Annotated in this window: 228 protein-coding genes, 2 tRNA genes, 1 other RNA gene, 2 pseudogenes and 1 riboswitch (2 of these 234 only partly in view); of the genes and pseudogenes, 114 read left to right on the top strand and 119 right to left on the bottom strand. The window is 61.3% G+C overall.

All coding sequences use genetic code 11. The features are described from left to right. The 7 genes from V8Z65_RS14970 to ugpC form a co-directional block, all read left to right on the top strand. On the top strand, nt 1-332 hold the 3' end of the coding sequence (locus tag V8Z65_RS14970; RefSeq protein WP_338720954.1) for a LysR substrate-binding domain-containing protein. It extends 562 nt beyond the left edge of the window; the window shows 332 of its 894 coding nt (coding positions 563-894); the start codon falls outside the window, past its left edge; its stop codon occupies nt 330-332. 86 nt (nt 333-418) lie between these two features. Beyond that, the gene (gene add / locus V8Z65_RS14965; RefSeq protein WP_338720953.1) at nt 419-1,438 is read left to right on the top strand and encodes an adenosine deaminase; all 1,020 of its coding nucleotides are present in this window, start codon (nt 419-421) and stop codon (nt 1,436-1,438) included. 84 nt (nt 1,439-1,522) lie between these two features. Continuing rightward, on the top strand, nt 1,523-2,509 hold the full coding sequence (locus tag V8Z65_RS14960) for a nucleoside hydrolase (RefSeq protein WP_338720952.1): 987 nt from the start codon (nt 1,523-1,525) through the stop codon (nt 2,507-2,509). A gap of 22 nt (nt 2,510-2,531) precedes the next feature. Further along, the gene (locus V8Z65_RS14955) at nt 2,532-3,857 is read left to right on the top strand and encodes a sugar ABC transporter substrate-binding protein (protein ID WP_338720951.1); all 1,326 of its coding nucleotides are present in this window, start codon (nt 2,532-2,534) and stop codon (nt 3,855-3,857) included. A 62-nt stretch (nt 3,858-3,919) separates the two neighbouring features. Further along, a complete protein-coding gene (locus V8Z65_RS14950; protein ID WP_338720950.1) occupies nt 3,920-4,789 on the top strand; it encodes a sugar ABC transporter permease in 870 nt (289 codons plus the stop codon). Beyond that, a complete protein-coding gene (locus V8Z65_RS14945) occupies nt 4,786-5,631 on the top strand; it encodes a carbohydrate ABC transporter permease (RefSeq protein ID WP_338720949.1) in 846 nt (281 codons plus the stop codon). The genes V8Z65_RS14950 and V8Z65_RS14945 overlap by 4 nt, the downstream gene beginning before the upstream one ends. A 15-nt stretch (nt 5,632-5,646) precedes the next feature. After that, nucleotides 5,647-6,714 carry a sn-glycerol-3-phosphate ABC transporter ATP-binding protein UgpC gene (gene ugpC, locus V8Z65_RS14940; RefSeq protein ID WP_338720948.1) on the top strand — a complete coding sequence of 356 codons (1,068 nt, stop codon included), beginning with the start codon at nt 5,647-5,649 and terminating at the stop codon, nt 6,712-6,714. 52 nt (nt 6,715-6,766) lie between these two features. Here the strand turns inward: ugpC and V8Z65_RS14935 are convergent, their stop codons facing one another. The 3 genes from V8Z65_RS14935 to V8Z65_RS14925 all read right to left on the bottom strand — a co-directional run bounded on the left by V8Z65_RS14935 (nt 6,767) and on the right by V8Z65_RS14925 (nt 9,428). Next, nucleotides 6,767-7,438, bottom strand: a complete 672-nt coding sequence (locus V8Z65_RS14935) for an outer membrane protein (RefSeq protein WP_338720947.1) — start codon at nt 7,436-7,438, stop codon at nt 6,767-6,769. Nucleotides 7,439-7,640: 202 nt separating this feature from the next. Next, entirely contained in the window at nt 7,641-9,125 is a 1,485-nt protein-coding gene (locus tag V8Z65_RS14930) for a sigma-54 dependent transcriptional regulator (RefSeq protein ID WP_338720946.1), read from the bottom strand. Between the two features lie 183 nt (nt 9,126-9,308). Continuing rightward, complete coding sequence (locus tag V8Z65_RS14925) at nt 9,309-9,428, bottom strand: DUF465 domain-containing protein (protein WP_338724040.1); 120 nt, start codon at nt 9,426-9,428, stop codon at nt 9,309-9,311. Between the two features lie 219 nt (nt 9,429-9,647). Between V8Z65_RS14925 and V8Z65_RS14920 the strand changes: the two genes are divergently transcribed. The 3 genes from V8Z65_RS14920 to V8Z65_RS14910 all read left to right on the top strand — a co-directional run bounded on the left by V8Z65_RS14920 (nt 9,648) and on the right by V8Z65_RS14910 (nt 11,610). Further along, a complete protein-coding gene (locus tag V8Z65_RS14920) occupies nt 9,648-9,854 on the top strand; it encodes a DUF465 domain-containing protein (RefSeq protein WP_338724039.1) in 207 nt (68 codons plus the stop codon). Between the two features lie 174 nt (nt 9,855-10,028). After that, entirely contained in the window at nt 10,029-10,520 is a 492-nt protein-coding gene (gene purE / locus V8Z65_RS14915) for a 5-(carboxyamino)imidazole ribonucleotide mutase (RefSeq protein WP_338720945.1), read from the top strand. Nucleotides 10,521-10,524: 4 nt separating this feature from the next. After that, nucleotides 10,525-11,610 (top strand): 5-(carboxyamino)imidazole ribonucleotide synthase, encoded by a 1,086-nt coding sequence (locus tag V8Z65_RS14910; RefSeq protein ID WP_338720944.1) that lies wholly within the window; start codon nt 10,525-10,527, stop codon nt 11,608-11,610. Between the two features lie 14 nt (nt 11,611-11,624). Here the strand turns inward: V8Z65_RS14910 and V8Z65_RS14905 are convergent, their stop codons facing one another. Further along, nucleotides 11,625-12,332, bottom strand: a complete 708-nt coding sequence (locus V8Z65_RS14905; protein ID WP_338720943.1) for an alpha/beta fold hydrolase — start codon at nt 12,330-12,332, stop codon at nt 11,625-11,627. Between the two features lie 212 nt (nt 12,333-12,544). Here V8Z65_RS14905 and rpsU point away from each other — a divergent pair, with 212 nt between their 5' ends. Then, nucleotides 12,545-12,769 carry a 30S ribosomal protein S21 gene (gene rpsU / locus V8Z65_RS14900; RefSeq protein ID WP_338720941.1) on the top strand — a complete coding sequence of 75 codons (225 nt, stop codon included), beginning with the start codon at nt 12,545-12,547 and terminating at the stop codon, nt 12,767-12,769. A 56-nt stretch (nt 12,770-12,825) separates the two neighbouring features. On the opposite strand, the gene V8Z65_RS14895 is transcribed toward rpsU, so the two are convergent. From V8Z65_RS14895 to V8Z65_RS14880, 4 genes are all read right to left on the bottom strand, one after another. Beyond that, nucleotides 12,826-14,007: a multidrug effflux MFS transporter gene (locus V8Z65_RS14895; RefSeq protein WP_338720940.1), complete on the bottom strand. Its 1,182-nt coding sequence runs from the start codon at nt 14,005-14,007 to the stop codon at nt 12,826-12,828. 20 nt (nt 14,008-14,027) lie between these two features. Then, nucleotides 14,028-14,840, bottom strand: a complete 813-nt coding sequence (locus tag V8Z65_RS14890; RefSeq protein ID WP_338720939.1) for an alpha/beta hydrolase — start codon at nt 14,838-14,840, stop codon at nt 14,028-14,030. A gap of 54 nt (nt 14,841-14,894) precedes the next feature. Next, entirely contained in the window at nt 14,895-15,533 is a 639-nt protein-coding gene (locus V8Z65_RS14885) for a DsbA family oxidoreductase (RefSeq protein WP_338720938.1), read from the bottom strand. A gap of 83 nt (nt 15,534-15,616) precedes the next feature. Continuing rightward, nucleotides 15,617-16,174: a hypothetical protein gene (locus tag V8Z65_RS14880; protein WP_338720937.1), complete on the bottom strand. Its 558-nt coding sequence runs from the start codon at nt 16,172-16,174 to the stop codon at nt 15,617-15,619. 147 nt (nt 16,175-16,321) lie between these two features. Here V8Z65_RS14880 and V8Z65_RS14875 point away from each other — a divergent pair, with 147 nt between their 5' ends. Next, nucleotides 16,322-16,537, top strand: coding sequence for a SlyX family protein (locus V8Z65_RS14875; protein ID WP_338720936.1), 216 nt, complete (start codon nt 16,322-16,324; stop codon nt 16,535-16,537). Between the two features lie 15 nt (nt 16,538-16,552). Here V8Z65_RS14875 and V8Z65_RS14870 read toward each other — a convergent pair whose 3' ends face one another. After that, entirely contained in the window at nt 16,553-16,957 is a 405-nt protein-coding gene (locus V8Z65_RS14870; protein ID WP_338720935.1) for a hypothetical protein, read from the bottom strand. 85 nt (nt 16,958-17,042) lie between these two features. On the opposite strand from V8Z65_RS14870, the gene soxR reads away from it, so the two are divergent. Further along, entirely contained in the window at nt 17,043-17,489 is a 447-nt protein-coding gene (gene soxR / locus V8Z65_RS14865; RefSeq protein ID WP_338720934.1) for a redox-sensitive transcriptional activator SoxR, read from the top strand. A 5-nt stretch (nt 17,490-17,494) separates the two neighbouring features. Here the strand turns inward: soxR and V8Z65_RS14860 are convergent, their stop codons facing one another. The 11 genes and pseudogenes from V8Z65_RS14860 to V8Z65_RS14810 form a co-directional block, all read right to left on the bottom strand. Beyond that, nucleotides 17,495-19,060 (bottom strand): hypothetical protein, encoded by a 1,566-nt coding sequence (locus V8Z65_RS14860; protein WP_338720933.1) that lies wholly within the window; start codon nt 19,058-19,060, stop codon nt 17,495-17,497. Nucleotides 19,061-19,219: 159 nt separating this feature from the next. After that, nucleotides 19,220-19,828 (bottom strand): LysE family translocator, encoded by a 609-nt coding sequence (locus V8Z65_RS14855; RefSeq protein WP_338720932.1) that lies wholly within the window; start codon nt 19,826-19,828, stop codon nt 19,220-19,222. Between the two features lie 145 nt (nt 19,829-19,973). Continuing rightward, nucleotides 19,974-21,377 carry an NAD(P)(+) transhydrogenase (Re/Si-specific) subunit beta gene (locus V8Z65_RS14850; RefSeq protein WP_338724037.1) on the bottom strand — a complete coding sequence of 468 codons (1,404 nt, stop codon included), beginning with the start codon at nt 21,375-21,377 and terminating at the stop codon, nt 19,974-19,976. Nucleotides 21,378-21,386: 9 nt separating this feature from the next. After that, nucleotides 21,387-21,746 carry a proton-translocating transhydrogenase family protein gene (locus tag V8Z65_RS14845; RefSeq protein ID WP_338720931.1) on the bottom strand — a complete coding sequence of 120 codons (360 nt, stop codon included), beginning with the start codon at nt 21,744-21,746 and terminating at the stop codon, nt 21,387-21,389. Further along, on the bottom strand, nt 21,747-23,273 hold the full coding sequence (locus V8Z65_RS14840; RefSeq protein ID WP_338720930.1) for a Re/Si-specific NAD(P)(+) transhydrogenase subunit alpha: 1,527 nt from the start codon (nt 23,271-23,273) through the stop codon (nt 21,747-21,749). Nucleotides 23,274-23,359: 86 nt separating this feature from the next. Next, nucleotides 23,360-23,503: pseudogene (locus V8Z65_RS14835) on the bottom strand (aa3-type cytochrome c oxidase subunit IV); the annotation flags it as partial. A gap of 51 nt (nt 23,504-23,554) precedes the next feature. Continuing rightward, a complete protein-coding gene (locus V8Z65_RS14830) occupies nt 23,555-25,357 on the bottom strand; it encodes a M3 family oligoendopeptidase (protein WP_338720929.1) in 1,803 nt (600 codons plus the stop codon). Nucleotides 25,358-25,618: 261 nt separating this feature from the next. Then, nucleotides 25,619-26,380 carry a sulfite exporter TauE/SafE family protein gene (locus V8Z65_RS14825; protein ID WP_338720928.1) on the bottom strand — a complete coding sequence of 254 codons (762 nt, stop codon included), beginning with the start codon at nt 26,378-26,380 and terminating at the stop codon, nt 25,619-25,621. An 88-nt stretch (nt 26,381-26,468) separates the two neighbouring features. Next, complete coding sequence (locus V8Z65_RS14820; RefSeq protein ID WP_338720927.1) at nt 26,469-28,358, bottom strand: monovalent cation:proton antiporter-2 (CPA2) family protein; 1,890 nt, start codon at nt 28,356-28,358, stop codon at nt 26,469-26,471. Nucleotides 28,359-28,376: 18 nt separating this feature from the next. Then, the gene (locus V8Z65_RS14815; RefSeq protein WP_338720926.1) at nt 28,377-29,108 is read right to left on the bottom strand and encodes a cell cycle transcriptional regulator TrcR; all 732 of its coding nucleotides are present in this window, start codon (nt 29,106-29,108) and stop codon (nt 28,377-28,379) included. Nucleotides 29,109-29,224: 116 nt separating this feature from the next. Further along, nucleotides 29,225-30,283: an NAD(P)H-quinone oxidoreductase gene (locus tag V8Z65_RS14810; RefSeq protein ID WP_338720925.1), complete on the bottom strand. Its 1,059-nt coding sequence runs from the start codon at nt 30,281-30,283 to the stop codon at nt 29,225-29,227. A gap of 44 nt (nt 30,284-30,327) precedes the next feature. Here V8Z65_RS14810 and V8Z65_RS14805 point away from each other — a divergent pair, with 44 nt between their 5' ends. From V8Z65_RS14805 to V8Z65_RS14795, 3 genes are all read left to right on the top strand, one after another. Continuing rightward, on the top strand, nt 30,328-30,519 hold the full coding sequence (locus tag V8Z65_RS14805) for a DUF1192 domain-containing protein (protein ID WP_338720924.1): 192 nt from the start codon (nt 30,328-30,330) through the stop codon (nt 30,517-30,519). A gap of 253 nt (nt 30,520-30,772) precedes the next feature. Next, nucleotides 30,773-30,982 (top strand): hypothetical protein, encoded by a 210-nt coding sequence (locus tag V8Z65_RS14800; RefSeq protein ID WP_338720923.1) that lies wholly within the window; start codon nt 30,773-30,775, stop codon nt 30,980-30,982. A gap of 282 nt (nt 30,983-31,264) precedes the next feature. Beyond that, nucleotides 31,265-31,786, top strand: coding sequence for a DUF1465 family protein (locus V8Z65_RS14795; RefSeq protein ID WP_338720921.1), 522 nt, complete (start codon nt 31,265-31,267; stop codon nt 31,784-31,786). Nucleotides 31,787-31,870: 84 nt separating this feature from the next. Here V8Z65_RS14795 and rpmE read toward each other — a convergent pair whose 3' ends face one another. Further along, the gene (gene rpmE, locus V8Z65_RS14790; RefSeq protein WP_183311443.1) at nt 31,871-32,092 is read right to left on the bottom strand and encodes a 50S ribosomal protein L31; all 222 of its coding nucleotides are present in this window, start codon (nt 32,090-32,092) and stop codon (nt 31,871-31,873) included. Between the two features lie 234 nt (nt 32,093-32,326). On the opposite strand from rpmE, the gene V8Z65_RS14785 reads away from it, so the two are divergent. Beyond that, nucleotides 32,327-34,144: an ABC transporter transmembrane domain-containing protein gene (locus V8Z65_RS14785; protein WP_338720920.1), complete on the top strand. Its 1,818-nt coding sequence runs from the start codon at nt 32,327-32,329 to the stop codon at nt 34,142-34,144. A gap of 163 nt (nt 34,145-34,307) precedes the next feature. On the opposite strand, the gene V8Z65_RS14780 is transcribed toward V8Z65_RS14785, so the two are convergent. Then, a complete protein-coding gene (locus tag V8Z65_RS14780) occupies nt 34,308-35,003 on the bottom strand; it encodes a thiamine diphosphokinase (RefSeq protein WP_338720919.1) in 696 nt (231 codons plus the stop codon). A gap of 27 nt (nt 35,004-35,030) precedes the next feature. Then, nucleotides 35,031-35,129: riboswitch (TPP riboswitch) on the top strand. A gap of 73 nt (nt 35,130-35,202) precedes the next feature. Here V8Z65_RS14780 and thiB point away from each other — a divergent pair. The 3 genes from thiB (at nt 35,203) to V8Z65_RS14765 (ending at nt 38,603) form a co-directional block, all read left to right on the top strand. Continuing rightward, on the top strand, nt 35,203-36,207 hold the full coding sequence (gene thiB / locus V8Z65_RS14775) for a thiamine ABC transporter substrate binding subunit (RefSeq protein WP_338720918.1): 1,005 nt from the start codon (nt 35,203-35,205) through the stop codon (nt 36,205-36,207). A gap of 181 nt (nt 36,208-36,388) precedes the next feature. After that, on the top strand, nt 36,389-37,981 hold the full coding sequence (locus V8Z65_RS14770) for a hypothetical protein (RefSeq protein ID WP_338720917.1): 1,593 nt from the start codon (nt 36,389-36,391) through the stop codon (nt 37,979-37,981). After that, nucleotides 37,965-38,603, top strand: a complete 639-nt coding sequence (locus V8Z65_RS14765; RefSeq protein ID WP_338720916.1) for an ATP-binding cassette domain-containing protein — start codon at nt 37,965-37,967, stop codon at nt 38,601-38,603. Before V8Z65_RS14770 ends, V8Z65_RS14765 begins: the two co-directional genes overlap by 17 nt. A gap of 17 nt (nt 38,604-38,620) precedes the next feature. On the opposite strand, the gene V8Z65_RS14760 is transcribed toward V8Z65_RS14765, so the two are convergent. Both V8Z65_RS14760 and V8Z65_RS14755 read right to left on the bottom strand, forming a co-directional pair. Beyond that, nucleotides 38,621-40,633, bottom strand: a complete 2,013-nt coding sequence (locus V8Z65_RS14760; protein WP_338720915.1) for a hypothetical protein — start codon at nt 40,631-40,633, stop codon at nt 38,621-38,623. A gap of 48 nt (nt 40,634-40,681) precedes the next feature. Then, entirely contained in the window at nt 40,682-41,971 is a 1,290-nt protein-coding gene (locus V8Z65_RS14755) for an adenylosuccinate synthase (protein ID WP_338720914.1), read from the bottom strand. A 158-nt stretch (nt 41,972-42,129) separates the two neighbouring features. Between V8Z65_RS14755 and V8Z65_RS14750 the strand changes: the two genes are divergently transcribed. Continuing rightward, nucleotides 42,130-43,074 carry a DMT family transporter gene (locus V8Z65_RS14750; RefSeq protein ID WP_338720912.1) on the top strand — a complete coding sequence of 315 codons (945 nt, stop codon included), beginning with the start codon at nt 42,130-42,132 and terminating at the stop codon, nt 43,072-43,074. 46 nt (nt 43,075-43,120) lie between these two features. On the opposite strand, the gene serA is transcribed toward V8Z65_RS14750, so the two are convergent. The 3 genes from serA to V8Z65_RS14735 form a co-directional block, all read right to left on the bottom strand. Then, the gene (serA, locus tag V8Z65_RS14745) at nt 43,121-44,704 is read right to left on the bottom strand and encodes a phosphoglycerate dehydrogenase (protein ID WP_338720911.1); all 1,584 of its coding nucleotides are present in this window, start codon (nt 44,702-44,704) and stop codon (nt 43,121-43,123) included. Nucleotides 44,705-44,862: 158 nt separating this feature from the next. Then, nucleotides 44,863-46,047, bottom strand: coding sequence for a phosphoserine transaminase (locus V8Z65_RS14740; protein ID WP_338720910.1), 1,185 nt, complete (start codon nt 46,045-46,047; stop codon nt 44,863-44,865). A 244-nt stretch (nt 46,048-46,291) separates the two neighbouring features. After that, on the bottom strand, nt 46,292-47,239 hold the full coding sequence (locus V8Z65_RS14735; protein ID WP_338720909.1) for an AraC family transcriptional regulator: 948 nt from the start codon (nt 47,237-47,239) through the stop codon (nt 46,292-46,294). A 203-nt stretch (nt 47,240-47,442) separates the two neighbouring features. Between V8Z65_RS14735 and irrA the strand changes: the two genes are divergently transcribed. Further along, the gene (irrA, locus tag V8Z65_RS14730) at nt 47,443-47,898 is read left to right on the top strand and encodes an iron response transcriptional regulator IrrA (protein ID WP_338720908.1); all 456 of its coding nucleotides are present in this window, start codon (nt 47,443-47,445) and stop codon (nt 47,896-47,898) included. A gap of 58 nt (nt 47,899-47,956) precedes the next feature. On the opposite strand, the gene V8Z65_RS14725 is transcribed toward irrA, so the two are convergent. From V8Z65_RS14725 to V8Z65_RS14705, 5 genes are all read right to left on the bottom strand, one after another. Beyond that, nucleotides 47,957-48,475, bottom strand: a complete 519-nt coding sequence (locus tag V8Z65_RS14725; protein ID WP_338720907.1) for a DUF6644 family protein — start codon at nt 48,473-48,475, stop codon at nt 47,957-47,959. A gap of 12 nt (nt 48,476-48,487) precedes the next feature. After that, nucleotides 48,488-49,009 (bottom strand): DUF6644 family protein, encoded by a 522-nt coding sequence (locus V8Z65_RS14720; protein ID WP_338720906.1) that lies wholly within the window; start codon nt 49,007-49,009, stop codon nt 48,488-48,490. A gap of 75 nt (nt 49,010-49,084) precedes the next feature. Beyond that, the gene (locus V8Z65_RS14715) at nt 49,085-49,546 is read right to left on the bottom strand and encodes a DUF6152 family protein (protein ID WP_338720905.1); all 462 of its coding nucleotides are present in this window, start codon (nt 49,544-49,546) and stop codon (nt 49,085-49,087) included. A gap of 26 nt (nt 49,547-49,572) precedes the next feature. Next, nucleotides 49,573-50,622, bottom strand: a complete 1,050-nt coding sequence (locus V8Z65_RS14710; protein ID WP_338720904.1) for a hypothetical protein — start codon at nt 50,620-50,622, stop codon at nt 49,573-49,575. Between the two features lie 286 nt (nt 50,623-50,908). Beyond that, complete coding sequence (locus V8Z65_RS14705) at nt 50,909-51,811, bottom strand: ferric reductase-like transmembrane domain-containing protein (RefSeq protein WP_338720903.1); 903 nt, start codon at nt 51,809-51,811, stop codon at nt 50,909-50,911. A gap of 78 nt (nt 51,812-51,889) precedes the next feature. On the opposite strand from V8Z65_RS14705, the gene V8Z65_RS14700 reads away from it, so the two are divergent. From V8Z65_RS14700 to V8Z65_RS14690, 3 genes are read left to right on the top strand one after another with little or no spacing between them, the layout of a single operon-like run. Continuing rightward, entirely contained in the window at nt 51,890-52,546 is a 657-nt protein-coding gene (locus tag V8Z65_RS14700; RefSeq protein WP_338720902.1) for a cytochrome c, read from the top strand. Continuing rightward, the gene (locus V8Z65_RS14695; RefSeq protein WP_338720901.1) at nt 52,543-53,256 is read left to right on the top strand and encodes a HupE/UreJ family protein; all 714 of its coding nucleotides are present in this window, start codon (nt 52,543-52,545) and stop codon (nt 53,254-53,256) included. Before V8Z65_RS14700 ends, V8Z65_RS14695 begins: the two co-directional genes overlap by 4 nt. After that, nucleotides 53,253-53,846, top strand: a complete 594-nt coding sequence (locus tag V8Z65_RS14690; protein ID WP_338720900.1) for a hypothetical protein — start codon at nt 53,253-53,255, stop codon at nt 53,844-53,846. Before V8Z65_RS14695 ends, V8Z65_RS14690 begins: the two co-directional genes overlap by 4 nt. Nucleotides 53,847-53,970: 124 nt before the next feature. On the opposite strand, the gene V8Z65_RS14685 is transcribed toward V8Z65_RS14690, so the two are convergent. Then, nucleotides 53,971-55,827, bottom strand: a complete 1,857-nt coding sequence (locus V8Z65_RS14685; protein ID WP_338720899.1) for a cobaltochelatase subunit CobT — start codon at nt 55,825-55,827, stop codon at nt 53,971-53,973. Between the two features lie 173 nt (nt 55,828-56,000). Here V8Z65_RS14685 and V8Z65_RS14680 point away from each other — a divergent pair, with 173 nt between their 5' ends. The 7 genes from V8Z65_RS14680 (at nt 56,001) to V8Z65_RS14650 (ending at nt 61,912) form a co-directional block, all read left to right on the top strand. Next, nucleotides 56,001-56,501 carry a hypothetical protein gene (locus V8Z65_RS14680; RefSeq protein ID WP_338720898.1) on the top strand — a complete coding sequence of 167 codons (501 nt, stop codon included), beginning with the start codon at nt 56,001-56,003 and terminating at the stop codon, nt 56,499-56,501. 22 nt (nt 56,502-56,523) lie between these two features. Continuing rightward, complete coding sequence (locus tag V8Z65_RS14675; RefSeq protein ID WP_338720897.1) at nt 56,524-57,567, top strand: hypothetical protein; 1,044 nt, start codon at nt 56,524-56,526, stop codon at nt 57,565-57,567. 99 nt (nt 57,568-57,666) lie between these two features. Continuing rightward, the gene (locus tag V8Z65_RS14670) at nt 57,667-59,130 is read left to right on the top strand and encodes an aldehyde dehydrogenase family protein (protein ID WP_338720896.1); all 1,464 of its coding nucleotides are present in this window, start codon (nt 57,667-57,669) and stop codon (nt 59,128-59,130) included. Nucleotides 59,131-59,160: 30 nt separating this feature from the next. Next, nucleotides 59,161-60,213 (top strand): maleylacetate reductase, encoded by a 1,053-nt coding sequence (locus tag V8Z65_RS14665; protein ID WP_338720895.1) that lies wholly within the window; start codon nt 59,161-59,163, stop codon nt 60,211-60,213. Nucleotides 60,214-60,220: 7 nt separating this feature from the next. Beyond that, the gene (locus V8Z65_RS14660) at nt 60,221-60,526 is read left to right on the top strand and encodes a YciI family protein (protein WP_338720894.1); all 306 of its coding nucleotides are present in this window, start codon (nt 60,221-60,223) and stop codon (nt 60,524-60,526) included. After that, nucleotides 60,519-60,929, top strand: a complete 411-nt coding sequence (locus tag V8Z65_RS14655) for a Rieske (2Fe-2S) protein (protein WP_338720893.1) — start codon at nt 60,519-60,521, stop codon at nt 60,927-60,929. Before V8Z65_RS14660 ends, V8Z65_RS14655 begins: the two co-directional genes overlap by 8 nt. Further along, nucleotides 60,926-61,912 carry an AAA family ATPase gene (locus V8Z65_RS14650; RefSeq protein ID WP_338720892.1) on the top strand — a complete coding sequence of 329 codons (987 nt, stop codon included), beginning with the start codon at nt 60,926-60,928 and terminating at the stop codon, nt 61,910-61,912. Before V8Z65_RS14655 ends, V8Z65_RS14650 begins: the two co-directional genes overlap by 4 nt. A gap of 3 nt (nt 61,913-61,915) precedes the next feature. Here V8Z65_RS14650 and pcaQ read toward each other — a convergent pair whose 3' ends face one another. Further along, nucleotides 61,916-62,854, bottom strand: a complete 939-nt coding sequence (gene pcaQ, locus V8Z65_RS14645) for a pca operon transcription factor PcaQ (RefSeq protein ID WP_338720891.1) — start codon at nt 62,852-62,854, stop codon at nt 61,916-61,918. A gap of 379 nt (nt 62,855-63,233) precedes the next feature. Between pcaQ and V8Z65_RS14640 the strand changes: the two genes are divergently transcribed. The 9 genes from V8Z65_RS14640 to V8Z65_RS14600 all read left to right on the top strand — a co-directional run bounded on the left by V8Z65_RS14640 (nt 63,234) and on the right by V8Z65_RS14600 (nt 71,352). Beyond that, a complete protein-coding gene (locus V8Z65_RS14640) occupies nt 63,234-64,142 on the top strand; it encodes an AraC family transcriptional regulator (RefSeq protein ID WP_338720890.1) in 909 nt (302 codons plus the stop codon). A 144-nt stretch (nt 64,143-64,286) separates the two neighbouring features. Next, the gene (locus tag V8Z65_RS14635) at nt 64,287-65,597 is read left to right on the top strand and encodes an ABC transporter substrate-binding protein (protein ID WP_338720889.1); all 1,311 of its coding nucleotides are present in this window, start codon (nt 64,287-64,289) and stop codon (nt 65,595-65,597) included. A 4-nt stretch (nt 65,598-65,601) separates the two neighbouring features. Continuing rightward, nucleotides 65,602-66,330, top strand: a complete 729-nt coding sequence (locus V8Z65_RS14630; RefSeq protein ID WP_338720888.1) for an ABC transporter ATP-binding protein — start codon at nt 65,602-65,604, stop codon at nt 66,328-66,330. Beyond that, nucleotides 66,327-67,031: an ABC transporter ATP-binding protein gene (locus tag V8Z65_RS14625; protein ID WP_338720887.1), complete on the top strand. Its 705-nt coding sequence runs from the start codon at nt 66,327-66,329 to the stop codon at nt 67,029-67,031. Before V8Z65_RS14630 ends, V8Z65_RS14625 begins: the two co-directional genes overlap by 4 nt. A 2-nt stretch (nt 67,032-67,033) precedes the next feature. Continuing rightward, a complete protein-coding gene (locus V8Z65_RS14620; protein ID WP_338720886.1) occupies nt 67,034-67,891 on the top strand; it encodes a branched-chain amino acid ABC transporter permease in 858 nt (285 codons plus the stop codon). Nucleotides 67,892-67,895: 4 nt separating this feature from the next. Continuing rightward, nucleotides 67,896-68,993 (top strand): branched-chain amino acid ABC transporter permease, encoded by a 1,098-nt coding sequence (locus tag V8Z65_RS14615; protein ID WP_338720885.1) that lies wholly within the window; start codon nt 67,896-67,898, stop codon nt 68,991-68,993. Beyond that, entirely contained in the window at nt 68,990-69,871 is an 882-nt protein-coding gene (locus V8Z65_RS14610) for an intradiol ring-cleavage dioxygenase (RefSeq protein WP_338720884.1), read from the top strand. The genes V8Z65_RS14615 and V8Z65_RS14610 overlap by 4 nt, the downstream gene beginning before the upstream one ends. Nucleotides 69,872-69,961: 90 nt before the next feature. Further along, nucleotides 69,962-70,684 (top strand): 3-oxoacid CoA-transferase subunit A, encoded by a 723-nt coding sequence (locus tag V8Z65_RS14605; protein WP_338720883.1) that lies wholly within the window; start codon nt 69,962-69,964, stop codon nt 70,682-70,684. Then, the gene (locus V8Z65_RS14600; protein ID WP_338720882.1) at nt 70,681-71,352 is read left to right on the top strand and encodes a 3-oxoacid CoA-transferase subunit B; all 672 of its coding nucleotides are present in this window, start codon (nt 70,681-70,683) and stop codon (nt 71,350-71,352) included. Before V8Z65_RS14605 ends, V8Z65_RS14600 begins: the two co-directional genes overlap by 4 nt. A 90-nt stretch (nt 71,353-71,442) precedes the next feature. On the opposite strand, the gene V8Z65_RS14595 is transcribed toward V8Z65_RS14600, so the two are convergent. From V8Z65_RS14595 to V8Z65_RS14580, 4 genes are read right to left on the bottom strand one after another with little or no spacing between them, the layout of a single operon-like run. Beyond that, nucleotides 71,443-72,174: a TfuA domain-containing protein gene (locus V8Z65_RS14595; RefSeq protein ID WP_338720881.1), complete on the bottom strand. Its 732-nt coding sequence runs from the start codon at nt 72,172-72,174 to the stop codon at nt 71,443-71,445. After that, nucleotides 72,171-73,271: a YcaO-like family protein gene (locus tag V8Z65_RS14590; protein ID WP_338720880.1), complete on the bottom strand. Its 1,101-nt coding sequence runs from the start codon at nt 73,269-73,271 to the stop codon at nt 72,171-72,173. The genes V8Z65_RS14595 and V8Z65_RS14590 overlap by 4 nt, the downstream gene beginning before the upstream one ends. A 58-nt stretch (nt 73,272-73,329) precedes the next feature. Continuing rightward, the gene (locus tag V8Z65_RS14585; protein ID WP_338720879.1) at nt 73,330-73,551 is read right to left on the bottom strand and encodes a hypothetical protein; all 222 of its coding nucleotides are present in this window, start codon (nt 73,549-73,551) and stop codon (nt 73,330-73,332) included. A 7-nt stretch (nt 73,552-73,558) separates the two neighbouring features. After that, complete coding sequence (locus V8Z65_RS14580; RefSeq protein WP_338720878.1) at nt 73,559-75,475, bottom strand: hypothetical protein; 1,917 nt, start codon at nt 75,473-75,475, stop codon at nt 73,559-73,561. A gap of 767 nt (nt 75,476-76,242) precedes the next feature. On the opposite strand from V8Z65_RS14580, the gene V8Z65_RS14575 reads away from it, so the two are divergent. Further along, the gene (locus V8Z65_RS14575) at nt 76,243-77,547 is read left to right on the top strand and encodes a sorbosone dehydrogenase family protein (protein ID WP_338720877.1); all 1,305 of its coding nucleotides are present in this window, start codon (nt 76,243-76,245) and stop codon (nt 77,545-77,547) included. 233 nt (nt 77,548-77,780) lie between these two features. Here V8Z65_RS14575 and denD read toward each other — a convergent pair whose 3' ends face one another. The 4 genes from denD to ftsH form a co-directional block, all read right to left on the bottom strand. Next, nucleotides 77,781-78,764, bottom strand: coding sequence for a D-erythronate dehydrogenase (gene denD, locus V8Z65_RS14570; RefSeq protein WP_338720876.1), 984 nt, complete (start codon nt 78,762-78,764; stop codon nt 77,781-77,783). Nucleotides 78,765-78,890: 126 nt separating this feature from the next. Continuing rightward, nucleotides 78,891-79,634 (bottom strand): hypothetical protein, encoded by a 744-nt coding sequence (locus V8Z65_RS14565; RefSeq protein WP_338720875.1) that lies wholly within the window; start codon nt 79,632-79,634, stop codon nt 78,891-78,893. Nucleotides 79,635-79,808: 174 nt separating this feature from the next. Beyond that, the gene (gene glmM, locus V8Z65_RS14560) at nt 79,809-81,152 is read right to left on the bottom strand and encodes a phosphoglucosamine mutase (RefSeq protein WP_338720874.1); all 1,344 of its coding nucleotides are present in this window, start codon (nt 81,150-81,152) and stop codon (nt 79,809-79,811) included. Between the two features lie 123 nt (nt 81,153-81,275). Next, a complete protein-coding gene (gene ftsH, locus V8Z65_RS14555) occupies nt 81,276-83,207 on the bottom strand; it encodes an ATP-dependent zinc metalloprotease FtsH (protein ID WP_338720873.1) in 1,932 nt (643 codons plus the stop codon). Between the two features lie 217 nt (nt 83,208-83,424). Here ftsH and V8Z65_RS14550 point away from each other — a divergent pair, with 217 nt between their 5' ends. After that, nucleotides 83,425-83,859: an SRPBCC family protein gene (locus tag V8Z65_RS14550; protein WP_338720872.1), complete on the top strand. Its 435-nt coding sequence runs from the start codon at nt 83,425-83,427 to the stop codon at nt 83,857-83,859. A gap of 100 nt (nt 83,860-83,959) precedes the next feature. On the opposite strand, the gene V8Z65_RS14545 is transcribed toward V8Z65_RS14550, so the two are convergent. Both V8Z65_RS14545 and rpoH read right to left on the bottom strand, forming a co-directional pair. Then, a complete protein-coding gene (locus tag V8Z65_RS14545; protein WP_338720871.1) occupies nt 83,960-84,313 on the bottom strand; it encodes a hypothetical protein in 354 nt (117 codons plus the stop codon). A 362-nt stretch (nt 84,314-84,675) separates the two neighbouring features. Continuing rightward, complete coding sequence (rpoH, locus tag V8Z65_RS14540) at nt 84,676-85,542, bottom strand: RNA polymerase sigma factor RpoH (RefSeq protein WP_338720870.1); 867 nt, start codon at nt 85,540-85,542, stop codon at nt 84,676-84,678. A gap of 270 nt (nt 85,543-85,812) precedes the next feature. Between rpoH and V8Z65_RS14535 the strand changes: the two genes are divergently transcribed. Both V8Z65_RS14535 and V8Z65_RS14530 read left to right on the top strand, forming a co-directional pair. Next, the gene (locus V8Z65_RS14535) at nt 85,813-86,274 is read left to right on the top strand and encodes a GNAT family N-acetyltransferase (protein WP_338720869.1); all 462 of its coding nucleotides are present in this window, start codon (nt 85,813-85,815) and stop codon (nt 86,272-86,274) included. A gap of 370 nt (nt 86,275-86,644) precedes the next feature. Further along, nucleotides 86,645-87,691 (top strand): PRC-barrel domain-containing protein, encoded by a 1,047-nt coding sequence (locus V8Z65_RS14530; protein WP_338720868.1) that lies wholly within the window; start codon nt 86,645-86,647, stop codon nt 87,689-87,691. 64 nt (nt 87,692-87,755) lie between these two features. On the opposite strand, the gene fliJ is transcribed toward V8Z65_RS14530, so the two are convergent. Continuing rightward, nucleotides 87,756-88,169, bottom strand: a complete 414-nt coding sequence (fliJ, locus tag V8Z65_RS14525) for a flagellar export protein FliJ (RefSeq protein WP_338720867.1) — start codon at nt 88,167-88,169, stop codon at nt 87,756-87,758. Nucleotides 88,170-88,231: 62 nt separating this feature from the next. Further along, entirely contained in the window at nt 88,232-89,560 is a 1,329-nt protein-coding gene (gene fliI / locus V8Z65_RS14520; protein ID WP_338720865.1) for a flagellar protein export ATPase FliI, read from the bottom strand. Nucleotides 89,561-90,022: 462 nt separating this feature from the next. Between fliI and V8Z65_RS14515 the strand changes: the two genes are divergently transcribed. The 3 genes from V8Z65_RS14515 (at nt 90,023) to V8Z65_RS14505 (ending at nt 93,147) form a co-directional block, all read left to right on the top strand. Next, on the top strand, nt 90,023-90,730 hold the full coding sequence (locus V8Z65_RS14515; RefSeq protein WP_338720864.1) for a response regulator transcription factor: 708 nt from the start codon (nt 90,023-90,025) through the stop codon (nt 90,728-90,730). A 171-nt stretch (nt 90,731-90,901) separates the two neighbouring features. Then, nucleotides 90,902-91,762: an alpha/beta hydrolase gene (locus tag V8Z65_RS14510; protein WP_338720863.1), complete on the top strand. Its 861-nt coding sequence runs from the start codon at nt 90,902-90,904 to the stop codon at nt 91,760-91,762. Between the two features lie 107 nt (nt 91,763-91,869). Further along, entirely contained in the window at nt 91,870-93,147 is a 1,278-nt protein-coding gene (locus V8Z65_RS14505; RefSeq protein ID WP_338720862.1) for an RNA polymerase sigma factor, read from the top strand. 8 nt (nt 93,148-93,155) lie between these two features. On the opposite strand, the gene V8Z65_RS14500 is transcribed toward V8Z65_RS14505, so the two are convergent. The 3 genes from V8Z65_RS14500 to V8Z65_RS14490 form a co-directional block, all read right to left on the bottom strand. Beyond that, the gene (locus tag V8Z65_RS14500) at nt 93,156-93,524 is read right to left on the bottom strand and encodes a response regulator (protein ID WP_338720861.1); all 369 of its coding nucleotides are present in this window, start codon (nt 93,522-93,524) and stop codon (nt 93,156-93,158) included. A gap of 144 nt (nt 93,525-93,668) precedes the next feature. Beyond that, nucleotides 93,669-94,343, bottom strand: coding sequence for a histidine phosphotransferase family protein (locus V8Z65_RS14495; RefSeq protein ID WP_338720860.1), 675 nt, complete (start codon nt 94,341-94,343; stop codon nt 93,669-93,671). 72 nt (nt 94,344-94,415) lie between these two features. Beyond that, nucleotides 94,416-94,883: a YHS domain-containing (seleno)protein gene (locus tag V8Z65_RS14490; RefSeq protein WP_338720859.1), complete on the bottom strand. Its 468-nt coding sequence runs from the start codon at nt 94,881-94,883 to the stop codon at nt 94,416-94,418. A gap of 125 nt (nt 94,884-95,008) precedes the next feature. On the opposite strand from V8Z65_RS14490, the gene V8Z65_RS14485 reads away from it, so the two are divergent. Together V8Z65_RS14485 and V8Z65_RS14480 are read left to right on the top strand one after the other, a co-directional pair. Continuing rightward, on the top strand, nt 95,009-95,578 hold the full coding sequence (locus tag V8Z65_RS14485; RefSeq protein ID WP_338720858.1) for a DUF1134 domain-containing protein: 570 nt from the start codon (nt 95,009-95,011) through the stop codon (nt 95,576-95,578). A gap of 184 nt (nt 95,579-95,762) precedes the next feature. Continuing rightward, entirely contained in the window at nt 95,763-96,932 is a 1,170-nt protein-coding gene (locus tag V8Z65_RS14480) for a hypothetical protein (RefSeq protein ID WP_338720857.1), read from the top strand. A gap of 114 nt (nt 96,933-97,046) precedes the next feature. Here V8Z65_RS14480 and V8Z65_RS14475 read toward each other — a convergent pair whose 3' ends face one another. Then, on the bottom strand, nt 97,047-97,394 hold the full coding sequence (locus V8Z65_RS14475) for a DUF6476 family protein (protein WP_338720856.1): 348 nt from the start codon (nt 97,392-97,394) through the stop codon (nt 97,047-97,049). On the opposite strand from V8Z65_RS14475, the gene V8Z65_RS14470 reads away from it, so the two are divergent. Next, nucleotides 97,393-98,424: an RluA family pseudouridine synthase gene (locus V8Z65_RS14470; RefSeq protein ID WP_338720855.1), complete on the top strand. Its 1,032-nt coding sequence runs from the start codon at nt 97,393-97,395 to the stop codon at nt 98,422-98,424. The genes V8Z65_RS14475 and V8Z65_RS14470 overlap by 2 nt on opposite strands. Before the next feature lie 15 nt (nt 98,425-98,439). Here V8Z65_RS14470 and V8Z65_RS14465 read toward each other — a convergent pair whose 3' ends face one another. Further along, nucleotides 98,440-99,501 carry a putative zinc-binding peptidase gene (locus V8Z65_RS14465; RefSeq protein ID WP_338720854.1) on the bottom strand — a complete coding sequence of 354 codons (1,062 nt, stop codon included), beginning with the start codon at nt 99,499-99,501 and terminating at the stop codon, nt 98,440-98,442. A 104-nt stretch (nt 99,502-99,605) separates the two neighbouring features. Here V8Z65_RS14465 and V8Z65_RS14460 point away from each other — a divergent pair, with 104 nt between their 5' ends. From V8Z65_RS14460 to V8Z65_RS14445, 4 genes are all read left to right on the top strand, one after another. Continuing rightward, the gene (locus tag V8Z65_RS14460; RefSeq protein ID WP_338720853.1) at nt 99,606-99,800 is read left to right on the top strand and encodes a DUF2934 domain-containing protein; all 195 of its coding nucleotides are present in this window, start codon (nt 99,606-99,608) and stop codon (nt 99,798-99,800) included. Between the two features lie 62 nt (nt 99,801-99,862). Continuing rightward, nucleotides 99,863-100,474 (top strand): LysE family translocator, encoded by a 612-nt coding sequence (locus tag V8Z65_RS14455; RefSeq protein ID WP_338720852.1) that lies wholly within the window; start codon nt 99,863-99,865, stop codon nt 100,472-100,474. Further along, nucleotides 100,471-100,932, top strand: a complete 462-nt coding sequence (locus tag V8Z65_RS14450; RefSeq protein ID WP_338720851.1) for an AAA family ATPase — start codon at nt 100,471-100,473, stop codon at nt 100,930-100,932. Before V8Z65_RS14455 ends, V8Z65_RS14450 begins: the two co-directional genes overlap by 4 nt. Nucleotides 100,933-100,985: 53 nt before the next feature. After that, on the top strand, nt 100,986-101,471 hold the full coding sequence (locus V8Z65_RS14445) for a DUF305 domain-containing protein (protein ID WP_338720850.1): 486 nt from the start codon (nt 100,986-100,988) through the stop codon (nt 101,469-101,471). Between the two features lie 2 nt (nt 101,472-101,473). Here the strand turns inward: V8Z65_RS14445 and flhA are convergent, their stop codons facing one another. The 6 genes from flhA to fliF form a co-directional block, all read right to left on the bottom strand. Then, nucleotides 101,474-103,594: a flagellar biosynthesis protein FlhA gene (gene flhA, locus V8Z65_RS14440; RefSeq protein ID WP_338720849.1), complete on the bottom strand. Its 2,121-nt coding sequence runs from the start codon at nt 103,592-103,594 to the stop codon at nt 101,474-101,476. Nucleotides 103,595-103,738: 144 nt separating this feature from the next. Continuing rightward, on the bottom strand, nt 103,739-105,106 hold the full coding sequence (locus tag V8Z65_RS14435; protein WP_338720848.1) for a sigma-54 dependent transcriptional regulator: 1,368 nt from the start codon (nt 105,104-105,106) through the stop codon (nt 103,739-103,741). A 12-nt stretch (nt 105,107-105,118) separates the two neighbouring features. After that, complete coding sequence (gene fliN, locus V8Z65_RS14430; protein ID WP_338724036.1) at nt 105,119-105,403, bottom strand: flagellar motor switch protein FliN; 285 nt, start codon at nt 105,401-105,403, stop codon at nt 105,119-105,121. Between the two features lie 50 nt (nt 105,404-105,453). After that, a complete protein-coding gene (locus V8Z65_RS14425) occupies nt 105,454-106,110 on the bottom strand; it encodes a FliH/SctL family protein (RefSeq protein WP_338720847.1) in 657 nt (218 codons plus the stop codon). A 4-nt stretch (nt 106,111-106,114) separates the two neighbouring features. Beyond that, entirely contained in the window at nt 106,115-107,143 is a 1,029-nt protein-coding gene (gene fliG, locus V8Z65_RS14420) for a flagellar motor switch protein FliG (protein ID WP_338724035.1), read from the bottom strand. Between the two features lie 62 nt (nt 107,144-107,205). After that, on the bottom strand, nt 107,206-108,855 hold the full coding sequence (fliF, locus tag V8Z65_RS14415; protein WP_338720846.1) for a flagellar basal-body MS-ring/collar protein FliF: 1,650 nt from the start codon (nt 108,853-108,855) through the stop codon (nt 107,206-107,208). 131 nt (nt 108,856-108,986) lie between these two features. Between fliF and V8Z65_RS14410 the strand changes: the two genes are divergently transcribed. Continuing rightward, the gene (locus V8Z65_RS14410) at nt 108,987-109,616 is read left to right on the top strand and encodes a glutathione S-transferase family protein (protein ID WP_338720845.1); all 630 of its coding nucleotides are present in this window, start codon (nt 108,987-108,989) and stop codon (nt 109,614-109,616) included. Nucleotides 109,617-109,803: 187 nt separating this feature from the next. Here the strand turns inward: V8Z65_RS14410 and V8Z65_RS14405 are convergent, their stop codons facing one another. The 3 genes from V8Z65_RS14405 to V8Z65_RS14395 all read right to left on the bottom strand — a co-directional run bounded on the left by V8Z65_RS14405 (nt 109,804) and on the right by V8Z65_RS14395 (nt 112,618). Beyond that, entirely contained in the window at nt 109,804-110,082 is a 279-nt protein-coding gene (locus V8Z65_RS14405; RefSeq protein ID WP_035085775.1) for a DUF1153 domain-containing protein, read from the bottom strand. A 187-nt stretch (nt 110,083-110,269) separates the two neighbouring features. Beyond that, nucleotides 110,270-110,962 (bottom strand): flagellar hook assembly protein FlgD, encoded by a 693-nt coding sequence (locus tag V8Z65_RS14400; protein ID WP_338720843.1) that lies wholly within the window; start codon nt 110,960-110,962, stop codon nt 110,270-110,272. A gap of 12 nt (nt 110,963-110,974) precedes the next feature. Continuing rightward, nucleotides 110,975-112,618 carry a flagellar hook-length control protein FliK gene (locus tag V8Z65_RS14395; RefSeq protein WP_338720842.1) on the bottom strand — a complete coding sequence of 548 codons (1,644 nt, stop codon included), beginning with the start codon at nt 112,616-112,618 and terminating at the stop codon, nt 110,975-110,977. A 257-nt stretch (nt 112,619-112,875) separates the two neighbouring features. Between V8Z65_RS14395 and mnmA the strand changes: the two genes are divergently transcribed. Next, a complete protein-coding gene (gene mnmA / locus V8Z65_RS14390; RefSeq protein ID WP_338720841.1) occupies nt 112,876-114,027 on the top strand; it encodes a tRNA 2-thiouridine(34) synthase MnmA in 1,152 nt (383 codons plus the stop codon). Nucleotides 114,028-114,050: 23 nt separating this feature from the next. After that, nucleotides 114,051-114,353, top strand: coding sequence for a hypothetical protein (locus V8Z65_RS14385; protein ID WP_338720840.1), 303 nt, complete (start codon nt 114,051-114,053; stop codon nt 114,351-114,353). A 14-nt stretch (nt 114,354-114,367) separates the two neighbouring features. Here the strand turns inward: V8Z65_RS14385 and V8Z65_RS14380 are convergent, their stop codons facing one another. Beyond that, the gene (locus V8Z65_RS14380) at nt 114,368-114,556 is read right to left on the bottom strand and encodes a hypothetical protein (protein WP_338720839.1); all 189 of its coding nucleotides are present in this window, start codon (nt 114,554-114,556) and stop codon (nt 114,368-114,370) included. A gap of 95 nt (nt 114,557-114,651) precedes the next feature. Here V8Z65_RS14380 and V8Z65_RS14375 point away from each other — a divergent pair, with 95 nt between their 5' ends. Further along, complete coding sequence (locus V8Z65_RS14375; RefSeq protein WP_338720838.1) at nt 114,652-115,221, top strand: RNA polymerase sigma factor; 570 nt, start codon at nt 114,652-114,654, stop codon at nt 115,219-115,221. Beyond that, on the top strand, nt 115,218-117,299 hold the full coding sequence (locus V8Z65_RS14370) for a von Willebrand factor type A domain-containing protein (protein WP_338720837.1): 2,082 nt from the start codon (nt 115,218-115,220) through the stop codon (nt 117,297-117,299). The genes V8Z65_RS14375 and V8Z65_RS14370 overlap by 4 nt, the downstream gene beginning before the upstream one ends. Before the next feature lie 118 nt (nt 117,300-117,417). Here the strand turns inward: V8Z65_RS14370 and V8Z65_RS14365 are convergent, their stop codons facing one another. Next, nucleotides 117,418-118,368: a ring-cleaving dioxygenase gene (locus V8Z65_RS14365; protein WP_338720836.1), complete on the bottom strand. Its 951-nt coding sequence runs from the start codon at nt 118,366-118,368 to the stop codon at nt 117,418-117,420. Nucleotides 118,369-118,603: 235 nt separating this feature from the next. Here V8Z65_RS14365 and V8Z65_RS14360 point away from each other — a divergent pair. Continuing rightward, nucleotides 118,604-118,680: transfer RNA gene (locus V8Z65_RS14360), tRNA-Met, on the top strand. A gap of 227 nt (nt 118,681-118,907) precedes the next feature. Beyond that, on the top strand, nt 118,908-119,756 hold the full coding sequence (locus tag V8Z65_RS14355; protein WP_338720835.1) for a hypothetical protein: 849 nt from the start codon (nt 118,908-118,910) through the stop codon (nt 119,754-119,756). 92 nt (nt 119,757-119,848) lie between these two features. On the opposite strand, the gene V8Z65_RS14350 is transcribed toward V8Z65_RS14355, so the two are convergent. From V8Z65_RS14350 to V8Z65_RS14285, 14 genes are all read right to left on the bottom strand, one after another. After that, nucleotides 119,849-120,883 (bottom strand): proline racemase family protein, encoded by a 1,035-nt coding sequence (locus V8Z65_RS14350; protein WP_338720834.1) that lies wholly within the window; start codon nt 120,881-120,883, stop codon nt 119,849-119,851. A gap of 35 nt (nt 120,884-120,918) precedes the next feature. Beyond that, nucleotides 120,919-122,202 (bottom strand): FAD-binding oxidoreductase, encoded by a 1,284-nt coding sequence (locus tag V8Z65_RS14345; protein ID WP_338720833.1) that lies wholly within the window; start codon nt 122,200-122,202, stop codon nt 120,919-120,921. Continuing rightward, the gene (locus tag V8Z65_RS14340; protein WP_338724034.1) at nt 122,202-122,942 is read right to left on the bottom strand and encodes a GntR family transcriptional regulator; all 741 of its coding nucleotides are present in this window, start codon (nt 122,940-122,942) and stop codon (nt 122,202-122,204) included. Before V8Z65_RS14340 ends, V8Z65_RS14345 begins: the two co-directional genes overlap by 1 nt. Nucleotides 122,943-122,952: 10 nt before the next feature. Then, nucleotides 122,953-123,915 carry a dihydrodipicolinate synthase family protein gene (locus V8Z65_RS14335; protein WP_338720832.1) on the bottom strand — a complete coding sequence of 321 codons (963 nt, stop codon included), beginning with the start codon at nt 123,913-123,915 and terminating at the stop codon, nt 122,953-122,955. Between the two features lie 190 nt (nt 123,916-124,105). Further along, entirely contained in the window at nt 124,106-125,839 is a 1,734-nt protein-coding gene (locus V8Z65_RS14330; RefSeq protein ID WP_338720831.1) for a hypothetical protein, read from the bottom strand. Beyond that, the gene (locus tag V8Z65_RS14325) at nt 125,836-126,966 is read right to left on the bottom strand and encodes a chemotaxis response regulator protein-glutamate methylesterase (RefSeq protein ID WP_338720830.1); all 1,131 of its coding nucleotides are present in this window, start codon (nt 126,964-126,966) and stop codon (nt 125,836-125,838) included. The genes V8Z65_RS14330 and V8Z65_RS14325 overlap by 4 nt, the downstream gene beginning before the upstream one ends. 14 nt (nt 126,967-126,980) lie before the next feature. Next, nucleotides 126,981-127,844 (bottom strand): CheR family methyltransferase, encoded by an 864-nt coding sequence (locus V8Z65_RS14320; protein WP_338720829.1) that lies wholly within the window; start codon nt 127,842-127,844, stop codon nt 126,981-126,983. Nucleotides 127,845-127,899: 55 nt separating this feature from the next. Then, nucleotides 127,900-128,364, bottom strand: a complete 465-nt coding sequence (locus tag V8Z65_RS14315; protein ID WP_338720828.1) for a chemotaxis protein CheW — start codon at nt 128,362-128,364, stop codon at nt 127,900-127,902. Nucleotides 128,365-128,378: 14 nt separating this feature from the next. Then, nucleotides 128,379-130,475, bottom strand: coding sequence for a methyl-accepting chemotaxis protein (locus V8Z65_RS14310; RefSeq protein WP_338720826.1), 2,097 nt, complete (start codon nt 130,473-130,475; stop codon nt 128,379-128,381). Then, nucleotides 130,472-131,005, bottom strand: a complete 534-nt coding sequence (locus V8Z65_RS14305; protein WP_338720825.1) for a chemotaxis protein CheW — start codon at nt 131,003-131,005, stop codon at nt 130,472-130,474. Before V8Z65_RS14305 ends, V8Z65_RS14310 begins: the two co-directional genes overlap by 4 nt. Further along, on the bottom strand, nt 131,002-133,056 hold the full coding sequence (locus tag V8Z65_RS14300; RefSeq protein WP_338720824.1) for a chemotaxis protein CheA: 2,055 nt from the start codon (nt 133,054-133,056) through the stop codon (nt 131,002-131,004). The genes V8Z65_RS14305 and V8Z65_RS14300 overlap by 4 nt, the downstream gene beginning before the upstream one ends. Continuing rightward, the gene (locus tag V8Z65_RS14295) at nt 133,053-133,421 is read right to left on the bottom strand and encodes a response regulator (protein ID WP_338720823.1); all 369 of its coding nucleotides are present in this window, start codon (nt 133,419-133,421) and stop codon (nt 133,053-133,055) included. The genes V8Z65_RS14300 and V8Z65_RS14295 overlap by 4 nt, the downstream gene beginning before the upstream one ends. A gap of 3 nt (nt 133,422-133,424) precedes the next feature. Then, nucleotides 133,425-133,751, bottom strand: coding sequence for an STAS domain-containing protein (locus V8Z65_RS14290; RefSeq protein WP_338720822.1), 327 nt, complete (start codon nt 133,749-133,751; stop codon nt 133,425-133,427). A gap of 485 nt (nt 133,752-134,236) precedes the next feature. After that, entirely contained in the window at nt 134,237-135,286 is a 1,050-nt protein-coding gene (locus V8Z65_RS14285) for an HD domain-containing phosphohydrolase (protein ID WP_338720821.1), read from the bottom strand. Between the two features lie 128 nt (nt 135,287-135,414). On the opposite strand from V8Z65_RS14285, the gene V8Z65_RS14280 reads away from it, so the two are divergent. Together V8Z65_RS14280 and V8Z65_RS14275 are read left to right on the top strand one after the other, a co-directional pair. Further along, entirely contained in the window at nt 135,415-136,656 is a 1,242-nt protein-coding gene (locus V8Z65_RS14280) for a TIGR03862 family flavoprotein (RefSeq protein ID WP_338724032.1), read from the top strand. Then, on the top strand, nt 136,637-137,383 hold the full coding sequence (locus tag V8Z65_RS14275; RefSeq protein WP_338720820.1) for an SDR family NAD(P)-dependent oxidoreductase: 747 nt from the start codon (nt 136,637-136,639) through the stop codon (nt 137,381-137,383). Before V8Z65_RS14280 ends, V8Z65_RS14275 begins: the two co-directional genes overlap by 20 nt. Here the strand turns inward: V8Z65_RS14275 and V8Z65_RS14270 are convergent. The 10 genes from V8Z65_RS14270 to ilvA form a co-directional block, all read right to left on the bottom strand. Then, the gene (locus V8Z65_RS14270) at nt 137,380-138,357 is read right to left on the bottom strand and encodes a cation diffusion facilitator family transporter (RefSeq protein ID WP_338720819.1); all 978 of its coding nucleotides are present in this window, start codon (nt 138,355-138,357) and stop codon (nt 137,380-137,382) included. The two genes, V8Z65_RS14275 and V8Z65_RS14270, sit on opposite strands and share 4 nt — an antisense overlap. Nucleotides 138,358-138,477: 120 nt before the next feature. Next, nucleotides 138,478-138,804: a metalloregulator ArsR/SmtB family transcription factor gene (locus V8Z65_RS14265; RefSeq protein ID WP_338720818.1), complete on the bottom strand. Its 327-nt coding sequence runs from the start codon at nt 138,802-138,804 to the stop codon at nt 138,478-138,480. Between the two features lie 63 nt (nt 138,805-138,867). Then, nucleotides 138,868-139,287 (bottom strand): arsenate reductase (glutaredoxin), encoded by a 420-nt coding sequence (arsC, locus tag V8Z65_RS14260; protein WP_338720817.1) that lies wholly within the window; start codon nt 139,285-139,287, stop codon nt 138,868-138,870. Further along, nucleotides 139,284-139,955, bottom strand: a complete 672-nt coding sequence (locus V8Z65_RS14255; protein WP_338720816.1) for an MIP/aquaporin family protein — start codon at nt 139,953-139,955, stop codon at nt 139,284-139,286. Before V8Z65_RS14255 ends, arsC begins: the two co-directional genes overlap by 4 nt. After that, nucleotides 139,948-140,484 carry an arsenate reductase ArsC gene (locus V8Z65_RS14250; RefSeq protein ID WP_338720815.1) on the bottom strand — a complete coding sequence of 179 codons (537 nt, stop codon included), beginning with the start codon at nt 140,482-140,484 and terminating at the stop codon, nt 139,948-139,950. Before V8Z65_RS14250 ends, V8Z65_RS14255 begins: the two co-directional genes overlap by 8 nt. Next, nucleotides 140,481-140,834, bottom strand: coding sequence for a metalloregulator ArsR/SmtB family transcription factor (locus V8Z65_RS14245; RefSeq protein ID WP_338720814.1), 354 nt, complete (start codon nt 140,832-140,834; stop codon nt 140,481-140,483). The genes V8Z65_RS14250 and V8Z65_RS14245 overlap by 4 nt, the downstream gene beginning before the upstream one ends. 72 nt (nt 140,835-140,906) lie before the next feature. After that, entirely contained in the window at nt 140,907-142,784 is a 1,878-nt protein-coding gene (locus tag V8Z65_RS14240) for an ABC transporter ATP-binding protein (protein WP_338720813.1), read from the bottom strand. Nucleotides 142,785-142,860: 76 nt separating this feature from the next. Beyond that, a complete protein-coding gene (locus V8Z65_RS14235) occupies nt 142,861-143,562 on the bottom strand; it encodes a pyrimidine 5'-nucleotidase (RefSeq protein WP_338720812.1) in 702 nt (233 codons plus the stop codon). 77 nt (nt 143,563-143,639) lie between these two features. Next, entirely contained in the window at nt 143,640-144,857 is a 1,218-nt protein-coding gene (locus V8Z65_RS14230) for a hypothetical protein (RefSeq protein ID WP_338720811.1), read from the bottom strand. A gap of 175 nt (nt 144,858-145,032) precedes the next feature. After that, entirely contained in the window at nt 145,033-146,553 is a 1,521-nt protein-coding gene (gene ilvA, locus V8Z65_RS14225; RefSeq protein ID WP_338720810.1) for a threonine ammonia-lyase, biosynthetic, read from the bottom strand. A 132-nt stretch (nt 146,554-146,685) separates the two neighbouring features. Here ilvA and V8Z65_RS14220 point away from each other — a divergent pair, with 132 nt between their 5' ends. The 3 genes from V8Z65_RS14220 to V8Z65_RS14210 all read left to right on the top strand — a co-directional run bounded on the left by V8Z65_RS14220 (nt 146,686) and on the right by V8Z65_RS14210 (nt 149,388). After that, entirely contained in the window at nt 146,686-147,108 is a 423-nt protein-coding gene (locus tag V8Z65_RS14220) for a nitroreductase/quinone reductase family protein (protein WP_338720809.1), read from the top strand. A 163-nt stretch (nt 147,109-147,271) separates the two neighbouring features. Continuing rightward, nucleotides 147,272-147,907, top strand: a complete 636-nt coding sequence (locus V8Z65_RS14215) for a TetR/AcrR family transcriptional regulator (protein ID WP_338724031.1) — start codon at nt 147,272-147,274, stop codon at nt 147,905-147,907. 2 nt (nt 147,908-147,909) lie between these two features. Then, nucleotides 147,910-149,388 carry a DHA2 family efflux MFS transporter permease subunit gene (locus V8Z65_RS14210; RefSeq protein ID WP_338720808.1) on the top strand — a complete coding sequence of 493 codons (1,479 nt, stop codon included), beginning with the start codon at nt 147,910-147,912 and terminating at the stop codon, nt 149,386-149,388. A 31-nt stretch (nt 149,389-149,419) separates the two neighbouring features. Here V8Z65_RS14210 and V8Z65_RS14205 read toward each other — a convergent pair whose 3' ends face one another. After that, on the bottom strand, nt 149,420-150,640 hold the full coding sequence (locus tag V8Z65_RS14205; protein ID WP_338720807.1) for an NAD(P)/FAD-dependent oxidoreductase: 1,221 nt from the start codon (nt 150,638-150,640) through the stop codon (nt 149,420-149,422). 63 nt (nt 150,641-150,703) lie between these two features. Here V8Z65_RS14205 and V8Z65_RS14200 point away from each other — a divergent pair, with 63 nt between their 5' ends. After that, nucleotides 150,704-151,177 carry a MarR family transcriptional regulator gene (locus V8Z65_RS14200; RefSeq protein WP_338720806.1) on the top strand — a complete coding sequence of 158 codons (474 nt, stop codon included), beginning with the start codon at nt 150,704-150,706 and terminating at the stop codon, nt 151,175-151,177. Nucleotides 151,178-151,184: 7 nt separating this feature from the next. Here the strand turns inward: V8Z65_RS14200 and argB are convergent, their stop codons facing one another. Beyond that, complete coding sequence (gene argB / locus V8Z65_RS14195; RefSeq protein WP_338720805.1) at nt 151,185-152,087, bottom strand: acetylglutamate kinase; 903 nt, start codon at nt 152,085-152,087, stop codon at nt 151,185-151,187. A gap of 179 nt (nt 152,088-152,266) precedes the next feature. Between argB and V8Z65_RS14190 the strand changes: the two genes are divergently transcribed. Together V8Z65_RS14190 and V8Z65_RS14185 are read left to right on the top strand one after the other, a co-directional pair. Continuing rightward, nucleotides 152,267-152,818: a sigma-70 family RNA polymerase sigma factor gene (locus V8Z65_RS14190; RefSeq protein ID WP_338720804.1), complete on the top strand. Its 552-nt coding sequence runs from the start codon at nt 152,267-152,269 to the stop codon at nt 152,816-152,818. Continuing rightward, nucleotides 152,815-153,516: an anti-sigma factor gene (locus V8Z65_RS14185; RefSeq protein ID WP_338720803.1), complete on the top strand. Its 702-nt coding sequence runs from the start codon at nt 152,815-152,817 to the stop codon at nt 153,514-153,516. Before V8Z65_RS14190 ends, V8Z65_RS14185 begins: the two co-directional genes overlap by 4 nt. A 72-nt stretch (nt 153,517-153,588) precedes the next feature. On the opposite strand, the gene tilS is transcribed toward V8Z65_RS14185, so the two are convergent. The 9 genes from tilS to V8Z65_RS14140 all read right to left on the bottom strand — a co-directional run bounded on the left by tilS (nt 153,589) and on the right by V8Z65_RS14140 (nt 162,789). Beyond that, nucleotides 153,589-154,863, bottom strand: coding sequence for a tRNA lysidine(34) synthetase TilS (tilS, locus tag V8Z65_RS14180; protein WP_338720802.1), 1,275 nt, complete (start codon nt 154,861-154,863; stop codon nt 153,589-153,591). Further along, nucleotides 154,848-155,867: a tol-pal system protein YbgF gene (gene ybgF, locus V8Z65_RS14175; RefSeq protein ID WP_338720801.1), complete on the bottom strand. Its 1,020-nt coding sequence runs from the start codon at nt 155,865-155,867 to the stop codon at nt 154,848-154,850. The genes tilS and ybgF overlap by 16 nt, the downstream gene beginning before the upstream one ends. A gap of 174 nt (nt 155,868-156,041) precedes the next feature. Continuing rightward, nucleotides 156,042-156,536: a peptidoglycan-associated lipoprotein Pal gene (gene pal / locus V8Z65_RS14170; protein WP_338720800.1), complete on the bottom strand. Its 495-nt coding sequence runs from the start codon at nt 156,534-156,536 to the stop codon at nt 156,042-156,044. Nucleotides 156,537-156,810: 274 nt separating this feature from the next. Continuing rightward, nucleotides 156,811-157,836 (bottom strand): peptidoglycan -binding protein, encoded by a 1,026-nt coding sequence (locus V8Z65_RS14165; RefSeq protein ID WP_338720799.1) that lies wholly within the window; start codon nt 157,834-157,836, stop codon nt 156,811-156,813. 3 nt (nt 157,837-157,839) lie between these two features. Then, on the bottom strand, nt 157,840-158,835 hold the full coding sequence (locus V8Z65_RS14160; protein ID WP_338720798.1) for a flagellar motor protein MotA: 996 nt from the start codon (nt 158,833-158,835) through the stop codon (nt 157,840-157,842). Between the two features lie 116 nt (nt 158,836-158,951). Further along, complete coding sequence (locus V8Z65_RS14155) at nt 158,952-159,746, bottom strand: inositol monophosphatase family protein (RefSeq protein ID WP_338720797.1); 795 nt, start codon at nt 159,744-159,746, stop codon at nt 158,952-158,954. 130 nt (nt 159,747-159,876) lie between these two features. Next, on the bottom strand, nt 159,877-160,977 hold the full coding sequence (locus tag V8Z65_RS14150; protein ID WP_338720796.1) for a tetratricopeptide repeat protein: 1,101 nt from the start codon (nt 160,975-160,977) through the stop codon (nt 159,877-159,879). Continuing rightward, a complete protein-coding gene (locus V8Z65_RS14145; RefSeq protein ID WP_338720795.1) occupies nt 160,974-161,579 on the bottom strand; it encodes a thiamine phosphate synthase in 606 nt (201 codons plus the stop codon). Before V8Z65_RS14145 ends, V8Z65_RS14150 begins: the two co-directional genes overlap by 4 nt. Nucleotides 161,580-161,760: 181 nt before the next feature. Continuing rightward, nucleotides 161,761-162,789 carry a class I fructose-bisphosphate aldolase gene (locus V8Z65_RS14140; protein WP_338720794.1) on the bottom strand — a complete coding sequence of 343 codons (1,029 nt, stop codon included), beginning with the start codon at nt 162,787-162,789 and terminating at the stop codon, nt 161,761-161,763. Between the two features lie 214 nt (nt 162,790-163,003). Here V8Z65_RS14140 and V8Z65_RS14135 point away from each other — a divergent pair, with 214 nt between their 5' ends. Further along, entirely contained in the window at nt 163,004-163,834 is an 831-nt protein-coding gene (locus V8Z65_RS14135) for an aldo/keto reductase (RefSeq protein WP_338720793.1), read from the top strand. Nucleotides 163,835-163,876: 42 nt separating this feature from the next. On the opposite strand, the gene V8Z65_RS14130 is transcribed toward V8Z65_RS14135, so the two are convergent. After that, complete coding sequence (locus V8Z65_RS14130) at nt 163,877-165,079, bottom strand: phosphoglycerate kinase (RefSeq protein ID WP_338720792.1); 1,203 nt, start codon at nt 165,077-165,079, stop codon at nt 163,877-163,879. Nucleotides 165,080-165,582: 503 nt separating this feature from the next. Further along, nucleotides 165,583-165,864: a hypothetical protein gene (locus tag V8Z65_RS14125; RefSeq protein WP_338720791.1), complete on the bottom strand. Its 282-nt coding sequence runs from the start codon at nt 165,862-165,864 to the stop codon at nt 165,583-165,585. Between the two features lie 133 nt (nt 165,865-165,997). On the opposite strand from V8Z65_RS14125, the gene V8Z65_RS14120 reads away from it, so the two are divergent. After that, nucleotides 165,998-166,612, top strand: a complete 615-nt coding sequence (locus V8Z65_RS14120; RefSeq protein WP_338720790.1) for a TetR/AcrR family transcriptional regulator — start codon at nt 165,998-166,000, stop codon at nt 166,610-166,612. 13 nt (nt 166,613-166,625) lie between these two features. Then, nucleotides 166,626-167,123, top strand: a complete 498-nt coding sequence (locus V8Z65_RS14115) for an anthrone oxygenase family protein (RefSeq protein ID WP_338720789.1) — start codon at nt 166,626-166,628, stop codon at nt 167,121-167,123. A gap of 4 nt (nt 167,124-167,127) precedes the next feature. Here V8Z65_RS14115 and V8Z65_RS14110 read toward each other — a convergent pair whose 3' ends face one another. From V8Z65_RS14110 to tkt, 3 genes are all read right to left on the bottom strand, one after another. After that, the gene (locus tag V8Z65_RS14110) at nt 167,128-167,661 is read right to left on the bottom strand and encodes a putative glycolipid-binding domain-containing protein (RefSeq protein WP_338720788.1); all 534 of its coding nucleotides are present in this window, start codon (nt 167,659-167,661) and stop codon (nt 167,128-167,130) included. Nucleotides 167,662-167,859: 198 nt separating this feature from the next. After that, complete coding sequence (gene gap, locus V8Z65_RS14105; RefSeq protein WP_338720787.1) at nt 167,860-168,867, bottom strand: type I glyceraldehyde-3-phosphate dehydrogenase; 1,008 nt, start codon at nt 168,865-168,867, stop codon at nt 167,860-167,862. 49 nt (nt 168,868-168,916) lie between these two features. Beyond that, nucleotides 168,917-170,893, bottom strand: a complete 1,977-nt coding sequence (gene tkt, locus V8Z65_RS14100; RefSeq protein ID WP_338720786.1) for a transketolase — start codon at nt 170,891-170,893, stop codon at nt 168,917-168,919. A gap of 242 nt (nt 170,894-171,135) precedes the next feature. Between tkt and V8Z65_RS14095 the strand changes: the two genes are divergently transcribed. The 8 genes from V8Z65_RS14095 to V8Z65_RS14060 all read left to right on the top strand — a co-directional run bounded on the left by V8Z65_RS14095 (nt 171,136) and on the right by V8Z65_RS14060 (nt 176,623). Next, on the top strand, nt 171,136-171,426 hold the full coding sequence (locus V8Z65_RS14095) for a DUF4164 family protein (protein WP_338720785.1): 291 nt from the start codon (nt 171,136-171,138) through the stop codon (nt 171,424-171,426). Beyond that, entirely contained in the window at nt 171,427-171,798 is a 372-nt protein-coding gene (zapA, locus tag V8Z65_RS14090) for a cell division protein ZapA (RefSeq protein ID WP_338720784.1), read from the top strand. Between the two features lie 65 nt (nt 171,799-171,863). After that, nucleotides 171,864-172,021, top strand: a non-coding RNA gene (ssrS, locus tag V8Z65_RS14085) — 6S RNA. A gap of 22 nt (nt 172,022-172,043) precedes the next feature. Then, nucleotides 172,044-172,631, top strand: coding sequence for a 5-formyltetrahydrofolate cyclo-ligase (locus tag V8Z65_RS14080; RefSeq protein WP_338720783.1), 588 nt, complete (start codon nt 172,044-172,046; stop codon nt 172,629-172,631). Next, on the top strand, nt 172,628-173,452 hold the full coding sequence (locus tag V8Z65_RS14075) for a TIGR00282 family metallophosphoesterase (RefSeq protein WP_338720782.1): 825 nt from the start codon (nt 172,628-172,630) through the stop codon (nt 173,450-173,452). The genes V8Z65_RS14080 and V8Z65_RS14075 overlap by 4 nt, the downstream gene beginning before the upstream one ends. Before the next feature lie 240 nt (nt 173,453-173,692). Continuing rightward, a complete protein-coding gene (locus V8Z65_RS14070) occupies nt 173,693-175,111 on the top strand; it encodes a sodium:alanine symporter family protein (RefSeq protein WP_338720781.1) in 1,419 nt (472 codons plus the stop codon). A gap of 119 nt (nt 175,112-175,230) precedes the next feature. Then, the gene (locus V8Z65_RS14065) at nt 175,231-175,977 is read left to right on the top strand and encodes a YebC/PmpR family DNA-binding transcriptional regulator (RefSeq protein WP_338720780.1); all 747 of its coding nucleotides are present in this window, start codon (nt 175,231-175,233) and stop codon (nt 175,975-175,977) included. Between the two features lie 106 nt (nt 175,978-176,083). After that, nucleotides 176,084-176,623, top strand: coding sequence for an AAA family ATPase (locus V8Z65_RS14060; protein ID WP_338720779.1), 540 nt, complete (start codon nt 176,084-176,086; stop codon nt 176,621-176,623). 19 nt (nt 176,624-176,642) lie between these two features. On the opposite strand, the gene V8Z65_RS14055 is transcribed toward V8Z65_RS14060, so the two are convergent. Further along, nucleotides 176,643-177,362 (bottom strand): GGDEF domain-containing protein, encoded by a 720-nt coding sequence (locus V8Z65_RS14055; RefSeq protein ID WP_338720778.1) that lies wholly within the window; start codon nt 177,360-177,362, stop codon nt 176,643-176,645. A gap of 335 nt (nt 177,363-177,697) precedes the next feature. Here V8Z65_RS14055 and ruvC point away from each other — a divergent pair, with 335 nt between their 5' ends. The 15 genes from ruvC to V8Z65_RS13980 all read left to right on the top strand — a co-directional run bounded on the left by ruvC (nt 177,698) and on the right by V8Z65_RS13980 (nt 189,045). Then, the gene (gene ruvC / locus V8Z65_RS14050; RefSeq protein ID WP_338720777.1) at nt 177,698-178,204 is read left to right on the top strand and encodes a crossover junction endodeoxyribonuclease RuvC; all 507 of its coding nucleotides are present in this window, start codon (nt 177,698-177,700) and stop codon (nt 178,202-178,204) included. Continuing rightward, nucleotides 178,201-178,818 (top strand): Holliday junction branch migration protein RuvA, encoded by a 618-nt coding sequence (gene ruvA / locus V8Z65_RS14045; RefSeq protein ID WP_338720776.1) that lies wholly within the window; start codon nt 178,201-178,203, stop codon nt 178,816-178,818. The genes ruvC and ruvA overlap by 4 nt, the downstream gene beginning before the upstream one ends. Then, nucleotides 178,815-179,852 (top strand): Holliday junction branch migration DNA helicase RuvB, encoded by a 1,038-nt coding sequence (ruvB, locus tag V8Z65_RS14040; RefSeq protein WP_338720775.1) that lies wholly within the window; start codon nt 178,815-178,817, stop codon nt 179,850-179,852. Before ruvA ends, ruvB begins: the two co-directional genes overlap by 4 nt. Next, nucleotides 179,849-180,349: an NUDIX domain-containing protein gene (locus V8Z65_RS14035; RefSeq protein WP_338720774.1), complete on the top strand. Its 501-nt coding sequence runs from the start codon at nt 179,849-179,851 to the stop codon at nt 180,347-180,349. The genes ruvB and V8Z65_RS14035 overlap by 4 nt, the downstream gene beginning before the upstream one ends. After that, nucleotides 180,346-180,555, top strand: a complete 210-nt coding sequence (locus V8Z65_RS14030) for a DNA-directed RNA polymerase subunit alpha C-terminal domain-containing protein (protein ID WP_338720773.1) — start codon at nt 180,346-180,348, stop codon at nt 180,553-180,555. The genes V8Z65_RS14035 and V8Z65_RS14030 overlap by 4 nt, the downstream gene beginning before the upstream one ends. After that, on the top strand, nt 180,552-180,950 hold the full coding sequence (gene ybgC / locus V8Z65_RS14025; RefSeq protein ID WP_338720772.1) for a tol-pal system-associated acyl-CoA thioesterase: 399 nt from the start codon (nt 180,552-180,554) through the stop codon (nt 180,948-180,950). The genes V8Z65_RS14030 and ybgC overlap by 4 nt, the downstream gene beginning before the upstream one ends. A gap of 178 nt (nt 180,951-181,128) precedes the next feature. Next, nucleotides 181,129-181,839 carry a protein TolQ gene (gene tolQ, locus V8Z65_RS14020; protein WP_338720771.1) on the top strand — a complete coding sequence of 237 codons (711 nt, stop codon included), beginning with the start codon at nt 181,129-181,131 and terminating at the stop codon, nt 181,837-181,839. A gap of 1 nt (nt 181,840) precedes the next feature. Beyond that, on the top strand, nt 181,841-182,275 hold the full coding sequence (gene tolR, locus V8Z65_RS14015) for a protein TolR (protein ID WP_338720770.1): 435 nt from the start codon (nt 181,841-181,843) through the stop codon (nt 182,273-182,275). Between the two features lie 9 nt (nt 182,276-182,284). Next, nucleotides 182,285-183,433, top strand: a complete 1,149-nt coding sequence (locus tag V8Z65_RS14010) for a hypothetical protein (RefSeq protein ID WP_338720769.1) — start codon at nt 182,285-182,287, stop codon at nt 183,431-183,433. A gap of 67 nt (nt 183,434-183,500) precedes the next feature. Continuing rightward, nucleotides 183,501-184,811, top strand: a complete 1,311-nt coding sequence (gene tolB, locus V8Z65_RS14005) for a Tol-Pal system beta propeller repeat protein TolB (protein ID WP_338720768.1) — start codon at nt 183,501-183,503, stop codon at nt 184,809-184,811. A gap of 318 nt (nt 184,812-185,129) precedes the next feature. Next, a complete protein-coding gene (locus V8Z65_RS14000) occupies nt 185,130-185,693 on the top strand; it encodes a fasciclin domain-containing protein (protein ID WP_338720767.1) in 564 nt (187 codons plus the stop codon). A 188-nt stretch (nt 185,694-185,881) separates the two neighbouring features. Further along, the gene (gene msrB / locus V8Z65_RS13995) at nt 185,882-186,358 is read left to right on the top strand and encodes a peptide-methionine (R)-S-oxide reductase MsrB (RefSeq protein ID WP_338724030.1); all 477 of its coding nucleotides are present in this window, start codon (nt 185,882-185,884) and stop codon (nt 186,356-186,358) included. 56 nt (nt 186,359-186,414) lie between these two features. Further along, nucleotides 186,415-186,597, top strand: a complete 183-nt coding sequence (locus tag V8Z65_RS13990; protein ID WP_338720766.1) for a hypothetical protein — start codon at nt 186,415-186,417, stop codon at nt 186,595-186,597. A gap of 167 nt (nt 186,598-186,764) precedes the next feature. Then, nucleotides 186,765-187,484 (top strand): gamma-glutamyl-gamma-aminobutyrate hydrolase family protein, encoded by a 720-nt coding sequence (locus tag V8Z65_RS13985; protein WP_338720765.1) that lies wholly within the window; start codon nt 186,765-186,767, stop codon nt 187,482-187,484. A gap of 64 nt (nt 187,485-187,548) precedes the next feature. Further along, nucleotides 187,549-189,045, top strand: a complete 1,497-nt coding sequence (locus tag V8Z65_RS13980) for a methyl-accepting chemotaxis protein (RefSeq protein ID WP_338720764.1) — start codon at nt 187,549-187,551, stop codon at nt 189,043-189,045. A gap of 48 nt (nt 189,046-189,093) precedes the next feature. Here the strand turns inward: V8Z65_RS13980 and yihA are convergent, their stop codons facing one another. The 4 genes from yihA to rpmH all read right to left on the bottom strand — a co-directional run bounded on the left by yihA (nt 189,094) and on the right by rpmH (nt 192,200). Further along, the gene (gene yihA / locus V8Z65_RS13975) at nt 189,094-189,738 is read right to left on the bottom strand and encodes a ribosome biogenesis GTP-binding protein YihA/YsxC (protein ID WP_338720763.1); all 645 of its coding nucleotides are present in this window, start codon (nt 189,736-189,738) and stop codon (nt 189,094-189,096) included. A 67-nt stretch (nt 189,739-189,805) separates the two neighbouring features. Beyond that, nucleotides 189,806-191,647 (bottom strand): membrane protein insertase YidC, encoded by a 1,842-nt coding sequence (gene yidC, locus V8Z65_RS13970; RefSeq protein WP_338720762.1) that lies wholly within the window; start codon nt 191,645-191,647, stop codon nt 189,806-189,808. Further along, nucleotides 191,644-192,051 carry a ribonuclease P protein component gene (gene rnpA / locus V8Z65_RS13965; protein WP_338720761.1) on the bottom strand — a complete coding sequence of 136 codons (408 nt, stop codon included), beginning with the start codon at nt 192,049-192,051 and terminating at the stop codon, nt 191,644-191,646. The genes yidC and rnpA overlap by 4 nt, the downstream gene beginning before the upstream one ends. 14 nt (nt 192,052-192,065) lie before the next feature. After that, nucleotides 192,066-192,200, bottom strand: a complete 135-nt coding sequence (gene rpmH, locus V8Z65_RS13960; protein ID WP_046105410.1) for a 50S ribosomal protein L34 — start codon at nt 192,198-192,200, stop codon at nt 192,066-192,068. Nucleotides 192,201-192,423: 223 nt separating this feature from the next. On the opposite strand from rpmH, the gene V8Z65_RS13955 reads away from it, so the two are divergent. The 3 genes from V8Z65_RS13955 (at nt 192,424) to V8Z65_RS13945 (ending at nt 195,551) form a co-directional block, all read left to right on the top strand. Beyond that, nucleotides 192,424-193,857: an FAD-dependent oxidoreductase gene (locus tag V8Z65_RS13955; RefSeq protein ID WP_338720760.1), complete on the top strand. Its 1,434-nt coding sequence runs from the start codon at nt 192,424-192,426 to the stop codon at nt 193,855-193,857. Between the two features lie 61 nt (nt 193,858-193,918). Next, nucleotides 193,919-195,346: a HAMP domain-containing sensor histidine kinase gene (locus V8Z65_RS13950; protein ID WP_338720759.1), complete on the top strand. Its 1,428-nt coding sequence runs from the start codon at nt 193,919-193,921 to the stop codon at nt 195,344-195,346. 128 nt (nt 195,347-195,474) lie between these two features. Then, nucleotides 195,475-195,551: transfer RNA gene (locus V8Z65_RS13945), tRNA-Arg, on the top strand. A gap of 502 nt (nt 195,552-196,053) precedes the next feature. On the opposite strand, the pseudogene V8Z65_RS13940 reads toward V8Z65_RS13945, so the two are convergent. The 4 genes and pseudogenes from V8Z65_RS13940 to V8Z65_RS13925 all read right to left on the bottom strand — a co-directional run. Next, a pseudogene (locus V8Z65_RS13940) lies at nt 196,054-197,064 on the bottom strand (recombinase family protein); the annotation flags it as partial. 50 nt (nt 197,065-197,114) lie between these two features. Next, nucleotides 197,115-197,396 (bottom strand): hypothetical protein, encoded by a 282-nt coding sequence (locus V8Z65_RS13935; RefSeq protein ID WP_338720758.1) that lies wholly within the window; start codon nt 197,394-197,396, stop codon nt 197,115-197,117. Between the two features lie 292 nt (nt 197,397-197,688). Next, a complete protein-coding gene (locus V8Z65_RS13930; RefSeq protein ID WP_338720757.1) occupies nt 197,689-197,850 on the bottom strand; it encodes a hypothetical protein in 162 nt (53 codons plus the stop codon). Nucleotides 197,851-198,094: 244 nt separating this feature from the next. Continuing rightward, a complete protein-coding gene (locus tag V8Z65_RS13925; RefSeq protein ID WP_338720756.1) occupies nt 198,095-199,063 on the bottom strand; it encodes a hypothetical protein in 969 nt (322 codons plus the stop codon). 630 nt (nt 199,064-199,693) lie between these two features. Here V8Z65_RS13925 and V8Z65_RS13920 point away from each other — a divergent pair. The 5 genes from V8Z65_RS13920 (at nt 199,694) to V8Z65_RS13900 (ending at nt 208,081) form a co-directional block, all read left to right on the top strand. Then, the gene (locus tag V8Z65_RS13920) at nt 199,694-200,800 is read left to right on the top strand and encodes a hypothetical protein (RefSeq protein WP_338720755.1); all 1,107 of its coding nucleotides are present in this window, start codon (nt 199,694-199,696) and stop codon (nt 200,798-200,800) included. 651 nt (nt 200,801-201,451) lie between these two features. Beyond that, nucleotides 201,452-205,342: a hypothetical protein gene (locus V8Z65_RS13915; RefSeq protein WP_338720754.1), complete on the top strand. Its 3,891-nt coding sequence runs from the start codon at nt 201,452-201,454 to the stop codon at nt 205,340-205,342. Nucleotides 205,343-205,680: 338 nt separating this feature from the next. After that, nucleotides 205,681-206,097, top strand: a complete 417-nt coding sequence (locus V8Z65_RS13910; RefSeq protein WP_338720753.1) for a TIR domain-containing protein — start codon at nt 205,681-205,683, stop codon at nt 206,095-206,097. Further along, a complete protein-coding gene (locus V8Z65_RS13905) occupies nt 206,097-206,660 on the top strand; it encodes a hypothetical protein (protein WP_338720752.1) in 564 nt (187 codons plus the stop codon). Before V8Z65_RS13910 ends, V8Z65_RS13905 begins: the two co-directional genes overlap by 1 nt. A gap of 53 nt (nt 206,661-206,713) precedes the next feature. Beyond that, nucleotides 206,714-208,081 (top strand): tetratricopeptide repeat-containing protein, encoded by a 1,368-nt coding sequence (locus V8Z65_RS13900; protein WP_338720751.1) that lies wholly within the window; start codon nt 206,714-206,716, stop codon nt 208,079-208,081. A 10-nt stretch (nt 208,082-208,091) separates the two neighbouring features. Here the strand turns inward: V8Z65_RS13900 and V8Z65_RS13895 are convergent, their stop codons facing one another. Then, nucleotides 208,092-208,691: a hypothetical protein gene (locus V8Z65_RS13895; protein WP_338720750.1), complete on the bottom strand. Its 600-nt coding sequence runs from the start codon at nt 208,689-208,691 to the stop codon at nt 208,092-208,094. Between the two features lie 171 nt (nt 208,692-208,862). Here V8Z65_RS13895 and V8Z65_RS13890 point away from each other — a divergent pair, with 171 nt between their 5' ends. From V8Z65_RS13890 to V8Z65_RS13880, 3 genes are all read left to right on the top strand, one after another. Further along, on the top strand, nt 208,863-209,813 hold the full coding sequence (locus V8Z65_RS13890) for a toll/interleukin-1 receptor domain-containing protein (protein WP_338720749.1): 951 nt from the start codon (nt 208,863-208,865) through the stop codon (nt 209,811-209,813). Between the two features lie 148 nt (nt 209,814-209,961). Beyond that, nucleotides 209,962-211,173, top strand: coding sequence for a hypothetical protein (locus V8Z65_RS13885; protein WP_338720748.1), 1,212 nt, complete (start codon nt 209,962-209,964; stop codon nt 211,171-211,173). 339 nt (nt 211,174-211,512) lie between these two features. Next, nucleotides 211,513-212,412 carry a zincin-like metallopeptidase domain-containing protein gene (locus V8Z65_RS13880; RefSeq protein ID WP_338720747.1) on the top strand — a complete coding sequence of 300 codons (900 nt, stop codon included), beginning with the start codon at nt 211,513-211,515 and terminating at the stop codon, nt 212,410-212,412. Nucleotides 212,413-212,445: 33 nt separating this feature from the next. Here the strand turns inward: V8Z65_RS13880 and V8Z65_RS13875 are convergent, their stop codons facing one another. After that, a complete protein-coding gene (locus V8Z65_RS13875) occupies nt 212,446-213,015 on the bottom strand; it encodes a recombinase family protein (RefSeq protein ID WP_338720746.1) in 570 nt (189 codons plus the stop codon). Nucleotides 213,016-213,250: 235 nt separating this feature from the next. Between V8Z65_RS13875 and V8Z65_RS13870 the strand changes: the two genes are divergently transcribed. From V8Z65_RS13870 to V8Z65_RS13840, 7 genes are all read left to right on the top strand, one after another. Continuing rightward, nucleotides 213,251-213,559 carry a hypothetical protein gene (locus V8Z65_RS13870; RefSeq protein WP_338720745.1) on the top strand — a complete coding sequence of 103 codons (309 nt, stop codon included), beginning with the start codon at nt 213,251-213,253 and terminating at the stop codon, nt 213,557-213,559. Continuing rightward, nucleotides 213,559-214,305: a hypothetical protein gene (locus V8Z65_RS13865; protein WP_338720744.1), complete on the top strand. Its 747-nt coding sequence runs from the start codon at nt 213,559-213,561 to the stop codon at nt 214,303-214,305. The genes V8Z65_RS13870 and V8Z65_RS13865 overlap by 1 nt, the downstream gene beginning before the upstream one ends. 67 nt (nt 214,306-214,372) lie before the next feature. Next, nucleotides 214,373-214,741 (top strand): DUF6516 family protein, encoded by a 369-nt coding sequence (locus tag V8Z65_RS13860; RefSeq protein ID WP_338720743.1) that lies wholly within the window; start codon nt 214,373-214,375, stop codon nt 214,739-214,741. After that, entirely contained in the window at nt 214,738-215,103 is a 366-nt protein-coding gene (locus tag V8Z65_RS13855; RefSeq protein ID WP_338720742.1) for a helix-turn-helix domain-containing protein, read from the top strand. Before V8Z65_RS13860 ends, V8Z65_RS13855 begins: the two co-directional genes overlap by 4 nt. Further along, on the top strand, nt 215,104-216,012 hold the full coding sequence (locus tag V8Z65_RS13850; RefSeq protein WP_338720741.1) for a hypothetical protein: 909 nt from the start codon (nt 215,104-215,106) through the stop codon (nt 216,010-216,012). A 188-nt stretch (nt 216,013-216,200) separates the two neighbouring features. Next, nucleotides 216,201-216,422 (top strand): hypothetical protein, encoded by a 222-nt coding sequence (locus tag V8Z65_RS13845; protein ID WP_338720740.1) that lies wholly within the window; start codon nt 216,201-216,203, stop codon nt 216,420-216,422. Beyond that, nucleotides 216,419-216,703 (top strand): hypothetical protein, encoded by a 285-nt coding sequence (locus V8Z65_RS13840; RefSeq protein WP_338720739.1) that lies wholly within the window; start codon nt 216,419-216,421, stop codon nt 216,701-216,703. The genes V8Z65_RS13845 and V8Z65_RS13840 overlap by 4 nt, the downstream gene beginning before the upstream one ends. 45 nt (nt 216,704-216,748) lie before the next feature. Here the strand turns inward: V8Z65_RS13840 and V8Z65_RS13835 are convergent, their stop codons facing one another. The 6 genes in view from V8Z65_RS13835 to V8Z65_RS13810 are tightly spaced (at most 20 nt apart) and all read right to left on the bottom strand, a layout consistent with a single transcriptional unit that may run on beyond the window. Further along, the gene (locus V8Z65_RS13835) at nt 216,749-217,153 is read right to left on the bottom strand and encodes a hypothetical protein (RefSeq protein WP_338720738.1); all 405 of its coding nucleotides are present in this window, start codon (nt 217,151-217,153) and stop codon (nt 216,749-216,751) included. Between the two features lie 2 nt (nt 217,154-217,155). Further along, nucleotides 217,156-218,571, bottom strand: coding sequence for a TraM recognition domain-containing protein (locus V8Z65_RS13830; RefSeq protein WP_338720737.1), 1,416 nt, complete (start codon nt 218,569-218,571; stop codon nt 217,156-217,158). Further along, nucleotides 218,568-218,798, bottom strand: coding sequence for a hypothetical protein (locus tag V8Z65_RS13825; protein ID WP_338720736.1), 231 nt, complete (start codon nt 218,796-218,798; stop codon nt 218,568-218,570). The genes V8Z65_RS13830 and V8Z65_RS13825 overlap by 4 nt, the downstream gene beginning before the upstream one ends. Next, the gene (locus V8Z65_RS13820) at nt 218,795-219,304 is read right to left on the bottom strand and encodes a hypothetical protein (protein ID WP_338720735.1); all 510 of its coding nucleotides are present in this window, start codon (nt 219,302-219,304) and stop codon (nt 218,795-218,797) included. The genes V8Z65_RS13825 and V8Z65_RS13820 overlap by 4 nt, the downstream gene beginning before the upstream one ends. Nucleotides 219,305-219,324: 20 nt before the next feature. After that, nucleotides 219,325-220,599, bottom strand: coding sequence for a relaxase/mobilization nuclease domain-containing protein (locus tag V8Z65_RS13815; protein ID WP_338720734.1), 1,275 nt, complete (start codon nt 220,597-220,599; stop codon nt 219,325-219,327). Further along, nucleotides 220,596-220,689 carry the 3' end of a hypothetical protein gene (locus V8Z65_RS13810; protein ID WP_338720733.1) on the bottom strand. It continues 392 nt past the right edge of the window, so 94 of the gene's 486 nt are visible here — the last part of the coding sequence; its start codon lies beyond the right edge, outside the window; it ends in the stop codon at nt 220,596-220,598. Before V8Z65_RS13810 ends, V8Z65_RS13815 begins: the two co-directional genes overlap by 4 nt.

The raw sequence follows: 220,689 nt of genomic DNA, 5'->3' as shown, positions 1-220,689 counted from the left end.
TTGGCACGAGCTGGCCGACCGCGATGTGGCGAAACTGGTCGGCGGAAAGCGGCCACGCGGTCCCGGACGATGACGTCTTGCGCTTCGAGCGGCTGCTCTTTGCCATAGAGGCCGCGGAGGCCGGCATGGGCGTTGCATTAGCGCCGGGCCCGTCCGTCTGGGATGCGCTGGCGAGCGGGCGGCTACGCGCGCCGCTTGGGCTTCATGCACGTGACGGAAGCTGGTTCATGGTTTGGCGCACCGATCAGTCGACCGGATTGCATATGTCGATCCTGCGATGGTTTCAAAAGGAATTTGAAAGGTCCGAGGCCGCGGCTTTGGCAGTCAAGTGAGATATTCTCAACCGACAATACTGCAATTCGATTGAACGGGACGGGTCGGTGCAACACCTTTCTTCCAGCACAAGAAAGGCACCTGCATGCTGCGCCCTGACAGTCGATTTCAGTCCTATCCCAAAATCGAGCTGCATCTGCACCTTGACTGTTCCGTCACCTGGACTGCGTTGCAGCGCCTTGGGACGACGCTGACGCGGGACCAGTATCTTTCCCAGTTCGTCGCGCCGGAAGAATGCACCTCTCTCAAGCAATATCTCGACGCTATCGCGCCATCCTGCGCGCTGCTGCAGACCACCGGCGCCTTGCGAATCGCGACGGCAGAACTGATCGCCGAACTGGATCAGGATGGGGTCATTTATGCGGAGCTGCGGTTTGCGCCACAAACCCATTTGAGCGACGGTCTGACGCTTGACGAGGTCATGGAAGCGGTCGTGGCCGGTGTTGCCGAAGGCAAGTCCGGGCGGGCGATCGACGTCGGGCTCATCCTGTGTGCCCTGAGGGACTATTCTGCCGAACAGAACCTTGCCGTCATCGATCTGGCACATCGCTGGACAGACCGGGGTGTTGTCGGCGTCGATATTGCCGGCGACGAGGCGGGGCATGCTCTGGCGCCCAATTACGTGGTCTTTGAGCGTGCCCATGCGCTGGGACTTAACATCACCGCCCATGCCGGTGAGGCGGCCGGAGCGGACAGCGTCGCCGAGGTCCTGACCCATCTCAATCCGCAGCGTATCGGCCATGGGGTGAGGTGTCTCGAAAATGACGATGTGGTGCAGATGCTCAAGGAGCGCGGCACCCATCTCGAGGTTTGCCCTTCGAGCAATGTTCAGGTTGGCGTCTGTGCCGATTTTGCCAGCCATCCCATCGATACTTTGTCGCGGCGGGGCCTGTCCCTTGGCGTCAACACCGACGCCCGAACTGTCGCGCCTATTTCCCTGTCGCTGGAATATGAACGGCTCGAAGCGGCCTTTGGCTGGGGCAGGGGAGAGTTCCTGGCCCACAATCTGGAAGCGGCGCGCAATGCCTTTCAACCGCAGTCGGTCCGGGATGCGCTGTGTCGTCAGCTCGTTGCCGCCTGGCAGGCCGAGAATTCGATCAGTTGAGTTTTTCTCCACTGAATGCCGAAAGCGTCGATTTTTTGTCTCGGCGGGATCGCCCAGACTGGCGACACGAACAGGACGATCTGTATGCCCAAACACCGCGTTATCATTGATTGTGACCCCGGCCACGACGACTTCGCTGCCCTGGCCTTGGCCGCATCGGCCCCGGAAATCCACGTCGAGGCGATTATTGCGGTCAATGGCAATGCGCCGCTCCGGCATACGGCCGACAATGCGCTGGCCATAGCAGCGGCGCTTGATTTGGATTGCCCGGTTTTCGCCGGCGCCGAGCTGGCCTTGCATCACCGATATGCATATCCGACCGCGTTCCATGGCCGTACCGGCCTAGATTCCAAGGGCGCAACGCTGCCGCCGCACAATCGTGTGCTGGCCGAGGGCCATGGCGCGCTGGAAATCATCCGGCGGGTGCGGAGCGCTCCGGGGGAGATCACCCTTGTCGCTCTGGGGCCCATGACCACAATTGCCCTGGCCCTGTCGCTCGATCCGGGCATTGCGCCGCTGGTGCGTGAACTGGTGTTCATGGGCGGCGGGATCGATGGCGGCAATGTCACCGCGCAGGCCGAATTCAACATCTGGGCCGATCCCGATGCCGCTGCAATCGTCCTGCGCTCGGGCATGCGCGTCATCATGTTCGGGCTGAATGTCACAAACCGCGCCTGGATTTCCATGGCCGAGCTGGAGACACTCAATTTCGGGATCGAAGCGCCAAATCCGGTTGCAGACATTCTCCAGTTCTATGCCCAGGGTTCAGGCGATGTGCGCTTGGGCCGAACGCCCGGCCCGGCGCTGCACGACCCGTGCCCGATCGCCTGGCTCATTGATCCGGACCTGTTTGAAATAGAGACCTTGCCGCTGACCGTGTGCTGCGTGCCGGGAGACTATTATGGCGCAACATCCACGGATCGCCGTGCCTGGCGCGATCCCGATCTTCCTCAAATCGGCGTTGCCGTCGATATCGACCGCGACGGTTTTGCCGGGCGGCTGATGCCCGCGCTCAAGGCTGCCGCCGGCACCATTGCCGGCCAGGTTCGAACCCTCAACCCGACAAACTGAACCAGCACAATTGGAGATAGGAATGAAAATCAGGACCGCATTTGCGACATCTGTCGTCGCGTTCTTGGCTGCCACAGGGACGGCACAGGCCAGCACCACCCTGACCATTCTCATGCTTGAAGGGCTCGACAAGGGGGCAATGGAAGCGGTGGCGGACGCCTATATGGCCGCCCATCCAGACGTCACCGTCGAAATCCAGGCCCTGCCCTGGGGGCAGTTCTTCCAGGTCTCCGATCTGCGCCTGCGGTCGGGAGACGAGAATATCGACCTGATCTACACCGATGCGCCGGTCGTGGCGTCCTACGCCGCCAATGGCTATATCGCGCCATTCGGCGCTGAAATTGAGGCCCAGGCTCGCGAGACGCTGGTTGCCTCCGCAGGTCAGGCCGGCACCTTCGAGGGAGAGCTCTATGCCCTGCCGATGAACTCCTCGGCCCAGGTGCTCTATTACAATATCGACCTTTTGACCGAGGCTGGCATTGAGCCGCCGGCGGGATTGACGGCCGATGGCCAGGCGAGCGCCGACGACATTCAGGCCATGGCCACCGAGGGGCGCTGGACCTGGGAACGGCTTGTCGAAGCGGCAAACGCAGTCACGAAAACCGAGGATGGACGCACCCAGACCTGGGGCTTCGCCTTTGAGCAATTCGGTGAGCTCTATCAGTTGCAGCCGCTCGGTGCCTCGCTGGGCGGCGCCATCATTTCGGACGACACCATGACCGCTGCCGACTATCTCGATGGCGATGCCTGGCGGCAGGCTGCCAATTGGTGGTCCGGCCTGTTCAATGTCGACGAGGTCAGCCCGCGCGCCCTGGGCTTTGGCGAAGCGACCCAGATGTTCGTCAACGGCCAATTGGCCATGTTTGTCGGCGGCACCTGGAATGTGCCCGCCATTGCCGAAAGCGACATCAATTTCGGCATTGCGCCGCATCCGCGTTTTGCCGAAGGCGCGGCGGTCACCCCGACCGGGAGCTGGTATCTCGGCGTTCACGCTGCCTCGCCGGACGCAGAGGCGGCAACCGATTTTGCAACCTTCGCGACCCTGTCAGCGGAAGGCACTGGGATCTGGTTCGACAATCTCAATCAATTGCCCACGACCCTGGCACTGCTCGAAGCGATTGATACTGACCCGGCCTATGACGCGTTTCCCGGCAGCGTGATGCGGCTTTCGGCCTGGGAATCGCGCAATACGGCGCAGCCCCGCCCGGTGACCGTGGCCTTCAGCCAGCTCCAGGATGCCTTCCGCACCGCCTTCGTTGACATTGCCAATGGCGTGGATGTCGATGAAGCGCTGGTCACGGCGGTGGACGCCTATGACGAGGCCGCCCGGCGCCTCAATCGCCAGTAATTGCTCTAGCATCCGCCCCGACCTTTCTTGGCTTGGGGCGGGCTCTGACCGGAGACAGGACCATGAAAAGGCTGACGATACCGCTGGCGCCTATTGCGCTCCTGCCGGCGCTGCTCGGCCTGGCCCTGTTCCGGGTCTATCCGATCGTCCTGGCGGTTTTTGAAAGCCTGTTTTCAACCTTCCGCGGCGAGCGGCTGTTTGTCGGCTTCGAGAACTACATATTGCTGCTGACCGATAACGGCTTCTGGCAGTCGCTTTGGGTCACGCTGTGGTTCAATCTGATCATCAATCCCCTGCAGGTGGCGCTCGCCTTGCTGCTGGCGCTGATGTTCGTGCAGAAGGTGCCCTTTATCGGCATTTTCCGATTTCTGTTCCTGATCCCTATCGGTGTGTCCTTGCCGGTCGCGGTCATCATCTGGCGCATCATGCTGCTGCCGGATGGCCTGCTGAACGGCTTTCTGGGCGCGCTGGGACTGCCGCCACTGCGCTTTCTGACCAGTCCCGAGCTGGCGCTTTATTCGATTATCGCCATCGCGACGTGGAAGGGCATCAGCTATTGGATGATTTTCATCATCGGTGGGCTGCAGAACATCTCGCCCGAAATTCATGAGGCGGCGCGGCTGGAAGGCGCCTCGAGCTGGCAGCGCCTGTGGCTCGTGACCCTGCCATTGCTCAAGCCGACCCTGCTTTTCGTATTGGTGGCCGATGTCACCATCAATTTCCTGCTCTTTGCGCCCATCTTCATGCTCACCAATGGCGGGCCGCGCAATTCGACCAATGTTCTGATGTACGAAGCCTATAAGTCAGGGTTCGTCTTTGGCGATATGGGACGGGCCATGGCCATTGTGGTGATCCTTGTGGCGCTGCTGCTGGTCATTGTCGGCCTGCAGTTCTGGCTGTTGTCTGGGCGCCGCCAAGGAGCCGCATCATGAATTGGCTGCGCTCATCCCAGATGCGCAAGGGGCTGATCTATCTGGCTCTGGCCGTCAGCGCCGTGGTGTTCATTATGCCGCTATGGTGGGCGATCATCTCGTCATTGCGTCCCAATGATGCGATCTTTCGAGACCTGTTTCCGTTCTCGCCGCGTGCCTTCCTGCCCGAGCCGCTGACGGTTGAAGCCTATTTCGGCATTTTCGAGCGCGGCTTTGGCACGATCATCTGGAATACGCTGATGGTTGCGGGGCTGACGACGGCCTTTGGCCTGGTGGTCAATGGGTTGGCCGGCTATGCCTTTGCCGTCTTTAACTTTCCGGCCAAAAACACGATTCTGGCGATTGTGGTGGTCAGCTTCATGTTGCCTTTTGAGGCGATTGCCATGCCACTTTATGGCGTCGTTCAACAATTGGGGTGGATCGACAATGTGGCCGCGCTGATTGTGCCCTCTGTCGCCAATGGGCTGGCCGTTTTCCTGTTCTATCAATTCTTCCGGCAGGTCCCCAAAGACTATTACGAGGCCGCGCGGCTTGAAGGGGCAGGGCCCCTCCGCATCCTGTGGAGCGTCTATGTTCCACTTTCCATGCCCACCTGTATCAGCGCCGGGCTGATGTTGTTCATCTTCCAATGGGAAGCGTTTCTCTGGCCGCTGCTGGCCATGCCTGCCCAGGAATTCAAGGTCATTCAGGTGGGGATGGCGAGCTTCCAGGAACAATATACGACGGCCTGGAACGAATTGTTCGGCGTTGCCGTCATCACCGCACTCATCCCCATCGTTTTGCTGCTGCCCCTGCAGCGCTACTATGTCCAGGGCCTTGCCGGCTCGGGTCTTAAGGGGTGATCCGAAGGGACAAACATGGCTCAACTCGTACTGTCAGATCTTTCCAAGCGCTTCGGTGCCACCCAGATCATCCATTCGGTCAGCCTCGATATTGAGGATGGGGAATTCGTGGTCTTTGTCGGCCCCTCGGGCTGCGGCAAATCGACATTGCTGCGCCTGATCGCGGGGCTGGAGGAAGCCAGCGGCGGCTCGATCCAGATCGGGGCGCGCGACGTTACCCATGTCGATCCGGCGCAGCGCGGCGTGGCCATGGTGTTTCAGTCCTATGCCCTGTTCCCGCATATGACGGTGGCGCAGAATATGGGCTTTGGCATGCGTGTAAACGGTGTGCCCAAGGCCGAGGCACGCGCCCGCATCGAGACCGCAGCGTCGGTGTTGCAACTGACCCATTTGCTGGACCGCAAACCGGCTCAGCTTTCGGGCGGACAACGGCAAAGGGTTGCCATCGGCCGCGCCATCGTGCGCCAGCCAGAGGTGTTCCTCTTCGACGAGCCCCTGTCCAACCTGGATGCGGAGCTGCGTGTCCAGATGCGGATCGAACTGGCCGGTTTGCATGAGCGGCTCGGGGCCACCATGGTCTATGTCACCCATGATCAGGTCGAAGCGATGACCCTGGCAGACAAGATCGTGGTTTTGCGCGCGGGGCGCATTGAGCAAGCCGGCGCGCCGCTCGAACTCTATGACGACCCGGACAATCTCTTTGTGGCGGGCTTTATCGGTAGCCCAAGGATGAATTTTTTCGACGCCACTGTGGTGGCGCCCGGTCTGGTGCGGCTTGCAGGGCCGCAAGCCCTAGACGTCGCCTTGCCCGATCTGCAGCTTCCTGAAATCGGGGGCGAAGTGGTGCTGGGATGTCGTCCGGAACATTTCACCCTGGCCGATGACGGATTGGCCATCGAGGTGACAGCCGTCGAGCATCTCGGTACGTCCAGCTTTGCCTATGCCAATAGATCTGGTGCCGAGCCGATTGCCGTGGAGGTTCGCGAGCGTCGCGATCTGCGGTCCGGCGACAGACTGCACCTGCGCTTTCCTGCCGGTCGCACGCTGGTCTTCGACAAGCGGACTCAGCAGCGCATCCGGTAGGCGGCGGCAGCAGTGCCGGCGCAAAAACGGTCAGCGCGGCCCCAAATCCCAATCAGAACTTGTAATTGATGCCGGCGCGTACGACCGAGAAGCGCTGGGTGATGTCGCGATTGCCGCTGGGCAGACCGCCATAGGACTGTTCGCCCAGATCGACATAGAGATATTCGGCCTTGACCGAGATATTTTCGGTGGCCTGGGCTTCCAGGCCCAGCCCGGCGGTCCAGCCGAAGTGATTGGCGGTCTGCGAGGTGACGACGCCGGTGTTTTCCTGAGCGACGCCGCGGCCAAAGGCGAGACCGCCCGTGGCATAAGGCATGACCTGGCCGACGGGGACGCCGGCGCGGCCGCGCACGGTGCCGAAGAAGTCGGTCTTGGCCTCGAATGTATTGCCGCCGCCCAGCGATTCACTATAGCCGATGCCGGCCCATTGCAGGTCGGCTTCGCCGCCGAGAACGAAGCCCCCCATGTCCATATTGTAGCCGGCCTGTGCGCCCAGACTCCAGCCGGCAGAATTGTTGTTTGTGGCTGCCCCAACAGCCGGGTCGACAATGGTGGTGCCCCAGCCATAGCCACCGCTGACACCGGCATAAAAGCCGGTCCACTGGGTGGCGCTGGTTCCGCCGTAGATGGGCGATGTGCCGGAATTGCTCCAGCCCAGATCCGCCGCGTGAGCCGAAACGGAAGCGGCCAGAAGGGCGAGAAGGGCAATGGCTGAATGTCGCATGGTGGCCTCGCAAGTTAAAATAATGGCGACATTTCGCGCCAATCTCTTAACGGTCCGGTAAGGAATAAGGTTAACGTGCCGAGTTGATGCGCATGGCACCAATGCTGGCTCGTAATGGCGCCCCGGTGCACAGGTGCTTTACGGTCAGGCCTTTGGGGATATCGTCCGGGACAAGGCCGATTTCGGTCCTTGTCCCTATCGCTCAGGCGGCATCGTTGATGAGCCCTTCGGCCATGCCATATTCATGCAGCTTGCGGTAAAGCGTTGAGCGTCCAATGCCCAGGGCGCGAGCCACCCGTGACATGCGCCCGCCATGATGCTCAATGGCAAAGGCAATCGCCTCCCGCTCGATCTCGGACAAGGCCTGCAATTCCCCATTGTCGGCAAGGAAGCGGTCGCGCGTGGCCGGCGGTTCGGACTGGAGTGGGGCGCGGGCGGGGGCCGCGTCGATATGCACGGGCTCGCTGGGGGCGGCGACTTTCTCGATCGAGCGTAGCGCCTCGTCCCGGCCCGCGGCCTGGGCCAGGATCTGCGGGAAATCCTGGGTCTCGAGAAAGGCGCCGTCGCTGAGCACAATGGCACGATAGATGGTGTTTTCGAGCTGACGCACATTGCCCGGCCAGTCATAGGCGCCCAGAAGGTCGGTGACAGCGGGCGACACACCCAGAATGCGCTTGCCCGCTTCCGCCGAGAACCGGGCAATGAAATGGCTGATCAGCGCAGGCAGGTCTTCGAGCCGTTCGCGCAAGGGCGGTACATAGATGGGGAAGACGTTGAGGCGGTAGAACAGGTCTTCGCGGAATTCGCCGGATTTGGCGAGGTTCAAAAGCCGCCTATTGGTTGCCGAGATCAGGCGCACATTGACCTTTTCGGCTTTGCTGGCGCCCACCGGCTCGATCTCGCCATCTTGGAGGGCGCGGAGCAGCTTGACCTGCGTTTCGAGCGGCAGTTCGCCCACTTCGTCGAGAAACAGGGTTCCGCCATGGGCCTCAGCGAATTTGCCCGGCTGGTCGGCATGGGCGCCGGTAAAGGCCCCCTTCTTGTGGCCGAACAACACCGATTCAACCAGATTGGGCGGAATGGCGCCGCAATTGACGGTGACGAATGGCTTGCCCGCGCGATCGCCGGTGCCTTGAATGATACGGGCGACCAATTCCTTGCCGGTGCCGGATTCGCCTTCAATGAGGACGGGAATATTGCTTTTGGCGGCCTTGGCGCACAGCGTGATGACGCGTGCCATGGCGGGGGCGGCGGCAATCATGTCCTTCTGCGTGAAAGTGCCGGACTTGCGCGCATGCTCGGCGCGAATGGCTGCTTCGAGCGCATCGAGTTTCATGGCATTGCGCAGTGAGATGACCAGCCTCTCCGGTGCCACGGGCTTGACGAAATAGTCCGCTGCGCCCTGGCGCATGGCCGAGATCACGGTTTCCAGCGAGGCATTGGCGGTCTGGATGATCACCGGGGTGGTGATCCCCTCCCGGCGCATGGTCTCCATGACTCCCATGCCGTCGAGATCGGGCATGACCAGGTCCAGGATCATGGCGCCCAACTGGGGATCGCTGCGCAGGATGGACAGGGCTTGTTCGCCGCCGGTCGCGGTGATCGGCTTGAAGCCGGCCCGGTTGGCGACTTCCGAGGTTAGCCGCAATTGTACCGGATCATCATCCACGACCAGAACACGCGTCATATCTACCCCAGATCAGAATGGTCTTCAGCACGAATCGAGTTGTGCCGTTTTGGGAATGACGATGCCCTCCGCTTCTTAAGAGGATGTTAATCCTAGAGAATTGGAAAAGGCCCTGGGCACGTGAAAAAGGGCCGCGGCGTGAGCCGTGACCCTCCAGAGCGGATCGATCTTGTTGATGCTGCCTTATTGCCGCGTGGCGCCCTGGAGCTTGAAAAGTTCGTCCTTCACTTCGAGTTTCTTGCGCTTGAGCGCTGCAACCATCAGATCGTCGGCGAGCCGATTTTGGCTTTCCGTCTGGATCATCCGATCCAGTTCCTGATGACGCCGTTCCAGCGCGGCGATGTGGCCTTCAGTCGTCATAGCAACTCCTTTCAGCGTGTTGGACGAGGGTATCGTCACAAATATTTCATCCTTTGTCGACGCCGTTTGGCAGCGCACCGGAAATCAGATGCAAAACTCTGCGTGATCAGTTAACCAAGGCTAATGATTGGCGCCTGAGAGTTCCGATACACCATGCTGTCGTTGACCAAGGAACAGGAAACCCAGCTCGGCATCGAACTGGCCACAAAACGCCAGGAACACGCCGATCTCGACGCGGCCATACATACTCTGAGCCAGTCGCAACTGGCCGATCGCATGCTGATCCAGCGCCTTAAAAAGCGGAAGCTGGCGCTTAAGGATCGCATCGTCCAACTCGAAAATATTCTCTTGCCCGACATCATTGCCTGAGCGCTCCGGCGCCTTGAGTTATGGCGGAAATTGGGCTAGAGCGCCTGACGATCCGACGAAATTGGATCGTGCGCTCTAGTTTTGGATTCGCATCGGAACCGCCCGAGAACCGCCTGGCATTTTTCGGTCCGATGCTCGGGTGCACGCTTTGCGGAGCGGCACGGGGGAAACGCCATGCTCAAGCCACCGGTCGCCATTGTCATGGGCAGCCAATCGGACTGGCCCACTATGCGGCTGGCCGCCGAAACCCTCGAAAATCTCGAAGTCGAGTATGAGGCGCGCATCGTCTCGGCACATCGCACGCCCGAACGCATGGTGGACTTTGCCACCAATGCGCGAGAAGAGGGGATCAAGGTGATCATCGCCGGCGCTGGTGGCGCTGCGCATCTGCCCGGCATGATTGCGGCCATGACAACGCTGCCGGTCTTTGGTGTGCCGGTGCGCTCCAAGGCCCTGAGTGGCATGGATAGCCTTTATTCCATCGTGCAGATGCCCGGCGGTATCCCAGTGGGTACCTTGGCCATTGGCGAGCCCGGCGCCATCAACGCAGCTTTGCTGGCCGCCGCCGTGCTGGCGCTGAGCGATGATGAACTGGCCGACCGGCTTGAGGCGCATCGCGCCCGCCAGACCCAGGCCGTGCCCCAATTTCCGTCCGATCTCGAGTAGTATCTTGACCAAAGAAACGACCATCCTGGCTCCCGGCGCGACCATTGGCATTCTGGGCGGAGGTCAGCTTGGGCGCATGCTGGCGCTGGCGGCAGCGAAGCTGGGGTTGAAAAGCCATATCTATTGCCCCGACCCGCAAAGCCCGGCATTCGATGTGACGCCATTCAAAACCGTGGCCGCCTATGACGATGTCGAGGCGCTCAAAGGTTTTGCGGCTCAGGTCGATGTCATTACCTATGAATTCGAGAATGTACCGGCCACAACCGCCCAAGTGCTGGCGGGGCTGAAGCCGCTTCGTCCCGGTGCAAATGCGCTTGCCATTTCGCAAGACCGGCTGGAGGAGAAGGGGTTCCTCGCTTCCAAGAACATTCCGGTCGCGCCCTATCGCGCCATCCATGGCCTGGACGACCTCAACAAGGCCGTGGCCGAGCTCGGCCTGCCCGCCGTGCTCAAGACGACACGGCTGGGCTATGACGGCAAGGGACAGCGCGTCTTGCGCGCGCCCGCGGATGCCGAGGCGGCCTTTGCCGAATTGGCGCCGCATCCGCTTGTGCTGGAAGGCTTTGTGCCTTTCGAAAAGGAAATTTCGGTTGTCGTGGCGCGCGGGGCGGACGGCACGGTGCGCAGCTTCGATGCTGCCGAAAATGTGCACCGAAACCATATTCTTTTCACCTCGACTGTGCCGGCCGATATCCCGCCGGGCGTCGAAAAGCATGCGGCCATGTTGGCCAAGGTCATTGTGGTGGCGCTCGATTATGTCGGTGTGCTGGGCGTCGAGTTCTTTGTGCTTGGCGGCGAGCGGCCATCGCTGCTGGTCAACGAGATCGCGCCGCGCGTGCACAATTCCGGGCACTGGACGGAAGCTGTGTGCCTGACCGACCAGTTCGAGCAGCATATCCGCGCCATTGCCGGCTGGCCGCTGGGCGATCCCAGGCGCATGGCCGATGTGGTGATGCAGAACCTGGTCGGCGACGAGGTCGAGATCGTTCCTAACGGGCTCGACGGCGATACCCAGCCCCATCTCTATGGCAAGGTCGAAGCGCGGCCGGGGCGGAAGATGGGGCATATCAATAAGGTGGTAAGGGACTAGAAGGTGGTAAGGGGCTAGGCCTGCGCCCCTTGGCGGCTCAGCCAGTTCCTCATCGCCTCGACCACCGGCGCCGGATTTTCCATGGTGGGCAAGTGCCCCGCGTCTGGGAAGGTCACCAGCTCGGCCCTTGGGATGCGCGTGGCCATCTCGTCGGACATTTCGGGCGGAATCAGCTTGTCGAGCGCACCTACCCCGACCAGCGTCGGCGCGGCGATCGCGCCCAGATGGGGGACCGAATCGATGCGACCCATGATCGCTTTCTGCTGGCGCACATAGACATCGGGCCCGACGCGTTCGGACATGGCCTGCACCTCTTCGGCCAGCGATGTGCCCAGATGGTGCGGAGCGATCAGGGTTGGCAAGAGACCGCGCGAAACGCCGATGAACTTGCCCTGGCTGATCATCTCGATGCCCTTGCTCCGGGTTTCGCGGCGTTCCTCGGTATCGGCCCGGGCCGAGGTGTCGAGCAAGGCGAGATGGGTCACGCGTTCGGGCGCTTGGCGCATGATCTCAAGCGCGACATAGCCGCCCATGGAGAGCCCGGCCAGGGCAAAACGCGGTGGCGCAGCGGCTAGGGTTCGGGCGGCCATGGCGGCAATGGTGTCGTCGAGCCTGAGATCTGCGACCATGGGCGCGATCCGGTCCGGCAGGCCGTCAATGATGTCGCGCCATAGCCTGGCATCGCAGATCAGGCCGGGTAGAAAGACGATGGGCTGGTACATGATGCCTCCTGGATGGTATCCAAGGGGTAGCCCGATGGCGCCAGAGCAGCAAGATACCAGCATTTTTCCGCGCGCTGAGTGTGGACAGGCCGCCAATGTTGGGCTATAGAGCCCGCCACGGTGACCGGCTCCGCTGGTCGGCGGGGTGGCTTATTGGGCCGTCTCGCTTCCATCCAAACAGTTTGCAAAAGCTTTGAAAGGGCGGTTGACCTTTGCAAGTAGTCGTTCGCGATAACAATGTTGACCAGGCGCTGCGCGCACTGAAGAAGAAGCTGCAGCGCGAAGGTGTCTTCCGCGAAATGAAGCTGCGCAATTACTACGAGAAGCCTTCCGAGAAGAAGGCTCGCCAGAAGGCTGAAGCTGTGCGCCGTGCGCGCAAGCTGGCCCGTAAGCGCGCCCAGCGTGAAGGTGGCATTGTGGCGGCCGGTCGCAGCTAGGCCTTAGCTTTAGAGCTTTAAGAATTAAGCGCCGCCCCGTTTAGGGGCGGCGTTTTTTATTGGCCTGGATAAAGCCGCCGGTGCACAAGCGCTATGACAATAGCTAGCACCGCCAGGACTGGCAGCACGGTGACCAGGGCCGCTCGCGCATCGGGAAAGAGCGCAATGGCCAGAACGGAGGCGAGGAAGCCGCCGCCCATCTGGAAGAAGCCCGTCAGGGCGCCAGCCGAGCCGGCAATATGCCCATAACGGGCCATGGCGCTGGCGGTGGCGCTGGGGCCGATGGCCGACAGGGCCAGCATCCAGAAACTCACCGGCGCCATGGTCGCCAGCACTGCATCGGGGAACAGCCTGGGTGCAATGGCAAAGCCCAGCCCGGCCAAGGCTAGAAAACCCAGCCCCAGCAGTATCAGTGCGGGGCCGTCCAGGCGCTTGGCCAGGCGGCCCGCCACGATATTGCCGGTGATGAAGGAGCCGGTCTGGATCAGCATGGCCATGGCGAACTGAAACGGCGTAAGGCCAATCTGATCGATCAGAATGAAGGGCAGAAGCGCGGCAAAGCCATAAAAGCCGCCAAAGGCCATGGCGATGACCAGGGCGGGCAAGAGGAAATCGGGCGCCACTAGCAGGCGGCCGTAATTGGCCAATATCCTGGTCGGCCTAAGCTGTATTCGCGCTTCGGGCGGCAAGGTTTCGCGGGCACCAAAACCGAGTAGGGCGATGATGGCCAGACCGAAACCTGCCATGACCACAAACATCAGATGCCACGATCCGGCCAGCATGATCAGACTGCCCAGGGTGGGGGCTATGGCGGGCGCCACGGTCAGGATCAGATTGACCATGGTGAGGATGCGGATCGCGTCCATGCCCACGAATTGGTCCCGCACCATGGCACGGGATAGGGCCACCCCTGCCGATACGCCCAGTCCCTGCAGCAACCGGCCGACAAGCAATATTTCCAGTGTAGGGGCTACGGCGCAGACCAGCGATCCGAGCACGTAAACAGCAAAGAAGGCGACGCCGACCCAGCGGCGGCCAAAGCGGTCCGAGAGAGGCCCGCAAAGCAATTGGGAAATGGCGAAGGCGGCGAAATAGACCGTCATGGTCAGTTTGCCGCCGGCATCGCTGGTGCCCAGATCGGCCACGATCGAGGGCAGGGCCGGACCATAAAGGGTCAGGCTGAGCGGCCCGGTCGTGACCATGAGGCCGCCAATGATGGCGGTGCGCCTGGGCGACATGCCCAGTTGTTTGATTGGTTTCACCGCGGCAGTGCCCTGTGGAAGAAGGCTTTGGCCTGATCCCAGATGCCGGCATTCCAAAGGTCGGAATGGTCGGCGCCCTCAACGATCCAGAGCGCATCAGGATTGGGCGCCAGATCATAGAGGCGCCGACCATTGCTGACATCGATGGTGCGGTCGGCGGTGCCGTGGGCCACCAGCACTGGCTCGCTGACATCGGCTATCCAGAGATCGTTGCGGAATTGGTCCTGCATGACTTGCCAGACCGGCAGGATGGGATAGCGTTCGGCCGCGACATTGACGGCCGAGAGAAATGGCGTTTCGAGCAAAAGGGCGGCCGCATCGCGCTGGCTGGCGACATAGGTGGCTGGTCCTGAGCCCAGCGAGCGTCCCCAGATTAGAATAGGGGCGTCGGTCAGCGCATCGAGCCAGTCGAAGGCGGCGATGGCGTCGGCCAGAATGTTGGCCTCCGATATATCGCCCGGCGAGGCGGGAAAGCCGCGATAGTCGAAAGCGAGAAATCCGTAACCCTCGGCCACGAAGCGCTCATAGCGTTCGTGCTCCTCGGAAAAGCTCTTGGAATTGCCCTTATAATAGGCAATGACCGGCATGCCCTGGCGCGGCGGCTGGTACCAGCCATTGACCCTTGTGGTGCCGCTGGCGATGGCGACGTCCTGCGCGTTGGAGAGTTGCGTATCGCCCAGGGCCAGCACCTCTCCCCGGGCGCTATATTGCAGCGCGCGTTGATTGAAATACATGTAGCCAACGGCTCCGACATAACTCGCAATGACGAGGATCAGAAGGGCGAGCAGCAGGCGGCGAAGCAGTTTCAAGGCGAAATTCCCGATAAGCGATTTGCACCCACTATAGCAGGCTGCAAAGGGCTGTCAGAGTTCGGAAATGATCTTGTCGAGCGCCTGGGCGAAAACGGCGTCAGGCTGCGCGCCCGACAGGGCATATTTGCCGCCGAAAACAAAGAAGGGAACACCGCGAATGCCCTGTTCGGCGGCATTGATGGCCAGTTGGGCAGTCAGCGTCAACTCGTGTTCATCATTGATGGCGTCGAGCGCATCGCCGCGGTCCCAGCCATGCTCGACCGCGATATCGACGAGAATGTTGTCGTCGTTGATCTGGCGATGGTCGAGGAAATAGGCCTCGGCAATGGCATTGGCCAATTCGTGCTGATTGCCATTGGCCTTGGACAGCCGGGTCAGGGTATGGGCCTTGGCGGTGTTGAACATGCGCGGCTGCTGGCTGAGGTCGAGCTCTATGCCGGCCTTGGCCGCTTCACTCTCCACCCTGGCCCACATTTCGGCGGGATCGCGGCCATATTTTTGGCGCAGCATCTCGCCGACATCGACACCTTCAGGCGGGACGGTGGGATCGAGATAGAAGGGATGATTTTCGATCTCAACCTCGATGTCCTCGGGCAGTTTGGCGATGGCCTGGTCCAGTCGCGCCGAGCCCACAAGGCACCAGGGGCAGACCACGTCGGTAAAGACATCGATCTTGAGCAGCTTGGACATGGGGCTCTCCACGCAAAATTGAAACGTCCCGCCCAGATGGCGGTCCGCGCCGAAGCTGGCAAGAGGGTACTTCGAGGTAACTGTTAGGCCGCGTTGTGAATCTGGGCGTCCGGCACCAGGGCGAAGGGCGGCGTATAGGCGGCCGTGAGGATCAGGCCCAAAGCCGCGCTGGTACCCAGGACGATCGATACGGGTGCCAGCAGCCAGCCTGATCGCGCAGAGGCGGCGCCGACGCGGTTCAATGTGGCCAGGCAGAACAGGAGCAACAATGTGCTCACAAGGCTCAATTGCAGGGAATCGAGGGGCGGGGTGATGAAGGGCAAGGCAATATAAGCCACCGTCAATCCGGTGAGCCAATGGCGGGCCAGGGATTTTGGAGCGTCGCGACAAAGAACCCACCAGGCGGTGCCCAGCAGTGCCAATTGGGCCAGATGCACTATGGCCCCGACGGGACCGGGCATGCCGAACGGCGAGAAGAACAGGGGGATCATCCCCATTGCCTCGACCCCCAGATTGGTCAGGCCGAATAGCCCAAGGGGCAGGCCCGCACAAAATGCGAGACCTAGAACATGCCGCGCTGGCACAAGGCCTGTATGGCGAGGGATGGCGGTGGTCTGGTTTGGCAATGCTGTGGCGGCCATTTGCCTGGCTCCCCATTTGGCTTTTACGCCATATCAATGGGTGGCGGGTGCCAAGGGTTCCGTTTACGTCAAGGAGTGCGAGGGGCGCCGCCTCTTGCAGATGCGCGGCCAGCCCCCTATTCCGGGCGGTACCAGCATGGAGAATGCATGATGAGTGGCAGCGAGCAGAATGACCGGATCGATGCGCTCGAAACGCGCATTGCCTATCAGGACCAGACCATCGAAGAGCTCAATATGGCGCTGACCGCGCAATGGAAGACCATCGACCTTTTGAGCAAGAAACTGGCCATGCTCGAGGAACAGGTGCGTTCAGGCAGCTATATTGCCGATCCGGCGACGGAAAAGCCGCCGCCGCATTATTGATCGGGATTTGCCGGTTCAGTTGAAGGCCAGCACGGCGCAAAAGATCGTGCCGACCAGGGCCGTCCGGGTCAAAAGGCCGAAGACCTTTGGCGGAATGGTTTTCGCCAGCGGGGTGAAATTAAGGCCCACCGCCAGAAGGATAATGCCCACAAAGACCATTTTGGCGGCGAACCATGGATTGGCCCAGAGCCCGACATCGTAGCGGATGGCCACCATCAATATACCCGTGACCACCAGTGTGAGCAGGCTCAGGCGCGCATTGATGCCCAATTGCCTGGTCAATGGGCCCAGTGTTTCGCGCCCCTGAGGGCCCAGGGCCATCATGCGTGGCACGAGCGCGGGCATGATCAGATTGGTGGTTGCGGCAAAGAGCAAGGCGCCGATGTGAATGAACAGCATTAGGCGGAATATATCGTCCATGGGGCCTCCTGGTACCGGCGTGGCGCCGGCTTGAGATCGATCGGTCCTCTTGCTACAACCTCAACATTAGTTGAGGTCAAGTGCGATGTTTAAAAGCCTGTTGAGTGTGGGCGAGGTGGCCCGGCGGGCGGGGGTCGCCGTGTCGGCTCTGCATTTTTACGAACGCAAGGGCTTGATTCAATCGATCCGAACCAATGGCAATCAGCGCCGCTATGAGCGCAGCGTATTGCGGCGGGTCGCCGTCATTCAGGTGGCGCAGAGTGTGGGGATGACGCTTGAGGAGATCGGGCAGGCCTTGGCAGGTCTGCCGGCCGACAAGGCGCCGTCCACAGAGGATTGGGAGCGCATGTCGGCCTATTGGCACGATGCGCTCAATGCCCGTATCGGCCAGCTGGAGCGGCTCCGAGATGGCCTTTCGAGCTGTATAGGGTGCGGGTGTCTCTCCACCGAGACCTGTCCTCTGCGCAATCCGGGCGACCGTATCGGGCGCAGCGGCCGGACCGGGGCGCAGTTCCTGACCAATGCGAGCTAGACCAGTCAGGCGCGTTCGAGACCCACGGCATCGCGAAAAGCGGTGATATGGTCGGTGGGCGGTTTGTCTTTTGGAGCGGTATCGGTCCAGTAGAAATTATGGGTGAACAGGCGCCAACCCAGCCGCCCCCAGGTGATCTCCACCTTGCGGTCCCTGATGCCCGGCCCAAACCGCTCTGCCCCGGCAAGCGGGCCTGAAATCGCGTCGCCCAAAAGAAAGAGCGGCGATTGACTGCGGTCGAACAGATTGGTCCAGCGTACTACGGAAAAGACCGCCGCGTGATGTGCCACAGGCCCTTTTTGCGGGTCGGGATAGATCGCGCCCCTGGCCTTGTCATAGGGCTGGGGCGGGGCGGTGGGCAATACACGCTCGGTCTTCATGCGGGCAAAGTCGGCGCTGCCATCGGTTACCAGGAATTCGGCACTGGACAGGGGCGATCCCAAGGTCACGAGGTCGGAAATTTTCCAGCCTGATAATGCGCTGGCGCCGGCTGCACCTTTCTGCGTGCGCAGAGCGTCGAAAAGCTGCCATTGCAATCTTTGGTACTTGGCAACCTGATCCGCCGTCCAGGCATTGCTCGGCGCATTGGCGACGAAGTCATCGATAGCAGCAAAGGCCGCCAGCGCCTCGGGGCTGGGCGGATTGTCCTTGGTGGGCCCCACTTCGCGCCAGAAAATATGCAGCAAATCGTATGCCAGCACGGAGCCCAGCGAATGGGCGATGACAACCACCCGATCATATTCGGGGTCTTCATGCAGGGCCTTGAGCAGAGCAAGCCCCCGATTGCGCACGCCCTGCCGGCTCTGGACGGTTTCGGTCTGGGCCGAAAGATAGCTGGCAGCATCCCCGAAATAGGGCAGCAACAATGTCGCGGCCAGGTAGGCCAGCGTGCCCAGAACCATGAGATTGGCCACATGGCCGTTCCAGCCGAAGCTGTCGAGAATGCCTATGGCGACCACCAGGATCAACAATTGCCGCGGCAGCCGCTTGATGAAGGAGAGCGGGCCGAAAAATTTCGGCAGGAGAATGAGGGCCAGGCCGGTAATGCTGATCGCATGGCCGCGCCAGGCCGCCGGCGAAACGAAGTGGTCGTACCAATGGGTGTCCAGTACTTGCGGCAGGGCCAGAATGGCGGCCAGGGCACTGATGGCGGCCAGCACTGTGAGCATCCAGAAGACAGCCCAGGGCCAGCGCATATGCACCGGCACATGAGCCGGGTCGACCCAGAGCAACCGCCTGATCCAGCGCCAGAGATTGCGCAACGGCGTGGCGTTCAGCAGGTCGGCGTAATAGAGCTCGAAAAAGTCGGTGCGGCGGCCATTATGTTCGGGCGTAGTGATCCGCTGGAGTTCGTAAAGCCCGCTTTTGTCGTCGGGGACGATCCAGATCGGGCGCGGCCGCGGATAGGCTTCGCCGGGCGTATCAAGTTGCGGATTGTTCTGCCAGAGTGCGCCGACGAAATCACGAATGGTCCCCATGGGGCGCTGCTCACCCTGACCGTGGACGATGACGATGGCCTGGCGTTTGATCGGCTCTGGCGCCGTGGTGCGTTTTCTCGGTGCTCTTGCCATGATCCCCTCCCCACTGCGACAAAGACTAGGACAAGCGCGCCACCGATGAAACTGCTTCTAGAGCATGTTCAGGAAAGTGCTTAGCTGCTTTCCGGTTTGAACATGCGATAAAACAAAGGGTTAGAGCAGGTAGGGTAAGTCCGTTTCAACCGACTTGCTTTAGCGGGCCGACGCCATCGCCACCCAGACGGCGATGCCGAGCAAAAGCAGAGCAAAGATCCAGCCCATGGCGCGCCGCCGCTGCGGGGCGGTCAGCAGGGGTCGCACGCTACCGGCGAGCAGAACCACGCCGGCGTGGATGCCGGTGGCAACGACCACATAGACGGCGCTGAACAGTATGGCTTCACGCATCGTGGCAGCAGTGAAAAAGCTGGGCATGACAGTGATGTAAAAGAGCGCGGCCTTGGGGTTGAGCAGGTTGGTCATCAGCCCGCGGCGGAAATAGCGCCAATTACTCCCGTCCGGGGAAAGCGCGTCGATGGGCTTGCGCGAGTCGCTCCAGGCCTCCCAGGCAAGGTAGAGCAGATAGGCCACGCCGGCCCAGCGCAGGCTCTGGTAGAGCCAGGGATGTTCCAGCACCAGCGCGCCCAGGCCGAGTACGGCCAGCGCGCCCAGCAGCGTCAGGCCCAATGCCACCCCGCCCACGGCGGCCAGGCCCGGCACGCGGCCCCGCGCGGCGGCGAGAACAGCGAGATAGGTCATGTTCGGGCCCGGTGTCAGCTCGATCAGCAGGCTCGCGATGGCGAATGAAAAAAGCGCGGCGATCATGGCCGCGCTTTCCCGATGGACAATCCATTCTTCTTCATGACGACCTGTGTGTCGCTAACCGCCATTCAAGCAAGCCAGTCGACCATAGGTCTGGTGGCCGCTGACCTCAAATCCCGCCAGCGGAGGGATTTGAGGTTCGGGACGGTCAGTGGCCAAATGCCTTGACGATGTCCTCGGTTACCTTCTTGGCGTCGCCGAACAACATCATGGTGTTGTCGCGGAAGAACAATTCGTTCTGCACCCCGGCATAGCCGGCTGCCATGCCGCGCTTGATGAACAGCACCGTGCCAGCATCCTCAACGTTCAAAACCGGCATGCCATAGATGGGCGAGGTTTTGTCCGTCTTGGCCGAGGGGTTGGTCACGTCATTGGCGCCGATGACGAAGGCCACGTCCGATTGGGCGAATTCGGAGTTGATGTCCTCGAGTTCGAACACTTCGTCATAGGGCACATTGGCTTCGGCCAGCAGCACATTCATATGGCCCGGCATGCGGCCAGCCACCGGATGGATGGCATATTTGACCTCGACGCCCTCGGCCTTGAGCAGGTCGGCCATTTCGCGCAACGCATGCTGAGCCTGGGCGACGGCCATGCCATAGCCGGGGACGATGATGACCTTGCCGGCATTTTTCATGAGGAACGCTGCGTCGTCGGCGGCGCCCTGCTTGACCGGGCGGTCGTCCTCGGCGCCCGCACCGGCAGCAGCGGCGTCGCCCCCGAACCCACCCAGGATGACCGAGATGAACGAACGATTCATCGCCCGGCACATGATGTAGGAGAGGATCGCACCCGAGGACCCGACCAGAGCCCCGGTGATAATCAGCGCGGTATTGCCCAGGGTGAAGCCGATGCCGGCAGCAGCCCAACCCGAATAGGAATTGAGCATAGAGACCACAACCGGCATGTCGGCGCCGCCGATGGGGATGATCATCAGCCCGCCCAGCACAAGGGCGAGAATGGTGATCAGCCAGAAGAGCCACGGATTGCCGCTAACGGTGAAGGCCCAGACCAAGGCGATAATGGCCACGCCCATGGCAATATGGATCAGGTGCCGCATGGGCAGGATGATCGGCTTGCCGCTCATATTGCCGTTGAGCTTGGCAAAGGCGATGACCGAGCCGGTAAAGGTGAAGGCGCCAATGGCGGTGCCGATGGACATTTCCACCAGGGCCTGGCCATGGATGGCGCCGACAGCGCCGATGCCGAAGGCTTCCGGCGCATAGAGCGCGGCGGCGGCGACAAAGACCGCGGCAAGGCCCACCAGCGAGTGGAAGGCGGCAACCAATTGCGGCATGTCGGTCATCTTGACCGAGCGGGCGATATAGGCGCCCACGCCGCCACCAAGGGCGAGACCGCCGACGATGAGCAGCCAACTTACCCAATCGCTGGGCGAGGCCACGGCCAAAGTGGTCAGCACGGCAATGCCCATGCCGACCATGCCGAACATATTGCCCTGGCGCGACGAGGATGGATGGGACAGGCCACGCAGGGCCAGGATGAACAGAACGCCCGAGACCAGATAGAGAAGGGCGGCGATATTTGCGTCGATCATTTTCGATCAGCCCTTCTTCTTGTACATGGCCAGCATGCGCTGGGTCACGAGGAACCCGCCGAAGATGTTCACGCTTGCGAACACCAGGGCGATGAAGCCGAAGAGCTTTGAGACCCAGCTTGCGTCATTGGCCAGTTGCACGCCCACAGCGAGCAGGGCGCCCACAACGATCACCGAGGAGATGGCGTTGGTGACGCTCATCAGCGGGGTGTGCAGGGCCGGGGTGACGCTCCAGACCACGAAATAGCCCACGAAGATCGCCAGCACGAAAATGGCGAGGCGGAAGGTGAAGGGGTCGATGGCGCCGCCAATGGCGCCATGGGCCGCTGCGGCGACATTGGCCACGGTTTCAGCAGTTGCTTCCATTTATTTCTCTCCTCCCTTGGGGGCGGCAGGCTTCTTCGCAGCCGGCTTTCTGGCAGCAGGTTTCTTTGCGGCAGGGGCCTTGGCGGTTGCGTCGGACTGCGGATGCGGCTCTGCTGCCGCTGTTTTGGCCGCTGGTTTGCGGGCCGCTGGCTTGCGCGAGGCCGGCTTGGCTTCCGGGTCGTGGGCAATATCGGCTTTGGGCGCCGTCGCGGCCTTGCTGGCCGTAGCCTTGCTAGCAGCGGGTTTGCGCGTTGCCGGTTTTTTTGCCGGGGCCGAATTGGCCTCGGGATCATGGGCCATCTCGGTCTTGGCCGGGGCTTTTTTCGCAGCGGGCTTCTTTGCTGACGCAGGCTTGGCTGCGATGTCGTGAGCCGTGTCCGCCTTGGGCGCCGCGGCCGGGGCTGCAGCCATGAAGTTCGGATGCACCACGGCACCGTCGCGGGTCAGCACAGTGGCCTTGACCAGTTCGTCGTCCCAGTTGATGGCGAGCTTCTTCTCCTTCTTGTCAACAAGCGTGTCGATGAAGGAAAGCAGGTTGCGGGCATAGAGCTGGCTGGCCGTGGTCGGGATGTGAGCGGCCAGGTTGGTATAGCCGATAATGGTGACGCCATTATGGATGATGACCTTGCCCGGCTGGGTCAATTCGACATTGCCGCCACGCTCGGCGGCCAGGTCGACGATCACCGAACCGGGGGTCATGGATTCCACCATGGCCTTGCTCACCAGCTTGGGCGCGGGGCGGCCCGGAATGAGCGCGGTGGTGACGACGATGTCCTGCTTGGAGATGTGACCGGCAACCAGTTCAGCCTGGGCGGCCTGCTCGTCCTTGGTCAGTTCGCGCGCATAGCCGCCAGTGCCCGAAGCGTCCTTGAGCGCGTCTGTCATGATGAATTTTGCGCCCAGGGATTCCACCTGCTCGCCGGCAGCGGCACGCACGTCGGTGGCCGAAACCACTGCGCCCAGGCGTTTTGCCGTGGCGATTGCCTGCAAGCCGGCAACGCCGGCGCCCATCACGAAGGCCTTGGCCGGGCGCACTGTGCCGGCGGCAGTCATCATCATCGGCATGGCGCGGTCAAAGACTGCGGCGGCTTCCATCACCGCCTGATAGCCGGCCAGGTTTGCCTGGGAGGAGAGAATATCCATGACCTGCGCACGGGTGATGCGCGGCATGAATTCCATGGAAACAGCGGCGACCCCCGCCTTGGCAAGGGCCGCGACGTCCTTTTCATTGCCATAGGGATCGAGAGCGCCGATCACCAGCGCGCCCTTATTGACGCCGGAAAGCTCGGAGGCGGCAGGACGGCGCACGCAGAGCACGATATCGGCACCCTTGAGCGTGGCGGCCGCCGTGGCACCAATGGTCGCCCCCGCCTCCTTGAACTGGTCGTCGGAAATGCGCGAACCTGTGCCAGCGCCCTTTTCGACGGCCACTTCGGCGCCAAGCCCGATATATTTGGCGACGGTTTCGGGGGTTGCCGCGACCCGGCTCTCACCCTCGAACCGCTCACGCAGAACGGCAATTTTCATGGAAACTCTCCTGCCCGCCTGCCCGCGGGCAGGCTCGTCTCATTTGCCTGCTGACTGGTTTCTGATCAGGGATTGATCACGAAATAGAGGATCACCACCAGCACGGCCGTTGCCAATAGCGACCACTTCACCCCGTTGATGAAGCCGTTATAGGTCTTTTCATGCTCGGCATAGTCCATGGCGGATTCCAGTACCGGGGCGGCGTGGTGTTCAGGGCGGGTTTTGGCCATCAGGTCCTCGAAAGTACAGTCGTCACTTCGTGTTACGCCGAAAGTCCCATCTCAGGGAGATGTGGCTTCCAGCTCGTCGATCAACCGCTCGATCATCGAGAGGCCGAGCGACCAGAATTGGGGGTCCTTTGCATCCAGGCCAAATGGCCTGAGCAGTTCCGAATGATGCTTGCTGCCCCCTGCCTTGAGAAGCTCGAAATAGCGCTCCGCAAAGCCTTCACTGGCTTTCTCATACTGTGCGTAGAGCGAGTTCACAAGGCAATCGCCAAAGGCGTAGGCATAGACATAGAAGGGGGAATGGATGAAGTGGGGAATATAGGCCCAGAAGGTCTCATAGCCTTCATTGGCGATAATGCCCTCGCCCAGCGACTCTGCCTGCACTTCGAGCCAGAGCGCATTGATTTCCTCGGTGCGCAATTCGCCCTGCCGGCGCGCGGTGTGCACCTTGCGCTCAAAGGCATAGAAGGCGATCTGGCGGACCACGGTGTTGAGCATGTCTTCCACCTTGCCCGAGAGCAGCGCAAAGCGCTGCTTGGGGTCGGTGGTCTTGTCGAGCAGCGCCCGGAAGGTCAGCATTTCGCCAAAGACCGAGGCGGTTTCGGCCAGGGTCAGAGGCGTATTGGCCAGAATTGGGCCCTGCGCCGCTGCCAGGCGCTGATGCACGCCATGGCCCAGTTCATGGGCCAGCGTCATGATATCGCGGGTGCGTCCGAGATAGTTAAGCATCAGATAGGGATGGGCGCTGGGCACGGTGGGATGGGCAAAAGCGCCCGAAAGCTTGCCATTGCCGGTCGGCGCGTCGATCCAGCCCGAATTGAAGAAGGGCTTTGCGACCTCCGCCAGGTCTGGTGAAAAGCGGCCATAGGCATCGAGCACGGTCGTGACAGCCGTATCCCAGTCCCAGATGCGTTCGTCGCTGGTGGGCAGCGGCGCATTGCGGTCCCAGGCATTGAGCTTGTCCTTGCCGAACCATTTCGCCTTCATCTTGTAATAGCGGTGCGAGAGGCGGGGATAGGCGGCCTGCACGGCGGTCTGCAGGGCGTCGACCACTTCGCGCTCGACCGAATTGGCCATGTGGCGGCTATCGGCAATATCCTTGTAGCCGCGCCAGCTGTCCGAGATTTCCTTGTCCTTGGCCAAGACATTGGTGATGTGAGTGAACAGCCGCCCATTGGCCTTAAGCGTCTTGGCCAGCGCCTTGAAGGCCGCCTCGCGCTTTGCCTCATCCTTTTCCGAGAGCAGGTGGAGGGTGGATTCAAGATTGAGCGTTTCGCCATCGACCTCGAATTCGAGGCTGGACAACGTCTCGTCAAAAAGCCGGTTCCAGGCCGAATAGGCGGTCACCGACTTGTCGTGGAACAGCTCTTCAAGCTTGTCATCGAGCTGGTAAGGCTTGGCTTTTCTGAGATCGGCGAACCAGGTCTTGTAGCGCGCCAGCTCGGGGTCCCTGTCGAGCGCGGCATCCAGCTCGGCGTCATCGATGCGATTGAGTTCGAGCTCGAAGAACAGGATGCGGGTGGAGAGGTTGGTCAGCGCCTCATTGGTGTCGCCCATGAATTTGGCGCGATCCGGATCGGTCGATTTCTGCGCATATTGGAGGAACGAGAACGAGTCGATGCGGCCGGTGAGGTCGCCCAGCTTTTCGCTGTCCTTGATGGCCTCGATCAGCTTTCCCGAGGTGGTCAGTGCGGCCAGCTTGCCCTTGTATTTGGTCTCGAAGGCAGCGGCCATAGTCCTAGCCTGGTCCATCGCCGCCTTGAATTCGGCACTGTCCTTGCCGGGATAGAGATCGTTCAGATCCCAAACCGGCAGGTTGCCGAACTGGTTGTGGCCTTTTTGGGCGGCAGCGGACATTTACGCGACTCCGAGTAACAGGTTTTGCGGCGGACCTTAGCGAGGCAGAGTCCGGCTGTGAAGGGCGGGATAGTGCCGCGGACCACTCCACTCTGCACGGGCCGCCCCCTCATCCGGCGCTGCGCGCCACCTTCTCCCCGATGGGGAGAAGAATAGAGGCGAACGCCGTTTCCCGTTCCTCTCCCCATCGGGGAGAGGTGGCTCGGCGAAGCCGGGTCGGTGAGGGGGATGCTTGTTCAGGCAGTGGGGGCAATGGGATCACTACGCCCCCGACAGCAGCCGGCTCGTACCCTCCCAGATCAATTGCAGCGCCAGAAGGAAAACCAGCCAATAGGCAATGCGATAGAACAGGCGCGCATCGATGCGGCGCACCAGATAGATGCCGATAAAGACGCCGAGCACGCCCACCGGCGCCAGCGCAGCCGACAAGGTCAGATTGTGCATGTTGAGCTGGCCCAGGAAATAATAGGGCACCAGCTTGGCGGTGTTGACGATGGCAAAGAAGAAGGCGGTCGTGCCCGCATAGACCGCTGGGGGCAGACGGCGGGGCAGGGTGTAGATCTGGAATGGAGGCCCCCCGGTATGGGAGATGAAGCTGGTAAAACCGGCCACACCGCCCCAGAACACACCCCAGGGTTTTGAGGGGGGCAGACCTTCGAGCTTCTTGCGGATGGGAAAGACCGCGTCGATGACGAAAAGCAGCGTCACGACGCCCACCATCAGCAAGACAATGGCATCGCTGACCACCGCCCAGAGCGCCCAGCCGATCAATGTGCCGATGGCGGCGCCCGGCAGCATGATCTTGAGCAATCCCCAATCGCATTCCTTGCGGTACATCCAGATGGCTACCGCATCCATGCAGAGCAGGACCGGCAGCATCATGCCGGCGGCGTCGCGCGGCGCCATGACCAGAGTGAGGAGCGGCACGCCGACAACGCCGAGGCCACCGAGCAGACCGGCCTTGGACAAGCCAACAATAAGCACCGCGATCACGGCGATCGTGACGAAAAGGGGGTCGATCATGGGGAATAGACGTCCGGAGAGGCGAGGGTCGAGAGGTGTCGGGTGCGTTTCCGAACCGCAAATCCGCTGAGACTTTGCTGGAAACGCCCTAACCCGATCTTGGCAGGCGTGATTTGTCAAGCTTGCCCGGACCTTTGTCTTTTTTGGCCGTCTCGGGCGTGTCGGGCGCATCGGCCTGCATGGCCTCGTCGAGCAGGGTCATGGATTGCCGGACCATGCCCCAATAGGCCTCGCGATCGTCGCGCAGGTCGAAAGCGCGTTGCAGCAATTCCTGGTCGCGGGCGTGGAAGTCGCGCGCCAATTGCTCGGCTTCGGCCTCATCATGCCCGAGATGGGTCAGCACGCGCTTACCCAGATGCAGGGCCGAGTGGAAGGTTTCGCGCTCGAACAGGGTCACACCCAGATCCATCAAGGCATGGGCATGTTCGCGGTCCACGGCGCGAGCGGCAATGGCCACATGGGGGAAGTGACGGCGCACATTGCGAGCGATCTGAAGGATGCGGTCAGCGCCGCCGACCGCGATTATCACCAGTTCGGCGTGGCCGACGCCGGCCGCATGCAGAAGATCGGTGCGCGAGGCGTCGCCGTAATAGACCTTGATCCCGAAGCGGCGGACCAGCTCGATCTGGGCGGCGTCGTCGTCGATCAGCGTCATGTCATAGCCATAGCTGCGCAGCATGCGGGTGATGATCTGGCCGAACCGGCCATAGCCCAGGACCACGATGCGCCGATGCTGGTCGATGGTATCGGCGTCGCGCTGCTGCTTGTTGCCGCGGGCATCCAGGCGCGGCGCGATCAGTTTGTCGAAGGCCAGCAGCAAAAGCGGCGTGGTCGCCATGGAGAGGGCCACCACCACGGTGAAGAGCGCATAGGCATCCTCGGCCAAGGCGTTGTTGTTGGACGCAAATTGCAGAACGACAAAGGCGAATTCGCCGGCCTGGCTGAGGAGAACGGCCACCAGCAGCCGGTCGGCCCGGTTCATGCGGAACAGGGTGCAGAGGCCAAGCAGAATGGCGAATTTTACCGCGATGACGGCCAGCACCAGGGCCACTGTCAGCCATGGCGTTTTGACAAATTCGGCAAAGGCGATGGACATGCCGACCGAGACGAAGAACAGGCCCAGCAGCAGGCCCTTGAAGGGCTGCAGATTGCTCTCGAGCTCGTGGCGATATTCGCTATCGGCCAGCAATACGCCGCCTATGAAGGCGCCCAGCGCCGGCGACAGACCCAGGGCCTGGGTGGCCAATGCGGCACCGATCACCAGCGCCAGGGCAAGCGCGGTGAAGGCCTCGCGCACGGCCGTCCGCGCGACAAAGGACAGAAGCGGGCGCACCACAAATCGACCGCCGACTATGGCGGCGCCGAAGGTGGCGAGCAGCAGCAAAGAGGTCCGCCAGAAGACCGGGTTTTCGACGTCCGACACCGCTTCGGTGATTTCGGCGCCAAGACCCGGCCCCGGCGTTGCAAAGGCCAGAATAGGTACGATGGCGAGAATGGGAATGACGGCGACATCCTGCACCAGCAACACCGCCAGGCTCGCTCGCCCCGCATCGGTGCGGGTGATGTCGCGCTGTTCGGCGGTCTGCATGGCAATGGCGGTCGAGCTCATGGCAAAGGCCATGCCGACAATGATCGCGGTGTTGAGGCTATAGCCGAAGGCCTGCAGGATCAGCGCGACCGCCGCTGTGGTCAGCAACATTTGGGGCAGGCCCAGGCCCAGCACCTTGTGCCGCATGCGCCAGACCTCGCGCGGCTGCAGGTCGAGCCCGATGAGAAACAGCATCAGCACGATGCCGAACTCGGATGTATGGCGGATGGTTTCGCTGTCGGTGAGCAGTTTCAGGCCATAGGGGCCAATGAGGATGCCGGCTGCCAGATAGCCCAGCACGGTTCCCAGCCCAGCGGCCTTGGCCAGCGGCACCAGCGCGGCACTGGCGGCCAGCAGGGCGAAGATGGCCAGCAGAATATTGTCTTGCATCCTGCTGGCCTCGTTTGACTATTCTTCGTTGTCGGACTTCAGCGACTTCAATTTAGCAAAAACCGAATCGGCGTCCAGTTCGTCATCGGCGGCCGATGCGCCATGGCCGCCGCCTTCGCCGTCAAAACCGCCTTCGCCTTCTGGGGCCAGGCGTGCATTGGCACGGGCCAGGGCCTCCTCGGCGGTCAGCAGGGTGGTGCCTTCGTTGAATTCGGCCTGGGCAGGCGCATCCTTGCTGGCGCGCTTGACCTCGAGATCGAGATCGATCTGGCTGCAAAGGCCCAGGGTCACCGGGTCCATGGCTGTCAGGTTGGCCGCGTTCCAGTGGGTGTTTTCGCGCACTGATTCAATGGTCGATTTGGTGGTGCCGACCAGGCGCATGATCTGCGCGTCCTTGAGCTCGGGATGGTTGCGCACCAGCCATTTAATGGCATTGGGACGCTCATTGCGGCGCGAAATCGGCGTGTAACGCGGACCCTTGCGCTTGACGGCGGCAACCCGAACCTTGGGCTCGGAGACCTTCATGCGATAGCTCGGATCGGCCTCCGCCTTCTCGATTTCCTCGCGGGTCAGCTGGCCATTCTGGATCGGGTTCACGCCCATAATGCCGCTGGCCACGTCGCCATCGGCAATGCCCTGCACTTCGAGCGGGTGCAGCGTGCAGAAGGCGGCGATCTGGTCGAAGGAAAGGGCGGTATTGTCCACAAGCCACACGGCGGTTGCCTTGGGCATCAGAAGGGACTGGGACATAGCTAAATTTCTCCTGCTGGCGCGGCCGGTCTTCCTCCGGGCCGCTCCGCCTCTTGGCCAAATGCTGAGGGGGAACTGACGCCCAATATAGGGAAAATGCCGCGTAATCGCAACGGCTAACTGGCCCGATCTGCTGCACCGAAAGCGGTGAGCAGCACCAGCTTGCCGCGGTGGCCGCGGGTTTCCATCTCGGCATGGGCGCGGTGGGCCTGGGCCAGAGGGACGGTAGCGATGTTCGGCTTGATCCAGTCCAGTGCCGCAAGTGCAGGCAGGAAGGCCTGTTTTATATGGGACGCGATGGCTGCCTTGGTCTTTGCGCTTTGCGGACGTAGAGTGGAACCAGACAGGGTCAGGTCCTTGGCCATCATGGTTCTGAGCGGCACATTTGCCGTGCCCCCTTCAAGGGTCGATATCTGCACGATATGGCCGCCACGGGCCGAGGCGGCGATATTGACGGCAGTCAGCGCGCCACCGATCAGGTCGACCACCCGATCGGCACCGTGGCCGTCGGTCAGCGCCATGACCCGCTCCGCGATGCTTTCGCGTGTCCGGTCGATAATGGCCATGGCGCCAAGCCGGCCGCAATAATCGGCCTTGTCGGCATCGGAGACGACGGCAATGGCGCGGGCGCCAACGATCGAACAGATCTGGATGGCTGCGCTGCCAATGCCGCCGGCGCCGCCATGGATAAGCACATTCATGCCTTTGTCCAGTCCGGCGCGCATGACCAGGGTCTGGGTCACGGTGAACCAGGTTTCGGGCAGTGCCGCCGCCTCGGTCAGGCTCCAGCCTTGCGGCACCGGCAGAGCCTGTCCGAAGGGCACCGCGACATATTCGGCATAGCCGCCCCCATTGGTCAGCGCCATGACCCGGTCGCCCAGGGCAAACCCGGTGACAGCCTCGCCCACGGCGACAATCTCGCCGGCCACTTCCAGTCCCGGCAGCGGCGAGGCGCCGGGTGGGGCTGCATATAGGCCGCGCCTTTGCGCCAGGTCCGGGCCATTGACCCCAGCGGCGGCAACGCGAATGAGGACATCACTCGGGCCGGTTTGCGGCAGCGGTTCGGTGCGAGGCGCAAGGACGTCGGGGCCACCGGGCCTGGTGATGGCGACAGCAATCATGTGATCGGGCAATGTCATGGTGCCGATGCTGGCGCAAGCCGGCTTGCCGGGCAAGGTGGCTGCGCTAAACTGGCAATGTGTTTGTGTGGGAGTACGTGATGGCCATGATGGAAGAGGAAGATCGCAAGCATCCTGTCAGCCATGATGTGGGGATGGCGCTCGATGCCTTGTCGGTGGAGGAGTTGCAGGAGCGCATCACCCTGCTGGAGGGCGAAATTTCCCGTCTCAAGGTCGCAATCGAGGCCAAGGGCGATTCGCGCCGGGCAGCGGAGGCGGCGTTCAAGTTCTGAGCGGGCTGACTTCGTGATGGCACCAAATGGTCCGCTGCTCATTTAATCGACAGCGCCGTTAGCCTTAACAAAACGTTATGGTTTTTCGGCCGTGCCGATTGGCGCAGGGTGCGTGTTGGCGAACGAGGCGTGCGAGACGGTCGGGGAAACGTGGCGGTAGCTGGTGAAGGGTGGGGCCGATCCGACCTTTTGCCAATGGACAAGCGGCGGTCCCCGTCTGCATTTCGCAATCGTCCATGGAGGAGTTTGAGTTATGCTGCGGCAGGACGACATAATTTTGGAAGGTGTCAGGGCGGCGGAACTGGCGTCATTGAGCGCGCTGGCCCGCGGCGAGCCGATGAGTCGGCGCAACGATATGGCGCCGCTCTATGCCAAGGGTTGGATCGAACTGGTGGGCAATGAACCCATCATAACGCTCACCGGCCGCGCATTGCTCGAGCGTCCCCCTGCCGGGCTGCTGTGACGTCAATAGGCAGGGTTAAGAAATCGATGCCTGTTAAGGTCGAATTAATCTTTGGGCGGTAACGTCTTATTATTCAGATTTGTTCTGGATTTTTCAGAGTGGTTTCTCCCTCTGTTTGACGCCTCCCTGTTAACTTCGAGAGCTGCATCCTTGCGGCTCTTTTTCTTTTTCTGGACTGGGGCTTGGCGCGCCACGCTTCAACCACAAAATTAACAATAGTTGGACCTCTAGGATGACCCCGCGGCGGCTTGGCGCTAGCATGGCGGCATCGGAGGAATGCGCGTGGCCGATGGCGGTGAAATCAGGCAGGCAGTCTCGATCGGGCCCCGAATGGTGGCATCGAGCGGGTTCGACGCGCTCTATCGCGAAGGCATGGGGCTGATCGAGGCCGTAGCGGCCTATCTCGATGCCGAAGGCCGGGTTGAAAGCCGTGTGCTGCCGCGCGAGGCCGGCTTCCTCTACGCCACCGAATCCATGCGCCTGACCACGCGTCTCATGCAATTGGCGTCCTGGCTGCTGTTGCAGCGCGCGGTCAATGAGGGCGAGATCTCCAGCGAAAATGCCCGCTCCGAAAAGGAGAAGGTCAAGTTCTCCGCAACACCGTCGGAACGCGGCGGCCCTGGTTATGACGAGTTGCCCGCCACATTGCGCGACTTTATCGACAAGGGCGACCGTCTGTTTGAGCGGGTGATGCAGCTCGATGCGCTGGAAAAGGGCGATCTGCCTGCGGCAACGCCCGGCCTGGCCAATGGCATTGCCGATCAGCTCTCGCGCCTCAAGGCCGCCTTCGGTCGCACGGATTAAAGCGGCGCCCAGCCAAACACAGCTTGAGATACAACAGAGCCCGGCGCGATGGCCGGGCTCTGCATAAAGTCAAATCGGTTGGGCTTAGATACCCAGGCCCTTGAAGCGCTCCTTAAAGCGCGACACGCGCCCGCCGCGGTCCATGAGCTGGCCCGAACCGCCGGTCCAGGCGGGATGGGTCTTGGAGTCGATGTCGAGCTGCAGCGTGTCGCCTTCCTTGCCCCAGGTCGAGCGGGTCTGGTAGGTGGTGCCGTCGGTCATGACCACGTTGATGGTGTGGTAGTCGGGGTGGATATCGGTCTTCATAGCCTTGCCTCAAATCAAACGGGCGCCGCAGCGCCCGGAGAGCATCAAACTGGTGTTGGGCGGCTTCCTAGCGCAGAAGTGCAGCTTCCGCAAGGGTGCAGAATCGGTTGTTGCACATAAGCGGCGCGGCAATATAGCCCCGCTCCGCGCGGTTGCGGGCATCGGGGGCAGGCCCTATATGGGGGCAGTCAACGGCTGCGGCCGATCCCACTTCGAGAGCGGCGTGTTTCAGCCATGACAGATCAGGCCGTTACGGCGGAAACCGATCCCGACAAAATCGTGTCCGAGGTTCGCGCCGCGCCGCGCCAGCTCCAGCCCTTGCGCCGGCTGTTGCCGTTTCTGTTGCGCTATCCGGTGCGGCTTTCGCTGACCATCCTGTTTCTCCTGGTGTCCTCAATTGCCTCGCTGGCCATTCCGGCGGTGCTGGGCGGTGCGATCGATGAGGGGTTCATCGCGCAAAATCTGGACAGGGTGGGCCAGTATGGCGGGCTGATCATCGGTATCGCCGCGATCATGGCGGTAGCCAGTGGCGCGCGCTTCTATTTCATCTCGGTGATTGGCGAGCGGGTCGTTGCCGATCTGCGCCAAGCGGTATTCGCGCATCTGCTGCGGCTCGAGGCCCGCTATTTCGACACCCATAGAGTGGGCGAATTGACCAGCCGCCTCAATGGCGATGCCACCGTTATCCGTGGTGCGGTGGGTTCGAGCTTTTCTCTGGCCTTGCGCTCCATCGTAACCATTATCGGCGCGCTGATCATGATGGTCCTGACCAGCCCGGTGCTGACCCTGGCCGTGGTCGTGGCCTTGCCGGCTATCCTGACCCCGGTGATGATCTATTCGCGGCGTTTGCGTGGTATGTCCCGCCGCACTCAGGACGCGCTGGCCGATCTGTCGGCAATGGCCACCGAAATGCTGGGGGCCAACCGCACCGTCAAGGCTTTCACCCAGGAAGCGGGGCAGGCGGCTCATTATGATGCGCGCAGCGAGGCCAGCTACAATGCCGAAGTCAGGCGACTGGGCGCCCGCGCCTTTCTTGTGGGCATGGTGATCTTTCTGGGCACGGCGGCGCTGGTTGGCCTGGTCTGGTGGGGCGCCCGTTCGGTGTTCGAGGGCTCGGTTTCTGCGGGGCAATTGGCGCAGTTCCTGGTCTATGCGCTGATGGCCTCCGGGGCGCTGACCAATGTGTCCGAAGTTCTGGGCTCCCTGCAGACCGTGGCCGGTTCGACCGAGCGGCTGACCGAAATTCTTGATACCGAGGCCGAAATTACCGACCCGGTCCGTCCGAAGGCACTGCCGCTGCCCGCGCTGGGCACGGTCACCTTCGATCATGTCAGCTTTTCCTATGGCGGTTCTGGCGGCGACACCGTGCTCCATGATGTCAGTTTTGCCGTGGGCAAAGGCGAGACGGTGGCGCTGGTCGGGCCCTCGGGTTCGGGCAAGTCGACCACGCTGTCGCTGCTGCAGCGCTTCTACGATGTGACGGCCGGAACGATCTCGGTCGACGGCGTCGATATTCGCGATGTGCGGCTGGCCGATCTCCGGCAGCGCTTTGCCTATGTCGAGCAGGAACCGATCATCTTTGCCGGCACGATTGCCGAAAACATCCTGTTCGGCAAACCCGATGCCAGCATGGACGAAGTGGTGGCCGCAGCGCAGGCCGCTTTGGTCGATGATTTCGTCGCCGACCTGCCCCAGGGCTATGAAACAGTGGTGGGTGAGCGCGGCGTCATGCTTTCTGGCGGGCAGAAGCAGCGCCTGGCCATTGCCCGCGCCATTCTCAAGAACGCGCCGATCCTGCTGCTCGACGAGGCGACCTCCGCGCTCGACGCGCGCTCGGAGCAATTGGTGCAATTGGCGCTCGAGCATTTGATGGCGGGCCGCACAACGCTTGTCATCGCCCATCGCCTCGCCACCATCCGCGACGCCGATACTATTCTCGTGCTCGATGATGGGAAGATCATCGATTCCGGCACGCATGACGAGTTGGTGGCCAAGGGTGGCCGCTATGCCGAATTGGCCAAGCTGCAATTCCGCCTGGGGGAGGCGGTTTAGGACGATAGTCATGGCGTTTGACGAGACTGACGCTGTTACAGCGCTGTGCCGCGCTCAGGCGTGACCCGAGGACCACTCGTCTCAAACACCAATCCTCCTGCTCGTGGCAACAGGTCCTTGTGTCGAACACGAGGACGGCACCGTGGATGGAGCGGCACCGCCCTTATCGCTGCTCCAAACACAATTCCACCAAGTCCCACAGGCGCTCGCGGCCCAGGATCAATAGCCAGGGCGTATCGTCCTTCGGCACGATCTCGACGCGCCCGCCCAGGCCCTCATTGGATGTTCCCAGCCGGCCTGCCGGATCGAGCAGCAGCCCGTTCATCGGATAGAACAGGCCTTCCGTGCGTTCAAAAACGATGGGCACCAGCGGGTGAATTGAAATCCGTTCCTTGGCTGAGGCGTCGAAGGCAAAAGATCCCGATACGGCAAGCGCAACATCGGTTTCATCGACCAGGATCACCTGGCGGTGCGGCGCGACCTCGAGCAAGGCGCCGAGCGCTGCGAGCGTGTGGTCGAGGCGTTTTCCGGTCATGCCCAGGGCCAGGGTGACCGGCGCAGCGGTCGAATAAAGCGCTTTTTGAAAGTCGGTGGTGATCTGTTCGGGGATGTGGATGACGCGCGTGCGTTCGGCCCAGCCGGCAAGATCGTCCAGCGAATCGAGATCACCCAGAATGGCTTCGGGAACCAGGCCGGCGGTCCCCAGTGTATTGCCACCGCCATCGGCGGCGACCAGGGCGACATTGCGCTCGACCAGGTCGCGCAACAGCCCGGCATCCACGGTGCCGCCGCCGACAATGGCCAGGGGTCGGCTGAAGCTCAGAAGCGTTTTTTCGCCGGAAGGAATGGGGGATTGCACTCTTGGTTCACTCTCAATAAGGTCCGCACCGTCTCGCTGGGGTGTTCCGGTTGCTGCCGGAGCTGAGAGTTACCCATAGAACCTGAACCAGGTCATGCTGGCGGAGGAAGTTCGAGATGGCAAGAGGTGTCCTCGTGCGCCTCGATCCATTGACACATCCCTTCACCCATGGCTGCACACCAAACGAAGGGAGACCGACATGGTCAAATCCTCCTCGCTGGCGCTTGCGGTCCTTCTTGCCGGGCTTTCCGGCGCTGCTATTGCCCAGGATAAACCCACCCTCACCATCTATACCTATGATGGTTTCGCTTCTGAATGGGGCCCTGGTGTTCCGCTCAAGGAAGGGTTTGAAGCCACCTGCAATTGCACCGTCAATTGGGTGGCTGCCGACAGCTCCATTGGCACCCTGCGCAAGGTGCAGCTCGAGGGCGAGGGCACCGAGGCCGACATGATCCTGGGTCTGGATACCGCCATTGCCGGGGAAGCGCGCGCCACCGGCCTGTTTGCCGATCACGGCCTGGATATGAGCCATCTCGACCTGCCCGGCGACTGGATGGACGAGCAATTCGTGCCGTTCGACTATTCCCATTTCGCCTTTATGTGGGACACCGACACCATGGATACGCCCCCCGCCTCGTTCGAAGAGCTGATCGCGCTGCCCGACGATATCAAGATTGCCATTCAGGACCCGCGTTCGGCGACGCCGGGCTTGGGATTGATGCTCTGGGTCAAGGCTGCCTATGGCGACCGAGCGCCAGAAATCTGGGAGGGGCTCAAGCCCCATATCCTGACCATTACCCGCGAGTGGAGCGAAAGCTATGCGCTCTTTCTCGATGGCGAGGCCGATATGGTGCTCTCCTACACGACCTCACCCGCCTATCACATCTTCGATGCGGACGATCACACGATCAAGGCGGCCATGTTCAACGAGGGACACTTCCCACAGATCGAAGTGGCAGGCATTCTTAAATCCTCCGGGCATCAGGAGCTGGCGCGCGATTTCCTCGCCTATCTGACCTCGGTGGAAGGCCAGGCGCATATTCCGACCACCAATTGGATGTTCCCGGTGGTCGATCTGGGCGACGCACTCGATCCGGCCTTCCAGGGTCTGCCGCAGCCCGAAAAGACCCTGACGCTGGATGAAGCCGAAATCACCGCCAATTCTTCGGCCTGGATCGAGGAAATGCTGGCGGCGGTACAGTAGGCCATCTGATGCGCTCACTGCTGTACCGGGCTGTCACCCCACCCTCATTCCCTCCCCATCAAGGGGAGGGAGGCGCAGGGCTGATGGGTCGGAGCTCATCGTCTCCCTCCCCCTTGTGGGGAGGGATCAAGGGTGGGGGTATTGGCTTTCTCGCGAATAAGAGGGTGAAGGGATCGGCCCCATGCTGACCCTTCCGCACCGACCTGGCCGGGTGGCGATGGCCAGTGTTCTTACCGCGGCCATCGCCGTCCTCATCGTGGCGGTGCTCTGGGCCATTCTGGCCGCGGCCAGGGAAGGGGCGGAAAGTTCACGCATCGACATCGCCCATCTGCTGCGCATGACCGCGCTGCAGGCCGGGTTGACCATGGTACTCTCCCTTGGTGTCGGCATTGCGCTGGCCTGGGCGCTCAATCGGTTGCGTTTTACCGGGCGAGACCTGGTGGTTGGCCTTTTTGCCGCCGCCATTGTCACCCCGGGCATGGTGGTGGCCTTTGGTCTGCTCTCGATCTGGGGCCGCAATGGCTGGATCAACCAGATCGCGGAAGCCCTGTTCGGCGTCAGCTTCGATAGTCCGGCTTATGGCTTGTCGGGCATTTTGCTGGCTCATGTCATTCTCGACGGCGCCTTTGCCGCCCGCATCCTTCTGGCGCGGCTCGATGCCATTCCGCACAGCCGGCTCAAAATGGGGCAGTCGCTGGCGCTCAATGCCTGGCAGCGCTTTGCCCTGATCGATTGGCCAGCCCTGCGCGGCAGCCTGCCGGGCTTGGGAGCGATCATTTTCCTTCTGGCCTTTACCAGCTTTCCCATTGTGCTGCTGCTCGGGGGTGGGCCGGCCAACCAGACCCTGGAAGTGGCCATCTATACTGCCGTGCGGCTCGATTTCGACCTGGCCGGCGCCGTGCGGCTGGCCCTGACGCAGATCGCAATCTGTTCCATCGTCATTCTCATCGCCTCGGCTTTTACACCGCCGCCGGCCTCACTCAGCCATTCGGCCCAGCCAAGCTGGCGCGATGCGGGGCCGGTTCGGGTCCTGCAATGGTCTATTATGGCCCTGGGCGCTATCGGCTTTGCCCTGCCATTGCTCTCCGTGCTCTATGACGGTCTTGCCGGCGGGCTTTTGCGCGTCCTGGCCCAGGCCAGTTTCTGGCGCGCCACCGTCACCAGCATTGTGATTGGCGGCAGTTCGGCCTTGCTGACGCTGGGGCTGGCACTGATCCTGTCATTGGGGCGCAGCGCGGCGGAGCGCCGGGCGGCCCGCACCGTTCTGGGCATTCCCGCCTTTGCCTATCTGGCCGTGCCGGCCGTGGTGCTGTCATTGGGCTTTTTTCTGCTGGTCCGCTCGAGCGGTGTGCCGGCGGGTGCAGCCGCGCCCATTGTCGTCGTTATCGCCAATAGCCTCTTGTCCCTCCCCTTTGCCATTGCCACGCTGGGGCCGCCGCTCGACGCGATCATGCGCACGCGTGGCAAGCTGATCCGCTCGCTGGGTCTATCGGGCTGGGGGCAGTTCATCCGGATCGAATATCCGCTATTGGGGCGCGATATCGGGCTCATGCTGGCCCTGGCGTTCTGCTTCTCGCTGGGCGATCTGGGTGTCATTGCCCTGTTCGGCACCCAGGATTTCCAGACCTTGCCCCTGATGATGTATCGGGCGCTCGGGTCCTATAAATCCAATGATGCGGCAGTAATCGCTGCCTTGCTGCTCATCTTCACCATTGCCGCCTTTGTTGGGCTGCCGCGCCTTGTCGAAAGGATCGCCCATGCTCCGCGCCGCTGATCTGACCTTTGCCTATCCCGGTCAGGCAATCCCCTATCGCTTCAGCCTGGAGGCGGCGCCTGGTGAAGTCACGGCCATTTCGGGGGTGAGCGGGGCCGGCAAGTCGACATTGCTCGATCTTCTGGCAGGATTTGTACGTCCCTCCAGCGGTGCGCTTGCGCTTGATGGCGTCGATCTGCTCCCCTTCCCGCCGGAGACACGGCCTGTATCCCTCTTGCTGCAGACCGATAATCTCTTCGAGCATTTGAGTGCCGAGGAAAACGCGGCTCTGGGCCTGCCTCGCACCGTGTCGAAGGCCGAAGGGCGGGAAAAGGTGGCGGCGGCGCTGGCAGAGGTGGGGCTGGCCGGCTTTGGGGCCAAACTGGCCTCAACCCTGTCGGGCGGGCAGAAGCAGCGTGTGGCCCTGGCGCGAACCCTGTTGCGCGAGTGTCCGGTCCTGCTGCTGGACGAACCATTCTCGGCGCTTGACGATGAGACCCGCAAGACTACGCGGGATCTGGTGGGTGAATTGACGCGCCGCCATGGCTGGCACACGGTGCTGGTCAGCCATCATGCAGACGATATCGCCGCCTTGGCCAGCCGTCATTATCGTATTGTGGAAGGCATGCTGGAGCGCGTCTGACACGCTCCAGCGCGTTTCTATTCCGCCCAGGCCGCCAGAACCGTATCGAACAGGGCTTGCGCTTCCTCGTCCTTTTCCAGGGTGAGGATGGCGTTGCGTCCCGTGCCATAGACAATGGCCAGGTCCATCCAGCGACGCGTGTCGAGCAGGTCGGTATTGGTGCTCAGGTCCTCCGGCGAGGCGCTCAGGGCAAACAGGAACGTATTGCCCACTATGCGCGCGGCTGCGCCGGCCAATGCGGTTCCGGGCACCAGTTCCTCATTTTTCAACAGCACACCGGCAAGGGTGGCAATTGATCCACCAGCAAAGGTGTCCGGCACGTCGAAGCTGATTTCCATCAGGTGGCTGGCGGGCAGGCTGGGGTCGATATTCTTGCGAATGAGGATGGAGACGCTCATGTTGCGCGCAGGAATATTGGCATTGGCCTGCAAGGTCGGCTGGCCGATTTCGTCGGTTCCCTGCGTCCACTCCACGGTGCCGGAGAAGGGTACCGTCGAGGCCTGTCCGCCGGTCGATGCCTCGAGCAGCAGCGATTGATTGCCTGCCAGATTGGCGGGGTCGACGCTGGCCGCTGGGTCGTTGGCGGCGATGGAGGTCTCCTCGCCCGAAAGGCGCTCTTCGGTCTTGGTTTCGCCTGAGCCGATGGAAGGCAGAACCGTCTCCGAGCCGGTTGGCGTGACCGGCTCGGGCGTCGGTTCGAGCCTGTCCTCATTGGTCGCTTCAAGGGCGCTTGTCGGCTCGGTGGCCGATGTGGTTGCCGTATTGCCCGGCCCCGATGCCTCCTCGGCATTGGCCGGCGGCTCGGTGGTGGTGCCGTCCATGGTCAGGCTGGTGGACTGGCCGGTCGTCTCAGGCTGTACGGCAACGCTCTGGCTGCGTCCAAACATCTGGTCGAGATCGACATAGCCTTCGCGCCAGGCCCAGAAGCCGGCGCCGCCGACGCCGGCCAGCAACACGGCAAAAACGACCAGGAAAATGGTGAGACCGGCGCCCGTGCGGCGTTCGGCGCCTGCCGGAGCAAAACCGGCATCTTCGTCCTGGCCCGGTTCGGCGGCCAGTTCGACAGTTGGACGATCGGGCCATTGCTCGGTGGTTTCGCCGCGTGCCTCGCGGTCCAGCGTTTCAATCGCGCGCTCAATGGCCCCCTCGGCTTCGCGCGCGTCGTCCTGCTCGATCTCGACTTCGCGCACGCTGGACAGCGCCGGCTCGACCGGAATGGGCGGGTCGATCAGCACCGGCTCTGTGCTGGCCTGTTGCGTGGCAAGCGCGGTGCTGCCCAGAACCGGTTCCAGGCGCGGAGCAATGGCGGTCGGCGTGGTGCCGCCAAGGCCGGGCCGCGTTGCGCCGCTGTCGCGCAGCGGAAACGGATAGGCCTTGTTGGTCGGGGCCTTGTCTTTCGGTGCCGTGTCCGGCTCGACGGCCGGTTCCTCGGGCTTGTCCTGTCCGGTGTCGCTGTCGGTCGTCACCTCGGCGCCGCTGGTTTCGGCGGCCTGGGCAATGATGTCTTCGATCGAAGCAGGTTTCTCCGGCGTTTCGCTTTTGGGCGGCGGCGCTGTTTGGTCGGGCTGCGGCGGCGCCGTCCCGTTATCCGATATCGGCGCGGCTTCGGTGGTCGGTGCCGTGGGAGGTTCCTCCACGGCCGGCTCGTCGGAGAGCGTTGCGGTCTTGCTTTCGGGCGCAGCGGACGCGACCGGTTCGGATTTGTGTTCGACCTCGCTTGGCGCCGCCGGTGCGGCGGGCGTCGACATGGGGGCCGGACGCGTATGGGGCGTTGCGGGCCGGGCCGCCAATGGGCCGTCGCGGCCCAGGCTGATCACGGCCTCGCTGGCTTCCTGCTCGACCTGGCGAATGCAGTCCTCGAGCTGAAGGCGGTGCTGGGTGATATCGCGTGCGGGAAGGGGCGGCTGAATAGCGCGCAATTGTCCAACAAGGGCCGAGCGCGCCTTTTCATAGACCGCGCGCCGCGCGGCCCCGTTATTCTCCGGCAGCGCCGAGATCGCCCGACGCAACAGCTCCTTGTAATCCGCCATCGGCTAGCTGGTACTCACTCTTTCAGCGCAGTCTTGTAACAAAATTTCTTAATCTTGGAATGGGTCAACCACCAGTATGGTATCCGCGCGCTCCGGACTGGTGGATAACAGGGCAACCGGGGCGCCGATCAGCTCCTCGATATAGCGGACATATTTGACCGCCTGGGCCGGCAGTTCGGCCCAGCTACGGGCGCCCGCCGTGGTCTCCGACCAACCCTCGAGCGTTTCATAGATCGGCTTAACCCGGGCCTGTGCCCCCATTGAGGCAGGCAAATAATCAATGCGTGATCCGTCCAGCTCGTAGCCGACACAAACCTTGATCTCCTTTAGACCATCGAGCACGTCGAGCTTGGTCAGGGCGATGCCGGTAATGCCCGAGGTCTTGACGGTCTGACGCACGAGGACGGCGTCGAACCAGCCGCAGCGACGCGGGCGGCCGGTATTGACGCCCACCTCGCGGCCGACAACGGCCAGATGCCGGCCAATGTCGTCATCGAGTTCGCAAGGGAAGGGGCCTTCGCCCACGCGGGTTGTATAGGCCTTGGTGATACCCAGCACATAGTCGATCGCGGTCGGCCCCAGGCCCGACCCGGCGGCGGCCTGGCCGGCTACGGTGTTGGACGAGGTCACGAAGGGATAGGTCCCGTGATCATTGTCGAGCAGGGCGCCCTGTGCCCCTTCGAACAGGATGCGCGCGCCTTCGCGGCGCTTCTGGTCGAGGACGCGCCAGACCTGATCCATGAAGGGTAGGATTTCACCGGAAATGGAGGTCAGCTCGGCGTAAATCGTGTCGGCGGAAATTTCGGTCAGTCCCATGCCGCGCCGCAGCGCATTGTGATGGGTCAGAAGCCGCTCGATCTTGGGCATAAGTGTGTCGGGTTCGGAGAGATCGACCAGACGAATGGCCCGGCGGCCAACTTTGTCTTCATAGGCCGGACCGATGCCGCGACGGGTGGTGCCGATCTTGAGGCCCGAATTGGCATCCTCGCGAATACCATCGAGTTCGCGGTGCAGCGAGAGAATCAGTGGTGCATTTTCAGCAATACGCAGCACGTCGGGCGTGATGTTAACGCCCTGGCCGCGCAGCTTTTCCATTTCCTGGACAAAGTGGTGCGGGTCCACGACCACGCCATTGCCGATCACCGAAAGCTTGCCCTGCACCAGGCCTGAGGGCAGCAGCGCCAGCTTGTAGCTGACGCCATCGATAACCAGCGTGTGGCCGGCATTGTGGCCACCATGGAAGCGCACGACGACGTCGGCGCGCTCCGAAAGCCAGTCCACGATCTTGCCCTTGCCCTCGTCGCCCCATTGCGAGCCGACGACAACCACATTCGCCATATTTCAGTCTTCCCCAAACAAGGCACACGTAAAGGGAGCCCGCCGTTCGGGCCGCTCCCGCGATGATCGGACGTCATGTCCCCCCGGCCACCCTTGTCGGGTTTGATTGCGGCCGAATAACTGATAAGTCCGATTGTCCTTACATCACCCGGGCGACGATGACAAAGCCGCAACAACAGCAAAGTAGCGGCATTTTCGCCCGCGTTCTGGATCAACCCTATCTGCTTCTGGTTCTGGCTCCGCTTTTCTGGGGTGGCAATGTGGTCGCGGCCAAGCTGACCGTGGGGCAGATCGACCCGTTTTTACTGCTCGCCAGCCGCTGCGTTTTGGCCACTGGCTTCATTCTGCCCTTCGCCTGGCCCCACCTGAAAGGGGATTGGGGCGTGCTGCGCCGGCATTGGCCGGTGCTCATGGCCTATGGCGCGGTCGGCTATGCCTTGTTCAACGGCTTTCTCTATCTGGGTCTGCAAACCACCACAGCGGTCAATTCGGCCATTGAGCAGGGATCGCTGCCGATGCTGATCCTGGGCGCCAATTTCATCATCTTCCGGGTGCGGGCCAAGCTGATCCAGATCGTGGGCGTGCTGCTGGCCATTACCGGCGTGGTGATGACGGCAACCCATGGCGATCTGGCGCGCGTTCTGACGCTCGACATCAATATCGGCGATGGCTTCGTCATGCTCGCGTGCCTGGCCTATACCGCCTATACGCTGGCCCTGCGCTTCCGCCCCAAAATGCATATTCTGAGCTTCATGGCGGTCAGTTTTTCGGGCGCGGCGATCACGGCGGTCGCGATGTTGGCCTTTTCACCGGGTGGCCTGGGGCAGGTGGCCTCATTGGGGTCGGCGCCGCCTGTCGTGTGGGCCGTCATTGCCTATGTGGCGGTATTCCCGTCCATGTTCAGCCAGGTTGCCTATGCGCGCGGCGTCGAACTGGTCGGAGCCAATCGCGCAGCCCCCAGCCACAATCTCATTCCGGTCTTTGGCACATTGGGCTCGGTGATCATTCTGGGCGAGAGGCTGGAAGCCTATCACTTCATCGCCGCTGGCATCATCCTGAGCGGTATCCTGCTGGCCGAATGGGCTGCCCGGCGGACAAAATAAAAGGGCGGCCCGGGGGCCGCCCTGCAAACGCTATTTCTGGCCCGGATCAGAAGCTGAGCGCCTTGGCCTGCTTGACGCCTTCGAGCTTGGCGATCTGGTCGAGCTGGGCTGCGTCCAGCGTCCCATCGATGGAGACGAGCGCGATGGCGTCGCCACCCACTTCGGCCCGGCCCAGGTTGAAGTTGGCGATATTGATATTGAGCGCACCCAAAGTGGTGCCGAGGCGGCCGATATGGCCGGGCTTATCCTCATTGGTAACATAGAGCATGTGCGGGGTGATTTCCGCTTCCATGTTGATGTCCTTGACCTGGATGATGCGCGGCTTGCCATTGGCGAAGAGCGTGCCGGCAACGCCGCGGGTCTGGCGCTCGGTGGTCACGGTCAGGCGGATATAACCCTCGTAAGCGCCCTGCTGGTCGCGATTGGTGGTTTCCACCACGATACCGCGATCCTTGGCGATCTGGGGGGCCGAAACCATGTTGATGTCGCCCAGCGAGGGCTTGAGCACGCCATTGATGGCGGCGGCGACCATCGGGCGGGTATTGAGCCCGGCGGGGGTGCCTTCGAATTCGAGCTTGATGCCCGAAATTGCCGTCTCGGTGAGCTGACCAGCAAAGGAGCCCAGCGCCTCGGCGAGCTTGACCCATGGGGTGATGATCGGGGCTTCCTCGGCCGAGATGGACGGGAAGTTGAGCGCATTGGTGATCTCGCCGGTCATCAGGTAGGCCGAAATCTGCTCGGCGACCTGCAGGGCGACGTTTTCCTGGGCTTCGGTGGTCGAAGCGCCAAGATGGGGAGTGCAGATGACGTTGGGCAATTCGAACAGTGGATTGTCCTGCGCCGGCTCCTCAAGGAAGACGTCGAGCGCCGCGCCAGCCACCTGGCCCGATTTCAGCGCCTCATAGAGCGCGGTTTCGTCGATCAGGCCGCCGCGGGCGCAATTGATGATGCGGACGCCCTTTTTGGTCTTTGCCAGGGTTTCGGCATTGAGAATATTGCGAGTGGCGTCGATCAGCGGGGTGTGCAGGGTAATGAAGTCGGCCCGGGCCAGCAGGTCGTTGAGCTCGACCTTTTCCACGCCCAGTTCCACGGCGCGTTCCGGGGTCAGGAAGGGGTCATAGGCAATGACCTTCATCTTGAGGCCCTGGGCGCGGTCGGCAACGATCGAGCCGATATTGCCGGCGCCGATCAGACCAAGGGTCTTGTGGGTGACCTCGACGCCCATGAAGCGGTTCTTTTCCCACTTGGAAGCGCGGGTCGAGGCATCGGCTTCAGGCAGTTGGCGGGCCAAAGCCATCATCATGGCAATGGCATGCTCGGCGGTGGTGATGGAATTGCCGAAGGGCGTGTTCATCACGATGATGCCCTTCTTGGTGGCGGCGGGGATGTCGACATTGTCGACGCCGATGCCTGCCCGGCCGATGACCTTGAGATTGGTGGCGGCCGAGAGGATCTTTTCGGTCACCTTGGTGGCCGAGCGGATGGCCAGGCCGTCATATTGGCCGATGACCTCGAACAGCTTGTCTTTGTCCTTGCCGAGGTCGGGCAGGTAGTCGACCTCGACGCCATTGTCCTTGAAGATCTGGACGGCGGTGGGGCTCAGCTTGTCGGAAACGAGAACTTTGGGCATTTGGGTGGGTCCCTGAATATCGAGAATTGGAGGGGGACCCCCACCCTGCCTCCCCCTGAAGGAGGGGGAGGAGTAGCTCCGAGTTTGCCACCTAAGTTTCAGCAAGCTCGATCAGCTCCTCCCCCTGTCAGGGGGAGGTTGGGTGGGGGTATCCGAAGTTAGGCAGCGGCAGCCTTGAGGGCGGCCTTTTCCTGGGCGAAGGCCCAGTCCAGCCACGGGGTCAGCTTTTCGAGGTCGGCGGCCTCGACAGTGGAGCCGGTCCAGATGCGGAGACCCGTCGGGGCGTCGCGATAGCCGCCAATGTCATAGGCCACGCCTTCCTGGTCGAGCCGCGACACGATGGCCTTGGCAAAGGCGGCCTTGGCGTCGGCGTCGAGCGCGTTGACCTCAGGATCGGCGATCACCAGACACACCGAGGTATTGGAGCGCTCGTCAGCCTTCTTGGCGAGGAAGTCGACCCAATCGGTCTTGGCCACCCAGTCAGCCAGCACTTTGGCATTGGCGTCGGCGCGGGCCTGCATAGCTTGCAAACCGCCGATCTCAACACCCCATTGCATGGCATCGACGGCGTCTTCGATGCAGAGCATGGATACGGTGTTGATGGTCTCGGCCTTGAAGATGCCTTCGATCAGCTTGCCGCCCTTGGTCATGCGGAAGATTTTCGGCAGCGGGCGGTCGGGCTTGTAGGTTTCGAGCCGCTCGACGGCGCGGGGCGAGAGGATCAGTACGCCATGGGCCGCTTCGCCGCCCAGCGCCTTCTGCCAGGAGAAGGTGACGACATCGAGCTTGGCAAAGTCGAGGTTCTGCGCGAAGGCCGCCGAGGTGGCATCGCAAATGGTCAGGCCCTCGCGGTCGGCCGGGATCCAGTCGGCGTTGGGCACGCGCACGCCCGAAGTGGTGCCGTTCCAGGTGAAGACGACGTCGCGGGTGAAGTCGACCGCATTGAGGTCGGGCAGTTCGCCATAGGGGGCTTCGAGCACGCGGACGTCGGGGAGCTTCAATTGCTTCTGCACGTCGGTGACCCAGCCGGCACCGAAGCTTTCCCAGGCCAGCATGTCGACGCCGCGAGCGCCAAGGGCGCTCCAGAGGAACATTTCAACGGCGCCGGTATCAGAGGCAGGGACGATGCCGATGCGGTAGTCATCGGGAACCTGGAGGAGGTCGCGGGTCAGGTCGATGGCCTGCTGAATGCGCGCCTTGGCGGGCTTGGCCCGGTGCGAACGGCCCGTCAGCGCGCCGGCAAGCGCTTCAATCGTCCAACCCGGACGTTTGGAACAGGGACCCGACGAGAAATTTGGATTAGCCGGTTTGACCGCCGGTGCGGTTTGGGGCGTATCAGCCATATCAAGCGGCCCTCCCAGGCCTATTGTCTCGCGTTAGGGCGAGATGTCCTGAGGCCGCAAATACGCCTGAGCCGAAGCGCCGTCAAATGGATTCTTGGTGCTTCGCCATTGGACTGACACTCACAATTTAATGTCGTGGCCACATATGGCCAGTCCAACATCCTTCAATTTCAATGGTTTGTTTTTGAGCATATTCGCTGGTGCGAGGCTGGGCTATTGGACTGGCTAGTTTGCGGCCCTTGTGTCAGGTCTGCCGATGGGGCGAGGGCAACGGGTAGGAGACGATGCGCCCGGTCTCGCGCCGGTAGGCCGCTGGCGTCGTGTTCAGCAAGCGACGGAAGGTACGCGTAAGGTGCTCCTGATGGCTGAAACCACAGTCGAAGGCGATTTGCGCAATGGGCTGGTCGGTCCGCGAGAGCAGTTGTTGCGCACGCTGGAGGCGGGCGTTGATCAGGTAGCGGTGGGGCGGCATGCCGGTTTCCGCTGCAAATACTCGGGCGAGGTGGCTGGCACTGCGATAGGCGGCGTCGGCCATATCCTGCAGCGCAATCGAGCGATCCAAATTGGCGTTGATATAATCGATTGCCCGAACCACTTCGGGTGAAAGCGTGCCGCCGGGCCCGACCGGCCGCCTGCTCGACCGGACGCCCAGATGAGTGCCCATGATGTGAGCGGCAATACTGTGGGCAAGGTGGTCCGTGAAGGACGGTTCGGCAACACCCGCCCGCATGGATGCCAGCGCTGCGCCTGCAAGCGCAAAAAGAACCTGTTCGGATTCAACAAGGCGAGAGACGAAGGGAACCTGCGAAGACGACGCCCCACTATAGTCCAATGCGACGTCATCCCAGACCTCTCGTCTGAGATACAGGTGCACGGTGTCGGTGGGTTCACACAGTTCTACCTCGAACGGCGCGCCCGGCGCAATGAACCGCACCGACCCAGTCGGTGCGTGAACCTGTTCGCGGCGGTACAGATCCAAATAGCCGATAATCGGACGACGGTGAAAAACCAGAAGGGGATCCTTGGCGACAAAGGAGCCCCGGAAGGGCGCTTCGGTCTGTGAGGACAGGTACAAAGAGCGCCAGTTCAGCCCGTCGCTGCTTTCTTTGTCTCGGACACCGGCGAGCTTCAACATTCCATGCGTCTGCTCAACCTCGAAAGGTCGCAACCGCATGGAGACGTTTTGGATCATTCTTCTAATTCTAAACTTGGGGCTGCGACAATCTAGCGCAATATGCGCCAGTTGCAAGGTACATATGCACGATTGTGCATGCTTGGTTTGCCATTCCGGCGGCGATGACGCCCCGCTCCACCCTTGACGTGCAAAAGGGCAAGCGCTTTGGACAGGCCAGCGCGATACCGGCGGGACTAGACTTTGCCCAATGGAGGAAATCGATGCAGACAGAGATCACTGAGGCGGGGATGCATGATGTTGCTGAACCGAGCCGCCGCGCCTGCCTGGCCGCTATTCTGCGCATGACAGGAATCCGACCCACCCGGCAAAGGCTTGACCTGGCGGATCGGCTGATTGGTCGGGACCGTCATGTGACCGCAGAGGCGCTCTACCTGGAGGCGTCCAATGCGGGGCAAGAGCTTTCTCTGGCAACTGTTTACAACACTTTGCGCCAGTTCCAGAGCTCTGGCCTGGTCCGCGAGCTGGCGTTCGAGGGCATGAGAAGCGTCTTCGATACCGACACATCGCACCACCATCATTTCTACCTCACCGAGGAAGCGCGTATCGTCGATATTCCCGGCGAGCAGCCAGCCATTCGTGATCTGCCCCGCGTGCCCAACGGCTATGAAGTCGACAGGGTGGAAGTGGTGGTTCGATTGCGACGATGTAGGGCGTGACTGGCCAATGCAGAAGCCCGGCTCATGGAGCCGGGCTTCCGGTTTCTGAGGTGGCTGGTCAGATGAAGGCGAAAGGATCATCGGCCACCGACGTGAAGCCGATAAGGCGACCGAAGACGATAATGGTCATCCAGAAACCGATCGAAAGGAGGCCCGCGATGCGGGCCGCGTTGGGCGGGGAGATGGTCGTATCCCAGATGCCGACACTACGGGCGGTTACAAGTTCGAAGATGAACATGTTGATGCCGGCCAGAACAAGCAGGATCATCTTCACCTGAAAGTTGACGTTGATGTAGATGCTGGCGGCGTTTGGCAGAAACAGTAGCACACCGGTGACGATGGCAAGTGCGAAACCGCCCCAGGTCAGATGCAGCAGATCCCGTGCGACGCGGGTGAACGGTCTGTTGGTCGATGCCAGTCCCAATAGGCGCAGGTCGACGATCAGGATGGTTCCGAAGACCAGGGCGATGGCAATGACGTGCAGGCTTTCCACGATCGGGTATGTGGCCCCGTACGTGTTAACCCATTGAGCCAGAGCTGACTCCTGCAGCGCATAGAAAAAGCTCGAGAAATCCATGGTGAGCCTCGCTTAGACCGAACCGACAGGAGAGAGCTGACCCCAGACCAAGGGGTCGTAGGCGATGAAGCGTCCCATAAAGATGATGGCCACCAAGATGGCGATGGTGAAAATCGCCTTGCGCCTGGTCGCGGCGTCAACCGGACCGTCTATGACGGCATATCCGTCATTGCTGCGCACTTCCCGCAGAAATCGGACGGAGATGATGATTGTGGCGACGAGCAGGCACATCTTGACCCAGAAGGAGATGGCCATGATCTCGCGCAAGGGTTCGGCCAGGATAAGGATTACGCCGGTCGCGCCCAGGGCAGCCAGAGCCGTCCATGCCCAGGGAGCGAAGCGTTCTGCGGTGCCGCGGACGGAAACGCCACCCCAGGCGACACCCATGACACGCAGGGCGATTACCAGCACCGAAATGAACATGATCGCAATCGACATGATGTGGATCGACTGCATAGTCGGCACGATCCAAGGCGACGTTGCTATGGCCAGGCTGAGCGGTGATTGGCTAAGGCCAATGAGAAATTCTACCATTTGACGGGCACCCTCCTTTTGCCCAGGATGAGATGGGGCCGGAAGCTGATGCCCCCGGCCCCGGCATTTTTGCGGCTACTGTGCGGCCTCGGCTTCTTCGCGCGACTTGAAGCCCTTGGCGACCCATTCAGGCCATTCAGTCATGCGCTGATTGGCGCGGCAGCCGGCGTCAGATGGGTTGTAGGCTGTTCCATCGGGGAGGATGAACAGGCCTGCAGCACCGCCATTGCGACCGTCGCGAAGCGGGCAACTGATCACGGTAAGCTCGTCACCCACCTTGAAGGTGTCGCCGGTCAGCTGCGGTGCGCGGCCGAGCAGGGATGGCGGGGCGGCACCTTCGAAGGCCCAGACGGTTCCGTCGGCGTCCTCGATCAACATGAAAGTGTGCGGGCTGTTGAAGGCCCAACGCACGATCTTCCCCTGAATGACGTTCTCGACGTCTGGATTGAACATCGAAAAGCTGTGGTGTGCGAAGGCTGTAGTCGCGGTAGCCAGGGTAACGGTGGCGGCGAGAGCCAGGGCAAGGTTCTTCTTCATAGTCTATGCCTTTCCTGAAGCGGCGGTTATTCGGACGTCTCGCCGAACACGCTGTCGAAATCGAACTGGTCGGGTGACTGGGTCTGGCCGGACAGGTCGGCCGGCAGGTCGGGGTTGCGCATTTGGTGCCAGGTCAGGCCGCTTTCGCCGGGAAGACGAATGCTGGTGAGCGGATTGCCCGATTCATCGGTCTCACCGCGGATCTGCACGCCGGTATTGCAGTCCCAATGGCGGATGCGGTAGCCGGCATCCTCAATGGCCGCAGCCTTGGTCCAGGTGTATACGCCGCTAAGCGGCTTCACGAGGCTGACCGGGTCATAGAAGGTGACCTGGGCAATGAGGCGCTGCATGCCGCTGGCCTCGGTGACCAGCTTGTAAACCTCGATTATTTCCATCTCATTGGAGAAGGGCGGGTAGCCGCGGAAATAATCGGCCGGCCACATGTCATTGGTCCAGACGACCAGGGTGTCATCAATCCAGAAGCCGATGCTGTCACCGGTCGGCGAATGTGCGCCGTCGATATTCTCGTGGTCCTGGTCGATAAAGACGCGGCGGGTCTCATTGGCCAGATCGTTCAACCACCAGGACTGGTCCGGCGTGTTCACCCATTCACGCACGTAGGGCTCGAGCAGCCAACGGGCGGGACCGGTCGCTTCGCAGGTGGTGAGACGGTCATAGGGCTGTTCGTTATAGGCGATCATATTCTCGCGGCGTTGCTTGAACGCGGCTTCGTATTCCGGCGTCAGCACGCCCTCGGCCACTTCACCACCGGCGGCCAGGCCGGGCGGGATGGGGCCCACGAAGAACGGCGAGACGCCGCCACGGAGCGCGATGCTGTTCCAGCTGGCTTCCCACAGGCCTTCCCACTTCGGCACGGATTCGTAAGTGTGATGCGTACCACCATTGGCCTGGCGCTTCAGGTAGTTGAAATGTTCTTCGGCAGTTGCGAACGCGCGCGGCGGCGGGACCACCGAAACGGCCAGGGGGTTGGCGGCCTGGGCAAAGCTGAGAACTGGTGTGCTCGTGGCAACCAGAAGCCCCAGGGCGCAAGCGAGCAAGACCTTAGACGTCTTCATGTTGTTTCCTCTCCTCGGCCGACACGTAAGGTTCCGGGTCGGCCATTCATTCCCTCAACATGGTGCTGCTGGGCGGCACCCCGCGGTCTCCCACCCGCGGCCCGTGGCGGTTCGTCGGCAAAGCGCATAAAATATAGCCAGAGGTTATAAATCCTCTGGATTGGCTAATGTGCGGCGCTGTGTCGATTTCCCCCTCGAGGCAGCTGTTGTGTCGCTGCAGCCCTATACTTTCAGGGCTTCGAGCGGTAGCCCTGCACGGACCTTGCGGATCATTTGCATGAAACGATCACGAAATCGAATGTGGCGTAGATATCGGTTTTGGTGATGTTTTCGCCTGCCTCCACAGTGAAATCGATACAGTGGCCAGGGTCCATGCCAGCAGCTGCCAGACCGGGGGCATGCCAAGATATTGCCAGACTTGCGGATTGAGATTGTCCAGCAGGGCCGATACCGGCGAGAGGGCTGTCGCTGCCTGCACTGTCATCAGCCAAAGGGGCTGCAGCAGCAGGGCCAGCAGGCTGGCAATCAGACCCAGACCGAGAATGGCAGAAGGGCTTTCGCCAAGCGACCGGCGCGCCAGAAGGCGCCATCCAAGCGCCCAGGCGAGCAGGCCGGCCATCAAAAAGGGTGTGCCCTGGACTGAGCCGGGCGAGAGCAGAAAATGCCCCACGCCCAGCAGGGCGGCGGCATAGGCCAGCCGATGTAGCTGCTTCCAGCGCGCACCCATGGTCCGCATGGCGGCGTCGAAGGACGTCGCGGCCAGTGCCAACAGGATGGCCATGGACAGGATAGCTAGCCACAGGCTGAGCCGCCCAAACAGTTCATCGCCCAGGGCCAGCCAGTCCCAGAAACGCAGGCCGAACCAGGCGACCAGATGCAGCAGACAATAGAAGAAGCAGGTCACGCCCAGCATACGTCGCAGCTGGACCAGGCGTCGCCAACCGGAAATGGCGCGGAGGGGTGTGACCATGAGCGAGGCGAGGAGGAAATAGGTGGTCCACAGGCCCGAATGATAGATGAGCCCGATATAGGGCGAGGGGAAGTCCCAATTGCCGGAGAGGACCTCTTGCGCCATCCAGGCGGCTGGAAGGGTCGTGACGATCAGGCAGGTGGCTTTGAGAACCGAGAAGCGTCCTGCCGGATCGCTCCACGGCAGTCTTGTCGTCCAATGGCGCGTGTGTACTGGCACTTTCCCATCCTCCAATTGTGCGCAGCAGAATAGGCCGGCGTGGCGGCTGTGGACTGCCTGTTTCCGCTTGAGGTCTGCATGATCCGGCCGTTCCGCTTTGGTGCAGGATTTGCGGGCGATTGTGCAGGACCGCTCACCGCGCCGCTGGTTTCCTGCCGCAAAAGGGAGGAGTGCAGGATGCAAAAGCAGGTATGGGTGGCCGTGGCCGTTGTGGGGGCTCTATTGATTGGCGGTAGCTTCCTGCCGGTTGGGGCCCAGTCGATGGCAGCGACCGCGGACATGGTCGCATTAACATCGCAAAAGGAAACAACACTTGGCCGCCGGTTGCTCATGAACAGCATCGGTGCCCACAACGATATCGTGCACGATATCCTTGATGGTGCGTTGCCGATGGATGACCTCGAACTGCGCGGCCGCCTGCAGTCAATCTCGGCGATGCTATACGCCTTTCCCAGTCTCTATCGGGCCGAGGCCAATCCTTATACCGAGGAAGGCGAAAAGGCCGATGCCGCGCATGTCTCGCTCGCCGACAAGGCCGTGTGGGAAGATTTTGAATCCTTCAAGCTGATGTCCTACGACGCCTATATCAAGGCACAGGAAGCTGCGGATGCGCCGCCCGAGGAGACCCTGGCGCGCGTCGAGGAGCTGGAAGTGATATGCGAGAGCTGCCACGAGCTCTATCGCAGACCGTTCGAATATTTCGACTTTGACCGCGTCGAGGACTTCATCGAGTGAGACGGGCCGACGCTCTGCCCGCTCGAAGCGCGCGGGCGGCGCCGGCCGTCCTCGTCCTGTCGGCAGCGCTGGTCGGCCCCGCCCAGGCGCATGGTGTGGCCGGCGGCGACGCGGCCTTTCTGGAAACGGCGACCGGCGTGCATTTCTGGCCCTATCTCTATCTGGGGGCCAAGCACATGTTCACCGGCTATGACCACCTGCTGTTTCTGCTGGGGGTCCTCTTCTTCCTCTTCCGACTGAAAGACGTGGCCATCTATGTGACCATGTTTAGCATCGGCCATTCGCTGACCCTGCTGGTCGGAGTCCTCTCGGGCCTGCGCCTCGATGCCTATATCGTGGACGCCATCATCGGCGTCTCCGTCATCTACAAGGCCTTCGACAATTTGGGCGGGTTCAAAAGCCTGCTTGGCTTTTCGCCCAACCAGAAGTTCGTGGTGCTGAGCTTCGGGCTGGTGCACGGCTTTGGCCTTGCCACCAAGCTGCAGGACCTTAACCTGTCCAGCGACGGCCTCGTACCGAACATGATCGCCTTCAATATCGGCGTCGAGCTTGGCCAGCTGGTGGCTTTGGCCTTCATTCTTACGGCTCTGCAGGCTTGGCGGACATTGCCGGGCTTCGGGCGGCAAGCGGCCCTGGTCAATGTCCTGGTTATGGCGGCCGGATTTGCCTTGGTCGAGATGCAGTTGACTGGATATTGGAGCGGAGCATGAGCACCCAGACCATAGCGACACCGCCCGCGCCGCGCGCGGGTCAATTGGGACTGCAGGCGCTGGGGGCCGCGCTCCTTGGGACGGTGCTGACCGTGACGGTGATCCTGCCGACCGAGTATGGGCTCGATCCCACCGGCTTTGGCGCCCTGACAGGGCTTAACACGCTGTCCGCGCCGCCGGAAATAGTGGTGGCGACCAAATTTTCGGCCCCGCCCGACATTGCCCGGGCCGAACCGCTGCCCTTCCATCAGGACGTGGTGACGATACCGATCGGGGCCTTCGGTGTGACGCTGGGCGCGACCGAATACAAGGTGACGCTGGAGGAAGGGCAGACCATGGTTTATTCCTGGAAGGCGTCGGCGCCGGTCGTCTTCGAGTTTCACGGCCACACATTGCCGACCGATGGCAGTCCAGCCGTGGTCATGGACTATATCAAGGGACAGGCGGCGCAAAGCAGTGGCACGTTGACAGCGCCGCTCGACGGTATTCACGGCTGGTATTTTGCCAATCCCACCTTCGAGGATGTGTCCGTGGAATTGACACTGGCTGGATATTACACGCTGGAGCCGGGCATTATCGGCGTCCATTAGGGCTCACATACTGATTGAACGAGAATGGGCGCTCTAGCGTCCTGTTTGTCGAGCTTCCGATCCTCGCTTCGAAGCCCGAGGCGTAGAGCTATTGCCACTTGCCGGGTGCGCTCTGGGGCTGCACTCAGCTGAGCAGCATGGCATCGAGCGCGCCGATTAGCGCCGGCCCAAGCTCTTCTATGGCCTCGATGCGGCGGGCCGAGCGATAATACTGGCTGACATCATGACGCACGCCGATCGCCGCCATCTCGATCTGGCCGGCGCGCTCAATTTGGCCGATGACCTCGCGTAGGTGGCGGTCGAGGATTTCCTTGTCGGCATTGGCCTCGATGGTCGCCTGATCCACCGGCGCGCCGTCGGAAATAACGATCAGGATCCGCCGTTGTTCGCCCCGCGCCATCAGGCGCCGCGCGGCCCAGGTCAGTGCCTCGCCATCGATATTTTCCTTGAGCAGGTCGGGTGAAAGCATGGCATTGAGGTTGAGCCGGGTGCGCCGATAAGGTTCGTCGGCCGACTTGTAGATGATATGGAGCAGGTCATTGAGCCGGCCGGGATTGTCGGGGCGGCCCGCGCGCATCCAGTCCTGCGCGGATTGCCCGCCCTTCCAGCCGCAGGTGGAAAAGCCAAGCACTTCGGTGGCCACCGAGCAGCTTTCGAGCGCGGCGCAGATGAGATCGGCAGCAAGGCACGACAACTCGATGGCCTTGCCGCGCATGGAGCCCGAATTGTCGATGAGCAGGGTGACGCAAGTGTCGCGGAACTCCGATTCCTCCTCCTGCTTGTAGGCATCGGCAAAGCCGGGATTGACAACGACGCGGTCGAGGCGGGAGGCATCGACCAACCCTTCCTCGAGATCGAAGGTCCAGGAACGTGTCTGGCGGGCCATCAATCGCCGCTGCAGCTGGGTCACCAGCCTGGCCATCGTCCGCTTATTGGCGCCGCGCCGCTGGTCGAGCTTCCGCCCGGCGTCGCGTAGCGCCTGCTGCGACACCAGGTCTGCGGCGCGCACGACCCGGTCATGCCGGGTGGTGTACGGGCGATAGGGTGGATGCGCGGGTGCACGCGCAAGTTCCAGCATCGGCCAGATGGGAATACTGTCGTCGTTCCCGCCAATGGCCTCCGGCCCGGGTTCGAAACTCTCATCATCGGTCTGGGCGGTACCATGTTCGAGCTCGCCGTCCTGCGGACCGCCGGTGCGGTTGCTGATCTCGCGGCGGACGGGACCTTCGCCGCGGCCATGCAGCGCCTGGTAGAGCGCGGCCACGAACTGCCCGGCGGCGGCGGCATAAGCGCGTTGGTCCTCGACCTGCGCCACCAGGGCGTCGATCCGGGGCTGCAGTCGTTCATGCATCCAGCGGTGCCACATCCAGAAGCCCGATGTCGGCACGCTGGGTTCGTCGCGCTCCACCAGGGCATCGCCGATCACCATCCGCACCGCCTCTTCGAGCGGCACGAGCGAGGCAAGATGCGCGCCCATAAGGTCCGCCCGGGCCAGCCGGGCCAGATGAGCCGCCACGAGGTTGTCGCTGACGCCACGCAGGCGTCGGGCGCCGACGGCCTCGCAGCGCAGCAATTCGAGCAGGCCGAGAAGTCGGGTCTCGCCCGGCCCGGCCCCGGTGGCGTCATCGTCCAGCGCCGGATCGTGGAGACGCAGGAACAGGGCGGCGGAATCGATGCGACCGCGCAGGGCGGGCATGTTTTGGTCGTTCAGTTCATCCGCGCTGGCGCGTAGACCACCGGTGGAATCCGCTTCGCCGACCTGCACGTCGATGTCATCCCGCGCGGCCAGCGAGCGGGCGGCGGCAGACAGCTGGCCGACAAGATCCATTTGCCGTCGCTCGCTCTGGCGTCGCTCGCTCAGCTCGGCCCTTGAGCGCATGGAATCGGGGTCTGACCACAGCGCCAGCCATTCGGCGCCGTGCCGGACCTGTCCCTTCTCGTCCCGCTTGAGAATGGTGGAACGGGTATCGCTATTGGCCATTCGATGTCTCCTTCCGCGGCCCCGAGTTTACCCCAAGCGGCACGGCCATGGGACGATTGTCGGCGTGGAATGCGCAGAAGGTTGTGCGCTTTGTGCAGGCCCCTAAATGGGCCGATTGCTTACTCTTTTGTCTCGAAGGCCTATGCCATTCGCATGCAAGAGGAGGCTTTGCCGTGGGGCAGTACACCACAGATTTCGGTTCAATCCATTCCTACAAGAAGGGCGGCATCACCGCCATTGATGACGATCCCAAGCGCTATGTGTTTTCGAACATGTTCGAGGTGGCCGCCAAGTCCGCACCCTATGAGCGCGTCGCCGTGGCCAAGAACTTCGAATATGTCATCGAGTCGGTGAAGGCAGATGGCGAGTCCGGCTGGTACACCGCCGCGCACGATGAATTCGTGATTGCCATGGATGGCAAGGTGCGCGTCGACTACATCAAGCTGGCCGATCCCGACGCTGTGGTCGATCCGGAAAGCGAGGGCGCGGTGGCGATCCCGGGTAAACCCGAGGGCGCCAATATGGGCTATGTCGTGCTCGGCCGTGGCCATATGGCCATGTTGCCCGTGGGCGCCGCCTACAAGTTCACTGCCCCGGAAACTTGCACGCTTCTCATCCAGACCATCGATGGTCCGGTGACCCAGCACAAGTGGGCGCAATTCTGCCAGCAGTAATGCCGATCAAGGAGACCATACCATGGCGATGAAAGAATCTGCTTTCGACGGCAATGAGCAGGAAATCAGCAATCCGCGCGGATTGTCGATCAACAACAGTTTTGCCGTCAACCCAGCCGACAACATTACCGGATACAAGTCCTTTCAGGCCGGTTCGTTCAAGTTCCACCGCGACGAATACTTCTGCTACGTCACCACACCGAACGGCGTGCACACCATGCCGGCCGACGCCTTCCTGCGCGCCTTGATGCGGGATGTCGCCTGGGGCTTTTTCTACGGCACGGTGAATTTCGACCAGGTCTTCGGCACCACCAACTACTATGGTGAGGTCGACATGTTTCTGGGCGCTACCAACGAGGCCTACACGTCCGCCGGCCGCGACCTTGTCGAGCGCTTCAAGGCTGACAAGCTCATGGACGTGTTCAAGCAGATGATCTCGGATTGGACGAATGAGGGTTATGACCCGTTCGCCGCTCCGATGGAAACTGGCGTCCCCTGGGGAATCAAGAATGGCGACAATGACGAGGCCGTGAGCCGCGAACGCGTGACGGCGCGTCGCATGGTCGGGCTGCCGGGCGATACCCCGGTTCGGACCGACGGCAACGGCTACCCGGTCAACCGCATGTTCGACGACGTCGTTCAGGATCAGCCCGAAGTGCATGCTGAACCCGGCTTCGAGCACGAAGTTTCGGCCTATAACCTGTTCGCCTATCTGTCGCGCTCGGACGTGACCTGGAACCCGTCCGTGTGTTCAGTGGTCAAGGACAGCCTCTTCTGCCCGACCTCCGAGGAATACATCCTGCCCGTCGAGCACGGTAATGACCGGTGCGAATGGTTCATCCAGCTAACCGATGAAATCACCTGGAACGTCAAGGATGGCGCGACCGGCCGCCCCCGCGCCGTGGTCAACATGAAGGCGGGTGATTGCTGCTGCATGCCCGCCGACATCCGGCACCAGGGTTTCTCTGCAAAGCGCTCCATGCTGCTGGTCTGGGAAAATGGGTCGCCAAAGATCCCCGAACTCATCCGGCAGGGGCTCGCGCCCGACGTCGCCGTCGAGTTCTAGGGCGAAAAGGGCGGTCGCTCCCACTTCCGCCCGGTGGTCGGTCCCCGCCCCGGGGGCTGACCCTTTCTCATCATTTTCACCATGGCATCGGTAGCAGCTGTGCAGACCAAGCTTTTCATCGGCGGCGAGTTCGTCGACGGCCTCGCAGGAGGCACTATCCCCGTCTTCAACCCCTATTCGGGTGAGGTCATCTGCGAGATCGCCGAGGCGCGGGCCGAGGATGTCGACCGGGCGGTCGAGGCGGCGCGTGTGGCGCAATTTGCCTGGGGCCGCGCGGATGCGGCCGACCGCGGCAATCTCCTGCTCAGGCTCGCCGATGCCATCGACGCCCATGCTGAGGAGTTGATCGCGCTCGAGGCGCTCGATACCGGCCATCCGGTACGAGATGCCCGCAAGCTCGATGTGCCGCGCACTTCGCGCTGCTTCCGCTATTTCGGCGGCATGGCGGATAAGGTCGAGGGCTTTGTGCCGCCGGTCTATCCCGGCTTTCTCAACTATGTGCAACGCGAAGCGGTAGGTGTGGTCGGGCAGATCGTGCCGTGGAACTTCCCGTTGATGTTCACCAGTTGGAAAATGGCGCCGGCTTTGGCGGCGGGCAATGCCATCGTGATCAAGCCCAGCGAGCTGACGCCGCTGAGCACGCTGCGCATTGCCGAGTTGATGCGCGATGTGGGCTTCCCGGCGGGCGTGGTCAATGTGGTGCCCGGTTTTGGGCATACGGCGGGCGCCCGCATTGCCGAGCATCCCGGCATTGCCAAGGTCGCCTTCACCGGCTCGACCGCCACGGGTCGGCGCATCGTCCAGGCATCGGCGGGCAATCTCAAAAAAGTGCAGCTCGAGCTGGGCGGCAAAGGGCCGAATATCGTCTTCGGCGATGCCAATGTGCGGGCCGCCATTGGCGGGTCGGCCTTTGCCATCTTCCACAATCAGGGGCAGGCCTGCATCGCAGGCTCGCGGCTGATCCTGCACAAGTCCATCGCTGACGAGTTCCTCGATGGCTTCACCCGCCTTGCCCAGTCGATCCGGTTGGGTGATCCGCTCGACCCGGCCACGGAAATGGGGCCGCTGACTTCAAAGCAGCACCAGGAGCGTGTGCTGCATTTCTCCCAAGTGGCTAAGGACCAGGGCGGCGAAATCCTGACCGGCGGTAAGCAGCCGGACCGCGACGACCTGGCCAAGGGCTATTTCGTCGAACCGACCATCGTGAAAGCCAAGCCGACCGACCGTGTCAGCCAGGAGGAGGTTTTCGGTCCCTTCGTCACGGTCACCACATTCGAGGATGACGAGGAGGCGCTGTCCATCGCCAATGGCGTGCAATACGGCCTTGGTTCGGGCCTGTGGACCGCCAATCTTACGCGCGCCCACAAGTTTGCCCGCGACATCCATGCCGGCATGGTCTGGGTCAATTGCTACAAGGTTGTGCATCCCGGTTCGCCTTTCGGCGGTGTCGGCGAGAGCGGCTATGGTCGGGAAATGGGCTTCGAAGTGATGCGGGAATACACCCAGCCCAAGTCAGTGTGGATCAATTTCGACTCCAGGATGCCACCGCATTACGAGCGTTGACGGGTCGTGGCGGGACTGAGGAACAGCCAAATGGAATTCACCTATAACGCCCATCCTTCGCGGGTGATTTTCGGACCTGGCAGCCGGTCCAGGATCGGCGAGGAGCTGGAGCGCCTGGGCATCGAACGGGCGATCGTCATCTCCACGCCGGAACAGTCGGGCCTGGCGGCCGAAATCGCCAAGACGATCGGCGGGCGGGCGGGGATCATGTATCCCGGCGCCGCCCAGCATACCCCGACCAATGTGACCGAGTCCGCCCTCCAGGCGGTCAGCTCCGTGCGGGCAGATGGTTGCCTGGCCATAGGTGGCGGCTCGACCACGGGTCTGTCCAAAGCTATCGCCTACCGGACCGACCTGCCGCAGCTGATCGTGCCGACAACCTTTGCCGGTTCGGAAATGACACCGATCCTTGGGCAGACCGAGCATGGCCGCAAGACGACGCTGAACAGCCCGAAAGTATTGCCCGAGACTGTCATCTACGACCCGGAACTGACGGTGACCATGCCGGCCTTCATTTCCGGTCCGTCCGGCATGAATGCGATCGCCCATTCGGTCGAGGCGCTTTATGCCAAGGACCGCAACCCGATCATCTCGATGATGGCGGCGGATTCCATCCGTGCTCTGGGCGCGGCCCTGCCGCGGTTGATGGCCGAGCCGGCCGACCGGGATGCTCATTCCGAGGCGCTCTATGGGGCCTGGCTGGCCGGGTGCTGCCTTGGCGCGGTGGGAATGGCGATCCACCACAAAATCTGCCACACGCTGGGCGGCATGTTCAACCTGAACCATGCCGATATCCATGCCCTGATGATCCCCTATACGGCGGCCTACAATCGCGACGCGGCGCCGCAGGCCATGGTGCAGATCGCGCGTGCCCTGGGCACGGACGACGGTCCGCATGGCATTTACCAGTTGAGCCAACGCGCGGCCTCGAAGCGGTCGTTGAGGGAAATGGGTCTTGTCGAGGCGGATCTCGATGCCGCTGCCGACCAGGCCGTTCAGAACCCCTACTACAATCCGCGCCCCGTCACCCGGGAAGGGGTGCGCGACATGCTGCAGGCGGCCTTTGACGGCCGGGCACCCTGAGGTTGATGTGCCATATTTCTGTGTCCATGCCTTCGACCACCCCGGACGCCTTGCCGATCGGCAGCGCCTGCGCGACGCCCACCGTGCCCGCCTGCGCCTGCATGACCATCCGGTCGTTGTTCGGATCGGCGGTCCACTGACCGACGATAATGGCGCGATGATCGGCAGTCTGCTGGTGATCGAGGCGGCAAACCGTGGTGACGTGGCACAGTTCCTGGCCGGCGATCCCTATGCCGAGGCCGGGCTTTACCGGGAGTTGACAGTCACCCGCTTCAATTGGGGCCTGGGGCTGCCGGAGGCTGCGCATGGCTGACGCACTCTCCAGGCCTGACCCTTTCCTGTGGCGGCTGAGACCGCGCGCGCCTCAGCCCGGAACAGTGCTCGCGCCGCTCGACGAGATCGCCGACGGCAGCGCCAGGGAGTTTGTCTTTGGGCGCGGCACCACGGTCTTTTCCATGTTCGTGGTGCGGCGTGGTGCAGCAGTTCACGGCTATCTCAATATCTGCCCGCATTACTCCTCGCCGCTCAATCATCGCGCTGGGCACTTTCTCAATGAGGATGGCAGCCGCATCCGCTGCACCATGCATTTTGCCGAGTTCCGCATCGAGGATGGTTTTGGCGTGGCCGGGGCGGCGCTCAATTGCTGGCTCGACCCGGTTCCGGTGCATGTCGAGGACGGCATGATCGTGATTTCGACGCCCGGAGGCTCCCCATGACAGACGACCTTTCGGCTTCCGCGCATCCCGACACCGCGGTGAGCATACGCGACAGTTTCGGTATCGATGTCGACGGTACGATGCCGGCCTTCAGCCGACGGGACGATCATGTCCCGGCACTCGACCCCGGCTATCGTTTCGATCCGGCGACGACCATGGCGATCCTGGCCGGGTTCGACCAGAATCTGCGGGTGCTGCTGCAGGGGCGGCACGGCACCGGCAAGTCCAGCCATGTCGAACAAGTGGCCGCCCGTCTAAACTGGCCCTGCGTGCGGCTCAACCTTGACAGCCATGTCAGCCGCATCGATCTGGTCGGCAAGGATGCCATCGTGCTCAGGGACGGCAAGCAGGTAACCGAGTATCGCGAGGGCCTGTTGCCCTGGTGCTACCAGCGCCCGGTTGCGCTGGTTCTCGATGAATATGATGCGGGCCGGCCCGACGTGATGTTCGTGATCCAGCGTGTGCTGGAGGCCGACGGCAAGCTGACCATTCTCGACCAGAACCGGGTGATTGCCCCCAATGCCCATTTCCGCCTGTTCGCCACCGCCAATACTGTTGGCCTGGGGGATGTGACCGGGCTCTATCACGGGACTCAGCAGCTGAACCAGGCGCAACTGGACCGCTGGAATGTAGTCGCCAGGCTCGATTATCTCGAGGAAGGCGCCGAGGTGGAAGTGGTCCTGAGCAAGGTGCCATGGATGGGCGAAGGGGAGCGGGCCGAGACTTTGCTGCAAATGGTCCGGATGGCCAACCTGACCCGGTCCGGCTTTGCCGCCGGCGATGTGTCCGTGGTCATGTCACCGCGGACGGTGATTTCCTGGGCCCAGAATTACCGGGTGTTCGGTAATCTGGACTTTGCCTTCAATACGGCCTTTCTCAATCGCTGCGACGAGGCCGAACGGCCCCTCTATGGCGAATATTACCAGCGCTGCTTCGGGCGCGACCTGGCTGACGTCGCCCCGTCGGACTGGCAGAGGCTCTAGCCTTCAGGTGTGCAGCACAATGGCGGCTGCGGCCTCGCGAACCGCGTTGATCATGGCCAAGGCAACGGCGTCGAGCTGTTCGTTGCTGCGCATGGTGATGCCCACCGGGCCGTGGCTGGCGCTGGTGTCGAGGGCCAGCGGGACGAGTTGACCAAGCTCGAGGTCGCGCGCCACCACACTACGGGAAATGGTCCAGACAGCATTGTTTTCCAGGGTATAGGCCCGCGCAAAACTGTTCGAGACGGTCTCGATCTCGAACTTGAAGCTGCCCACTCCGCCGGCGATGAAAAGCGAATCCACGATAGGCCGGATGATCGCTCCTGCGGGGGGGAGCAGCATGGGGAAAGGTTCCAGCTCGCGATAGGTTAGCTGAGACCGCGTGGCCAGTGGATGGGACGGACGCACGGCAAAGGTGAGCTGTTCGGAATAGAGATGTTCGAACACCATGCCGCCCATGACTTCGGGACCGGCCAGGCGACCGACAATGAAATCGAGGTTGCCGTCGCGCAACATGCTCAACATGTGGGTGCTCGGCCCGCTCTCCACATGTACCCGGCAGGCCAGGGGGCCGTTGGCAAAGGCAGCCACGGCACGCGGCACGACCTCCACTTCGACCGTGGGCAGCGTCCCCAGCCGCACCGTCCGCTGGCGGGTGCCGCTTTGGCTCACGCTTTGAATGCCTTCACGGATCGCCGCGGCTGCCGTCATGGCATGGTGGGCAAAGGTTTCGCCCTGCCGGGTGAGCACCAGTCGACGTCCGCTTCGGTCGAACAGGGCCGCACCGAGCAGATCCTCCAGCTCGGCGAGCGACTTGGAGACGGCGGGCTGGCTGAGGCCGAGTGCCCGGCTGGCGGGTACGACCCCACCCTGCCTCGTCACCTCGAGGAAGCAGCTGACATGGCGGAGCTTGATGCGTGGGTCGAGAAGGCTTGAGCTTGTCAATTTTATATTACTACAGGTTATATAGTCTTGAGAAATTATCACTTTACGCCGCAAGTTCAAGTGTCATTATAGATTGCCTGGTTATGTGGAGAGGGCGTTGAGCCCTCGCGCGTGCCGCGCGAGAACCAGCACGACGCCAGGCGTTCGCTGCGGGTCGGCCGCCAAAAGGTCAGCGGGTCCTTCGGATGATCGGATTTGTCAATAATCTAGTGGACTCGTGCAAGCCATGTCCGGTGCGGCCGATCAGGATAGCCCGGTCACACGGCAACGTATCCGGGAGTGAAACAGACTGGCCTTGAGCCGCAAACATGAACCGCTTCGACAAGCGGAGGGCTTTGAGCCGGCCGAGAAGAGCCGAGAAGCCAAGTGGGAGAGAGAAATGTATGCACGGCGCCCCTTCGGCATAGAGGAAACTCATGGAATGCTGGTGCAGCCTAGCACCAAGATCAAAGCCTGCAGCGATGGCCGGGACTGGACCTCGCTATTTACGTCAGTCCAGAAGGAAATGCCGTTCCAGGGTGTGTTCCAGTCATCGCGCGATCACCTTATCGTGCTGCATCGTGATGGCCCGGTCCAGGTGGAAAGCCTTACCGATCGCAAGATCGGGCGCCGGGTCATTCCGGCGGGTGGAATCCACATCATTTCCCCTGGTGTGGATTTTGGCATCCACCTGACGGCGGCCATCGAGACCGTGCATGTTTATGTGCGGCGCTCGGTGATCGAGGAAGTGGCACTGGAAATGGTGGATGGCGATCCGGCGCGGATCGACATTCCCAACGCCATTGTGGAGGGCGACAAGGCGCTGCACGCCCTGATCGACGCATCGGCCTTTGCAGTGGAGGACGAAAGCCTGGGCTCGTCCATGTTCGCCGACTACATGTCGCGGACCATCGCCTCGCAGCTGATCCGCACCTATTCCAAGGCCAAGCTCAAGGGTGGGGGGCGGATGTCCATGTATCCGAGCCTGTCGCCGACCATGTCGGAAGCGGTCGACTATATGACCGCCAATATCGACACGGCGATCAACCTGGCCGATATCGCGCAGGCGATCAACCGAAGCCCCAGCCACATTGCCCGGATGTTCCGCACTGAACTGGGCATGCCGCCGCATCGCTACCTGATCAACCTGCGCGTGGACAAGGCGCGGCGGCTGCTGGAAAAGACCAGCATGTCAATTGCGGAAATCGCCTATGAATGCGGCTTCGCTCACCAGGAGCACCTGACCAGGCTGTTCGGTCGTCATACCGGAACGACCCCGGCGGCATACCGGCGGTCTAAGCGAAACTGATCGTTTCATGCAAGATAGGCGTTGCCGCTTGCAGGAATGCGGCACGCCGCTCCCCTAACGTTCCCATTGTAACGAAGAACATCTCGGCCGGCCCCGATAATCATCCCTGGCCTGGCACACGACGAGAGTTCAGGAGGGAGCAATATGTTGAAGTTCGCGAGACGAGCGGCTGTGAGCCGTCGTGTGTTTCTGGGTGCAACATCGGCGCTTGCCGTCGCTGCAATGGCTCCGGCGGCCCTGGCCCAGGGTGAGGCGATCAAGATCGGCTATGTAACGCCGCAGACAGGCCCCCTGGCCGCCTTTGCCGAAGCCGATGACTACGTGATCCAACAGGTCTATGGCGCACTTGGCGGCACCATTGAAACCGCCGATGGTCCCGTGTCGCTGGAGATCATCGTCCGCGACAGCCAGTCCAACCCCAACCGCGCCGCCGAGGTCGCGCGGCAGCTGATCGTCGACGACGGCGTGCAACTGATCGTGGTGGCCTCCACGCCTGAAACCACCAACCCGGTGTCGGCCCAATGCGAAATCGAGGGCATCCCCTGCATTTCGACCGTTGCGCCGTGGCAGCCCTGGTTTATTGAGCGCCAGGCCAATCCCGCCGATCCGGCGACGTGGGAATCCTTCGACTATACCTACCACTTCTTCTGGGGCCTTGAGGATGTCATCGCGACCTATCAGGGCATGTGGAACCAGCTCGACACCAACATGCAGGTCGGGGGTCTCTTCCCGAACGACGCCGATGGCAACGCCTGGGGCAATCCCGATGTCGGCCTGCCGCCCGCCTTGGCTGCCGGCGGTTACACCGTCAACGATCCGGGGCGCTATCAGAACCTGTCGGACGATTTCACGGCCCAGATCGATGCCTTCAAGGCCGCGAATGCCGACATCGTGACTGGTGTGGTGATTCCCCCCGATTTCACCACGTTCTGGACGCAGGCCAACCAGCAGGGCTACCGGCCCAAGGTCGCCTCAATTGCCAAGGCCATCCTGTTTCCCATCGCTGTCGAGGCGCTGGGCGAGGCCGGACACAACCTCTCTACCGAAGTGTGGTGGTCGGCATCGCATCCGTTCACGTCCTCGCTCAGCGGCGCCAGTGCCGGTGACCTGGCCAGCGGCTTTACCGAAGCCACCGGCCGCCCCTGGACGCAGCCCATCGGCTTTGTGCACGCGCTCTTTGAAGTGGCGACGGACTCGATCAAGCGCGCCGAGGATCCCTTTGATCCAGACTCGCTGGCCGATGCCATCGCGGCGACCAACCTCGATACCATCGTTGGCCATATCGAGTTTGGAGCCGAAGGGCTGCCGCCCGCCGTGGCTGCGAACGTGTCCAAAACCCCGCTTGTGGGTGGCCAGTGGCGCCTGCAGGACGATGGCTCGTACGACCTCGTAATCGTGGAAAACGCTGCCCATCCGGAAATTCCGACCGGCGGTACAATGGAAGCAATCGAGTAAGACTATGATCCTCCGACTTGCCGGCGTTTCCAAACGCTTTGGGGCCGTCGTCGTGGCCGACAATATCGACCTCGAAGTTGCCCGGGGAGAAGCTCTGGGCATCATCGGCGCAAACGGCGCCGGTAAGTCGAGCCTGTTCAATCTCATCACCGGCGTCATCACTCCTGACGCCGGGATCATCCAATTGGCCGATCGCGACCTGACACGGGTGCCGCTGCGCGAGCGCTGCGTCGCCGGGATCGGTCGATCCTTCCAGATCCCCCGCCCCTTTGAGAGCCTTACTGTATTCGAGAACCTCCTGGTGGCCGCCGAATACGGCCGTGAGCACGGTTACCGGGGAGCGGTCGATCTGTGCGGGCGAATTCTGGACCAAACCGGCCTGGCGCCATATGCCAACACGCTTGCTGGAAAACTTACGCTCCTCAACCGCAAGCGCCTCGAAATGGCGCGCGCTCTGGCAACCGAACCCGACATCATGCTGCTCGACGAGATAGCCGGCGGACTGACCGAGGCCGAGTGCCGGGAATTGGTGTCGTTCATCAAGCAGCTCAATCAGGCGGGCGTCACCATCGTCTGGATTGAACATGTTGTGCACGCCCTGCTCTCGGTGGTGTCGCGGCTGATCGTGCTGGAATTCGGCAGAAAGATTGCCGATGGCGAGCCGATGGCGGTGATGAACGACCCTGAAGTCCGGCGTTCCTACCTCGGCATTGACGAGGAGACCGCGGCATGACTGCGTTGCTCGAAACTCGGGGAATTGAAGTCTTTTACGGGGATTTTCAGGCCATTTTCGGCGTGGATTTCCGCGTGGAGGAGGGCGAGACAGTTGCCATTATCGGCGCCAATGGCGCGGGCAAGTCGTCCTTCCTTAAGGCCCTTTCGGGTCTGGTCAAAGTGCAAGACGACCACATATTGCTCGACGGCAGACCCGTCGGCGGCCGGCCGGCCTATGACATGGTCAAGGCAGGCGTGGCGCTGGTGCCGGAGGGGCGTCGCCTGTTTCCATCGCTGTCCGTCGCGGACAATTTGCTGATGGGAGAGAATGGACGCAGCGGCGATCGTGGCTGGACCTATGAAACCATCTGCGACCTCTTTCCCATCCTGCGGGAGCGCGCCGATCAGCTTGCCCCAACCCTGTCGGGTGGCCAGCAGCAGATGGTGGCCATTGGCCGCGCCCTGATCTCCAATCCCCGCCTGCTGCTCTGCGACGAGATCAGCCTGGGCCTGTCGCCGGCGGCAGTGAAAGATGTCTATGCGGCCATCGGCGAGATCAAGAAACGCGGCACGACCATCGTACTGGTGGAGCAGGATCTGAATGCCGCGCTGAGCGCCGCCGATCGCATCTACTGTTTCCTCGAGGGTAAGGTGAGCCTCAGCGGCCGTGCCGATGAATTCGATCGCGCTCAGATTCTCGGCGCCTATTTCGGAACCTGATCATGGACTATTTCAACACCATCACTCAGGGCGTGCTGCTGGGTGGCCTCTATGCTCTCTACGCAGCGGGATTGTCACTGATTTTCGGGGTCATGCGCCTGATCAACCTGGCGCATGGCGACCTGATCGTGCTGGCCGCCTTTGTGCTTTTAGGCCTGGTGTCGCTGCTCGGGCTGCCGCTCCCGGTGGCCCTCCTGATCTTGTTGCCATTTGCATTTGCCCTTGGCTGGGCCCTGCAGCGTTTCCTGCTCAACCGCACGCTCGGGGACGACATTCTCTTGCCTCTGCTGGTGACGTTCGGATTGCAGATTCTCGTGCAGAACGGCCTGCTGCTGGCCTTCAGCGCCGATAGCCGGAAGCTCTCGTTGGGGCCGATCGAAACCCAGTCGGTCAACCTTTTCGGGCTGTCCGTCGGGCTCATTCCGCTGCTCACCTTCCTGGTCGCGGTCGCGGTGCTGGGTGTGCTGAGCTACATATTCTATGGCACCGGTCTGGGCCGCAGGTTGCGGGCAACCTCGGATTCGACTGAGGTGGTCCAACTAATGGGGGTCAACCCGCGCGTGGTCTTTGCCATCGCCATGGGGATTTCCTTCGTGGTGCTGACCATCGCCGCCTTCTTCATGGGGGTGCGCTCCAACTTCGATCCGAGCGTCGGGCCGGCGCGCCTGCTCTATGCCTTTGAGGCCGTCGTGATCGGTGGACTTGGTAGTCTCTGGGGGACGCTTGCCGGTGGGGTCATTCTGGGCGTGGCCCAGGCCATCGGGGCGCGCATCAATCCCGAATGGCAAATCCTGGCCGGACACCTGGTGTTCCTCGTCTTCATCATCATCCGTCCGCGCGGCCTCTTTCCCAAGCAGTAGAGCCATGTCCATTTCCCAAACCGCCGTCCTATCCGCCGCTACCCCCAACGCCTACAACGTACAGGTGGCGACGCAGACCTCCCGCCTCTTTGCCCTGTTCGCCATAATTCTTGTTGTGGCACTGGCCTTTGCTCCGTCCTTTGCCAGCCGTCCCATGCTGCAGGATCTGATCCTCATGTTCCTGCTGGCGTCGCTGGCCCTGTGCTGGAACCTCATGGCTGGCTATGCCGGGCTCATTTCAGTTGGCCAGCAGGCCTTTGTGGGTCTGGGCGGCTATGCCCTTTTCGCGCTCATCATTGTCGGTGGGTTCGATCCCCTGCTTTCCATACCGATTGCAGCGCTGATCGTGGCGCTTCTGTCCATTCCGATCGGAACGCTCGTCTTCCGGATGCAGGGCGCGTATTTCGCGGTGGTGACCTGGGTCGTGGCCGAGGTTGCGCGACTGCTGCTGGCCCAGTGGCGGACGCTGGGTGGTGGCACCGGTACATCCTTGCCGCGCTCGGCTACAGGCGACATGATCGGCCTGGAGCTTGTCAGCGAGCTATTCGGAGTGCGCTCGGCGGCGGCCCGCGAGATCATCATCTACTGGGCCGCGCTGGCCACTGTCATCCTGGTCGTTGGCGGTTGCTATTTCTTGCTGCGCTCCCGCATTGGCCTCGCCCTCAGGGCGATCAAGGACGGCGAGGTGGCCGCGCAAAGCGTCGGCATATCAACGAACCGGATCAAGTTTGCCGTCTATCTCTTCGCCGCCTTCTGTGCTGCGCTGGTGGGGGCCATTTACTTCCTCCAAACCTCGCGTATCTCTCCCGATTCGGCCTTTTCGCTGCTCGACTGGACGGCCTATATCATCTTCATCGTGGTGATCGGGGGGCTTGCAACCATCGAGGGCCCGATCATCGGGGCCATTCTCTTCGTGGTGCTGCGCAATGCCCTGTCCGGCTTCGGACCCTGGTATCTGATCGTTCTTGGCGTGCTGGGCATAGCCATCATGCTGCTGGCACCCAAGGGGCTCTGGGGCACGTTCTCGCAGCGCACCGGCCTGCACCTGTTTCCTACGCGGCGCAATCTGCTTGCTGCTGAAAAGGCTGATCCAGCAAAATGAACCCGTCTTCCCGACATGCCGCAGAGGCGGCGCTGACCGAACAGGTCGTTCAGAGCTTCGCCAAGGCCGACAATCCAAGGCTGCGCACATTGATGCAGTCGCTGGTTCGTCACCTTCACGCTTTCGCCCTCGACGTCGAACTGACCATGGAGGAGTGGGAGCTTGCCATTGGTTTCCTGACCGCGACCGGACACATGTGCGACGACAAACGGCAGGAATTCATTCTGCTCTCGGACACGCTGGGCCTGTCCATGCTGGTCGACGCGATCAATCATCGATCGGTCGAAGGGGCCACCGAAACGACCGTCCTCGGCCCCTTCTATGTGCCGCCACTCAATGTCAGTCCGGCCGATGCCGACATTTCGGGCGGCGCTGCCGGGACGCCGCTTCACGTCTCTGCGCAGGTCCGGTCTGCCTGCGGCACCCCGCTGGCCGACGCATGGGTCGATGTCTGGCAGTCGGACGACGACGGCTATTATGATGTCCAGAAGCCCGGGCAGGAGGAGAACCTGCGTGCCCGTTTCGTCACGGATGCCGAAGGCCGGTTTTCCTTCTGGTCCATCGTCCCGGTACCCTATCCCATTCCCACCGACGGTCCGGTGGGCAAGATGCTCGGCCATGTGGGCCGGCATCCCTACCGTCCGGCGCATATCCACTTCATGATCGGCAAAGAGGGCTACGACACGTTGGTCACCCATTTGTTCATCGAGGGGGATCAATATCTTGAAAGCGATGCGGTCTTCGGCGTGAAACGGCAGCTCGTGGTGCATCTCGACGATGCAGATGGAGGCTGGACGGCCTCAGGGGATCGCATGGGTCCGCATAAGCGGCTCAAACACGACTTCGGGCTGCGGGCATCCTCCATACTAAATCAGTAGGCATCCAGCGCGGCGAGGCCGGAATTGGCAGCGCCACGGGCCGGAATCCTGCACGCGATCATCCCGGACTTCAGGAAGGATTAATTGGCGATGGACAAGACGTTGCCCGATCTCGCCACGGCCGTGGCCGGCATTGACGATGGCATGGTGGTGATGGTGGGCGGCTTTGGCGGCTCGGGCGCGCCGATTGAGCTCATTCATGCGCTGATCGACCGCTACAAGGCCAGTGGCAGCCCGAAGAATCTGACAGTCGTCAACAATAATGCCGGCAATGGCCGCATCGGCATTGCGGCGATGATCGATGCCGGCATGGTCGCCAAGATGATCTGCTCGTTTCCGCGCTCAGCCGATCCGCGCGCCTTTACCGAGAAATACCTGGCCGGCGAAATCGGCCTGGAACTGGTGCCGCAGGGCACCCTGGCCGAACGCATTCGCGCCGGAGGCGCCGGTATTCCGGCCTTCTACACCCCGGCCAGCTATGGCACCGATGTCGCCAAGGGCAAGCCGGTCGCCGAATTCGATGGCAAACATTATGTGCAGGAGCGCTGGCTCAAGGCCGATGTGGCGCTTCTCAAGGCCGAACTGGCCGATACGCTGGGCAATCTCACTTTTCGCAAGGCGGCGCGAAACTTCTCGCCGCTCATGGCCGCCGCCGCGGCCAGGACCATCGTGCAGGCGACCAAAATCGTTCAGCCCGGCGAGATCGATCCTGAACATGTGGTGACCCCCGGCATCTTCGTCGATGTCCTTGTCGAGGTCAGCGACCCCAAACAGGAAGAAGCGCTGATGCGCGCGGGAGTGGCCTACGCATGACCAGCAAGCTTTCCAACGCCCAGATCGCCTGGCGCGCCGCGCAGGACATCGAGGATGGTGCCTATGTCAATCTTGGCATCGGCTTTCCCGAAATGGTGGCCAAGTTCCAGCCGCCGGGCAAACAGGCCATCTTCCACACCGAAAATGGCGTCCTGAACTTTGGCGAGGCCCCCGCCGAGGGTGAGGAGGATTGGGACCTCATCAATGCCGGCAAGAAGGCGATTACCCTGCGCCCCGGCGCGGCCTTCTTCCATCATGCCGACAGCTTTGCCATGGTGCGCGGTGGGCATCTGGATGTGGCGATCCTGGGCACTTATGAAGTGGCCGAAAATGGCGATCTGGCCAATTGGTCGACCGGCCCCAAGGGCGTGCCGGCTGTTGGCGGGGCCATGGATCTGGTGCATGGCGCCAAGCGCGTCGCCGTCATTACCGATCACGTCACCAAGGACGGCAAGCCCAAACTGGTCAAGCGCTGCACCCTGCCGCTGACCGGGGTTGGCTGCGTCACCCGCGTCTATACCAGCCTGGCGGTTCTCGACATCGAGAATGAACGCTTCGTGCTGCGCGAAAAGCTGCCCACCATGAGTGTCGCCGAATTGCAGGCCGTGACCGGCGCCGAACTGGTCCTGCCAGACCAGATCGGCGACCTCGTCGCCTCGGACCTTTGAAATGACCGGCGCCTTTATCTGCGCCTATAAGCGCACCCCTCATTGCCCGCATTCTGGGTGGCGCCACCACCGCCGGCGTTGCCCGATATATTACCGGCCCGCTTCCCGCGCTTGGGAGGGGAGCGCCGCCAAAGTCCTATAGGAGGCTGATTTGCTGATTGTCCATGGCGCAATCGACTCTGCGGGCGGTGGCTCCGCGCTCATTTCGCGCAGCAGCAATTCGGCGTCCAGCCGCTTGGCGGGCACCTTGTTGACCTTGTATGCGTGTAGGATATGCCGCTTGCGTGCCTCTGGCAGGTCAGTGCCGGTCAGCATCGCCTCGGGCGTTCGCTGGCTGAAATGAAGGCTTTGCGCGGCGCTCAAAAGCGTTTCCTGCTCGCTGCTTGAGACGATATCCGACGCGTAAAGGGCGGCCAACGTTGCACGCACCTCCACCATGGGTTCGGTGAAGGGGCAATAGCCGATCTCCTCGGGACCATGAAGCAGCGCCACATCAGCATCGTCGTTCAGAATGCCCCGTGCGAAGGCCTGAGCGATCTCGCCAATCGGACGCATGCCGAAGCGATGGCACTCCGCTGCCCGCAGGGCGCCCATGGATGAGGCGCCGTAAACCAGGCATCCCTCGGACAGGGCATGGAGGATTTCCTTGTGCCAGACCGATGCACAGGCGCCGAAATAGCCGTCGACCAGGCCGATCCATCCGACGCCCTCAGTTACGGCCTTCCATATGTCTCCCATTTGCGCGGGCGGGCGAAATTCGATGCCCTCGGGGCGCGTCTCAAGGCCATAAAGGCTGGGACCGCCGAAAACGCACTTTCTCATATGGCGGTCATGCTCCGAAGCGCGCGCCGCCCCGGACGCCAATGGCGATTGGTTGTGCGGTCTTCCAGAGTGTTGGAAAGCACTTTGACCACCTGCACGAGTTCGTTTTCCCGCGTCAGAGGCACAATAGTCAGGTCATCGCCGATCCTGTCGATTATGGCGCGAAACGCCTGCTCATCGAGGGAAGACAGCACTGCGTCTGGTTTGCGCCTATCCATGGCGATCAGTTTGGCGATCCATTGGGGCAGGGCCTTGTCGTAGTCGGATGGGTCGATATCGTCGCGGGCGCCCGAAATATTGGTCACGCGGGTCTGGGCGGCCTCCTCGATTGCACCGGCAATGGCGGCGTCGCTATCGGCTCTGGCGCAGATACCCGAGGCGACGTCGAAATAGGTGCGGGGATTATCGTCCCAGATCAGGGCCATCACCACCGGCAGGCCGATATCGCTGGTCAGGTTGAACAGATCAAGGTTCAGGCCGGCATTGGCGATGGCCTCGATAGTGGCCCGGGCGGTCGCGCCGACGGCGGCCCCGGGCGATATTCGGGTGGCCGCGCACCGGTTCAGGGGCATCAGCGACCACAAACTATAGGCGTCGCGTTCCACAAGCTCGCATAGGGCGTGGATGATGCAGTCGTCCATGGCCAGTCCGGCTGCCAGCCCATTGGTAGATTGGGAAAACCGGGCAGTTCCATAATCGGTGCCTATGGTCACGCTATCGAGCGGAACAAGTGCGGTCTCGCCCGAGTGCAGATTATAGCCGGTGAGCCAGGTCAACTCCTCGTGCGGGGCAATCGTGCCCGCCTCGGGCAGCAGCCGCTCGGGCATAAAAAAGCGCTCGCCTCTCCCGGCGAGATGCTGGGCCGAGGCCCTGCTTGTGGTGGCCGTCGGACATTCGGCCACCGCAAATTCCACCGCTTCCATGATAGCGGATAATCTGGCGGTTGCATCGTCCGGGCCCTTGCCCTGGTTCACCGCCAGAGTCATGGCATTGGGCCGCATGGCGGCAAAACAGGAGATGCCGATCCGATCGAGCCGCGTCTGGTCCGCTACCCGGGTAATGCCGAACAGGTCCAGATGCGGCGTGACATGCGCCAAGGTTTCGGCGGCTGAAAACCGCCTTTCCAGTGAAAGCTCCGAACCCCGCGGGTTCGGCCTATTTGCCTTGAGCAAAAAAGAAGCGCCCCACGGCGTCCATGCGATCCTCGATCCCGATGGCGACGTCCACGCCACGCATGATGGTGGCGCCCGCTTCCCTCACCTGCGCCACGGACTCGTCCACGGCATCTGCCGCGATGGTCTCGACAGTGCCCTTTTCGAGGTCCACCAGTTTGAGGGATGTGTCGCCGGTCAGGCCGATAAGCAGATATCTGGTCATTGTCTTCCTATTTGAATCCGGCCCGAGTCAAGGCCTGGTGATAATGGTCTTTGTGGGCGGCGCTCTTGACGGGGAGCAAGGCGATCCAGTCGGATAGTCGAAAATCGGGGTCTATGCTCAAAAAGTCGTCGCGATATTTCCTGGCGAGCTGCTCTTCGCCCGCCATGGCGGCGCAGGCCGCGCCCAGCCGGTAGATCGTTTCCTGTTTCTGGACATTGGAAAGGTGCTCGAGCGCCCCGGCATAGTCACCCAGAAAGAACTTTATGCCGGCCGATGCCCACCAATAGGCATCGGGGGCGAAGGGGTTGAGCTTGAGGGCCAGCTCGATCTTGTCATTGGCCTGCTGCTCCTGGGAGTTATGCATCAGCGTATCGGCGAAATCACATAGAAGATCAGCGTGATGCGGGGTCAGGCCTTCGGCTTTTTCGAAATGCTCCAGGCTCGAGGTGAAATCGCCTTCGAATATGCTGCAGCGCCCCAGCATCTGATGTGCGGCGCTGAAGAGGGGATCGATTTCCCGCGCCTTGGCGGCCGCCGAGCGGGCACGGGCCAGCAATTCGGCATCGCCCCGGCCCCTGATGACCCATTCATAGACCAGGGATTGGGCATAGCCGGCATGGGCCGGCGCAAAACTGGGCGCCAGGGCCAGGGCATCCCGGAAATTGGCGCGCGCCCGGCGGGTGCTTTGCAGGTTCAGGCTTTGCAGCGCACGCTGCCCGAGGAGAAAATGCCCATAAGCGCCGGCATCGGCGGGTACCTGGAACGCCTGCAGGGTGGCCCGCTCGATCTGGTCGACCAGCGTGAGCGCGATCGAATTGGCGATGATCGCGAAATTGGAGGGCAGGTTTGATGGATCGACCGGCAGGCGCTCGGCCCAGATCACGTCGCCGGTGGCGTAGCGTTCCAGCACCAGGGTGATATGAAGCTCCTGGGAGGCGGTCCGGGTCTTTCCGGGAAGCTTTGTGCGCAGGACATAGTCCACATTGGACAGGCGCGCCCGGCTTTCGAAATCATCGGCGGCGACCCGCCTGGCCGAATATGGCGCCATGACCGAGATCGAGCGCAGCCGGGTCAGGGCCACGGTTATGTCGTCGACCAGTTCGGCCACAATATGCTCGTTGATGCCGCCATTGCGAAGGTCGGGATGGAGCAGGACCAGATGGGGGACGCCGGCCTGGTCGCGGCCGAGCAGGGAGCCGGGTGGCATATTGCCTGCCGGGGCCAGCATGGCCGGAGGGCGCTCACCGACCAGTTCGGGCGGCGAGGAAATGGCGCCATGCCCCGCCACGTGGCTCAATATCCGGTAGTGGCGCCGGGCCATGCCGGTCTTGCCCTCGTCGATCAGTTGACGCATGAGCGCCTTGCGCAGGGATAGAGCGCGGGGGGCGATGTCGGCGGCGCGTCCCAGCGTTGCGGCGCGGCGCTCGCTCGGCATGGAGGCCGTGGCGGCGAGGATGGCCTCGGAAAACTGATCTTCCAGCTGCAGCCGCCAATTGGTCAGCCACCGCGCCAGCGCCTCGTCCTCGACGCGCAGGCCGTCGAGCAGGCGGCCGCCATAGGTGGCGATCAGCGCGTCCGCATCCAGGTCGGTTCCGGCCTGGTCGGTGACGATCATGGTGGCCAGATCGCAGGCAATGTCCGGGTTTGGCCAGAGCTCTTCGGCATTGGCGTTAAAAAGGCTGACGCCATTGGCGGTTTCAAACTGGCGTATGCGAAACAGCAATTGCCGCAGATTATTGCTGCGTCTGTACGCATCCAGATCGGGCCAAAGCTGTTCTGACAGCTTCCATTTGGGATAGGGACGCTCTTTTGCCAGGATCAGCACGGTCGCGACAAGGAAGGCCTTTTTGGGCAGCCCCTCCAGCTCGGCTCCGTCCGGGCCACTGATAGCCGGCCTGCCAAGAAGTTTAAGCCGCGCCGTCATGTGCCGCCTCGTTAGCATTCTGCCTGAAGATGCATCCTTCGGGATTGGCAGTGAGAAATATCCCAATAAGCCGGCATTTGGAATGCACTTTGTGGCGTTTCGGCCATGGGAAACCTCCCTGGGACAAATCCCAGGACCATGGTTGGATCGACCGGGGCACCGGATGGGCGAAAACCGGGCCGGACGAGCCGCTCATGCCCGCATTTCGGGGAGAAATCCAGTGGTGCGTTATATGGGCGTTACAATTTTCCCAAACAAATTGAGCCCTTGGGTTCATTTCCCGCCCGTATGCGCTATTCAGATGTGGCAACGATGACAGACCTTTCCCTGAACCTTCCTGGAAGCGGACTGTCGCAATAGGCGTTTCATCATCGTTGCATAACGGAAGCGTAAGTGGCGCGGGCGGCCAGGGACCTCGTGGAGGTCATTATTACGAGCGCGAACTCGTTGTAATGAAGGGCACCTCTCGAGCTGGCCATCGCCCGAGTTATGACCGCTGAGCGGCTTTGTGCGCTAAAGTGGGCAATCTATTCCGTTGGACTGCCGGGCTTAGTCACCAAAGGGCTAAGCCCGGAGACCAACGCCTCCCCGTGGCGCTTTACCGATCCCCGTGGCTGGCGTGCTTTTTCGGACGTGCCGCAGCGCGCACATCGGCCCGCTGACCAGAAATTGTCGTATAAATCATACCAATGACTGGTCCTTGCCCGCCAAAAACATTAGCGTGGCGCAGCTTCCAGATTCCCAATCCCCTGATTTCGAGACGATCCATGGCCGAGCCAACTCTTTTCGCCCGCTTCGTAGCTCTGGTCGGCGGCGTCGCCGTTGCCATCCGCCACGCTGGCGATGGCCCGCGGCCGCATGCCTTCGGCACGACCCCTGCCATTCCCGATCCCAAGCCGCAGGGCAGGATTCCGACGCTCAAAATGCCGACGGCCAAGGGTTGGGAAGGCGATCACAAGCCCACCCCGGCCGCGGGCCTGAAGGTCAATGCCTTTGCCCGTGATCTGGTGCATCCGCGCAATATCTATGTGCTGCCCAATGGCGATGTGCTGGTGGCAGAATCCATGGGCGAGGAAGGTGGTGGTCCGCGCTCCATTTTCGACCATGCCATGCATGCCACCATGAAGCGTGCCCGCGCCTCGGGGAAAAGCCCCAACAGAGTGACGCTCTTGCGCGATGCGAACGGCGACGGGGTGGCCGAAGAGCGCCATGCCTATATCGAAAATGTCCGTCAGCCCTTCGGTATCGCCCTGATCGGCGACACGCTTTATGTGGGCGCATCCGATGCGGTTCTGGCCTATCCCTATGTGGCCGGCGAGACCAGCATCAAGGCCCCCGGCAAGAAGCTGATGGACCTTGTTCCCGGTGGTCACTGGACGCGCAATCTCATTGCCTCCAAGGACGGGACCAAGCTCTATGTAGCCGTGGGTTCGCTGAGCAATATTGGCGATCATGGCATGGCGGCGGAAGAAAACCGCGCCTGCATCCACGAACTGGATCTGGCCACCGGCACATCGCGCATCTTCGGCTCGGGCCTGCGCAATCCGGTCGGCATGGCCTGGGAGCCCGTGGGCGGACAGCTCTGGACCGTGGTCAATGAGCGCGACGGATTGGGTGATGAAACCCCGCCCGATTATCTGACCTCAGTGGTCGATGGCGGCTTTTACGGCTGGCCCTATTGCTACTGGAACCGCGTGGTCGATGATCGCGTGCCGCAGGACGCGGCCAAGGTCGCCAGTGCCAAGCAGCCCGATTATGCGCTGGGCGGCCATACCGCCTCGCTGGGCCTGTGCTATTTGCCCGAAGGCACTCTGCCAGGATTCCCCGCCGGCATGGCCATTGGTCAGCATGGTTCGTGGAACCGCTCCAAGCTTTCGGGCTACAAGCTGGCCTTTGTCGAATTTGAGAACGGCAAACCGGTCGGCATGCCGCGCGAAATCCTGGGCAATTTCCTCTCGCCGGACGAGAAATATTCCTATGGCCGCCCGGTCGGCGTGGCCCTGGCTGGCGATGGTGCCGTGCTGATGGCCGACGATGTGGGCGACGTTATCTGGCGCGTCACCGGCGCCTGAGCCTGGAACGGTTCACAACTGGCTGGCTGCTCCCCCCCTTGAGGGGAGGGGCTGGGGGTGGGGGTCCATCGGTGACCCACAAAACCACCCACACCCTCGATCCCTCCCCTCAAGGGGGAGGGAGGCACAGGAACCGATGATGCCGATCAAGTCTGACGTGATCTAGTATCTGAAAATAAGTAAACGCCACGCTCCTGAGTGGCGGCGCTTATATTTGTTCGTTCTGCTTTGCGTCAGGATATCTGTCCGCCCAGCTCGTCTTCGATATAAACGCGCACAATATCCTCGAAACTGGCTTCCGCGACAAAGCCGAGGGCCAGCGCCCGCTGGGTGTCGAAGTTCTGTGGCCAGCCGGCAACGATGCGGGCAATCGTCTCGTCATGTTCGCGCCGAATAAGGCTGGTCGCCCTGGCGCCGCCGAACTTTTCGAGCGCAGCAATCTCATCGGCGATGGTGGCCGATACGCCCGGCATAGAAAGGGTGCGCCGCTGTCCCAGTGGTTCGGTGTCCAGTGTTGCCGCATGCAGCAGAAAGCCGATGGCTGCGCGCGGGCTGGCGAACCAGTGCCGGACAGACTCGTCTACCGGCAATATGGCCTCCTGGCCATTGAGCGGCTCGCGGATAATGCCGGAGAAAAAACCTGAGGCAGCCTTATTGGGCTTGCCGGGGCGCACCACAATGGTGGGCAGGCGAATGCCGATGCCGTCCACAAAGCCCCGGCGCGAATAGTCGGCCAATAGAAGCTCGCATATGGCCTTTTGCGTGCCATAGCTGGTGAGCGGGGTATGATCCATATCGTCGGGAATAGCCGCGGGCAGTGGCGTGCCGAAAACGGCAATGGACGAGGTGAAGACCAGGCGCGGGCAATAGGGTTCTGTCGCGCCTGCTTGCCGGATGGCCTCAAGTAGCAGGCGCGTGCCGTCGAGATTGATGGCATAGCCTTTGTCGAAATCGGCCTCGGCTTCGCCCGAGACGATGGCGGCCAGGTGAAAGATCAGATCGGGTCTGGTGGCGATCAGTTTTTCGGCAGCACCCGGCATAGACAGGTCGGTCGCGAGCGCGGTGCAGGGTATAGGGGTTTGTGGCGCATCCGGCGCGACAATGTCGGCCAGGGTCAGTTTTTCAATCGGCCGCGTGCCAATCGCGCCTCCCGCCAACAGGGCTGCGGTTAGCTTGCTGCCCACCATGCCGGCGGCGCCGATAATCAGGATATGCATTTTTGGTCCTCCGCCGGCCATTGAGCATTGGTGGAGGCCAGAGGTCCAGTGCCAGATAAAAAGGCCGGTGTCTCCTGACACCGGCCCGAACCGTTTTGGCGGAAGTGGCTATCCGCCACCGGGCTTCTAGTTGAAGCGGTACCGGACCGTGCCGCGCACTTCATGCACCCAATTGTTGTCCAGGGTATAGGGGTTGGTCGCCGCATCGTTCTGGATGCGGTTGATATAGAGACCGCGATAGCCGATATCGGCGACAACCTGACCGAAATCATAACCGACACCGACCATGCCCGCGGCGGCGAAGCTGGTATTCTGGTCACGGGTATCGGGATTGCCCGGCCCGTTGGAGATGAAATCGTTGAAGGCCACACCGGCACCGGCACCTACATAGCCGAACATGCCACCTGCAGCGCCATAGCCGCCATCGCCCAGGCCGAAATCGTAATAGGCATTGGCCAGAAGGACGGTGGAGCGCAGCGACAGCCTGTGGTCACCTACGGCGAGGGTCGCACCACCGGAGCCATCATCGATATAGGCGGTCATGTTCTCGTTGCCGAGATAGTCGGCCGTCGCGTCGACGCGGAAACCGTTGCCCAGTTCATAACCGACACCGGCACCAACCGAATAACCGTATCCGAACTGGGTTATGGCGAAGTTCTTGTCGGCGGAAGCCGCGGTCGGATGGTTGACGTAGGGCGTCCACATCAGGTTCAGCCCGGCGCTGCCGCGCAGGTAGAACGAGCCGGAATAGCCATAGTCGACATCGGGAATTTCGATGACCGGCGGGTAATAGGGCAGGTCCGCGGCCACGGCTTGCCCGGCAATCATGGTCGCTCCTGCGACCAGCATTGCAGCGGTTAGGTTGCGCATAACGAAGTTCCTTTGGTTGCCACGACACCAAGTCGATTGCGACCAATATCCGGCAAACTTCTTAAGGCGCACTTAACCTAAAGATTTAACCCTAATGGCAAGCAAATCCAGATCGTTTACAAACGATTACTGGCAGATGATCCGCTTATCATATTATCAATATTTGAAGGGTCGTCAGGCAACCTGCAGGATGGCGGCCTCGATCTGGCCGACCACGGTTTCCACCAGGATGGCATCATCGGCTTCGCCCATGACGCGGATCACCGACTCGGTGCCCGATGCGCGCACCACCAGCCGTCCGGTATCGCCCAGCATGGCCTGGCCATCGGCAATGGCCTGAATGACCTGCTTGTGCTCCAGCGGCTTGCCGGCCTTGAATTTCACGCTGCGCAGCAATTGCGGCACTTTCTCGAAGCGGGCGCAGATTTCGGAAATCGGGCGCTCCATCTGCTTGAGCACAGCCAGCAATTGCAGAGCGGCGACAAGGCCGTCGCCCGTGGTGGTAAAATCGGACAGGATAATGTGGCCCGATTGCTCGCCGCCGACATTGAAGCCTTTGGATCGCATGGTTTCGAGCACATAGCGGTCGCCCACCTGGGTGCGTTCCAACGTCAGGCCCAGATTTTTGAGATGCCGCTCGAGGCCCAGATTGGACATGACGGTGGCGACGATCCCGCCGCCAACCAGCATCTGCCGTTCCATCCAGCTTTCCGCGATCACCGCCATGAACTGGTCGCCATCGACCACCTGGCCCTTTTCATCGACAATGATGACACGGTCGGCGTCACCGTCGAGCGCGATGCCGATATCGGCGCGCACTTCCTTGACCTTGGCGGCAACGGCCTCGGGGGCAGTGGAGCCAACCTTGTAATTGATGTTGAAGCCATCGGGCTCGGCACCGATGGTGAAAACTTCCGCCCCCAGTTCCCACAGGGCGATGGGCGCCACCTTATAGGCGGCACCATTGGCGCAATCGAGCACGACGCGCAGGCCGGTGAGATCGATATTGCGGGGCAGGGTGCGCTTGGCATATTCGATATAGCGGGTGCGCGCTTCCTCGTCGCGATGGGCCCGGCCGATGTCGCGTCCCTTGGCGAGATGCCGCGTCATGTCGCTGTCGATCAGCTTTTCGATTTCAAGCTCCAGCTCGTCGCTGAGCTTGTAGCCGTCGGGACGGAACAGCTTGATGCCATTGTCGTCGTAAGGGTTGTGCGAGGCCGAGATCATGACGCCGAGATCGGCGCGCAGCGAGCGGGTCAGCATGGCCACGGCCGGGGTCGGCATGGGGCCGAGGAAATAAACATCCATGCCCACGGCGGTAAAGCCGGCGCCCAGCGCGCTTTCGATCATATAGCCGGAGCGCCGCGTATCCTTGCCGATCACCACGCGATTGCGGTGGTCGCCGCGCACGAATTTGGCACCGGCGGCCATGCCTACCTTGAGCGCCAGTTCGGGGGTCAGCTTATGGCCATTGGCCAGACCGCGGATACCGTCGGTGCCGAAATATTTGCGGGCCATGGGATCGTCCCCCGATTCACTGGTGTTGCGTGGATAATACCACTTTGCCTTGCCAATAGCCGAGTGTTTGGCAAGAAAAAAGGGCCGCCTTGCGGCGACCCTTAACGGTTATGCCGATCTGCCTCAGCTTTCCGGCTGCGGCTCCATGCCCGGCTCGGGCGGGGCATCGGGGCGTTTCTTGTGGGTCTTGCCGGCCGATGGCACGCCCGTGGCCTTGGGCGTTGCCGGGCCGCTATCGTCGGGCCGTTCAGGCTGCTTGCCGTCCATCAGGGCACGCAACTCGTCGCCGGTCAGCGTCTCATATTCGAGCAGGGCCTGGGCGATGGCTTCCCACTGATCGTGATAGGTGGTCAGGATATGGCGGGCCGAGGACTCACCATCCTCGATCAGCTTGCGCACCTCCTGGTCGATGATGCGCGCCGTATCGTCCGACATGTGCTGGCTCTGCGTCACCGAATGACCCAGGAACACTTCCTGGTCATTGGACTTGTAGCGCACGCGGCCAAGCTTTTCGCTCATACCCCATTCCATCACCATGGAGCGGGCAAGGCTGGTGGCCATCTGGATATCGCCCGAGGCGCCCGAGGTGACCTTTTCCGGACCGAACTTGATGATCTCGGCCTCGCGGCCGCCGAACAGCATGGTGAGGCGCGCAAGGGCCTTTTCGCGGCTGAAGGAATAGCTGTCGTTCTCGGGCAGGGTCATCACCATGCCCAGCGCGCGGCCGCGCGGGATGATGGTGGCCTTGTGGATCGGGTCGATGCCGGCAACCTTCAACGCAATGATGGCGTGGCCGGCCTCGTGATAGGCGGTCAGCTTCTTTTCGTCATCGGTCATGGCCATGGTGCGGCGCTCGGCGCCCATCATGATCTTGTCCTTGGCGTCCTCGAATTCCTGATGAGTGACGAAACGCTTGTTCTTGCGCGCCGCCATCAGGGCCGCCTCGTTGACGAGGTTCATCAGATCCGCGCCGGAGAAGCCGGGCGTGCCACGAGCCAGCACCTTCAAGTCCACATCGGGGGCCAGCGGAACCTTGCGGACATGGACCTTGAGCACCTTTTCGCGGCCCGAAACGTCGGGGTTCGGCACCACGACCTGGCGGTCGAAACGGCCGGGACGCAGAAGCGCCGGGTCGAGCACGTCGGGACGGTTGGTCGCGGCGATCAGGATGATGCCTTCATTGGCTTCAAAGCCGTCCATCTCAACCAGCAACTGGTTCAGCGTCTGCTCACGTTCATCGTTACCGCCACCGAGCCCCGCGCCACGCTGGCGGCCGACGGCGTCGATTTCGTCAATGAAGATGATACAGGGCGCGTTTTTCTTGGCCTGTTCGAACATGTCGCGCACGCGGCTGGCGCCCACGCCGACGAACATTTCAACGAAGTCCGAGCCGGAAATGGTGAAGAAGGGCACATTGGCTTCGCCGGCGACCGAGCGGGCCAAGAGCGTCTTACCGGTACCCGGAGGGCCCACCAGCAGCACGCCGCGCGGAATGCGACCGCCCAGGCGCTGGAACTTGCCCGGATCGCGCAGGAATTCGACGATTTCCTCGAGATCCTGCTTGGCTTCGTCCACGCCGGCCACGTCCTCGAACGTCACCTTGCCCTGGGTTTCCGTCAGCAACTTGGCGCGGCTCTTGCCAAAGCCCATGGCGCCGCCGCGGCCACCGCCCTGCATCTGGCGGATGAAGAAGAACCACACGCCGATAATGACGAGGAAGGGCAGCCAGCTCGAGAGCAGCACGCCCCAGAAGGGGCTCGATTCGGGTGCACGCGCCGTAATGCTGACATTCCGGTCCTCGAGCTTGCTGATCACATCAGCGCCCGCAGGAATGATGGTTTCGAAGCGAGTGCCGTCGCTGAGCTGGCCGGACACCACATTGTCGGTAATGGTTACGGTCGAAACGCGCCCAGCCTCGATATCGGTCACGAACTGGCTATAGCTCTTTTCGGCCACGGACATGGTGCGCGTGGACGACTGAAAGACCTGGAACAGGCCCATCAGCATAAAGAGAATGACCAGCCAGATGGCAAAGTTGCGGAAATTTCCGTTCATCAATTCCTGTCCCGGAGAGGCGGGCGCACTGAGCGCGCCAGTATTGGGGCGAATGTAAGACCCCCAATGGGGCGTTACAAGGGCAAGACCTCTGCTGTTCGGGCCTTTCCGTCCAGTCATATTGTCGCGATGGGGTTAATAGGCGGTGGCGGGTAGTTTGGATTCAGGGCTTGTCCGAAATCTGCTAGAAACCCGCCCGTGGACCGGGAGGTGTACCATGGGTGCTGAGGTTACAACGAAAATCGATATCGCGCGGCCGCTGCCCGAGGTGGCGGCCTATGCCTTCGACCCCAGCCATGCGCCGGATTGGTATGCCAACATAAAATCGGTCCGCTGGCGGACGGCGCCGCCGGTGGCCGAGGGCAGCGAGATGGATTTCGTCGCCCACTTTCTGGGCCGGGAGCTGGCCTATACCTATCGCGTGGTCGAGATGACCCATAATCGCCTGGTCATGCGCACGGCGCAGGGCCCGTTCCCGATGGAGACGATCTACCAATTGCAGGCCACCGGCCCGGACAGTACCCGCTTCTGCCTCATCAATCGCGGCGAGCCCAAGGGCTTTGCCGGCGTGGTCGCGCCAGTCATTGTCGCGGCGATGAGGGCGGCGAACAGGAAGGATGTGGCGGCGTTGAAGAAGGTGCTGGAGGGGTAGAGTGGACATAGGCCAGGCCCCCACGTTGGCCCCTCTGGTTTACCATGCGACCGCCTGAAAGCCCCGCAGAGTCCTTAACGTCGCAGGTCAGGGCGATGCCCTAGAATGGGGTGCACTTGCCGATGGCATATTCCAGCTTTTTGCGTTCGCTGGCGGATAGGTAAAAACGCACTGGCCCCAGCACGGCCACCACGTTCGCGAAGTCATTTCGCTTCCAAGCAGCGTCTGCCTCTCTTCTGGCCGTAGTCAGATCACGTTTGACTGCGTAGTGGCGCCCTTCTTCTCGTCGAAGCTTGGAAAGCTCTTCGAACCACTCCTCCGATGCGCTGAATGCGATTGGAGCGTAGCGCGTCGTCAGATCAGCAAGATGGCCAAGGCAACTGGCGAGGGCGTTTGTCGTCGATGCCATCAGGCCGTCGATTTTTGCCGCATCAGAACCCTCTTCGACCGTCATGATCTCTGAGAGGCTCACAGCCCTGATCGGCGATGCTTTCAGACCGCACCTGACACTCAACTCATACGAGCGACCGTTATCAAAACCGACAGACAGGAAGGCCTGCGCGCTTTCGTAGATGACCTGATACTCATCTGCGCATGTACACGACAGGCCATGCCTTGCCGCGACAGGATCAAAGTAGCATCTCGCCTCGGTTGAGTATGGAATCAAACCTGTGTCCCATCGAGGTGCGGGGAATGTCGGTGCATCGCACGATCATAGTAGCCAAATGCCGACCCCCTGCAAACCACCCCATCTCCACCAAAACAAGAAAGCCCCGGCTCATCACCGGGGCTCTTGTGTTTTGATTTTGGTGCCGATCAGGCGCCTGCCGCTTCTTTCACGGCTTCCTGCACCTTTTCAAACGCCCGCACTTCGATCTGGCGGATGCGCTCGCGGCTGACATCATATTGCTGAGCCAGCTCTTCGAGCGTGGCCGGATTGTCCTTGAGGCGGCGGGCTTGGAAAATGGCGCGCTCACGCTCATTGAGCACATCCATCGCCTTGTTGAGCATGCCCATGCGCTCATCGAACTCTTCGGTTTCGCCCAAAGCGGTTTCCTGGTCGGGCGTATCGTCCACCAGCCAGTCCTGCCATTCGGACGAGCCTTCATCAGCCCGCATTGGCGAGTTGAGAGAGGCGTCGCCGGAGAGGCGCGAATTCATCTGCACCACTTCGTCTTCAGTGACGTTGAGCGTGGTGGCGATCTGCTTGATCTGGTCGGGATGCAATGCACCATCTTCGAGCGCAGCAATCTGCCCCTTCACCTTCCTCAGGTTGAAGAACAGGCGCTTTTGCGCGGCGGTGGTGCCGATCTTGACCAGGCTCCAGGAGCGCAGGACATATTCCTGAATGGCCGCGCGGATCCACCACATGGCATAGGTGGCCAGGCGGAAGCCTTTTTCAGGCTCAAAACGCTTGACGGCATGCATCAGGCCCACATTGCCCTCCGAGATTACCTCGGAAATGGGCAGGCCATAGCCACGGTAACCCATGGCAATCTTGGCCACGAGACGGAGATGGCTGGTAATCAGTTTCTGGGCAGCGCCGGGATCGGCGTGCTCCTTGTAGCGTTTGGCCAGCATGTATTCTTCATCCGCTTCCAGCATGGGAAACTTGCGGATTTCCTGAAGATAACGGCTGAGGCCACCCTCGGACGAGAGGACCGGCAGATTAGTCTGGGCCATGGACGCACCCCCTTTCGACTTTCCCCCGCATCGCGCGGGCGGAAAAAACGGCTGTTGTCCGAAAAGGCACAACAACCGATGTAAGGACAATATAGGTTGCAGTTTGGCGAATTTAAGGGGCCAAGGGGAAACAAACGTTACAAATTGGATAGGGTTCCCAAAAGCGCTTCGCCTTTCATCGTCATTATACGATAAAAGCCTTTCATGTACACACACATTGATGTGACGGCGGCCCTTTGCACGCCATGTGGGGCGTTCTAGTCTGGGCCTATGTCAAAACCTGTCACCATCCTTGCCGTTCCGGTTTTTTCCCTGCTTTGCAACGCCGCCTTCGCGCTTCGGCGCGAGGTTTTTGTGTGGGAGCAGAACGTGCCCGAGGACGAGGAGCACGACCAATATGACCTGACGGCCACCCATTTCGTCGCCATTGTCGATGGCGAGGTGGTGGGCACATTGCGCCTGGTCGATTTGCCCGAGCATGCCAAGATCGGCCGGGTGGCGGTGCGGCAGGCGCTGCGGGGGCAGGGCATTGCCCGCAAGCTGATTGCCGCGGCCATGGCCCATGCGCGCGAGCGCGGCCAGGACCGGTTTTACCTCACCGCGCAATCGGACAAGCTGGGCTTTTATGAAAGCCTGGGTTTTGTCGCCTTTGGCCCTGAATTCATCGATGGCGGCATGCCGCACAGGGCCATGCGGGATTATGACAAGCACAGCGCCCAATTGGTGGATTAGCAAAGCGTTAACGCATTAACCCCGGCATGGCTGGCCGGCCAAAATGGATGCGCTATTGTGGGCTTGTCAGCCACCATGCGCGCCCCATGCCGCGCGGCCGGTGGCCACAGGATCGACCGAAAGTGCCCGCAGACACGTTCGGGAGGACCACAATAATATAACCCGTTAACGGGAGGCGGAAAAAGCCGGCGCGGCCTCAGGCAGCAGCCGGCTTTTTCTTTGGTTCCAGCGGCGCCAGGTAAAAAAGCTGCGGAACGGGTCGCGCTCTGGCTGCGTTCTCTTGCACATCGACGGGCCGTACGACGCGCTACCGGCAAGTTTTGCGCCGTACGGCCCTGTTCACCGCAACGATGAACCATTGGAGCCTACTATGATCCGCACGCTTCTTACTAGCTCGGCCATCGCCCTGGTGCTTGGCACGGTCGCGATCGCCCAGACCACTACCGAAACCCCCGCAACCACCGAAACCCCTGCAACCACCGAGGCGCCCGCTACCGACGCCATGGGTGCCGAGGGCGAGGCCGGCGCCATGGATGATGCCGCTGCGCCTGCCGATCATGGCGCCATGGACACCATGGAAGGCGACGAACCCTGGGATCTCGCTGTCGGCTATACGGCCGGTGAAGGGGATGCATTGGTCTCCGAAATCCTGGGCGCCACCATTTTCTCGAGCGGTGCTGAAGACGCGGAGACCATCGGCGCCGTCAATGATCTGGTCGTTTCAGCGGATGGTGAAATTCATGCCGTTGTGATCGGTGTGGGCGGTTTCCTGGGCATTGGCGAGAAGAATGTCGCCGTCGATTTCGCCTCGCTCGACCATACGACCGCATTTGACGGGACCCAGCGCTGGGTTCTGGCCACCACTGCCGATGCGCTCAATGCTGCTCCCGATTTTATCTGGGAAGACCATATGGCGGGCGCGCCGGCTGATCCGAACACAGTGCCCGGCGGCCAGGCTCCGGCGCCTGCCGATCCGGCCACTACCCCGGCTGCGCCGGCCCCGGCGACCGATCCCGCCATGGCCCCGGCTGATCCGGCCATGGCACCTGCCGATCCGGCCAATGACGCGGCAATGCCGCGCGAAGGCTATGCCACGGTCGAGCGTGAGGCTCTGACTGCCGAAAATCTGACGGGCGCCACTGTCGTGGGTCCGGAGGGCGAGGATATTGCCGTCGTCGGCGACATCCTGCTGACCGAGGATGGCCAGGTCGACGCCATGTTGATCGATTTCGGCGGCTTCCTGGGCATTGGCGAAAAGCGCGTCGCCGTGACGCTGGATAATCTCGAATTTGCTGCCAATGAAAGTGGCGATCTGCTGATCTATAGCGATTTCACCCGCGAGCAGCTCGAGGCCCAGCCGGAATATAACGAGGCTACTTATGCCGAGGACCCGGCTCAGCGCGCCACCGACATGTAAGCGCGCATCCATATCAAAACAAAAAGGCCCGCTCCGGCGGGCCTTTTTCTGTGCCTGTGACGCGTTATTGGCGCCGGTAGCGCAGGCGCGCCACTTCGTCGTAATCGGCCTGTTCGATTTTGGCCTGCTCGTCCTTTTCGCGCTGGTGTTCGCGCTGGTCGAGCAGTTCGACCTTTTTCAGGTCTTCAAGCGCCTCGGCCAGGGCATCCTGCGCCGCTTCGAGTTTGGCTTTCATATCGCTGGCCGATGCCAGCAGATTGTCGCGCCGGGTCAGCGCCGCCTTGGCAAAGGTGGAATAGGCAAAATGGGCGACGTCGGAAATACCGGTCTTGGTGTGCTCGATCTCGATCTGCTGGTCGAGTTCGGACGCCATGCGCTCAAAGTCGGCCACCATCATCTCGATCTGCGCCACTTGCCGGCGCTTCTCGTCAACCTGGAACTTCTTGAGCCGAATGAGGCTCTCGCTGCGCGATTTCAAGACCTGTACTCCTTACACATCAAGTCAGTTCCGGATCGGCCCATGCACATCAGGCCAATCCATCAGTCCCGCGCATCCGCTTCGGCGATCAGGTCCGTGAGCATGGCGTAGCCCTCGGCAATCGTCGTCGTCTCGTCCCTTTGCTGGCTCAGAAACGCCTCCAGCTTGGGGTAGATAGCGATGGCGCGGTCCACGTTCGGATCTGACCCTTTCCGGTAAGCCCCCAGCCGGATCAGTTCCTCCATGTCCGAGAAAATGGACATGAGCTCCCGCGCCCGCGACAGAATGGGCCGAACCTCTTCGGGCACACATCCTGGCATGGTCCGCGAGATGGACCGGAGCACATTGACGGCAGGGTAGCGTCCCCGTTCGGCAATGCCGCGCTCCATTACAATGTGACCATCGAGAATGCCGCGCACGGCATCGGCAATGGGTTCATTGTGATCATCACCTTCCACCAAAACGGTAAATAGACCGGTAATGGAGCCCGAATTGGGTTTACCGGGCCCTGCCCGTTCGAGCAGGCGCGGCAATTCGGTGAAAACCGTGGGCGGATAGCCTTTGGCCGTCGGGGGTTCGCCGATTGCCAAGCCGATTTCGCGCTGCGCCATGGCGAAGCGGGTGAGGCTGTCCATCATGCAGAGCACGCGCTGGCCTGCATCGCGAAAATATTCGGCGATGGACATGGAAATATAAGCGGCCTGGCGGCGCATCAGCGCGGCCTCGTCGCTGGTGGCGACGACGACCACGGCTCGCTTTAATCCCTCCTCACCCAGATATTCCTGGATGAATTCATGCACCTCGCGGCCACGCTCGCCGATCAGGCCGATCACAGAGACGTCGACATCGGTATTGCGCGCCAGCATGGACATGAGCACCGATTTGCCAACGCCCGAACCGGCAAAGATGCCCATGCGCTGGCCCTCGCACATGGTGGCAAAGGTATTAAGGCACCTGACCCCCAGTTCGACCGGCTCGCCGACCCTATCCCGGTCATGGGCGGCCAGGGGCGATTGCCGCAGGGGATAGGGCGTGGCGCCCATGGGCAAGGGGCCCAGCCCGTCAATGGGTTCGCCCTTGGCATTGACGACGCGGCCCAACCAGCCTTCGGAGGGATTGATCGACCCGTCATGGCGCCGGAACACCGCCTTGCAGCCCAGCCGCACGCCCCCTAGTTCGCCAAAGGGCAGGCATAGGGCGTGACCGTCGCGGAAGCCGATGATCTCGGCGGAAAGGCGGTGCCCGTCGGTGGCCTCGATCATCACACGGCCACCCACACGCAATTCACGCACCGGCCCAACGATCTCGATGAGCAGGCCCTGCACGGACCGGACCCGGCCGAAGACTTCCACATCGTCTATCGCCTCTATGGCGGAGATCAGGGCCTTCATAATGTTCCCGTGTTCAGCAATCGTTCATTAAAGGAGGCCAGGAGGTGGCCCGGGTGCCACAATTATGGTTTCCATGCGTGGTCGAATCGTACCGCGTCGCGAATCGGAACGTAACCGATCGTTAACGCAAAAGCGCTATTGGCGATGATGATCGGCGAAATGTGCCTGGTGGCGCAATTGTGGCCAAACTCCCCCCAAATGCCCTGAATGCTTGAGTCCCAAGAGTCGCTTGGAACGCTTTCTTAATGTAACACCTTAAGAATTTTTCAGGGCATTTATCTAAGTTTTTCAATAAGTTAACATTAATTCATCCTAACGCTCTTTGCGTATTGCGGATCAGAATTAAACTTTGTTAACTAGTTGGGCTTAGGCTTGAAGTCATATCCAGTAGGGTTGGAGCGGTAGAGGCAAGCGGCTTGCCTTCCGCAGGTTCCAGCAGGAACGAATGACAAGGGGAATATAATGCGGGTACTCCTTATTGAGGACGATAGCGCTACGGCGCAGAGCATCGAGCTGATGCTGAAGTCCGAAAGTTTCAACGTCTACACCACCGATCTCGGTGAAGAAGGCGTGGACCTCGGTAAGCTCTATGATTACGATATTATTCTGCTGGACTTGAACCTGCCGGATATGAGCGGCTACGAAGTCTTGCGGACATTGCGCGTCGCCAAGGTGCAGACGCCTATTCTTATCCTTTCCGGTCTGGCCGGCATTGAGGACAAGGTTCGCGGCCTCGGCTTTGGCGCCGACGACTATATGACCAAGCCCTTCCATAAAGATGAGCTCGTGGCCCGCATCCACGCCATCGTCCGCCGGTCCAAGGGCCACGCCCAGTCGGTCATCTCGACCGGCGATCTCATGGTCAATCTCGACACCAAGACCGTGGAAGTGCAGGGCGCCCGCGTGCACCTGACGGGCAAAGAATACCAGATGCTGGAGCTGCTTTCGCTCCGCAAGGGCACCACGCTCACCAAGGAAATGTTCCTCAACCACCTTTATGGCGGCATGGACGAGCCGGAATTGAAGATCATCGACGTCTTCATCTGCAAGCTGCGCAAGAAGCTTTCCGTTGCCACTGGCGGCAAGAATTATATCGAAACCGTCTGGGGCCGCGGCTATGTGCTGCGTGAGCCCGACGAGAACGAAGCCTATAGCGAGAACGTCGCCTAACTATCTAACCGCATTGAGAATTTGGCCCTGCGTGATCCGTTCACGCAGGGCTTTTTGTTGTGCTGGTGGGGCCGTTGCCAGGGCCTAAAAAAGTTTGTCGAAGCGGCCGGACCCCGTTCGTCGCCCGGATAAGCGCATCCATGGGGATGCTGCATTTGATGGGAGAAAAGAATGATCCGCACCCTGTTTCTGGCGACCAGCCTTATCCTGGCGCCGGCCACCGCCCTTGCCCAGGACGCCGGCAATTATGCCGATATCAATGGTATGCAGCTCTATTATGAGGTTTCGGGGAGCGGCGAGCCCCTCGTCGTTCTGCATGGCGCCTATATGAATATCGAGACCATGGGCGACATCATTCCGCGCCTGGCGGAGAGCCACACCGTCTATGCGCTGGAACTGCAAGGGCATGGCCGCACCAATGATATCGACCGGCCCATCACCTACCAGAATCTGGCCGACGATGTTGCCGCCTTTATGGATAGTGTCGGGCTCGAAAAGGCCGATATCTTCGGCTATTCCATGGGGGCGGCCGTCGGTCTGCAACTGGCCATCCGACATGAGGACAAGGTCGATCAGCTCGTCGCCGCCTCGGTGGCCTATGATGCTTCGGGTTGGCAGCCGGCCTTTACTGAATTTATTCCCAGCATGACGCCCGACATGTTCGTGGGCGGGCCCATGGAAGAAGAGTGGAAGCGTCTGGCCCCCAACCCGGAAGGGTTCCGTGCCTTTGCCGAGCGCCTGATCCAGCTCGAAAAGGAGCCCATGGCCTGGGAGGAAGACGTCAAAACGCTCCAAACCCCGGTCCTGATCATTGCCGGCGATGCCGATGTCTCCACACTCGAGCATAATGTTGCCTTGTTCCGCCTGCTCGGCGGCGGCGCGATGGGCGATATGGGGGTGCCCCTGCCAGCCTCGCGCCTGGCCGTGCTGCCGGCGACCTCGCATACAGCGGTGATCGCTCAGGTCGATTTGCTCGAAGGCTTCATCGAGCCGTTCCTGGCGGGCGACACACCCAAGGGCATGTTCGAATAAGTGGGGCGCGGAACCTGTTCCCCAGGTCTTTTTCCTTGACCTTGGCATGCTCTTGGCGATGCTCATGACCGCGATATCAGTGGATCACCATTGGGAGAGTGCGCGCCATGAGCCAAGCATCAACTCAGGCGCGGCGGGAAACCGACCGCGCCATTGCTACCGTCTGGCGGGTGGAGCAGGCGCGGGTGATCGCCGGTCTCACACGTATGGTGCGCGATATTTCGCTGGCCGAGGAACTGGCGCAGGAAGCGCTGATGGCGGCGTTGCGCGCCTGGCCGGAAACAGGCGTGCCGCGCAATCCGGGCGCCTGGCTGACCCAGGCCGGCAAGCGCAAGGCGATCGACTATTTCCGGCATCGCAAGATGGCTGCGGGGAAGCTCGAAGCGTTGGGACGCGATATGGAGGATGATGTTCCCGACACCGAAGCAGCGCTGCATGAGCATCTGGATGACGATGTCGGCGACGATCTTTTGCGGCTAATCTTTACGTCCTGCCACCCCATTCTGCCTCCGGAAAGCCGGGTGGCGCTGACCCTGCGGCTGATCGGCGGGCTCACGACCGAGGAGATTGCGCGCGCCTTTCTGGCCAACGATACCGCGATCGGCCAGCGTATCGTGCGCGCCAAACGCACGATTGCCGAAGCGGGCGTACCTTTCGAAGTGCCGCGCGGCGTCGAGCGGGAGGAACGTGTCGCCTCGGTTCTTGGGGTCCTCTACCTGATCTTCAATGAAGGATACTCGGCCACGGCCGGGGCGGACTGGATGCGTCCGCAATTGTGCGAAGAGGCCATGCGCATGGGTCGCATCCTGGTGACATTGATCCCAGAGGAGCCGGAGGCCCATGGGCTATTGGCACTGATGGAATTGCAGCATTCCCGGGCCAAAGCGCGGACCAATGCCAAGGGCGAGCCGGTATTGCTTCCCGACCAGAACCGGGCCCTGTGGGATCAATTGATGATCCGGCGTGGGCTCGACGGGCTGAACAAGGCGCAACAATTGGGCGGTGCTATCGGGCCCTATACGCTGCAGGCCGCCATCGCTGCCTGCCACAGCCGCGCCCGCAAGGCCGAGGATACCGACTGGAAGCAGATCGCCACCCTCTATGGATTGCTCAACCAGGTGACCCCGTCACCGGTGATCGAGTTGAACCGGGCGGTTGCCGTCTCCATGGCCGAGGGGCCGGCCGCCGCCCTGCCGCTGGTCGATGCGCTCAAGGAAGCGTCGAGCCTTGAAAACTACCATTTGCTCTATGGGGTGCGGGGTGATCTGCTGCGCAAGCTTGGACGCCATGGTGAAGCCAACCTGGAATTCAAGCGCGCCGCCGAGTTGACACGCAATGCGCGGGAAAAAGCGTTTCTGGAGGGGCGGGCCGAGGAGATGAGCTAGGGGGCCCGTCAGGCCGCTTCCGCCTTGTCCTGGAACTTCGAGATTAGCACAGACCGGTCGAAAGGCTTCATCATGTAGTCGTCAGCGCCGGCCTTAAGTGCCAGGGCAATGGCGCCGACATCGTTCTCGACCGTGCAATAGATCACGCGGGGCTTCTCGCCGCCGACATAGGTGCGCAGCAGCTTGAGAAATTCCAGGCCGCTCATGATGGGCATGTTCCAGTCGAGCAGAATGGCGTCGGGCATTTCCTGACGGCACTTGTCGATGGCTTCCTGGCCGTCCTCGGCTTCGTCCACGATATAGTCGAGATCTTCCAGCAGACGGCGCGCCACTTTGCGGACCACGCTGGAATCATCGACGATCAGGCAGCTGCGCATGAATATAGGCCCAGGGACGGTTGAGACGCGTTCCGACTATGCCGCCCAATAGGTTGGCGAATAGTTAGCGCGCCCCCACCAAATTGCCGCTTGAGGTAAGAATGGATTGGAAAATATCCCATGAGGGCCGTTGTTTAGAGGCAATCAGGCCGCTTCAACCTTGGCTTTCGGCATGGCTGTAAAGAAGAACACGTCGTTCTCCAGGCCAATATTGAGCTCCATATCGGTCATGCGGGCCAAAAGGCCAGTATAGAAGGGCTGGATGCCGCGCGCATCGACCGATCCTTCTTCGGGCATGCCGGAAAGCAGACCGGCCGAACCAGAAGGGACAAGTGTCTTCTGGCGCTTTTCGGGATCGCTTTTGGAGGTGAACTCGAACTTTTCTTCGCCGGCCGGGCCGGTGATTGTGGCACTGACCGTGCCCCCGCGCGGCACCGAACCTGCCGCGATCAGCAGCATGTTCATGAATAGCTTGGCCTTGTGCTTGGGCAAAAGGATCAGGGGCACATTCCATTCGAGTTCGGCTTTCTCGATTTCGAAGAGAATGCGGGCCACGCGCTCGCATTCGCGGGTGTCGATATCGGTGCCAGCGGTGGAGGAAGCCCCATAGGCGAGGCGGGCGAATTCGAGCTTGGCGCGACTCTGCCGGGCGGCGCTGGCGATCAGATCGCGGGCGCCCTCGGCCATTTCGGTCTGACTGGGATCGGAGAGCACTTCCAGGCCATTGCCGATCGCGCCGATGGGATTGATGAGATCGTGGCAGACCCGCGAGCACAACATGGCGGCGAGGTCGGTGGCCTTGAGCTCAATAATGTCCATGGTGCGTGTCTCCGTAGGCGCCGTCGAGGCGAGAATCAGTTGAGGAACAATAAAGCGCCCTGCCGGCCCGGACTACCGGGTCGAGAGCGTTTTGGACAGGGTGAGCCAATGTTCCTGGCCTCGAAGGGCTGCCGCGTCCGGGGCCAGCAGAAAGGCTTCGCGGTTGGCGGCCGAATAGAACATGAAAAGGCGCTGTTTGAAGACGGTGTAGATCAAGGGGTCGGCGTCTGAGACAAAGCCGCGCGACATGCTCATGGCGCCATGACCGCCATATTGGGGGGCATAGATCTCGGGATTGCGCGTGAAGATCTCGAGATTGGCGGCGTTGGCGAACTGAAAGGGCGCCCCCTGCCAGACAAATTCGTAATCGGGCCGCCCGTGCAGGGGCGCCGGTTCGGTGAAATAGGAAACCGGATCCATGCCGCCAATGGCCAGGCCCGTAAGGGGATCGGTCAGCACATAGGTGACGATGGATTGGGCATGGGCTTGTTGAACCGTGGCGGGAAGGGGTCCGAAAAGCGGCAGAACAAGGGCGATCATGGTTAAGATTTGTTTAGAGATATGCTGCATGATTGGCCCAAATGATCGGTTTGCCAGGGTCCAAGACTAGGGCTCAAGACCTTAAGGTCTTCGTAAGGCGGGCGATCGACATGGGAGACCTGCCAATGTTCAAACGCCTTGCCCAACTGGCCGCCCTGTTGTCCGCTCTGGTTCTGCTCAGTGCGCCCGCTATGGCGCAGGGCTCGCTCAGCGACACCTTTTCGGGCGAGGAACTGGTCGAGAGCGGCCGAGAGTTTTTCGGTTCGGCGGCACAGGGGCTAGCCTCGGTGGTCGAGCGGGCGGTCAGCCAATATGGCCAGCCCAATGGCTATATTCTGGGCGAAGAAGCTGGTGGCGCGCTGTTCATCGGCGCCAAATATGGCGAAGGCACGCTTTACACGCGCAATGCCGGCCAGTTCAAAATCTTCTGGCAGGGCCCCAGTATCGGCCTGGATGTGGGCGGCGACGGCTCGAAGGTAATGATGCTGGTCTATAACCTCAACACGATCCAGGACATTCTGGGCCGCTATCCGGGCGTGGATGGCTCCGCCTATGTCATTGGCGGGGTCGGCATGACCGTGACCAAGCGCGGCAATGTCGTGGTGGTGCCGATCCGTTCCGGCGTCGGGGCGAGGCTGGGCATCAATGTGGGCTATCTCAACTTCACGGCCGAGCCGACCTGGAACCCGTTCTAGACCGAGATTGGGCGATCAATTCCTCTCAAAGCCGGGGCAAGCCGCCCCGGCTTTATCGTGACGGGCCGGTCCAAACCCGTTAGGGTTAATTGGTGGCAAAGATGGTTTGACACCTTGTTTGCTGCCAAAACCGGATAAGAGAAAGTCCCAAGGCGGTGTGAAGGTGCCGCCGGAGGCCGCATCGATGTTGATCGAGAACATTATGTACTTTGCGCTCGGCCTGCTCGCGGCAGGGCTGGTGGCGCTCGTCATCATGCCGGCGGTGTGGAAGCGGGCCGTGCGTCTGACCAAGCGCCGGATCGAAGCGGCAACCCCCATCACCATGGCCGAATTCCGGGCCGACAAGGATCAGTTGCGGGCCGAGTTTGCGCTATCGACGCGGCGGCTCGAAATGAATGTCGAGGCGCTGCGCAAGCGCCTCGCCGAGCAGCTCAGCGACGTCAACCAAAAGCGGACCGATCTGGGTGCGCTCAAGGTAGAGCGCGAAAAACATCTTGAAGTGGTCCGGGAGCTGGAGGCGCGCGAGGTCGAGTTGCGGGCCCGTATTCTTGAACTGGAAAAAGAAGGCGCCGATCTCGGCAACAGGCTGCGCAAGCGGGACAGGGAGCTCGAGACGCGTTCGGCGGAAATCGAGACCCTGCGCAATTCACTGCGCGGTGGGCTCGCCAAGGCCACCACGGTCGACGGAATTGCGCTTTCGGGCCGTTATGACGACGATATCGATCAGCTCACCGCTGCCCTTGCCATCGAGCGCAAGCGAGCGGCCTTCCTTGAGGATCAGGCTCGCAGCCTGATCGAGAGGCTGGAGCATTCGGACCGCCGGAGCGCCGAAGCCAGTGCCGCGATTGCGCAAATGCGGGACGCCCTGGCTGGCCGCGACGCGCAGCGGGCGGCCGAGGCCGAGGAGTTAGTGGCGGCCGAAGCGCGCATTGCCAGTGCCGAAAACCGGCTCAATGCGCTGCTGGCAGAAACCAGCACCATGGTGGAGGTGAGCGAGGGCCGCGCCGAGCAGCTTCTGGCCGACAAGCTGTCCATGGAAGAAGAGCTTGAGCGCCTGCGCGCCAAGATCAGCAATGTAGAAGCCTCGATCATGGCCGATTGGGAAACCGAACGTTTTGAGGAAGCGCATCTGCGCGAAAAGCTCAACGACATCGCTGCCAGTGTCAGTCGGCTGGTCTATGCGGTCGAGCACGATAGTGTCGCGGCGGCGCAGCCCGAGGAAAGCCTGTTCGACCGGGTGCAACGCTTCGCCGATGACGGGGAAGGGTTGGAAATGCTGCCAACGCCGGCCAATGGCCAACGTGGTTCGGTGTCGGACCGGCTGGCGGCACTCAAGGAGATCCAGGGGCGCTAGCGGTGCCTGCTCCCGCCGTCAAACGCTCTCAAGGAACGCGATGCCGCCCTCGGACTTGATCGGAGGGCCAACTGACGCAGGGGCGACGCGGCGTGTGTGGGAGCCGTTCGGGGGCTATTCAGCCCCGATCTGCACGCTGCGCTCCAGCGCCCCGGTCCCCGCATCATAGATGTTGAGCATGGTGGCGCCACCTGTCGAGAAGGTTACCTGCACGGTGCCGTCCAGGGTCAGCGCGGAAAGAACCTGGGCTCCGGCCGGAATGGCGACGCTTTCTGCTGTTGCGGGCGGCGGGCTGTCGCGCATGACGCGATAGACAAGTGCAAAGCCAATCGCCATAAAGCCCAGCAAAAGAATGCCCATCGAAACCCCGAAGGAGCGGCGGGCTTTTCCCAGCATGGCCTTTGCTTCCGGCGACAATTCGGTGTCGGCGGGGTCCGGCCTATTGGTTTCAGGATTGCTCATGACGGATGATACCGATTTCGAGTTGGAGGGCGAACCCGTTGAGGTTGTGGTCGACGCCGCGATGAGCGGCGGGCGGCTTGATGCCATGCTGGCCAAAGCGCATGATGTGCTCAGCCGCAGTCGCATCAAGGATCTGATCGTGTCCGGCGCCGTCACTGTGGACGGGCGAACAGTTTCCGAACCCAAATACCGGCTCAAGGCCGGGGAGACAATCGTGCTTGTGGCTCCCCCGCCTGAAGATCCCGATCCGCAGCCGGAAAATATACCGCTCGACATTCTGTTCGAGGACGAGCATCTGATCGTGATCAACAAGCCGGTGGGCATGGTCGTGCATCCGGCACCCGGCTCGCCTTCGGGCACATTGGTCAATGCGTTGATCTTTCATTGCGGTGATAGTCTCAAAGGCATTGGCGGGGTCAAACGCCCCGGCATTGTGCATCGACTCGATAAGGACACGTCCGGCGTCATGGTCGCGGCCAAGACCGAGAAGGCACACAAACACCTTTCCGAGCAGTTTGCCGATCATGGTCGCACCGGCCCCTTGCATCGGGCCTATATCGCCTTTGCCTGGGGCTCGACGCAGTCGGGCATGGGCACGGTCGACGCGCCGCTCGGGCGCGATCCGGGCAATCGGCTTAAGCAGGCCGTCTTGAAGCAGGGGCGGGAGGCTATCACCCATTATGCGGTGGAAGCGCGCTATGGCGATGCAGGCTGGGACATTACCCGCATCCAGTGTCAGCTCGAGACCGGTCGCACCCACCAGATCCGCGTGCATATGGCCCATATCGGCCATCCCCTGGTAGCCGACCAGCTCTATGCGCCTGGCTTTGCCACCAAGATCAATAAGCTGCCGCCGGAGGTCGCCACCGCCGTTCAGGCGCTTGGCCGCCAGGCGCTGCATGCCGCCGAATTGGGGTTCGAGCATCCCGCCACGGGCGAGGAGATGATGTTCGAGGCCGAATTGCCCGGTGACCTGCAGGCCCTCGAAGATGCCCTGGCGCCATACGACCGGGTCACCCGGCGCAGTTGAGCCGATCGCCCGGCGTCACGCCCGGTGCCGGTGCACCAGGGCATTGATGAAGGCCAGTTTCTCGATGACCCCGGATGTCAGGATGAAGGGATAGGCGTCGGCCTGTCCCATGGCGCGGTTGAGATTATTGAGCAGGCTGGCCAGCGGCACCCAATTGTCGACGATCCTTTGCATGTCGGTTTCGAGATAGGGATCGAAATGGACAGACGGTATGGCCAGGTTCTGGTCGCCGGTGCCGGGCCGGGGGCGTATGCCGAAGGCGGCGGCCATTTCCACCGTGTCCACGATATGAAGATAGTGGGCGAAGGTCTCCGCGAAGTCTTCCCAGGGATGGGCCGTGGCGTAGGCGCTGATATGAGTCTGCGACCAGCCTTGCGGCGCCCCCCTAGCGTAATAGATCCTGAGCGCTTCGGCATAGTCGACCCGCTCGTCACCGAACAAGGTGCGGAAGAGCGGCAGAACGTCCCGGCCGGCGACCAATAGATCCCAGAAATGATGCGCGATCTCGTGACGGAAATGACCGAGCAGGGTGCGATAGGGCTCGTTCATGCTGGTGCGACGATATTCGCGTTCGGCGTCGTCCGCTTCGGCCAGGGCGATGGTTATGATGCCATTGTCATGCCCGGTCATGACCCGCTGCGGCGCGTCGGCATTATCGGCGAGAAAGCGGAAGGCGAGCCCATGATCGGGGTCTTCATTGCGCGTATGCAAGGGCAGGTCCAGCCGGATCAGCGAATAAAACAGGCGCTTCTTGGCCCGCTCAATGGTTTGCCAGCGCCCCAGATTGGCGGGGTCGGAAATATCGGGAATAGTCTCGTTGTGCCGGCAGGCGAGGCAATAAATATCGCCGTCCAGCTCAGCCGGGACCAGCCAGTTGCAGGCGCCATGGGCGGCATTGGCGCAGAATACGAAGGCGTCCTCGGCAATGGCTGGCGAACTCCATAACCCGCCGTCTTCTACTAGGGACACCAATCTGGCGGGACCGGGCAGAAAGCCTAGTTGATGGCCGCAACGCTCGCATATGGCATTGTCGAAATAGACCGTGTTGCCACAATGGCTGCAGGAAAACAGTTTCATCGGTCGCCCTCAGTCACGTGCCGATAATGCGCCAGTCACGTGCTTGTTCCACTGCAACTGTCGGCCCGGAGCTGCGTTTTCCCGATAGCGCAAAGGAGGCTGGAATGCACATGATCGATCAGGAAAAAATCCGCGACCGGGCGTATCAGCTCTGGGATCGGGCGGGGCAGCCCGATGGCCGTGAGCAGGAATTCTGGTATGATGCGGAACGCGAGCTTGCCGAGGAGGATGCCGTCGATACCTCCGAGGAAGCGGCCAAGCTTGATATGCCTCCGGTGGTGCCGGGCCGGCCGAGTTAAGGCACAAGTCTGGCGCGGCCGGCCGCGACGGGGCATAATGTCCCCCTGCCGGGAGGGCCAGAATGAGCGTCGAGTTTTTTGTGACCACCCTGATCGTCGTCGTCTCACCGGGCGTCGGCGCACTCTATACCATTGCCGCCGGGCTGGGACGCGGCGGCAAAGCCAGCCTATGGGCCGCCTTGGGCTGCACTTTGGGTATTGTCCCGCATATGCTGGCGGCCATTACCGGTCTGGCGGCCATCCTGCATGCCAGCGCATTGGCCTTCGAGATCATCAAGTATGCCGGCGTGGCCTACCTGCTCTATATGGCCTGGGCGACGCTGCGCGAGACCGGCGCCTTGAGCGTAGAGGCCGAGCGGGCGCCCAAATCGGTGCGCAAGGTGATCACGGAATCGGTGCTGATCAACATTCTCAATCCCAAGCTCTCGATCTTCTTTTTCGCCTTCCTACCGCAATTCGTGCCTGCCGATACGCCGCATGCGGTCGTGCGCATGCTTGAATTGAGCGGTGTCTTTATGGGCATGACCTTTGTGGTGTTTGCGCTTTACGGCCTTTTTGCCGCGGCCATTCGCGGCCAGGTCATTTCGCGACCGGCCATCATGACCTGGATGCGCCGCAGTTTTGCGGCCGCCTTTGTGGCTCTGGGTGCCCGGCTCGCCCTGGCGGAGCGGTGAGCGCCACTCTCTTTATCGTTGCCGGGCTTCCCGGCGTAGGCAAATCGACGCGCGCTGCGGTGCTGGAAGCGGAAACCGGCGCCGTACGCATGGAGCCCGACGCGTGGCTTGCGGAGCTCAAGCTCGATATCTGGGACGAGGAGCGTCGGGCTCGGATCGAGACCATGCAATGGCGTCTGGGCCGCCGATTTCTCGAGGCGGGCGTCAGTGTCATCGTGGAATGGGGCACCTGGGGTCGCGATGAAAGGCTGCTCCTGGCCCATGAAGCCAAGACGCTCGGGGCGCGAGCCGAACTCCATTGGCTGACCGCCCCGCCCGGGGTCATGCTGGAACGGATTTCGCGCCGGGGGCGCGAGGACCCACCCATTAGGCTGAACCATATCCATGGGTGGATGAGCCAGATTCAGGCACCGCAAGCCGATGAACTGGCGCTTTACGATCGGGTCGTTCGCCAATGAGGCGAACGAAGGGGTCGATTGCTGCGTTGTGCTGGCAATGAGAGGAGTCCCCGATGAGCTATCTGCGCTTTGCCGCCATGATCGCAACGTCCACGGTCATCATGTATGGCCTGATGTATCTCAATACCTACCAGCTCGAGCACATATTCTATAGCCAGACGCGGCTATGGATGGCGCTTCTCATGGGGGCCGTCATGGCCTTGATCATGCTGGGCTTCATGTGGTCCATGTATAAGAAACATGCGGTCAACCTGGCCATTGTGGGCGCCGCCGTCGCCGTCTTTGCCGGCTCGCTTTATCTCGTCCGCAGCCAGGCGCTGGTTGGCGATATCGACTATATGCGGGCCATGATCCCGCATCACTCCATCGCGGTCCTCACCAGCAGGAATGCCAATATCCGCGATGAACGGGTCCGCGAACTGGCCGATGGGATTATCGAGGCACAGATACGCGAAATCGACGAGATGAAGGCGCTGATCGAGGACCTGCAGGCCAATCCGGTACCTGCCGATGCGCCGCGCTTGCCCCCGGGCCAATAAGGCTAGATGCTCCCCACGGTCTTCAATCGAATGCGCGGATGCACTTCGTTCTGGCTCATCACCACGGTTTGCGGCCGGAAGCGCTCGATAATCGAGCGAACATGCGGCCGGATGCCCGGCGAGGTGATGAGTACCGGCAGTTCGCCTTGCTGGGCGGCCCGCTCGAAGGCCGATTGTACCGCGCCGATAAATTGCTGCAACTTGCTTGGCGCCATGGCCAGGTGCCGGTTCTCGCCTTCGCCGGCCATAGCCTCGGCGAAATCCCGTTCCCATTGCGGGGAAAGGGTCAGCAATGGCAGATTGCCATCGGGACCGAGATTGGCCGCGCAAATCTGCCGGGACAGGCGGGTCCGGACATGCTCGGAAATGGTCTGGACCGAGCGGCCATTGCCGGCAATTTCAGCGACCGCTTCGAGAATGCTCGAGAGGTCGCGAATGGAAATGCGCTCGGTCAATAGCGATTGCAGCACGCGTTGCAGGCCAGATACGGTGATCTGGCCGGGGACCAGGTCCTCCACCAACTTCTGCTGCTCCTTGGGCAGGCCCGACAGCAGGGATTGCACATTGGCATAGCTCAAAAGGTCCGCGACATTGGCCTTGAGGATTTCGGTCAGATGGGTCGAAATCACCGTCGAGGGATCGATGATCGAGAGACCGCGCAGTTCGGCCTCATCGCGCAGGGCTGGCTCGATCCAGGTGGCGGGCAGGCCGAAAGTGGGTTCGGTGGTGTGAATGCCGGGCAGGTCGATCTGGCCGCCATAAGGGTCCATGACCATCAATTGATTGGCGTAGATTTCGCCAGAACCGGCCTCCACTTCCTTGATGCGCACCTTGTAGTCGTTGGGCTCGAGCTGCATGTTATCGAGAATGCGCACGGGCGGCATGACAAAGCCCAGTTCCAGCGCCAGTTGGCGCCTGAGGGCCTTGATCTGTTCGGTCAGGCGATCATTGCCGCTCTCATCTTCCTTGACCAGGCTCAACAGGCCATAGCCTAGTTCGAGTTTGAGATCGTCGATTTTAAGGCTGTCGGTGATGGGCGGTTCGGAAGGCTGTTCGGGCGGCGCGGATTTGGCGATTTCCTGGGCCTGCTCTTCCACGGCGCGCACGGCCTTGGAGCGGCTGGCGCGGAAGGCGGCATAGCCCACGCCACCGGCCAGCGCCATGAAGGGAACCAGCGGCATGCCGGGCAATAGCGCCAAAGCCGCCATCACCGCCGAGGACATGCCTAGGGCGCGCGGGTAACCGGTGAATTGCAGCGTCAGAGCCTTGTCGGCAGCGCCGGTCACGCCGGATTTGGAGACCAGAATGCCCGCGGCCGTGGAAACGATCAGGGCCGGAATCTGGCTGACCAGGCCATCGCCGATGGTGAGCAGGGTGTAATTATTGGCCGCTTCCTGGAAGCCGAGGCCCTGCTGCATGATGCCGATCAGCATGCCGGCGGACACGTTGATGAAGGTGATGATGAGACCGGCAATGGCATCGCCGCGCACGAACTTGGATGCACCGTCCATATTGCCGAAGAAAGCGCTTTCGCCCTCGAGATCGGCGCGGCGCTTCTTGGCGGTGTCCTCGTCGATCAGGCCGGCCGAGAGATCGGCGTCAATGGCCATCTGCTTGCCGGGCATGGCATCGAGGCTGAAGCGCGCCGCCACTTCCGCGATACGGCCCGAACCCTTGGTGATGACGATGAAATTTACGATCACCAGGATGATGAAGACCACGATACCGATGACGAAATTGCCGCGAGTAACAAAGCTGCCAAAGGCCTCGATGACATTGCCCGCCGCCGAAGTGCCTTCGTGCCCATCGCTCAGGATCAGGCGGGTGGTGGCCAGGTTCAGGCCCAGCCGCAGCATGGTGGCGATCAGCAGCACTGTGGGGAAGGACGAGAATTCCAGCGGCTTCTGAATGAAGAGGGCGGTCATCAGGATCATGACCGAGAAGACGATCGAGATGGCCAGGAGCATGTCCACCAGAATGGGCGGCATGGGGACGATCAGGATGACGATCAGCCCCATCACGCCCGTAGCAAGCGCAATATCGCCCGAGCGCAGGGTCTCGATCACCCGGCCGATTGTGGGGAACGAGAAACCTGATCTGTTGGCGGAGGGGATATCGGTCATGTGTTCACAAGGCTTTCGGCTGGCGCCTCCCTCCCCCTTGAGGGGAGGGAATGAGGGAGGGGGTGGTGCAGTGGGTCGCCGTTGGACCCCCACCCCCGACCCCTCCCCTCAAGGGGGAGGGGAGCAGGAGGTCCCGAGCCTTCGCTAAGCCGCGCCTCGCTTCTCGCCGGGCTCGGGCACATGCACGCCCTCATCGGCATATTGATTGAGCTTGTTGCGGAGCGTGCGGATCGAGATGCCCAGAATGTTGGCCGCATGGGTGCGGTTGCCCAAGGTGTGGTCGAGCGTGTCCAGGATCAGGTCGCGTTCCACATCGGCCACCGTGCGTCCCACCAGGGCGCGATTCATCGCCTCGGCGGTCTGGGCCAGTTGCGATGCCGGAGAGGCGGCGCGGGCCGCCTCACTCAGGCCCATTCCATCGGGCAGGACGATGGCCTCGGGGCCGATGATATCGCCCGAGGACAGCAATACGGCGCGGTGCAGAGTGTTTTCCAATTCGCGCACATTGCCCGGCCAGGGCGCCTTGACCAAGGCGTCGCGGGCTTCGGCGGAAAGGGCCCGCGGCGGCAGGCCATTGGCCTTGGCGTATTTGGCCACGAAATGTTCGGACAGCGCCAGGATATCGCCGGGACGCTCGCGGAGCGGGGGGAGCTTGAGATTGACCACGTTGAGGCGGAACAGCAGGTCCTCGCGGAAGGAACCATCGCGCACGGCCTCGCTGAGATTGCGGTTCGAAGTCGCCAGGATGCGGATATCCACCGGCACCGGCTTGGTGCCGCCGACGCGGTCGATGATGCGTTCCTGAATGGCGCGTAACAGCTTGGCCTGCAGGCGCACATCCATTTCGGAAATTTCGTCGAGCAGGAGGGTACCGCCCGAGGCTTCCTCGAACTTGCCGATGCGGCGCGCAATGGCGCCGGTAAAGGCGCCCTTTTCATGCCCGAACAGCTCGCTTTCGAGCAGAGCTTCTGGAATGGCGGCGCAATTGACCGAAATGAAGGGCTTGTGGGCGCGCTTGGAGCGGCCATGCACATATTTGGCAATAACTTCCTTGCCGGTGCCGCTTTCGCCGGTGATCAGGATCGAGGCCTCGGACGCGGCGATCTGCTCGGCCATCCTGACCACGCGTTCCATGGCCGGGTCGCGATAGAGAAAGTCCGAGCTTTCCCGCGCCACCGCGGCAATAACGGCGGCAATCAGTTCGGCATCGGGGGGTAGGGGGATATATTCCTTGGCGCCGGCGCGGATGGCGTTGACCGCGGCCGCCGCATTGGTCTCGACGCCACAGGCGACCACCGGAATGGCGATGCGCTCGGCTTCGAGCCCCGCAATCAGCCCGGCAATGTCCATCATCACATCGACCAACAGCAGGTCCGCGCCCTTGCCGGCCCGGAGCGAGGCCAGGGCAATTTCGATGGAGGGGGCATGGGCGACCTTGGCGCCGCCATCCATGGCCATCTTAGTTGCTGTCGAAAGCTGGCCTTCCAGGGCCCCGATAATGAGCAGGCGCATGATCGTGGTCTCCTATTGCGGCTTGATGATTTCGGTCATGGTGACGCCGAGCCGGTCTTCGACCAGCACAATTTCGCCGCGCGCCACCAGGCGTTCATTGATGAATATCTCCACTGCCTCGCCGACCTGACGGTCCAGTTCGATAACGGTGCCGGTATCGAGTTTGAGGAGACTGGAAACCGGCATTTTGGTGCGCCCAAGAACGACCGAGACGCGGACCGGAACATCGAATACCGCCTCCAGGTCGGCGGCGGTACGTTCCATATGTATGTCGCGCGTCCGCTCGGGCGCGTCCATTTCGCTCAAATTCAGGCCTTCGGAAGCGGTGATATCGTCTTCGGGATCGGTCATGAACCGTTCTCCTTGCTTTGGCCGCGCGTGCGGGCCGCGAGATAGGTGGCGATCTGCCGGTCGATCTGGGCGGCAGTGTCGGCGATGTCGCGCACAAGGCCGCCATCGACCCATTCGAGCCGGCCATCGCCAATGCGAATATCGGGGTCGCCCATGACCACGAGACGTCCGGCAAAGCCGGAATGGGTCATTTGGGCGGTCGCCATATCGCGGATGGCATCGGCCAGATCGGGGTGGCAGCGCACCACCAGATGCGGCACGCCATTGAGGCTGGGCAGGCACTCGGCGATCAGCGCTTCCAGTTCCGTCAGCGGGAAGCGGGCCACCAGGTGCAGCGCCAACTTACGGCCAATGCTGAGCGCCAGTTCCACGGCTTGCTGGTGGTGTTCGGCGCGCGCCGTGTCGAGCGCTTTGGCTGCGTTGGTGGTCTGGGTCGCCAGGGTGCCGGCCGCGGCGGCTATGGTCTGGGCGGCCATGGAGGCTGCGTTCTGCTCGCCGGCCTTTATGCCTTCGGCATAGGCCTCTTCGCGCGCATTGGCCAGCAATTGCGCCACCACGTCCTCCGGAATGGAGGGGATGGGTGCAGGGGCGGCGCGTGAAGAAGCGCGAGGCTCCAGGTTCAGATCGAAGGTGAAACGGGCGGGGCTGGCCATGGCGTCACGCAATCATCTGGTCGTCGGCTTTGGACTTCATGATCAGGATTTCGCCCTTGGCGGCGAGATCCTTGGCCGTGGCGACCATGCGGGTCTGGGCCTCGTCCACATCCTTCAATCGCACCGGCCCCATGGTCTGCATGTCATCCTGCAGCATCTTGGCCGCGCGGCTCGACATATTGTTGAAGAAGCTTTCCTTGACCTGATCATTGGCACCCTTGAGCGCCAAGGCCAGTTCGCGCTTGTCAAGCTTGGAGAGCAGGGTCTGGATGGCCGTCATGTCGAGCCTGGCCAGGTCCTCGAAGGTGAACATCAATTGCTTGATGCGTTCGGCGTCGTCGCGATTGACCTCTTCGAGATTGGTGATGAAGCGTGCTTCGGTCTGGCGATCGAAGGCGTTGAAGATTTCGGCCATCTGTTCATGGCTGTCGCGACGCTTGGTGTGATTGAGCGTCGACATGAATTCGGTTCTCAGGGTCATCTCGATCTTTTCGAGAATTTCCTTCTGCACCGGATCGAGCCCCAGCATGCGCTGCACCACGTCCATGGCCAGTTCCTCAGGCAGCACGGCGAGCACTTTGGAGGCGTGCTCAGTGGCGATCTTGGAGAGGACAACGGCAATGGTCTGGGGATATTCGTTCTTGAGATAGGCCGCCAGCACGTCGGCCTGCACATTGGAAAGCTTTTCCCACATGTTGCGGCCGGCCGGACCGCGGATCTCTTCCATGATCGCGTCGACCTTGTCCTGCGGCAGGAAGCTCAGGAGCAGGCGTTCGGTCGAGTCGGTATTGCCCGACAGCGAGCCATTGGAGGAAATGGTGGTGACAAACTCGATCATGAGGTCGTCGAGCATTTCCTGGGTGATCGGGCCCAGCCGCACCATGGCGCGCGACAATTGCTTGACCTCGAGCTCGTCAAGCTCGTCGAAAATGGGCTTGCCATAGTCCGGCCCGAGCGCCAGCAGCAGGGCAGCAGCCTTCTCGTCGCCGGTCAGGACGCGATGTTCGCCGCCAACCTGAAGCTGGGCGCCCATCGCCACCGGGGTATTTGCGCTGGACTTGTCGTCGGCGGATTGTGAAACCAGGGCCATCGCTATTACGCCGCGTTACCGAGCCAGTCGCGCACGATGAGCGCGGCCTGCTTGGGGTTTTCCTCGACCAGTGTGCCGACGGTCTTGAGGGTCTGGAGCTGGGTTTCGCCCATCGATTTGGCATTGGTCACCCAGGCGGGGGTCTTGTCGCGCGGTACCTCTTCGATTTCCGGGATCACCTGCCCATCTGCGCCCAGCACACCGTGGTGGCTGACCTCGGCGGCCTCGGGCAGGGCCAGGGGCTGGGTTTCGGGCGTCAGGGCTTTTTTGAGCAGCGGGCGCATGACGAAGAAGACCAGAGCCAGTGCGATGAGCAAGGTCACGATCATCTCGGCACCGTTCATCAGGTCGTCGCGGGTAAAGTTGAGCAGGCCGGCTTCGGCATCGGTACCAATAGGCGCCAGATCGGGGCGCTCGGCAAATTGCATATTGACCACTTCGACGCTGTCGCCGCGTTCGGCCGAATAGCCGACGGCGGAGCGGACCAGGGTCAGGATCTGCGCCACTTCATCGGCCGAGCGCGGCGTATAGGTCATATTGCCCGCGCCATCGTCGGCATAGGTCCCGTCCACGACCACTGCGACGGAAAGGCGTTTGACGGCCCCGGCCTCGGTCACGTCGGTCTGGGTGGTCTTGGAAATCTCGTAATTGATGACTTCTTCGCTCGACGTGCCCTGCTCGGTCACGGTGTCGGCGCCGTTGTTCTGGCTGGCGCCGGGCAATTCATTGGCCACGGTCACCTGGCCATTATTGCCGCCGGACAGGTTCTGGCTTTCGCGCGTCTGGGTGGACCGAACGACCTGGCTTTCGGGGTCGAACAGTTCTTGGGTCGTGGTGGAGCGGTTGAAGTCGAGTTCGGCGGTCACCTCGACGCGCGCCCGGCCGGCACCGACGACATTGGCCAGCATGTCCTCGACGCGGGTGCGCAGGCGGTTTTCGAAACCAAGAGTGCGCTCATCGCTCTGGGCGGTCATGACGCCCGCCACGTCCTCTCCGGTGCCCGAGGCCAAAAGGTTGCCTTGATCATCGACGATAGCGACCCGGCTGGGCGTTAGCCCTTCAATGGCGGAGGAGACCAGGTGCTGGATGGCGCGGATTTCTCCTGTGGACAATTCGCCGCGCGTGGTCAGCACGATGGAGGCGGAGGGATCCTTGCGCTCGCGGCGGAACAGTTCGCGTTCAGGCAGGACCAGATGCACCCGGGCGCCGGTGATTCGGTTGAGCGAACCGATGGTGCGGGCAAGCTCACCCTCGAGTGCGCGAACATTGTTGATGTTCTGGACAAAGCTGGTGGCGCCCAGGGTCGATTGCTGGTCGAAAATCTCGTAGCCCACCTGGCCGCGTGTGGGCAGGCCGTCGCCGGCCAGGGTCATGCGAATGGTGGTGATCTGGTCGCGCGGAATCAGGATAGTGTCGCCGTCACCGCGCAATTCATAGGGAATATTGAGCGTTTGCAGCTCGGCGACGATGGCCGAGGAGTCTTCGAGGCTGAGGCCCGAATAGAGCTGCGCCATGTTTGGCGTCTGCGTCCGCATGATAAGGAAGGCGAAAAAGCCGAGCATCAACACGGCTACCAGGGCCATGGCGGCGATGCGCGGCAGGCCTATCCGGTTGATGAGATTGGTTAGACTATCCACGCCGCTGCTCTGGTCCATTTGCAAACGGTCGAGGCGCCCCCAGGACCGATGGGCAAAAATTACCTAGCGGATGGTAAACAATGTATTAACCGGCTGTTGCAGCTTGCGATTTTGGGCAAGAACTGCCGGGTTCAGTTAAGGAAGGGTAAATGGGAATGCTGCGCGTATTGGGACGGGTCACCTCCATCAATGTCCGCAAGGTGCTTTGGGCGCTGGACGAATTGGGCCTGAACTATAGCCGGGAGGATTGGGGCCTGCCGAACCGCGATCCCAAAGTGCCTGAATTTCTGGCGCTCAATCCCAATGGCCAGGTGCCAGTGCTGGTCGATGGCGATTTTTCCATGTGGGAAAGCAATGCCATCCTGGTCTATCTGGCCGAGCGCTACGGTATGGGCGTCCTGTTTTCGGATGACGTCCGGACGCGCGCCACCACCCTGCAATGGCTGGGTTGGCAGGTTTCGGACCTCAATCCCGCCTGGATGTATGCGGTGCTGGCGCTGCAGCGGAAAGCGCCCGGCTATGACGATCCCGAGCGCATCGCGGAGTCGCTGGCCCGCTGGACGGCGCGGATGGACATTCTTGAAGGCGAACTGGCCAAGGGGCGAACCTTCCTGGCCGGGAACAGCTTCTCCATCGCCGACATTGCCATGGGTCTTTCGATCCATCGCTGGTTCCGCCTGCCGGCGGAGAAGAAAGCCATGCCGGCTACGCAGGAATACTATGAGCGGTTGTTGGGCCGTGAAGCCGGGGCAAGGTGGATGAGCGCAGAAACACCGTGACCGGAACGGCAAAACCCGCCGGATTGCTCCTGCGGGTCTGGTATCGTGCTTGCCTGTGATCCGGCCCGGCTTCTCGCGAAGCTCGAAGCGTGATCCGGCTAAGGGCCCGGCTCCTCGCATGGCTCGGAGCGTTCGAAGCTCAATTTGGTCCACCGGACCAAATCGCCGGGCTTGCGCCCGTCGCTTCTCACCCCTCCCGGTAATGCTGGATCCAGGTGGTGCGCAAACCGGCAAGGCCATGTTTGTCGATGGCGGCCTGCCAGTTGAGGAATTCATCGACGCTGAGCGTATAACGCTCACACGCCTCTTCGAGGCTGAGCAGGCCGCCGCGAACGGCGGCGACAACTTCTGCCTTGCGGCGGATAACCCACCGTCTCGTATTGGCCGGAGGCAGATCCGCAATTGTGAGCGGGCTGCCATCGGGACCAATAACGTACTTCACGCGAGGACGCATCTGTACGGTCATTTTACTCTCTACTCAAACCTGACCATATGAGCTTGAGAGTAGGGCAGTGGGCTTAAGATACCCCTAAGGGGAAACTTACAACAGGTTAAGAAGCGCGTGCGGTTGCAATCAAATAGGCGCCAGCGCACGACAAAAAGCGGCGCAAGGTCAGACCTGCGCCGCCGGATCGGTTCAGTGACCGGAAAAGCTAGCTTTCGGTCTCGGGTTCAGGCTCGTCGGACTCGGTCACCTGCCGGATGCTGGTCACATCGGATAGGGCGACCTTGTTCTTGCCGACGGTCAGCATCGGTTCATCGCCAGAGAAATCCACCGCCGTGACGATACCCACCGAAGAGGTGGAGACCTTGACCTCATTGCCAGCCAGATTGGTACCCTTGATCTCAATGGTATAGACGCCATCGGGCTTGGTGCTGCCATCGGAACCAACGCCGTCCCAGAGGAAGTTGCCCGCGCCCTTATTGAGCGAACCAGTCTCGGTATAGACCACCTGGCCCGCCGCATTCTTGATGGTCACTGTGGCATTGGCCACATTGGCCTCGGCATTATAGGCCCAATAAGCACCGCCATCCTTGAGTTCGGCTGTTTCGCCCGAGGCCGTCACTTCCTTGCCGATATAGGAGACCGCATCGGCGCGATAGCTGGTCTGGGTGTTGAGCAGCAAGGCTTCGAGAAATTCGTTGGTCTTGAGTTGCTGTTCAACGCCGGTGAATTGCACCAATTGTTGGGTGAACTGGTTGGTATCGAGCGGGTCGAGCGGGTTCTGGTTCTTCAATTGCGTGGTCAGGATCGACAGGAAAGTGTCGAAATTTTCGGCAATAGTGGTTCGCGAGCCCGACAGGGCACTGGTATTGGACGATCCTGAAACGCCATTGACGGCCATGGCTGCAACTCCTTACGCGATAATGTTGACGCCGCTGGCCTGCAATGTGCCGCGGTAGAGATTGACCATGGGTGGGGCCTCCTCGACCTCGCCTCCCAAGCCATTGTCATTGGCCAAGAGACCATTGTCGGCGCCGTTCTGTCCCTTGCCGTCGCCCATCTGGCCCTGCTGGCCGGAAAAGGGGTTCTGCTTGAGGGAGAATTCGAGATTGGTCTTGGCGCTGTCGAGCCCGGCCTGCTGCAGGGCGCGTTCCAGCCCGCGCTGGTCGCGCTGCATCAGGTCCAGCGTCTCGGATTTTTCGACCATCAGCCGTGCATGCACCTGGCCCGTCTCGTTGATGTCCAGCCGCACGTCGATGCGACCCAGTTCGGGCGGATCGAGGCGGATCTGGAAGCGGGTATTGCCGTCCTGCGCCTGGCGGGCCAGTTCAAAGGCAATCTGGGGCAGGTTGAGTTGTTGCTGGCTGGTCTGGTAGCCGGCCTGGATGATGCGTGGATTGGCCGAGGCATCGACACGGGCCCCCGGCGCCTGCTGGGCATTGGCATCGGCCGAAGGGCTGGGCGTGTTGGAGGCATCGGTCGGCGCCGGGGCGGTCGATGCGGCATTGGCCCGGGGCTCGCGATTGGCCGCTTCGGTCCGCTCGCGGCCGCGTTCACCGGCGGGCTGGTCGTTGGCGTCACGCTGGTCGGGTGGAGCCTTGCTATCGGCCGCGACCGTTGCCGCCTTGGCCACCGCGTCGGGTGTCGCGGCGTCGCTGGCCTGGCCGGTCAGCACGGGTTCGCTCAATTTGAGCGTGGGCGCGGCCAGCACAGGTTCCTCGGGCACCGTGGCGGTCTGCGCGTTCGCACCGGTCGCGAAGCGGGCCAGGGCCGCCTCGATTTCCGCATCCAGCGGCTGACCCGGTGTCATGCCCAGGGCGGCCAGTTTCTCGGTTGGCACCTCGCCATCGGCCAGGGCCGCCAGAACCGCGCCAAGTTTGTCGCTCAGTGCCTTGAGCTGGACATTGGCCGAGAGCGCATCGCCGGCTGTGTCCGCATCGGCGGTCGGCTGGGCGGTCGAAAGCGATTGTGCGAGCGGGGCGAGCAATTGGGTCAGCGCGCCGGCGAGACCCGTTTCATCCTCGGGCGTGGTTTCGAGCAGTGCAGCGAAATCCTCAGGCACGGCCAGCACGTCGATGTCGAGCCCCAGTGCATCGGCCAACCTGGTCAGCGCAGATTCCACCTGGCTCAGCAACTCGGGGTCGAGCGGTTCACCGCGGTCCAGACTGGCCTTGAGGGCGCCGAGCGCCTCGACGAAGTCAACCATGGGTTGGGGATCGGCCGGAACGGTCACCTTTGTCGGCAGGTCGATTGCCGCTGCCAGGGCCTCGGGGTCAGCGTCGCCATCCTCGTTGGGCTGACCGGTGCCTGCTTCCAGTCCAAGCCGGAAGAGGCCGGCCAGGTCGAGTGTGGTCTTGGCATCGCCGGCGATATTGGCGGTGGCGGGCGCTGTTGCGGCCTGGTTGGCATTGGCATTGTCCAATAGCGCAGCGAACAGGCCCAGAAGCCCCGTGGGTTCGCTGGTGGCATCCTGCGCGGCAGCGGATTGGCCGCCAAAAGCCTTGCCGATCGCAGTCGTGGCGCTGGCTCCGCTGATTATCGACAGATGTGATGCCACTGGTGGCCCCTAAAACAAAACACTCATCCGGACCCTGCGATGCAAGACGCTTGCCAGACTGTGGTCGGCGTTAAAGTTCTTTTCTGGCAAATGTTTAGCGTGCCGTCTCGGCCCGGTTGGATGGTGTGACCTGTCCAGTCCTGCCGGGCGGGCGGCAAAAGCTGCCGGGTGCGGCAATGGACAGACTGGCCGCCAGCGCGTATGGAAGCGCCACACAGTAGCCGCTGGCCCTTGACCCCAACCGGATACGAGAAGAGATGTTGAACACGCTTGATATTGCCAAGCGCCCGGAGGATACGCGCGTCGTCGTCGCCATGTCCGGGGGTGTGGATTCCTCCGTTGTCGCCGGACTGCTCGCCCGCGAGGGCTATGAAGTGGTGGGCGTCACCCTTCAGCTTTACGATCATGGTGAAGCCATTCACCGCAAGGGCGCGTGCTGTGCCGGGCAGGATATCCACGACGCGCGCCGCGTGGCGGCAAAGCTGGGCATTCCCCATTATGTGCTCGACTATGAAGAGCGCTTCAAGAACGCTGTCATCGAGCCTTTCGCCAATGCCTATCAGCAGGGCGAAACACCGGTGCCGTGCATTGCCTGCAACCAGTCGGTCAAGTTCGTCGACCTGATGGCTGTGGCGCAGGACCTCGGCGCCGATGTGCTGGCCACCGGGCATTATGTGCAGACGCGGTTGGGCGAAGATGGCCGCCGGCATCTGTTCCGTCCGGTCGACAATGATCGCGACCAGTCCTATTTCCTATTCGCCACCACCCAGAGCCAGCTCGATTTCCTGCGCTTCCCGCTTGGCGGCATGGGCAAGGCCGAAGTGCGCCAGCACGCGCGCGACATGGGTCTCGAAATCGCCGAAAAGCACGACAGCCAGGACATCTGCTTCGTGCCACAGGGCAAATATGCCGACATCATTGCCAAGATGCATCCCGAAGCGCTCGCCAAGGGAGAGATCGTGCACATGGATGGCCGGGTGCTCGGCGAGCACGAGGGTATCGTCCACTACACGATCGGCCAGCGCAAGGGCCTCGGCATTGCCGCGGGCGAACCGCTCTATGTCGTGAAACTCGATCACCGCACAGGCCGCGTCATCGTCGGCCCGCGCGAGGCTTTGAAGACCCACACAGTGCGCCTGCGCGACGTCAATTGGCTAGGCGGGCTGCCACTGGCCGAAGCGAGTGCCGGCAATGGTGCACCGGTCGAGGTCAAGGTGCGCTCGACCCGCGGCCCCCAGCCTGCCGTCATCCAGATGCAAAACGGCGAAGTCTATGTCACACTGGTCACCGGCGAATACGGCATTTCGCCGGGCCAAGCCTGCGTCTTTTATGCCGATGACAGCGAAACCAGCGAAGTGCTGGGCGGCGGGTTTATCGCTGAGGCGGTGCCGCAGGCACTGGTTGCGTGACGGGATAGTTTGGTACTGAGCAGATGAAGTCCCTAGTCGACTACCCGAGCATACTGCATCCACTTTTTGTGGCGGTTGGTGAAGCCATGGACAGGCCACAACTTCATCCAGGGATTCTTGCTTACTTACCGCAGACGTTTAGCGGATTTACCCCCGACCAAGTCATCACCATCCTCCATGTCTCCGCACTGACGTCCGGGGACAAGCACGGCCACTATGAAATCAGCTTGACGGGAACATCGGGCCAGTTGGGCTGGAAGCTTCGGCCCGGTGAACTGCAAAGCCTTGCCAAAGAAGCATTGAGCAAAGACGGCACCGGGAACTAGCCGCACTATACCTGCTAGTCCCCGCTCACCTGCTCCGCCGTCGGCTCCTTGGCCGCATCCGAGGCCTCGCGCAGCGCTTGATACGAGTTCGGGCCGCCTAAAAACATGCCGATGGAGATCAGCAGCACCAGCGCCCCCATGAGGAGGATCATGATGCGGGTGCGGTTGAGCCCGAAGGGCCCGTTGTTCCGTTCATCAGCCATGTCCCGGCCTCCCGCGAAAAAATGTTGAGCACCAGCCAAAGGACTGGCGCAGTGCTGTCGTCTTAGTCTCTACAATAGACCCGAAGAGACAAGATGTGCATGCACAGATGATGGGACTGACCGCCGCACCCAAGCCGGACAAGGCCGACGCGCTGACGCAAGCGCTGGTGAGGCGCGCACGCAATGGCGATGGAGAGGCCTTTTCCACGCTGATCGCCGGCCAATATGACCGCATCTATGGCACGGCCTGGCGCTGGTGTGGCCACCGCGACGATGCCGAGGACATCGCCCAAGACGTCTGCGTCAAGATCGGCCAGGCCATTGCGCGCTTTGACGGGCGTAGCGCCTTTTCGAGCTGGGTCTATCGCATCACGCTCAATGCCGTGCGCGACTGGCAAAGGGCCCGCGCCCGGCGCGGTCGCCATGCCGATGCCTATGCCGAGGTTTGGCCCAAAGAGGCCGAGGCTGAACAGGAAGCGGCGGCGACCAGCAGCCAGCTTTGGGAGGCCGTCCGCTCCTTGCCGGAAAAACAGCGCGACGCCGTGCTCCTGGTCTATGCCGAACAGCTGAGCCATGCCGAGGCCGCCACTATCATGGGCATCAAGGAGGCCACCGTGTCCTTCCATGTATTTGAAGCCCGCAAGACATTGAGGGGGCTGCTATGAGCTTTCCCGAAGACAAAGACCCGTTCGAAGCCCTGAAGTCCGGTGCTGTGCCACCCCCGCGTGCCGCCGCCCGCGAGCGCGCGCTCAACGCTGCCCGGGAGGCCTTCGACGCCGAACAGAAAAAAACCGCGCAGGCGCCCAAAGGAAAACCGGCGGGCGGCCGTCTCATGTCCATCATCAATTCCTTGAAGGGGATTTCGATCATGGACATGCGTATTCCTGTCGGCACCGCCGCCATTGCCCTCCTCGTGCTGCCGCTCGGCTGGCAGCTCTACAATACGACGTCGCTAACTCCGACCAGCCAGGTCGTGCCCCAGGTCAACCAGCCGGTGGAACTGGCCGCGACCGATGCCGACGCCGCGCCCGAGCCAGCACCGGTGACCGAGGCGCGCGAAGAAACGGCGGTCGATACCGAGGTGGCTCTCGCCGATCAGGCCGAGGCGGTCGCGCCCATCGCCCCCGCACCGGTGATGAGCGAGGAAAGCGAGGTAGGCCGGGCTACTGCGGCGAACAAGATGGCCGTTGGCATGCCGGCGCCGGTCACTTCCGCGGCTCCCGCCGGCGGTATGATGGCTGAGAGCGTGGCGGATTATATGCCGCCCTCGCAGGCGGTCGTGCCGAGCGGCGATGAATTTGCCGCGTTTGACGAACAGCGCCTCAAGGTCGCCGCCGAAGAGCCGGTCTCGACCTTTTCGCTCGATGTCGATACGGCCAGCTATGCCTATGCCCGCCGCCAGCTCGAGGATGGATACGTGCCAGAGCGCGACGCAGTCCGCATCGAGGAACTGATCAACTATTTTCCCTATGCCTATCCGGCGGCGGACAGTGCGGACGTGCCGTTCAAGCCGACGGTGATGGTTTATCCCACGCCCTGGAACGAGCGAACGCAAATCCTCCAGATCGGCATCAAGGGCTTCGAGCCCCCGGTTGCGGACACGCGCAGCAACCTGGTGTTTCTCATCGACACATCCGGTTCGATGGACGAGCCCGACAAGCTGCCGCTTTTGAAACGCGCTTTTGGGCTTTTGCTCGACCAGCTTGGCACCAACGATACGGTCTCGATCGTCACTTATGCCGGCTCGGCCGGTGTGGCGCTCAAACCCACTTCGGCCGACAACAAGGCCGAGATCATGGCCGCTCTCGACCAGCTCTATGCTGGCGGCAGTACGGCCGGCGCCGAGGGGATCGAACTGGCCTATCGCCTCGCCGAGGAGGCACACATTGCCGATGGCACCAATCGAGTGATCCTGGCCACCGATGGCGATTTCAATGTCGGCATCGACGATCCGGAAAAGCTCAAGGACCTCATTGCCAACAAGCGGGCGAGCGGCGTCAGCCTTTCCGTGCTCGGCTTCGGCCGCGGTAATCTCGATGATGCGACCATGCAGGCTTTGGCCCAGAACGGGAATGGCAATGCCAGCAATATTTCGAGCTTTGCTGAGGCCAAGAAAGTGCTGGTCGAGGAAATCGGCGGCACGCTCCACACCATTGCCAAGGATGTGAAGGTGCAGGTCGAGTTCAACCCGGCCGTGGTCAGCGAGTACCGGCTGATCGGCTACGAGACCCGTGCCCTCAACCGCGAGGATTTCAATAATGATGCGGTCGATGCCGGCGATGTCGGCGCCGGGACTACAGTCACCGCGCTCTATGAGATTACGCCTGTCGGGTCCGGTGGTGAACTGGTCGATCCGCTGCGCTATGGCGGAACGGATGTAGGCCCGGCTTCGGAGGAAATCGCCTTTCTCAAGATGCGCTATAAGCTGCCGGATAGCGAAGTCAGCCAGTTGATCGAACAGCCGGTCACCGCCAGCGTCGTCTATGGCGACATTGCCGAAGCCGGCGTCGATGCCCAGTTCGCCGCCGCCGTCGCTGCCTTCGGGCAGAAGCTCAAATCCAGCGTCTATGGCACGGCGATGAACTGGGACGAGGTCGAAGCCTTGGCCCAGGCGGGCCGTGGAACGGATGAGGGTGGCTATCGCGCCGAGTTCATCCGGCTAGTGGACATGGCGAGCCTGCTCAAACCCGACACGCATACCGATGTGTGTCACGTCAGTGTGAGCAGCGAGGAATGTGACTGACGGCAACACCTCCTCACTGACCCGGCTTCGCCGGGCCGCCTCTCCCCGATGGGGAGAGGAGCAAGAGGTCGGTGGCGCCGGATGAGGGGGATGCCTCAACCGGCGCTGCGGCGTCGTCCTATTCCAGCGGCTTCAAACCCGCTTCGATCTGGGCCCGTTTGCCTTCAAGGAAGGGCGGCAAGGCCAGGGTTTCACCCAGGCTCTCCATCGGTTCGTCGGCGGCAAAGCCGGGAACGTCTGTGGCGATTTCGAACAGAATGCCATTGGGTTCGCGGAAGTAGAGCGAGGTGAAGTAGAACCGCTCGACCTCGCCCGAGGAGCGAATGCCGAAGCCGTTCACCCTGTCGATCCATTCGCGCAGACTGTCTTGGTCAGGCGTGCGGAAAGCGACGTGGTGGACGCCGCCGGCGCCGGGCCGGGCACGAGGCAGGCTGGGATCGACCGCGACATGCAACTCTGCCGCCGGACCGCCGGGTCCCATTTCGTAGACGAAGACCTCGCCATTGCGCTCGCGGGCCGGATAGTGGCGCACCTGGCGCATGTTCATGACGCGCGTCAGCATGGCGTCGGTCGGTTCCAGGTTCGGCACCGAGAGCGTGATCGGCCCGAGGCCGATGATCTGCTTGTCTGCGGGCACGGGCGATTTGGCCCAGGGCACGGTCTTGTTCTTGTCATCGACGACCAGGCGGAAGCGCTGTCCTTCAAAATCCTCGAAATCGAGCGAGAGATGACCGAAGCGTTCCTTGATGGCGCTGGCGCCGACATTATTGGACTGCAAGTGGTCCTTCCACCATTGCAGGGTTTCAGCGCTATCCACGCGCAGGCCGGTGCGGCCCACTGTATGGTTGCCACGGCTTTCGCGCAGCGTGTTGAAATCGAAAAAGGTCAGGTCCGCCCCGGGCGAGGCCACGCCATCGCCATAGAAGAGGTGATAGGCCGAGGTGTCGTCCTGGTTCACCGTCTTCTTGATCAGGCGCATGCCCAGGGTCTGGGTGTAGAATTTCAGGTTCCGCGGCGCGTCTGCGGTTACGGCCGTCAGATGATGGATGCCGCCAAGTTCAAGGGTCATGTTCAATACTCCTCTTGAGGCGCCAAATGCGCCGCTGTTGAACAGAATGTAGAACCGACGGATTTGGTTATCCAGCGAGCCAATCGCGACGCACTGGTGCTGATCTTTGAACAATTGAGCCCGGGACACGCCTGTCGCACAGTTTTCGCACAGGCACAGAATGCGCCGCTTGACAGAGTGAGCCGCCAAACCTTAGTAAGGCGCGCGTCGGCCAACCACCGACGGCCTCTTTTGGGGCGGAGTAGCTCAGTTGGTTAGAGCAGAGGAATCATAATCCTTGTGTCGGGGGTTCAAATCCCTCCTCCGCTACCATCGGCCCCGCACAATGCTGGATTGCAGCGGGGTAGATATCCCGACTCGCAGGCACTGTGCGCAAGCCTCGACTTTCACGTGCATGCAACGAGGCCGGGACTGCCGATGGGGCCGGGTTCCCCAGGTGTTAGCCGGGCGCTTCTGGCGTGGTTGGATAGGCAATGCCTGTTCACACCTGGCCACGGCCTATAGTCTTCCCGCGTCTGCAGGCGGTGAGTGGAGACGGCATGTTGAGGGTTCTGTTGCGCTCGATAGCGGTGGCGCTGGTGCTTGTCGCGATATCGGCTGGCGATGCGTTTGCCGCGGCGGTTTCGTTTCCCGAATTGTCCGACCCTGTTCCGGGGAAAACGGCCATAACCTATGCGGACCTCGTTCGGCTTGTGGTGCCATCCGCAGTCGGCGGTGCGCTCCCCCTTGACGATCAGGCGCCGCGTCGGGTGAGGCATATTGAAGATGGGTACGATATCACGCTCGGATCAGATGATTTTCGCGGGTTTGCGGCAGTGTCCGTGCGCTCCGGCGAGCTGGACCGCGTTGCATTGTTGCTGGATTTGGGTGAGCCGGAATATGCGATCGGATCGGCCGTATTGGCGCTATTCGACGTGTCGGGCGCACCTGCGCTTCTTGACGCGGTCGACGTCGCGTTCGACCGGCATACATCCTTTGCCGATCCGGCGCGGATATCAGTGGGGGAAGCGAACGATCTGTTGGTGGTCCTCAGTACCCATCACAATGCCGGCCAGTCATACGCCATCGCCACGCCGATACTTGTGCTCGACGACCGCTTCGAAGCGGTCGACACGATTTTCATGCTTGGCGAAAGAAGCTGCGCCTATGAGCGGACACAATCGCTCAGCGTTCGACAGGGACCCGGCGAGCCCTTCGCCGATATCATTGCGACCGTAGCCGACGCGGTGGTGGAAGCGTCCTATTTCGAATGCGGTGAAGCGACCTTTCCGGCGCCCCAATCGCGCATGATCACGGTCACCTATCGCTGGGATGGCGCCACGCGGAGATATCTGCCGGATTCGGACGCCTTCGACCGGCTGGCGAGCGAGAATGAAGAGCGGCTCTGATCGCCCGCTGCGCGCACTGAAGCGCGCTGGAATGGCGGCGTGCTGATCACCGATTGGAGCGCCTGCCTTCCAGTCCCCTCGGCTCTCCACTGCTACTGCATCAGGTCGAATGCATCGCCCCAGGTGTCGGATACCGAATAGCCCAGCGGATAGGGATCGGTTGGATCCACCCCGATCTGGTGGATACCGTGGATCCACGCCCGGCCGGAAATTACCGGCTGCACTGCCGGGCGGCCGGCAACGCTTGTATCGCCGGCATAATGCACCTCAAAACTGGAATCGATGATCGAGCGGGCGGTGAAGCGGTCGCCCGGCCTGGCCAGGCCCCGCGCCGCAGCCACGGCCAGACGAGCCGAATTGCCGGTCCCGCAGGGCGAGCGGTCGATGCGGCCGGGCGGCATGATGGTGGCGCCCTTGAGTTCGCCCTCCTGGTTGTGCCCGACAAACATTGTATAGGAAATGCCCTTCATATCGGGCAGTTCGGGATGAGCAATGTCGAGCTGCGCATTGACGGCGCGATGGATGGCGCTGCCCGCTTCGACCAGCTTCCTGGCCGTGTCCGGCCTGATTTCCAGCCCCAATTGAGCGGGGTTGATCAGCGCGTAGAAAATGCCGCCATAGGCAATGTCGAGCCTGACCTGGCCGTAGCCTTCCACCTCCACCACCGCGTCGAGTTGATGGGCATAGGAGGGGTTCATGGTCAGCGTGACCCGCTCCACCTTGCCGTCGCGGCAGCTCGCGCGGGCGGTCACCAGGCCAGAAGCGGTATCGATCCGCACCAATGTTTCCGGTTCCGCCATAGGCAACATGCCGGTTTCGAGCAGGACGGTGGTCAGGCAGATCGCATTGGAGCCGGACATGGCATGGGCCTTGTCGCCCTGCAGGATAATGAAGCCGATATCGGCATCGGGACGGGTTGGCGGAAAGACCAGGCAGGTGCTCATCTGTGCCGAGGCGCGTGGTTCGAAAACGAGGAAGCGGCGCAGGCTGTCGTCCACCTCATTGAGGTGCCTGAGCTTGTCGGCCATGGTAGCGCCGGGAATATCGATCACGCCGCCGGTGACGATCCGTCCGACTTCCCCTTCGGCATGGGCCTCCACCAGGGTTACAGTTTTCGACCAGCGCATGGCGGTTCCTCAAACAATGCTGTCATTGCGGCGCTTCATCCGGGCTGCCGCGGGGCGTTGCGGGACCCCGCCAACCGGCCATTTTTTTGCCCAAAGCGGTGCAGCTCATAGGGCGAGGGGTCTATGTCGATGGCCGCGTCGGAGATGAGCGCGGAGACCAGGCGGGCCGTCACCGCACTCAGCGTCAGGCCAAGATGGCCGTGACCGAAAGCATGTACGATCCGTTCATCGCCAGGATGCGGGCCGATGACGGGAATGGAATCGGGCGTCGAGGGGCGCCGGCCCATCCATTCGGTGCCGCCCTCGGGCAGGCTCGGCACATAGCGCCGCATCTTGATCCGCATGGCGCGGGCCCGGGCGTAGTTGGGGCTGGTTTCCGGCCTCGCCAGTTCGACGGCGCCGCCAACCCGCAGGCCATCGACCAGGGGCGTGGCGACAAAGCCGTGATCGGCAAAACCGATGGGCAAATTAAGGTTCCAGCCGAGATCGCTATAGGTGGTGTTGTAGCCGCGCTCGGTTTCGAGCAGCACCTTGGTGCCGAGCGGCCGCACCAGATCGCGCGACCAGATGCCGGCCGCGACCACGACCTTGTCGAACAGCGCAGCGCTGGTGGGTGTATGCACGGTGATCCCGTCTTGGCCCTGCGACAGGCGCAAGACGCGTTCGGCCACCATTTCTGCCCGGCCAGCCACAAAGGACTGATAGGCCCGCAGCACGGTCAGCGGGTTCGTCGCTGTCCAATAGCTGGGTTGATGTATCGCGCCGGCAAATTGCCCCTCCAGCCGCGGTTCGAGGTGTCGCGCCTCCTGCGGCGTCAGTACGGCATAGTCGAAATCGAGCAGCTCCCGGACCTGCTCGGCCTCTTGCTTGGCCGCCACCAGGCTGGCCATGCTGTCATGCAGCGACATATACCCAGTCTGGCGCAGATGATCGGTCAAGCCAATGGCCTCGCCCAAGGTCCGATGGTCGGCGAGCGCGGTTCGCATCAGATTGCTCAGGGCCGTCCGCGCCTGGCTGACATGCGATGGCGTGGCGCGCGCCAGGAAGGCGATGAGCCATGGCAACAGCGCCGGAATGTCCAGCCAATGCAATGTCAAGGGACCGAGCGGATCGAGCAGCCATTTCGGAACCTGGCTGAACATGCCCGGGCTGGCAATCGGCGCAATTTCGGGCAGGGCGATCAGGGCGGCATTGCCCGAGGATGTGGGCAGGCCATGTGGTTCGGGCTCAAAGCTGATGACATGGTGGCCATCGATAATCAGCCGCGCGGCGATCGTCGCCCCGATTATGCCGGCACCGACTACCGCGACTTTTGCCATTAGCGGGCAGCCGCCGTCAGGGACATGCCGGTCACGGTCGAGCGGGCGAGGTACTCCTGGATCTGGGCGACAATCTGGGCGGCATGGGCCGCGGCAATTGCGTCGGCGCGGTCCGCGTCACCGGCCTCGATAGCCACAATCATCTGTTCATGCTCGTCAACATAGCGCCGCGGCAGCTTGTCGTCGAAGGAGCGATAGTAGACGCGCAGGATCCGGCGGCCTTCATCGAGCAGCCGGCCGAACAGGCCGGTAAAATAGCTGTTGCCGCCTGCTTCGGCGATGGCCATGTGAAAATCGCGATTGGTCTGGATCATGCCCAGCGCATCGCGGTTGGCCACCGTCCCGGCATAGAGGGCGGCCAGCTTTTTGATCTGCACCAGGTGATCCGGGGTCCGATGCACCGCGGCCGACCGCGTGGTCACGCGATACATCAGTGTCAGTGCCTCAAAATAGACCGGCAACTGTTCGAAATCGATCGTTGCGACCACGGTATTGCGATTGGGCAGTGTCTGGGCCAGGCCCTCGGCCACCAGGCGCACCAGAGCCTCGCGGATCGGGGTGCGGGACATGTCGAACTGTTCGGACAGCGTCATCTCGTCGAGCGGGCTGCCGGGCTCGAGCCGCAATTCGAGAATGGCTTGCTTGAGCGTTTCATAGACGGTGCGCGAGCCCTGTCCGCGCACGCGCGCTCTCGAACCACTGCCTGTCTTTCCGGGTGCCTGGATGCCCGCCTCGTCCATGCCCACCTCGTCAGCGCCGATAGGCCTGTATCGCGCCGGGAAGCGTGTTCCATTGGGCATACCAGGCCTTGAATTGCTCATACTGCGCCTTCGCCCAGGCGCGCTGGCTGGGCGAGAGCTCGTCAGTGGCATTGAAATGCAGTTTGTACGCCGCTTCACCCTGCAGCTCGAGCATGTACTTGTAATACAGAACCAGATCGGGGCCCTCATCCCAGGATGAAAGTACCTCGAGCGCCTCGCCCAGTTCCCGGGCGCGCTGGCGCGCTTCAAGGTCGCCCGCGGCGGCGGCCCTGCAGAGGGCCACCATATGCAGCACCTCCCTGGGCAGGGCATTGCCGATGCCGGTAATCGTGCCGGTAGCGCCGGCTTTGACATAGCCATGATAGACGCCGGTATCGACGCCGGCCATCAGCACTACGCTGTCATCGGCACTGGTAATATGCTCTGCGGCATAGGTCATGGCCCTGTTGCCGCCGAACTCCTTGAAGCCAACCAGATTGGGATGCTTTGCGCGAATCGCAAAGAACAGATCAGCCTTGGTCTCGAAACCGTAATGTGGGCTATTATAGATCACGGCCGGCAGGTCCGGCGCGGCTGCGAGAATGGCCTCGAAATGCAGCTTCTGCGCAGCGGGTGAGCTGCCGCGCGAGAGCACGCGCGGAATGACCATGAGACCGGCTGCACCGACCTTTTGGGCATGGGCGGCATGGGAGACGGCGGACGCGGTATTGACTGCGCCGGTCCCGACAATGACCTTGAGCCCGGCCTCCACCAGACGGGTCACGCCCTCCCGGCGCTGCGCATCGGCCAAGAGCGGCCAGTCGCCCATCGAGCCGCAATAGACCACCGCTGACATCCCGATATCGACAAGCTCGCGGGCTTTGCGGACCAATTCGTCGAAGTCCGGCATGCGATCAGGCGTGCAAGGGGTCATGAGCGCCGGAATCACGCCGGTGAAGATGCTGCCGCTCATCGTTCTTCCTCCTTGGACACTACTGGTCGGGTGCAACTGCTACAATGCTGCCCAAGGCCTATCGTCTTGTATTCTGTTTGTCGACAGAATTATCGCCGTTGAGGCCGACAGGCTTCCGGCCGGCGCGGTGCCATCGCCCTTTGAGAGAAAGGAGGCGAAGGGCCCGTAATCAAGCTGATGGTGAGATGCCCTACAACATGAACGCAGCCAAATCATCCATGTCGGTCGCCCGCTCGTCAGTGGTGTCTGCGGTGGCTGCATCTTCGGGGAAGAGCCGGTCGTGGATATGGCGCTCGGCTTCCATCGTGTAGCTTTTGCGCAAACCGGCCAGCACATTGCCTAGTGCCGGCGATATCTTCTCGGGGGGCGCTTCGGGGCTGAGCGATGCCGTGGCGATGGCGATGTCGTCTAGGGCTTCGGCCATGGCTGACTGGCCCGAAAGGCCCTGGGCTGCTTTTTCGAGCAAGTCGATGACCTTGGGGCCGTCGCTATTGAGCCGGCCGAGTGCGGCGGCGAGATTTTCGTCGAGCCTGGAGAGGATGTCGAGCGCCAGGGTGGCCTGACCTTCAAGCTCGCTGATCTGGCCGCTCCCCTGGTCCGAGGCGGCGCCGAACGACCCGGCCAGGGCCGAGGATTCATCGAGCCGCGCCATGGCCGCTTCGGCCGCGACGACGGTTTCGCTGGTCAATTCGCGCAATTGGGTGGCGATGACGGTCAGCGAGGCGCCGCGCGGTCCGAGCTGGGCGCAACGCACCGCGGCGTTGAGGCTGACCAGGCGCATATTGGACTCGATTTCCTGCACCGCCTCGACATGCTCAAGCAGCGTTCGCACCGTATCCTGTACGGCATGGGCGACCGTTTCGAGCTTTTCGCGTTCGGTTTCGAAATCTGCCAATATGGTCACGGCCTTGCGCAATTGGGCATTGAGGCTGGCCACGGACGAGCCCTTGCCGGTTTCGTCGCCATGAAAGTCGCGGCTGCGGGCCATTATGATGCCGGCATCGGCGGCAAGGGCCGCCAGGTCGGCCTCGGCCTGTTGCACCTCTTGGGCAAAGCTTTGCGCGATATTGGCGATTTGCTGCTGCTGCAGGGCGGCAATGCCCGCTATGGCCGGCGCCTTGGTTTCGTCCGCTAGCGTCTGTCCAAAGGCCGCGCCGCCCTCGACCAGATCGGCCAGTGATGTCAGGGCCAGTTCGGCATGTTCAATGCGCTGGCGCGTCGCATCGCCCACTTGCAAGGACATGACGGCGCTGCCGATCCGTCCGACGATCTGTTTGGAGACGCGGCCGGTTTCCGTGCTGCTCTCCAGCGCGGTCGCGCGCTGCCGGTCGAGAGCAGATAGCGTTTCAGCCAGGCTCCTGCCCAGATGGGTCAGGGTATCGGCATGGGCCGCCTCAAAGCGCGCTCTCTGGTCGGCGGCGCGGTCGACCTCGGTGGTGAGCTGGCGATAGACCTGGGCGAAATCCTGGATCGTTCGGCTGGCCGAGTCGGACAGGGTGGCGATATCATTGGTGAAGACGTCGAAATCGTCACTGTCGCCCACAATGCCGGCCGCTGTAACGCGCGCATTGACCGAGACGATACCCATCATTTTGACCGTCCGCCTGAGATCGGCGATAGGCGCATTGGCTGCGGCAACGACCTCACCAAGCCTCATCAGATCACCCTTCTCCTGGGCGAAGGTTGCGGCCAATTGCTCGGCACGGGTGGCCACGGTGCGCAAATGGGCGCTGGCTTCTTCCACCTGTGCGCCGCCCAATGCTTGGGGCAGCGCTTCGAATAGCTTGGAGAGCTTGTTGAGCAGCGCCGCGCCCTCGGTCAGACGGCCACCGACGGCGACGAAGGCGGCTTCAATATCCTGGCGCGGGCGCTCCAGGTCTTGAACAAGGCGTCGAATGGTTTTTGGGTCGGCAGATTGGGTCACTTGCTTGCTCCGGCCGAGGCGCTATGCGCGGCGATTTCGCCGGCCATCCTGGAAAGGGGGAGAATGCGGGCGGCGCCGCCGCGTTGAATGGCTTCCTTGGGCATGCCGAACACCACGCAGCTGGCTTCGTCCTGGGCAATGGTGGGACTACCCATCTGGCGCATTTCGAGCAGTCCCCGCGCACCGTCATCGCCCATGCCGGTGAGCAATATGCCCATGGCATTGCGGCCCGCAGACTGGGCGGTGGAGCGGAAGAGCACATCGACCGAAGGACGGTGGCGGGAAATATGGGGTCCTTCCTTGATCGAAACGGTATAACGCGCTCCGTTCCGGACCAGTAGCATATGCAGATTGCCCGGGGCGACCAGCACCAGGCCGGGCTGCACCAGGTCGCCGTCCTGGGCCTCCTTGACCCTTACGGCGCAACTCATGTCCAGCCGGCGGGCGAAGGCGGTCGTGAACCGCTCTGGCATATGCTGCACGATCAGAATAGGCGGGCAATTGGCCGGCAGGGCCTCCAGCACTTCGCGCAGGGCTTCGGTGCCACCGGTCGAGGCGCCAATGGCGACAAGGGGTTCGGTTACCGGCATGCGGGCGATCAGGCTTTCCCGCCTTGCGTCGGAAATGGGCGGGATGATGGCGTCGGCGCTCAGCTTAGCCTCCACCTTCAGGTCGGCCGCGGGCTGACGCAGCACCGGCGAGGGTTTGGCCAGACCGCGCATTTTGGCGTGCGCGGCGGCCTTGGCGGCATCGCATATGCGCATCCGCGACTCCTGCAGGAACTGGGCGGTATCGACGCGCGGCTTGGCAACGACATCCACGGCTCCGGCCTCAAGCGCCTGCATGAAGGCGTCCGAGCCATCCTGGGCAAGGCTGGAACAGATCACCACCGGAATGGGGCGCTGGGACATGATCTTCTTGAGGAAGGTGATGCCGTCCATGCGCGGCAATTCGATATCGAGAAATATCACGTCGGGCACTTCCTGGCGGATGCGCTCGACGGCCACATAGGGGTCGGCCGCCGTCGCCATGACCTCAAGGTCGGGATCGGCCGAGATGATGTCGGAGAGTGTGGTGCGCACCGAAGCGCTGTCGTCGACAATCAGGACGCGGATCTTGTCTTTCATCGCTTCGGTCCGCCTCACGTCTTCTGGAACACGGCCGGTGCGACCTGCCGCATGGTGATCGAAGTGCCGACCATAGATTCGGAATGGCCAAGAAGGAGATAACCGCCGGGCCGCAAGTGTCCCACGAGCCGGGAAATGACGGCGGCCTGATCGGCCTTCTCGAAATAGATCAGCACATTGCGCAGAAAGATAATGTCGACGTCGCGGTCATAGGGATAATTGGTATCCATCAGGTTGAGCTGGTCGAAACGCACCAGGCGACGCAATTCGGGCACGATGCGAATATCGGGCCGGGCGCCGGGACGGCGGGCATGCATGAGATAGCGCGATTGCATGCCCGGCGGCACGGGCATCACCAACTCGGCGGGATAGATGGCGCGGCGGCCGGTTTCGAGCACATCGGTTGAAATGTCGGTGCCCAGCACGGCAAAGCGGAAGTCGCGTCGTTGCGCAGCCATGTCGGCCAATACCATGGCAATGGTATAGGCCTCGGCTCCTGTAGAACTGGCTGCGCTCCAGACCTTGAGCAATGGCATGCGTTCCTGGCGCCGCTCGATGAGGTCGGCCACCAATTGCTTGTGCATCAGCTCGAAATGTTCGGGCTCGCGGAAAAAATCGGTTTTGTTGGTGGTGACCGCGTTGATCAGGAAGGTGATCTCGCTCTCCAGGCCATCCTGGCGAAACAGATAGTCGGCATAGTCGGAAAAACCAGGCAGATCGAGCGCGCGCAGGCGCCGGCGCAACCGTCCTTCGACCATCAACCGTTTCGTGGGGGGCAATTTGATGCCGACCTGCCTGCTGATCAAGGCCGAAATCCTGCGGAAATCGGCGTCGGTGAGGTGGTCGTCTTCATCAAGTCGGTGTGCAAGGGCAGCCAATTGAATACTCCGATAGGCGGGAGCGGGGCCAGCCTGGGGCCGGCCGCCGATTGGGTCAGGCCGCGCGGGTGGCGGGCAGGGGCGTGCTGCCCAGCAGGCGATCCAGATCGAGCACGGTGACGAATTCGCCATTGCGCCGGCCGATGCCCTCGATCACCTGGTCACCCCAGCCGGCCGAAATGGGCGGTGGCGGATCGAGCGTTTCATGGTCGAGCACGGTAACCTCGAACACCCGATCGGCCCTGAGGCCTAGGGTCAGGATACCGTCCTGACCGTTGATGGCGAGCACCACAATCCGGGTGTTTTCGGTATCGGGTGCCGTCTCCATGCCCAGGGTCAGGCGCAGGTCGAGCACAGGGACACCCTCGCCGCGCACATCGATCATGCCGAGCAGGTTGGCCGGGGCCCGCGGCAGGCGGGCGACGGGCCGCATGTCGAGGATTTCGAGCACTTTGGTGACCGGCGCCGCGAAGATTTCCTCCGCGACGCCCAGGGTCACATATTGGGCTTGTTCAGCCATGGCTTTATACCCGCTCAGGCCGCGCCGCGACGGCTGAATTCACCGTCGAGATCGTCGCCCGCATCGCCCATATCGAGGTCGAACCCGCCATTGCTCATGGCCTTGGCCTTGGCTGGTTTGCCGGCCTTTGGCGCCATATGCGGCGCCTTGGCGAGAATGGCTGCCTTGAGGTCGACCTTGGCCGCCGGGGCATCGGATGCCACGGCCGCGATCGAGGCGGGATCGATGCGGAAGTAGCTGATGGCGGACTGGAGCTGTTCGGCCTGGCTGGCCAGCTCTTCGGAGGTCGCCGACATTTCCTCGGCGGCCGAAGTGTTCTGCTGGGTCACCTTGTCGAGCTGCTGGATGGCGGTGTTGATCTGGGCGGCACCAGCATTCTGCTCGCGGGAGCCGGCGGAGATTTCCTCCACCAGTTCGGCCGTGCGCTGAATGTCGGGCACGAGCTTGGAGAGCATTTCGCCGGCCGATTGGGCAGCCTTCACCGTCGTGCCCGAGAGCGTCGAGATTTCGGCGGCGGCGGACTGGCTGCGTTCGGCCAGTTTGCGGACCTCGGAGGCCACCACGGCAAATCCGCGACCATGCTCGCCGGCGCGGGCGGCTTCCACCGCCGCGTTGAGGGCCAGCAGGTCGGTCTGGCGGGCGATTTCCTGCACCACCATGATCTTGTCGGCAATGGTCTGCATGGCAGCCACGGCATTGTTGACGGCGTCGCCCGAGGCAATCGCGTCGGCAGCGGACTGACGCGCGATCTTTTCAGTCTGGGAGGCATTGTCGGCCGATTGCTTGATGGTGGCAGCCATTTCTTCCATCGACGCGGACGCCTCTTCGGTGGAGGAGGCCTGTTCGGTGGCGCCCTGGCTCAGCTGCTCGGCAGTCGCCGACATTTCCTGCGATCCAGCCGCGACATTGCGGGTGGCCGAGGTAACCTCGGTTACCACTTCGCGCAGCTTTTTGGTCATGGCGTTGAGGGTCTTGATCAGGTCGCCCACTTCGTCGTCGCTCTTGGCCTCGGCGCTGGCCGAGAGATTGCCGTCGGCCACTTCGTCGGCCAGGCGCACGGCGCTGTTAAGGGCGCGGGAGATCGAAACCACGATCCAGGTTGCGGCGATGGCGGCGATCAGTGCGGAACCGACAAGCAGGCCGATGAGCAGCATGGTCGAGGTCTGGTAGAGCGCGGCGGCCTCGGCCTGGGCTTCCTCCATGACCACGGTATTGCGGTCGATCATGGCCTGGAGGACTTCATTGGCTTCACGGCGCAGCGTGTTGATGGTCTGCATTTCCTGGAGCGCGAAATAGTCGCCGTTCTCCATCGATACGGCGACGGCCTTGTCCATGGCCGCAACCATGTCGTCATAGGCCGCGCGGGCCGCATTGAAGAGCCCCATATCGGAGGCCGGCATGGTGCGCTGCAGTTCGGGCAGGCGCTCGGCATTGGCCTCTACGCCGGTCAGGTAGTCCGCATGCCACTTTTCCTGCAATTCGCGATCCTGTGAGGCGGCGAGCAGGACATTGCGCTGCTGGCGGAACATGTCGGTGCCGGTCAGGAACATTTCGGTCGCTGCCTGGTAGGCGGAGAAGGCCGAGAGATCGCCGGCATCCACCTTGCGCTGCAGCGAAGTGCGCAGGGCGGCCATGGTTTCCTCAAACACACCGAGCGAACCGCTGCCTTCGCTGCGGCTGATGGCCAGGGCCGTTGCATCGGAATTTTTCAGGGTCAGTTCCTGGCCCCGTCCCACGGCCGAATGGAGATCTTCGACCTTGGCGAGGAAGGCCGGCAATTCCTGCTTGATGACCGTGTCCATGGTGTTGGCTTCAAGGAAGGCATGACCGTCGATAAGTTCGCGATAATCTTCCTCGAGCGAGGCGATATAGCCTTCTTTTTCGGCCTGGTCCTTGGTGATGATCTGAGCGCGCACGCGCGAGCCAAGGCTTTCCAGGCTCGTCTGCATCTGCGCCGAGCGGATCAGGTTTGCCGAACGCACCTCGACAATGGTTTCCAGCTCATTGTTAAGCGTGCCCAGATTTTGCAGGGCGATGAACATGCTGCCGGCAGACAGGGCGACGACAACGCCGAAGACGGCTGCCAGTTTTGTCTTGATAGTCAGTCTCACGATGCAGACCTTTCTTCTGATGCTGCGACAGGCGCGTTTCTTGTGCCTGGTGTTTCGAAAATGCGTTCCATATTGGGGATGATGATGAAGCCGCCATTGCGCTTGCCGATGCCCTTGATGAATTCGGGGCGCCAGCGCATGCCGACCTTTGGGGCTTCCTCGATAGAGGCCGCCTCGATATCGGTAACGTCATGGACCTTGTCGGCGAGGATGCCGGCAATGGTGGGTTCGCCTTCCATATCCACTTCCATCACGACGATGCGCGTATCCTGGTCCGGTTCGGGCCGGTTCATGCCGAACATGACGCGCAGGTCAGCCAAGGGCACCACGCGCCCCCGCACATTGATGAGCCCACCGACGAAGTCGGGCGCGTTGGGCACCTCGGTGATCGGCACGAGATCGAGAATTTCTCGCACGCGGCTGGCCTCGACGGCGAAGAGTTCGTCATCGAGCCTGATGGTCAGCGCCGTCATGGCATTGGCCGATCCGGCCTGGTCCGGTTTTGTGTCCATGGTACTGGCCATGCTCATGCCGCCCTCCCCATCTGGTTGCGGTCCACATAGCCCTGGCCGGCCGCGACGAGATGGGTCGTGTCCAGGATCAGAGCCACGGTGCCGTCGCCCAGGATAGTCGCCCCCGAAAAGGACTTGATGCCTGAATGGAGCTTTGAAAGCTGCTTGATGACCGTCTGGTTGTTGCCGATGATCTGGTCGACCACCAGGCCGACGCGCCCCTCGCCGGACGAGACGATCACCACCTTCTGGTGCGGCTCGCTCTCACCCTTGATCCCGAAGACTTCGCGTAGCCGCAGATAGGGGACCAGTGCACCGCGAATATCGAGGAAATTGCGGCCCTTGGCGTGAGCCTCTATGCCTTCAGGCAGTTCCACGCATTCTTCGACCGCAGCCAGGGGAATGGTGTATCGCCCATTGCCGACCCGCACGAGCATGCCATCGATAATGGCCAGGGTCAGGGGCAGGCGCAGGGTCATGGTCGCGCCCTGGCCGGGCCGTGAGGACACATCGATCGTGCCGCGCAGACCGTCAATGGTGCGCTTGACCACGTCCATGCCGACACCACGGCCGGACAGGGACGTCACTTCCTTGGCGGTCGAAAAGCCCGGCGCAAAAATGAGCTGATAAAGTTCCTGGTCGGTCAGCTTGGTCTCGGGCGTGATGAGCCCATTTTCCTCGGCCTTGGCGCGGATGCGCTCGGCATTGAGGCCAGCGCCATCATCGGCGACGGAAATGGCTACCTCGGCGCCAGAATAGACCGCCGACAGGCGCACGACGCCCTTGCCTGGTTTGCCGGCAGCAGCGCGCTTCTCGGCGTTTTCCAGACCATGGTCGACCGAATTGCGGATAAGGTGGACCAGGGGATCGGCCAGGCGCTCGATCATAGTCTTGTCGAGCTCGGTCTCTTCGCCCGAGGTGATGAACTCGATGGGCTTGCCCAATTCGCTCGACAGGTCGTGGACCAGACGCCGGAAGCGGCTGAACAGCGAGCCGATGGGCACCATGCGAATGCCCATTGTCGTGTCGCGCAGGCCTGAGGACAGACGCTCCAGTTCTTCGGCAATGGTCTTGAGCGCAGTGTCGGAACTCAGGCCGGCAATCTGGCTCAACCGGGCCTGGGCAATCACCAGTTCGCCGACACGGTCCATCAATTCGTCCAACCGCTCGGCCGGCACACGCAGGGAGGAGGCTGCGGTGCGGTCAGCGGTTTCGGCTGCGGCGCCCGGCCTGGCCCGCGGAGACGAGGACGGAGGCGAGGGCACGGGAGCAGCCGGGGCCAGTTCGGGCTCGGCCGGTTCCACCGTCGCAACGATGTCCGGCGCGGCCGGTTCGGCGGTGCTCTCTGCAAGCCGGGTCAGGCTCAGTTCCATATTGTCCTTGAGGAACAGGAACACGTCATCGATGGCCGATGTCGGGTCGTCGGCCTCGATATCGACCCGCCAGCCGATATGGGGTGTTTCCGGATCAAGCACGGCCAGGTCCGGTATGCGGTCGGTCAATGCGGTGATGGTTGCCGGACCGATCTGAGCCAGTTCATCGAGCAGCAGCAGCGGATTGGTGCCATAGATCAGAGCATCGGAGGGCAGGTAAAATTCCAGCCGCCAGGTCGATTGGACGGGGTTGGGCGGGGGCTCGGCCGCAGCGACGGCGGCGGGCTTGGCCGGTTTGGCGGTCGCGGCCTTGGGTGCCGCGGTCTCCCCGGCCACCACGGCGCGCAGATGGGCCAGGATGTCCTCGCCGCCCTCGATCCGGGCGTCGGGCGTCTCGATCAGCAGATGGATGTGGTCCTTGGCTTCGAGCGCCACTTCGATCAGCGCTGTGTTGGCCTGGGTCTGGCCTTTGCGTACCTGGTCAAAGGCGGTTTCGAATTCATGGACGAATTCGGCCACGGCAGTGAAACCGAACATCGCTCCGGAGCCTTTGATGGTGTGCAGCGCCCGGAAGGTGGAATTGACGAGATCGGCATTGGAGGGATCCTGCTCGAGGTCGAGCAGCCCCGCCTCCAGCTCTTCGAGCAGTTCGCGCGCTTCCTGGCGGAAGGTTTCGGTGGGATCGGAAATGTTCATGCACCGGTGACCTTCTTGATGATGGCCAGCAACTGGTCCTGCTTGAATGGTTTGACGATCCAGCCGGTCGCGCCTGCTTCCTTGGCCTGACGCTTGAGCTCGTCATCGGATTCAGTGGTCAGCAGGATGATCGGAATGCCCTTGGAAGAGGGGTGCTGCCGATATTTGCGGATAAATTCGATGCCGTTGAGGACAGGCATGTTGAGGTCGGTCAGAATGGCATGGACCGTATTGGTGGTGGCCACCTCATAGCCCTCCTGGCCATTGCCGGCCTCGAGCACATCAAGCCCGGCGCCGCTCAGCGTCATGGCCACCATCTGGCGGATGGAGGCGCTGTCGTCGATCGTCAGAATGGTCTTGCTCATGGCTCAGTGTCCTGCTGGCTTGTCGGTGGTGGCGGACCAGAAGGCCGTCTGGTCTTGTCCAGGGGTGAGAAAGCCGGCTGCATCCAGCACCGCTTGCAGCGGTGCTCCCAGGGGCGCGAGCATCGTCAGCGCCTTGCCCTTGGCACGGGCATGGACGCGGGCAGCAAGCAGGGTCTGGACGGTGGTGATGTCGGCCGCAGAAATGGTCTGCGTATCGATGGCAATTGCCGCGTGATTGTCGATGGCTTGGCGCAGGCTGTCAGCAACTTCGGTTGCTTGTTTGATGCCTGCATCTCCCGTCAAAACGAGCATGTGTGTCTGTTCGGTCATGCGTATGACCGTACGCAAGTTACTATAGGTGACATTCTGTCTCTCTACCGCAAAGGGCGCTGGGAAATCGGTAGGCGAAAAGGACTGGTGCGGGTGGCGCTCGCTACTACGTTTCTACGATAATCTTTTCGCCGTATTCCCATCCGGCTTGATACTATACTCACACCCATCGTTTAACCGATGGTTACACTCACCACATTTCTGCCAATTTTTGGAACCGATTTTAAATATTACTTCAAATGGTATTTGTCTTAATCAATTCGATTTTTGCGAGTCTTTTCGCGGTTCTTTGAATCTAACGTTTTTGCTGTTGAATCGAGCGCTTTCGACTCAGAGTCGATTCGCAAGAATTCGAAGGGTTATATTATTTGATTCACTTGTGGTCGCGTTATCGCCCCGGCCGAAATGCTATCGAGCCCATGGCAATTCAGGCAAGCCGCAATGGGCGGCCTTTTCTGAAATGGAGCTGGGGCGGAAAAGGCGGGCTAGAAGCCGACGGCCTGAAGCGAAGCCTCTGGCTGCATGATGGCGGAGATCTCGGGCCATTTGGCGCGGAAGGCCGCCACGCAGGTCGGGTCGAAATGGGTGCCGCTGCAGCGGACGATCTCGGCATAGGCCTTGTCGATCGGCCAGGCCGGTTTGTAGGGACGCTCCGAACAAAGAGCATCAAAGACATCGGCAATAGCCACGATCCGCGCTTCGACCGGAATGTCAGCGCCTGCCAGGCGGTCGGGATAGCCGGTGCCGTCCCATTTTTCGTGATGGCTCTGGGCGATCAGTTCGGCGGTGCGGATCAGGTCCGAGCTACCCCGTTCCAGAATGCGGGCTCCGATGGTCACATGCTCGCGCATGATCGCCATTTCCTCGTCGGTCAGCTTGCCCGGCTTGGACAGGATGGCGTCCGCAATGCCGATCTTGCCGACATCGTGCAGCGGGGCGGTGAGATAGATCATGCGGCAACGCTCGGGCGGCAGGCCGATGCCTTCCCCGATCAATTGGCTGATCATGGCCACGCGGGAGACGTGTTCGCCCGTGTCGCCGTCGCGATATTCGATGGCGCGGGCGAGGCGGTGGATGATTTCCTCCTCGCGCGCCAGGAGGTGTTCAGTGGCACGTTCGACTTCGCGCGTCAGCCATTGGGCGCGGTCGGCCAGTTCCACCTGTGCAAGGCGCAGCGCCAGCAGATTGGTAACGCGCGCCTGCAGCTCGGTAGCGTCGAAGGGTTTGTGGAGGAAGTCGGTGGCGCCGGCCTTGATCGCCTCGATCCGGACGGCCTTGTCGAGGTCGGAGGTGACCATGATAATGGGGACGATGCGGTAGCTGGGGCGGGACCGCAGGGCCGCAGTAAAGGCGACGCCGTCCATTTCGGGCATGATGTGGTCGACAATGATCAGGTCGAACTGCTGATCCTGGCACAGTTTCAGTGCCTCGAGCGGATTGAGGCAGAGCTCGATCTCACCCATCACTGTGTCCTTGATGATGCTTCCGATCAGCGCAAGGCTGGATCGGCTGTCATCGACGATCAGCAGTCGCATGTGCTTGTGGCCCCCGCCTCAATCGGGTCGAGCATAGGAGGGGCATCATTAGATGAACCTTAACAGGAATCGGGCCGTGGCAATGGCCTGGAAGATTGGTTAGCAATGTCCTGCGGGGTGGCGATCAAGTGTGTGGTGTGGCTTTGGGCCGGGTGGCAGTTATAGGTGGAGGGCCGGCGGGGTTGATGGCGGCCGAAGCGGCGGCCGGTCAGGGGCTGTCGGTGGTCCTGTTCGAGGCCATGCCAAGTGTCGGGCGCAAGCTGCTCATGGCGGGCAAGTCGGGCCTCAATATCACCCATGCCGAGCCGCGACCGGCGTTTGATCGCCGCTATGGCGAAGCCCGGACGCGTTTGCGCGCCGCGCTCGATGGTTTTTCGCCGGATATGTTGCGCGCCTGGTGTACCGGACTGGGCATAGAGACGTTTGTGGGTTCCTCGGGCCGGGTCTTTCCCACAGCCATGAAGGCCTCGCCGCTTTTGCGCGCCTGGCTCAGCAGGTTGTCAGGGCAGGGCGTCGAACTGCGTATGCGCCATCGCTGGGCCGGCTTTGGCGGGCAGCGGCTTTTATTCGATACGCCGACCGGCGAGGTCAGCGAGCGGTTTGATGCGGTGATATTGGCGCTGGGCGGTGCGAGCTGGCCGCGGCTGGGGTCCAATGCGGCCTGGCTACCCCGGCTGGCGGAGAAAGGCGTGGCGATCACACCGTTCCGGCCAGCCAATTGCGGTTTTGAAGTGGCGTGGTCCCCGGTCATGACCGAGCGCCATGCGGGCCAACCGGTCAAGGCGGTGGTCGCGCGGAGCCCTGCCGGCGCTTTGCCGGGCGAGTTTGTGGTGACGCGGTGGGGCATAGAGGGCAGCCTTGTTTACGCCCATGCCTCGGCGCTGCGCGATCAACTCGAACACTATGACGTTGCGGCCCTGGAGCTTGACCTGGCACCGGGGCGCTCCGTTGAGGGATTGGTGCGTGGTCTGGCCCGGCAGCCGGCCAAGGCCAGTTTTTCCAACCGGCTGCGCAAGGCGGCGGGGCTTGACGGGGTCAAGCTCGGGCTTCTGCGCGAATGCCGGCCCGATTGTGCCACCCTGCCTGCGGAGGCGCTGGCGGCGGCGATCAAGTCATTGCCTTTGCCGGTCCTGCGCCCGCGGCCCATCGCCGAGGCCATTTCGGTGGCCGGTGGCATTGATTGGGCGGGCGTGGACGATAATTTCATGCTCAAGGCCTTGCCTGGCGTCTTCGTTGCCGGCGAAATGCTGGATTGGGAGGCGCCGACGGGCGGCTATCTGCTGACGACCTGTTTTGCGACCGGCCGGGCAGCCGGACTGGCGGCAGCGCAATATGTCCTGGAGGGCAAGAATGAACAGGATCGACCTTGAGGGCCAGGTGGCCGTGGTCACCGGCGGTGCGCAGGGCTTAGGTTTTGCCATTGCCCACCGCCTTCTGGCCTCAGGCGCCAAGGTCAGCCTTTGGGATCGCGATGCGGAAGTGCTGGCCAGGGCGGTAGCGGCGCTCGGCGCGGGAGCGTCCCGGCAAATCGTCGACGTCACCGATCTCGCCGGTCTCGAACGCGCCCATGCGGCGACCGAACAGAAGGTCGGCTCGGTCTCCATCCTGGTTCATTCCGCCGGCATTGCCGGGACCAATGCCACGCTGGATGAATATGATCCGGAGGAATGGCGCCGCGTCATCGATATCAATCTCAACGGCACTTTCTACGTCAATCGGGTCGTGGTGCCGGGCATGAAGGCGCGCAATTACGGCCGTATCGTCAATATCGCCTCGATTGCCGGCAAGGAGGGCAATCCGACCGCTTCGGCCTATGCGGCGGCCAAGGCCGGGGTCATCGGCATGACCAAGTCGCTCGGCAAGGAGCTGGCGACCCATGACATTGCGGTCAATGCGATCACCCCCGCCACGGCCAAGACCCGCATTCTCGATACGCTCACCGAGGATTTCATCGCCTATATGCTCTCGCGCATACCACGCGGTCGCTTTCTCGAGGTCGAGGAGGCCGCGTCCATGGTGGCCTGGCTGGTCAGTGCCGAAAACAGTTTCACCACGGCCAGCGTCTTTGATCTCTCCGGCGGCCGCGCGACCTATTAATGCCGAGCGGCCGCCGCGGGACAGCTGGCCGCATCGCCGCCCCAGTCGATTTCCACGGTCGCATGGCCGATGTCGTGCTCATGCTCCAGCCGCTCTTTGACGGCGGCAGTGACCGTTGCGGGGTCGGCATTGGGGGCAAGGGCAATGTCCAGCGTCGCCATGGTCTTGCCTGAAGACAGGGCCCAGACATGGAGATGGCCGGCATCGATGAGGCCCGGTATGGCCCGGCGCAGGTCTGCGCGCACTTCTGCAATGTCCACGCCGTCGGGTGCGCCTTCCATGAGAATGTTGAAGGTCCGCATCAACAGCGCCCAGGCACTTCGCAGAATGAGTATGGCGACGAGGACCGACAGGATCGGGTCAATTGGCATCCAGCCGGTCAGCCAGATGGTGACAGCCGCGGCGATGGCGCCGACCGAGCCGAGCAGGTCGCCCAGAACATGGAGTAAAGCGCCCTTGATATTGACGTGGTCGGCATCGGCGCTCGACAGAATGCGGAAGACTACCAGATTGACCACCAGGCCCAGCACCGCGACGATCAGCATGGGGCCGGCGAGGACCTCTTCGGGGCTGAAAAAGCGCTGCACCGCCTCATAGGCGATCCAACCGACCAGGGCAAAAAGCGACAGGGCATTGATGAGACCGGCCAGAACCTCGAGCCGCGAATAGCCGAAGCTGCGGCGGGCATCGGCGGGCCGGCGCCCCAGTCTGAAGCCCAGCCAGGCCAGAAACAGCGCTATGGTATCGGTCAGCATATGCCCGGCATCGGCAATCAGCGCCAATGATCCGGATAGCACGCCGCCAATGATTTCGGCCACCATGAAGCCGGCCGTCAGGCAGAGGCCGATCAATACGGCCCGTTCATTGCCCGCGCTGACTTTGGGCGCGTGGCTATGGCCGGCATGGTCGTGATCATGGGAGGGATGAACATGACTGTGGGCGCCGTGGTCATGCTTGTGTTCGTCTTCCGCCACTGGTTGCTCCATATTGAATGTACATATGAACATACATTCATATATCACGAAGTCAATATGCCACTCTCTGCTTGGCAACGGGCCCTGGCTGGGACGGTTCCGCCGGCCTAGTGCCTGCTGTCAGTCGCGGTCCTCGTCTTCCTCGGCCGGGTCGTGCTCTTCCATGGCATGGGCAATCATGTCCGAAAGCATGCGGGCAATGTGATCGTCGGCGGCCTCGTACAGGACCTGCTTGTTGCGCCGGGTGCCCCGCACCAGCCGGGCGGCGCGCAAAAGGCGCAGATGGTGGCTGACCAGCGACTGGCTGGCGCCGATCCTGCCGGCGATATCGCCCACCGCGATTGGGCCTTCCAGGCAAGTCAGCACCACCTTGAGGCGGGTGGGGTCGCCGAGCAGGCGATAGGTCTCGGCGATAACGGTGAGGTGATTGTCTTCGGGCAGGGGCACGGGGCTCGGGTCCGTTTGGGGCTTGCTGACCCATAGGTAGGGCGCTTTGCCGCCTCTGACCAGTCAGACTCGTTTGCCGTCCTGGTCGATGACCATCTCTCCGTCTTCCTTGGTGAAGGGAATGCGAAGCGCCTCGGGCAGGATGTCGAGCACCACTTCGGAGGGCCGGCATAGACGAATGCCATGATCGGTTTCAACGAAGGGCCGATTGATGAGGATGGGATGGTCCAGCATGGCATCGAGCAGGGCGTCTTCTGAAAGCGAGACGTCATCCAGACCCAGATCGAAATAGGGCGTGTCCTTGATCCTTATGGCGTCGCGCACAGACAGACCTGCGCCTTCGATCAATTGAACGAGCCGCTGGCGGCTGGGCGGCGTATCGCGGTAAAGGATCACGTCGGGCTCGATACCTGCGCCGCGGATCATGGCCAGCGTGTTGCGCGACGTACCGCAATCGGGGTTATGGTAAATGGTGACCGTCATGCTGATCGCTCCGAAGGGTCGCGCAGAAGCCAGGTGGCAAGGGCCAGGGCGAGCAGAGCACCGGCGATCTGGGCGAGGATAAAGCCGGGCACATCGGCGGGGCCGATGCCGGCAAAGCTCGACGTCAATGCGCGGCCGATGGTGACAGCGGGATTGGCATAGGATGTCGAAGCGGTGAACCAATAGGCGGCGGCGATATAGAGCCCGACACGCAGGGCAATCTGCTCGGACGAATGCCGGAGCGACACCAGAATGACCAGCACCAGGCCAAAGGTCGCCGCCACTTCACTGAGCCATTGGCTCGCCCCGTTGCGCGGATCAGCATAGGCCGAAACCAGCGGCAGGTCGAACATCAGGTGTGCCAATAGCGTGCCCAGCATGGCGCCGCAGATCTGGGCGACAATATAGAACCCGGCATCGGCAGCGCTCAATTGGCGCTTGAGGGCCATGACCAGGGTCACGGCCGGGTTGAAATGGGCGCCGGAAATGGGCCCGAACAGGCCGATCAGCACCACGAGAATTGCGCCGGTGGCCGCCGTATTGGCCCAGAGCGCCAAAGCGATGTCGCCGGTCAGGCGTTGTGCCATGATGCCCGAGCCGACCACGGTGGCGACCAGGAGGCCGGTGCCCAAAGCCTCGGCGGCAAGATTGCGGAACCGGTCAGCCATTGGTGGCCTTTTCGGTGGCGCCATCGAGCTTGCCGATATCCTTGAGCTTGGCCTTGAGCGACATCTTGTCGATGGTGGCCAGCGGCAGGGCGGTGAAGACCTCGATGCGGCGGCGCAGGAAATTGGCAGCGTTGCGGAAGGCATTGACCTTGTCCAATTCGCTGCCCTCGACGGCGGCCGGGTCGGCAACACCCCAATGGGCGGTCATGGGTTGGCCGGGCCAAAAGGGACAGGTTTCGCCGGCCGCATCATCGCAGACAGTGAAGACGAAATCGAGCTTGGGTGCGTCGGGCATGGCGAATTCGTCCCAGGATTTGGAGCGATAGCCCTCAGTGGGCAGGCCCATTTCCTTGAGCGTATGCAGGGTCAGCGGATTAACCTCGCCCTTTGGCTGGCTGCCGGCCGAGAAAGCCTTGAACTTGCCGCCCGGCGCGGCATTCATGATCGCCTCGCCTAGGACGGAGCGGGCAGAATTGCCGGTGCACAGGAACAATACGTTGTAGACGCGGTCGGTCTGGTCGTCGGTCATTGGCGAGCCTCCTCGGGAACGCAGCAGGGGGTGATGTCCTCGATTAGCGGCGCACAGAGCTCGGGCCGGCCGCCGCAACAGTCATTGACGAGATAGCCCATCACCGCCCGCATATGGTCGATCTGGGCGCGGTAGGCGATGGTGCGCCCGTGCTTTTCGGCCACAAGCAGGCCGGCGCGGGCCAATTGGGCCAGATGGGTGGACATGGTGTTTTGCGGCACCTCGAGCCGGCGCGCGATCTCGCCGGCCGGCAAGCCGTCGGGCTCGTGTTCAACCGCCAGGCGGAAGGCCGCGAGGCGGGTCGGCTGCGCCAGGGCGGAGAGGGCTTCTATGATTGCAGTGTCATCCATATATCGAGATTTATCGATATATTGTGACGGTTGCAAGACGGTGGGGTGACTGGCTGGGAACGACAGTAGGCCCTACCGATACCCCGCCGCCTGCAGCTCAAACAGTTCGGCATAGCGGCCCTTGAGCGCCACCAGTTGTTCATGCGTGCCGGCTTCGAGAATGGCGCCATTGTCGAGCACCAGAATGCGGTCGGCCATGCGCACAGTCGAGAAGCGGTGTGAGATGATCACCGCCGTCTTGCCGGCCGCAAGTCCCTTGAAGCGGGCAAAAACTTCCGCCTCCGCTTTGGCGTCGAGGGCCGCGGTGGGTTCATCGAGAATGATCAGCTCGGCATCGCGCATATAGGCGCGGGCAATGGCCACTTTCTGCCATTCGCCGCCCGAAAGGTCGCGGCCCTGGCGGAACAGCCGGCCCAATTGCTGGTCATAGCCCTTGGGCAATTTGGCAATGACGCCATCGGCCAGGCTCTGCTCGGCAGCGCTGTCGATCCGGTCCTGATCCTCGCGCGCCTCGATGCGGCCGACGCCGATATTGTCGCGGGCGCTGAAGGAATAGCGGATGAAATCCTGGAAGATCACGCCGACATGGGTGTGGATGTCGATGGGCGCCATATCCTTGAGATCGACGCCGTCTATGGTAATGCGGCCTTCGCTGGGGTCGTAGAGGCGAGTCAGGAGCTTTACGATAGTGGTCTTGCCCGCCCCGTTCTCGCCCACCAGCGCCAGCGTCTCCCCCGCGGGCAGGGTGAAGGAGAGATTACGCACCACCCAGTTTTCGGTCTCGGGATATTTGAAGCCGACATTGTCAAAGACGATGTCGGAACGGATCGGCGCGGGGAATGTCTTGGGGTGTGCCGGCGGCAAGACGGTCGGTTCGATCTCGAAGAAGGAGAAGAGATCGTCCAGATACATGGATTGCCCGGCAATCTGGGTGAAGCCGAGCAATATGCGCTGGAACAGGCCATTGAGCCTGAGGAATGAACCGGAGAGAAAGGCCAGATCGCCCAGGGTGAAAGCGCCGGTAATGGTGCGCCAGACGATAAAGCCATAGGCGGCGTAATAGGCCAGGCTCGCAATGGCGGCAAAGAGCGCACCCCAGCCGGCCCGCAAGGTGGCGACGCGACGGTTCTCGACAAAGATCTGATGTGCCAGCTTTTTGAAGCGCGTGACCAGATAATCGCCAAGACCGAAGAGCTTCACTTCCTTGGCGGTTTCGGCGCTGGCTCCGATATGGCGCAGATATTCGAGCTCGCGCCGTTCCGGCGTGCGCCAGCGGCTGAGCATATAGGCCAGCGAATTGAACCGGGCCTCGCCCCAGACCGAGGGGATGAAGCTCAGCGGCAGCAGCAGGATCAGCCAGGGGGCATAAAAGAACAGGCCTGCGGCCAGGGTAAGGACCGTTATGATGTCCTGGGCCTGGCCGAAAATCTGGCTCAAAAGGGCGTTGCGCCCGGCCGCCTGGCGCCGGGCCCGCTCCAGCCGGTCCTGATATTCGGCGCTCTCGAAATGAGCCAGATCAAGCCGCGCGGCGTGTTCCATCAGCTCGACGCTGACCTGATTGGAATGGAGTTCCGACAGCACTGAATCCACTAGGCCGGTGGCGCGGGCAATAATGTCATTGGCCAGAACCAGGGCCAGTTCGAGCAGCAAAAAGCCGATCATAGCGTTGAGCGTACCGGCATTGAACCAGTCGAGAATGCCCGGTCCCGGCGGGGTGATCGCGGACAGGCGCACCACTTCATCCACGATCAGCTTGGCGGCATAGAGCACGGCCACCGGCTGCAGGGCGGCGAGCAGCCGCAGCGCCAGGCCGGCGGTGGTCAGGCTTTTGCTGGTGCGCCAGATCTGCGCGATGAGCCGCCCCAGATGCACGAGATTGTCGAGCTGGTCGCGAATGGTCGGGCTTTGTTCGGGAATGGGCGGCGGACGGCGCCCGGGCAGATCGGTCATGGGGCCAATCTAGCCAGTTCCCGCAGGCACGGGAATAGGGACAAGTGACTGCCCGCCTTGTCTTTTGCGCGGCGTCTCAGGGCAGGTTGCGCAGGAACCCGGCCAGGTCACCGGTCACATGATGCACATGCGGCCCGGTCGTTCGCCCCAGTTCCCAGGCCTCCACCTGCTCATGGGCAAAATCTGCGCCCGCCACCACCTGTACGGTGGCCATGCCCTGTTCGTGCGGCACCACCAGATTTTTCTCGAGATCATCGAACATGATGGCGCGGGTCGGATCGATATCGTGCCGGGCAAAGAAGCCGTCATAGGCTTCCCGGTGCGGCTTGGGCACGAAGGTCATGGCGCGAATGTCGTGCACATGCTCGAACAGATGGTCACCACCCAGGCGCCTCAATACGGCGCGGGCGTGGCCGGTATCACCATTGGTGAGGATGAATTTGCGGCCGGGCAGGGCGGCAATGGCTTCAACCAGATCGGGATGCGGATCGACGGGCGAATAATCGATGGCATGCACGGTCGACAGGAAATGGTCCGGATCAATATCGTGCTTGTGCATCAGCCCGTTCAGCGTCGTGCCGAAATCCCGGTAATAATCCTTTTGCAGACTGCGCGCCCTGTCGAAATCCAGCCGCGTCACCTCCATCACATAATGGGTGATCAGCGTGTCGATCTGGGCAAACAGATTGCATTCACGCGGATAGAGCGTGTTGTCGAGATCGAAGACCCAGTCGGTGACGTGGTCGAGACTGGCATTGGGGAGGCGTAATGCGGTCATGGAGCCAGAGTGGCACAAAAGGGTGAAGGTTTCACCAGTCGGGGAGGGATGCAGGGCCCGAAGGCCCCGCACGCGACTTACTTGGTTTTGGTATTGGCGGTCACGGTCAGGCCGAGCGCCTGAATAAGCCCAGCCGGATTGGCGGCCGCGGCGGCCAGCACCAGAACCGAGGTGGGCGAGGCCGGCTTGACGGCGACTTCCAGGTTCTGCGGGTCATCAAGGAAGGCCGAAACCGGCGGGACGACCACCTCGTTCAGCGCCGGAATGTCGCTTTCGGCAATCATGGCGGGCAGCATGGCCTTGAGCCCTTCGACAAAGCTGGCGCGATCGGCGCCGGACTGGGCGGCGAAAAAGTCGAGCAGCTTGGGGGCGATCCCGGCATCGTCATAGCGCAGCGACATCGCGCCAATGGACAGGGCCTGGGCGATTTCCATGCCGGCCATCATCTGCTTGGCCTGCGCCTCTTCGCTGGTCGGGTCGAGATCGGATGCCTGCATGGCGTAGATCTTGTCGAGCATGTCGAGGGTGAAGCCGGAAATGTCGGCGGCGAAATTGATGGCGCCGATATCGGTAAAGTCGATCTGGCTTTCCTCAAAGACCAGGCGGCCATCGGCCATGGTCCAGTTGACCGTCTGGTTGATATTGCCCGAAAGGATCGTCAGGCCCAGCGCCTCGATCACCGCGCCGGCTTCCGGCTCTTCTTCACCGACCGTGGACAGGTCCGCCCAGATATTGGTGACGGCTGCGGTCGAATAGATCGATTCGAGTGCATCATTTTCGTCGAAAGCAAATTCGGAGGTGGTCTCCATGCTGTCGATGCGGATGACCTCGACGCCGTCGCGCGACACGGAAAGCGGGCCGGTGGCCATGCGGCCCATGACCTGCACCAGCACTTCGGCGCCGGTCTCGCCTTCGGGCGGCAGCCAGAGGTCTTCGGCCACGATATCGGCCAGGGTGAGATGGCCCTTGTGCTCATCGCCAAATTCGATGTCGAGGTCCGGAATAGTCAGGCTGTCGGCGAAATAGCTGCCATCATCATTTTCCACCACGCCGGAGAACGTCAGCTCCGTATCGAAGGCCATCGGCTCGATACCCTGCATGGCGACGGTCACGCCATCGACGGTGATGGTGTCGCCTGACAGGGTGGCCTCGCCGAAGTTCATGTCATAGCCCATCACCTTATAGACCGCTTCGACGCGGTCGATAAAAGTCTGGGCGTCCAGCGCCATGGCCGGCTGCACCAAAGCAAAGGCGGCCAGCCCGGTGGCGGTCATCAGGCCGGTGGTCTTGCTCATTGTGATCATTGTCTTGTTGTCCCTCGAAATGACTGACGCGCGGGCATCAAAATTCAGTCCCGCGCGCTTTGTCGACAAATTGCCCCTTAGCGGCGCAAATGCAATGGCCTCGTGGCGGAAATAGGTCCGTCCGCTATAGAAGCGGTTTATTTCAGCCTAATGTCGGTTTTTTCGCTCAGTCCATGTGCAGGAACTGGCGATAGGCCGGGTTTTCCGTCTCGTCCCAGTAGGGAAAGCCGATGGCATCGATATGGGCGAAGAAGTCGGCGCGCGTCTCGGGCGGCACCTGCACGCCGACAAGCACGCGCCCATAATCCGAGCCATGGTTGCGATAATGAAACAGCGAAATGTTCCAAGCATCGTTCAGGCCTTCGAGGAATTTCAACAGCGCTCCGGGCCGCTCGGGGAATTGGAAGCGGAAGACCTGTTCATGGGTCAGGCCCGCGGCCCGGCCGCCCACCATATGCCGCACATGCAGCTTTGCCACTTCATTGTCGGTGAGATCGGTGACGGCCAGCCCATTGGCCTGCAAAAGGTCGATGATTTCGCGCTTTTCCGCATCGCCGCGCGACAGCTTGACGCCGACAAAGATGCGGGCGCTGTCGCCGGCCCGATAGCGGTAGTTGAACTCGGTAATAGCGCGATTGCCGATCAGCCGGATAAAAGCGCGATAGCTGCCCGGCTTTTCGGGAATGGTCACGGCCAACAGCGCTTCGGCGCGTTCCCCGATTTCGGCCCGTTCGGCGACGTAGCGCAGGCGGTCGAAATTGACATTGGCGCCCGAATTAATGGCGATCAGCGCGCCGTCCCTGGGCGCATTGCCGTTTTCGACATCGCGGCGCAGGCCGGCAAGCGCCAGGGCGCCGGCCGGCTCGGTAATGGCGCGATGGTCGTCGAATATGTCCTTGATGGCGGCACAGATTTCGTCGGCCGAAACGGTGACAATATCGTCGAGCAGGTCCCGGCAAAGCCGGAAGGTCTCGTCTCCTACCTGGCGCACGGCAACGCCGTCGGCAAACAGGCCCACCTGATCGAGCGGCACCGGTTTGCCCGCCTCTATGGCCGCTTTCATGCTGGCCGCCTCATCGGGTTCGACGCCGATTACGCGGATTTCGGGCCTGAGGAATTTAACGAAGCTGGCAATGCCCGCGGCAAGCCCGCCGCCACCCACCGGCACATAGATCGCTCCGATCGGCTCGGGGTGCTGGCGCATGATTTCAAGGCCCACAGTGCCTTGCCCGGCTATGACATCGGGGTCGTCAAAGGGGTGCACGAAGACATGGCCATGCTTTTGGGCCAGGGTCATGGCGTGGTCCCGCGCCGCGTCGAAGCCATCGCCGAACAAGACGACTTCGCCGCCAAGGCGCTTGACGGCATTGACCTTGATGATCGGCGTGGTCGTGGGCATGACCACAATGGCACGGATGCCCAGCCGGGTCGCCGACAGCGCCACGCCCTGGGCATGGTTGCCTGCCGAGGCGCAAATGACGCCGCGCGCCCGCTCTTCGGCGCTCAGATGCACGATACGATTGTGCGCGCCCCGGATCTTGAACGAAAAAACCGGCTGCAAGTCCTCGCGCTTGACCAGAATAGTGTGGCCAAGCCGGCTCGATAGCAGCTCCATCTTTTCGAGCGGCGTCTGTTCGGCCACCTCATAAACCGAAGAGGTCAGGATTTTGCGTACATAGTCGGTCATGGGTCCGTTCCGGTCGGGCGGGTATTGGTGGTGATGGACGCCCGCCTCTGGCATTTGTCAACATCATGTCCCACCTTGTCTTTCTGGTCCGGGAATAGGCCCGGGGCAAGATTTGAGAGGCGGATGATAGAGATGAACGATTTCAACGCGACTGTTATTGCCGATTTCAAGGCCAATGGCGGCAAACCCGGCGGGTATTTTGCCAATGCGCCCGTTCTGCTGCTGCATAGTATCGGCGCCAAGAGCGGAGAGGAGCGATTGCAGCCCCTGATGTATCAGAAGGATGGCGACGGTCCCTGGTATATCTTTGCCTCCTATGCCGGCGGCCCGAACAATCCGGCCTGGTACCATAATCTGCTTGCCAATCCCGATGTCGAGATCGAAGTGGGCGATGGCGACACGATCACGCGCATTCCGGTGCGCGCGCGTGTGCTTGAAGGTGAGGACCGGGCGGCAATCTATGCCGAGCAAGCCCGGCGCTTCCCCCAATTTGCCGACTATGAGCAAAAAACCTCGCGCGAGGTCATTCCGGTCATCGAACTCACGCGCCGTTAGCCGTTGCAACTCTTCGCAGAGCGCCGCGACGCGCGCCGCTTTGCGAAGAATTATTTGTCTCGACGGTCCAGGCCACTCCCGAATGGTCAGGGCCTGCAGCGTCCCTGTGCTCAAATATGGGCAGAAAACGCATATCTGATATTTCTCAATCAAGTGATTGATTGTGGTTATCTATGGGCGTAAAGAGGCGGCCATGAAAGTTGATTGTCAAAAGCGCGAGAGTGGCGACGAACGCCGTTTGGCGATCGCCAAAGCGGCCCGGGCTCTGATTGTTGAAAGAGGGCTCGAAGGCCTGCGGACGCGCGATATTGCAGCGCGTGTCGGCATTAATATTGCGACTCTGCATTATCACGTGCCGAGCAAAGAAGCTTTGGTTGCACTGGTCGCGCAGAGCCTTAAGCAGGAATTCAAGGATCAAGGCAATCGCAGGCCGCGCGATGGCAAGACCGGGCAACAATTGCTGCGCATGGAGATCGAGGACGTCGTCGAGTCCATGATCGACGCGCCTGATCGGCTCAGCATCATGGCCGAGCTTATCGAGCGGTCACGCCGCGACCCGTCCATTGCTGACATTATCCGACCGATGACCGGCTATTGGAAGACCATGCTTGCCGACGTTTTTGCAATCGGGGCGAAGGACGGAACCTTGCGTTCAGATCTCGATCCTGCGGCTGCTGCCCAGATCTTTTTAGGCACAGTGGCCAGTTGGCGTGCCGCAGAACCAAGCCGCGCGGAAATCGAAGCGGTGTTTTCAGAGCTTGAGCGGGCCTTTGTCGCGCCCGTCAGTAAAGGGGACTAATCATGTCTGCATCTCATGCCGAGGCGCCGCCGGATCCGCGCCGCTGGCTCTCCCTGGCGATCCTGCTGATCGCCAATTTCATGAATCTGATCGACGTCACCATCGTCAACGTGGCGTTGCCATCCATGCGCGAAAATCTTGGCGCTACCGATAGCCAGATCGAATGGGTGATCGCCGCCTATGTGCTGGCCTTTGCTCTTGGCCTGCTGCCCTTCGGACGACTGGGCGATATTGTGGGCCGCACCCACATGTTCCTGATCGGCGTGGCTGCCTTTACCGTCGCCTCAGCGCTTTGCGGGATGGCACCATCCATCGAGATGCTGATTGCCGCCCGCGTGCTGCAGGGTCTGGGTGGGGCAATGATGACGCCGCAGGTGCTCGCTATTGCCACCGTGACCTTCCCGCCGCATGAACGGGGGCAGGCCTTCTCGCTGTTCGGTCTGTCGGCCGGGCTCGCCGCCGTGTGCGGTCCGATCCTGGGCGGGTTGTTGATCGACGCGCATCTGTTCGGGCTGGACTGGCAGCCGATCTTTCTTGTCAATGTTCCCATCGGCATCGGTGCGATCATTGCTGGCTGGTTCCTTATCGCGCGCTTGCCGGGCCATCCCGATCTCAAGAATGACTATGTGGGCATCGGCTTTTTCGGCGTGGGCATCGTGGCCGTGGTCTTCCCCATCGTGGAGGGTCGCGCCTATGGCTGGCCGCTCTGGGCCTTCGGCACGATCGCCTTTGGTCTTGTCATGCTGGCGATCTTCTATGTCTGGCAGGGCCGTCGCGCTGCTGCCGGCGAGCCGCAATTGCTCAACTATGATCTGCTGCGCAGCAAGGACTTCATGTTCGGTGCCTTTGTGGTCACCGTCTTTGCCTCGGGCATTCCGGGCATGTTCATGGTGATTTCATTGCTGCTGCAGGCTGGCTTCGGCTTCTCCCCGCTGCAGTCGGGTCTGACCAATACGCCCTTTTCGGTGGGCGTGCTGATCGCCTCGGCCATTGCCGGGCGCTTTGGCTCGCACTATCTGCGCAGCCGCCTGGCCGGTGCCGGTGCCCTTTTGACCGTGGGTATTGCCTGGCTGCACTTCATCGTCGCGGGCGTGACCGATACGATCGTCCAATGGTGGTTCCTGCCGCCGCTGCTGATCGCCGGCATCGGGCTGGGCCTGGGCTTTTCCTCGCTGTTCCAATTGGTGTTGCGTAGCGTGCCGCCGCGTGATGCGGGTGCGGGCTCCGGCGCGCTCCAGGCGTTCCAGCAGGTGGGCGGCGCTTTGGGTATCGCCCTGATTGGGGAAATCTTCTTCACCCATCTGCGCAATTCCTTTGCCGCTGGCGCGGGCCCGCATGCCGCTTTTGCCGACGCTGCGGCCTTGGCGCTTTGGTATCAGGTGGTCTCGTTCGGCCTGGTGCTGGTGCTGGCCTTCTTCTTCAAGGGGTCGAGCGGACAACCACAGGGACGGCCTGCGCCGGTTGTTGCAGCGGAAGCATAAAGCAAAGGCCGCCCAATGGGCGGCCTTTCGTTTATTGGCGGGGCATGGCGAGCGGGTCCTGGTCAATGCGAAAGGCAAACAGGGCGCTTTGCATTCGGGCGGCCATCGGCATGACGATGGGCAGGATCAGATCGCGGATTTTGAGCTGCAGCCAGCCCTGTGCGAGCTTTTGCGAGCCCGTCGCGCGGCCCAGCTGTATCGCCTTGGCCACCCGGTCGCGCCGCAGGTGCACAAATCGGTCAAAGGCATCGGTCACCCGGGCTTCCGCGGCGAGGCAAGCGGCAAGAACTACAGCATCCTCTATGGCCATTGAGGCGCCTTGCCCCGAATGCGGGGCGACGGCGTGGGCGGCGTCGCCCATGAGCAGGACATGGTCGGTGTGCCAGCGTGCCAATGCCGGCATGTCATAGACCGGGTAGCTGCGGGCGACGGGGCCGGCGGCATCCAAGATGGCCAGATTGTCCAGAGGATCGTCGGCATGCATGTCGCGGAGCTTGGCGCCGAACTGCGCCGCGTCCTCTACCGGGCCGGTGGCGTTTTCAGGGGCGGGGTAATTGTTGAACCAATGGACAGGTTGCCCCGGCGCCTTGATATAGCCAAAGAAGGCTTTGCGCCCGAATGTCATGCGCATAAGCCCATCGGTCGGGGCAATCCGAGGTTCGTCGGTGATCCCGCCGGTGCCGATCTGCCCGGTATAGGCGGGTTGGGGGAGATCGGGGAAAATCTGCTGGCGGATGCGCGAGCGGATGCCGTCGCAGGCCAGGACGATATCGAAATGCTCGGTCTTGCTCCCGGCAACCAGTTCGACGCCATTCTCAGTTTCGCGGACCGTTTCGACTGCCGTCGCATCGCGGACTTCGATACCCGCCTTGATTGCCGTATCGAGCAGGATGCCTGCCAGGGCGCCGCGCTGAATGGTGACGGAGGCCGCGCCGAAGGTCTGGGCGTGGCTGGCATAGTCGACAATGGTCAGCAGCCGGCCGCGTTCATTATAGACAGCCAGGCCCTTGGTCTGGAGTCCGGTGGCCAGAACTGCCTCGGCCAGTCCCAGCGCGCGCAAGGCATTGATGCCATTGGGCGCCAGCGTCAGGAACAGGCCTTCACTGCGAAGCCTATCGGCATCCGATCGCTCGAAAACCGTGGCGCGGAACCCCTTGTTCCGGAGGGCCAGGGCGGTGGCCAATCCGCCGATGCCGCCGCCGCAAATGGCAATGGATGGTTGCGATTTGGGGGTTGCGGGTGCTGTGGTCATAAGCGACATTCATGCAGTCCAACTTATTATTAGATAATCTAACAATTAGATTGTGGAGTTAAAATGTCAAGCCCGAAGCAAAGCCTGATCGCCGATCTGGGTCTGGCGATCATGCGTTGGCAGGATCAGACACAGAAATTCGACGAGCTGGTCGGGCGCATTTACGCGCTGTCAGCGTCAGAACGGCTGTGCCTGAGTTTTCTGATGAACGGTCCGCAGACCGCCAGTGCCATTGCGCGGGAAATCCAGTTGACCCCGGCGGCCGTGACGACCCTATTGGATCGCCTCGAGCGGCGCAGTTTTGTACGGCGACAAGCTGACCCGGCCGATCGGCGCAAGGTCATGGTGGTCGCCGATGCGGCTGCCCTGGCGTTGGCGCGGGACGTTTATGCCCCGATGGCCGAGGCGGGCGCGGCCATGCTCGACCAGTTTACACTGGACGAATTGAAGGTGATGCAAAGGGTCGTGGCCGCTGCCATGGCGGTGCAGGAGAAGGCCGCGGCCGAGTTGGAGGCGCGCGGCACCGCGCGCGCCTGAAAGACGGTCAGCGCACGATCAATGTGCCGGCGCCGAATTCGGTGAACAGTTCCACCAGCACCACATGGGGCTGCTTGCCATTGAGGATCACCACGCCTTCCACGCCATTGTCGAGCGCTTCGAGGCAGGTTTCGACCTTGGGGATCATGCCGCCCGAAATGGTGCCGTCGGCGATCAGCGCCTTGGCGTCGCGCACGGTCAATTCGGGAATGAGCTTGCCATCCTTGTCGAGCACGCCGGGCACATCGGTGAGGAACAGGAGACGCTTGGCGCCGAGCGAGCCGGCAATAGCGCCGGCAAAGGTATCGGCATTGATATTGTAGGTATTGCCGTCGCGCCCCGGCGCCACCGGTGCGATCACCGGGATCAGCTCGGAGCGGGCCAGAAGGTCGAGCAGCGTCCGGTCCACCTCGACAGGTTCACCGACAAAACCGAGATCGAGTACGCGCTCGATATTGGAGCCGGGATCCTTGATGGTCTTTTCCGCCTTTTTGGCGAAAACCATATTGCCGTCCTTGCCGCAGAGGCCGATGGCCCATTCGCCCTCGGCATTGATCAGGGCGACGATTTCCTTGTTGATCGAGCCGGCCAGAACCATTTCGACCACTTCCATGGTGCGTTGGTCAGTGACGCGCAGCCCGCCCTCGAATTTGGATTCGATGCCGAGATTTTTGAGCATTGAGGCGATCTGCGGCCCGCCGCCATGCACCACGATCGGATTGACCTTGGATTGCTTTAGAAGCGCGATATCGCGGGCAAAGGCCTGGCCGAGCTTGAGGTCGCCCATGGCATGGCCGCCATATTTGACCACGACGGTCTTGCCCTCATAGCGCTGCATATAGGGCAGGGCCTGCGCCAGGATACCCGCATCATGGCTGAAGCGGTCGGTGTCGGGGGCATGGTCGGTCATGGTGGGCTATGGCTCCCTGGCAAGGCCTTGTCGTCTCGGCAAATGGGTCTAGTCGATTTCGCGTTCCTATGAAACGCCCTTGCCTAGCTTTTTTGAAGAGCGGTGATCCATTTGTCCCATGCCTGCGTAATATCGTGAAAGGCCGCGGCACGGCCTCATGGACGGGAGGGCCAGAGCCCATGCCACAACAATCCGGAACCGCCGAGATTGCGGATTTGATCGCGCGCTGTGCGCTGCGCGACCGGCTGGCATTCCGCGCTCTCTATCAACGCACCAGCGCGAAACTGTTCGGCGTGGTGCTGCGTATCTTGAAAAACAGGGCCGAGGCCGAAGAGGCGATACAGGAGGTCTATATCAAGATCTGGCAGCGATCCGACCGTTATGTAGATGGGCAATATTCGCCCATCAGCTGGCTGGTGGCCATCGCACGTAATCATGCGCTCGACATGGTCCGGGCGCGCCGGCCAGCCGGCGACGGTCTGGATGCGGCCATGGAGATTGCCGATACCGGACCGAGCCCGGAACGACTGGCACAGTCCAGCGAGGATGGACAAAGGATCGAGACCTGCCTGGCGACCCTGGAGCCGGACAGAGCCGAGGCCGTGCGCGGCGCTTACCTCGATGGCTATAGTTATGACGAGCTGGCGCAGCGTTTCTCGGTGCCGCTCAACACAATGCGAACCTGGCTGCGCCGCAGCCTGATCAAACTCAGAGAGTGTCTGACGGCATGAGCGCAGGAGACGATATTGGCGGCACGGCGCGGGGCGCGCTGGTGGCCGAATATGTCCTGGGCCTGCTCGGGCCGGCCGAGCATGCGCGTGTCGAGGCGCTGATCGCCGCCGATCCCGGCCTGCAGGCAGAGCGGGATTTCTGGGCGACCCGCTTTGCGGCGCTGGATGGCGAATTTGCCGCAGTGGCCGCGCCCGCCCATGCCTTTGCCAGGATCGAGGCACGCTTGTTTGGGCCCGCAGATAGGCCATCCTTTTGGAACAGCCTGGTCCTTTGGCGCAGCGTCGCCGCCGGCGCCTTGGCGGTTGCCGTCGCTGCCATCGGGCTCAACCTCATGCGGCCAGCACCAGATGTGACCAGCCTGACGACCCAGCTCGTCGCCGCGCTCGCGGCCGAGGGCAGCGATGTGCGGTTCCTGGCGCTTTATGACGGCTCCGGCGCGGTGCGGCTGACGGCCCTTTCGGGTGAGGTCCCCTCAGATCGCGATCTCGAACTCTGGGCCATCCAGGGTGGCCGGGATCCCATTTCCATGGGTGTTATCCCGGTCAATAGGCGCTCGGTGGTGGAACTGAGCGAGGAGGTCCAGGCTGGCTGGGGCGAAGGCTCGGTACTGGCCGTTACGCTCGAACCCAAGGGCGGGGCGCCAGAAGGTAAGGCGACCGGGCCGGTCGTGGCCCTGGGCGAAGTGCACCAGATTTGAACCGCCACCCTTGATCCCCCGCCATGGCGGGGGATCAAGGGTGGGGTGATGCCGCCGGATCGATCCGTCCGGTCAGTCGATCAGCAATTCCACCTTGATCCGTTCGTCGAAGGACCAGCCGCCAAGGGCGAGAATGTCTCCGTTGCCGTCGCGCACCAGGGGCGCGGTGCGGATGGCTTCGGCGGGCGTCGTCACCTTGAAGCCGAGAAAATTTTCCAGCCGGTGGCGGGGCATGAAGTCAGTGGCGCCGGCGACGAGGCCCGCGGTGTCCGAAACATTGGTGATGAGAAAGCGCTGGTCCCAGACCAGCTTCTCATGCGGACCGAGCGCGCAAGGCTCGGGCAGGGCCCGGCCCGGTTCGCGCGACACAGTCAGGGCCTCTGCCTTCAATCGCACCACGGCACCCAGCAAGGTCGCGGCCCTGGGCAGGTTGCCCGCCGCGATCTGGTCGTAGAGCTTTTCGACCTGGCCCAGGGCGCGCGGCTTTTGCCGGCCGCCCACAATGTTGAGGGTACGTGCCAAAACCCGTCGGCCAATGGCCGGGCTCAGCGCCTGAAAGGCGGCTTGCGGCACGCTGGCGGCACCAAAGCCGTCAAGGCTCACCAATTCGGCAAAGGCGGCGTCGGCCATCTGGTTGAGGGCGAGGTCGGCCTCGGCCATCCGGGCGGCAAAACGGGAGAGCGCGGCGCTGTCGAGGCCATCCTCGGCCAGCAGCGGCAATCGCTTACGCCAGCGTACGCGCTCATAGCTGAGATCGGTATTGGACGGGTCCTGGATCGGGTTGAGGCCGGCTTCCTGCACCACCAACGCCAGGCTGGCCGGCTCGACATCGAGCAGGGGCCGGAACACGGCCACGCCCTCGACGCGGCTCATCGGCGTCATGCCCTTGAGGCCCTCGATACCGCTGCCATGGGCCAGCCGCATCAGCACGGTTTCGGCCTGGTCGGCGCGGTGATGGGCGGTGAGCAGCAGCGTGGCGCCGTCGGCCTTCATGGCTTGGCCAATGATCCGGTAGCGCGCTTGCCGCGCGGCTTCCTGCAAGCCTGACTGCGGTTTTTCGCCGGTCCAGGCCAGGCCATGTGCGAACAATCCCAAAGCTTCGGCCTCGCGCAGCACCATGGCCACTTCCTCAGCCGCTTCAGGCCGGAGCTGATGGTCCATGGCATAGACGATCAGCCGCGGCGGCCCGGCCAGGGCGCTGGCCCAGCGCTGGGCCAGCAGCATCAGGGCCAGGCTATCCGGTCCGCCGGACACGGCCAAGCCGATTGCCGGGTGGTTTGCCGCTGGCGCAAAGAGCCGCGCCAGCACCTCCGGATCGCCCAGATCGGGCGTTAGGCCGGTGGACATTCAGCCTTTGCCTTTTCCTCGGCCAGCCGGGCCTGGAATGCCGGAATGGTGTCGGGATAGCGGGTCGAGACCTCGTTGAAGGTCCGGCAGGCGGTTTCCCGCTCACCCACTCCGGCCAGCGAAACGCCTAGCTTGAGCAGAATGTCGGGCGCCCGTTCGTGGTTGGGGTCTTTCTGATAGGCATCGACCAATGCATCGGCGGCCTCGGCATAAGCGCCGCGGGCCAGCATGGATTCGCCCAGCCAATTGCCGGCATCGACCACCTGCGGGTTGTCCGGATAGAGCTCGATGAACTGGCCGAATTGCTGTTCGGCAAATTCGTAATCGCCCGAAAGCATGGCCTCGTAGCCGGCGCGGAATTGCGCATCGGCATCCGGATTGCCGGTCTGGCTGGCAGCGGGATCATAGTTGAGATCCAGCGGCTGGCCGGTAATCAGGTCCAGCCCGCCGGCCTGTCCGGTGCCGACCAGCGGATCGCCGGAGGCGCCCAGATCGTCCATGGGCACCGATCCATCGTCAAAGGTCGGGTCGAACTCGATTTCGCCGGGCAGGGGCTGCACGCCCTGCTCGGGAATGTCGGTCAGGGGAACGTCCATTTCGTTTGTGGCTGGGTTTTGCGGCAACGCCTCAGGCTGCGTCGCGCCGCCTGCACCGGTTGCCGCATCACCGTTTCCCGGGCCACCGCCTTCCAGCGCCTGGAAGCGGAATTCGCTGTCTTCCTGCAGGCGGTTGAGAATTTCCTGAAGCTGGGTGAGCTGGAAGGTCAGGCCGTCCACCTGGCCATTGAGCACGCGGATCTGCTCTTCAAGCTGCTGCACCCGCACCAGAAGCTGGGCATTGTCCGCCTGCGCAACAAGAATGCGGCCGCCATCATTGTTGAAGCTGAGGCCGCTCAATTCGCCCGGAGGCAGTACGGTCTGTGCCTGCGCCGCAGGAGCGCAGAGGCCGACGCCCAGCGCGCATAGCGCCGCACGGCCCAGTTTCGTCAAATTCCTAAGCGTCACGCCTGCCTCCGAAATGCTGTCAATGCCGGCCAAGATGGGATTTATGCGTCCGCGGATAAAGAGCAATTTTGGTCAAAAGAAAGCGCCCGGGCCAAATTTTGGCACCGGGCACTCTTGCCTCCAGTTTTCACTGGATCTCGAAGGCTCCCCGATCCGGCGGAAAGCCGCTTTTTCTTACTGCACGACCGTGACGGCGCGGCGGTTCTGGCTCCAGCAGGAAATGTCGTTACAGATCGCCACCGGGCGCTCCTTGCCGAAAGACTGGCTGGTAATGCGCTGGGCATTGACGCCGCGGCTCACCAGATAGTTCACCACCACCGAGGCGCGACGGGCACCCAGGGCGATATTGTATTCGCGGGTGCCGCGTTCGTCGGCATGGCCTTCGATCATGATGCGGTAATTGGCATATTGGTTGAGCCACTGGGCCTGCTTGTCGAGCGTGGCCATGGCTTCGCTGGTCAGCGAGCTGGAATCGGTTTCAAAGAACACACGATCACCCACGGTGACGATGAATTCCTGCTGGCTGCCCGGCGCACCGGCGCCGGTATTGCCGACGCCGGTCAGGCCGACATTGTCGGTGGCGCTGCGCGAACAGGCGGCGATGACGACGACGAACAGCATCATGGCTGCAGCGCGCAGGGCGGTATTGATGGGGGTGGGGATGGCCAAGGCGGGCTCCTACGAGAGAAAGCTAAAATCTTAAGGGCAGCATTTACCGCGCTTAATCTTAAAACCGGGTGTGCCAGACTGGTTAATCACCAGCTAATGGGGCGCGGATGTGGCGGAAATCCTGGCTTTTTTGTGACGTTGCCGTGGCGCAACAGGGGACGCTGGATCGGGCATTAGGGTTAAAGAGGACGTGGCGCTGTTGGTGGTCTTCATCTGCCTGGGTCATACCCGGGGCTGATCGGTTGGGCGGCTTGGCGTGTTGCCCGCAATGTCGCTAACCTTCGGTAAGCTTGAATTCGATGCGGCGGTTGCGGCGATAGGCTTCTTCGTTTTCGGCAGGGTCGAGCGGGGTGAATTCGCCAAAGCCCGCCGCGACCAAGCGATTGGGCGAGACGCCGCGCGAGACCAGATATTGGGCCACCGAAATGGCGCGGGCGGCCGAGAGTTCCCAGTTGGAGGGGAAGCGGGCATTGGAAATGGGGCGGCTATCGGTGTGGCCATCAATGCGCAACACCCAATTGATGTCGGTCGGAATCTCGGTTTCGAGCTGCAGGATCGCCTCGGCAAGTGAATCGAGCTGGGGCAGGGCTGCGGCGTTCACATCCGCCTGTCCGGGATCGAACAGCACTTCGGACTGGAAGACGAAGCGGTCACCGACCACAGTGACATCGGCGCGGTCTTCGAGGATTTCGCGCAGCCGGCCAAAGAAGTCGGACCGATACCGGGCCAGGTCCTGCACGCGCTGGGCCAGCGCCAGGTTGAGGCGGCGACCGAGATCGGCGATCTGGGTGCGCGATTCAGCGTCGCGGGCCTCGGAGGCCTCGAGGGCGGCCTCGAGCGCACCGATCTGGGTTCTGAGCGCCGCCAATTGCTGGTTGAGCAAGGCGACTTGGGCATTGGCCTCATCAGAGAGCTTTTCGGCGGCTAGCAGATCCGATTGGAGCCCAGCAATCGTGTTGTCGCGTTCGTCGAGCCCGCTATCGATACCGGCCAATTGGCTGGTCAGCGCATCGTTTTCCGATTGGGCTCCGGCCAGGGTGGCGGTGAGTGTAGCCAATTGGGCGTTGAGGTCGTCGGAATTAGTGCGTTCGAGCTGCAGCAATTCGGTTAGTTCGGCGATCTGGCTATTGAGCCGGGCCAATGCCGTGTCACGGCCTTGGATTTCCTGGCCCAGGAAGAACTGGGTCAGCATGAACAGGGACAGCATGAAGATGATGACGAGCAGGAGGCTCGACAGCGCGTCGACAAAGCCGGGCCAGTAATTGGCTTCCTGTCTGCGGCGGGCGCGCGCTGCGGGCATGTTCTAGTTCCGGCGCTCGTTATCGGCTTCGTCGAGCATGGCCTGGATCAGGTCACGCAGCTTCTGGTTGGTTTCGCCCTGCTCGGTGATATAGCGGCGCAAGTCTTCCTGCTCGGTACGGATATGCTTGACCAAGCCATCGATGCCGCGCGCCAGTTCGGCCATGGCGCGAATGGCATTTTGCGAGGAGTTCTGGTTCTGCATGCTGGCGCCCATGCGCTCGATCATGGCCTGCATGTCGGCGCCGGCGACACCCATGGAATTGGCCTGCATGGCGGTGACCGGATGGTCGAGCTCGGTCATCGAGGTCATCCAGTCCTCGAGATCGGTATAGAAAGCGTTTTGCGCCTGGCTGGTCTGCAGATCGAGAAAGCCCAGGATCAGCGATCCGGCCAGGCCGAACAGCGAGGACGAGAAGGCGGTGCCCATGCCGCCCAGCGGCGCGGCGAGCCCTTCCTTGAGATTGGCAAACAGGGCCCCGCTATCGGCCGAGGTGACATCGAGCGCATTGATGACCCCGGCCACCGAACCCACGGTTTCGAGCAGGCCGTAAAAGGTGCCCATCAAGCCCAGAAAGACCAGCAGGCCGGTCAGATAGCGCGAGGTGTCCTTGGCTTCGTCGAGCCGGTTGCCCACTGAATCGAGAATGGAGCGCATCGAAGCGGGGGTAATGACCGCCTCGCCAATGCGTTCGCGCAAAATACCGGCTACCGGCGCCAAAAGCACGGGCGGGCGGGTGGTGGTGACATTGCCGTCCTGCAGGGAATTGACCCATTTGACTTCCGGAAACAGCCGGAAAATCTGGCGGAAGCTGAGGAATATGCCGACGAAGAGGGCGAAGAAAATCATCGAATTGATGAAGGGGTTCGCCCAGAAGAAGCTGACGATGTTGGTGATCAGGATGGCGGCGACCAATCCCACCAGCACCAGGAAGATCACGATTTTGACGAGGTAAACCGTCGGACTGGCGAGGTGATAGGGATCGTAAGTCTGCGTCATCTTTGCCGAACCTTGCCCCTCGCGCGCGCAAATCAACCGCCTCTGAGTCTAGAGGCGGGAGAAAGGCGTGACAATTAAAAAGGTTAACGGGATGCTATGACGGGAATACGGCAGCGCTACTGAATGGTCCGCAATGTCTTGAGCAATACGCCCTGCAAAGTCTCGTTACCGGCCACGATCTGTCCGTTCCAGACCGAGCCTGGCTGGCCGGCAAGATCGGTCACCAGGCCACCTGCCTCCCTGACCATGAGCAGGCCCGGCGCCACGTCCCAGGGTTGGAGGCCCGCTTCCCAGAGGGCGTCGAAACGGCCAGCGGCCAGCCAGGCCATGTCGATGGAGATCGAGCCGCCGCGGCGGATGCCGGCCACAGCCGGATTGACGCTGGCCAATTGGCGAAGCTGCAGGGTGTCGTTGCTGGTGCCCTGGGTCTTGATGCCGGTGGAGACCACGGCGTCGGACAGGTGCCGGCGACCGGCAACGCGCAGGCGCTTATGGTCGGCCAGCCAGGCGCCACCGCCCTTTTCGGCGGTAAAGAGCTCATCCATGATGGGATTGTAGATGACCGAGGCGACGATATCCCCGCCGCGCTGCAGGGCTATGGCGACGGCAAAGAGTGGAATGCCGTGGAGGAAATTGGTGGTGCCGTCGAGTGGGTCGATGATCCAGGTATGCTGGCCATCCGTGCCGGCCACCTCGCCGCCTTCTTCCATCAGGAAAGCATAGGTGGGGCGAGCTTTGCGCAATTCGTCATAGACAATCTGTTCGGCGCGCAGGTCGGCTTTGGAGACGAAATCGGCCGGGCCCTTGCGGGAAACCTGGAGATTTTCGACCTCGTTGAAATCGCGCGCCAGCGATTTGCCGGCCTTGATGGCGGCGCTGACCATGACGTTGAGAAGGGCGGAACGGGCCATGAGGTTTTGCTCGCGGGCTCATGCGGTGGTCGGGGCGGGCAGATTTGGTCTGCCGGCCGGCCAGGGGACCACAGGGTCCTGCCGCTGGATTGAAGTGTGGCGGGCTTATTGCCCCAGAACAGGATATGGTTCAAGGGCCTTGCGTGTCAGGATCGCTTTCGCCCGTGCCGGCTGGCGGCGCGTCGGGATTGGGATCGACCACCTGGCTCGGCGCATTGTCGGCATCGGTCGGGCTGGGCAGGACCGGGCCGTCGACAGTGGGAATGGTGGCGATCGTCTCGATAGTCAACGGGGTGGACGGCCAGAAGCGGGCCCGCTCCTCGGCGCTGGCCAGCGCATCGGGTGGTATGGAGACCAGCAGACGATCCAGATCGGGATCGGTCAGGCCCTGGCGCCGCGCCAAAGCCCTCCACATGGCGGCTTCCTCGAGATCGAGCGTCACGCCCTCGCCGACCGCGAGCAGCTTGGCATAGCGATTTTGAGCGACGACATTGCCTGCTTCAGCGGCAATTCCGTACCATTTTGCGGCTGCGGCGATGTCCTGCTCCACCCCCTGACCCAGATAGAGCAAGGTGGCGTAGTCGACCTGAGCATCGGCAAGACCGGCTTCTGCGGCACGCCGGATATAGTCGGCGCCCAGTTCGATGTTCGGCGCCAGGCCAGCGCCTTCGAGCAGCATGGCGCCATAGTCATAGAGCGCCTCTGGCAGTTCGGCGTCGGCTGCTTCTTTCATTAAGGACGCGGCGGTGGTGAGGCTGGGGTCGACATAGACGCCTTCCACGTGCAGCAGGGCCAGATTGTATTTGGCCGGGATATAGCCGGCCTCTGCCGCGGTCCTGAAGAGTTCCGCGGCGCGCTGGCGGTTGCGCGGTACGCCCACACCATCCTGATAGAGCATGCCCAATTCGAAGGCGGCGAGGCGATCGCCATTATTGGCGGCGAGCTGATACCAGCCCGCGGCGCGTTCGGCGCTTTGCGCCACGCCAAGACCGCGCGCGTAAATTTCGGCAATCAGCGTTTGCGCTGCTGCGTCGCCCTGCTCTGCGCGAGGCAGGGCCAGTTCCAGGGCCGTCAGGAAATAGCCGCGTTGAAAGGCGCCATAGGCATAATCGGTGGGATGCCGGGGGCCGAAAACATTGTCGCTGATCTGCTCGGCAGCATTGCCCTGTGCCAAAACAGGCGCGGCCAGGGCCGCAAGACACAGGATCAAAAGGGGGCGCAGGCGTTTCATGCGGCTGCCCTGGCGGCCTTGTCGAATGCCAGAAGGGCTGCGGCTGGATCGTCTGCCGCCCAGATGCAGTCGGATAGGGCGACGAATTCGGCGCCGGTGGTATCGAGCGCCGCCGCCTCGATTGCGGGGTCGGCATAGATGGCAGGCACTTCGAACGTCTCCGCCCACCAGCTCGCCAAGTCGGCGGCGCCAGGATCAGCGGGACCGCTCAGCGGGCCGAACATGACATAGTCGACATCCAGTTCGCCAAAGCTCATGGCGTCATGCCGGGAGCGGATATTGCCCACGCCGACAATGCCGTCGGGCTTGAGTGCGCCGATCGCGGCGCGAATGGCCTTGATACCGCCGCCGGTCACATGCACGCCATCGGCGCCGAGTCTCCGCGCCAGATCCACGTCGTCCTCAAGCAGGACGGCGGCGCCGGCGGCCTGGCCGATCTGAATGAGGCGTGCGGACAGGTCAGTATAACCCTGTTCGTCCAGCGAACCGCGCCGGATCAGGAGCGCGGCGATTTCGGGGCCGGACAGGACGCTCATAAGCTGGCGCGGGAACTGCTCGGATGGCGGATTTTCCGGCGTGATGAGGTAGAGCTGCGGAGCCATGATGTTCCCGGAAAGTGACGCGTCGTTCCCTATTGAGCCATTTTGGCAAGAAAGGGACATGCCTCAATAGGGGATTGACCCCATTTTAGGCAATGGCACGCCGGCGGGGATAAAGATGCGCGCGCCCCGGGAGGAAGCGCGCGCCAGCCGCGACGTTGGGTCCGCGGTGAGACGGTAGGGATCAGGCGGCCCGATCCAGATCGTTGGTCCATTCGCCGATAGCGGCGAGCGAGTTCATATGGGCGCGGTGCGCAAAAGCCTCGCGCGCCGATGTAAAATTCTCCCGTCGACCGGCCCAGGTGCGCAGGGCGACATTTTGCAGGGCGCGGCCATAAGAGAAGGTCATGGGCCAGGGCTTGCCAGGCATCCGGTTCATGGCTGAGAGGTGGGCCGTGGCTTCCTCGTCGGTCTGACCGCCCGAAAGGAAGGCGATCCCGGGCACGGCGGCAGGGACATGTTCCTTAAGGACATCGACCGTGCGGCGAGCAACTTCTTCGATGCCGGGGCGCTCGCGGGAGTTGATGCCGGGCAGGATCATGTTGGGCTTCAACAACATGCCGGCCAGATCGACACCGGCCAGACGCAGTTCCTTGAAGACATTTTCGAGCACATCGCCGGTGACCTGGGCGCAGCGCTCCATGGAGTGATTGCCCGGTTCACCATCGCCAACCACTTCGGGCTCGACAATTGGCACGATGCCAGCCTCCTGGCAGAGCATGGCATAGCGGGCCAGCACATGGGCATTGGCGCGGATATTGTTGCGGGTGGGGGCGATGTCGTTGATGGTGATGACGGCGCGCCATTTGGCAAAGCCGGCGCCCAGCTCGGCATAATGGGCCAGGCGCTGCCTGAGGCCGTCGAGGCCTTCGGTAATCTTCTCGCCGCTTTCGCCGGGCATAGGGAAGGCGCCACGATCAACCTTGATGCCGGGAATGACGTCGGCATCGGCCAGGGTGGCGCGGAAGGGCGTGCCGTCGGCGGCTTCCTGCTTGAGGGTTTCTTCGGTGAGGATGACGCCGGAAATGTAGGATTTCATCGCCTCGGTGGCGCCAAAAAGCATTTCGCGATAATCGCGCCGGAGATCGAGCGTGTTGGGCAGGTTGATCTTGGCAAAGCGCTTGCCAATGGTGCCTTCGGATTCATCGGCGGCCAGGATGCCCATGCCGGGGGTCATCAGCTTCTGGGCAATGGCATTGAGCGACTTGGTCATGGAGAGAAACCTCGAATATTGACTGGCCCCAAGATTAGACTTTCGTTACGCCGGTTTCGATTAGACCTCCGGATATGCGACGAAAGGCTAATCTTGTATGGAAGACGGACGTGGAACCCCGGCGGGGGTTGGCGATTGAGGAGCATCATCGTAAGTTGACGATCTCTCCCGCGGTGCCCCGTGCGCCCATATCCAAAAAAGTCAGGACAGACAGATGAGCACGCAACCCCACGTGAGCTTCAATGACGGCCGTTCGATCCCGCAACTGGGTCTGGGCGTCTGGCAGACCCCGAACGACGTGGCGGTCGAGGCGGTCAGCACGGCTCTCAAAACCGGCTACCGGCATATCGACACCGCCGCTGTCTACCAAAATGAAGAAGGCGTCGGTAAGGGCATTGTAGCCTCAGGCGTAGATCGCGGGGATATCTTCCTGACGACCAAGGTGTGGAATGACGATCAGGGCTATGACGAAACCCTTCGTGCCATGGATGCTAGCCTCAAACGTCTGGGTACGGACTATGTGGACCTTTATCTGATCCATTGGCCTTCGGCATTCCGGGGCAAATATGTCGAGACTTGGAAGGCAATGATCCGTCTTCGGGAAGAGGGCAAGGCGAAGTCCATTGGCGTCTCGAATTTCGAGGGCAGCTATATCGACGACCTGATCCGGGAAACCGGTGTGACCCCTGCGATCAATCAGATCCAGCTGCATCCGCGCTTCCAGCAGAAGGTGATGCGCGACAAGCATGACAAGCTCGGCGTTGTGACCGAGAGCTGGAGCCCGCTGGGACAGGGTCAGGTGCTGTCCGATCCGGTGATCGGGGAAATCGCCAGTCGCCACGGCAAGAGCCCGGCGCAGGTGATCATCCGCTGGCATCTCGATCTGGGGCTGGTGGTGATCCCCAAATCGGTGACGCCGAGCCGGATCGTCGAGAATTTCGACGTGTTCGACTTTGTGCTGAGCGATGAAGACAAGGCGGCGATTGCCGGGCTCGATGCCGCCGATGGGCGGATCGGGTCGGACCCGGTGACGGCGACGTTCTAAGGCCGCAAAGACCAAGAAGGCCGGGTTGCCCGGCCTTTTTTGTTACTTTTTCAGCGCTTCCACCCCCGGCAGGGGCTTGCCTTCCATCCACTCGAGGAAAGCGCCGCCGGCGGTGGAGACATAGGTCAGCTTGTCCTTGACGCCGGCATGGGCCAGGGCGCCGACAGTGTCGCCGCCGCCGGCGACAGAAACCAGAAGATCGTCATGGGTGCGCTTGGCGACGTGCTTGGCGATGGCAACGGTGCCGGCGTCGAATGGCTCCATCTCGAAGGCGCCGACGGGGCCGTTCCAGACCACAGTATGGGCATCGTCGATGGCACCGTTGATGCGCTCGATGGAGGAGGGGCCGATATCTAGGATCATGCCGTCCGGATCGATGGCGTCGACGCCATAGAGGCGGGTGGGCGAGTTGGCCTTGAAGTGCCAGGAGACAACCGCGTCGATGGGCAGGATAATGGCGCAATTGGACTTTTCGGCCTTGTCCATGATGCGGCGAGCCGTATCGGCGAGGTCCTTTTCGCAGAGCGACTTGCCCACGCCATAACCCTGGGCAAACAGGAACGTATTGGCCATGCCGCCACCGATGACCAGGCCATCGACCTTGGTGACGAGATTTTCGAGCAGGTCGATCTTGGAGGAGACCTTGGCGCCGCCGACAATGGCCACGACCGGCTTTTTGGGCTTGCCCAGGCCTGCTTCAAGGGCCTCGAGTTCTGCCTGCATGGCAAGGCCTGCAGCTGCCGGCAGCAAATGCGCCAGCGCCTCGGTCGAGGCATGGGCCCGATGAGCAGCAGAGAAGGCGTCGTTGATATAGATGTCGCCCAGGCTGGCCATGCGCCTGGCCAGTTCGACATCGTTTTCTTCTTCGCCGGGATGGAAGCGGGTGTTTTCCATCACCAGCACTGCGCCGGCGGGCGCTTCGTCAATAGCGGCCTTGGCAGCGCTGACATCGACCCAATCGGTGGCGACGAAGCCGACCGGATGACCCGTCTGGTCGGCAACGGCAGAGCAGACCTGTTCGAGCGAAAATTCCGGGTTCACCTTGCCCTTGGGACGGCCAAAATGGCTGAGCAGGATGACCTTGGCGTCCTTTTTGACGATTTCGCGGATGGTGGGCACCAGACGCTCGATGCGGGTGGCGTCGGTGACCTTGCCATCGGCCACGGGCACGTTGAGGTCGGCCCTGAGGAGCACGCGCTTCCCCGTCAGATCAAGTTCATCCAGGGTCTTGAAGCCGGTGCTCATTATGCTGCCTCCACGGTCAGTTCTAGTCTTGCCGTGGGTAGCAGAGTGGCACGTTTGGCGGAAGCGGGGAGAGAAAATTTCTCGCAGGCATGGTTCGACGCCGGACGACGCTGACGTCTCCGGATTGGCACGGTGAAAAGCGGCTTTCGCCTCTGGTAAATAAAGAAGAGGCGAAAGCCGCTTCTCACGACCGGGATTTCGTACGCATGCATCGAGCGGCCCCCTTTTGAGGTTGCCCATCCCCTTGGGGCCGGTGAAAGGCATTTGGCCCGGACGCCGAAACATCCATCGCCGCCTGTCACCGCCCCGCAGCTGGGCGGCCGGTGGTCAGCATACACGCATCCGGCTGGGCGACCCCAACCAGCCCGTCTCCCCGCCCGGCACTTCGTCGGTACCGCGTGTTGTCGGCGGGGACGGAGGCAGTATGTGGGAGGTCTGGGCGGCGGGGATAAGTTTGTTGCAGTACCTCTTGAGGGGATCGGAATGATCTGAGGCTCAAGCGGTTATGGAGTCACGGCGAAGCTGGCGCCCAGGAGATAGAGCAGAGGCGAGAGCAGAACCTGCCCGGCCAGGCGCAGCAGATCGTCGACCATGACATGTTTGGCGAAACCGTCGCTGGCGAGGGGCGCTGTGCCGACCTGGGCGAGGATGTGGCGATGCCGCCAGGTGAGAAAGCCCAGCATGAGGGCAGCAGGAACCGGGAGCAGCCAGGGCAGGTGCAAAAGGCCGAGGAGTAGCCATGCCAGGGGCAGGCCCATGGAAATACGCTTGGTGAGGAGGAACATGTGCTGCTCCATTGCCGAGACGGATGCAGCCAATAGACCGATTTGGTGACAGCGGCGTGACTCGCGGGTGGGGTTGACGCGGTATCCGTAAAAATGTTTACGCTATGCCGTAAAGAAATTTACGGACAACGTTATGACTGACTCTGAGAGCATACGTCGGGCCGAAATCGAGAATGCCGCTTATGCGGTGATGAGCGAGGTCGGGTACAAATCGGCCTCCCTGCTGGCCATTGCCAAGCGCGCCAAGGCTTCGACTGAAACGCTCTATCGCTGGTATGGCAGCAAGCCGGGTTTGTTTGCGGCCCTGGTGGAGGGCAATGCCGCACGCGTTAGCGCCTTGATCGACAATGTGCTGGAGCAGCAGGGCGATCCGTTGGCCGGTCTCGAACGGCTCGGTCCGGCGCTTTTGGGCATGCTCACCGGCGACCGGGCCATTGCCCTTAATCGCGCGGCGGCCGTGGATGCCGCCGAAACCGGGCAACTTGGCCCGCTTCTGGCACACCATGGACGGGAAGAAGTGGCATCGCGACTGGACCGGCTGCTGCTGCGCGCCAAAGAGGCGGGGCAAGTCTCATTCGACACGGTTGCGGAGGCGCGCGACACCTATTTCAACCTGCTTATTGGCGATCTGCAGGTGCGCCGGGTGACGGGCGCCATGCCCGTGCCGAGCGACGACGTGCTCGCGAAGCGCAGTGTGCACGCCCTAGCCTGTTTTCTTCAACTGTATTCAGCCCAGCCGGGCGCATAGAAAGCGAGACAATATGCACGTTCTGATCCTGCCGATCTCGCTTCTGGCCCTGCTGTTGAGCGGAGGGATATTTGGCTTCTTCTACGCCTGGGTCTGCTCCACCATGTGGGGGTTGGATGCCGCCGACCCACGCGTTGCGATTGAGGCCATGCAAGCCATGAATGCCAGTGTGCGAAACGCTGTGTTCGCTCCGGCCTTTTTCGGCACACCGATTGTGGCGCTCGCTGCGGCGGCGTTGGCCTGGTTGGACAGTCGACACCGTGCTGCCGTTGCATTTGGTGCAGCCGGCATTCTCTATCTATTCGGCGCGTTTGCCGTGACGATGGTGGTCAATGTCCCAATGAACGCGGCGCTGGCGCAGGTCGTTATTCCCGTCGATATCGAAACGGCCGGGCAGGTCTGGACGGCCTATTCGGCACCCTGGCAATTCTGGAACGCGCTGCGCACTGTGGTCTCAGGTCTCAGCCTGATGCTGGTGGGGTGGGGCCTTGTGATGCTCAAGCGTCGCTGACGGCTCAGTCTGCCAAGCGGAATAGGCTGGGATAGTTCGTGACCAGCCCATCGGCGTCGACATCCAGCACGGCTTCGAAATTGTCGGACTGGTAGCGGAAATGGGTGGCATCGAGCCGGGCATAAATCTGCTCGGAGCGCTTGAACGAGAGGTCAGTTGCGTCAATCCAGGCCATGGCGAAGGACACCTGCTGGTTGTCCTGCCAGTCCTGTCGCCAGATGGGCAGGGAATTGGTCAGGGCCGTCGGCCAGATGTCGACATCAATGCAGCCGCGCAGGGCCGAAATGGGTTCGGCCCGATCATCTGACCAGCCGCCAGCGCCATCGGCGAATAGCTCAAGTGTCTTGCCGTCGGTTCGCTCGATTTTTACGGTTCGGGTATGGCCGTTTTCATCGAGCTTGAGCCGATAGAACAGGCCAAAATCTGGGCCGATAATGGTGCCGCGAATGCGCGTGTCGCGACCATTGGCAATGACGTGGCAGTGTTCGAGGGTTTGCAGATGCAGGCCGCGCCAGCGGATGGATCGGTTGAGGGTCATTGGTCACCGCCGGTGTGCAACTGTGAGGCACATTGCATCAACATTCTCCGGCTGTCATCCTGGCTCAGGCCGGGATTATCCTGAAATCTCATGATGGGCCCCGACTTTCGCCGGGGTGACATCGAGGTTGAAGATAGGGCGGAGCAATAAAAAGGGCGCCCCGCAGGGCGCCCTTTCCAAGTCAGTTTTGCAGTCCAATCAGAGGGTCTTGCCCAGCGCCACGGCGGTGTCGGCCATGCGGTTGGAGAAGCCCCATTCATTGTCGTACCAGGAGAGGACCGACACGAAATTGCCATCCATCACCTTGGTCTGGTCCAGAGCCATGGTGGAGGAGTGGCTGTCGTGGTTGAAGTCGATGGACACGTTGGGGAACTCGGTATAGCCGAGCACGCCCTTGAGTTCGCCGTCGGCGTACTTCTTGACCGCAGCATTGATCTCTTCGGCCGTCACATCGCGCTTGGCGATGAACTTGAAATCGACGCAGGAGACGTTGGGGGTCGGCACGCGGATCGAGACGCCGTCGAGCTTGCCCTTCAGCTCGGGGAGGACCAGGCCGATGGCCTTGGCAGCGCCGGTCGAGGTCGGGATCTGGCTGAGCGCAGCCGCGCGGCCGCGATAGAGATCCTTGTGCATGGTGTCGAGGGTCGGCTGGTCACCGGTATAGGAATGGATGGTGGTCATCATTCCCTTTTCGATGCCGAATTCCTTGTGCAGCACATAGGCCAGCGGGGCCAGGCAGTTGGTGGTGCACGAGGCGTTCGAGATCACCACGTCGTCCTTGGTGAGGGACGCATGATTGATGCCGTAAACGATGGTCTTGTCGGCGCCATCGCCGGGAGCGGAGATAATCACCTTCTTGGCGCCGGCCTTCAAATGCGCCGAAGCCTTTTCCTTGGAGGTGAAGATGCCGGTGCATTCGAGCGCGATATCAACGCCCATGGCAGCATGCGGCAACTCTTCGGGATTGCGGACAGCGGTGACCTTGATGGGGCCGCGACCGACGTCGATGGTGTCGCCATCGACCTTGACGGTGTGCGGGAAACGGCCATGCACGCTGTCGAAGCGCAGCAGGTGAGCATTGGTTTCGACTGGGCCGAGATCGTTGATGGCCACCACTTCGATATCGGTGCGACCCGACTCGATGATGGCCCGGAGGACATTGCGGCCGATACGACCAAAACCATTGATGGCGACGCGAACTGCCATGTTTTTACGCTCCTAAAGGGAGGGGAGGAGAAAGGGAGGCGGGGCTCTCTTACAACTGTGCGGTGACGGCTTCAACAACGGCCTTGGACGTAATCCCAAAGTGGGCATAGAGCGCATCAATGGGACCCGAGGCACCGAACGAGTGCATGCCGACGAAGCGGCCCTTGTCGCCCAGGAGCTTGTTCCAGCTCATTTCGATGCCGGCTTCCACGGCCACGCGGGCCTTGGCCGAACCCAGCACCTCGGCCTTATAGGCGTCGGACTGCTTGGCGAAGAGCTCCATGGAGGGCACCGAAACAACGCGCGCGGAAATGCCCTTTTCGGTCAGTTCCTTCTGGGCCTCGACGGCGATGGCCACTTCCGAACCGGTGGCGAAGATCACTGCATCGGCATCGACGGGGCCGACCAGGGTGTAGGCGCCCTTGGCGGATTTGTTCTCGGCTGAATATTCGGTGCGAACAGCGGGCAGGTTCTGGCGGGAAAGGGCGAGAATGGATGGATGCTTCTTGCTTTCCATGGCCAGTTCCCAGCATTCGGCGGTTTCCATGGCATCGGCCGGGCGGAAGACCAGAAGATTGGGAATGGCGCGCAGGGCCGAGAGATGCTCGACCGGCTGGTGGGTCGGGCCATCTTCTCCCAGGCCGATGGAGTCATGGGTCATGACATAGATGACGCGCTGTTCCATCAGGGCCGAGAGGCGAATGGCAGGGCGGGCATAGTCGGTAAAGACCATGAAGGTGCCGCCATAGGGAATGAGGCCACCATGGAGCGCCACGCCATTCATGGCCGCGCCCATTTCATGCTCGCGAATGCCATACATCATGTAGCGACCCAGGCGATTATCGGCCTGGAAGGGCAGGGTCTCGGGGGTATTGGTGAGATTGGAATGGGTGAGGTCGGCAGAACCGGCCAGCGTTTCGGGCACGGCCTTGTTGATGATCTCGAGCGCCATCTGCGAGGCCTTGCGGCTGGCGACCTTGGGCTTGTCCTCGGCCAGCTTCTTTTTATAGGCGGTCATGGCAGAGGCAAATTCGGTGGGGAGCTTGCCCATCATGCGGCGGCTGAATTCGGCCTTCTTGTCCGAGGCATTGAGACGCGATTCCCATTCGCCGCGCAGGTTCTGGCTGCGCTTGCCGGCGGCGCGCCAGGCATCGAGGATGGTGGCGGGGATTTCAAAGGGCGGATAGTCGATGCCCAGAGCGGCCTTGGCGCCAGCCAGTTCCTCGGCGCCGAGCGGAGCGCCATGGACTTTTTCGGTGCCGGCCTTTTTGGGCGCGCCAAAGCCAATGGTGGTTTTGGCAGCAATCAGGGTCGGCTTATCGGTCGAGGCCTTGGCTTCAAGCAGGGCTTTTTCGATTGCGGCCTGGTCGTGGCCATCGATCTCGATCGTGTTCCAGCCAACGGCCTTGAAGCGGGCGATCTGGTCGGTCGAGTCGGCGTTGGAGACCTTGCCGTCGATAGTGATATTGTTGTTGTCCCAGATCAGGATCAGCTTGTTGAGCTTGAGGTGGCCAGCGAGCGAGATCGCTTCTTGGGAAATGCCTTCCATCAGGCAGCCGTCACCGGCCAGCACATAGGTGTGGTGATCGACAAGGTCGGACCCGAATTCAGCAGCGAGCTTGGCTTCGGCGACAGCAAAGCCGACCGAATTGGCCAGACCCTGGCCGAGCGGGCCGGTGGTGGTTTCAATGCCCGTGGCATGGCCGAATTCGGGGTGACCAGCGGTCTTGGAACCGAGCTGGCGGAAATTCTTGACCTGGTCGATGGTCATATCGGCATAGCCGAGCAGGTAGAGCGAAGAATAGAGCAGCATCGAGCCGTGGCCGGCCGAAAGGATGAAGCGGTCGCGATCAGCCCAATGGGGATCGGCGGGGTCGAACTTCATGATCTTGGTGAACAGCACTGTGGCGATGTCGGCGCAGCCCATGGGCAGGCCGGGGTGGCCGGAATTGGCTTTTTCGACCGCGTCCATGCTGAGCGACCGGATCGCATTGGCCAAATCGTTCTGCTGGGCTGTGTTCGTCATGGAAAGACCGCTCGCTTGAAAAAGGCTAGGAATTGTCGGGGGCGGGCGCAGGGCGACCTCCTCCCAAAGGCGGGGTTGAGCCATAACAGGTTCGTCTTGCCTGTCAATGTCACCAAGGGGCGCAAGCGTTCGGCTCAAGGCCGGAAATCGGGGGGTTGGGCCTGTAACACAGTTGCAATGCCACATTCGCTGGGGCAGGCTGGACGGGTTGGAATCGTCGCGTCTTGAGGGCAGTAGCGGCCATGAGTGAGACGGAGCTTGAAGAGGGGCTGGTGGCGGCCAATGCCCGGTTCGACCGGGTGCTGGCGCGCTTGACGACGAGTGTGCGCGACCTCAATGGCCGGCTTCAGCGTCAACAGCGCATGGAAGTGGATACCCAGCGCCTCGTGCATGAGCGGGCGCGGCTGGCGACCGAGCTGGATAAGACGGCGGCCCGGGCCAAGCGGCTGGATGACAGCGCCCATGAAGTCTCGCGCCGGCTGGTCGAGGCGATGGAGACCGTGCGTTCGGTGCTGCAGAAAGCGGAGACTTAGGTGCCCGAGGTCAATGTCGAGATCAATGGCCGCAAATATCGCATGGCCTGTGAAGAGGGGCAGCAGGGTCATCTGATCGGGCTGGCGGAGCGCTTCAACACTCAGGTCGAGGGGCTCAAGGGCGCGGTGGGCGAGATCGGCGACAATCGCCTGACCGTCATGGCCGGCATTGCGGTGCTGGACGAATTGTCCGAGGCGGAGCGCAAGATCAAGGCGCTGGAAGCCCAGATCGGCGAATTGACCCAGGCAGGGCAAGAGATTGCGGCCGAACTGGAAAATACCGAAGCGCGGTTTGCCCAGAAGCTTGTTGAAGCGGCCAAAGCGCTTGAGGGCGTGGCCGATAGTCTGGACGCGGCAGCGCCATTGCCCTGATCGATCACGAGAATGAAAAAGCTGCATTGCCGCTTTGCAGCCGCGCCAACAAAAGCCTATATCTCATCTCGCTGCCCGGCGCGTGAGGACACACACATCCCCGGGGCCTTAATCGATCCTAAGGGAGCTGTCCCTGACCGGGCCCGTGGGCTCGGACATACGGCGCCCACCTACGTATGTAGGTTCCCGGGATCGCAAGTCCCACGGCCAGGGCGGCACCGAATTGAGCTTCGCGACGAGGGCGTATGGCGGACCAGGCATTGGAAGAGGCAAAGGCCGCATTGCGGGCCGAGGCGCATGCCATAAGGGCCGCCCTTTCTCAAGAGAATCGTATGGAAGGCGCCAAGGCCGCCGCTGCAAATTTCTTTGAATCGGTGGCCTATGCGCCCGAGGATGTGATCGCGGGTTATTGGCGCATACGCGATGAGCTGGATTGCCAGCCCATATTGGTGCGGCTCATGGATAGCGGACAAAAGGTGGTGCTGCCGGTCGTGCAGGGCCAAGATGAGCCGCTCGACATGCGCATCTGGGAAGCCGACGCGCCGCTTTACGAGGCCGGCTTCGGCACCCTGGCGCCATCGGACCTGGCCCCGCGCGCTGTTCCCGATGTGGTGCTCATGCCGCTGCTGGGCTTTGATAACCAGGGCACGCGGCTGGGCTATGGCGGCGGCTATTATGACCGCACACTGGCTGTGTTGCCTAAAAAGCCCCTGCTTGTCGGCCTGGCCTTTGCCGCGCAGGAACTGGCCCATATTCCGCGTGATGCCCATGATGTGCCCCTGGATGTAATTGTCACCGAGCAGGGTGTCCGCTTCTTTGGTTCGCGCGGATGAGATTTCTGTTTCTGGGCGATGTGATGGGGCGGTCCGGCCGGGATGCCGTGGCCGAGCGGCTGCCGGGGCTGGTGGCCGAATTCGGCTTCGATTTCGTTGTCGTCAATGGCGAAAACGCCAGCCATGGCAAAGGGCTGATCGAAAACCACTATCAGAGCCTGCGCGATGCCGGCGCCGATATCGTCACGCTGGGCGACCATGCTTTCGACCAGCGCGAGGCGCTGAGCTATATCGAGCGTGAGCCGGCGCTGCTGCGTCCCATCAATTACCCGCCCGGTACGCCGGGGCGCGGCGCCATGCTGGTGGAAAGCCGCAATGGGCATCGCGTGCTGGTGGTCAATGCCCTGGGCCGGGTCTTCATGCCGCCGATTGACGATCCGTTCCGGGCCGTGGATGCGGCCATTGCCGATTGTCCGCTGGGGGAGGTGGCCGATGCGGTGATCGTCGATTTCCACACCGAGGCCACATCGGAAATACAGGCCATGGGGCATTTTCTGGATGGGCGCGCAACGCTGGTGGTGGGTACCCATACCCATATCCCCACCGCCGATTATCGCGTGCTCAAAGGCGGCACGGGTTTTATGGCCGATGCGGGCATGTGTGGCGATTTCGACAGCATTATCGGCACGGAGACCGATGAGCCGCTCAATCGGTTTCTGACGGGCATTCCCGGAGGGCGCTTCACACCTGCCGAAGGCGAGGCGACGCTCTGCGGCGTGGCCGTGGAAACGGACCCGGCGACGGGCCTGGCGCGGCGGATCGGCCCATTGCGGCTTGGCGGCGTCCTGGCGCAGACCGTGCCGGAATTCCTGCGGAGCTGACGCCACAAAACCCCGAACAATTGCCCTTGCATTGCCTTGCCGGACGGCAAGCGCTGCTGGCCGGTCATCCGATCATGGGTGTATTTGGCAGATTTCTCCACTTGCCCAGACTCAAAAATTGGGTTCGGATCAAGATGTTGCGCCTGGGGCGCAGAATTGTCGGCTGGCTAAACGGAAAAAACGGGCCCCGGACGCGGCAGGAAGTGCCGATCAATCGTCCACGCATGCAGGAGTGGGGCCATGCTCGATCCGGTCATCAATTTTCTCAACGACATCTTCTGGGGCTATGTGCTCATCTATGGGCTGCTGGCGGTGGGCTTGTTCTTCACCGTGCGGCTGGGATTCATCCAGTTCGTCAATTTCGGCGAAATGTTCCGGGCGGTGCTGGGCTCGCGCCAGGGTGACAGTGCGGGCATTTCGCCCTTCCAGGCCTTAACGATCAGTCTCGCCTCGCGGGTCGGCACGGGCAATCTCGCCGGTGTGGCCGTTGCGCTTTATCTGGGCGGCCCGGGCGCCATCTTCTGGATGTGGATGGTGGCGCTGGTGGGCATGGCGACGGCCTATTCGGAATCGACGCTGGCCCAGCTCTACAAGACCAAGAACGAGGACGGCCAATATCGTGGCGGCCCGGCCTTCTATATTGCCAAGGGCCTCAAGGCGCCGTGGGCCGGCGCCATTTTCTCCGTCTGCCTGATCCTGGCCTTTGGCCTGGTGTTCAACGCGGTGCAGGCCAATTCGATCGCCGACGCCATGCAAGGCGCTTTCGGCCTGGACAAACTCTGGGTCGGCGTGGCGCTGGCTGTGCTGACGGGTGTCGTGATTTTTGGCGGTATCCGGCAGATTGCCCGCGTGGCCGAGATCATCGTGCCCTTCATGGCGGTTATCTATCTGCTGGTGGCGCTCTATGTCGTGGCCATCCATATCGGTGAGGTGCCCGGCATGCTGGGCCATATCGTCCAGAGTGCCTTCGGGCTGGATGCGGCGGGCGGCGGGCTTGCCGGAGCGCTGCTCAACGGGGTCAAGCGCGGTCTGTTCTCCAACGAGGCGGGCATGGGATCGGCACCCAATATCGCGGCGGTGGCCACACCGGACCCGCATCATCCTTCATCGCAGGGTTTTGTGCAGGCGCTTGGCGTGTTCATCGATACCATCCTGATCTGCACCGCGACGGCATTGATGATCCTGCTCTCGGGCGTAATGGTCGATGGCGGCGAATTGACCGGTACGCCGCTGACGCAGGCGGCAATGAGCGTCCATATCGGCGGGGCCGGGCAATATTTCATTGCCATAGCCATCCTGTTTTTCGCCTTCACCTCGATCATCGGCAATTACTCCTATGCGGAAAACGCCATGACCTTCCTCAAGGTCGGCAATATGCCGGGGCTGACGGTGCTGCGGCTGGGCGTTCTGGCCATGGTGGTCTGGGGCGCCTATGAGAGCGTGGCGACGGTGTTCAACGCGGCCGATGCCTCGATGGGCCTGATGGCGACGGTCAACCTGATCGCCATCGTGATGCTGTCGGGCACGGTTGCCAAGCTGACCAAGGACTACCGGGCGCAGCGCAAGGCGGGGAAAGTGCCGCTCTTCCACGCGGCGGACTATCCCGAACTCAGCGGCAAGATCGACCAGACCATCTGGAACAAGCACGATCCGGGCTGACAAGAGCGAGCCCAGGAAACGCGTCCGCCGGGCATGATGCCGGGCGGGCGCTTTATTTTTGCCTTTTCACCCCCTATAAGCACCGGCGAAATCCGTGAATTGCTTATCCGAGGTCTCTAATGGCTGGCCATTCCCACGCCAAAAACATCATGCACCGCAAGGGCAAGTCGGACGCGATCCGTTCGAAAATCTTCTCCAAGCTGGCCCGCGAAATCACCGTGGCGGCCAAGATGGGCCAGCCCGACCCGGCCTTTAATGCCCGCCTGCGCCTGGCCGTGGCCAATGCCCGCGCCCAATCCATGCCCAAGGACAATATCGACCGCGCCATCAAGAAGGCATCGGGCGCCGATAGCGAGAACTATGATGAGATCCGCTATGAAGGCTATGGCCCGGGGGGCGTGGCCGTTATCGTTGAAGCGCTGACCGACAATCGCAATCGCACTGCCTCGAATGTGCGGTCCTATTTTTCCAAGAATGGTGGCGCGCTGGGTGAAACCGGCTCGGTCGGCTTCATGTTCGACCGCGTTGGCGAGATCACCTATCCGGCCTCGGTGGGCTCGGAAGACAAGGTGATGGAAGCGGCCATCGAGGCTGGCGCCGACGATGTCGAGAGCGACGAGGACGGCCACTATATCTACACCACATTCGAGACCATGGCCGAAGTGTCGGCGGCGCTCGAGGCGGTGCTGGGGGAAGCTGAATCGGTCAAGGCGATCTGGAAGCCACAGAACCAGACACCCATCGACGCCGAAAAAGGCGCGACGCTGATGAAGCTTATCAATACGCTCGAGGAAGACGATGACGTGCAGAACGTCTATTCGAACTTCGACATGAGCGAGGAAGACGCCGCCAAGCTGGAGGGCTGAGCATTCTTCAGCCGCGCCGTCCCACTAGTTGGGGCGGCGCGCATTACGGCTTGTCGTGGGCCGATGTCCTGGGTCAGTCTCCCCTCATCATGGAGGAGAGCCAGCAATGCTCATTGTACTCAATGGCTATCCGGGTGTGGGCAAGCTCACCATCGGGCAAGAGCTGGCCGCACGCGTCGCGGGTCGTCTTCTCGATATCCACACGGTCTATAACGTCGCCTTTGCCCTGACGGAGTTCAGGTCGCCCGCTTTTGTGGCGACGGTCGAGAAAGTCGAGGCCATCGCGCACGATCTCATTCGCGACCTGCCGGCCGATGTTCCGGTGATCATTACCACCGTTTTGGCGGGTGACAGCGAATGGGGCACCGCCGAGTGGCGCCGGATCGAGGCTCTCGGGCGAGATCGTGCCCCGCTTTATGTCGTGCACCTGCATTGTGACCTCGATGAGAATATGCGCCGCATTCAAGCGGAAGGGCGGGGCGCCAAACGAAAGCCCAGGGATGGGGAAATGGCGCGCCGAAACCATGCCGAGGCAAAGTCATTGCTGGGCGCCGATGCGCCGCATCTGCTACGTCTCGACGTGACGAGGCTTATGTCGGATGAAGCGGCGGTCAGCATAATGGACTGGATTGCCGAGAAGGCCTGATGTCGGTGCCACTCTTTATTTATGCACTGCGCCTGAGGGCGATGACGGGGTGATCGTCGATATCGGCCAGGGCGGTGGCGTTGCGCCCGGCGCGTTTGGCGCCATAGAGGTGCTGGTCGGCGATACGGAAGAGCTGGGCAAAGGAGGCGGGCCGTGAAAAGGCGGCGCCGCCAATGCTGACGGAAAGGGGATGGACCTGCCCGTCGGGGGCGAAATAGGCGGCGGCGACCGACAGGCGGATGCGCTCGGCGACAATCTGGGCCTGCTGCTCGGTTACCCCAGGCAGGAAGACAGCAAATTCCTCCCCGCCCATGCGGCCCACAAAGTCGCCGCGGCGCAGGACGGAGCGAATGGCGCGGGCGATGATGGTCAGGGCATGATCGCCATTGTCGTGGCCGTAAAGGTCGTTGATGGCCTTGAAATTATCCGCGTCGATCATCAGCAGGGCGCCGATTGCGGACGAACTGGCGCTCTGCAGCCAATGTCCGACCCGGTCGGCAAAGGCGCTACGATTGAGACAGGCAGTCAGACCATCGGTGCGCGCGACGCGATCCAGGCGCATATTGGCAATGGCCAGGCTGCGCAGACGCAAGCTGCAAAAGAAAAAGAGCGGCGCTCCGATAAGGATCGGCAGAGCCGTTGCGCCGGCCAGCAGACGCCAGGCGAGATCGCCGCGCAAATCGTTAAAGGCGACCGTGGTGAAGGCGATGGACAGCAGCACGCATGAGAGCGTGCCCATAAGTGTCCACCGTCCGACGCTGGACAATGCGGGGACAGTCGGGTTGCGGCACGGCATCAGCTCGACATGCCGCCTTCCTGCCGGCGAAAATGACCGGCATGCGAAGCGTTTGGTATGGCCATGCCCAGGCAGGTGTTCCCGGCGAGCCGGATAATCGCTCCAGACATTTCTACCCCATTTGTCCCTACGTCCGCCGGGACGCTAACGGCTGGTTCGTGAATGCAAAGTTTGCCTGTTTGGTAAAACTTTAAGGCGCATTGTAACGGGCAAATTTTGTTGCCTATTTGTTCACTTCGGGCTTGGTATGGTCGGGTCTTCCCACTACAAGGAAAACCATGACGAGAGCTGTACGAATCATCGGAATCGATCCGGGGCTGCGGCGTTGCGGCTGGGGCATTATCGAGGCTGTGGACAACCGGCTGAGCTATGTGGCCGGTGGAACGCTGACCCCGCCGATCGAGGGTGCGCTGGCCGACCGGCTGGCGAACCTGGCCGAGGCGCTGGGCGCAGTGCTGGATCAGCACCGGCCCGATGAGGCGGCTGTGGAAGAAACTTTCGTCAATTCCGGTCCACGCTCGGCGCTGATCCTGGGCCAGGCGCGCGGGGTGACGCTGGTGGTACCGGCGCTGCGCGGGCTGGTGGTGGCCGAATATGCAACCAATCTGGTCAAGAAATCGGTGGTCGGCACCGGCCATGCCGAGAAGAACCAGGTGGCGCTGATGGTCAAGACGCTGCTGCCGGCGGCGGTGATCAAGGGCGCCGACGCAGCCGATGCGCTGGCGGTTGCCATCTGCCATGCGCATCATCGGGTTTCGGCGCGCCGCATGGGAGCTCTGGCATGATCGGCAAGCTCAAGGGGCTGGTGGACAGTTTCGGCGATGATCATGCGCTGATCGATTGCGGCGGCGTTTGCTACGAGGTGTTCTGTTCGGGGCGGACGCTGCAGGCGCTGCCGCGGGTGGGCGAGCCGGCGGTGGTCTTCGTCGAGACCGTGGTGCGCGAGGATTTCATCAAGCTCTATGGCTTTGCCAATGAGGCGGAAAAGAGCTGGTTCCTGCTGCTGACCAGCGTGCAGGGGGTTGGCGCGAGAGTGGCGCTGGCGATCCTGTCGGTGCTGTCGCCGTCGGAACTCTCGAGTGCGGTGGCCCTGCAGGACAAGGCGATGATCGGCCGTGCCAATGGCGTGGGGCCGAAGCTGGCTTTGCGCGTGGTTACCGAACTCAAAGGCAAGGTGCCGGCCATTGGGACTATTGATGCGGGAACGCTGGGCCTGCAGACGGCGCTGGGCGAGGGTGTCGCCAGCTCCAATGTCAGCGATGCGGTTTCGGCGCTCACCAATCTGGGTTATTCGAGCGCTCAGGCATCGTCTGCCCTGGCCCGCGTCGTGGCCAAGGAAGGCGAGGACACGCCGACCGAGAAGCTGATCCGGCTGGGACTTAGGGAATTGAGCGTTTGACCGATCTGACTTCTGCATCAAGCGGCCGGGACGATAATCTCGATGTTTCGCTGCGGCCTTCCGGTTTTGCCGATTTCGTCGGGCAGGCCGATGCGCGGGCCAATCTGGAAGTGTTCATCGAGGCGGCCAAGAAGCGTGGCGCGGCGCTGGACCATGTGCTGTTCGTGGGGCCGCCGGGGCTGGGCAAGACGACATTGGCGCAGATTATAGCCAAGGAACTGGGCGTGGGTTTTCGCGCCACTTCTGGCCCGGTGATTGCCAAGGCCGGGGACCTGGCGGCGCTGTTGACCAATCTCGAAGAGCGCGATGTGCTCTTTATCGATGAAATTCACCGGCTTAACCCGGCTATCGAGGAAGTGCTCTATCCGGCGATGGAGGACTTTCAGCTTGACCTGATCATCGGCGAGGGTCCGGCGGCGCGGTCAGTGCGGATTGACCTGGCCAAGTTCACATTGGTTGGTGCGACAACCCGCGCGGGCCTTTTGACGACGCCGCTGCGCGATCGCTTCGGCATTCCGGTGCGGCTCAATTTCTATACGCCCGAGGAACTGGTGCAGATCGTGACGCGGGGGGCGCGGCTGCTGGGCATGGCCATGGCGCCCGATGGGGCGATGGAGATTGCGCGCCGCTCTCGGGGGACGCCGCGCATTGCCGGGCGGCTTTTGCGCCGGGTGATCGATTTTGCCATGGTGGACGGCGCCAGCGAGGTCAATCGGGCCATTGCCGACAAGGCGCTGTTGCGGCTCGATGTGGATGCGCGGGGACTCGATCAGCTCGACCGGCGCTATCTCAACACCATTGCTGATTTCTATAATGGCGGGCCGGTGGGTATCGAGACCATTGCGGCGGCCCTGAGCGAGCCGCGCGATGCCATCGAGGAAATCGTCGAACCCTATCTGCTGCAGCAGGGGTTCATTCAGCGCACGCCGCGCGGACGCATGTTGACCGCGATTGCGTTCCAGCACCTCAACAAGGTCGTGCCGCAGGGCTTTGTAGGCCTGCAATCGAGCCTGTTCGAGGAGGACGGGGAATGAGCGCGCGGCATGTGATCAGTTTTCCCATCGAGGGGCAGCGTTTCAACTTCCGTGTAGCCGGGGTCATCATCGTGGATGGGCATGTGCTGGTCTGCCGCGAGGATGATGACGGCTATACCATGCTGCCAGGCGGGCGGATCGAATTGGGGGAGCCCAGTGGCCTGAGCCTTGAGCGGGAGATGGAAGAGGAGCTGGCGATGCCAGCAAATATCGGTCCCATGATCGCCACCTCGGAGAGCTTTTATCGTCGCGAGGACGAGGATTTCCACGAGCTGGGCTTTTTCTATGAGGTCAACCTGCCGGGACAGGCGCCCAATGGGGCGTCGCCCTGGCTGCAACGTCCCGATGAAGGTCATATCCTGTCCTTCTATTGGGTGCCTCTGGAGCGGGGCGAGCTGGAGCGTTTCAATCTTCTGCCGCGCTGGCTGCCGGATTTCCTGCGCAATTTGCCTGACGCGCAGGTCCATATCGCCCATGACGAGCGCGGCCCGGCATGAACGGGGTTGATGATCGCATTGTCGAGGTGGTGAAGCTGAGCCGTCCGGCACAGCGGGCCCTGGCGGCCGCGGGCATCGAGACATTTGCCGATCTGGCGACCTGGGCGAAAGCGGATGTGGCGGGCCTGCACGGGGTCGGGCCGAAATCCTTCACCGAACTGGACCCGGCCATGGCTGCGCGCGGGCTGGACTACAGGGCGCCATGAGTGCACATGCGATCAACATCCGGATCTATTACGAAGACACCGATTTTTCGGGCAATGTCTATCACGCGGCCTATCTCAAATTCTTTGAACGTGCGCGCACCGAGTTCCTGCGTGACCTCGATGTTCATCATTCCGAACTTGCCGGGCAGGGGCTGGCTTTTGCCGTCAGGGCGATGACGCTGGACTTTCAGGCGGCGGCGCGGATCGACGATGTCTTGACCGTGACCACCGATGTGGTCGAGGTCACCGGGGCCCGTCTGGTGCTGGACCAGACAATTTCGCGTGAAGACCGGGTCGTCACCAAGGCCCAGGTAACGGTCGTGGCGATCAAAATGGGCGGTGGGGCGACCCGGTTGCCGGCCTATTTGCGGGCGCGTCTCAGGCCCGGCGCATGAGGCCAGAATCGGTTTATTAACCCTTTGGTGACCATAAGGTAGGCAAAGGCAGATTTGCGCCGCGCCGGATGTCACCTGGGCCCGGAAATGCGGGCATTTCTCTTAATTTTGACAGAATTCGTCCCCATCGCACCGCCTATGGGGCCAAACGTATGGGCCGGCCGGAAGGAAACGTTTCATGGAAACCATGGATGCAGTGGGCGCCGTCGTGCCACATGCTGACTTGTCCATTTGGGGGCTGTTCTGGGCCGCCGACTTCGTTGTCAAAACGGTGATGCTGGGCTTGCTGGGTGCCTCGATCTGGTGCTGGGCGATCATTATCGACAAGACCATTACCTATCGCCGGACCCAATTCGAGATGAACCGGTTCGAGCGGACCTTCTGGTCCGGTCAATCGCTGGAGGAGCTCTATCAGCAGCAGGCCGAGAAGCCGTCGGGCGGGCTGGGCGCCGTATTCGTTGCGGCAATGAAGGAGTGGAAACGCAGCCACGAGCAGAATGCGGCAAGCTTTGTGGGCATGCAGCAGCGGCTCGACAAGGTGCTCGACGTCGCTATTTCCCGGGAAAGCGAATATCTCGAAAAGCGGTTGAGCTTTCTGGCCACGGTGGGTTCGGCGGGGCCCTTTATCGGGCTGTTCGGCACCGTCTGGGGCATCATGAACGCCTTCACCAATATTGCCGCTTCGTCGGACACCAATCTGGCGGTGGTGGCCGGACCGATTGCCGAGGCGCTGTTTGCTACGGCCATTGGCCTTGTCGCCGCTATTCCGGCGGTGATTGCCTATAACAAGCTCAGCTCCGATGCCGGCAAGATGATCGGGCGGCTGGAAGGTTTTGCCGACGAGTTCTCGACCATTCTCAGCCGCCAGCTCGAAGCGCGGGGCCGCTGATATGGGTATGGGTGTCGCATCGGGCGGAGGCGGCGGGCGACGCCGACGCCGCAAGAGCCGGGCCATTATGAGCGAAATCAACGTGACGCCGATGGTCGACGTCATGCTGGTGCTGCTCATCATCTTCATGGTGGCCGCACCGATGATGACATCGGGCGTGCCGGTGGACCTGCCGCGCACCGCGGCCAATGAATTGCCGAGCCAGACCAGGCCGATCACCGTTTCGGTTTCACCGGACGGGGCGATCTTTGTCGATGAAGCGCCCGTCACCGAGGCGGACCTCGTCACAACCATGGGCACATTGGCGACCACCGAGGACCGCATTTATCTGCGCGGCGATACGACGGCCAATTACGGCACGGTCATGCGGGTCATGGGCCTGCTTTCGGCGGCCGGCTATACCAAGATCGGGCTCGTGACCGAGCGCGAGAGATAGGCGCCAGGCATGCGTAAGGGCCTTGTCGTATCGGTATCTGCCCATGTTCTGCTGCTGGTGCTGGGTCTGGTCAATCTTGGCCTGACAGAACCGCTGCAGCCCAATGTGCAGTCCATTGCCGTCGACCTGGTGCCGATCGAGGACTATTCCAATATCCGTCTCGGGCAGCTCGATAGCGAGGTGGTGGAGACCGATACGCCTTCGGTGGTGGAGAGTGAGCAACCTGCCGAACTGGCGCAGCCCACTGGTAATACCGAGCAGAACCAGGTGACACCCTCGCCTGCCGATATTCCCACGCCTTCGCCGGTGACCGAGGCCGCGCCAGCGCCCGAGGCGGAACCGTTGCCTGAGCCGGAGCCAGAACCCGAACCTGCACCAGAGCCGGAGCCCGCGCCTGAACCGGCCCCGGCCCCCGAACCGGCACCCACGCCCGTAACCCTGCCGCAGACGCGACCGGCTGATCTGACGCCGCCGCCCGAACCCACCCCGACCCCCGAGCCCGCGCCGGAACCTGAGCCCGAGCCCGAACCAACTCCGGAACCCGTTCCCGAACCGACACCGGCGCCGGAACCGACGCCCGAACCAAGTCCGGAGCCGCCGGCGCAGGTCGATGTGGCTCTGCCGACATCGCGGCCGAGCGATCTGGCGCAGATCCGCGAGCAGGCTTTGGCGGCCGAAAAGCGCCGGAAGGAAGAGGAAGAGCGCCAGAGGCAGGCGGCGGCGGCCGCTGCGCGTCCTGCGCCGCCATCCCAGATCAGTTCGGAGACAGCTGACGAGATTTCCTCGATCATCAACAATGCGCCCACCACCGGCGCAACCACGGGGCAGGGCGGTGCGCCCACCCTGGGTGACACGACGGGAACCTCCGCGCGGCTGAGCCAGACGGCCATCGACGGGCTGGTGGCCAAGATCAAGACGTGTTGGAACCTGCTGCCATCCGACTACAATAGCGGCATGAACGTGACGCTGAGCGTGAGCATGAACCGCGATGGCAGCGTCAATGGCACGCCGCAGGTGGTGGCTGCTGACCCCTCAACGGCGGGCCAGGCGATTGCCCGCGCTGCACAGCGCGCGGTGATGCAATGCGGCCCCTATTCGATGCTTTCGGCTGACGCCTATGACGAATGGCGGCAGATCGAAGTGGAACTCAGACCCTGACCTTGAATTTGCCAGTTTGCTGGCCACACTGCGGCCAAAACGGCAAGACCGGAGAAATTTAGGACCGATGACCCTGTTCAACCGACGCGCAGCGCTCAAGCTCGGCCTCGCCGGCGGCGCCCTATTGGCCACCGCGCCTATGTCCCTGGCGCAATTGCGCATCGTGGTGGAAGGCGCCAATTTCCAGCCGCTGCCCATCGCCATCCCAGACTTTGCCTCTTCCGATCCGGCCTTCGGGCGCGAGATCGCCGATATCGTGCGCAATAATCTTAGGCGTTCGGGCCTGTTCCTGCCGCTCGATCCGGCATCGCTGCCGGTTGCGGTGGGCGATGTGAACAATACACCCGACTTCAATGTTTGGCGCACCGCCAATGTCGATGGCGTGGTGATGGGCGCGGTCGAGCGTGGCGGACAGATTACCGCCTCGGTACGCGTCTGGGATACGCAACAGGCCGCGCAGGTGGTTGGCAATTCCTACGCCACCGACCCCAATTCGGCTCGGCGCATCGGACATCTGGTATCGGACGCGATCTATTCGCAACTGACCGGTGGCACCGGCTATTTCGACACGCGCGTGCTCTATGTGGCCGAGAGCGGTCCCAAGGCCAATCGTGTGCGGCGGCTGGCGATCATGGACCAGGATGGGGCCAATGTGAGTTATCTCACCGATGGGCAAACCATGGCGCTGACGCCGCGCTTTTCGCCCAATGGCGACCTCGTCACCTATATGAATTTTGCCGAAGGCAATCCGCAGGTCTATCTGCTGCAATTGTCCACCGGGCGGCAGCAGCGCCTAGCCAATGTGGGCGCCATGACGTTCGCGCCGCGCTTTTCGCCCGATGGCGGCACAGTGGCCTTTTCGGTGGAGCAGGCCGGCGCGACCAATCTTTATGCCGTCTCGACCGGCGGCGGGCAGCCTATGCAACTGACCTCGGGCGCGGCGATCGATACCTCGCCGTCCTATTCGCCCGATGGCAGCCGCATTATCTTCGAGAGTGATCGTGGTGGCTCGCCGCAAATCTATATGATGGGCGCGGGCGGCGGAAATGCGCAGCGTATCAGCTTCGGGCAGGGGAGCTATTCGACGCCTGTCTGGTCGCCGAAAGGCGATCTGATTGCCTTTACCCGCCAGTCGGGCGGGCAGTTCCATATCGGCATCATGAATCCGGACGGTTCGGGCGAGCGCCTGCTCTATTCGGGCTATCACGCCGAGGGGCCGACCTGGGCGCCCAATGGACGGGTGATCATGTTCTTCCAGGATCCGGGCGGCAATGATGGTCCGCGTCTGATGAGCGTGGATATCTGGGGACGCGCGGCCCAGACCGTGCCGACCGAAAGCTATGCCTCGGACCCGGCCTGGTCGGGTTTGAGGGGCTGAGCGCAGCCGGCTATCCGTCCTAGACAAAAAGTCCTCCTGCTTTGCGGGAGGATTTTTTTGTTTGGGCGGGAACCTGGGGGCGAAAACGGCCTTTTACGCAGTTTCCGACCGTCTGGATCACTGCAAATTTTTCTTTTTTTGGGGGTGTCCCTTTGCGTTTGGAACACGTTTAAAGCATTGAAATAACGCGTGTTTTATAGGACTTTCCAGTATCTCCGGTTTTTTCCGGGGCGGCGAAACTGGCTGAGACGAGGCCCCGTAGCTTCCTGCGTCCCATCGCGATGAATGGGAACGAATTTCAACAGGAAGGAACTACAGATGTCTCTCTCTCTTCGTGCTCTTTCACTTGCTGCTGTCCTGGCTTTGGGTTCGGTTGCCGGTAGTGTTGTTGCCCAGGAAAACCCGATGGTGGGCGGCGCTGCCATGCCAGCGACCAACAACATTGTCGAAAATGCCGTGAACTCGGCCGACCACACTACGCTGGTGGCTGCCGTTCAGGCTGCCGGTCTGGTCGAGACCCTGTCGGGTGAAGGCCCGTTCACGGTCTTCGCGCCAGTCAATGCTGCTTTTGAAGCCCTGCCGGAAGGCACGGTGGAGGGGCTTTTGGCGCCCGAAGCCAAGGATCAGCTGACGGCCGTCCTGACCTATCACGTGATTGCCGGCGACATTCACTCGGGCGATCTGGTCAAGATGATCAATGACAATGGCGGTGAATACAAGGCTGCTACCGTCCAGGGTGGTGAGCTGACCTTCGGCCTCGATGGCGACATGGTCAAGATCACCGATGCCAATGGCGGCACCGCCACGGTGACCATTGCCGATGTGGACCAGTCCAATGGCGTGATCCATGTGATCGATGCCGTGCTCCTGCCGGCGATGTAACCAAAAGCTGCACACCGACGAATAGTGCAGGAAAGAGAGGCTTCGCATGCGCCCGTCCCGCTATGCGAAGCCTCACCTTGGCGTGACCGAGATAGACGCTCGCCCGCGTTCGTGGTCACGTCGTTTTGTCCTGGAGCTGCCTGGCCTGGCGCCCGACAGCGTGCTTTCGGAGGAGATGTGTAATGTCCATCAATCGTCGCGACGTGCTGATTTCCGGCTCACTCTTGAGCCTTGCAACGGCTCTTGGCTTTCGCGCCAACGCCTCCGAGGGGGACTTTCCGTTCATGCTGAGCGATGCGGCGTGGCAGGAACGCCTTTCGCCCGCCGCCTATCGGGTGCTGCGGCACGAGGATACGGAACGGCCTTTTACCTCGCCGCTCAATGACGAGAAGCGCGCCGGCATCTTCCATTGCGCGGGATGCGACCAGGCGCTGTTCTCTTCGGAGAAGAAATATGACAGCGGCACCGGTTGGCCGAGCTTTTGGGATTTCATTCCCGGCGCTATCGGCACCAAGGAAGACAATTCACTGTTCATGACCCGGGTCGAGGTGCATTGCAGCAATTGCGGTGGGCACCAGGGCCACGTGTTCGAGGACGGTCCGCCGCCGACCGGCCTGCGCTATTGCATCAATGGATTGTCGCTGCGGTTTGAGCCAGCCGCCTAAAAGAGACGGGAACGATGTGTCTTGCCGCTCATTGGCCTTTCGAAAGGAGAGAGCCAATGACAGATCAAAATGTTCCCAACCAGGACAGACCCGGCAATCACACGGACGGCAAGCTGGACAAGGTCAGCACCGGCGGCCATCTCGGGGGCACCCATTTCGGCCAGGCGGCCGGGGATGCCAAGACCAAGGACAAGCGGGACGGCGGCCGCAAGGCGCGCCCGAATGACGGCAGTAATTGAGCGTTCTGCCCGCAAGGCGTCCTGCCTGAGCCACGCGGCCGGGCGGGATCGCCAATTGTATCGGGAATGGCGGCCTGCCGGATTTTCCGGGCAGGTTTGACGCGGAAGCGGATTTACTTTTTGCCCAAACGCACTAGGTCAATAGAGAAACGACCTGGCAGGCGAAAATGAAAGTCACGACAATTGAAGTGGGGCGCGTTCCCGAGTCGTTGCAGCGGGATTATGTCCCCTATCGCGACATGTTCCAGACCATGTTCTCATCGACGGGCCTAGCATTCGAGCACGAGGCGGTCGATGTGCTTGGCGGGCAGGCGCTGCCCGATCCGGAGGGGCTCGAGGCCATCGCCATTACCGGCTCGTCGGCCGGGGTTTACGAGGACCATGCCTGGCTCGACCCGCTGCGCGACTTCATCCGCAAGGCCTATGAGGCGCGAACGCCAATGCTGGGGATTTGCTTCGGTCATCAGGTGATGGCCGACGCCTTGGGCGGCGAGGTTCGCAAGTCGGAAAAGGGCTGGGGCCTGGGACGGCACCAATATCGGGTGACCGCGCGCCCGCAATTCATGGCCGGGGCGCCCGAGACGCTGTCCATTGTCTGCTCCCACCAGGATCAGGTCATCGTGGCGCCAAGCGAGGCGGAAGTGGTACTGGCCTCCGAATTTACGCCCAATGCGGGACTGTTCTATCGCACGGGGCAGGCGCTCAGTTTTCAGCCGCATCCGGAATTCGACGACAGCTATGGCGCCGCATTGGTGGAACTGCGGCGCGGGCGGGCCAGCGACGAGGTTATCGCCAAGGCAATGGCCTCATTTGCGAGCACTTCGGACAGTGCCCGGCTCCGCGACTATATCGCGCAGTTCATGCATGAGGCGGGGGCGCGTCGCTAAGCTGGAATTAACCATGGCGGGTGGATGTTCGGAGCCAATTTCGTTCTGAACACCAGGCATATGAATGAGCCGCTTCGGTCAACTTTCAATCACGCACAAACTCGTCCTGGCCTTTGTGGGTTTCGGGATTCCCGTTCTGGGCTTTGGCGGCTTTGCCCTGGCCAAGCTCGTGGCGCAGGGCGACGTTGCCGTCATGGTGCCGCTGATGGTGGCGGGCGCCGCGGCGGCAGCGGGGTGCCTCAGCGTTTTTCTACTGTTTCGCAAGGTGGTTTCGAGCCGCCTCGCCGAGCTGGTGGAGATTACCGGGGCGCTGACGGCCGGCAATACCGATGTTTCCATCCCCGCGCAGAGCGCGCGCGATGAATTGACGGTGATGTTCGATGCCTTTGGCCGGTTTCGCGATGCCCTGGTGCAGCAAACGGCGCTGGAGGAGAGCGAGCGACAACGCGGCGTGCAGGATGGCCAGCGGCGCCGGGCCTCGGATCGGCTGACCGATGATTTGCGCGCAACGCTTCAGGCGGTGATGCAGGGGAAATTGTCGGCGCGCGTCCAGGCTGATTACGATCAGGACGAGCTGCGGCAATTGGCCAATGAGGTCAATGCGCTGCTGGCGGCACTCGACCAGGGCCTGACGGCAACCGGATATGTGCTTTCGGGCCTGGCGCGGGCCGACCTGACGCAAAGGGTGACCGGCGAGTTCACCGGCGCCTTTGCGGCACTGCGCGACAATACCAATGCGGTGGCCGACCGCATGGCGCGGGTCATGGGTGATCTGCAGGAAACCTCGCGCCGGCTGAAAACCGCCACCGGGGAAATCCTGGCCGGGTCCAACGACCTGTCCGAGCGCACCAGCCGCCAGGCCGCCATGGTCGAGCAGACATCGGCCACGGTCGAACAGCTTTCAGCGACCGTGGGCGCCAATGCGGAGCGGGCGGAGGAGGCCAATAAGGCCGTGGGTTCGGCGTCGCGCATCGCGGTTGAGAGCGGGACTGCCATGGAGGCGGCCAGCGCCGCCATGGAGAAGATTTCGGCCTCCTCGGCCAAGATCTCCAATATTATCGGGCTGATAGACGACATTGCCTTCCAGACCAATCTCCTGGCGCTCAATGCCTCGGTGGAGGCGGCGCGTGCGGGCGAGGCCGGCAAGGGCTTTGCGGTGGTGGCCGTGGAAGTGCGGCGCCTGGCGCAGAGTGCGGCCGAAGCATCCGCCGATATCAAGCAGCTCATCGATATTTCGGTGGGCGAGGTCAAGTCGGGCACGCAGGTGGTCATGCAGATCGGGGAGCGCATTGCCGCGCTTAATAGTTCGGTGACCGAAAGTGCCGGCCTGATCGGCGAGATCACCGCTGCCAGCCGCCAGCAGGCCGTGGCGATCGACGAGGTGCATGTGGCGGTGCGGCAGATGGATGAGATTACCCAGCACAATGCGGCGCTGGTGGAACAAACCAATGCCGCGATCGAACAGACCGAGGCCCAGGCTGGGGAGCTGGATCGGATCGTTGCCGTATTTACAATCGCCAAGGACGGGCAAGCGGCGCCGAAGCGGCGACAGGCGGCGTGAGACATTGAATGAAAAATGGGCGCCTCCGGGCACCCATTTTGTGTCTGGTCAGCTCTCCATCAGCAGCGCGATTTCCGTGCGCAACTGGGTGAGGCCAGTGCCTTTCTCGCTCGAGGTCAGTATGACATCGGGATGGGCCGCGGGGCGCTTGGCGATGGCTGTTCGGGTCCTGGCGACATTGGTTTCGAGGTCCGTGGCGGAGGGCTTGTCGACCTTGGTCAAAACCACCTGATAGCTGACCGCGGCGCGGTCGAGTTCGTTCATGACCGAGAGATCATTGTCCTTGGGGCCGTGGCGGCTGTCGACCAGCACATAGACGCGCCTGAGGGTGGCACGGCCGGTCAGATATTGATGGATGAGCGCCGTCCAGGCCTTAACCTTGGGTTCGGGCGCCTTGGCATAGCCATAGCCGGGCATATCGACAATGCGCAGGTTCTCGCTCTGGCTCTCGAAAATATTGAGCTCCTGGGTGCGGCCGGGCGTATTGGAGGTTCGGGCCAGGCCAGACGTGCCGCAAAGCGCATTGATCAGGCTCGATTTGCCTACATTGGAGCGGCCGGCAAAAGCGATCTCGACCCGGTCCATGGGCGGCAGGTCGGCGAGCCTGACGCAACCCTTCACAAAGGCGAAGGGCCGGGCGAACATCAGGCGGCCACGCTCGATGATATGGGGCGAATAGTCAGGCTGCGTCATCTGTGGACCCTGGAAGTGAGAAGCCCGCCGGCTGTGCGGCGGGCCTGGTCTTGGTGCTTATGCTGGATCAGCTTTTGCCGGGTTCTGCGGGTTTGGGCTTGCGGCGGAAGCTGTCCAGGATGTTGCCGAACAGGTTCACCTCGGCGCCATGGCGCTTCATGATGAACCATTGCTGGGCAATGGAGAGCGTATTGTTCCAGGCCCAGTAGATCACCAGACCCGCCGGGAAAGTGCCCAGCATGAAGGTGAAGATGACCGGCATCCAGTTGAAGATCATTGCCTGGGTCGGATCGGGCGGGGGCGGGTTGAGGCGCATCTGCACCCACATGGTAATGCCCATGATCACCGGCCAGACACCCAGATGCAGGAAGCCGCCAATGACCGGCATAATGGTCGGGTCCCAGGGGATCAGGCCGAACAGGGTGAAGATATTGGTCGGATCGGGCGCCGCCAGATCCTGAATCCAGCCAAAGAAGGGCGCATGGCGCATCTCGAGCGAGATGAAGATGACGGTATAGAGCGCGAAGAAGACCGGGATCTGGATCAGGATTGGCCAGCAGCCCGAAAGCGGGTTGATCTTCTCTTTCTTGTAAAGCTCCATCATCGCCTGCTGCTGGGCGGCACGGTCGTCCTTGAGGCGCTCCTGAATGGCCTTCATTTCCGGCTGCACGCGGCGCATGGCGGCCATGGATGCATAGGAGCGGTTGGCCAGTGGGAAGAAGAGAGCCTTGACGATGACAGTCACCGCCAGCACGGCGAGGCCGAAATTGCCCAGAATGCCGTAGAGGGTGACCAGCAGCCAATGCATGGGCTTGGTCAGGAAGTGGAACCAGCCCCAGTCGATCAGCAGCTCGAGGCGGTCAAAGCCATGGTTCTCCTGATAGGCACCAATGACGCGGTCTTCCTTGGCGCCAGCAAAGACATAGGCCTCGTGGCTGACCGTGGCGCCAGCGGGCACCATGACCGGTTGCGTTTCCACATAATTGGTCTGGTAGACATTGGTGCCGTTGGTCTGGGAATAGGCGAAACGCGCATTGATCGGCGTTTCGGGCTTGGGCAGGACGGCCGTGGCCCAATATTTGTCGGCAATGCCCAGCCAGCCCGTGGTCGAGGAGAAGTCGACCTGCTTCTCGTTCTGGAGATCGGCATATTTGCGGGCGACATAATTGTTCGAACCCAGGACGCCGATCGGACCTTCATGCTGGATGAAGAAGTTCTGCACCTTGGGATTGCCGTGGCGGACCACGCGAGAATAGGGGAACAGGGCGATATCGCCGGCGCCGGTATTCTCGACGGTCTGGGTGACGGTGAACAGATAATAGTCATCGACGGCGAAGGTGCGATGGAAGACCAGGCCTTCGCCATTGTCGAAGCGCAGGGTAACCGGGGTATCGGCGGTCAGGGTGGTGTTCTCCCCCTCGACCGTCCAGACCGACTGGCTGGTGGGCAGCGCCACGGTAGAGCCTGGGGCGGCGGCCCAGCCCTGTTCGACGAAATAGGCGTCGGCCAGACCTGCAGGCTTAAGGAGAGAGATGATTGGAGAATCGGGATCGACGGTCTCGCGATACTGCTTGAGCTGCAGATCATCGATCCGGGCACCGGTCAGATTGATCGAGCCTTCCAGGTCCTCGGTGGCAATGGTAACGCGGTCGCTGGCGGCGATGGCCGCGGCGCGGTCCGTAAAGACCTGTGGCGCGTCGGCACCGGTGGTTGCCGCAGGCGTCGCGGTGCCATCGCCACTGGTCTGGGGAACGGCGAGCTGCTCGGCTTCGGCCTGCTGGGCGGCGGTGATCTCGGCCTGGCGCTGGGCCTGTTCCAGCTGCGGACCGGCAATGAAAAACTGCCAGCCGAACAGCACAATCATGCTGAGCACGACGGCAAGGATCACATTGCGATTGTCAGAATTCATGGTCTCGGGTTCCGTTGGCCGCGGCCTGATGTTTTTCCAGTGTCGCCCAGTTTTGTGTCATGCACACGAGCGATGAGGCCGCCGAGATCGGCGACGAGCTTGGCGAAAGGCTGGCTGATGGCCTCGCGCCGCGCCAGAAGGACATAGTCATGTCCGGGCACAAAGTCACGCGCGCATGCTGCCGCAGCGGCACGCAGACGACGTTTTATACGATTGCGCTCGGGCGAATTGCCGATTTTCTTGGTGACGGTGAAACCGACACCCGGTTCGGCCTCGGCGCTGGGCACAGCCTGCAGCCCAAACGCAGAACGCCCGGCGCGATTGCCCCGGGCGGCCTTAAGAAACTGTGTGCGCCGCTTGAGGCGGCGCAATGTCGCTTTGCGCGAGGACTGCTCGGCCGTCATCCGGCCAGAAATCCTTAGGCCGAGAGCTTCTTGCGGCCAAGAGCGCGGCGGCGATTGAGAATCGCGCGGCCGTCCTTGGTGGCCATACGGGCACGGAAACCGTGACGACGGGCACGCACGAGCTTGGAGGGCTGGTATGTACGCTTCATAACATCAGACCGCGCTGTCGCACGGTTCCTCTTTCTTGGTGCTGCTTGAAAGCAGAATAATCCCTGGGGCGGACAGTGCGCCGCCTTCGCATTGGTGGGGTCTATAGGGAAAAGACGTGCCCAAGTCAACGCGCATCGGCATGGCGAAGGGGGGCTGTGGACCTGTTGTCAATCGGGGCATTCCCCCGCATAAGAGCAGCCATGGTTCTGGCCAGTGGCGGACATGGCTGAAATTTCTCGACCCGAACTCTGTATCGTGGGTGCTGGAGCGCTCGGTATCGCCCTGGCCCAGCATGCCCGACGACTTGGCGCGGAGGTAACCCTGGTCGACCGGGGACATGCCGAGCCTGGCGATGGGCCGGCGCGCGCGCTGCGGTTGGCCGCACTGAGCGCCAGCGCCTCGGCCGCGCAATCCATGCGGCGCGGCTCGGTATTGGGACTGACTGACACCATTCCCAAAATCGGCATGAAGGCAGTGCAGGAGCGGGCCGACCGGCTCGCCGCGGAACAGGCGCCATTGAGCAGCCCGGAGCGGTTGACGGCGCTGGGGATTACAATGCTGCGCGGCGAGACGCGCTTTATCGACGCCGCGACCCTGAGCGTGGGCGACATCCAGATAAGGCCGCAGGCCTTCATTCTTGCGCTTGGCGCGGAGACAATGGTGCCGCAGATAGCGGGCCTGGACGAGGCCGGCTTCTTCACACCGGACAGCATTGTCGAAAATGGCCGCAAATTGACGCATTTGCTGATCATTGGCGGCCATCCCGAGGGACTGGTCCTGGCGCAGGCCTTTGCGCGGCTGGGGTCCGAGGTGACCTTGGTTCCGCAGGGCGAGGTGCTGACCGGTTTCGATATAGAGGCCGCCAGCATTCTGATGCAGGCGCTGCGCGACGAGGGCGTGCGGGTGATCGAGGGTGGGGTGGTGGAGACCATTGTCCCGCGCTCGCAGGGGATAGGCGCCGTTGTGGGGCTGACCGAGGGTGGGCAGTCGATGCTGGACGTGTCCCATATTCTGGTGGCGGGTGGCGTTCAGCCCAATATTGGCGCGTTGGCGCTCGATGCGGCCCGGCTGCGACCACTGCGTGCCAAAGCGGGCCAGTTTGCCATTGGCGCCCTGGGCCAGACGAGCAATAGACGCATTCGCGTGGTGGGCACGGCAGCCGGTCGGGAACAGTGGCAGCATGCGCTCAGCCACGGCCGTGCGGTCGTCGAGGCCCTGATATTGGGAACGCCGGCCCATCGACCCGCGGCGCAGCCGCTTGTGGTGCAGACCGAGCCGGCGCTGGCCCAGATCGGCCTGTGGCCGGCCGATGGCGCGAAGCTGGCCGCGGGTCATGCCATTTTCCGAGCCGGGTTCGAGGGAAATGCCATGGCGCGGGCGCTGGGACAGCATAGAGGATTGGTCAAAATATTGACCGATCCCAAAGGGCATATTCTGGCGGCCAGCCTTGCGGGGCCGGATGCCGGCGAGCTGGCCGGTGTCCTGGCGCTGGCGATGGAACGCGGATTGCCGCTGGGGGATATGGCTGGGTTGAGCCTGCCGCATCCGAGCCTCATGACCGTTCTAGCGCAATTGGGCGAAAACCAGCGCGAGGCGCAGTCCGTATCTTCCTTTGCCAGATATGTCGGGGCTTTACGCCGCAACATGGGCCTGTGAAATGGATCAACTGGCACAAGAGACCTGACGGCGCCGGGCGGTCTGGCGTAGGATCGTGACGATGAATGACCAGTCCAGCGCCATGGCGGGCCGTTTTCCGGGCCTTTCGAGCAAGCTGATTGCCACGATTATCGGGGTGATTCTGCTTGTTGAAATCGTCATCTTCCTGCCCTCGATTGCCGGCTTCCGGGCCACCTGGCTGGAAGATCGGCTACAAGTGGGCGTGGTGGCGGCGCGCGTGCTCGATGCGGTGCCCGATGTGATGGCATTGCCGCGAGAATTGACCGACAGGCTACTCAATTCGGCCGGCGCTTACGCCATTGTCTATCGCCGCGAGGGGCAGAGCCAATTGATCGAGCTCACCAATCCGGTCATGCCCGACACGGTGGTGACAGCCGATCTGCGGCAGGGTGATTTGCCCAGCCAGGTGCTGGGCTCGCTCGATACGCTGTTCGCAGCCCCGGGACGCACGCTGCGCGTGGTGGGTGAGGGCGATCTCAATGAGAGCCTGGTCGAACTGCTCATGCCCGAAACGCCCCTGCGGCGCGACATGATCGACTATTCGCGTAGTTTCGCGCTGGTCTCGTTCGGCATTGCGGCCGTGACGGCCTTTGTTCTCTATGTGCTGGTGAGCCGGCTGTTCATTGACCCGGTCCTGCGGGTGACCGGGAATATGCTGGCCTTTCGCCAGGCGCCGGAAAATGCCGCGCTTATCCTGGTCCCCTCAAAGCGCGCCGATGAGATCGGCATTCTCGAGCGCGAACTGGCCGATATGGAGAGCGAAATCTTCTCCATGCTGCGGCAAAGGCGGCATCTGGCCGATCTAGGGCTGGCCGTGGCCAAGATCAATCATGACCTGCGCAATACACTGACCTCGGCGCAATTGCTGTCCGACCAGGTGGCGACGCTGGACGATCCAAAGGTGCAGCGGCTGGCGCCCCGGTTGGTGACGACATTGGACAAGGCGATCGGCTTTGCCCAATCGGTGCTCGATTATGGCCGTGAAACCTCGATCGTGCCGCAGTTCGCGCCGGTCAATCTGCGCAATCTGGTGGATGAAGCCGCTTTCGATGCCAGGGTGGCCGGTCACCCTTTCATTGCGTTCGACAATAGCGTCGATGCATCGCTGATGCTGGAGGTGGATGCGGGGCAGATGGGGCGGGTGCTGCTCAATCTGCTCAAAAATGCCCGCGAGGCCCTGGAAGCCGCTCCCAATGAGGGGCGTGACTATCGGATCGAAGTTTCGGCCAGCAGCGATGTGGAGCGCACGGTGATCTCCTTGCGCGACAACGGCCCGGGCCTGCCGCCGCGCGCGCGGGAACATCTGTTCGTGGCCTTTGAGGGATCGGCGCGCTCGGGCGGGACGGGGCTGGGCCTTGCCATTGCCCGGGAAATTACCGAGGCGCATGGCGGCGTTCTGGCGCTGGTCGATGTGGGGCAGGGCACCCGTTTCGACATTACCTTGCCTACCCGCCGCTACGAGGGATGAGTTCTTCCCACGAAAATCGTCGCAACCCCGCTTGCATTGCCCAAAGCACCCATGTATGGGTTGCCCCGCTTTCGATCGGAAGCGCCAGACGCACCGATCAGCAAAAGCCTGCCGCACAGTCGGCCTGCGCGCCCGTAGCTCAGCTGGATAGAGCACCAGACTACGAATCTGGGGGTCAGGAGTTCGAATCTCTTCGGGCGCGCCATTTCCTTTTTCTCACCGGAAATCTGAGCTAAGACCTTGAAAGGTAAGGTCAGATTTGGGGTTCTAAGTCCTTCATTTCTTCGATATTCAAGCTTGCTGCCGAACGCCAGTTTTAGCACTGTTCGGCGCATATCCAGATTGCCTGAATCCCAGAGTTTCTGCGGGTTTTCTAGGAAGGCAAGGGCGGTTCTAAGTGCTTGATCGTAGCTGAGCCTTGGTTTGCCGCTGTCCGCGATCTTTTCCCGGATAGCCAGCTTCTCCCGTTCGAAGGATTCGATGCGCTTCTCATAAGCCGCAATAACGCTTGGGAGGCTGGCGTCGAGGATGCGGTCGAGCAGCTTGGCGGCGTCTTGTTCGACCTTCGCCAGCTTGGCGTTGAGTGCTTTCACCTCATCCTGGGCCTGTGACAAGCGACGCTGCCAGAGGTCCTTGAACATGCGTGTGACTACGCGAACCAGAGGCTCGCTAGGCGTCAGGTTTTCCAGGATTTGTTCAAACTCGCCTTCCAGTACCTCGCGGCGAATGGACTTCCCATAGCTTGGGCAAGCACCGCGCTTGTTCGGGCAGAGGTAGTAGGGGTGTTTTGCTGTGCGCCCTTTGGACCAGCAGGCCGTTAGAGGTGTGCCGCAATCTGCACACATCACAAATCCCCTTAGAGGGAAGTCCTCATTCACGTTCCGCTTGCGTGGTGCGTAGATGCCGCCGTTCAGGCGATCTTGAATGCGCTGGTATGTTTGGAAGCTAATCAGTGGCTCGTGCTGGGCAGGGCGGAGGGAAATGCCCCACCGAGGCATCTCGATATATCCAGCATAGAGGCATTGTCTGAGCAGAACCGCCACCCTCTGGTTTCTGACAATGCCGCTGGAGTCTTTCGGGAATAGTGGATTGTTCTGGAGAAACCGCATGACGTCGGCCTGGGTCTCAAACCGGCCAAATGCATACCCTTCCAGTGCCTCCTGTACGACCGACGCGATTGGTTCGTTCCGCACGAGCACTTTGCCACGTCCGCGCACTTGCTGGTAGCGGAAGCCCACAGGAGCTTGCAGGGTCCAGTACCCTTGCTCGCTTCTCGACTTCATTCTGCTGAGCGTTTGCTCGGCGTTATGGCTTCGCTGGTATTCGGACACACTCGCCACGACGTGCTCTTTCAGTCGCGACGCCGAGTCATTCTTGAACTCCATATTTGGAGATTCAAGCTGCCCGCCAATCTCCTCAATCTCGTCTCTGACCATCAAGTGTCCGAAAAGGTCACGTGCAAGGCGATTGGGGTGGTCGACGATCAGGATCGCGCCACGATTTTTCTTGATGAACGCCATCGCGTTCCTGAAGCCGACCCGGTCGCGCTTCGCACCCGTCACCGTGTCAGTGAATACCTCGGCGACAGTAAGCCCTCTGCGATCCGCATAGGCACGGCAAGCCTGCTCCTGCGAGTGTAGGCCGTCGCCCCTAACTGAGGCCTGTTTAGGGTCAGAAACCCTCGCGTATATGACGGCTATTGGTTGGTCGTGCTTCATGGGCTCCTCCTCGGGCTTTCTGGGCTTGGTTGCTCTCCTTGGGTCGTCAGTCAGGATTCTACCTCATCATCTGAAGAAGAGGCGGCCTCCGTAAAATCTCCCAAAAGTTGCCCACAGAGATCGACATCTTTGAGATCGAAGCCCACCTGGACGAAATGGACGAGGATGTCGCGAAGAATGGTCAAGAGCTCGATTTTTGCGGCCTCGTCGACATCGATGCCCGCAAGATCGTCGAGGTAGTCCGACAGTTCAAATTCTGGGATGTCTCTGGCAGCGGTCGGGGACGACAATTCGCCTTTGTCCGAGCCGCGAGATGTAAAATGGTCATTCATCCTGCGCTCCTTTCAACTTCAGGCGATCATTCCTACGTGAGAACAAAATAGGAACAAATGCCTGTCAAAGTCAAGAAAAAAGTCTCGTAATTTCCGTAATTTAGGGGGGTAACAGTCACTCTATCGGGAGATGACTAATCCTCGTCACATGGCCTCCAAAAATTCAAGACATGCGGCAGGTCTATGTTCATGCGTATCTGCCGCTTGAAGGCTAAAAGCTCGCGATACATGTAATAATAGCTATGGGGAGGGCGCGCGCGTTGTCCGAGCGGGCGGCAACGGTTCCAAACCGCTATCGCGAATCGTCGAGGAGGAACTCGATGGCTTCCCTCAGGTTCGTGTCCAGGGCGCGTTTACGACAGAACGCAATCACCTCAGGGACATAGTAGTACGCGTTGCATCCAGCACGGTGACGGATTTCGTCTAGGATGCCGCTCTCAATCAGGATGCTCATTTGGCGCTCGTCGTACCCAAGCCATTTGGCTGCGACACTTGGGAGCAAAATTAGGGCAGGCGCTCTCGTCAAAGGCATTGTCTCTACCTCCTACAATCCGAGTCTGCGGAGAGCCGGCATGGTCCCTTCGCTATGCGAGATCACCATGTGCGTTGACAGGTACAATGTCAACTACAAAGAACTTCGATTGTAGTACTGTGGCGCTTAGGACAGGTTGGCTCCTGAAGGTTGCAAGCTTAATCAGCTATGGTCCACTCGGACCCTTTCTTCTGCGCGCAGCTGAAGCAAGCCTTTGCAGGCGCTTCGCCTCCTCTTCGGAAACAACGCCAATCTCTCTGTCGATGGCTTCAGATCTATCTGGAACGGAAATGTCGCCTGGCAACTTCCGGCCACGCTTAAGATAATTGTTCAGGGCATAGTAAGCAGACCGATCAATCCGCTTCAAATCAGGCCGAGTTAGCAATCCCTTCTGAATATAAGTCTGCCAATTGTCTCTCAAATACCGCTCAATGCCACCATCCATTCGGGGCGTGTAGTTGTATCTTGGTGGACTTTCTAGCAATTCCAATGGAGTCAATTCTTCGGGAAATTGTCGCGCACCCCGTGCGTTTGACTGCATGAATTCTACCACTAGAGCTTCTGCTTGCTCTGCGTACTTTTCCGAGCACCCAAAATGCTCAACAATTAATTCTTTGAAACTCTTTCCATTTTCCACCAGAAACAATAACATTTTTCTGTATTCAATTGGAATAGTTTTGTCAGAGCCGAGTCTCCATAGGAATTGAGGCAGATTAGATGTGTATTTTTCTGCAATTAATTCTTCGTCCTCGTTGAGCTCTGGTGCTTGAAAGTAGGCCTTTTGGTCAAACCCACTGCTCTGGACTGCACTTTCTCTAATTTGATGCAAAGCGATCCTAATTGACGATATAGCGTCAGATATCTCGTCTGCAGCTGACAGAACCTGTTCAAGCTGCTCTTCTGCCGCTTGCCTGAATTCGGGCTTCGAACTTTCAACGAGGGCGTTTGACAGCGTTCTCCAGTCGCCTAGGAGTTCGACCTGTCGCACCTCTTCAGCCAGTTGGCGCAACCGCCGTCTTACGCCTTCATCGGCCGGAACTCGCTCATCGTCAAAGCCGCGTATCAGGCTATTTGCCTTCGCCGTGCCGGTTCCAGTCCTTTTTATGTTTGTCGGTTTGTTGTCTGACTTACGCATTGTGTTGCATTGGCTGGAGGCTCGCCACCCATACTTGTATCATTGTGCGAAGCATGGGCACATGGCCTACCCAAGTCACCTAATTTTTGCGCCGGCGAGATTGTTCGAACGATGTCTGAGAGGAACAACGAGGCTCACGCCGCGGGCTTTCACGACAGTGAACGAGTCTATATCTCGGGTCGCCACGACCGCGAAAGCACTGCGCAGCACGAGTTAGTGCATGACCGGATATTCAAGGGTTTGCCTGATGGAATCCTAATGGCAGCCATCCGCGTTATCCAAAGTAGGACACAGAGCTCATCGATTCAGGAGGCCTTGGTGGCACTTGAGCGAGCTCTCTGGGCAGACTCTCTCCAAGCTCACGAGAGGGCTGCGACGTATTGTGGTGTGCAGAACATCCATCTCTCAAAGGATCGAGCCGCTGCACTCCGAGGCCTTAGTGCGCAGTACCGTGGGTACTTCGACTTCTTTTCGATCAGGATCGAGCGCTTAGTCGCCTCATCTTATTTGCGGTCTGCAATTGCGTGGGCAGTTACCCGTTGGGCCTTCAGCTCGCAAAGAGCAAATCTACCTACTGGCGAGTGGTTATCCGTCGATAGGTATGCCGAGGTCGCAGGGCCGACAGAGAGAATGAACCTCTGGGCGCGGCTCGACAGCTCCACTGTCGCGGGATGGGTATCCAAAGCCATCGGCCGCACCGCTGAACTTACTGGGACACCGGCTGCAGCCATTGATCAAGATATGTTCTGGCATGATTTGGAGCCCAGGCGCCAGCGGCAACTAGACCAAATGATCGGTGATACCCTATTCGCCGACCTGGTTGACATGATGGGAATGCCAACGTGCTTGTCTGACTTTTCGCAGACGAGTTTCGCCGCTGAAGCAAGTGCTATCGGGTTGCATTTTGACAAGAGGCCAATGGTCCCACTGCCGATGGATGCAGCGGACGTAACAGAGGTTTCACTTGAGCACGCCCTACAGAATGCCTCCCACGGTGACTCAATGGCCATCTATGGCAGTGACCTAGTCGATGGTGAATTCATATCACGTCAACGTCTGCTCGAACATTTGTCCCCCCTTGTGGGAGTTCAAACCCATGCATCAATTATCGTGCGTTCGCCTGACGACGTGTATCTGTTTTTGTGTCATGTGCAGGAAGGGGAGGTGTTCAGTACTAAAGAAAATTATAAGATGACGGATGGTGACATTAAAGAAGTTCTAGAAGCACTTATGGATTTTTACGCCACATCCGGCACCTACTATCCTGTCTGTATTTGCTTTGACCCGAAATTTTATGCCGAAAATAATTTTTCCGTTGTTTACGGACGAATTCCAGAGGGGGTAATAGTCGCGAGGCTGCCCTTAAAGTATGACGATGAGCCTCTGCCTTACTTTTGTGTGATCCCTTACTCCGTGGTCAGCGCGGAATTCTCCGCTTTCATCTCCACAGAAGCGGGACAATTGGCTTGTGGTGAGTTAGCCATATCTAATGCAGACGGTACTGGTCGGGTCGAATGTGCCTTTCACATCCTATTGCCATCGCGTTTCGATCTCTTTCCTTTAGTCGCCCTCCACCCCAAACTTACGCAGTCGTATTATGCGCAACTTTTGCACCTTCGCGAAAGGGAAGGAGCAATTGGCTTCCAACAGTTTGAAGCGTCATCAAATACTTACAATCAGATGATGGTGGCACTTTGGAGCGTCTTTGCCGCACCCACAACCACGAAGATGTATTGAGCTTTGGGCAACGCAAGTTGGTGAGAGCACTAAATGTACAGAGCCCCAGACATGCTATCTCCGCGTAAGGCGATATGTGCCGTTTCGGCTTAAGGCAAGATGTGCCAGTTTGGCTGAATGCAAGATGTGCCAGTTTGGCTGAATGCAAGATGTGCGGTGTAGTACCGCAATCTTGGCAAGGGGGCCGCTGCGCGCCCCCGTTGCATCCCCCAGGCCGTGGCACCTCAGAGGCGTTGAGCCTCTTCTGCGCCATCCGAACGACGCCGTTCGATCGCGCTTGGATGGAGAGCGTTCCGCCCTGTCCAAGACCTCACCCTGACCACCGTGTTTGCCGATGGAGTGCAACCAGGGACGAGCGTCGTCCTTGGAGCCTCGCCATGGTTTCGTCCATGGAAACGCCGAAAGGGCGTTCCTGCCCTCCCGACACCTGACCAACCTTGCGCAGATTGGATACGCGTGATTGCATGCGGTGCTATACTACTGTGCGCCCAGAAGGCACTGTGGGCAACCTGCGGTTTCAGCTTGCTCTTTTCGGATGCAGTATTCTACTTTTGTTCCATGCGTCCATCCAGCTCAAAAGCCGCGCCGATGGTGGCAGACTATCGGCATCTCGCCCTGACGTTAGTTCAGGGCCGCAGCGGGCCGCGCTAGATGGCAACGCACGCCCAAATCCTCTATCCGCCGCTGAAAGGCGAGAAGCCTTTCCAGGAACTGTGTCTCCGCCTTGTGCAGCACGAATGGGGCGATCCATACGCGCAACTACACGGAAGAAGCGGCCAGAAACAGTTTGGGGTTGATATCACTGGGGCCGACAAGCGCGGCAATTTCCCGATGGCGGGTTGTCAGGTCAAAGGAGCTGACAACCATGAGTATCGCAAGTTCTCGATCCCCGAGCTCGTGACTGAAGTCGAGCAGGCGAAGCAGTTCACCCCGAAACTGGATTTATTTGTCGTCGCATACATGGGGAAGCGAGACGCTAAACTCGCGGCCAAAGCCCATGAACTCGATCAGGCCAATCGCGCCGATGGCCTATTTAGGGTCGTCCTTTGGTCTTGGGACGAGATAGTTGAACGGGCCGAGCCATACCCAGAGGTGCTGAAACTACTCCAGATCGCAGAGGGCTATATCGCGCCGCTCGCCGCTCTGGACCCTAAACGTCCCGCCTCGGATTTGGTGAGCGAGGTGGTTTCATTCCGAACCACCACTGGCAAACCGGACCCGCACCTCTTGGGTGACACTTCGAAGGCTTCACCCCAATCACCGGCCGACGCCATCGCGGAAGCCAAGATCGACGTTTGGCGGGACCAGATTAGGGCTGGCAACGCGTCCGCTGTGGTTGAGCCCTTGCGCGCCTTCATTACATCGCTTGACACTGGTGCGATGCATCATGTCCGGTTCCGCGCCTGGGCCAATCTCGGGGCGGCGCTTGAGCAAGCAGGTGATCGCGCGGGATCAGAAGCTGCGTTCGAAGAAGCTGCCAATGCGGAGCCTGATACAGGGTCGAGCCATGCCTACCGATCCCGCGTCCTATTGGGGCGCGGCCAGACCGCCGAGGCCTATGCGGAAGCGGCCAATGCTCTTGAGTTGGACCCCACTCAGAGATTTGCAGCCGTGATGCTGGTCGAGGCAGCACCGAAGACTGTATCTACGAGGCAACTGGAGGATCGACTTGGAAGTCTAGCCACCCATGTCGAAGTGGGCACAGCGTTGGCGTCACGGTATTCCGATGCAGGTGAACACGGCGATGCACTCAGGGTAGCAAGGGCAACCGAGCCAGACGAATGGCCGATCTATCGAGGATCAACCATTGGCGCAGCCATCCTTCAAGGTCTCGAAAGTGACATTGAAGTTCGTATGGGAATCGTGGCGTCCGCGGAAGTCCGAAAGCTCTTAGAAGAAGCAAAGGACGTTCTCGAAGACGCGTGGACCCAAGCAAGTACCAGGGCAGATAAGGCGAGATGGTACCATGTGGCAGCCAATCTCATAGTTGCATACAGATTTGCTGGATATGACGCCAAGGCCGACGATCTAGCCATCGAACTCCACGCCTTGGTGCCGGACAAGCTCGAGCTGGTGGAACGAGCGGTTGTTGCGCTGGTCCACAAGCACCGGAGTGGTGAGGCCCTCGAACTTGCGTTGAAACATGCGGCAGACAATCTACCGCTATCCGCGCTTTTGGCGGCCGATATTGCCGCCCTAGTTGGCGACTGGACCAACTTGCAGGTTTGGGCGGAAAAGGCCTTGGATTCTGCGAATGTGGAGTTCGAGCGCAGTCGAGCCGCCGAACATATTGTTCTTGCGCTTTATCGCAAGTCGGGTGCGGAAGAGGCTCTCAATAAGGGCAAGCAGTTGCGAGAACTGTTTGCGGCCAACGTTGCTTTTGAAGCTCGCATGGCGGAGATAGCCCGGCGCAGCGGAAATCCACAGGAAGTCGAGGAAGTCGCCGCCAGGCTGGATAACTTTGATGAAGCTGCGCTGGACGCGCTTGAGCGGTTTGAATTGGCGAATGCTTACGCCGATGACGGGAAGTGGGAACGGGCCGCATCGCTCTTAGATGGTCTCTATCGGCTAGATGTTCCATCCGAACCTTTGAGCCAAAGGCTCTTTTATCTGTACCGCGCCGAACTTCGATCCGAGGCGCGGTTATTGTTTGAATCCCTTTCAGGCGACGCACTTCGCTCAAAAAGAATCCTGCGGATAGGTGCTGCCATCTATGAGCGCGCAGGATTACTGCCGCAATCACTTAGAGCTCTAGAATCTGCCTTAGAACTCGATAGCTCTGATCTAGAAACTAGGCTGGATTGGGTGCGCCTTTGCCTGCGCGCCGGTCTGGAGAAGCGCGCCTCAAAGTGGGCACGTAAGGCCGATAGGAACCTGACAGGTGATCCAGAAACGGTGCTTGAATTTGCTCAGGTTCTGGACCGCTACGGCCGCAGAGGCGATGCGCTGTCAGTCGCCTACAACATATTGCGCAACCACTGGGGACAATCGGAAGCCATCCACCTCAAATACATGTCACTGTTCCTGATGCGCTCGCGTGGCGAGGCGTTCCTAACGCCAAAGAATGTCGGAGTGGACACGGTGGTCTTTCTCCAGAACGAGCACGGAGAGCACAAGCACTATCGCCTCGAGGCCAATGTCCCAGCATCCAAGGATGTCCTCTCGCCTGATATGCCCTTTGCCAAAAGCCTATTGGGCAAAAAGGTCGGGGACAAAGTCGCCGCCGCGCAGGGGATTGGGCAACCGGGTTCCTGGACGATTTTGGAGATTAAGCACAAATACCTTGATTTGCTTCATCAGGCTCTTGAGGCACACGAAACAGCCTTTCCGGGCAGCAAAGCCTTTGGCCGTTTTAGGATTGATGCGAGCGTTGAGGGCGGGCTGGAGCCCGTGTTTGAGCAAGTGCGGGAACGCTCGCGCCACGTCGAAAACGTCATTGGCCTCTATCGTGACAACCCCGTTCCTGTTGACACAATCGCCAAACTGCTTGGTTCCGATGCTGTCGATGCGTCGAGAGGATTAAGATTTCTATCGGACATCACGCTCGATAGCTGTGTAGGGACAGATACGGAGCGTGCTCACGCCATTCAGCAGCTTACGGGAGCGAAAGCTCTTCTGGTTGAGCCGGTGACCCTCGCTCTCTGGCAGGATCTTGAGCTTCTTGACGTCGTCAAAAACATCACTGACGTCGAGATACAGATCGTGCAGGCCACTATTGACCTTTTTACCCAACGCCTGGAGCAGGCAAAGGAGAACGCAAAACAAAAGGGCGGCTCACTGGAAGCGCGCGGAGACAAGATTGCTTTCACCGAGCCCACAAAGGCGGATCGGGAAGCCAGCGTTGCTTACTGCGCTCAGATTTTGGATTGGTGCCGAGCCCACGCTAGGATCGTGCCAACCGAACCGCTCGAAACCCCGGACCAGATTGAGGATATATTGTCGCCTTCATCGATTGCCACGCTAGGCACCGCAATCGCATCAGATGTGCCGGCCATAATCGAAGACCGAAGGTTGCGGGCATTTGCGGCATCGATGGGGATAATTCGAACGGGGTGGACCCAATCCTTGCTGATGGTATGGGTCAGCGAACAAAAAATTTCGCGCAAGGACTACGTAGGGTTTGTCGCCAGACTCTCGGCAGCAAAAGTCGGGTTCGTCTCTGTGTCGCACAACGATTTGTTAGACAGCATTGCCGCTGGGGATAGCCCGGATTTTGATGCCCTGGTTGCAACTTTGAAGCCTGAGACGGTGGATCATGAATCGCTTATCGGGGTGGCTGCCTCGTTTGCCAAGGCACTATGGGTTGAGCCTAGCTACAAGGACGACCGCGACAAATTCATAAGCAGGCTGTTAGATATCCTTCTGACGAAAAAGCACGGGGTCGAGCTTTTGGCTGCTGTTTTCATCGCTGTGCGCGAGCAGTTGAGTCAGCTTTACTTTCCCATGCGCCTTATTGTGAAATGGTGGTTTGAGTATGAAGTCCGCTTTGCGGAAGGGCATTTCGTTCGCCACCTGATCTTCGGATCAAGGCCCCACAAATAATCTCACCTATTTGCCCTGCTAAGGCCCCATCAGATCTTCGTATCGGCAGTCTTCGAGGGTGAAAGCTTGCTCAGTGCAGTACCAAGCGGACATGCCGATCCTCCAGTAGGTCTAGTAGGTCCAGTAGGTAACGGTCTGCCGGATTATCAAACATGCCCCAGAATGAGGCCGATCTAGCCTACGATAGTATGAGTTCAATTGCGGCTTTGTGCCACGCATCATTGTGTAATATGCATTTTTTGGAGGATTAGATGCTGTTCTGTCTTAGCAGGCTCATCAGCTTGCAGCGTCTGCATTAAATCTATATTTTATAAAAAGTTCGGAAACTGGAGTTTGAAATGCCAAAGCACAAGGTGTTTGTAAGTTATGACCATTCTGAAGACAGGCATTACAAGTTGCTTCTTCAAGCTTGGCATGCCAATCCTGATTTTGACTTTGAATTTGATAGTCGGGGCCCGGATGTTGCGATCAACAGCACGAACGCAGGTGTAGTAAAAGCTGCACTTGCCAAGATGATGATGACCGCAACTCACATTCTCGTACTTGTTGGCGAAAAGAGCCACACCAGTTCATGGATGACGTGGGAAATTGCCCGCGCAAAAGAAGCCGATACGCGGCTTAAATTTGCTGCCGTCAAGCTTTCAAAATTGAATACCACCCCGCCCGGATTGCTAAACATCGGTACGTCATGGGCAACAAGTTTCGAACGCGACCGGATTGTTGAAGCTCTGAATAACGCAAAAGTCGGCTACTAATGTCTGGACACGCAGAGGCGGTCGTCGCCCTTGCTGGGCGTCGTATTGATGCAAAGGATGATGCGGAGCCACACTTCCCCTTAGAACTAGTCGGGCAGGTTGAGCGTGAAATAGCACGTGCCTTCAGTCAACTCGCCCCAAACTATCTAGTTTGCTCTGCTGCGTGCGGAGTGGATCTGATTGCGTTAAAGGTAGCACGTCAATCAGGGATACTATTCCACATCGTGCTGCCTTTCGACCGCGCCAAGTTTAAGAAAACGTCGGTTGAGGATCGTCCCGGAAACTGGAGCGGACTGTATGAGGATTTGATCTCAGAAGCGTCTAAAAGCGGTCGATTGATTGAGCTGGTGGGTGTCGGTGAGGGTGACGCGGCCTATAGCGCGGCTACAGCGCAAATAATAGAGACGGCCAGATTGCTAGCCGGCGGGTCGTCCAACGTTACGGCCGTTGCGGTGACCGATACAAACCCGCGCACTGGTCACGACGCAACAGCTGAATTGCTTGCACTCGCGGCACGCGCTGGCTTTGCTGAACGTACTATAGAAATTCCACAAGGTCCGTGATGTGGGGTTGGCTCAAGAACTTTAAACCGAAACCTAAAAGGTCGCTGTCCCCCGTGACGCAGTTCCGCGCAACTGCAGAGCGGGCGGCACTTATTTTCATACCGGGATTCACCGGCTCAGTTGCGGCTTCTTGGCAACCCTTTATCACACAGACATTATCTGTGCCGCAGTTAGCGTCCTGGAATATATTGGGATTAGACTATGCCTCCAAGCGCCGCGTAGACATCTCTGGTTGGGAAAAGGACCCAAGTATCGCGCTTCTGTCCCAATACTTGCGCACCGAGCTCACGGTCAGTCCACTGGCCGAGTTTGAGAGCATCGCGTTCGTCGCCCACAGCATGGGCGGACTTGTCGTCCAGCGCGCACTGGTCGACGATCCCAAATTGGCAGCCAAAGTCTCCCATGTGTTTCTCTATGGCGTACCAAGCAGGGGCCTCGAGCCCGCCGCCATGGCGCCATGGCTCAAACAACAGATCGGTGACATGGTGTTCGATGGTGAGTTTGTTCGCAAACTACGCCGGGATTGGAGACGCACATTTGGCACGAGACAGTCTTTTGAGCTTTTGGCGATTGCAGGGGATGTTGACGACTTTGTTGGCGCAAACTCCTCGCTCGAACCGTTCCCCGAATCGAGCCAAAGGGTCGTGGTAGGAAATCACTCCACGCTAATCCGCCCTGAAAACAGCGATCATCCGAGTGTTCAGATCTTAGCTAGCACCCTGCAGGGACAGGATGTACCCACGTTCATCGATAGTGCTCGGCTCGCCGTGGCGCGTCGCAACTATAAGGCCGCGATTGAACGGCTCATGCCGAATTATGCGAGCCTTGATGACGCGGCATTTGCAACGCTAGCGATGGCGCTTGATGGTGATGGGCGAGGTGACGAAGCGCTTCGGATTATGGATGACGTCTATCGAGGCGGCATACTTACCACGGCTGAAGCCGCAGGGAATTTGGCAGGCCGCATAAAGCGGCGTTGGCTCCTTGAGCGGCAGCAAGCCGACCTAGTTCGCGCTAGAGAGCTATATGAGTTCGGGTTAAAAACCGCAGAGAGCGAAAACGATCACGCGCAAGGCTTCTATCACGCCATTAATTTAGCATTCCTCATGCTCATGGCGTCGGATGCTACCGCTGATATTAGTGCCGTAACGCGCCGGATGTGCCAAAAGGCCCTGGATCATTGCGCACAAGCACAGCGCAACCATTGGTGTATTGCCACCGAAGGTGAGGTGGCTTTGATGCAAGGTGATTTTGGAACCGCGGAATCTAAGTACCGTGAAGCAGTCGCTATAACCGGGGACGTAAGAGACCTGCGATCTATGGGTGATCAAGCCTGCATGATTGCCTTTAGACTAGGTCAGAACCGATTTGAACAAGTGCAAGGTTGGTTCACAACGGAAGCCCAGGAAACCAGAGCATGATACGCCATAGTTATGATGAATGTTCCTGGATATAATCTAGTTTTCGAATAAAAGCTGCCTGCAGATCCTTTGACTGATATAATTCGGCTTCGTAAACCACCAAATAATCATCGATCAAATCTGCCAGCAAGTCTCGATTGACGATTTTATTGATCGGATCTATCGCAATTTTGTTGGCGTTGTATGCCCAAACCTTCCAGCCGTTCTTCGTCTGTGCTTCGTGCACAAGACCACAGCGCACATTCGCGTAAAAAGACTCCGCGTGGGCTTTGGTGAGGCCTAGGCTTTCAAATGGTGCGCATTTCCTCAAGAAGTCGACGAATAACTTCCTGCTGTCACCGTATTTAAAGTCAACGCCGAAGCTCGCCCCATGGCTATAATTGAAACCTAGCCTCAGCGAAGCTAGAAATTCCAGCAGCGCACATTGTATAGTAAGGATCGCAAAACCTTCTCCAGAATAGGAGCCATCGGCTCGGATACTTCTAATCGGTTTCAAGTAACGGTCCGCAAGTCGTGTTTCCAGGAAGAGTTGATAGGCCGCACGCCAACTGTCAACCGATGCGTCAGTTGCCCGTAGTGCAGCCTTCGCGTTTGGCCAACCGGCGGACATCGTGGGCCTCTTTTTTGATTTCATGCTAAGATGTTAACCCGTCTAAGCTCCTGCGTCGAACAGTATTCAAAAAAAATGAAGAATCGTGGTATCTTAGGTCAAATTGTATAATCAATGCGGGGGCGAATTTTTTGCATGTCTATTTCAACGGATCGGAGCACGCTGTCTCGCTTGAACCAGGAAATTGCCGCTCTTCGATCTAAGGAGGCTGGCGAAGTCAAGAAGGCGGCAGACGCCCAAAAAAAGATAAACTCCGCCCTTGACTCCGCGAGGCGCACAACTTCGCCCAGTTTAGCCAAAAATTACCTAAGCACAGCGGAACGCGAGACCAGAAATCTGCAGAAAGCGCAAGAAAATCAGAGCCGTTACTCATCACAGGCCGCTGCCAAATCAAAGACGGTAGCTGATCTGCAAGGTAAGATATCGAAAGAAGAAGAGCGGGAGCGAAAAAAAGCCGAGATTGCTGAAGAAAAGCGCCGCCGTGACGAGCAGTCAAATCGTGCCGCTGAAGCTCGGCGGAGGCGCGTAGCAGACGAAGAGACTGCTCGCGCGGCACAAGCTATGCAGCAACGTATCACAGAGCTTGAAGAGCAGGTTGCCGCGCAGCTAGAGGCCAAAGCAGCAGCAACGTCCCCCTTTCGTCTTGTACCTCCCGAGGGGGAAGTCGAAGCCTTTGATGTCTTCATATCGCACGCATCGGAGGATAAGCAGGATTTCGTCGACGACTTGGCCAAGAAGGCGCGTGAGGCAGGGCTACGAGTGTGGTACGACCGCTTCGCTCTCACATGGGGCGACAGTATCAGACAGAAAATCGATGCTGGTCTAGCTGGCTCGTACTTTGGCATTGTGGTCCTTTCACCATCGTTTTTTGCGAAGAACTGGACCCAGTACGAGCTGGATGGTCTATTGGAGAAGGCCCTTAGCGGCACCGGCAGGCTTCTTCCGATATGGCACAAACTATCGAAGGACGAGGTCGCCAAGCACGCGCCATCCATGGTCGGAAGGCTGGCACTCAATACTAGCTTCTTGTCTGCTGAAGAGATTGTGGCGGAACTCAAGATCTTGCGCGACCGATACCGCGAGAACGAAAGCAGCGTGCCAGAAGGAACTACTGGAGGATAAGAAAGCTCTAGTTCACAAGTATTCGGGATTGCGCTTGACGAGGTCTGGGGAATCCTGCCACGCTCAAGTTGGCCTTTAGTGCATGCCGGTGTGTCCGCCACGCAAAGCTACGCAGCACTCTCAGTAAGCAATTAGAACTCCAGTCCAATTGCGGGATCTGGTTAGTAGCGGACACCTAGTCAGATCCCATTTTTGGAAATGGATCATGACTACTAAAAACGAAATCGACACCCTCAAGACGCTCGCAAAACGCTATGCGCGGGCGAACCGGATTGCCCAGCACGAAGCGCTCAACGCGCTTGCCACCGAGTTGGGTTTTCCGAGTTGGACGAAACTAGTGGCCAAGGCAAAGCAAGGCTGGCTCCCGAGTGCCGATCAATTGGCGCAGGCCAAAGCCTTCATTCGCGGGTCTTATTCGGGCGATGATGGGCAGGAAAGCTTCATCGAGAAGAGTTTTGCCCGTCCGGTCGATGAACCGGTCAGGCAAGGAAAGATCGGTGAGCACGCATACCAGGTCTATGAGCATTTTGGCGACATTCACATGGAAGGTGAGGGATGGCGCATCCTTATTGGCGAAGCGCTCTTCTCCCAGCCGGTCGTCGAGATCGAGAAGCCTCATGCCACCACCAGTCCAGTGCGCAAACCCGACTTTCTGGCCGCCGCACTGGTGATCGCGGATGAGGAGGCGGCCAAGGTACGGGCGGGGATTTCTTCCGACTGGCCAAGGCGCGCCACCAAGCCCGATGCCGAAGGTGCGGTGCTCCATCCGCTACGCGGAGATCGATCCAGTGAATGGTATTGCCTGCATTGCGATGGCAAGATCACCGGCACGCAGCTCGCGGAAAACCTCTGGCATTGTCCTGGTTGTGGCGCATCCCCAATCGATATCTTTTCTGAGCCCGGCTGGCTGGACGGCTCCGGTATGAAGCCGAAACCGGTGGTTCTTGCGCAGAGCCAGAAGCGGGCAGAGCCCTGTATCAAGGTAGTGGATTCAAGGCCAACTTTGACGCTCAATGAGGAGAGCATTTCATTGCTCTTGCGCAATGCCCTGTTCGAGGATGCCAAGACCCCGGCTGAGCGGCTTGGGGCGCAACTGGCAGAAATCTATGTCGATGACGAGCTTGATGTCTGCATTACTCTGGATGAGGAGCTTTGGCCTGAATCCAAGGAGCCTGAGGCAGCCATCGCGGTTGCCAAACTGCTCGGGGTGGAGCTGGAGCTTGAGGTAAGCGGCATGAGCTTTCCATTTGCCTGGCCGGACTTGGGGCATGTGACAACCAGCACGCCGGAATATGTGCAGCTCCTGCTGGAAGCTCATGAAGAGCAGGGCGTCATCCTTCGCGAAATCAAAGAGGACTGATCCTGTATAACGGCGCACCCCTCCGGTTTACACTGGAGGGGCGGGCTGTCGTGTACCGAGCCAGTCGTCTCGGCCATCCGGCGTCCATCCCTTGCGCTCAAAAGAACGGCCAGCCGTGGCTGAACCTTTTTCTTTGTTTGGGGTCTCGCGACCCCGTCCTCCGTCAAGACCAAGCCCTTCGGGCGCAGCCAGCGGTATCCCCGTCCTTCCGCGCTCTGCTTGTGCAGGACGGGTGATCCCCCTCCGCTGTCTGCGGTCTTGACGGCCGTCCCCCCGCTCATTGGCGCGGGCCTAGTCCGGTTGCATGCGCAACCGGTTTTCAAACTAGGAGAAAGACCAATGAAGAACGACATTTACACCCAAGTCACCGACAAGATCATTGCCGATCTGGAGCAGGGCGAGCTGACCTGGCTCAAGCCGTGGAGCACGGAAAATCTGAATGGACGGATCGTCAGGCCGCTACGGCATAACGGGCTGCCTTATAACGGCATCAATGTGCTGATGCTGTGGAGCGCGGCACTGGAGACGGGGTTTTCTTCCCCGCACTGGATGACGTTCAAGCAGGCTCAGGAGCTTGGCGCCCATGTGCGCAAGGGCGAGCGGGGCAATCCGGTGGTCTATGCCAACACCATGACCAAGACCGAAGAAGGGGCGGATGGTGCAGAGGAAGAAAAGACCATTCCGTTCTTGAAGACCTATAGCGTCTTCAACGCCGAGCAGATCGAGGGGCTACCCGCGCATTACTATGCCAAGCCGGAGCCGGTTATTGATTCAGCCCAGCGGACAAAGCATGCGGAAAGCTTCTTTGCTGCGACCGGTGCGGACATACGGCATGGCGGTAGCCGCGCCTTTTACAGTGGCGGCAGCGACCACGTGCAAATGCCGCCTTTCGAGTGCTTCCGGAGTCCCGAGAGCTACTATGCGACGCTCGCCCATGAGCTCACGCACTGGACGAAACACAAATCGAGGCTCGACCGCGAATTTGGCCGCAAGAAATGGGGCGATGAGGGCTATGCCCGTGAGGAGCTGGTAGCCGAACTCGGGGCGGCTTTTCTGTGTGCCGATCTGGCTTTGACGCCGGAGGCTGGAGCCGATCACGCCGCTTACATCCAGAGCTGGTTGAAAGTGCTGAAAGAAGACAAGCGAGCGGTGTTTTCGGCGGCAGCGCATGCGCAGCGCGCCGCTGACTATCTCAACGGGCTGCAGCCGAAAGGAATAGAAGAGGGGATTGCCGCGTGAAGCGGCAATCCATCACCGAAATGCGCGCCGCTATCAAGTCGCTTCGGTTGATTGATGGCGGCGCATCGCTTTTGTCAGAGTCCACCGACCGACATCGTATTGGCGCGCCATTTCCGTTACGGTGATACGTCTGGAGCCAATCTCGCGGCAGGCATGTGCAATTTGATCGCTCGAAAGCTTGTAAGGGCGTCCCAATATCTTGCCCCGCGCCCGTGCGGCCGCCAGCCCTTCCTTGGTGCGGCGCGACAATATCCTGCGCTCCAGCTCGTTGTTCGCCGACATGACAGTGAAACAGTAGTACCCCTCGGCGGTGCGGGCATCGATGGGGAAGTTGACGACGCGGAAAGCGACGCCGCGCTGATCGAGCGCGCTGAACTCGTTTAGTGCGTCTCTGGCCGAGCGATAGGCTCTGTCCAGATCCCAGACTACCAACATGTCTCCCGGACGCAGTTTTTCGATAACTGCCTCATATATCGGGCGTTTTTTACTGACAGCAGACAGAGTTTCTATGTGTAGTTCATCGCATTCTGTCCGAAGGCCGTCAATTTGCCTATCCGGCCGCTGCTCCTCGGTGGAAACCCTCAAATATCCGATTTTTCTCATATTTTCAGTCGCTTGGGTCGATTATTCGCCCCTGCGTTACGCCTTAAAATCGTCCCCTTATTTGCCACCCAACTCCGCCGCACCAGCTGTTGCACTTGTATTTATTTGGCACGCGGAAATTCTATAGCGTAACTATAGAATAACATTAATGAAGAAATTATGAAAATCGACAATAATTTGGACGTTTATGAGCCGGTCTAAATGCAAGTCGATGAGATCGACTTTGAAATACTCAATGGTCGCGCTGCCGCTGATACTCGGCGTGAATTGTGCGCGCGCCGAAACCCTGACGGCTGGCGTCGCGCTGGACACTATGTCGTCGGTGGAGTTTAGCTCCTACATCCAGGGCATCGTCGAAGGGCTGGCGCAGGCGCGATACGAAAAAGACGGTCGCAACACAGATGGTATGCGCTGCATCTATGACTGGTTCTATGAAAGCGGCGATACCAGCCTGCGCGATGTCATTGGCGGATTTGAGAAGTTTGCCAGCCACTCACCAGGGGCGGTGATGTCCGGCCTGATCAATAGGGAGTGCCCGTCCTGATGAGCGTAGTGCCTCTCACATGGAAGAACGAATTCGCGCGTAGCACCGAGCCGGAACGCTACCGCGAAATCGTGCGCCGTGTGCAAGAAGAGGCGCGCCGCGAGGACAAACGGCGCAAAGACAAGGAAAAGGACGAGCAGGAACGCCGCGCGGAAGCGGATGAATTGCTAGAGGCGGTCGTATTCGCCTCTGCCACCGAGCTCGCAGCGTTCGAAGTCAAACTCAACCACTACGAAGAAGCGACATACGACGCGCTCATTGAGAACGAGCGGTTGCTCGAACTTCTGCGTGGCGAGCGTGACGACATGCTCGAAAAGGCGTTTGTGCTGCCCGACGGGACGCGGGTATTCGAGTCCGAAGACGGCATCCGCGTTTTCGATGAGCACGGAAACGAGCTCGATCCATCCGTTATTTCGGCGGACGAGATAGAGGATTGGCGCCCAAAACATGAGGCGTTCAAAGATAACCACGATTCCATCGATGCTCTGCTGGAAGAGCGAAACGCCATCATCGAATATCAGCAGAAGCTCGACGACGCCCGCGAGCGTGTCGAAAACGGCGAAATTACCTCCGAGGAATTGAAAACCCTGGAACTAGAGCTTGCGGCGGACATGCCCGAAAGCGTCCGTGCCGAACTGGCACCCGAACACCAGCCTCCGGTATTCGACGCTCAAAAGGTCGTCGAACCCGATCCGGTTCAGGCCGTACAGGCCAAGGTCATCCACGACGCCCCTGTCTTTTCCTGATTTTCTGCCAGCTCCGGTCGGGGCGAATTTTCTTGCCTATTGTTATCAGTAAGTGATAACCTATCTTATGGCTGGAGAAGAACCCGATAGCAGTCTCGACACCTTGCTCGATCTGCATGGTCAGACATTGTTCGTCGACGAGACGCATTGGGTAAAGTTCGTGGTGCGGCGGGTCGAGGTGACACCGGAGCGGCCGCACGGCCTGAACTACTCACTGACCCTGCACGATGCATCCGGTGAGCGGCTTGTCGGTTTCGACAACGCTCATGCCGTGAGCGACGTGAAGGGGCCGGGCGGAAAAGGCAAGAAGCGGTACGACCACAAGCACCGCCTGCGGACGATCCGCCCTTATGAATACAGCGATGCTGCGACCTTGCTCGGGGACTTTTGGGCCGAGGTGGACGCGGTACTACGCGAGAAAGGAGTGCTGAAATGACAACATTGCACGTTGGTATTGCCAGTTACGATGCCATGAAGGCACGCACGATGGCGATTGCGCGCGGCGACCTGAAACCAAAGAAGAGTGATCCGACCGTCTGGTTCACCTCGGTGGAAAGCTTTGCCAAGGTGCTCTCCCAGCGCAATCAGGCTCTTCTCGACCTGATCGCCAAGGAGAAGCCGGAATCCCTTGCAGAGCTCGAAGAGCTTTCAGGCCGCGCCAAATCTAACCTGTCGCGCACGCTTCGCACCATGGAGCGATATGGCCTGGTCGAACTTGCTGGTGGCGAGCGTGGCCGTGTCGTACCGCGCGTTCGGTATGACCGGATTACGCTCGATATGCCGGTGATGTCGCAGTAGATGCCCGATACGTCTGCCGAACTGTCGGATGAGGAACTTCTGTATTTGGTGGGAACCACGGACGCTGAGTTGTTCGCCGCAGGCGTGGACATCAAGCGTCGTTCTTTTGAGGTTCCAAGGCAGGTGATGCACAAGCTGGGTTATGTTGGCTTCATTTTCGCAGGTGCCGGTACGCCAAGCATATACGACCGAATCTATCGCGCATTCTCGTCGATCTATAGGCCTCAGGATCTGGCGGTCGGGGGGCACATCGGCGTCTTCATGTATCGAGATATTTTTGCCCGGATCGCAGTGCCTCACGTGTACGGAGAAGTCAGCATCAACCCATTCAAATTTGTGGAACTGACGCCCGTACAGCTTCGGATTATTCAGACCGAACCGGATCAGATGGAAATTTTCCTCGACCAGTTTGGGGACGTCGCGGACATCCAGTATGGGATTGACGAGCTGAACGAACCATATGCCAGCAATGAGCTCGTCCGCCGTTTCATAGGCTTGGCCAGGCTGCATCTTCATTCAGCGTCGGCAGTGCTGACAGGCGGATACGATTTCCGCGGTGCGGTTCAAGCTTCGCTACTCGCAGTAGAATTGGGGCTCAAGGCGGGAGCAGCCGCACATGGAATGCCCGAGGATGAAATTCGTCAAAAATTCGGCCATCGCGTTGGTGACATTGCGGGCCATCTGGCACGGCTCTGGTCGTCGTTTGATGCAAATCGCGTAGCCCGTGTCGTCTCTGCTCAGCCACAATATGTCGTCAATCGCTACTCCGCCTCCCAACCTCCTCGCCAGGATGTTGGTCACTTGACTATGGGCGCACAGTACGTCGTGTCAGAAGTGGTGCGCCAGATGTCGGATCGAAACTTCCGGACATCGATGAGCGACCCTTTTGAACGTCGGTATCCCGCTTAGACTCTCACCATAACTTTCATCGACCGGTTGGCGCGTTAGTTTTCGCCTTGTTCTGACAGGCCGCGTCCGCCCGTCAATTTCCTGCCCGCTCCATTCGGCTATCGCCTCCCGTGTTGTCATGACTGGCAGCCTTGATCGGCCTGTCCTTTGAACGGCGTAACGAGCCAACCAATCAAAGGAGAAAGATCATGGCAAAGAGCAAAACTACCGAACCGACTTCTGTGAAGTCACCTGACTATATCTGCTGGACGGTCACCGGCACTGGCGACACAGCCTTCTGGAACCGCATGGGCGCAGCCTGGCAGCACAAAGACGGCAAGGGGCTATCCCTTAAACTCGACACATTGCCCGTCGACGGACGTATCGTCTTGCGCCGACCTCTGGCATCAGCAGAAGGAGCGCGCACATGAGCGCGCTCCACACATACCGCCTCGAATGGCAGGGCATCGGCATGACAATCACTCACGCCCAAGATCAGTGGGGGATTATCGATCACATCGAAATCCTCACCGATGGCAGACGGCCCATCCCGATCACCGAGACTGGCTACCGTTCCCACTTCTTGGGTGGACAGCTCGTCGAACCATACGGCACAGCCGACGCTTTCGTGAAGGCCTGGCTGGATGCAGAGGCAAGCAACTCAGACTGGCAACAGCAACAAGATGCACAGCGACAACTATCCCTGTTCTAGGGAATGTGGCCTGCCGCCAAAGCGGCTGGCCACTAGTCATCGTGCTCATCTCCCGAGCAGTCTGAGAACTGCGGCGACGGCATCCTTCACCAGCAGCCAGAAGAGCCAGGGCATTACGATGACCAGAAACATGGCGCCGAGCACTGTGCCGACAACCTGCAACGGGTGAAGGCCCTGATCCATTCCAGACCAGAGCACCAAGCCGCAAAAGGCGCAGTATGCCCAAAAGGGGATGACGCCCGCCGCTGCCCGAACCGTCATCGGGCGATTGGGGAATCTCTTTAAGTACGCCCTGGCCAGCGCAAATCCGGCCCCTATGCTCAGCAGCACTTGCACATTCGATGGCAATGGCAGTCGCACCGATGAAGGCAAGAGCAAGAACACCAACATGGTCAGAACCGAGGCTGCGCCCGCCAAGATCCAGAAGCGGGGGTTTTTGGTCGCGTGCATTGTTAGTCTCCTATCGTGGTGAGGGGCTTTGCCAGCCGATCAAGCCAGGCATATTTGTCTGGCTTTTCCCGCACATCGCGTAGGAGACCAGCAGTCTCCGGCCGCTCCCAAAAGTTCGGAACATCGACCACGTAATAGCCGTGGTCGCGGCTTTCGAGCAGGGCGTGTTCGCCACCCGTTGCGGCGCGAATGTCTTCGGCTTGCAAGAGCGGGCGGGATTGTTCGGACAGGTTGTCGCCCGACCCGCTGACCTGGTTCATATTGACGTTGAAGCCGCGCACCATGACCGATGTCTTGCCCGAGCGGTGCTCGATATCGCGCAGCGTGTCATTGTCCGGTAGGCCGCGATAAAGCGTGTGCGCGACGGCCTTCTTCCATATGCGGGCGGCTTCGCGCCCGTATCTGGCTTCGATCTGCGCAATGGCGTTTTGAAACACGCCAAGAAAGTTGATCCCGCCTTGTCGGTACAGCGTCAGGATTTCATGGAAGTTGGATACATAGAGCTGACCCCATTCTTCGCCGACGACGAGCGCACGCAAAGGTCCATGCGCGTCGGCAAAACGCTCAATGATCGCCGCAGCCATCGACCCGACAAACGAGCGACTTGTATCGCTCCGCGCCGTGCCGATGATGAACAGAGCCGTGCGCTCGTGTTTCATATCGGCAGGATCGAAGGTGTTTTTGTCGGTGACGGCGCGCAAGGCTGTGTCCGGCTGAAAACCGCGCAGGCGTTCGATGATCAGGGAGGAATAGGCGTTCCACTGATTGGTGGATTCCGTCAGACCGGCAATCTGGCGGCACATGCCAGCCTGCGCGCCCATTCTATTGTCGGACGCCCAGACGAATAGGTCGTCCGCAATCTCGGAGGGCGTCCGGCCAAAGAAGTCCCAAAGGCCGCCCGCCGTGCAAGGCCAGCGCGGCGAGGGGAAGAGGGCGGTGACTTCATTGAAAAGCGCAAACGCATTGCGCACGCCCTGTCCGATCCAGCGATGCGCCGGGTTTGGATCAATCGGCACGTGGAAGCTCGCGGCGTCATAGGCTGCGTCACTCACAAGCGGGCGGAGCTCTGGTCTGGCAGCTATCTCCAGCAACCGGGTATTGAAATTGTAGGACTCGGACGGGTAGCCGTGGAGGCGGGCCGGATTGATAAACCGGACCCGGTATCCTTCCCGCTCCAAGGTCTTCCATGTCGACCAGGCGAGTTCGGCGTCTTTCGGATCTGTGATGATCTTGGTGAGATGAGCGGTGCGCGGCGAGACAATGTTCACGCCCAAAAAGCGCGTGAACTTGCCTTTGCCCGCCTGTGCGTCGATGGCGACCGGTTCGGTGCCATCATAAACGAGCGGGTGTCCGCGATAGAAGCCGAGCTCGATCCCGCGCCTTATGCGGTGGTGGGTGATGGTGAGGGCTGTGCTCATAGCAACCCCGACCGGATTAGCTCATTTTCATCATTGAGGCGGGCGTGTCCGAGCGACCCGCTGGGGTTTGCATCGAGCATGGCTTGTGCCTGGGCAGAGGCTTGCGCCTCCGCCCGAACACGCGCGATGCGCATTTCTTCCGCGTCCTGCCATGCCAGTCGCTGCTGGGCATGAGACTCGAACATCCAGAAGAACTGGTAGACTTCCATGAGGCGTCCGAAGCTCATCGCGGTAGCTCCTCGTCATCGTCCCAGCTCGCATATCTGAACGGCTCCTCTTCTTGTTGTTGCCAGGGCGAAGGACGCGGGTTGTTGGACTGGTGTGTGATCTGATGAGCCGGTGGCAGAACCTCCGCCTGCGGTTGCTCCGCGTTAGAATCCGCAGTGAGCAACACCCAGCCGAGCGAACCGCCGACATAGCCCACCACGAACATGTGCCCGAGGTAGCCCCATTCGACGCCCAGGCCGAACATGATGTCGCAAAAGTAGACGAACGCCGGAACAAGCCACATTCCGGCGACGCCCCGAAGAAGAAATCCACTCGCTTCTTCCGAGGTCAGAACCCGATTGCCGAGCCGTAGCGGGTGGATGCATGCGATGAGACAGAGGATTGAAAGGACGAAGGTGACGAAGGCAGCGATGGCAAACAAGAAGACTGCCAAAGCGATAAAGCCGACGCCGAGAATGCCGATGCCAGTAGCAATGGCAGAGCTGTCGTTGTTGTTCGATGACATGGGGTAGCTCCGATTGAAGATTATCGCTCCAGCCGCAGGCCGAGAGATTGATCACGGGACAGGAGCCGCGACTGGTCTCGCCCCCGCGTGAATTTGAGGAAGCGGCCAATGTCTTCACGCAGCTCTAGGAGCTGCTTGGCCTGGGCGCTTCGGAGTTGTTTGAATTCAGTCTGGAGCGCGGCGCGCTCTTCCCTCTGGGAGTCGATCTGGGCCTGACGCTCCTGACCGTGGCGCAGGGTGGTGTCCTTGGCCTCCAGTTCGTTGGCGCGCCGGACTTCCTGATATTGTCCGGTAATGCGATGCCAGAGGCCGCGCAGCCCCTTCGGCAGCCTTGCGGCACGCTCGCGGGTTTCGTTTTCCCACTGCACGGCCTGCCGTCCTTCTAGATCGGCACGGGCTTTACGGTGCTCTTGCGTCAACTCTTCTTTTTTCTGGGCGAGAAGGGTGGAGCGGCGGCGGAACTGGTCGCGCGACTCCTCGACATGGCGGCGCATCGCTGGCGTCATGCGCTCGCCAATCACCTTCCTGGTGTCATCGACGCTTTTGAGTTCGTCGCCGGACCCGAGGCGGCTGCGCACATCCTTTGTTTTTACGTCGAGGACTTTGGGGAGGAACCAGATATCCCCCTGATGATCGAGCAGGACAAAGCCGCGCTTGTCCCCTTTGGCCAGAAAGAAGCCGCGATCTTGCAGAGCGGATTCGAAGGACGCCCGATTGTCGGAGCGTTGCCAGCATTCCTGCACGGCCGACTTCAGCCAGCGCGGATCGATGCCCTGCCGCTTGGCTTGCTGCCATTCGGCCAGGGAAAAATTGGTGGGATTGCGTTCGGCAGCATTCTCAAGGCCGCGCGGCATCGACCAGCCGTTTTCCAGATAGAGGTCGCGCGAAATCCCCGTGAGCTTTGTCTTGTAAAAGCTCATCTGCTTTGCCGTCATGGTGTCGGCATCGATGCGCGACCAAACGCAATGCGCGTGGCGGCGACCTTCCTTTTCGTGGAAGACGATGGCACGCGGCTGTCCGGCAAGGCCGAGCCGCTCCTCAATTCTGCCAACGGCCTCTTCGAAGCCCTCGACCGAAACGCGGGCGTCTTCGGGCGGGCTCAATGACAAGGAAAACAGATACTGGCGACACTTCGTGCCCTTGGCCGTTGCCTCGGCTTCCTTGAATGCCCCTTTGAGGTCTTCGGAAACGAAGCCTCGGATTTGATGCACATGGACATGCTCGTTGTCGTCCATACGCATCAGGTGGGCGGCCAGCTCGGAGCCGTTGCCGCGTTGCGAGGCCTTGAGGATCATGGCGCGTCCTCCACATGACCAAGAGCGGTCATGAAGAGGTGACGCAGTTGCTTCACATCCTGGACAGCCTCTTTAAGGAAAGCCTCCGTT

Source organism: Devosia sp. XK-2, assembly GCF_037113415.1.
In the GTDB taxonomy this organism is placed as follows: domain Bacteria; phylum Pseudomonadota; class Alphaproteobacteria; order Rhizobiales; family Devosiaceae; genus Devosia.
Note: the sequence above shows the minus strand (reverse complement) of the source record. Positions and strands in the feature narration are given on the sequence as shown.

What these genes read in the sequence shown, in the direction of transcription:
- add (WP_338720953.1), top strand. Translation starts at nt 419, where the DNA reads ATGCTGCGCCCTGACAGTCGATTTCAGTCCTATCCCAAAATCGAGCTG.
- V8Z65_RS14960 (WP_338720952.1), top strand. Translation starts at nt 1,523, where the DNA reads ATGCCCAAACACCGCGTTATCATTGATTGTGACCCCGGCCACGACGAC.
- V8Z65_RS14955 (WP_338720951.1), top strand. Translation starts at nt 2,532, where the DNA reads ATGAAAATCAGGACCGCATTTGCGACATCTGTCGTCGCGTTCTTGGCT.
- V8Z65_RS14950 (WP_338720950.1), top strand. Translation starts at nt 3,920, where the DNA reads ATGAAAAGGCTGACGATACCGCTGGCGCCTATTGCGCTCCTGCCGGCG.
- V8Z65_RS14945 (WP_338720949.1), top strand. Translation starts at nt 4,786, where the DNA reads ATGAATTGGCTGCGCTCATCCCAGATGCGCAAGGGGCTGATCTATCTG.
- ugpC (WP_338720948.1), top strand. Translation starts at nt 5,647, where the DNA reads ATGGCTCAACTCGTACTGTCAGATCTTTCCAAGCGCTTCGGTGCCACC.
- V8Z65_RS14935 (WP_338720947.1), bottom strand. Translation starts at nt 7,438, where the DNA reads ATGCGACATTCAGCCATTGCCCTTCTCGCCCTTCTGGCCGCTTCCGTT.
- V8Z65_RS14930 (WP_338720946.1), bottom strand. Translation starts at nt 9,125, where the DNA reads ATGACGCGTGTTCTGGTCGTGGATGATGATCCGGTACAATTGCGGCTA.
- V8Z65_RS14925 (WP_338724040.1), bottom strand. Translation starts at nt 9,428, where the DNA reads ATGATCCAGACGGAAAGCCAAAATCGGCTCGCCGACGATCTGATGGTT.
- purE (WP_338720945.1), top strand. Translation starts at nt 10,029, where the DNA reads ATGCTCAAGCCACCGGTCGCCATTGTCATGGGCAGCCAATCGGACTGG.
- V8Z65_RS14905 (WP_338720943.1), bottom strand. Translation starts at nt 12,332, where the DNA reads ATGTACCAGCCCATCGTCTTTCTACCCGGCCTGATCTGCGATGCCAGG.
- V8Z65_RS14895 (WP_338720940.1), bottom strand. Translation starts at nt 14,007, where the DNA reads ATGTCGCCCAGGCGCACCGCCATCATTGGCGGCCTCATGGTCACGACC.
- V8Z65_RS14885 (WP_338720938.1), bottom strand. Translation starts at nt 15,533, where the DNA reads ATGTCCAAGCTGCTCAAGATCGATGTCTTTACCGACGTGGTCTGCCCC.
- V8Z65_RS14880 (WP_338720937.1), bottom strand. Translation starts at nt 16,174, where the DNA reads ATGGCCGCCACAGCATTGCCAAACCAGACCACCGCCATCCCTCGCCAT.
- V8Z65_RS14875 (WP_338720936.1), top strand. Translation starts at nt 16,322, where the DNA reads ATGATGAGTGGCAGCGAGCAGAATGACCGGATCGATGCGCTCGAAACG.
- V8Z65_RS14870 (WP_338720935.1), bottom strand. Translation starts at nt 16,957, where the DNA reads ATGGACGATATATTCCGCCTAATGCTGTTCATTCACATCGGCGCCTTG.
- soxR (WP_338720934.1), top strand. Translation starts at nt 17,043, where the DNA reads ATGTTTAAAAGCCTGTTGAGTGTGGGCGAGGTGGCCCGGCGGGCGGGG.
- V8Z65_RS14860 (WP_338720933.1), bottom strand. Translation starts at nt 19,060, where the DNA reads ATGGCAAGAGCACCGAGAAAACGCACCACGGCGCCAGAGCCGATCAAA.
- V8Z65_RS14855 (WP_338720932.1), bottom strand. Translation starts at nt 19,828, where the DNA reads ATGATCGCCGCGCTTTTTTCATTCGCCATCGCGAGCCTGCTGATCGAG.
- V8Z65_RS14845 (WP_338720931.1), bottom strand. Translation starts at nt 21,746, where the DNA reads ATGGAAGCAACTGCTGAAACCGTGGCCAATGTCGCCGCAGCGGCCCAT.
- V8Z65_RS14840 (WP_338720930.1), bottom strand. Translation starts at nt 23,273, where the DNA reads ATGAAAATTGCCGTTCTGCGTGAGCGGTTCGAGGGTGAGAGCCGGGTC.
- V8Z65_RS14830 (WP_338720929.1), bottom strand. Translation starts at nt 25,357, where the DNA reads ATGTCCGCTGCCGCCCAAAAAGGCCACAACCAGTTCGGCAACCTGCCG.
- V8Z65_RS14825 (WP_338720928.1), bottom strand. Translation starts at nt 26,380, where the DNA reads ATGATCGACCCCCTTTTCGTCACGATCGCCGTGATCGCGGTGCTTATT.
- V8Z65_RS14820 (WP_338720927.1), bottom strand. Translation starts at nt 28,358, where the DNA reads ATGCAAGACAATATTCTGCTGGCCATCTTCGCCCTGCTGGCCGCCAGT.
- V8Z65_RS14815 (WP_338720926.1), bottom strand. Translation starts at nt 29,108, where the DNA reads ATGTCCCAGTCCCTTCTGATGCCCAAGGCAACCGCCGTGTGGCTTGTG.
- V8Z65_RS14805 (WP_338720924.1), top strand. Translation starts at nt 30,328, where the DNA reads ATGGCCATGATGGAAGAGGAAGATCGCAAGCATCCTGTCAGCCATGAT.
- V8Z65_RS14800 (WP_338720923.1), top strand. Translation starts at nt 30,773, where the DNA reads ATGCTGCGGCAGGACGACATAATTTTGGAAGGTGTCAGGGCGGCGGAA.
- rpmE (WP_183311443.1), bottom strand. Translation starts at nt 32,092, where the DNA reads ATGAAGACCGATATCCACCCCGACTACCACACCATCAACGTGGTCATG.
- V8Z65_RS14785 (WP_338720920.1), top strand. Translation starts at nt 32,327, where the DNA reads ATGACAGATCAGGCCGTTACGGCGGAAACCGATCCCGACAAAATCGTG.
- thiB (WP_338720918.1), top strand. Translation starts at nt 35,203, where the DNA reads ATGGTCAAATCCTCCTCGCTGGCGCTTGCGGTCCTTCTTGCCGGGCTT.
- V8Z65_RS14770 (WP_338720917.1), top strand. Translation starts at nt 36,389, where the DNA reads ATGCTGACCCTTCCGCACCGACCTGGCCGGGTGGCGATGGCCAGTGTT.
- V8Z65_RS14765 (WP_338720916.1), top strand. Translation starts at nt 37,965, where the DNA reads ATGCTCCGCGCCGCTGATCTGACCTTTGCCTATCCCGGTCAGGCAATC.
- V8Z65_RS14760 (WP_338720915.1), bottom strand. Translation starts at nt 40,633, where the DNA reads ATGGCGGATTACAAGGAGCTGTTGCGTCGGGCGATCTCGGCGCTGCCG.
- V8Z65_RS14755 (WP_338720914.1), bottom strand. Translation starts at nt 41,971, where the DNA reads ATGGCGAATGTGGTTGTCGTCGGCTCGCAATGGGGCGACGAGGGCAAG.
- V8Z65_RS14750 (WP_338720912.1), top strand. Translation starts at nt 42,130, where the DNA reads ATGACAAAGCCGCAACAACAGCAAAGTAGCGGCATTTTCGCCCGCGTT.
- serA (WP_338720911.1), bottom strand. Translation starts at nt 44,704, where the DNA reads ATGCCCAAAGTTCTCGTTTCCGACAAGCTGAGCCCCACCGCCGTCCAG.
- V8Z65_RS14740 (WP_338720910.1), bottom strand. Translation starts at nt 46,047, where the DNA reads ATGGCTGATACGCCCCAAACCGCACCGGCGGTCAAACCGGCTAATCCA.
- V8Z65_RS14735 (WP_338720909.1), bottom strand. Translation starts at nt 47,239, where the DNA reads ATGATCCAAAACGTCTCCATGCGGTTGCGACCTTTCGAGGTTGAGCAG.
- irrA (WP_338720908.1), top strand. Translation starts at nt 47,443, where the DNA reads ATGCAGACAGAGATCACTGAGGCGGGGATGCATGATGTTGCTGAACCG.
- V8Z65_RS14725 (WP_338720907.1), bottom strand. Translation starts at nt 48,475, where the DNA reads ATGGATTTCTCGAGCTTTTTCTATGCGCTGCAGGAGTCAGCTCTGGCT.
- V8Z65_RS14720 (WP_338720906.1), bottom strand. Translation starts at nt 49,009, where the DNA reads ATGGTAGAATTTCTCATTGGCCTTAGCCAATCACCGCTCAGCCTGGCC.
- V8Z65_RS14715 (WP_338720905.1), bottom strand. Translation starts at nt 49,546, where the DNA reads ATGAAGAAGAACCTTGCCCTGGCTCTCGCCGCCACCGTTACCCTGGCT.
- V8Z65_RS14710 (WP_338720904.1), bottom strand. Translation starts at nt 50,622, where the DNA reads ATGAAGACGTCTAAGGTCTTGCTCGCTTGCGCCCTGGGGCTTCTGGTT.
- V8Z65_RS14700 (WP_338720902.1), top strand. Translation starts at nt 51,890, where the DNA reads ATGATCCGGCCGTTCCGCTTTGGTGCAGGATTTGCGGGCGATTGTGCA.
- V8Z65_RS14690 (WP_338720900.1), top strand. Translation starts at nt 53,253, where the DNA reads ATGAGCACCCAGACCATAGCGACACCGCCCGCGCCGCGCGCGGGTCAA.
- V8Z65_RS14685 (WP_338720899.1), bottom strand. Translation starts at nt 55,827, where the DNA reads ATGGCCAATAGCGATACCCGTTCCACCATTCTCAAGCGGGACGAGAAG.
- V8Z65_RS14675 (WP_338720897.1), top strand. Translation starts at nt 56,524, where the DNA reads ATGGCGATGAAAGAATCTGCTTTCGACGGCAATGAGCAGGAAATCAGC.
- V8Z65_RS14665 (WP_338720895.1), top strand. Translation starts at nt 59,161, where the DNA reads ATGGAATTCACCTATAACGCCCATCCTTCGCGGGTGATTTTCGGACCT.
- V8Z65_RS14655 (WP_338720893.1), top strand. Translation starts at nt 60,519, where the DNA reads ATGGCTGACGCACTCTCCAGGCCTGACCCTTTCCTGTGGCGGCTGAGA.
- V8Z65_RS14650 (WP_338720892.1), top strand. Translation starts at nt 60,926, where the DNA reads ATGACAGACGACCTTTCGGCTTCCGCGCATCCCGACACCGCGGTGAGC.
- V8Z65_RS14640 (WP_338720890.1), top strand. Translation starts at nt 63,234, where the DNA reads ATGTATGCACGGCGCCCCTTCGGCATAGAGGAAACTCATGGAATGCTG.
- V8Z65_RS14635 (WP_338720889.1), top strand. Translation starts at nt 64,287, where the DNA reads ATGTTGAAGTTCGCGAGACGAGCGGCTGTGAGCCGTCGTGTGTTTCTG.
- V8Z65_RS14630 (WP_338720888.1), top strand. Translation starts at nt 65,602, where the DNA reads ATGATCCTCCGACTTGCCGGCGTTTCCAAACGCTTTGGGGCCGTCGTC.
- V8Z65_RS14625 (WP_338720887.1), top strand. Translation starts at nt 66,327, where the DNA reads ATGACTGCGTTGCTCGAAACTCGGGGAATTGAAGTCTTTTACGGGGAT.
- V8Z65_RS14620 (WP_338720886.1), top strand. Translation starts at nt 67,034, where the DNA reads ATGGACTATTTCAACACCATCACTCAGGGCGTGCTGCTGGGTGGCCTC.
- V8Z65_RS14615 (WP_338720885.1), top strand. Translation starts at nt 67,896, where the DNA reads ATGTCCATTTCCCAAACCGCCGTCCTATCCGCCGCTACCCCCAACGCC.
- V8Z65_RS14610 (WP_338720884.1), top strand. Translation starts at nt 68,990, where the DNA reads ATGAACCCGTCTTCCCGACATGCCGCAGAGGCGGCGCTGACCGAACAG.
- V8Z65_RS14605 (WP_338720883.1), top strand. Translation starts at nt 69,962, where the DNA reads ATGGACAAGACGTTGCCCGATCTCGCCACGGCCGTGGCCGGCATTGAC.
- V8Z65_RS14600 (WP_338720882.1), top strand. Translation starts at nt 70,681, where the DNA reads ATGACCAGCAAGCTTTCCAACGCCCAGATCGCCTGGCGCGCCGCGCAG.
- V8Z65_RS14595 (WP_338720881.1), bottom strand. Translation starts at nt 72,174, where the DNA reads ATGAGAAAGTGCGTTTTCGGCGGTCCCAGCCTTTATGGCCTTGAGACG.
- V8Z65_RS14585 (WP_338720879.1), bottom strand. Translation starts at nt 73,551, where the DNA reads ATGACCAGATATCTGCTTATCGGCCTGACCGGCGACACATCCCTCAAA.
- V8Z65_RS14580 (WP_338720878.1), bottom strand. Translation starts at nt 75,475, where the DNA reads ATGACGGCGCGGCTTAAACTTCTTGGCAGGCCGGCTATCAGTGGCCCG.
- V8Z65_RS14575 (WP_338720877.1), top strand. Translation starts at nt 76,243, where the DNA reads ATGGCCGAGCCAACTCTTTTCGCCCGCTTCGTAGCTCTGGTCGGCGGC.
- denD (WP_338720876.1), bottom strand. Translation starts at nt 78,764, where the DNA reads ATGCATATCCTGATTATCGGCGCCGCCGGCATGGTGGGCAGCAAGCTA.
- V8Z65_RS14565 (WP_338720875.1), bottom strand. Translation starts at nt 79,634, where the DNA reads ATGCGCAACCTAACCGCTGCAATGCTGGTCGCAGGAGCGACCATGATT.
- glmM (WP_338720874.1), bottom strand. Translation starts at nt 81,152, where the DNA reads ATGGCCCGCAAATATTTCGGCACCGACGGTATCCGCGGTCTGGCCAAT.
- ftsH (WP_338720873.1), bottom strand. Translation starts at nt 83,207, where the DNA reads ATGAACGGAAATTTCCGCAACTTTGCCATCTGGCTGGTCATTCTCTTT.
- V8Z65_RS14550 (WP_338720872.1), top strand. Translation starts at nt 83,425, where the DNA reads ATGGGTGCTGAGGTTACAACGAAAATCGATATCGCGCGGCCGCTGCCC.
- V8Z65_RS14545 (WP_338720871.1), bottom strand. Translation starts at nt 84,313, where the DNA reads ATGACGGTCGAAGAGGGTTCTGATGCGGCAAAAATCGACGGCCTGATG.
- rpoH (WP_338720870.1), bottom strand. Translation starts at nt 85,542, where the DNA reads ATGGCCCAGACTAATCTGCCGGTCCTCTCGTCCGAGGGTGGCCTCAGC.
- V8Z65_RS14535 (WP_338720869.1), top strand. Translation starts at nt 85,813, where the DNA reads ATGTCAAAACCTGTCACCATCCTTGCCGTTCCGGTTTTTTCCCTGCTT.
- V8Z65_RS14530 (WP_338720868.1), top strand. Translation starts at nt 86,645, where the DNA reads ATGATCCGCACGCTTCTTACTAGCTCGGCCATCGCCCTGGTGCTTGGC.
- fliI (WP_338720865.1), bottom strand. Translation starts at nt 89,560, where the DNA reads ATGAAGGCCCTGATCTCCGCCATAGAGGCGATAGACGATGTGGAAGTC.
- V8Z65_RS14515 (WP_338720864.1), top strand. Translation starts at nt 90,023, where the DNA reads ATGCGGGTACTCCTTATTGAGGACGATAGCGCTACGGCGCAGAGCATC.
- V8Z65_RS14510 (WP_338720863.1), top strand. Translation starts at nt 90,902, where the DNA reads ATGATCCGCACCCTGTTTCTGGCGACCAGCCTTATCCTGGCGCCGGCC.
- V8Z65_RS14505 (WP_338720862.1), top strand. Translation starts at nt 91,870, where the DNA reads ATGAGCCAAGCATCAACTCAGGCGCGGCGGGAAACCGACCGCGCCATT.
- V8Z65_RS14500 (WP_338720861.1), bottom strand. Translation starts at nt 93,524, where the DNA reads ATGCGCAGCTGCCTGATCGTCGATGATTCCAGCGTGGTCCGCAAAGTG.
- V8Z65_RS14495 (WP_338720860.1), bottom strand. Translation starts at nt 94,343, where the DNA reads ATGGACATTATTGAGCTCAAGGCCACCGACCTCGCCGCCATGTTGTGC.
- V8Z65_RS14490 (WP_338720859.1), bottom strand. Translation starts at nt 94,883, where the DNA reads ATGATCGCCCTTGTTCTGCCGCTTTTCGGACCCCTTCCCGCCACGGTT.
- V8Z65_RS14485 (WP_338720858.1), top strand. Translation starts at nt 95,009, where the DNA reads ATGTTCAAACGCCTTGCCCAACTGGCCGCCCTGTTGTCCGCTCTGGTT.
- V8Z65_RS14480 (WP_338720857.1), top strand. Translation starts at nt 95,763, where the DNA reads ATGTTGATCGAGAACATTATGTACTTTGCGCTCGGCCTGCTCGCGGCA.
- V8Z65_RS14470 (WP_338720855.1), top strand. Translation starts at nt 97,393, where the DNA reads ATGACGGATGATACCGATTTCGAGTTGGAGGGCGAACCCGTTGAGGTT.
- V8Z65_RS14475 (WP_338720856.1), bottom strand. Translation starts at nt 97,394, where the DNA reads ATGAGCAATCCTGAAACCAATAGGCCGGACCCCGCCGACACCGAATTG.
- V8Z65_RS14465 (WP_338720854.1), bottom strand. Translation starts at nt 99,501, where the DNA reads ATGAAACTGTTTTCCTGCAGCCATTGTGGCAACACGGTCTATTTCGAC.
- V8Z65_RS14460 (WP_338720853.1), top strand. Translation starts at nt 99,606, where the DNA reads ATGCACATGATCGATCAGGAAAAAATCCGCGACCGGGCGTATCAGCTC.
- V8Z65_RS14455 (WP_338720852.1), top strand. Translation starts at nt 99,863, where the DNA reads ATGAGCGTCGAGTTTTTTGTGACCACCCTGATCGTCGTCGTCTCACCG.
- V8Z65_RS14445 (WP_338720850.1), top strand. Translation starts at nt 100,986, where the DNA reads ATGAGCTATCTGCGCTTTGCCGCCATGATCGCAACGTCCACGGTCATC.
- flhA (WP_338720849.1), bottom strand. Translation starts at nt 103,594, where the DNA reads ATGACCGATATCCCCTCCGCCAACAGATCAGGTTTCTCGTTCCCCACA.
- V8Z65_RS14435 (WP_338720848.1), bottom strand. Translation starts at nt 105,106, where the DNA reads ATGCGCCTGCTCATTATCGGGGCCCTGGAAGGCCAGCTTTCGACAGCA.
- fliN (WP_338724036.1), bottom strand. Translation starts at nt 105,403, where the DNA reads ATGGACGCGCCCGAGCGGACGCGCGACATACATATGGAACGTACCGCC.
- V8Z65_RS14425 (WP_338720847.1), bottom strand. Translation starts at nt 106,110, where the DNA reads ATGGCCAGCCCCGCCCGTTTCACCTTCGATCTGAACCTGGAGCCTCGC.
- fliG (WP_338724035.1), bottom strand. Translation starts at nt 107,143, where the DNA reads ATGGGCGCCCAGCTTCAGGTTGGCGGCGAACATCGCGTCCTGACCGGC.
- fliF (WP_338720846.1), bottom strand. Translation starts at nt 108,855, where the DNA reads ATGGACCAGAGCAGCGGCGTGGATAGTCTAACCAATCTCATCAACCGG.
- V8Z65_RS14410 (WP_338720845.1), top strand. Translation starts at nt 108,987, where the DNA reads ATGGGAATGCTGCGCGTATTGGGACGGGTCACCTCCATCAATGTCCGC.
- V8Z65_RS14405 (WP_035085775.1), bottom strand. Translation starts at nt 110,082, where the DNA reads ATGACCGTACAGATGCGTCCTCGCGTGAAGTACGTTATTGGTCCCGAT.
- V8Z65_RS14400 (WP_338720843.1), bottom strand. Translation starts at nt 110,962, where the DNA reads ATGGCCGTCAATGGCGTTTCAGGATCGTCCAATACCAGTGCCCTGTCG.
- mnmA (WP_338720841.1), top strand. Translation starts at nt 112,876, where the DNA reads ATGTTGAACACGCTTGATATTGCCAAGCGCCCGGAGGATACGCGCGTC.
- V8Z65_RS14385 (WP_338720840.1), top strand. Translation starts at nt 114,051, where the DNA reads ATGAAGTCCCTAGTCGACTACCCGAGCATACTGCATCCACTTTTTGTG.
- V8Z65_RS14380 (WP_338720839.1), bottom strand. Translation starts at nt 114,556, where the DNA reads ATGGCTGATGAACGGAACAACGGGCCCTTCGGGCTCAACCGCACCCGC.
- V8Z65_RS14370 (WP_338720837.1), top strand. Translation starts at nt 115,218, where the DNA reads ATGAGCTTTCCCGAAGACAAAGACCCGTTCGAAGCCCTGAAGTCCGGT.
- V8Z65_RS14365 (WP_338720836.1), bottom strand. Translation starts at nt 118,368, where the DNA reads ATGACCCTTGAACTTGGCGGCATCCATCATCTGACGGCCGTAACCGCA.
- V8Z65_RS14355 (WP_338720835.1), top strand. Translation starts at nt 118,908, where the DNA reads ATGTTGAGGGTTCTGTTGCGCTCGATAGCGGTGGCGCTGGTGCTTGTC.
- V8Z65_RS14350 (WP_338720834.1), bottom strand. Translation starts at nt 120,883, where the DNA reads ATGCGCTGGTCGAAAACTGTAACCCTGGTGGAGGCCCATGCCGAAGGG.
- V8Z65_RS14345 (WP_338720833.1), bottom strand. Translation starts at nt 122,202, where the DNA reads ATGGCAAAAGTCGCGGTAGTCGGTGCCGGCATAATCGGGGCGACGATC.
- V8Z65_RS14340 (WP_338724034.1), bottom strand. Translation starts at nt 122,942, where the DNA reads ATGGACGAGGCGGGCATCCAGGCACCCGGAAAGACAGGCAGTGGTTCG.
- V8Z65_RS14335 (WP_338720832.1), bottom strand. Translation starts at nt 123,915, where the DNA reads ATGAGCGGCAGCATCTTCACCGGCGTGATTCCGGCGCTCATGACCCCT.
- V8Z65_RS14325 (WP_338720830.1), bottom strand. Translation starts at nt 126,966, where the DNA reads ATGAAAGACAAGATCCGCGTCCTGATTGTCGACGACAGCGCTTCGGTG.
- V8Z65_RS14315 (WP_338720828.1), bottom strand. Translation starts at nt 128,364, where the DNA reads ATGGCTGAACAAGCCCAATATGTGACCCTGGGCGTCGCGGAGGAAATC.
- V8Z65_RS14305 (WP_338720825.1), bottom strand. Translation starts at nt 131,005, where the DNA reads ATGAGCATGGCCAGTACCATGGACACAAAACCGGACCAGGCCGGATCG.
- V8Z65_RS14300 (WP_338720824.1), bottom strand. Translation starts at nt 133,056, where the DNA reads ATGAACATTTCCGATCCCACCGAAACCTTCCGCCAGGAAGCGCGCGAA.
- V8Z65_RS14295 (WP_338720823.1), bottom strand. Translation starts at nt 133,421, where the DNA reads ATGAGCAAGACCATTCTGACGATCGACGACAGCGCCTCCATCCGCCAG.
- V8Z65_RS14290 (WP_338720822.1), bottom strand. Translation starts at nt 133,751, where the DNA reads ATGACCGAACAGACACACATGCTCGTTTTGACGGGAGATGCAGGCATC.
- V8Z65_RS14285 (WP_338720821.1), bottom strand. Translation starts at nt 135,286, where the DNA reads ATGCGACTGCTGATCGTCGATGACAGCCGATCCAGCCTTGCGCTGATC.
- V8Z65_RS14275 (WP_338720820.1), top strand. Translation starts at nt 136,637, where the DNA reads ATGAACAGGATCGACCTTGAGGGCCAGGTGGCCGTGGTCACCGGCGGT.
- arsC (WP_338720817.1), bottom strand. Translation starts at nt 139,287, where the DNA reads ATGACGGTCACCATTTACCATAACCCCGATTGCGGTACGTCGCGCAAC.
- V8Z65_RS14255 (WP_338720816.1), bottom strand. Translation starts at nt 139,955, where the DNA reads ATGGCTGACCGGTTCCGCAATCTTGCCGCCGAGGCTTTGGGCACCGGC.
- V8Z65_RS14250 (WP_338720815.1), bottom strand. Translation starts at nt 140,484, where the DNA reads ATGACCGACGACCAGACCGACCGCGTCTACAACGTATTGTTCCTGTGC.
- V8Z65_RS14245 (WP_338720814.1), bottom strand. Translation starts at nt 140,834, where the DNA reads ATGGATGACACTGCAATCATAGAAGCCCTCTCCGCCCTGGCGCAGCCG.
- V8Z65_RS14240 (WP_338720813.1), bottom strand. Translation starts at nt 142,784, where the DNA reads ATGACCGATCTGCCCGGGCGCCGTCCGCCGCCCATTCCCGAACAAAGC.
- V8Z65_RS14235 (WP_338720812.1), bottom strand. Translation starts at nt 143,562, where the DNA reads ATGACCGCATTACGCCTCCCCAATGCCAGTCTCGACCACGTCACCGAC.
- V8Z65_RS14230 (WP_338720811.1), bottom strand. Translation starts at nt 144,857, where the DNA reads ATGAGCAAGACCACCGGCCTGATGACCGCCACCGGGCTGGCCGCCTTT.
- ilvA (WP_338720810.1), bottom strand. Translation starts at nt 146,553, where the DNA reads ATGACCGACTATGTACGCAAAATCCTGACCTCTTCGGTTTATGAGGTG.
- V8Z65_RS14220 (WP_338720809.1), top strand. Translation starts at nt 146,686, where the DNA reads ATGAACGATTTCAACGCGACTGTTATTGCCGATTTCAAGGCCAATGGC.
- V8Z65_RS14210 (WP_338720808.1), top strand. Translation starts at nt 147,910, where the DNA reads ATGTCTGCATCTCATGCCGAGGCGCCGCCGGATCCGCGCCGCTGGCTC.
- V8Z65_RS14205 (WP_338720807.1), bottom strand. Translation starts at nt 150,640, where the DNA reads ATGACCACAGCACCCGCAACCCCCAAATCGCAACCATCCATTGCCATT.
- V8Z65_RS14200 (WP_338720806.1), top strand. Translation starts at nt 150,704, where the DNA reads ATGTCAAGCCCGAAGCAAAGCCTGATCGCCGATCTGGGTCTGGCGATC.
- argB (WP_338720805.1), bottom strand. Translation starts at nt 152,087, where the DNA reads ATGACCGACCATGCCCCCGACACCGACCGCTTCAGCCATGATGCGGGT.
- V8Z65_RS14190 (WP_338720804.1), top strand. Translation starts at nt 152,267, where the DNA reads ATGCCACAACAATCCGGAACCGCCGAGATTGCGGATTTGATCGCGCGC.
- V8Z65_RS14185 (WP_338720803.1), top strand. Translation starts at nt 152,815, where the DNA reads ATGAGCGCAGGAGACGATATTGGCGGCACGGCGCGGGGCGCGCTGGTG.
- tilS (WP_338720802.1), bottom strand. Translation starts at nt 154,863, where the DNA reads ATGTCCACCGGCCTAACGCCCGATCTGGGCGATCCGGAGGTGCTGGCG.
- V8Z65_RS14165 (WP_338720799.1), bottom strand. Translation starts at nt 157,836, where the DNA reads ATGCCCGCAGCGCGCGCCCGCCGCAGACAGGAAGCCAATTACTGGCCC.
- V8Z65_RS14160 (WP_338720798.1), bottom strand. Translation starts at nt 158,835, where the DNA reads ATGACGCAGACTTACGATCCCTATCACCTCGCCAGTCCGACGGTTTAC.
- V8Z65_RS14155 (WP_338720797.1), bottom strand. Translation starts at nt 159,746, where the DNA reads ATGGCCCGTTCCGCCCTTCTCAACGTCATGGTCAGCGCCGCCATCAAG.
- V8Z65_RS14150 (WP_338720796.1), bottom strand. Translation starts at nt 160,977, where the DNA reads ATGAAACGCCTGCGCCCCCTTTTGATCCTGTGTCTTGCGGCCCTGGCC.
- V8Z65_RS14145 (WP_338720795.1), bottom strand. Translation starts at nt 161,579, where the DNA reads ATGGCTCCGCAGCTCTACCTCATCACGCCGGAAAATCCGCCATCCGAG.
- V8Z65_RS14140 (WP_338720794.1), bottom strand. Translation starts at nt 162,789, where the DNA reads ATGACCAAGTCGCTCAATGCCATTGCCCAGAAGCTGATGACCCCCGGC.
- V8Z65_RS14135 (WP_338720793.1), top strand. Translation starts at nt 163,004, where the DNA reads ATGAGCACGCAACCCCACGTGAGCTTCAATGACGGCCGTTCGATCCCG.
- V8Z65_RS14130 (WP_338720792.1), bottom strand. Translation starts at nt 165,079, where the DNA reads ATGAGCACCGGCTTCAAGACCCTGGATGAACTTGATCTGACGGGGAAG.
- V8Z65_RS14125 (WP_338720791.1), bottom strand. Translation starts at nt 165,864, where the DNA reads ATGTTCCTCCTCACCAAGCGTATTTCCATGGGCCTGCCCCTGGCATGG.
- V8Z65_RS14120 (WP_338720790.1), top strand. Translation starts at nt 165,998, where the DNA reads ATGACTGACTCTGAGAGCATACGTCGGGCCGAAATCGAGAATGCCGCT.
- V8Z65_RS14115 (WP_338720789.1), top strand. Translation starts at nt 166,626, where the DNA reads ATGCACGTTCTGATCCTGCCGATCTCGCTTCTGGCCCTGCTGTTGAGC.
- V8Z65_RS14110 (WP_338720788.1), bottom strand. Translation starts at nt 167,661, where the DNA reads ATGACCCTCAACCGATCCATCCGCTGGCGCGGCCTGCATCTGCAAACC.
- gap (WP_338720787.1), bottom strand. Translation starts at nt 168,867, where the DNA reads ATGGCAGTTCGCGTCGCCATCAATGGTTTTGGTCGTATCGGCCGCAAT.
- tkt (WP_338720786.1), bottom strand. Translation starts at nt 170,893, where the DNA reads ATGACGAACACAGCCCAGCAGAACGATTTGGCCAATGCGATCCGGTCG.
- V8Z65_RS14095 (WP_338720785.1), top strand. Translation starts at nt 171,136, where the DNA reads ATGAGTGAGACGGAGCTTGAAGAGGGGCTGGTGGCGGCCAATGCCCGG.
- V8Z65_RS14080 (WP_338720783.1), top strand. Translation starts at nt 172,044, where the DNA reads ATGGCGGACCAGGCATTGGAAGAGGCAAAGGCCGCATTGCGGGCCGAG.
- V8Z65_RS14075 (WP_338720782.1), top strand. Translation starts at nt 172,628, where the DNA reads ATGAGATTTCTGTTTCTGGGCGATGTGATGGGGCGGTCCGGCCGGGAT.
- V8Z65_RS14070 (WP_338720781.1), top strand. Translation starts at nt 173,693, where the DNA reads ATGCTCGATCCGGTCATCAATTTTCTCAACGACATCTTCTGGGGCTAT.
- V8Z65_RS14065 (WP_338720780.1), top strand. Translation starts at nt 175,231, where the DNA reads ATGGCTGGCCATTCCCACGCCAAAAACATCATGCACCGCAAGGGCAAG.
- V8Z65_RS14060 (WP_338720779.1), top strand. Translation starts at nt 176,084, where the DNA reads ATGCTCATTGTACTCAATGGCTATCCGGGTGTGGGCAAGCTCACCATC.
- V8Z65_RS14055 (WP_338720778.1), bottom strand. Translation starts at nt 177,362, where the DNA reads ATGGGCACGCTCTCATGCGTGCTGCTGTCCATCGCCTTCACCACGGTC.
- ruvC (WP_338720777.1), top strand. Translation starts at nt 177,698, where the DNA reads ATGACGAGAGCTGTACGAATCATCGGAATCGATCCGGGGCTGCGGCGT.
- ruvA (WP_338720776.1), top strand. Translation starts at nt 178,201, where the DNA reads ATGATCGGCAAGCTCAAGGGGCTGGTGGACAGTTTCGGCGATGATCAT.
- V8Z65_RS14035 (WP_338720774.1), top strand. Translation starts at nt 179,849, where the DNA reads ATGAGCGCGCGGCATGTGATCAGTTTTCCCATCGAGGGGCAGCGTTTC.
- V8Z65_RS14030 (WP_338720773.1), top strand. Translation starts at nt 180,346, where the DNA reads ATGAACGGGGTTGATGATCGCATTGTCGAGGTGGTGAAGCTGAGCCGT.
- ybgC (WP_338720772.1), top strand. Translation starts at nt 180,552, where the DNA reads ATGAGTGCACATGCGATCAACATCCGGATCTATTACGAAGACACCGAT.
- tolQ (WP_338720771.1), top strand. Translation starts at nt 181,129, where the DNA reads ATGGAAACCATGGATGCAGTGGGCGCCGTCGTGCCACATGCTGACTTG.
- tolR (WP_338720770.1), top strand. Translation starts at nt 181,841, where the DNA reads ATGGGTATGGGTGTCGCATCGGGCGGAGGCGGCGGGCGACGCCGACGC.
- V8Z65_RS14010 (WP_338720769.1), top strand. Translation starts at nt 182,285, where the DNA reads ATGCGTAAGGGCCTTGTCGTATCGGTATCTGCCCATGTTCTGCTGCTG.
- tolB (WP_338720768.1), top strand. Translation starts at nt 183,501, where the DNA reads ATGACCCTGTTCAACCGACGCGCAGCGCTCAAGCTCGGCCTCGCCGGC.
- V8Z65_RS14000 (WP_338720767.1), top strand. Translation starts at nt 185,130, where the DNA reads ATGTCTCTCTCTCTTCGTGCTCTTTCACTTGCTGCTGTCCTGGCTTTG.
- V8Z65_RS13990 (WP_338720766.1), top strand. Translation starts at nt 186,415, where the DNA reads ATGACAGATCAAAATGTTCCCAACCAGGACAGACCCGGCAATCACACG.
- V8Z65_RS13985 (WP_338720765.1), top strand. Translation starts at nt 186,765, where the DNA reads ATGAAAGTCACGACAATTGAAGTGGGGCGCGTTCCCGAGTCGTTGCAG.
- V8Z65_RS13980 (WP_338720764.1), top strand. Translation starts at nt 187,549, where the DNA reads ATGAGCCGCTTCGGTCAACTTTCAATCACGCACAAACTCGTCCTGGCC.
- yihA (WP_338720763.1), bottom strand. Translation starts at nt 189,738, where the DNA reads ATGACGCAGCCTGACTATTCGCCCCATATCATCGAGCGTGGCCGCCTG.
- yidC (WP_338720762.1), bottom strand. Translation starts at nt 191,647, where the DNA reads ATGAATTCTGACAATCGCAATGTGATCCTTGCCGTCGTGCTCAGCATG.
- rnpA (WP_338720761.1), bottom strand. Translation starts at nt 192,051, where the DNA reads ATGACGGCCGAGCAGTCCTCGCGCAAAGCGACATTGCGCCGCCTCAAG.
- rpmH (WP_046105410.1), bottom strand. Translation starts at nt 192,200, where the DNA reads ATGAAGCGTACATACCAGCCCTCCAAGCTCGTGCGTGCCCGTCGTCAC.
- V8Z65_RS13955 (WP_338720760.1), top strand. Translation starts at nt 192,424, where the DNA reads ATGGCTGAAATTTCTCGACCCGAACTCTGTATCGTGGGTGCTGGAGCG.
- V8Z65_RS13950 (WP_338720759.1), top strand. Translation starts at nt 193,919, where the DNA reads ATGAATGACCAGTCCAGCGCCATGGCGGGCCGTTTTCCGGGCCTTTCG.
- V8Z65_RS13935 (WP_338720758.1), bottom strand. Translation starts at nt 197,396, where the DNA reads ATGAATGACCATTTTACATCTCGCGGCTCGGACAAAGGCGAATTGTCG.
- V8Z65_RS13930 (WP_338720757.1), bottom strand. Translation starts at nt 197,850, where the DNA reads ATGAGCATCCTGATTGAGAGCGGCATCCTAGACGAAATCCGTCACCGT.
- V8Z65_RS13925 (WP_338720756.1), bottom strand. Translation starts at nt 199,063, where the DNA reads ATGCGTAAGTCAGACAACAAACCGACAAACATAAAAAGGACTGGAACC.
- V8Z65_RS13920 (WP_338720755.1), top strand. Translation starts at nt 199,694, where the DNA reads ATGAACCTCTGGGCGCGGCTCGACAGCTCCACTGTCGCGGGATGGGTA.
- V8Z65_RS13915 (WP_338720754.1), top strand. Translation starts at nt 201,452, where the DNA reads ATGGCAACGCACGCCCAAATCCTCTATCCGCCGCTGAAAGGCGAGAAG.
- V8Z65_RS13910 (WP_338720753.1), top strand. Translation starts at nt 205,681, where the DNA reads ATGCCAAAGCACAAGGTGTTTGTAAGTTATGACCATTCTGAAGACAGG.
- V8Z65_RS13905 (WP_338720752.1), top strand. Translation starts at nt 206,097, where the DNA reads ATGTCTGGACACGCAGAGGCGGTCGTCGCCCTTGCTGGGCGTCGTATT.
- V8Z65_RS13895 (WP_338720750.1), bottom strand. Translation starts at nt 208,691, where the DNA reads ATGTCCGCCGGTTGGCCAAACGCGAAGGCTGCACTACGGGCAACTGAC.
- V8Z65_RS13880 (WP_338720747.1), top strand. Translation starts at nt 211,513, where the DNA reads ATGAAGAACGACATTTACACCCAAGTCACCGACAAGATCATTGCCGAT.
- V8Z65_RS13875 (WP_338720746.1), bottom strand. Translation starts at nt 213,015, where the DNA reads ATGAGAAAAATCGGATATTTGAGGGTTTCCACCGAGGAGCAGCGGCCG.
- V8Z65_RS13870 (WP_338720745.1), top strand. Translation starts at nt 213,251, where the DNA reads ATGGTCGCGCTGCCGCTGATACTCGGCGTGAATTGTGCGCGCGCCGAA.
- V8Z65_RS13865 (WP_338720744.1), top strand. Translation starts at nt 213,559, where the DNA reads ATGAGCGTAGTGCCTCTCACATGGAAGAACGAATTCGCGCGTAGCACC.
- V8Z65_RS13860 (WP_338720743.1), top strand. Translation starts at nt 214,373, where the DNA reads ATGGCTGGAGAAGAACCCGATAGCAGTCTCGACACCTTGCTCGATCTG.
- V8Z65_RS13855 (WP_338720742.1), top strand. Translation starts at nt 214,738, where the DNA reads ATGACAACATTGCACGTTGGTATTGCCAGTTACGATGCCATGAAGGCA.
- V8Z65_RS13850 (WP_338720741.1), top strand. Translation starts at nt 215,104, where the DNA reads ATGCCCGATACGTCTGCCGAACTGTCGGATGAGGAACTTCTGTATTTG.
- V8Z65_RS13845 (WP_338720740.1), top strand. Translation starts at nt 216,201, where the DNA reads ATGGCAAAGAGCAAAACTACCGAACCGACTTCTGTGAAGTCACCTGAC.
- V8Z65_RS13840 (WP_338720739.1), top strand. Translation starts at nt 216,419, where the DNA reads ATGAGCGCGCTCCACACATACCGCCTCGAATGGCAGGGCATCGGCATG.
- V8Z65_RS13835 (WP_338720738.1), bottom strand. Translation starts at nt 217,153, where the DNA reads ATGCACGCGACCAAAAACCCCCGCTTCTGGATCTTGGCGGGCGCAGCC.
- V8Z65_RS13830 (WP_338720737.1), bottom strand. Translation starts at nt 218,571, where the DNA reads ATGAGCACAGCCCTCACCATCACCCACCACCGCATAAGGCGCGGGATC.
- V8Z65_RS13825 (WP_338720736.1), bottom strand. Translation starts at nt 218,798, where the DNA reads ATGAGCTTCGGACGCCTCATGGAAGTCTACCAGTTCTTCTGGATGTTC.
- V8Z65_RS13820 (WP_338720735.1), bottom strand. Translation starts at nt 219,304, where the DNA reads ATGTCATCGAACAACAACGACAGCTCTGCCATTGCTACTGGCATCGGC.
- V8Z65_RS13815 (WP_338720734.1), bottom strand. Translation starts at nt 220,599, where the DNA reads ATGATCCTCAAGGCCTCGCAACGCGGCAACGGCTCCGAGCTGGCCGCC.